Here is a 230686-nt window from a genome sequence, read left to right as displayed (position 1 = left end):
ATCAGGAACGAAGACATGACTCTGCCGACACCCGAACAATTCGCCGCCACTCAGAAAGCCAACCTCGAGGCATTTTTCGGCCTCACGAACACGGCCGTCGACGGCGCGATCAAACTCGCCGAACTGAATCTCCAGACCGCCCGCTCGTCCGTCGCCGAAGGCCAGGAGCACGCCCAGGCCGTGCTGTCGGCAAAAGATCCGCAAGTTGTCCTGGCACTGCAAGCCAGCTTCGCGCAGTCCGCTGCGGAAAAGGCCGTTGCGTATGGCCGCTCGATCTACGACGTCCTGTCGGCCGCTCAAGCCGAGTTCACGCTCGCCGCGCAAGCCCAATTCGAGCAACAGAAACACGCTGCGCAATCGTTCGTCGACAACGCTGTGAAGAACGCGCCGGCTGGCTCGGAAAGCGCTGTGGCCGCATTCAAGTCGGCATTCAACGCAGCCGGCTCGGCCTACGAAACGGTGAACAAGGCAGCAAAGCAAGCTGTCGAAATCGCCGAAAGCAACTTCCAGAACGCGGCGCACGCCGCTTCGAAGGCCGTGGCGCAAGCTTCGCGCGGCACGAAGTCTGCCTGATTCTCAGCGATTCTCAGTCTTACCGGGCATCGTCAAACGTGAGCCAGCTCCGCGCATGCGGAACTGGCTCGTGACGACCTGCCACTCCGGATCACGCCCTTGCGGCGTGCCACGCGCGTTAGCCATGGCCGCTAATTTCGCGCAGCCTCCCGTTTCGAACATCGTTGCTGACGCGCACGCATACGCGGGCATGCGTCCGCCATCGCGGCCCACGCCCGGTACGAGCTACATCGACTGATTCAGGCTATACGTTGACCCCGCCTGAAGGTGGCGGGAAAGGCGCTGTGCCCAGCGCCGCCAGAAACGGGAACTGTGCTTCAGGAACCGAACATACGGTTGACCGCGCTTTCGAGATGCACGCGCATCGCTCGCGACGCGCGTTCGGGATCGCGCGCGCGTACGGCTTCGAGCACTTCGAGGTGCTCTTGCTGGACGATGCGTTGCCGCTCGATCGACTTCACGAGCGACAGATTGCGCGAGAGGTTCATGCTGAACACCATCTGCTCCTGGATTGCCGAGAGCGCGGTGATAAAGAACTGATTCTTCGACGCGCGGGTCACCGCGAGGTGAAACGCGAAGTCGTCTTTCGAGCCGATCCCCGAGGTCTCGACGATCGTCTGAAGGTTGTCCCACTCGCGCTGAATGGCATCGACATCCGCGTCTTCCGCCTTTTGCGCTGCGAGCGCCGCCGCGCCCGACTCCACCACCACACGGTACTCATAGCAGCGACGGATGTCCGACAACGTCTCAAGCGGCGCGAAGCGGCGCACGTCCGGATCGGGGCGCCGCATCACTGTCGTGCCTGAGCCATGGCGCGTGGCGATGATGCCATCCGCACGCAATTGCGCGAGCGCTTCGCGCACGGTCGGACGCGAGGTCGAGAAGCGCTCCGCGAGCATGTGCTCGGTCGGCAGGCGTTCCCCTTCCTTGTATTCGCCTTCGATGATGCGATTCAGAATATCGCTGTAAATTCGCGCCGGCATGTTCGGCGCTTTTTGCTCAGCCATGGTGAGGCGTACGTTCCGAGTTGTCAGAATTATTCCCAATTGTAAGTCAAAGAGTGCACGCCGAGGCTCGTCAGGCGTCGACTTCCTTGTGTTGCCCCGCGTTTAACGGAACGCGCTCACGCTGATACGCAACGATGCGACTTCCGTCTCGCCAGGTTCGACCCAGCGCAGCCCGAGGCCGTTGTGGATCGCATCAGGCAAACCGAGCCACGGCTCGACGCAATAAAAATCCGACTGCGGCGTTTCGGTCCACGAGGTCACCGCGTACCACGGCACCGATCCCGGACGCCGCAAGTCGATCTCGATCGTGCGCTGCAAGGCCGGAATATCGATGCGCACCGGCGCGTCCGGTGCGCCGTCGAGGCAATGAAAGCGGTCGAGAATCTGCGGGTCGTCGAAGGTGTAGCGCGGCTGCCCTTCGATGGGTTCCGTGATCGTGCCGTCCGGACGCTGGTGACGGGTGACCGTGCGCGGCAACGTGAGCGTCGACTCGCTACGTTTCGCATGCGGTAACGCGAAATAGAAATGATGCCCCGCGTAGTACGGCAGGCGGGACGTGCCCGTGTTCGTGGTCGTCAGATCGACGTCGAGCGTACTCTCGTCCGCGAGCCGATAGGTGGCCTCGAACCGGAAGCCGAACGGAAAGCCGGCACGCGTCGCGTCGGTATCGGCGAGCGTCATGCGCACGGCGTCGCCTTGCGGCGAAACTTGCGCCGCGAACGGCAGATCGCGCGCGAAGCCGTGCATCGGCAGGGCGCGCACGACGCCCTCGGCGTCCTTCCACCAGCCGATCTCGCCATTCACGCGATGCCTCCCGAGGAACGGAAACAGCAGCGGATTGCCGCCGCGAATGCCGGCTGGCCGGCTCCAGTCGGCCACCTCAGGCCAGTGAATCAAAGACGACCCGTCGAGATGCCACGACAGCAGCCGTCCGCCCGCTTGTGGCGCAAACAGCAGGCGCGACGCGCCGCTGACAATTTCGATGACTTCCTGGTCCTGAAACTTCGGCATGGCTAATCGATGAAATAGAAAGATCAAAGCGTGCCATCGAACGCGGGCTCGGGCAATCCGCGCACGCCGGTTTCCAATACGAACACGAAACCGTCCTCTTTGCCCACTTGCGCAGGACAGATCGTCGTCACGAACAGCAAGTCGAGGCCGGGTCCGCCGAACGCGCACATCGACGGCTTCGAGACCGGCACCGCGACCTTGCGGTCGAGTTGGCCCTCGGGCGTAAAACGCAACAACAGGCCCGCATCGTTCGCGCATGTCCAGTAGCAGCCATCGGCGTCGACGGCTGCGCCATCGGGACGGCCTGCGTAATCGTGCAGGTCGGCGAATACGCGCCGGTTGGTCGGCACGCCGTCATCGGTATCGTAGTCGAAAGCCCAGATCACGCGGCACGAAGCATGCGAGTCCGAGAGATACATCGTGCGTCCGTCCGGCGACCAGGCCAGCCCGTTCTGCGTGCACAGCCCCTCCACCACCGGCGCGGACAACCCATCGTGCGCCGTATAGCGATAGAGCTTGCCCGCCGGATTCGGCGCACTCGCGTCCTGCACCATCGTGCCGGCCCAGAATCGGCCCTGGCGGTCGCAGCGGCCGTCGTTGAAACGCATGTTGGCGGCTTCGTGTGCAACGGCCGCGAGCGGGCGCACATCAATGGTGCCTTGCCTGACGAGCGCGTCGCCAGGCACCGGTTCGTGCAGCGTCACCGCGAACAGGCCGCTCTCCAGCGCGGCCAGCACCTTGCCGTTGCGCGCAAAGGTGAAGCAGCCGATACGCTCCGGCAAGCGCCACTCCGTGCGCCGCTGCGTCGCGAGTTCGTAGCGCACAAGCATCTGCGCGGGAATGTCTTCCCAGTAGAGCGCATTCTCCTCGACTCGCCAGACCGGGCACTCGCCCACCGAGGAGCGCCGCGCGTCACGCGTCTCCAGTTGCCGAACCGGCGTGTGTCCTGCTTCCATCGTCATCGTGTTGTTCCCGCTGCGTTCACGACTGCGTCTTGCGCCACTCGGCGAAGGCCGCGAGCGTCACCTCGTTTGGCGGATAGGTGCCCGGCAGCGGCGCCCCCGCCTCGATGCGCGAGGTGATGAAACGTTCGAGTTCTTCCTGCTCCCACGCAGCCTGAGCGACTTCTTCGGCCAGATGGCGCGGCACGACGACGACCCCGTCCGCGTCGCCGACCATGATGTCGCCCGGATAAACGGCAACGCCACCGCACGCGATCGGCACGTTCAGGTCGATGGTGTGGTGCTTCGTCAGGTTGAGCGGCGCCGATGCGCCCGCGCAGAAGATGGGCAGGCCGAGCGCGGCAATGGTCGCGCTGTCGCGCACCGGACCGTCCGAAACCATGCCCGCGACGCCGCGCACCTTCAGGCGCGTGGCGAGAATCGAGCCGACCGACGCCGCCGTGTGCTCACCCCGGCAATCCTGCACGAGCACGGCGCCGGGCGGCACGGTCTCGACGCCCTTGCGCTGCGGATGCTCGGGGTTCTGGAACGCGCTCAGTTGATCGAGATCCTCGCGCGCCGGAATGTTGCGCATCGTAAAGGCCGGGCCGACGAGGTTCGGTGTTCCTGGTGACGGCACGACGAGCGGTTTCACGCCTTGCAGAAAGACGTTGCGCAGACCGCGCTTGAACAACTGCGTGGTGAGTGTCGCATTGGAAACGTGGCGCAGTTGCTCGAGTGCAGTCTCGCTCACGGGGATGGCGGGTGAATTCATCGTGTGTCGTCCAGTGTCTTCAGGGGCGGCTCGTGCGGGCCACGACGTCCCTCAGGTGCGATGTGGTGTCCCAGCATTGTTGTAATACAACAATAGAATTGTCAACCTGTCCCCGGCCTTCGCCTGCCTTTACACCAATCTGCCTCACGTCCGGCGCGGCTTCCCGTTCCGCCCCTTGAACGCAGGCACCATTTGGCGGGGATGCGATAGCCCTGGTCCCGGCGCCACACCAGGGAAGATACCTACTCGAAGCAGATTTGCTTTACAACTTTATGGAAATAGAATCACGCCTTACCTGGCAGCACGCCAGTAGTCGGAGGCACGCAGTGCAACGCAGGACAATCAAGGGACTCCGGTGGTGGATCATCAGCCTCATCATGATCGGCACCATCTTCAACTACCTCGCGCGCAGTTCACTCTCGGTAGCGGCCCCTACGCTCATGCAGACGCTGCACATGAGCACCCAGCAGTACTCGTACATCGTCACGGCATTCCAGGCCTGTTACGCGCTCGCGCAGCCGGTCGCCGGTTTCGTGCTCGATTCAGTCGGCGTCAAGATCGGTTTCGCGATCTTCGCATTCGGCTGGGCCATCTCCAACATGCTGCACGGCCTCGCCACGAGCTGGCCGTCGCTCGCGTTCTTCCGCGGGTTGCTCGGTGCAAGCGAAGCCGCCATCTTCCCGGCGGGCATGAAATCGATCAGCCAGTGGTTCCCGGCGAAAGAACGTTCGGTCGCGACGGGCTGGCTCAATACCGGCACGTCGATCGGCGCGATGATCGCTCCACCGCTCGTCGTCTGGTGCATTCTGAAGTTCAACTGGCAGTTCGCGTTCGTGCTGACCGGTGGTGTGGCGCTGATCTGGGTCGGCCTGTGGCTCGTGTTTTTCCGTTCGCCCGCCGAGCATCCGCGGCTCTCGGTCGACGAAGCCGAGTATATCCGCGCGGGCCAGACTAGAGCCCAGCAGTCGTCTGCGGGCAAGCCATCGTGGAAGGAAGTGCTCAAGCAGCGCCGCTTCTGGGGCATCGGCATTCCGCGCATGCTTGCGGAGCCGGCGTGGCAGACATTCGGCGCATGGATTCCGCTCTACATGGTCACCGTGCGCCACATGGACCTGAAGGAGATCGCGCTGTTCGCGTGGATGCCGTTCCTCGCCGCGGACATCGGCTGCCTCGTCGGTGGCTATCTGGCCCCGCTCTTTATCCGCTGGTTCGGCTGCTCGCTCATCACGTCGCGCAAGCTCGTCATCACGACCGGCGCATGCCTGATGATCGGTCCGGCTTTGGTGGGTTTCGTCGCGAGCCCCTATGTCGCGATCGCGCTGTTCTGCGTCGGCACGTTCGCCCACCAGACCATCTCCGGCTCGCTTTTCACGCTGGCCTCGGACGTGTTCGGACAGCACGAGGTGGCCACCGCGACCGGCCTCTCGGGCATGTTCGGCTACCTCGGCGCGACGATCTTCTCGCTGATCGTCGGCGCAGTGGCTGGCACCATCGGCTATAGCCCGCTGTTCGTCTGCCTGATGCTGTTCGACGTGGTCGGCGCGATCGTCGCCTGGCGTCTCATCCGCGAAGAGGAGAAGACCGACAACGCCGAGATCGCCATCGAGAGCACGTTGAGCGTGCGGGCATGAATTTCGGCCGGCGCCCTTCGGGACGCCGGTCTTTGGCGTTTTTACGAAAGGAAACACCACAGTGAAGAAAGTCGCATTGTCCGGCGCAGCCGGCCAGCTAGGCACCGTGCTGCGCCAGGCGCTCCTCGAGCGCGGCGTGAATCTGCGCTCCGCGGCCGGCTCGAAGCCGCTCACGCCGATCGTCGAGGGCGAAGACGTCATGCACGGCGACCTGCGCCAGTCCGAGGTGGTCGATCGCCTGCTCGAAGGCGTCGATGTATTGATCCACATGGCCGGCACGAGCGTCGAGCGCCCGCTGCCCGAGATCATCGAGAACAACCTGCGCGGACTCGTCGAGGTCTATGAGGGCGCACGCCGCAACGGCGTGAAGCGCATCCTGTTCGCAAGCTCGAATCACGCGATCGGCATGTATCCGGTTGAAGACAAGCTGACGCTCGACTGCGCATTCCGCCCGGACGGCTTCTATGGCCTCAGCAAAGCGTGGGGCGAATCGCTCGCCCGGCTCTACTGGGACAAGCACGGAATCGAGACGGTGTGCGTGCGCATCGGGAGCTGCGTACAGCGACCGACTGAGTTCCGCCATCTGAGCACGTGGTTCGGCCATGAGGATCTGCTACATCTGGTCGACCGCGTCATCAACGTGCCGGAAATCGGTTTTGCGGTCGTGTGGGGCGTGTCGAACAACACGCGCGGCTACTGGGTTCAGACCGGTGCGAACGACGATGCCGAACGGCTCGGCTATCGGCCGCAGCAGAATGCCGAGGACTACGCCGACGAGATCCTCAAGCAGCAGAATCCGCTCGACGCCGTCGCGCAACGCTACCAGGGTGGCAGCTTTGCGAGCTTTGACTTCACGCCAGAAGAAGCGCGCGGCAAGCGCGGTGGGTGATAGCGGCCTGCGTGGCTCATGTTGAAAAACGCCCGCTAGTTCGCTATTTCGTGACGCCGGAAGTAGAACTGCGGCGCACGGTATTCGAGGACAGCGTACTGCCCGTTTTCGAAGCGCAACGGGAGCACGTCGTCCCGGATGAAGCGGGCGACATTGTTGAAGGCATATCTGAGTCCGGCTGCCCCGCTATTCCGGAGGGGCAGCCGTTTCCGTTACGCACTATCTGCACACCGGGTTGACTATCGGAAACCTGTGTCATTGTTGACTTCGCGTCCCTCTTTTCCCGTCCGCCCGGTGCGATCGAACCCTTGATCGCGACGCGACAAAGGGCGAAGACATAAAACAAGCTGTATATCGCCTAAACTACAGAACCACCTGACACGGCGATTTCGCCCGGCCACTGCGCCATGGCACACATCTTCTTCGCTGCATCGATTCAACGGCATGTCCCGACGCCCGAACGTGAGATCGACGCGCGCACGCTGGGCGAAGCGCTCGAGGCGGTCTTTGCCGGACAACCCCGGCTGCGCGGCTATATCCTCGACGATCAGGGTTCGCTGCGAAAGCATCTCGCCGTGTTTGTCGACGGACGGCCGGTACGCGATCGCCAGCGTCTATCCGACGTGCTCGGCGAGGAAACCCGCGTTTACGTCGTGCAGGCGTTGTCGGGCGGCTAATGGCGCCTCAGCCATTGTTGAGCCTTGCATCACAGCAGATGGGCGCGTTGCACTGAATCAGAGTCAGCGCTGAAGCACTAACTCGGTTCGACCGCCCTGCATGGGACACCGGAGACACTCGACATGACCGATCGATTGCTCGTCGCAACCCGAAAGGGATTATTCGAACTCCATGCCGACAATCAGGGCCGCTGGACGCTCGGTGAGCCGCAGTTCATCGGCGAGCCGGTGAGCATGGTGCTGGCCGATCCGCGCGACGGATCGCTGTACGCCGCGCTCAATCTCGGCCACTTCGGCGTGAAGCTGCATCGCCGGCGCGCGGGCATGGCGGACTGGGAAGAGTGTGCGGTCCCCGTCTATCCACCGCAGCCGCCCGAGGAAACTCGCGTGAGCGACGGGGCAAACGCCAGTGCGGACAATGCGGCCCCACCCCGCCCGCCAGTTCCGTGGACGCTTCAGCAGATCTGGTCACTCGAACCCGGTGGGCCGGATGAGCCCGGCGTCCTGTGGGCCGGCACGATTCCAGGCGGCCTCTTCCGTTCTGGCGACGGTGGCGACACCTGGGAACTCAACCGCGCCTTGTGGGATCGCCCGGAACGCCGCGAATGGGCCGGTGGGGGCTACGACGCGCCGGGCATCCATTCCGTATTGGTCGATCCACGCGACAGCCGCCATATCACGGTCGGCGTGTCATCCGGCGGCGTCTGGCAAACCCCCGACGGCGGCGCGACCTGGCGCCAGGGTTCCGAGGGGATGGAGGCCGACTACATGCCACCGGAGCGCCGCGGTGACCCCAACGTGCAGGACCCGCACCACGTCGTGCAATGCGCGGCCAACCCCGATGTGCTCTGGACTCAGCATCATTGCGGGATCTTCCGCTCGACGGACGGCGCGACGCACTGGCAGAGGATTCAGGCGCAGCCATCGAGCTTCGGCTTCGCGGTTGCCGTGCATCCGCGCGAGCCGGACACCGCGTGGTTCGTGCCCGCGGTAAAAGACCAGTACCGGGTCCCGGTGGATGGAAAGTTCGTCGTCACGCGCACGCGCGACGGTGGGCGCACGTTCGAGCGTTTCTCGAACGGATTGCCGGCAGCACCGGCGTATGACCTGGTGTACCGGCACGGACTCGATGTCGATGAGTCAGGCACGCGCCTCGCGATGGGATCGACGACTGGCGGGCTTTGGACATCCGCCGATGGCGGCGAAAGCTGGGATTTGATTTCGGCGCATTTGCCGCCGGTTTATTGCGTCCGGTTTGGCCGAGAGGCGCGGCCACCCTCACGGCGCCGCGCCCTCACCCTTAGAACACTGGATGGCCGCTGATCAGACTCGGCAACCAGGTCGAAAACGCCGGGAAATACGTGACGATATTGATCGCACTGAAGATCGCGAGGTAGTAAGGCCAGGCGATCTTGGTGGTCTCGCCGATCGATACATCACCGATCGCGCAGCCGATGAACTGCACTGAGCCAATTGGCGGGTGCACGAGTCCGAGCGAGCAGTTCAGCAGGATCATGATGCCGAATTGCACCGGGCCGACGTCATAGTGCATCGCGAGCGGCAGAAACAGCGGCGTCGTGATCAGGATGTGCGCGGCCATATCGACGAACGTGCCGAGAAAGACCTGGATGATGTTGATATACAGCAGCATCAGCCATGGCACCGTGGTCGCGTGCTCGAGAATGCCTTCGATGGCGTCGGGAATCGAGAGGTACGCCATCTGGAAGCGGAGCATGTTCGACACGCCGATCAGCAGCAGCACAACCCCCGTCGTCCGCGCGGCGCGCGACAGTGCCGTGAAGAGCTTTGCGCGCGTCATGCTGCGGTAGACAAACAAGGTCAGCACGAGCGAATAGCCCACGGCTATCGCGGCCGCCTCGGTCGCCGTCGCGATCCCCTTGGCCACGCAGCCGAGAATGATAAGGATGACGAACAGACCCGGCAACGCGCCGATGAAGGTTCGCCCGACCTCGGCCCAGCCCGGAAATTTCGTGAGCACGGTGGAGCCATCGGGGCGACGGGGGAAGCCAAAGCGCACGGCTTGCCAATAGGCGGTCAAGAGCACGAAGCCCATCACCCACAGCACCGGAATCAGGCCCGAGAACAGCAGATCGCCGATAGACACACCGCTCACCGAATTGCCGGCCACCATGCCGGTGATGCCCTGCGCGGCCAGCGCATAGATGATCATGTTGGTCGAGGTCGGCATCAGCGCGCCAGCCAGCGACGAGTGTGTCGTCACGTTGACCGCATACGCAGCGCTGTACCCCTCGCGCTTCATCAGCGGGATCACGACGCCGCCCATTGCCGAGGTGTCGGCCGTGGGCGACCCGGACACGCCGCCGAACATCGTGCAGGCCACCACGTTGGCCATGCCGAGACCGCCGCGGAAATGGCCGACCGTGGCCTGCGCAAATTTCAGAATTCGATCGGCGATGCCGCCGTGCAGCATCAGCTCGCCCGAGAGGATAAAAAACGGTACCGCGAGGAACGAGAACGCGTTGATGCCCGAGATCATCGACTGCATCGCGGTCGCGATCGGCAAGCCCTCGTGAAGATAGGTCAGCACGCACGCAAGCCCGAGGGCGAACGAAACGGGCACCCCGAGCACGAGAAGCACAATAAAACTAATGGAAAGGATGGCGAGTTCCATGATCGATCAGGTCCGCTTGCGTGCGAACATATTCAGCAGATGTTCGAGGGAAAAGAGCACGATGCACGCACTGGCGATCATCGGAATGTAGTAACGCGCGGCTTCCGGCACGCCGATGATCGGAATCGGATCGTCGCTGGTGGTGGATGCCATTTCATTGCAGCCCACGATCGCTGCGATGGCGAACGCAATAAGACAAAGGTGCTGGAACGCGACAGCCGCACGGCGACCTTTGGGCGGCAGCTTCGTAATCAGCGAATCGAGGCCGATATGGCCGCCGTCGCGCACCTTCAGTGCAGCGCCGAAGAACGCAATCGCGATCACGAGCAGCAACGCGATCGGCTCGACGAAGTCGGGCGCGTTGTCGAACACATAACGCATGACCACGCCGTACAGCACAAGCACGCAAAGCACGACGAGGCAGATTGCGGAGACAATCGTCAGTCCGCTGGCGACCCAGTCGTTCGGTCGTTTCATGAAACTCATCTGGACATCCTCATCCATCGCGAAGAGCCGGATTAGCCCGCCAGGTTCGCTGGCGTATCTCCGCGCGAAACACAACAAGCGGCAATAAACGCAACAAGCCGGAACGCCCGCCCGCACGGCTGCGGGAATGACGTTCCGGCGCGGCGTTCCCGCCCGTTCCTTTACTTGACCGCCTCGATCTCGTCGACGATCTTCTTCATCTGCGGCGTCGATTCGTACTTCGCCCAGACCGGCTGCATCGCCTTGACGAAGGCTGCACGGTCGATCTGCGCAGCCGGGATGTCGGTCGCACCACCCTTGACGACAGTCTTCATCGCGTCGCTTTCGTGCGCGGTCCAGAGTTTCACGTAGTACGGCACCGAATCGGCCGCCGCCTTCTTGATCGCAGCCTGCTCCTGCGGGCTCAGCGTGTCCCAGATCTTCTTCGAGAACACGAGCACTTCAGGCGTCATCGCGTGCTGCGTTTCCGAATACACCGGCGCGACTTCGTAGTGCTTGGTCTCTGCGTACGACGAGGCGTTGTTCTCCGCCGCATCGACGAGACCCGTCTTGAGGCCCGTGTAGACCTCGGCGAACGGCATCGGCGTCGGCGTGCCGCCCATCGCCTTGATTTCGTCGACCATCAGGTCGGACGGCTGCACGCGCACCTTGAGGCCCTTCATATCGGCCGGCGAGTGGATCGCCTTCTTCGCATAGATCGAACGCGAGCCGCTCTCGTAGAACGCCAGCGCGACCATGCCCTTCGCCGAGAACGCGTCGAGGATCTGCTGGCCAACGGGTCCGTACATGACCTTGCGGAAATGGTCGACGTCGCGGAACAGGAAGGGGAACGACGGAATCACCGATTCGGGCACGATTTCATTGAACAGGGAGCCGTTCGCCCAGACCATGTCCAGCGCGCCGACGCGCACCTGGCTGATCGTGTCGGCTTCCGAGCCGAGCGAGCTGTTGCCGAACACCTTGATCGAATCCTGGCCGCCCGTCGCCTTGCCGAGTTCGTCGCCCATCGCCTTGAGCGTCACAACCGTCGGGAACGTATCGGCGTGCACGTTCGCTGCGCGGAACATGCGCGCCTCGGCGCTACCCGCGCCAAGCGCAAGCGCCATGGCGGCGGCAATCATCGAAACGCGGCACAGCGGAAACTTTTTCATCGTCTCAATCTTCCTTGAAGTAGATCCATCATGTGCGGCCGGAACCACCCAATGGTGCTGGCACTTATCCCCGCCCGGCTGCGTCATTGTTGTATGACAACATCGGATTGTATAGACCTCGATGCCGGCTGGATTCTAGTGAATACCCTCATACCGACTCCACGCAGCCCGCTTTTTCCGATGCGAAAGGTCTATTCAAATGACATCTCGGACAAAAAAGTGCACTCAGCTGGGGCTCAACCCGCCTGATACGCGCCGTATTTGATTGACAACTTTTGCCAATTTGTCGCAGTGGCCCCGCTCCGGCAAGACCAAAGAAAAAAGCGGCGGCACCTTGCGATGCCACCGCAAAACTTTCCATGGAGACTTAGATCAGGTTATTAGAACTGGTGGTTGATACCAACCGTGAAGCCAACCTGGCTACGGCCGCCGCTCGAACCGACGGTCTGGTCGCCCAGGTTTGCCGTAGCATTGACCACCTTGCCGCTAGAGTTCAGCGTCTGGCCATTCGCGCGCTGGTAGCCTTCGAGCACATAGATACGGCTGCGCTTCGACAGGTTGTACAGCTGCGTCAGGTTGAACTGGTTGTAGCTCGCTGCCGAAGTGACACCGTTAGCCGTGGTAGCACGCGTGTAAGCGTAGCCTGCAGCCAGATCCCACACGGTGCTTGCGTGGTAGTGCAGCGCCAGGCCGGCCGTGTTGAAGATCGCCTTCGTTGCGAATGACGAGTTCACACCCGGAACATACTGGACGTTCGAGTACGCAGCCGACACGTCGAACTGGTTGAACGTATAGCCGCCCGTCACCGCGAAGCGGTTCTGTGCTGCCGCGGTCTGGTAGCCTGCGGTCAGGCTGTTGTTACCCTGCTCGCCCGTGCCCGAGTAAGCCGTCGAGTTCGGGCTCCATGCGCCGCCACCCACCGTCGCGTTGTTGAAACGCTCGTAGCCCACACCCAGGCCTGCGCCACCCATCTTGTACTGGGCTGCAACGCTCCACGACTGTCCCTGGCTGAAGCTGCCAGGCTGGCCGCCGAACGCGTACATGCCGGAAACCGTCAGGCCAGCGAAGACCGGCGACGTGTACGTCAGCGCGTTGTTCACGCGGTAGTCGGTATCGAGATTGTCGATATCGCCCGGGTGCGCGCCGAAGTAACCGGTGAGCCACGTGGTCGGGCTCCACGGCGACAGCAGCAGGTAGTACGGGGTGTACTGGCGGCCCGCCTGCAGCGTGCCGTAGTTCGCGTTGGTCAGGCCAACCCACGCGCCGCGATCGAACATCAGGCCCGTCTTGCCCGTAGCACCGTTGGCGCTGTTAAACCCATTTTCCAACTGGAAAATGGCAGCGGTACCGCCGCCGAGGTCCTCACGCCCCTTCAGGCCCCAGCGGTTGCCGCCCCAGACACCCTGACCCATGCCGACGAACGCGCCGCTACTCGTGACGCCGCCGCTCGTGGTCTTCACGTTATTCAGATATGCAACGCTCGTATCGATGATGCCGTACAGCGTCACGCTGCTCTGGGCTTGTGCGCCCATCGCGGCAAGACCGAGCGCCGTTGCAATGACTGTTTTTTTCATCTGTACTCCTACCTTTAGTCTTTGTGGTTATAAAACGCTTTGGTTACTGCTCTTTGAAAATCGCTGCTCTTCGCAGCATGAGGCGCGCCTCGCGCGCCTCATGTCCCGCTGCCGAACCGTTCTCCTTAGTGGATCTCGGGCTCGCCCCCTCCACCGCAACCGCCGCCGGCACCTTCACGCTGCAGGAAATCGAAATCGCAGCCCTTGTCCGCCTGCATGACGTGCATCTGGTGCATCGCGCCGTAGCCGCGCGTGAAGCGCGGGTCGGGTGCGACCCATGCGCCCTTGCGGCGTGCGAGTTCTTCGTCGGAGATCAGCACGTTCAGGCGGCGTTCGGGCACGTTCAGCTCGATCATGTCGCCGTCCTTCACGAGCGCAAGCGGCCCGCCGATGAACGACTCCGGCGCCACGTGCAGCACGCATGCCCCGTAGCTCGTGCCACTCATGCGCGCGTCCGAGATACGGAGCATGTCGCGCACACCCTTCTTCAGGATCTTCTGCGGGATCGGCAACTGGCCCCACTCGGGCATGCCCGGCGCGCCGATCGGGCCCGCGTGCTGCAGCACGATCACGCAGTTTTCATCGATGTCGAGATCCTCGCTGTCGATGCGCGCGGACATGTCGTTGTAGTCCTTGAACACGACGGCACGACCCGTATGCACGTGCAGATGCGGCTCGGCCGCACCCGGTTTGATCACCGCACCATCCGGCGCGAGATTGCCGCGCAGCACGGCGAGACCCGTGTCCGGCATCACCGGATTGCTACGGCGGCGGATCACTTCGTCGTTGTAGATCTGCGCCTCGGCGATGTTCTCGCCGAGCGTCTTGCCGTTCACCGTGCGCTGCGTCCCGTCGATCAGATCGCCCAGTTCCTTGAGCATCGCCATCAGACCGCCCGCGTAAAAGAAGTCCTCCATGAGGAACTTGCCGGTCGGACGGATGTTCGCGAGCACCGGCGTGCGGCGCGCGATGTCGTCGTAATCGCCGAGTGTCAGTTCGACACCGGCGCGGCGCGCGAGCGCGATCATGTGAACGATCGCGTTGGTCGAGCCTGAAAGCGCGAGGCAGGTCGTCACGGCGTTATCGACCGCCTTGCGCGTGATGATGTCCGAGGGCTTGAGGTCTTCCCACACCATATCGACGATGCGCATGCCCGTCTTCGCCGAATACTGCGCGTGGCGCGAATCGGGCGCGGGAATCGAGGCGAAGCCCGGCAGCGTGAAGCCGAGTGCTTCGGCCGCGCTCGTCATCGTCGACGCCGTGCCCATCGTCATGCAGTGGCCCGGCGAACGCGCGATGCCGCCTTCCACGCCCTTCCAGTCCTGCTCGGTGATCTTGCCCGCGCGCAGGTCGGCCCAGTACTTCCAGGTGTCGGAGCCCGAGCCGAGCGTCACGCCGTTCCAGTTGCCGTTGAGCATCGGACCGGCCGGCAGAAAGATCGCGGGCAGATCCACCGAGATCGCGCCCATCAGCAGCGCAGGCGTGGTCTTGTCGCAACCGCCCATCAGCACGACGCCGTCCGCCGGATACGAGCGCAGCGTCTCTTCGGTTTCCATCGCAAGGAAGTTGCGATAGAGCATCGTCGTGGGTTTCTGGAACGGCTCCGAGAGCGTCTGCACCGGCAACTCGACCGGGAAACCGCCCGCCTGCCAGATGCCGCGCTTAACCTCTTCCACACGCTGCTTGAAGTGCGTGTGGCACGGGTTGATCTCGCTCCACGTGTTGAGGATCGCGATGACCGGCTTGCCCGCATATTCCTCGCGGTCGTAGCCCATCTGCGCGGTGCGCGAGCGGTGGCCGAACGAACGCAGATCGTTCACGCCGTACCAGCGATGGCTGCGCAGTTCTTCAGGGGTCTTTCGCTTGTTGCTCATGATGCTTTGCTCCAGGTGTATCTCTTGAGTCTATTAGGGCTGCCGTCGCCGGTCAGCGCTGCTCCTTCACGCGCGACACAAGCTGTGTCGGGCTGACGAACTGCAGCGCCACCAGCACCCACGCGAGCGTGATTGCCATATAGATCATCGCCATGGCGTCGATCGATTGCGGCGCGCGCACGCCCGTCGAGAACACGGCGTAATACAGCGCTACGACGAGGGTCTGCGTGTCGGGTCCGGCGGTAAAGAAAGTGAGTTCGAACATGCCGATCGTGCGCACGAGCACGAGCAGCGCCGCCGAGAGCATGCCCGGCACGAGCAGCGGCAGCAGCACATAGCGGAAATAACGCAGCGTGTTCGCGCCGAAAATGCGCGCGGCGGATTCGAGATTCGGGTCGATCTGCTCGATGAACGGCGTCATCACGAGGATCACGAACGGCAGTGCAGGCACGAGGTTCGCGAGGATCACGCCAGGCAGCGTGCCCGCGAGGCCGACCCGGTACATGGCCGTCGCCATCGGGATGCCGTAGGTCACAGGCGGCACCATCAGCGGCAGCAGAAACACGAGCATCGCGATGCGCTTGCCGGGAAATTGCGCGCGCGCGAGCGCATAGGCGGCAGGCACGCCCAGCACAACCGCGAGCACCACGACGGCGCCCACCACCTCGAATGTCACCCACAGTACGCTCGAAAGCTGGAAATCGCGCCACGCCTGCGCGTACCAGTGCAGCGTGAAGCCCTGCGGTAGCGGGGTGCCGAACCAGCGCGTCGCAATGGAGTTCATGCCGACCGTCGCGATCAGCAACAGCACGTTCAAAAGGAAGAACACGACGCCAGCCCAAACGATGCATTTCCACAGCCGCTGGGGCAACCGGATGGACGCCCTCGACGGCGAAACCGTGGGACGTTCCGTATCCATCGACGCGCCGCCGTGCAGGCCCGCCGTATTGCGTTGAGGAGCGGACATCAGCCCTTCCCTCCGCTCACCGGTCCCGCGTAGAAACAGCGCTTCACGCCGAGCATCGCGGCCACGACCACCAGTTGCACGAAACCCATCACGATTGCGATGGTCGAGGCCAGCGAATAGTCGTAGCTCTCGAATGCGGCTTCGGACGCCGCGATCGAAATCACGCGCGTCGGTCCAGCGGGCGCGCCGAGCAGCACAGCGGACGGAAACACCGAATACGCCTGCACAAACGAAAGGCACGCTGCCATGGTGATGCCGGGTACGAGCAGTGGCAGATAGATCTGCCGGAACTGCTGCCACGGACCCGCGCCGAGCGTCGCGGCCGCGCGGGCGAGCGTCGGGTCGATGCCGGTAACGTACGAGAGCGTCAAAAGGAATGCGAACGGAAAGCCAGAGATGATCAGCGAGATCAGCACGCCCCAGTAGTTATGCGTGAGCCGCACTTCTTCCGTCGTGTACAGATGCAGCGCGTGCAGTGCCTGCGGGAACCAGCCGTTCGGGCCGAAATAGCTGAGCATGCCATCGGCGATCAGCACGGTGCCGAGCGTCACCGGAATCACGAGCAGCATCGTCACGAGCTTCTGGTACGGCGAATTGCGGCGCAGCGCAAAAGCCACCGGCAGCGAAAGCCCGACGTTGATGATCGTCGCGGGCACCGCCAGCTTCAATGTGACGAACACCGTGGGCCACATCGAGAGATCGGAGAAGAACTGCACATAGTTCGCGAGTACTCCACCGCCGTTCATCGGCCTGAACGAGAGCGCGAGGCCATACGCAAACGGATACAGAAACATCGCGATGATGAAACCGAGCGCGGGCGCAACGAGCCAGCCACGCGCGTCGCGCGGCTCTTTTCGCAGTAAGGACGCGAGCGTGCTCACGACGCGCGCTCCGCGTAGGCCAGCACGCGCGACGGCGCCACGCGCACGGTCGCGCGCTCGCCGGCAGCGAATTCGCCGGGCACTCGCACCCACAGCTTGCCAAACGGGGCATTGGCGAGCAGCAGCGAATCCCGGCCGCCGTACTCGACCAGTTCCACTTCGACGTCGAAGGCGTTCGGGTCACCAGGCGCCGCACGTTCGAAGTCCTCCGGACGCATCGCGACGGATACGTCCGTGCCGGTCGCGCGGTCCATCGCCACGCCGCTCAACGTGATGCCGCCAGCCGACAGCGCGAGGTGATTGCCGCGCTCGCCCGTAAGCGTGAACGGAAGCACGTTGCGATAGCCCATAAAACGCGCGACATGCAGATTCGCGGGGCGGCCGTAGATTTCCTTAGGTATCGCAACTTGCTGCACGACGCCCTCTCGCATCACGACGATGCGGTCCGCCATCGAAAGCGCTTCGTCCTGATCGTGCGTCACGTAAATCGTCGCGCGCTCGAGCTGCGTGTGAATACGGCGGATTTCGGCGCGCATTTCGATGCGCAGCTTCGTGTCGAGATTCGAGAGCGGCTCGTCCATGAGCACGAGCGGCGGCTCGATCACGATGGCACGCGCGATCGCCACGCGCTGCTGCTGCCCACCCGACAGCTGGCCGGGCAGCTTGCTTTCATGGCCGACGAGTTGCACCAGTTGCAGCGCCTCGCGCGCGCGGCGCTTCGCCTCGTCGCGCGGCACGCCGCGCATCTTGAGCCCGAAGCCCACGTTCTCCAGCACGCTCATATGCGGAAAGAGCGCGTAGTTCTGGAACACCATGCCAAAGCCGCGTTTTTCGGGCGGCAAGACGTCGATGCGCATATCGTCGAGCCAGATACTGCCGCTCGTGAGCGACAGCAGCCCGGCGATGCAGTTGAGTGCAGTCGACTTGCCGCAGCCCGACGGTCCGAGCAGCGCAATGAATTCGCCGCGGCGGATTTCGAGGTCGAGGCCGCGCAGCGCAGCAAGCTGCGCACCCTCGGTGCTGGTGAAGTTGCGGCACACCGAATCAAGACGCAGCCGATCGAAAGAAGGCTTCATGAGACGTTCCTGATCTGCGTTAGTGGACGGCGCGCCAGAGTGGCGTGCCGTCGTTCACACCGTCGCGCGTTACTGTGACTTGGTCGCCCCAACTTCGCGGTCCCATTTCTGGAAAGCGGCGACCATCGCCTGCGCGGAAAGCGGCACGACGTGCGGATAGGCCGCCAGCCACTTTGCGTACTCGGGACGGCCATACTTTGCGATCACGTCCTGGCTAGCCTGCGGCGCCATGGTCAACGTCACGCCCGCCACGGCCGGCCCCGGATAGAAGTAGCCGTCGTCGTAGGTCATGGCCTGTTGCTGCGGTTCGAGCATGAAGTTCATCAGCTTGAGCAGCACGGCGAGTTTCTCTTTGGAAACACCCTTCGGGACCACCATGAACTGGGCGTCGTTTACCCAGGTCATGTTGTCGAACGACTGCACCTTGAAGTCGGCGGGCACGATGCCGAGTGCACGTGGATTGATGTCCCAACCCGTCACAGTGACGGTCATGTCGCGCGAGCCTTCGCCGAGTTCCTTCATCACCGCCGAGGTGCCGCCCGGGTAGTAAGGCACGCACGCGTTCAGCTCCTTAAGGAATGCCCAGGTCTTGTCCCAGCCGTTGATCGGGTCTTGCGGATTCTTGTCGCCGAGCAGGTACGGCAATCCCATCAGGAACGTGCGACCCGGGCCCGAATTGGCGGGACGCGCATAGATCAGCTTGCCCGGATTCGCCTTGCACCACGAGAGCAGTTGCTCGGGCGTATGCGGCGGATTCGGTACCTTGGCCGGGTTGTATTCGACCAGCGGACCCGCCGGCATATAGGCCACTTCGAGTCCATAGCCTTGCGCCAGCTCCTGCATCTTGCGCGGACCCGGCGCGTAGTGATCGAGCACGCCCGGCAGCGCGGCAGAGTTGTCAGGCAGCAACTTGACCCACAGGTTCTGCTCGATGCCGGCCGAGAGCGCGTCGGTGCCGGTCAGCACGAGGTCGATGTCAGCACGGCCCGCGGCCTGCATCGCCTTGATCTTGCCAGGCAGCTGCGGTGCGGGCGCGTTGGTGTAGGTGATGTTGGAGACGAGGTTCGGGTACTTCGCCTTGAACGCCTCGAAGCCCTTCTGCGTCAGTTGCAGATTGCCCGCGACGTCCACGATATTCAGAGAAACCGGATCGGCATGCACCGCGCTCACGCCGAGCGTCGCAGCAGCCGCCACACACAGGGCCAGGAGTCTGGCCGGCAAGCGTCCTTTGAACATCGCATCTCCTCGCATCTGATCTGGTTATGGAACAGGTTCTTGTGACCCGCTGGCCGGTTTCCTGCTCACCCGCTTACCGTTCCCCGGCCGCAAAAGCAGGATGCCGAACCCCACGATAAGTTGTCAAGCAACATTGGGCGTTTGATGTGCGGCACGCAAGCGCTTCGGCGGCGGCTGGGCCGGCTGTTCACGCCCGCCGGCCCGGCCACACCCTGTGTTGTCTTATCAGTTGCGCACCAGCTCACCGTCGCGCAGACGCCACAGCGCGAGCGGATTGTCATCCTGCAGCGCGGGCGGCAGCAGGTCGGCCGGCAGATCCTGATAGCAGACCGGGCGCAGGAAGCGCTCGATCGCCATCGCACCCACCGAGGTCGTGCGCGCATCCGATGTCGCCGGAAACGGCCCGCCGTGGACCATCGCGTAAGACACCTCGACCCCCGTCGGAAAACCGTTCGCGAGAATGCGGCCCGCCTTGCGTTCCAGCACCGGCAGAAGGCGTCGCGCGAGCGCGTGATCACCGCTGTCGATCTGCAGCGTGGCCGTCAACTGGCCTTCCAGATGCTCGGCGACGCGCAGCAACTCCGCCTCGTCGCGGCATGCCACGACGATTGACGTCGGCCCGAAAATTTCATCGCCCAGCGTATGCTGCTCGATGAAGTCCACAGCCGCCGTCTTGAACAGCGCCGGCCGCGCTGCGCAGTGGGCCTCGGATTCAGCGCCCTGCGCCACGCGCTCGACACCGGCAAGCTGTGCACGCGCGCCAACAGCATCGCGATAGCTCGCGGCGATGCCCGCGGTCAGCATGGTCTGCGACGTCTTCTGTTCGAGTGCCGCTGCAGCAACGCTGACGAAGCGGTCCAGATCAGGGCCATCGAAGCCGAGCACGAGGCCCGGATTCGTGCAGAACTGGCCGACGCCCAGCGTCAGCGATTCGACGAAACCCTTCGCCAGCGCTTCGCCGCGCGCAGCCAGTGCCGCCGGCATCACGAACATCGGATTGACACTGCTCATCTCAGCATAGACGGGAATCGGCTCAGGGCGCTGCGCAGCGATGCGCGCGAGTGCGAGGCCGCCGCCGCGCGAGCCCGTGAAGCCCACCGCCTTGATCGCCGGATGCGCGACGAGCGCCTCGCCCACCGCATTGCCGCCACCGAACAGCAGCGAGAACACGCCTGCGGGCAAGCCGACGTCCGCGACGGCGCGCTGGATCGCGCGACCGACCAGCTCGGAGGTGCCCGGATGCGCCGGATGCGCCTTTACGACGACCGGGCAGCCTGCGGCGAGCGCCGAAGCCGTATCGCCGCCCGCGACCGAAAACGCCAGCGGGAAGTTGCTTGCGCCGAACACGGCCACGGGACCGAGGCCGATGCGTTGCGCACGCAGATCGGAGCGCGGCAGCGGCTTGCGCTCGGGCAGCGCCGAATCGAGCACGGCGCCGCACCAGCGGCCGTCGCGCACGAGCGACGCGAAGAGGCGCAACTGACCGACCGTGCGGCCGCGCTCACCTTCGAGACGCGCCTTCGCCAGAGCCGATTCCAGATGCGCGCGCTCGATCAGTTCATCGCCGATTTCGAGGATGCGCTCTGCGATCGCTTCGAGCAGACGCGCCCGCGTTTCGAGCGGCGCGGCGCGGAAGGGATCGAAAGCCTGCGCGGCGAGCGCACAGGCGCGCTCGACATCGGCGGGGCCACCGAGACCGAATGCCGGCTCGATTTCCTTGCCAAGCGCGGGTGCAAACGCGCGCATTTCGCCCTGTGTGCCGCGTACGGCGTCGGCGCCCAACAACATCGTTCCGGATATCTGCATGTTCGCTCCGTGATTACTTTTACGAGTCAGCGGCGCTTACGCGCGCGCCGTCTGCACGAGCGAGTTCTCGAACGCAAGCAGTGCCTTCGCGGCCTGTTCGACGGCCGGCATGTCGGCGTCGGGCGTGCCCGAGAGGAGCGGCAGAATCGGACCCATGTCGGCGATGCCGGACAGGGTCACTGCATCGTGCAGCACGCGGATCAGCGAAATGTTGTCGCGCAGCGTTTCGAGCGGCATGAACGCGTCGTAAAGGCGCTGCGCCTCTTCTGCGCGGCCAGCTTTGGCTGCGGAGAGAAGCGCCATCACCGCCTTCGCCGCGATGCAGCCCGAACCCGTCGTCCAGGCAGCGAGACCGAAATCGCGCACGTGGACGAGCGCCGGGCGCTCACCCATGCCCGAGACGACCTTCGACGCCGGCACGCTCTGAAGGAGGCGGCGCAGATAGGGGTCGTTCGCCGGGTCCTGGCGCACGATCGCGTACTTCACGGCGATGAGCGTGCCGCGATCGACGAGACGCGCGAGCGTATCGACGTCCACATATCCTTCGCTCTTGATATAGAGCGTGAGCGGAATGCCTGCGGTCTCGGAGATGCGCGTCAGACCGGCCTCCACACCTGCCGGCGTGGTGAAACCGCCGAGCGGCAGCACCATCGCGGTCTTGTATGACGTCTGCGCAAGAATGCGCGCCTGGTCCTGCATCTTGCCGAAGTCCGGCCCGATCGCGGGAATCACGCGGGTATCGGGACCCGCCAGGTCGGCGAGCATATCAAGCAACTCGCGGTATTCGCTGACGGCCACGTGGTAGAGGTTGGCATTGCCGCCATAGAGCAGCGTGCGGATGCCACCCGCTTCCATGTGACGGATCAGCCGGCGGTTTTCTTCGACGTCGAGAGAAAGATCGGAGCGGCGTGCCAGCGGCGGCACAGCCATCACCGTCGACGCAAATTCGCTGACGGCAATCGGGGACACGTTCATGAGGTCTCGTGCGGGAAAGAGGGTTGTCAATAAACCGCACAGTAGCATTCGCCCAGATTGTTGTCAAACAACTTTGGTATTTGTTATGGTTTGTCAGGTAAATGCCTGGCGGATGCCCGCCCGGCAGTCACGCGACGTGCGTGCGCACGCATTGCTCAGACAAATAAGTCGAATCAAGAAGGCGGAGGCCCGCCTCCTTCCAGTCGTGCCACTTTGGCTGCCTGTTGAGCAAAACGTGCTCGCCCACTAGCGCCGTTCAATCGGGATGACAAACTGCCCCGGCGAATCGACTGGTGCTGCACTATTTGAACGTGTCGGCGGCGGCCTTGCACACGGCGGCATCCTGATCCCCGGTGCCGCCGCTGCAACCGATCGCGCCAACGAGCTTCCCGCCTTGCACTAGCGGAAAGCCTCCCGGCGACGCCACCATATCCGGGCCGAACGTACCCACGTAGGTCTGTCCGCTCGCGAACTGATTGAAGAAGACCCGGGTTTCGCGACGGAACTGCGCCGACGTGCGCGCCTTCTTTTGCGATATCGCAATCGACGCAAGTTGCGCCCCGTCCATGCGCTCGAACGCAACGAGATCGCCATGCGTATCGACGACCGCGATGTTCATTTTCCAGTCGCGCTTCTTCGCCTCCGCTTCCGCAGCAGCGATCAGCTGTTTCGCTGCGTCGACGCCAATTGGCGTGCCGTAAGGGATATCGAAGGGCATCTTCTCGGGCGTGCCGCCCGCGGACGGCTGTGACGCAGGCGTCTGCGCTTCGGCGATCGTTGCCACGGTGATGCATGCTGCAAACGCTATCTGGACGATGTATCGCATTGCACTACCCTCCGATTCCTGGACGTGAAAAGTACGCTGAGACCATCTGACACTTTGAGGCCGTTGATCAACAACGTAGTGCTTCGAATGACGTCAGGCAAGAGAGATTTGGTGTCTAAAGACACATGCTTGAAGAAGCGCTCGCGTTAAAGCCGTCCGGCGCGGCAATGCGCATAGAAGGAATCGTCGCTTGCGCAACGAATGCCGCGGTGCCTGCAGTCGCCAATCCGGCGAGCAGTTGAAACGGCAGCGCCTTCCCCGACGTCTTCAGATGCCACTTGCGACGAGGTCAGCCGAGGGAAGAAAAACTCACGCGACAGATATCGCATCGCTTTGCAGTGGGTTGACTCAAAAACTACACGACAGAAAGAATCGTTATTTATTTGAAAGAAAAAGCACGCACGGAACGTTTGCGCCGAATTGCGACAAATACTCATGGCCGCTCTGATTGAATCCGATTACGCGATTGTGCAATGCCCGAATGCGCACCGTCGCCCGACCGGTACGTCACGCCGATACGCAAGCAATCAGTAACGTTTGGACACATATCGTTGCGCATTTGAAGGTCGCTGACGCACACAATACGATCATTGGAGAAACACAATGATCAAACTCTTCTGTGCAATGGCACTGGCCGCTGGCCTTGCGGGTTGCGTGATCGCGCCGCCGTACGCCTATGCACCTGCACCTGCGTATGGATATGCGCCGGGGTACTACTACGCTGCGCCGTCTGTCGCTGTCGGTGTCGGATTCGGTGGGTATGGCCACGGGTGGCACCATTAAACGCGCTTTGCCTTCCGCATTTTCCCTGTGGTTTTAAAAGGGTTTGCCGCTAACACGGCAACCCGCGGCGCGCCCTATCCGTTCTGATAGCTACACCCCGCTTTCGAAATGACTACAGTGGTACACATGCAGTGCACCGTATATAGCTGGGCCGGCGCCACGGGGGCACCTATGACACTCATCGATCAGGAAATAGCGCACATCGCACGCGTGATGATGCCGTCGATGCAGACAGCCAGTGGCATCCCGATCCTGCCCCCAGCCTACTGGCATAAGCGTCTTTTGAATCTGCTGGACCGCGCGTGTCTTTCGCGATCACAGTTCTACGCTGTCGACCGGTTAATGATCCAGATCGAATATGTCCTGGCCAGCGCGATAACGGCCAGGGTGTACACCGCTGCCTGAAACGTAGCGGCCTTTCCAGCGAAGGCCGTACGCGCGAAGTGTTTTCCTGCCATGTCACCCGAGCATGGATCGGCCCGCAACCTCGCGGGCCTTCTTTTTCGCCCACGTCTTGCCGCTCGTTCAGATCCAGATATCGTTGTCGGCAGTCCGCTCGTTGATCTCTTCTCCGGTATTGACGACACCGCGCGGTTCGATCAGCAGCAACCTCACTTCGCGCGCTGCGTAGGGTTTGTGCTCCACGCCCTTCGGCACAACCGCCATTTCTCCCGCACGCAGTTCGATCGAACCGTCACGAAAGTCGATGCGCAGTTCGCCTTGCAGCACGATGAAAGTCTCGTCCGTATCGGCGTGGCGATGCCAGACGAAGTCGCCCTCGAGCTTCACGACCTTGAACTGGTAGTCGTTCATCTCGGCGACCACACGCGGCTGCCAGTGCGCGTCAATGCGTGCAATCTTGTCCAGCAGGTTGATCGTCATGCGCTGCCCGCGCGACGCGGTCGCCTGCCCAGCTTTGTCGGTCATTTCCGGCTCCTTGTGGATCGATCGTTTGAGCCGAGACTACGCCTGCCGTAACACGCTGTCCTGAACGATCGTGCGCCGCCATCGAGCGCCGGCAAAACCGGTTCGGCGCTTCGCAATGAAAAGATCATTTAAGACCCTGCGACGGCCGATTTAACCGGCGCTATTGATCAACGCGCCTGGCGAGTGGTCCGCGCCGGTTGATCTGCGTTAACGCAGATCAACCGGCAACGCAGCGGCGGATTGTGCGCACCGCTGCGGCTTGCGCGTTTCGTCTCGCCGGGAATGCGTTCAAGAATTTCCCCGACATCGTCCTCGCGTAATAGCGTGTCGAACAGTTCGCAAAGATAGGGGACGCAACACCGCTGGGCATGTGAGCAAGAGACATTTGCTGGAAAACTGCTGGAATAGATCCTCAACGGGGGATGTATACGCACATGAAGCGAGCCAAAACAGCGAACCGTGCTCGCGTCGTCCGATCGGCCCGCCCTCTCAGGAGCTAACCATGCGTATCCGTAATGCAGTGTCCGCCGCCCACATCGCACTCGCCTCGGCAGGCTTCGCGTCTGCCGCGTCGGCGCAAGGTTTGTCCCGCGCCGAGGTGCGCCAGCAACTGGTCGTAGCCGAAGCCGATGCGTCGCGTCTCGTCGGCAACGCGTCCTGGCCCGACGTCAGCCGGACAAATCAACAGCAAATCGCGCAAGCAAAACCGGCGGACGGTTATGGCCCCGCCCTGGCAGCTTCAATCGCAGCGCGCAGCGACTTCGCCCAGACCGCCCGTCGCACGGCACAGGATAACTGAGCCGACCCCGTCAACCTCTGCACGATCCACCCCGGCAACTGAGTACAAACGATTTCGCTGTACCCGATGCCATCCATTATCTAAGGAGTCCATATCATGAACAAACTCGTTGCCTTCACGCTCGCACTTAGCACGATCGCCGCTCCCGCGCTGTCTTTCGCGCAATCAAACGCGGCACCCATCACCCGCGCCCAGGTGCGCGCCGAACTGATTCAACTCGAAGAGGCGGGCTACAACATCGCCGGCGGAGAAGACGCGAACTATCCAACCGACATTCAGGCGGCGGAAGCGAAGGTCGCTGCTCACACCGGCGCACAAGAGGCCGCCAGTGCGGTTGGCGGCGTCGCGCCGGGTAGTTCGTCGGAATCGGGCGCACCGATGCGCGGACCGCGCGTTACTGGGTCGCAGTGTGTCGGTCCGGAGAGCTTCTGCAACCTGTATTTCGGCAACTGAAGCAATGTCCGGCCTTGCGCCGGTATCAGGCCAGCCGATCGTTCAGGCACGCCGCCCCGCCTTTCGGGGCGGTCGTCCTGATCTCGGCGCACGGGACGAGCAACGCTACAGCTCCCCGGCTTGCCGGTTGTTCTTCCGCTACGCCTGCGCCCCAGAAATCGTAAAGACGGCCACCGCTTCGCGCAGGCCCGTCGCGCCGCCCGCCAGCGTTTGCGCCGCACCGGCCACTTGCTCCACCAGTGAGGCGTTCCGCTGCGTAGCCTTGTCCATCTCAGCGACGGCGCGATTGACCTGTTCGATATCGGTCTTCTGTGCGCCGGACGCAAGCGCGATCTTGTTCATGAAGCCATTCAATTCGTGTACCGATCGAACCAGCTCCTCTATCGTCCCGCCCGCGTCAGCGACAAACTTCGAGCCGGCTTCCACGTGACGCGCCGATTCGCCGATCAACGCCCTGACCTCTTTGGCCGCGTCCGCACTACGCTGGGCCAGCGTGCGCACTTCGCTCGCCACGACCGCGAAACCGCGCCCTTGCGCACCCGCACGCGCCGCTTCAACGGCCGCGTTGAGCGCCAGAATGTTGGTCTGGAACGCAATGCCCTCTATCACGCCGATGATGTCCGCCACGCGCGCCGAACTGCCCGCAATATCGGCCATCGTGGTCACGACGCGCCCGACGACCTGTCCGCCCTGTACTGCGGCCTGCGAAGCAGCATCGGCTATGACGTGGGCCTGCATGGCGTCGTCGGAATTCTGCGCGACCGTCGAAGTCAGTTCTGCCATGCTCGCGGCCGCCTGTTGAAGCGCCGCCGCTTGCTCCTCCGTGCGCTGGGAGAGATCGATGTTGCCGCCGGCGATCTCGCCCGCGCGCACCGCAATGGTTTCCGCCGATGCTTTAATCTGCGCGACGATCGACATCAGTTGCACACGCATCGATTCGAGCGAAGCCATCAGGCTGTGCCGGTCGCCCGCGCGTAACTTCGCCGACGCGGCGAGATTCCCGGCGGCGATTTCTCCCGCGAGGCGCTGTGCCTCGGCGGGATCCGCCCCAAGCTGCCGCAGAATGCTGCGCGTGATGAGGACCGCCGCCGCGATGCCGAGCAGCAACGCAGCCACCACCGCCACAACCGTGACGACGGCGAATCGCGACCACGTCGTCGCGGCGTCTTTCGCGGCCACTTGCGCACGGCCCTGTTCGAGCGTGAGCAACGCGTCGAGCGTCGCGAGCCACTCAACCTGCTTCGGGCGAACCTCGTTGATCAGCACCTTCAACGCCGCGTCCTGATCGTTTGCGAGCGCCCAGTTGATCGCCTCTTTCTCGACTAGCGGCAACGTCTCTGCCTCTTCTCGCTTGAGCGTCTCGAAGAGACGACGCTCTTCGTCGTTGGTCAGCGGCGAAGCGTCCAGCAGACGCCCCAACGCCTGATAGTTCTCCGCGTAGGCCGCTTCGAGCGCCTTGATGGCCGCCTGCTCGCCGGCCACGTCGCTCTCCTTCGTCATCACGGCCATATTGCGTATCGCAATGGCGATGCCACTGACCGCGCCGCGCAAGTTGGTCGCGCGGGTGATTTTCGCGTCGTGCACGAGCACGACTTCATCGAGCCGCCCACGCATGTTCGCCATGCCGGCCATGCCGGCGACGGAAAAGATAACGAGCAGCGCCAGCGCGATGCCAAAACCCAGTGCAAGCCGGGCGGTAACGGTGGTTTGAGCCATGTTGATATGGATAGCAGGAGCATCGAACCCGAGCGCGATGCTTCACGGCCTGTGACGGCCTGCGCGACTGGGTGAACGTGTGAATTACGCGGGAAACCCGGTGAGATTCAGTGCCCGTGACGAGTGCGGGCGTGGACGACTCTGCTCGTTGTCGTCGGTATAACGGAATGCCTGCTTATTACGCCGGTTCTCATCATTGCCCCCGAGTGTTCGAAGACGGCGCCTTTTCACGCGATGCCGCGCCGCCGCAATTATTGTTCTTCCGGGCCATCGTAGTGCAGACGCAGCAGTGAAAATAACTGTTTTTTTTATATTTTCAGGTTTATTAGCCAGAAAGGCTGTCTCGTGCTCCACTTCGACGCGGCCTTGCGCGCTAGAATCTGGCGAAAGCACTGCCTGCGAGGTTGTTTTCTTGACCGGGTTTCAACAGGGTTTCATTCTCACCCGCCATTGGCGCGACACGCCTACCCACACCGAAGTGGAATTCTGGCTGGCGACCGACGACGGGCCGCGCCAGGTCCGGTTGCGTCCGCAGGAATCGGTCTGTTTTATCGCGAGTGAACAAACGCCACGTGCGCAAGCGGTGTTAAACGCGGAGGCACGGGTAAAGTCGCGCGCGCTCGAATTGACCGATTTTCAGCGACGGCCGGTGCTCGGTGTCTACTGCACCCAGTATCGGCAATTGCTCGGGCTGGTGAAGCGTCTGCGCAAATCCGGCGTCGATGTCTACGAAGCAGACGTGTTCCCGCCCGATCGCTACATGATGGAGCGTTTCATCACGGCGCCGGTTTCGTTCAGAGGCGAACCCGATGAAACCGGTCTGCTACGCAATGGCGAAATGAAGCCCGACCGTGACTATCGTCCTTCGCTGCGACTCGTGTCCCTCGACATCGAAACGAGTGCGGGCGGCGAGTTGTATTCGATCGCGCTCGAAGGCTGTGGTGAGCGGCAGGTCTACATGCTCGGCCCCGCGAATGGCGACGGCCGGCAGATCGACTTTCAACTCGAATACTGTGCGAGTCGCGCCGGGATGCTCGAACGCCTGAACGAGTGGATGGCGCGCCACGATCCGGACGCCATCATAGGCTGGAACCTCGTTCAGTTCGATCTGCGCATTCTGCGCGCGCACGCGGAACAGCTCGGCGTGCCGCTGCGTCTTGGCCGTGGCGGCAGCGAACTCGAATGGCGCGAGCACGGCCAGACGCAAAACCACTTCTTCGCTTCGGTGCCGGGACGGCTCGTCATCGACGGCATTGAAGCACTGCGATCCGCGACATGGAGTTTTCCGTCGTTCAGCCTCGAATACGTCGCGCAGGCATTACTGGGCGAAGGCAAGGCGGTCGACAACCCCTATCAGCGCATGGACGAAATCCAGCGGCGCTTCGACGAGGACAAACCCGCCCTCGCCCGCTACAACCTCAAGGACTGTGAACTCGTTTCACGTATTTTCGAAAAGACCGAACTGCTGTCGTTCCTGCTGGAACGCGCCACGGTGACGGGCTTGCAGGCAGACCGTAGCGGCGGATCGGTCGCGGCGTTCACGCATCTCTATCTGCCGAGAATGCACCGCCTCGGATACGTCGCGCCCAATCTCGGCGATGTCGTCGGCCAGCCGAGCCCCGGCGGCTTCGTCATGGACTCGCGACCCGGCATCTATGATTCGGTGCTCGTGCTCGATTACAAGAGCCTGTACCCATCCATCATCCGCACATTCCTGATCGATCCGGTCGGTCTGATCGAAGGAATGCGCGCGCCCGGCGACGACCAGTCGGTACCCGGCTTCCTCGGCGCCCGGTTTTCCCGCACCGCGCATTGTCTGCCGGCGATCGTTCGTCAGGTCTGGGAGGAACGCGAGAGCGCGAAGCGCCACAACAACAAGCCACTATCCCAGGCGCTGAAGATCATCATGAATTCGTTCTACGGCGTGCTGGGCTCCACCGGCTGCCGGTTCTTCGACCCGCGGCTCGCGTCCTCGATCACGATGCGCGGCCACGAAATCATGCATCGGACACGCGAACTCATCGAGGCACAGGGTTACGACGTGATCTACGGCGATACGGATTCGACTTTCGTCTGGCTCAAGGGTCCGCACGCCGAAGACGATGCGATCGGCAAAGGTCGCGCGCTCGTCGAGCACATCAACGGCTGGTGGAAGCAACACCTGCAGAGCCGCTTCGGCCTCGACAGCGCGCTGGAATTGCAGTACGAAAGGCACTATCGACGTTTTCTCATGCCGACCGTACGCGGCATGGAAGAAGGCAGCAAAAAGCGCTACGCGGGCGTCAGTCTCGCGGCGGACGGACGCGACGAACTCGTCTTCAAGGGACTTGAAACGGTTCGCACCGACTGGACACCGCTTGCGCAGGTATTCCAGCGGGAACTGTACGGTCTCGTCTTCAACCGCCAGCCCTACGCCGACTACATTCGCGATTACGTGCAGCGCACGCTCGCGGGCGAACTGGATGACCAACTCGTCTATCGCAAGCGGCTGCGTCGTCCGCTCAGTGAATACCAGCGCAATGTCGGTCCCCATGTGCGCGCCGCGCGCCGTGCAGACGATTTCAATCGCGAAACGGGACGTCCGCTTCAGTACCAGAACGGCGGGTGGATCAGCTATGTCATGACGTCCGGCGGACCGGAACCGCTGGAAACGCTGCAGTCGCCGATCGACTACGGGTTCTATCTGAGCCGGCAACTGCAGCCCGTGGCGGACGCAATCCTTGCGTTCCTCAACGACGACTTCGAAACCGTGACTTCAGGTCAGGGAAGTCTGTTCCAGACCGGCCCGGCGCACACACCGGATTGAAAAAGGCCGATTGCGATACCAGCACGCAAGCGCCTCATTTTGCCTGTTCCGCGAACACACGCCGTAAAGCGCGGCGACGCTCATCGCCGTCGAAATCGCACTGCGTCCCTACACCTGCGCGTTGAGCAGGTCCTGCAAGGCACGCTTGAGCACGTTCAACTCGTCCGGCAACGGCGCACTCATGTCCCGCTTGATTTCGGCTTCCAGGCGGGCACAATCGGCCGCAAGCGACGCCTGCCCGAACACCGACAGTGCGCCGCGCATGGAGTGAATCTGTGCGAGTGTGCCCGCCACATCGCCCGCAGCCTGAGCCGCATCCATGGCCGACAGCGCATCCGATGTCGATTTCAGGAACACGTCCCACAGCGGCTTCGGTATGGCGCCGCCACGGAACGTCGCCTCATCCGCGCTGGTGAAGCTTGTCAGCTTGACACCCTTGGCCGCAGCGATCGACTCCATCACATCGTTGAGCTGCTGCAGCGAAACCGGCTTGGTCATCACCTGGTCCATGCCGGCGGCTTCGCAACGCTGGTGCTCCTCTTTCGTGGCATGCGCCGTGACAGCGATAATCCGCAAGGCCGGTTTTCGTTTGCGCACGGCCTCGGCCAACTGATAGCCGCTCATGCCGGGCATGTTCAGATCGGTGAGCAGAACGTCCCAGTCATCATCGTCGAGCAGTTCGAGCGCCTGGCGGCCGTTCGGTGCGGCCGAGACCTCGCAGCCGAGCGTCGTGAGTTGCTCGGTCAGCAGCATCCGGTTCGCCGCGTTGTCCTCGGCCACCAGCACCTTGAGACCACGCGTGAGCGCCGACGTGTACGTGCGAGGCAAGCCGCTCGCCGCTGCCAGCGACGTGGGCAAGGGTTCGCCCAGCAAGGTCGCGCGCATACTCGCCTCAAGCCCGGTCAAGCTCAGGCACGACACGCTCACGATCTTTCCCGTGCGAACGGCAACGGCCGGACCGTCCGGATAACCATCGACGACGTAGGGCGCGCTCTCGACGAGTCGATTTTCGTCGTCGGGCCGCCATTGCTCGCGCGTGCCCCAGATCACCAGCACGGCGGCGGATTCGAGGTCTGCCTCCGTGATGGCCGCCGGATGCCGGTACACGCTCACCTGCGCGCCCCACCGTTCGAGATGCCCAACGGCAAAATCGCACCACTCCAGCGCCGAACTCAGAAACAGTACGCGCGCCCCGTCGGTTATGCGAGCGTCGCTGCGCACCGGGATGCCATCGCCGAGCGGCAACTGCACCGTGAAGCGGCTGCCGACGTGGAGCGTGCTCGACACACCGATGCGCCCCTGCAAAGCGCGAACGATCCGCTGGCACAACGCGAGCCCAAGCCCCGTGCCGCCAAAGCGCCGGTTGATCGAGACATCGAGCTGCGAAAATGCCTTGAAAAGCTGATCCCGCTGCTGCGGCGAAATGCCGATGCCGGTATCGACGACCGCAAGAATGAGCCGATGGGTGTCGACTGTCGCCGGCTCAATGTTCGCGAACACAGTAACGGCGCCGTGCTCGGTGAATTTGATCGCATTGCTTAGCAGATTGTTGAGGACCTGCGCGACGCGCGTGGGGTCCCCGCGCATCATCTGCGTAGTGGCGACGTCGAGCCGCGCGTAGAGGCTGAGCCCCCGCGCGCTCGCGAGCGGCTCAAAGATTCCCAGCACACGCTCGATCACCTCGAGCACGTTGAACTCGATATGCTCGAGCACCATCTCTCCGGCCTCGATCTTCGAGTAGTCGAGAATGTCACTGACCACGGCGAGCAGACCGTCCGATGCGGTCCGAACCGTCGTGAGACGATCGCGCTGCACGGTCGTCAAGGGCGAGTTCGCGAGCAGTTCGAGGTTACCGAGGATCGCATTGAGCGGCGTGCGGATTTCGTGGCTCATGGCGGCAAGAAAAGCCGACTTGGCCTGATTTGCAGAGTCCGCTGCCACCATGGCCGCTTTGAGTTCGCGCTGCAGGCGCCGCGTCTGCGTTACGTCTATGAAGACCGCCACCAGCACGTCGATGCCGTTAAAACGCCCCTGCGAGGCACTGCACGCGAATTCGATCTCGCCGCCATCGCGCGTGGGAAAGATCAAGTCCTGACGCAGCACGCCGGCCGGCGCGCCTGCCGGATGATCGTGCTCGAACGTGTCGTAACTGCGCAATAATGCATCCGCGAGTGCCTTCGACTCCCCTACGACACGCGACCCCATTTCCTGTATGTACGGGCTGTTCAGCAGCCACTCACCGGTCTCACGCGATATCAGCGCAAGCCCGACGGGCACCGTATGAACCACTGTGCGACTCAGATGCTCGCTTTCGAATACGCGCGCGGCGTATTTGAGCAAGGGCGCGAAGATGCGGCTGCGAAACACCAGCAGCAGCGTCCACACGACAGCGAGCATCACCGCCGTCGCCGCCGCAGCCGTGCCGACCTGGGGCGCGATCGCAGCCACGATATCGCTCCACGAAAACGCGCTAATGAGCGTCCAGTCCGTACCGGGAATCGGCTCTTTCATCACGAAATAGCCGTTGCCATAGCTCACATCGCCGCTGAAAAACAACGGGCGCCGCACTTGCTGCCCAAAGGCCACTTGCGTGAGGCGACGATCGTCAGCGCCGATCCCTACGCTCGCGATGACACGCCCGTCGGCGCTGACGATCTGGTAGGTGTCGTTCCCGCGATCGGTCAGCAAGCGCAGAAAGGTCTGCGGATCGTATTCGATCACGATCGCCGCAAAAGGCTGGCCCTCGCTCACCGCCTCTGCTACGAGACGCAAGCGCTTCTGACCGGAAAGCGGATCAGTGAACGGCGGCAGCCAGTGCACCACGGGACGAAAGTCAGGCGGACGACGCTGCTCCTGCGGCGCCAGCTTCGCGAAGTCGATCTTCAGCGCCTCGATGATTTCGGTCACGCGAGGAGGTGCCTTCGATTTCATGATCGACGCCGGCATGATGATCAGTTCCTCGTCCGGGGTGTAGATGTAGCCGGCGAACTCCAGGTTGGTGGCGGACGTCGCCGACGCGTTACTCAACGCGAATTGACGCGCAAGCGAGAGATACTGCCGCACGAGAGACTCATTGGCGACGGCACGCTCTGACGCCGCGAAATACACCCCGCCCCCCAGACCCGGCCCTTCGATGAAGAGCTGGTTGCCGTTGCGCCGAAACGCGTCATAGACGGTGAGATCGGCTTTCGGCATCGTCGGCCAGTAAAGCTCAAAAAAGCTGACCGTGCGACGCAGTGACGTTTGGGCTGCGCGCACCACGGTCACGACCTGGCCGCGATCGTCCACGAGGTTCTGGCGTTGCTCCGCCGCAAACTGGCGCAACGCGTAGACGCATGTGACTGCAAACGTCAGGAACGCCACGAACGTGATCACGACGCCGCCGCCCAGCAGTAGCAAGTCCTGATAACGCCGCAGACGCCCCAATGGCGTGGACGGCATGCTCTTCTTCCCCATTTCCTCGTGGATCGACGGACGCGATTTTAAGCAGTTACGGGATAGTGAAGCTCATCAATCAGACGTGTCCTATACATTTTCATGATAATCAGGACATGTCCTAATCCACAACGGAATCCAGCCGCTTAAAGTCGCATGCGCATCACGACAGCACGGCGACTGATTGCTCCGGGGGACAGAGCAGACCAATAGCCATCGTGGTGTACTGTCGGCGTCGATTTCATGCCATCGACGTCCGGGCGCTTCAACATTCAGGGACGCTCGCAATCAAGCTGACCACAATACGCAGGTAGCCACGACACGCTGAAACGTCTAAGTGCCAGCCCGTCTGATCGACGTCGGCACGCACTGGACGCATGTTCTAGTCGCCATCCGCCACCGTCGCGCCACTCCGAAATCCAGAAACCGCGCGATTTATCAGGTAACAAGGAAATCAGCGAGGCCAGTTCGCCCATAGAATCGGCGCGAGTGGCGTCGCATCAAGATTCTGCGGCCAGGCGGCCGAGACACGTGAAGGCTGCGGCTCCTCGCACTCCATAACAGACTGTGCATCTTTCACTTAATAGAACGCGAAGATCAGACACCATCGCGCTTTCCGTTCCCATTCATGCCCGGGCACGGAAATTGTGAATATGTCTTGTAGAACGACAATTTTGATAGGTTAATTAACGTTAAATGCCCTTGCTTGTCGTGATTTCGATTGGGGCAAACGCTATACTTGTCTCAATATGATTATGCGGAATGCCCATAGAAGGACCTGCAATGCAAATCAACGTCGTACTTGCTGACGACCACCCCGCTCTCGTCGCTGGTGTGAAGTACGCGCTTGATTCCGTCAGCACGATCAAGGTTACCGGCACAGCGCAGAATTCAAGCGAAATCGTTTCGTTGCTCGAAACGGTTCCGTGCGATGTCCTCGTGACCGACTACGCCATGCCGAATGGCGCCTTTGGTGACGGCATCGGCCTGTTCTCCTATCTGCGCCGGCGATACCCCGATCTGAAAATCGTCGTATTCACGACCGTCGACAACCCGGCCATCGTGCGGGAAGTCGCGCGGCTCGGCGTGCATTCGTACATCAACAAGGCCGACAATCTCGACCGGCTGATCTCCGCGATTCACGCCGTGTATGCGCACGCGCTCTACTACCCGAATGAAGGCATGCGTCAGCACCAGCCGGCGAAGCCCTCGAGCGGCACCACGGGCGAACGCACAGAATTGTCGAAGCGCGAAGTCGAAGTGATCAGGCTGTATGTCTCGGGCATGTCGATCGGCGAAATTGCGAAGAAGCTCAATCGCAGCAAGCAGACCATCAGTTCCCAAAAGGTCACGGCCATGCGCAAGCTTGGCATCGTTCGCGATGCCGAACTGTTTCGTTATGCGTGGGAAACGGGACTCGGCGGAACGGGAAGCGCCCCGGCGTCGGATGAACACGCGACTGGCGACGTGAGCTGACCAATCCGCAACCGCCTGCGCTCATCAACACACGTGGTTATCACTTCATTGGCGATTGAATCGCCGGTTGTTTCCAACGCGCAGGACGCGTGTCCCGCGCGCCCGATTTCGGTCACGTGCCGTATTTCTACGTGCGAGTCTGCGGCGTCCGGGCGATCTTTATCAACCGTTCGCATGGCGAATTAACACGAGCTGCCTGAAGCAAGCGACATCTTCAAGCTCACGCGTCCAGCGATCGATGCACGAGGACGTGCGGCCCTCGCAGACGGAGACCCGGGCACGCTCCTTTTTCTTCCTACTGCATCGCCAGTTCCGCCTGCTCGACCCTCTCCTTTTCGTCGTATCCGCAAATCTGGGCGCGGCCGTTTTGTTTGGCACGATACATCCGCTGGTCGGCAATCTCGAGCAGTGACTTCCAGTCGCTGGCCTTGTCGACCGTTAGCTCGGCGACGCCAATGCTGGCCGTTACCGGAGTATTACGGGGCGTCACGCCAAAACCGGCTTTGAGCAGTCGCACCAGTGCGGCTTGCGCATGCATCACACTGGTGTCGGGCATGATCACAAGAAACTCCTCACCGCCCCAGCGCACCAGTACATCACTACGACGCAGGTGGCGGGAAACGATGCGGGCCATGTTGACGAGTACCGTGTCGCCCGCTTCGTGACCGTACTGATCGTTGATGCTCTTGAAATGGTCGAGATCGAGGAACGCAACGGCGAGCTTTGCGCCGCTGCGAGAGGCGATGCTGAACTGCAGCTCCAGCACTTCCTCGCCACCGCTGCGCGAAAAAACGCCCGTTAGTGCATCCCGGACTGCCTGCCGTACCAGCCCGATCATGAACCCCAACTGGCTCATACCTGCCAGAACCGACACACCGGAGATCAACACGAGCAACCAGAATTCGCCTGCCATCGATGGCCAGTCCATACCGGTCCAGCGAAACACCGCTGCGATAATCTGGGCAATCAGAATTGGTGCGGAAAAACACATGGTTTCGACCAGTGTGAGGGGGAAAATGGACAGCCCTGCCAGCAGAACAAAAGGCAGGAATGCATAACCGACACTGATCGCCGCTGACAATCCCGTGAGCCGGTAATGGCCGAGAAGCAGATAGGAGGCGACGAAAAAAATTGTTGGAATCGCAAATAACTGCGCCATCGCACGATAAGCGCCGAAAAGGTTCCCATCGTTCGGGCTATACAGCAACAAGCTCGCGAACGCCGCGCTGGCAACCAGTCGTATCAACGCCAGGTTGAACCAGAGATTGAAAGGAAAGACGATCAGATCGACGCCGCTCCACATTGCCGTGAGCACGGCAAACAGAAAAGCAAGCAAGCGAACGCGATTGACGATCGTGCTTGCCCGTCGCCGCGTCAGGAAACCCAGATGGCGATAAGGCGACACCAACCAGTTGTATTCGTTGTATTCCAGTTCACCCGGAATGAGGTCGGCCAGACGTACCATACGATTTTTCAAATGCTGTAGATGGCTATCGTTAAAGAGCTTGCGTTTCGGTGCGGACGTCCGATGCTGCAATCACGGCTTCGATTGCCCCAATCAAATGCGCCTCTCCCGCGCTGGAGCCGACGGCTGTCACATCCCACCGTAAGCTCTCGTCCCTGCACCGCGATTGACAATCCGTATTACACAGCTCCGAACATGATCGATTCGATCAACCGCCGCCGAGCCAGGCGATAGTCCGCACTGCATAGCCCATGCCGCACCGTAGCCGCGATAAAGTCTCTTTCCAGCGTCGAATCGGCAACATCGCTTGCCCGAACGGACTCCGTTTCAACAAAGAACGCCGTAAGCAAACAATCCTGGCAACTCGAATCCTGCGTGGCCGACGGCGCGCAGGCCGGAACTTGTGCATCGGCGGCAGTCTTGACGATGTCCGCCAGACAGTCAAAAGCAGGCTGGTCTTCGGAGATCAGATACAAGCGCTCCTCCTGGATCAACAGGCGGGCCAGTTTTGCCAAAGGACCATTCGCGTTCGGCGTGGCGCGCAAGCCCGGCTGGCGACCCATCCACGCAACGATCTGATGCGCCGGCATCGGGCGAGCGATCCCGTAACCTTGAGCGGCATCGGCGCCGAGAATCGCGATGGCTTCGAGCAATTCCGTGCCCTCGACCCCTTCGACGATCACTTTTTTATCGAGCGAATGACCCAGTCGAGTCAACTGATAGATAAAGCGCAATACATCGAGAGCATCGGGGCCTTGCAAACTCACGATACTCCGGTCGATCTTGATCCAGTCGAACGGCAACTCACGCAAGCGGTGCAAGCTGCTGTGCCCCGAACCTAGATCGTCTTCGGCCAGGTTGATTCCCAGTGCCTTGAATTTCGCCAATTCTTTTGATCCGTCCACGCCGGACAGAAGCGCATCCGTTTCCAGCATTTCCAGCGTCAACTTGCCTGGATCGCATCCGAATTGACTCATGGCCTGCTGCGTGGCTTCGAGATAGCGGATGTCGCTCAATGCACTGGGCGGCAGATTGACGGACACCCCGAGGTCGATTCCGCTGCGCAGCCAGAGCTGTCTGTGCGACAGTGCCTGCCCAAGCCCCCGCACATACAGTTCGAGAAAATCATCCGAGGAGAGTGCCGGAAAGAACTCGGCGGGCGACAAAAGCCGATCGCCGTCCTTCAGGCGGGCAAGTGCTTCGACTTTGGTGACCCGACCTGTTTTGAGGTCCAGCAGCGGCTGATAATGCATTTGCAGCGCGTCCGATCTGAGCAACGTCGTCCAGTTTTTCCGCATCGCAAATGGCACGGTCCGGCTTCGCCTTTCGAGATTTTCAAATCGCGCAACGGCGAACGCCAAAAGCGTCTGCAAAAGTTCGATAAACGCCCGCTGTTCATCGCCTGCATATCCGCCTGGAAGGGCACTGTACAAAATCAGAACGGCCATCGGCGGACAGCCCGGCTGACTCAGCGGAATCGCGACGACAGAGCGAAGACCTTCACTCAACGCGACGTCTTTCCAAAGCGCTCCTTGAGGGTCCGTCCGAAAATTGCGGAGGTGTTCCGGCCTCCCGCTACGCCAGGCCCGGCCAATCGAACCTTGACCGCGCGGACTGTCGTCCGTCGTCGTAATCTGCAGTTCTTCGGAACGCTCAAGATCGGCTAGAAATCTCGCGATGTTCTTCGAGGCAGCCTCGAACCGGAAGACGCCCCGACTGTCCGGCCGCCCCACCGCGCAGCCCGCCACTTCATCGTGCGTACTGAGAATCTCGACAACGTTATCGATCAGGTCGGTGTAGCTGTCTGTTTCCCACGCGAGTCTGGTGATGCGCACCAACACATCCTGTCGCGCGTTCTGCAGGCTTTGCGCGGCCTCTGCCTGCCAGGCCAGGTCGCGGGTGAGCCTTCGCGCGAGGACGCCCACTGCTTCCCCGTGCGCGGTCGCATCCACGTATCTGTGAATGGCCTCGAACAATAATTCGCGAATACGGATCAGGTCTTCCTGGTCTATCCCCATCACGGCGTGGACGCGTCCGGCCCGCAGCGCCATCGCCCGGTGGCCTGTTGCGCTCAGATCCGGTGCGGCAAGGGCGCTCAGATACTCGGTCTGTTGCGACTTGAGATGATCGAGTTCCGGCGTTGAGAGCGCATGCACAATGTGCTTCGATCCCGACAACCGGACCAGATGGTCGTAAAAGCTGTTCCCGATATCAGCAGCGTGATACCGCATTGCCTCGCTTAAAGAGGCGAGCGCCGCTGCCCACGTCGGACCGTAAAGCTGCGCCGCTTCATGCGGCGGGTCACCGCCGCGAACAGGAGCGAAAACGCGGTTTAGCATCGCCACGCTCCCTCCCGAATCAGGCCCATGGGTACGTTCGCGCGCGGGAAAAACCGCAATGCAAGACCCGTTCGGCCTCGATCGACGAAAGTGACAAATTTCTGGAATAGGTGCACGTTACCCGGAGCATCGAGATTACCGACGTTATCCCCATTCGTCGCCGGTTCTATCGATGGCATCGCCACCAGGAGCAACAAGAGCTTTTGCGCAGACGACAGCTTCATGGTTCTTTTAGTATTTGGATCGGAAACGCGGCGCACTTGAGTGAACGTCAAGTGCGGCCAAAATCTCGCGAACTCCAGCCTGAAACCGGCGAAGTGGCAGCACCATTTGACGTTTCAGCAACCTGAAATTCATGCTGCTGACATACGCATAAGATAACACCCGCCTTCCTACTTCCTTGAGCGGCAAATATTCCCTGCGACAATCCATCGCAATAATTCTCAGCTTATCGCATGCGCCCTCAGTTATTGCCATAAATCAATAAAATAGATCGGCAAACGATGTCATCCGGGAAATTTTGCTGATCGTGTCCCACCCTGGACGCTCAGGTTGCATGCTCACGCCGGCGCACGCTTGCGATGTTCGCTCAGACCTCTAGCGCGCCTCCGCTGCATCCGCCAGAACGTCTGTAGAGTCTGTCGAGTTCAACACGTCGGCATAGGTCTTCATGACGTCGCGCCAGCTAACGATTCCCACCGGCCTGAATTCACTGTCGACAATCGGAATACACGAGACCTTATGGTCGAGAAACAACTGGACTGCATCGGCGAGACCGGCTTCTGGATGTAGTGTTTTCGGAGCACGGCTCATGACCTGATGCACACGTTTGCTGAGCGTACTTTTATCCCGGTGTGTTTCCACCACGCTGTCGACGAACGGGCTCAACTCGCGCAACAGATCGCGATCGGACACAACGCCCTGCAACTCTCTGCCCTCTACGACGAGCAAGTGATGAAACCCGGTTTCATCGAAGATCTCCCTGACGGTTCCCAGCGTGTCATCGAAGCCTACCGTCACAATTCGCTTCGTCATGAGGTCTTCTACTTTCATCGCACTGCTCCTTCTTTGTCCGCGTCGTTATTGCAGGGCAGATCGTTCGGCGCGTCGCCACGCAGCGTCTGCCAGATGTTTCAGCAAAGGCTTTGCCCGCGTGCCCTGGCTCGACAATCAATCGGTGAATCGTTGTTCACGAGCGAGAGAACTAACGACGCGAGCGTGCCAGCGGCTACTGCCGTGTTTCCCGGACGCAGACTTCATTCATCAATGCGCCTATCGCGAACGAGCGTTTTAATTCCAGCCCCGTTTTATCTGTTCCGCCAGGACTTCCCGACATTTCTGCATGGTGTCCGAGACGCTATATCGGCCACATGCTGCATTTCTTAACCCGTCTGATTTTGTCTGACAAATGAATGTGATCCACGTCGATCAATCCCCGCGTCTGTGAGAGCGTTGCCCGATCGAGCTGCCGAGGTCGTACGCCGCACCGTCTCACATGGCTTTGGGTTTTCAAACGTTTGCCTATCGCCGCTATTGGCCCGAATTAACGGGGGACAGATGTATTTATGTTCTGGCGCGTGACTTTATATCGGCACGATGAACGCCGATCGGGCGGAAAGTCCACCCCGATGTTCGGAGCGTGTCTCACGCCGATTGCAGGCGAGTCAGTGACGCATCGAGCCAGTCAGGAAATCGAATGCGTTACTTTCGCCCCAGATGGTTTAGAGCGCGTGGACGCTCGGCAAGCGGGGTTCGTGATCCACCCGATACATTCCGATCCGCTATTTCTCACTATATATTTCGCATTACCAATCACTTAGAAAAATAGCGAGGCATCGTCATCGTGCATCGATAATTTCCATGGAGTCAACGCCGCGCTTCTCGCTAATGAACAGTGTCTTCGCATGAAGATCGACTCGCCCCGGATCGTTTTCTTGAACTGCAGTGCAGTGCTGGATTGTCCGAGAGAGATTGCCGGCTCCGCACGCTGCGATCGAAAACCGGAATAAACGAATCAGACGCGATCAGCAATATCCATCGGGAACGGAAACCGCGGCACCGCGCCTGAGCCGAAATATATGTCGGTTCGCGAAAATCTCGAGCTTGGCGGGTACCATCTTCCCGACAAGCTACGTGCGAAGCAGCTCTCGTGGTTGTTCGATCTTTTCCCCGTGCTCGACTCCCGCCAGGGCCAAACGGCGCGAACGCTGTCCGGCGGCGAACAACAGATGCTGGCGATCGCACGCGCGCTGATGACCCAGCCAAAGCTCCTGATTCTCGACGAGCCGACGCTCGGGCTCGCGCCCATCATCCTCGAACAATTGTCGAAAGCATTGGAGTCGCTGCAGAAGTCGACGTCAATTACCGTTCTGTTAGGCGAACATAACGTACGGTTCGCACTTCCCCACGCGGACCGTGTCTATGCGCTGGAGCATGCGCGCATTATCTGGGAAGGCAACGCGGCGCGCTTCGAAGCGGAAATGGGAAGGGGCTTTCTGGAGGCCATACCGCCGGACAACCCACACGCGACGGCATGCAGTAAAACAAGTACTGAAAGTCAGCAGTGACACGCAAGTTTTTAGCGCGTTCTCGACTGCGAGACAGCGTGCGTTCGCACCGAAGCTGCGTCTGCCTCGCCGTCTCTATTCCGATGCAGGAATGTGGGAAGTGAAGCTATTCGCCTTGCGCCGATGAGCCGTTGCGCTCACCGCATCTCCCGCGATCTGGCGACAACGCAATTACATCACGGGAGATCGCATCATCAGAAGGCGGGCCGCGCCAGACTCTGGCGCGTCCACCATCCGCTCGGTCTGAATCCGAACCTGAAAGCACAGGTGATCGGCAGACCTATTTCGCAGACGAACCAACCTGCTCCGGGGAGCCGACACCATCGGTCGAATACGGCACCACCGAATCACCTGACATGGACAACGCCGTATACGAAGTCTCGCCGCAGTGCCCCAGGGACTCGAACGATTTTCCGCCGTCGGTGCTGACAAGACGCGTCCCATTGAGTCCCACTGCAAAAATACGCGAACCGCTCGTCGAAATAGCGGTTATCGAATTCTGTGCAGGTGTGGAAGCCTTGCTCCAGGTCTCACCCCGGTCCGCGCTGACGTAGATGGAGCCGCGAAGCCCACCCACCACCACATTGCCGGCGGCATCGACACAACCAGCCCAGAAGGAGCCTTCATAACCCGTCGACAAATACGTCCACGTTTGCCCCCCATCCAGCGAACGCAACACGTAGCCGTGCTCCGCAGAAATGAACAACGCGCCCTTTCCATCCCCGAAAATATGGCTGAAATTCGGCGTCTTGACTTTCATCCCTTGCTGGACGGGAATCTTGACCGCTGCCCATGTCTTGCCGCCGTCATCGGTTTTCAGGAACAACGACCACAGTCCAACCGCAAAACCATGCTGGTCGTCCAGAAAGTACGTGGAATACAAGGGCTGGTCGACACTTGCATCACTGCGCTGTAACGACCACGTTTCTCCGTTATCGGCGCTATGAAGGACAACGCCCCATTGGCCCACCGCCCAACCCTGTTGACCGACAAACGTCACGGCGTTCAACTGAGCTTGTGTCGGCACGCTACGCGCCTGCCGGAAGCTGCGCCCGCCATCGTCCGATAGCAGGATCACACCATGCTCTCCCACGGCGACCAGACGCTTGCCAGTGTCCGCGGCGCCCAGAATTGCCTCCTGGCTTGCGTACGGCACCACGGCGGCGGGCGCGTGCAGCACTGCGATGTCATCGGCGGCATTCGCCCCGGCCGAATGCCCGGCAAGCATCGCGAGTGTGAGCATCCATGCGGACAACGCGGGACGCAGACGATTTGTTTGCTTGATACTTTTCATCGCGTCACCTCTCAATGAGTAAGAATTCCCGGCACCGAAACAGCTTTTCGCCTCGGGAAAATCCTTTCCAGCCAAACAGCGAGCGCGGGCAGCACAGTCATCGCCATCACCAGATTGACGCCGAACATGATGGCCAGCAGCTTGCCCATGTCCGCCTGGAATTTCAGCTCCGAGAACGACCACGTCGCCACGCCAACCGCCAGTGTGAGCGCGGTGAAGATCGTTGCGATCCCGACTTCGAGGATCGATTTCTCGAGCGACTTGACGATATTCAGGCCGTGACTCAGATGCAGCTGCAAGCGGTTGTAAATGTAGAAGGCGTAATCGACGCCGATCCCCACGGCCAGCACCATCACCGGCAATGTGGCAACCGTCAAGCCGATCTGCAATTCCTTCATGAACCAGTATCCAATGAGACTACCCGCAGACAACGGCAAGCAGCAAGCGACCACCGCGCGAAGATCTTGATACACGACGAGCACCAGGACAATGATCGCGGCATACACGTACAGCATCATCGGCAGTTCGCTGTGGGCCACTGCGTCGTTGACTGCAGCCTGGATGCCCGCGTTGCCTGCGCCGAGCAGCACTTTCGCGTCCGGACTCGGATGGGCGGCAGCATAGCCATTGATCGAGTCGATGACATGGTTGATCGTCGTCGCCTTGTGGTCGGTCAGATACAGATTGGCCGCCACCATGCTGCACGTCTTGTTCATGTAACCGCGGGATCGGCTGATCTCCTCCGACAAACTGGCGTAGTTCCCCTGGTCGGTCGGCACGACGGCCATCATCGGATTGCCTTCGTTGTAGCCCTGGTTATAAATCTTCAGCATGTCGGAATACGACTTCACCGACACGACGCCCGGCACATGACGCATCGCCGTCGAAAACTGGTCGACGTACAGGCCGACATTGACGTTGGAACAATCGGCGCCTTGCGCTTCGACGAACACGGTCAGCCAGTCCTGTCCGGTATCGTATGCACCGGCGATCGACGCTGCATCCAGGTTATAGAGCGCATTGACGCGCAACTCGGGGGCGCCAGGCTGCAGCGTGCCGATAACCCTGTCTCGTGCTTCCCATGCAGCCGTAGCGACCACGACGCCCGCCACCAGCAACACGACCGCGGCATTTCGAGGTTTTGCCAGTGAGGCGATCCAGCGCAACCACTGCCCGCGCTGTTCACCGCGTTGCATTGCGCGCTCGGCAAACTGCGAATCGAACTTCATCATCGATGCCGCGAGCGGCAGCATGACCAGATTCGTCACGATCTTGTAACCGACACCGATCGACGCGGTGATGGCCAGTTCCCGGACCATTTCGATCGGCACCAGCGCCAGCGTAATGAACGAAACGAAAGCCGTCACCAGCGCGAGGACGCCAGGAATCAACAGGCCCGTGAAGCTCGCACGTGCTGCCTCCGCGGTCGTTTTACCGTGCGCGATCTCTCGTACGATGTAATTGATCTGCTGGACACCGTGCGAGACACCGATCGCGAAGATAAGGAACGGAATCAGGACCGCAAGCGGATCGAGTCCATATCCGATCAAATGCAGCGTGCCGAATTGCCAGATCAGCGAGGTCAGCGAACACGCAATCGCCAGCACCGTCAGCCTGACCGAGCGGCAATACCAGTACACCGCCAGAGCCGTCAGCAATAGCGAAATCCCGCAGAACAGCAAGACGTTTTTGGCGCCGTGGGCAATGGCCCCGACCTCTTCCGCGAAACCGATGATTTCGATCTGGAAATCCTTGTCGGAGAACTGCTGGCGCAGCGTCTTCTCGATCAGATCGTGATAGGCCACGTAATCGATCCGCTTGCCTGCGGCGTCGAATTCGTGAACCTCCGCGGTGATCATTGCGCTCTTCTGGTCATTGCCGACCAGCGTCCCGATATAGCCGCCTTCGCGTGCCGCGTCGCGAATTCGCACAATGGCATCCGGCGTCAGGGTCTGCGGAATGACTGACTCTGGAATCACGGGATCAGCGCGGAAACCGCTTTCGGTAATCTCGTTGACGTAGGTGTTAGGTGTCCAGAGCGACTGAACTTCAAGCCGCGTGATATTCGGCAGGAACATGACCGCCTGGGTCACGGAATACAGGCGCGACAAACCTTCCTGCGTCCAGATCGTGCCATTTTTTGCACGAACGACAATACTGAGCCGGTTGGCTCCGATCACGTCGCCACGATATTTCTCGTAAGCCTTGACGTAGGGGTGATTTACCGGCAACTGCTTTTCGAATCCGGCTTCCATGCGAAGCTGCGATCCAAACCACGCCATCACCAGCGTAAATAGCGCGAGCAGGGCAAGAATCAACTTGCCCCGCCGAAAAACGATTGCCTCGAGATAGCGGATAACAGCAGTCAGCACGCCATCGACGGTCTTCGCAGTGGAATTCTTCGACATACCTTTTTCCCGGATTGGCCGGCCCCATCGGAGGGCCGGCCTCGAACGGATCTATCAGAGATTTTTGGTCAGGAATAAACCGACGTAATCCCGACCCAACAACGGTTGCTCAAGTACTCCGGGGCCCCAGAACTTCGCGTAGTTCACGCCAAACGACCAGTCCGCGGGATTCTGAGTGAACGTCACGCTGATATTGGCCGACTTCGCACCCTTCATGAACAGCGCCATTGCGTTCGGCGTATAGCCGGCCACTGACTGGAAGTAGTAAATTTGCGGCGTGACCTGCCAGCCCTTCATCAAGTTGCCGTCATAGGTCCAGCTGAAATCGACGTTGTAGCCCCATGAGAACGCCGTCCCCTTCCCGCCAGCCTGTCCGGTCGTGAAGCCGGATGCGCCTGGCGTATCGAAGCCCCAGCCCCAATAACCTGCAGCGACGGGAACGCCCTGATACGAGTTCTTCAGGCCCGGATAGTCGATGAACGCCGCTTCGGCCATCAGCGTCGCGGTACTGGCATTCCCAAGCATGCGCAGAAGCCAGCCATAATCGCTCGGCGTCATGCTCAGCAGCGCAGTCAGGTTCACCTGAACCTTCTGCTCGTCCACGTAGCACTGGCCGTTGGCGAGACAGCCAAGTCCGTTCACATTGTTCGAGCCCAATGTGTTCAGGCTGACGGCATCGCGCGGACGGTACGAAACTTCACCGCCGAGCGCCCAATCTCCGATCTGGAAATTGGTACTCGCACCGAACAGAACGCGATGCGGAAGATAGTGGTAGAAAGCGCCCGAAAACGTTGAGGGATCCGAGTAACCGATGACCGGCGCTTTATCCGTGTACTGCATCGCGTACAGCGCGAAATTAGCCTGGAGTTCTTCCGGCGAAAAGCGCAGCGCGAGGCCGCCCTGATTGACGGACCACGCCGGATAATTCGTCGATGCAGAGAACGCGCCATAGTGTTCCGCACCCGCGCCAATGGTGGCGGTCGACCAGTAGCTGCCGACGGGCGGGAAGTAGTCTCCGTTCCAACCGGCCTGGATATACGACTCGAGACTCACCCCGTGACCGAACGATACCGAGCCGTCGGCGATCGGCGCCGGCAACACCGCTTCCTTCAACTGCGTTCCCGGCACGGACAGCCGCATTACGTCGACCGAGTTCGTGGCATTGATACCACCGGGGAGAAAGAGGCTCTCACCCCAGTTGAGCACCTGGTTACCAATCTTGAAGCTGGCCGGCTGTCCCGCGATCGAAAACGAATGGCTCACCCACAAGTCAAGCAAGCGCGCCTTGAAGCTGAGCTGGCTTTCCGCACCCTGTGGGAACGACTGACCGATCCCGGCACCGCTAAACGTCCCCGACGGGTTAATCGCCGAGAAATCCTTAATATAGTTAACCCGGGTGAAAAATTGCCAGCTATTGGGAAACCGCAACGCGAGTTCGCTGGTGCCGTCGAGGTAAGTCGTGAACAGGCGGCCAGCCTTGGTATTCAGGTTACCTTGATCGTTAACCATTGAAAGCGCGTCGAGACAGCCGGGAACCGGACCTGATCCGAACGACGGCGCCGGGTTACCCGGGCCGCCGTTCGTACCGATGATCTCGCCGCACGACGGATTTTGCGTACGGATACCCGTTCCCAGCGTGAACGTATTGTTGAACGCGCCGTTGATGTTCCCGTCATCGAGGCTGAATGTGTATGCATTCGCCACCCCCGCATACCCGAGCGATGTCAAGCCGGCGACGAGAAGCGCCGACTTCTTTATTTTTGTCTTCATCTAGTCTCCTCGGCGCCCTGTCACTGCCCACTGATCGTGGAGAGGTTGTCCTGCGTATAGAAGGCATCCGTCGTTTTCGGGCTTCCCGGCTTGGTGATCCAGTGCATGTCCTTGCCCCCGCCAACCGGGTTCATATCGAACACGTAGCGCCCTTCGCTGACGTTGTATTGCGCGAAAGCCGTTGCGTCACACGTGCCGGTCTCATACACGGGAACCAGATAGGACTCGCGGTACTTGAACAGCTTGCCCTGTGCGTCGTAATCCTCGGCAGCAAGCAACGTCCAGCTGTCTTCGTCGACATAGAAAATGCGCTTGGGCGCGATATGCCGGAACCCGGACTTCAGCGTCGCTTCAACCACCCACACGCGGTGCATCTCGTAACGGCGGTAGTCAGGATTGACGTAGTGGTCTTCCGTGACCTTCTTCAGAGGCGTCTGGAAGTCATAAGCGCCGAACGAGTTGTACGGAATGTAAGCCTCGCGCTTTCCGACGATCTTCCAGTCGAAGCGATCGAGCGTGCCGTTGAACACCAACGGCTCGTCCATCGTGTACTGCCCTTCAAAGCCGATTTGCGGCGCATCGTAGGCGTACGAAGGCATCCGGCGCACACGACGTTGACCCGGGAAGTAGTAGTACGTTTCCGAACTGGGTTTGTCGAGGAAGTACTTGACGATCAGAGACTGCCCCTGAAGCGCGGCCGGAGCGGTATAGGCGAAGTACGTTGCGAACTCGATTGAAGGATAGTCCGTCGTCTTGTGCTCGCCCGCCACACCCCACGGGTAATACAGGGTCTGCGTCGACTCGGCGTTGATCCACTGGCCGCCACCCGGCGCCGGCGAAAGGACCGTATTGACATGGGGGAAGTCAACCGCAAGACCGCGGTACCGCAGTTTCGCGTTCCACATGACTTCTGCGCCGGTTTTCGGTTGCGGGAACGGAATACCCGGCGTGTAGGCCTGCTTCATGCCCCACCCATCGGCCTCGAGCGCGGCAAAGCCCTCGTTCGCCTTCGTGTTCTTTGCGACGAAGTCAGGTACGCCGCAATCACGATGAGTGGGATAGATTTCCATCTTGTAGCCGGGGATGGTCTTCAGCAGCGTCATCTCACCATCAGTCAGCGCATCTTTGTACTGGGCGGCATTCGATGCATCGATCGTCATGATCGATTTCTCGCCGTTGTACTTCCACGCCTCGGCCCGGCTCTGCCCGTATTTCCAGCCGCGATCGATACCGTCCGCGCCCGCCCAGGCGGGAACCTTGCCATCGGCGCTGGCCGTCGCATCCGCACCAAGCGGCGTCAGGTTGGCGGCATGCGCGCACGACATGGACAAGGCGACGCAAACGAGGCTCAACGCCTCGCAAATTTTCAGTTTCTTCAGATTGCCCATCATTAGATCTCCTGAATAGACATGTCTATACGAAACGACAGACACGATCTGGACGATTTCGGCAGAGGCCCGCCCCAGACGCCCTCGTCCGGGTAGACGAGGGCAAGGGTTAGCGGGTCAGTCAGCTTCCGTCACCGGCCATCGCGCATGCCGGCAAGGCCAATTAGGCGGTCAGCACCGTTACGACTTTTTCCTCGGTGTAGGCAAGCACGCCGGACAAGCCACACTCGCGGCCGAGGCCACTCGATTTCACGCCACCCCACGGAAGCCGCGGATCGATCGGCGCCCAGCAGTTCACACCAATCGCACCGGCACGCACTGCACGAGCCACGCGGTGGGCACGCGACACATCGCGCGTCCAGACGGTTCCTGCGAGGCCATAGTTCGTGTCATTCGCAAGCTCGATGGCCTGCTCTTCCGTGTCGAACGGAATCACGACACCGACCGGTCCGAAGATTTCGTTCTTCGCGACCGCATGGTCGTTGCGGCCCATGAACACCGTAGGCCGCACGAAGTAGCCATCACCCTTCACTTCGCCACCGGCAAGCATCTTTGCGCCTTCTTCGATGCCGAGCTGAATGAAATGCCGCACGCGCTCGTGCTGCGCCTTGTTCGCGACGGGCCCCATCGTTACGCCTTCCTTTCGGGGATCGCCGACCACGATCGAATTCGCGCGATCGGCCAGCTTTGCCGCGAAGGATTCCGCGATCGAGCGATGCACGAGAATTCGCGTTCCTGCCGCGCACACTTGCCCCTGATTGAAGAACAGGCCGAGCGTGCAGCCCTGCAGCGCAGCATCGAGATTGGCGTCGTCGAAAATGATCTGCGGGCTCTTGCCGCCGAGTTCGAGCGAAATGCGCTTGAAAAGCGGACCTGCGGTGGCCTGGATAATGCGACCAACCTCCGGGCTGCCGGTGAACGTGATCTTGTCGACGTCCGGGTGCTCGCACAACGGTTGGCCCGCTTCTTCGCCGTAGCCGCAGACGACATTGACGACGCCGTCCGGAATCCCTGCCTCCTTGCACAATGCCGCAAGGTGCAACGCGGACATCGGCGTTTCTTCGGATGGCTTAATAACAACCGTGCAGCCCGCCGCGAGCAGCGGACCAATCTTCCAGCACGTAATCATGAAAGGCGTATTCCACGGCACGATCGCCCCGACCACGCCGACCGGTTCACGCGTCGTGTAAGATAGCGTCGGCATGCCCATGTAGCCCGGCGTCGGGATGGTCCGACCCTCGATTTTGTCGGCCCAGCCGGCAGCCGTGCGCAGCGTGCCAATCGCATTCGGCAAGTCCAGAATCTGCGGCTCGATCGGCGGACGTCCGATGCAGGTGGCGTCCATATCCGCGATCAACGCGGCATCCCGTTCGACGAGATCAGCAAGACGGTGAATCAGTTGGCCACGAAGCGCCCCGTCGAGCTTGCTCCATTCGCCGCCATCCAGTTGTCGCTTTGCGGCAGCTACCGCGAGATCGATGTCTTCCTTCGTACTGCGTGCGCAGACAGCGAACGGTTGAGCGGTGACTGGACTCGTCAAATGCAACGTTTCGCCACGGACGGCGTCAGCCTCACGCCCATCGATGAAATTTCGCAGAACTTTCACTAGCACTCCGGTTTTCAGTTGCTCTTAAATAGGTTCAGAGCGTTGCCGCAATCGCGGGCACAACGCCCACAGCCCCTGTGACTACCCGCTTGCCGGATCAGGGCACTGAAATGCGTGCGCACTCGCCGCTTTCATATTCGTAATTAACGAAAAGCGAGTCGCACAATCGATCGACTGCGGCCGCTTCGTCGGAATGGAGAGTAGGTTTTGACGCCGAGAAGGAAAATCGCGTAGATACGCGATAGGGATTACCCTGAATAAATGGAGACGAGTAATTAAATCATCAGAAAAGTGAAATAAAACACATCAATCAGGGCTATCCCTATAGCGTATCTACGCGATTGGCGCGTGGCCGCCATCGACGCAAACTCGGTCCCGATGGGCCAATGAACCGTCTCTCAAGGCCCCGCCATTTCCATCTTCGAGACACTTCGCGACGCCTTATCTGGCGAATCGCGCAAGCTCGGACCGAGCGTAATAAGGAACAACCATGTCACGACGATTAATCTCAGGCGTTGCCGTGCTTGCCACTGTGCTGTTGTCAGCACAGGCGCCGGTCGCATGCGCAACCGAAAAAATCGAAACGATCACGGTCGATAAAGTGCCGGACTGGAATCCGAACTGGATTTACGGCATTGACGACAATTTCAACACGATGGCAGCCGGCACGGTCCAGGTGTACGACGGCCAGAGTCAACATTTCGTGGGCCAGCTCAATTCAGGATTTTCGCTGGACGGAATGGCGATCTCGCCCGATCACGACACGATCTACGTGCCGGGTATCTACTATTCGCGGCTGACGCGCGGTACGCGCACCGACGTGCTCGACATCTTCGACCGCAAGACGTTGACGCACCTGGGCGAAATCACCCTGCCGACCAAGCACGCGCAATCCATCCCGACCGCCCAGGACACGAGCATTAGCGACGATGGACGGTTCGTCTATGTGTCGAACGTCACGCCGGCAACGTCGATTTCGGTTGTGGATACAACGAAGCGCCAATTCGTCGGTGAAATCAACACCGCCGCCTGTCTGCAAGCCTACCCTTACGGCAAGCACGAATTCTTCTCGATGTGTCCGGACGGATCGATCCTCCAGCTCGCACTCGACGATAAGGGTGCGGAACGCTCACGGCAAAAAAGCGCCGCATTCTTCAACGTCGATGAAGATCCGGTGTTCGTCAACGGCCTGCGCAGCGGCAACAAGTACTTCTTCATCTCGTTCAACGGTGTGATCCACACGGTCGATCTTTCGCAAGGCAAGGCGGCGTTCCTGCCGACGTGGTCACTGCTCTCGCAAGAAGATGCGGCCGGCAACTGGCGCCCGGGTGGCTATCAGGTCGGTGCGCTCAACAACAAGACCGGCGAGTTGTTCGTCCTGATGCACCAGGGCGAAATGAAAATGCACAAGGAGCCGGGAACCCAGGTCTGGGTGTACGACGTCGCTTCGCATCGACTGTTGCGCAAGCTCGATCTGACTGCATCGCTCAAGGACGCCAGCCTTATGCCGTTCCTCGGCATACAGGTTTCCCAGAGCGCCGATCACCCGCTGTTGTTCGGCATCACTGCCGACTCGACGCTGGTGCAGATGGATGCCGCGACGGGCAAGATCGCCCATGTCGAAAAGCAGTTCGGCTCCAGCACGATGCAACTGATTAACCAATAAACCCGACAGCCATGTTTACTTCGGATCCTACGGCTCACGCCATCGCAGTCGGCGCGATGAGTATTTATTTTCTCGCCGCCGCGATCGCCAAGTTCTCGAACCAGGCTGCATTCGCCGACGCACTGCGCGGCTACAGCCTGCTTCCGGACTCGTTGATCGCACCCCTTTCGATACTCTTCCCCGCCGCGGAAGCGGGCGGCGCGCTGCTCGTGCTCTATGGCCCGACCTGCGCGCTCGGGGGCATCGTGCTAACGGCACTGGCACTGTGTTTTACGGCCGCCATCGCATTCAATCTGCTTCGGGGGAATACGTCGATCGACTGCGGTTGCTTCGGCCCATTCGCCGCCGTGCAGCCGGCCGACGCTCAACGCATCACGTGGTGGCATGCCGCCCGCGCGCTGGCCGTCGCCGCCATTGCTGCCGCAACCACGATGTCCGTTACCGTTCGCCACCTGACGTTGCTCGACGATTGCGTCGTGCTCTTCGGCATCGCCACACTCACTGTGATTTCGCTGACTGTCGACGCAGTGCTCGCGGTGCCCTACTCCTCTTCCCGCTAAGGTTTAATCATGCTTACCGCTCTCATTGTTTCGTCCGTTCTGCTCTGGATTGGCCTTCTTCTCGTCGCGCTGGTCGGGCTCGCCGTCATTCGCCAGGTTGGCGTGCTGCACGAACGCATTTCGCCGGTCGGCGCCCTGATGATCGATAAAGGACCCGCGGTGGGTACCGTCGGACCGTCGTTCGAAGTCCGCGATATCACGTCGAAGCCGGTCAAGATCGGCGGCGTCGAGGCCAATGGCAACGCGACGCTGGTGTTCTTCCTCTCGACCACCTGCCCGATCTGCAAGAAGCTGCTGCCGCTCCTCAACGATATCGTGCGTAAAGAGGGACCGCGACTCCGTCTGGTTCTTGTCAGCGATGGCGACCTTGGCGAGCATCAGGCTTTCTATGAAAAGCAGCGTCTTTCGGCCCATCCGTACGTGCTTTCCCAGGATATCGGCATGGCTTACCAGATCGGCAAACTCCCCTACGCCATCCTGTTCGATGCCCAAGGCGTTATCCGTGCCAAGGGCCTCGTCAATTCGCGCGAACAAGTCGAAAGCCTGTTCGTAGCCAATGAGCGTGGTGTCGGCTCGCTGCAAGAGTACCTGCGCGCGCAGGCCGATTGATCTCCCGGATTCGATCTATTCCCTTGGTGCTTCCCATGAGTATATTCAACCAGCTTTTCGAGCGCACCGCGCGAAACGTTGCAGTCTCCAGTTCACGCCGAAGCGCGTTGGCCCGTCTCGGCGGAATGGTCGTCGGCGGAGCGATGACATCGCTGCTTCCCGTAGACCGGACCGCGAACGCCCAAACGCCAGGCGGTGCCGCCGGCAGCGACCCCAAGAGCTGCGACTACTGGAAATACTGCGCCATCGACGGATTCCTGTGCGAGTGCTGCGGCGGATCGTCGAGCAGCTGCCCACCGGGCACCACCCCGTCGCCCATCACGTGGATCGGTACCTGCCGCAATCCGGCCGACAACACCGACTACATCATTTCGTATAACGACTGCTGCGGTAAAGGTTCTTGCGGGCGCTGCTTCTGCAATACCAACGAGAATGAAACGCCGCTGTACAAGCTCTCGCGTGACAACGACATCAACTGGTGCATGGGCACTGCCAATGTCAACTATCACTGCTCGGTCGCCGCAGTAATTGGAGTCAAGAAGTCATGAAAGTAATGCAACGCGCCCTGTGTGCAGCGGTCGTGATGTTCGCTGCCATCCAGAATGGAAACGCTGCAGCTGTGAACACCAGCGCTGGTAGCGCTGTGTTCGAATCGCAGTGCGTCGTGTGCCATCAGGCCGGCGCCACCGGCATGGAAGGTCTGGCTCCGCCGCTGACGAAAATGCCCGCAGTCTTCGCGTCGAGCGAAGCCGGACGCGCACACCTGCTTCACACGCTGCTAAACGGCATGGTCGGACCGATTACGGTGGATGGAGGAGATTTCAACTTCAAGATGCCGAGCTTTGCTGCGCTCTCCGATGCAGATATCGCCAACGTGGCCAACTATCTGATCTTCGGCGTCGACAAGGCTCCGGCATCGACCAAGCCCGTTACCGCAGACGCGGTCGCAAAGGCGCGTAAAGCTACGCTTACGCCTGATGACGTCTATGCCGAGCGCGCTCAGGTACACGGCGGAGGCGCACAAAAGTGACAATCCAGTCAGTCAAGCCGTCTACTGCCAGGGCTTCGGGATTTCGCGCAGCTAGCCGGGTGGGTGCCTGCGCCCTCTTCGCGTTTGCCGCGCTGATGTCCGGAGGATCTGCACGTGCCAGCGAACCGGCGAGCGCACGCGCAACGGATCTTCAACTGGGCAGGCAGAATTACGTGCTCGACTGCATGGGTTGTCACGACAGTGGCGGAGCCGGCGATATCGGCCGCATTCCGCCACTGAAAAACACCTCCGCGCGATTGCTGCTCGCGCCGAAAGGGCGCGAGTATATTGCGCGCGTTCCGGGTTCATCATCGGCGTCGCTCAGTGACGATGAACTGGCAGGCGTGCTGAATTACATCATGCTGGACCTCAACCGCAAAATTCTGCCGCCGACCTTCAAACCCTACACGGCGGAAGAAGTGGCACGATTGCGCGCTCCGGAGTTGGACAATCCGGGGAAAGTGAGAACAGAGTTGATCCGCTACCTGCGAGAACACAGCAAACCGAGCCCTACTGCGTATTACTAGCACGATCCGTCAATACGCACGCGCTGCTGAGGGCCGTGCGAAATGGCGCGGGCCTCAGTCCTGAGCGTCGAAAAGCTGACTACCCAGTTTTTGCAGTGCTGTAATCAGTTTTGGCGTCGAATTGACGGCGAGCTTTTCGCGCAGACCGCGCAACTGGTGATCAATGGTCGAAGGCGCGCGTCCAAGCCGGTTTGCTATTTCCTTGTAGCTGCACCCACTCAATACCAGTTGCGCAACGCGCTTCTCGGCAGATGTGAGGGCTACCGCCTGCGGCGCAGGCGTCGTGCTGGGAAGCTGGATCTCGCTGCCTTCGGTAATCGGACGCAGAATGGGATTCAGGATCTGGCCCACCACTGCTGCAAACGTTTCAACCGCAGTCGGCGACCATGCAGGCGCGCCCATACCACGGTCGAGACAAACCAGGCCGACGGAGCGTCCGACGGGTCGCAGGGCCATGGTCAGTTTGCGTTGCACCCCGGCATTCCCCAACTGGATACGCACCGGCGCGCTCACCCGCCAATCCGTTGCGACGTCATCGATCACGACGGGGATCCGCGACGCGATGCTCAATTCCAGCGTGGGATCGGAGAGATCGAAATTCGTCCCGATAACACTCGGCATCGAGGCAAACGCCGGCCGGATGCACTCTTTCATCGGTTGATAGCCGTGCGATCCGAAAGCGATCAACCCGGCGTCGGCACGATCCGCATTCAATCTATCGGTAAGCCACTCCAGAACGACCGTAAGTAACTCTGCGGGTTCGTCGAGGTAGAGCAGCAAATGGGCAGCCAGATCGCGCAAATCGGCCCGTACGAGCCCGCCCTGGCGCAGCAAGCTATCGCGGAGCGAGCGCTGCGCGCCGTCCAGGCCGCGCATGACAGCGGGTTCGGAAATGGCTTGTTCACCACCGCTCGCAACGGGAAGTTGATTGCTGGCCGACGCGAAGCGCGCGCCGATTTCCATCTGTTCGGGCGAACAAATTCCAGCTTTGCCGTTTTCAGTCGCCGACTGCAACGTTCCCATTCCTGCAACTCCTACGCTAAACGCCGAATATCGGCCCACGCAATCGCCGACATCAATGACCCTATGGCGCCAGACCCCCACACACCACCATCGAACGCATCGAGATACGGTATTCGTCGTTCGGGTTCTGCCGGATGTTGGGGATAGTTTGTGGCTTCCATTAAAGTCAGAGTCTCTTATGACTTGCCTGGGCGAATCGCCCGCCTGTCCGGCCATACGCTGCGAACAGACGCGCGTTGAGCGGTGCACGATGGCGGGCTGCCTTCATCCGGTTGCGGATCAAGGCGAAATGTTGACGTACCGGACCAGTACGCGGGACAAACAACCGTGTGCGCCGGGAATCGCGAAGGTCGCACACGCCTCGAAGGGAGTCCCCTTGGGGAATCAGCTGCTCGCGCCGACGCGTGGACTGGGAATTGTGTACGGCGCAACTATCCAGGCACGCTGGTACCGTGACAAATACGCGTTTCGCGGCGTCGGGGTGCAGGCACGCCCCCCCACTGCTGGCGCGCTTCGGCGCCGCTTTGCCCCGCCAGCGCATGGCGCCACTGATGATCGCTGCCGGAAAACGGAAACCGTAGCAACGCGACACACTGTCTTTCATACTGCAATTCCAACCCAAACTGCGCTCGACTTGATATTTCCTAATTTTTGCGTACTTTCGTCACGTTGTAATCCAGGTGTTTACGTCTATTCCCCTACGCAACGAAGGGGCTGTCCACAGACGAACACGGAATCTGCAATAGCGGAAACAAGATGAGTTCGCCGCCGGGGAACCCGGCGCCCCGTTACGGCCGGGGCGGCCCGCAACGGTGGGGGCGTCACGACGCAGTTCATGGTCTGCCGCAGGTGCCAGATCAGGCCGCCCGCCGGGCTAAAGACCAACCGGCGTCACGCTTCCTTCCAGATACAAACATCACCGCGCTCCAGACTCGGCCCGCCAATCACGAACACAGCATCTCGCGGCGCTGGCGCTTCCACAGCTTGCGCACCGAAATTGAACGCGAACGTGAGGCCACCGCGCTGGCGAATCCGCAGCCCATCAGCTAACAGTTGCGTTTCAAGGTCCGCATCGCGCGCCGCTGTTTGCAGCACCTTGCGATGAAGTTCATGCGACAGCCAGCCAGCGACGTAGCGCACGTTGCCGAGCGTCAGCACCGCAGGCCACGCATCGTCGAAGCGCGCAACGACGCGCGTCTCGCCGTTGGCCCGCACATGCTCGCGCCAGTGCAGCGCACTGCCCTGCACGCCCTCGATAATCAGCGCTGGTGCCAGCATCGGCCGCAACGTTTCGACTTCCAGCACCTGGATCGGCAGCACGCGCTGCAATGCGCCGGGCGGCAGATCCCCCGGTATCGCGAACGCGCCAGTCTTCGAGCCGCTGCGCGGTCCGAATACCCACTGCGCGTCGCTGCGCGCAATCTGCTTGACTAGCGCGTGATCGATCACGGCAAGGCTAGGCACGACCACCAGTCTGTACCCGGAAAAATCAGCGTGGCTCGACACGATATCGACGTCGAGGCCGATTTCTCGCAACGCCTCGTAGTAGTCGAACACGAGTGTCTGATAGTCGAAGCCCTTGCCGTGCCTCTGAATCTCGAACATCCACTGCGTCTCGTAGTCGAATACGAGTGCGGTCGCCGCGCCCGCGGGGGCGGCAAGCGTCGATAGCGCCACACTGCCTGCGATTTCGCGCGCCACCCGTTGCACCTCGACACCACCCGGCGACAGCTCGTTGTTCGGCAGATTCAGCCCGGAGTGCATCTGTTCCTGCGCATATGGGCACTGACGCCAGCGGAAATACGACACCAGTTCCGCGCCATGCGCGAACGCCTCGTACGCCCACAGCCGCACCATGCCGCTCGCGGGCACCGGGTTCCATGACGCCCAGTTAACCGGACCAGCCTGTTGCTCCATCACCCAGAACCGCCCGGCACCGATGCCGCGGTAACGGTCGTGATCGAAGGCGGACACATCGGGATGCCCGGTGCGCGCAAAGCGCGCCTTCTGTTCCTCCGGCAGCGCGATCGATTCGGTGCGAGCGATCGGATAGCTGTCCCATGCGGCGACGTCGATCGCACTGTCTGCGGCGAACCGATAATGATCGAACGTCGTGAAGAAACCCATGAAATTGTGCAGCAGGTCCGCGTTTGGTGCATGCACGCGAAGCACCTCGATCTGCTCGCGATGGAAACTCGTCACTTCGTCGGACACGAAGCGACGAAAGTCGAGCAGATGGATCGGATTCGCATCGGTGGGCGTCAGGTTGGGCAAGCCGATCGCGTCGAACGACGAATACTCCATGCTCCAGAACACGTTGCCCCATGCTTCGTTCAATGCATCGATGGTCTCGTAGTGACGCTGCAGCCACGCATGAAACCGTGCCACGGCCGCGTCGGAATAGCTCGGCACCGTATCGTGACAACCGAGTTCGTTATCGGTCTGCCACGCCACGATCGACGGATGCCGTCCGTAGCGCGCCGCCATCGCGGTCACGATACGCACGCATTCGCGCCGGTATATCTCACTCGATACGTCATAGTGACGGCGCGATCCAAAATTCCAGCGCACGCCGTCCGCGCGCACCGGCAGAACCTCCGGATACGCATCGATCAGCCACTTCGGTGGCGACGCGGTAGGCGTGCCGAGCACCAGTTTCAGGCCGGCATTTGCGAGCGTGTCGATCGCTTCGTCGAGCCATTCCCACACAAACTCGCCAGCGCGCGGCTCCAGACGGCTCCACGCGAATTCAGCGATCCGCACGTGGGTGATGCCAAGCTCGGCCATACGTCGCGCGTCGTCGGCCCACATCGCGCGCGGCCACTGTTCCGGGTAATAGCAGACACCTAGTTGCATGTGAACATCTCGTCGTGAATGGGCGGCGAACCCCGCGGGACAGGACCGCGGTTTATTCCTTGCTCGCGCCGAAAGTCAGCCCGGCGACGACATGCCTTTGCATCGCTAACAACATCAGCGCACAAGGCAATACGACCAGATTCCGTGCAGCCGTCCGTTGGCCCGTCGATGAAAAGACGCCCACCGTGACCGGTGCAGCGTCGTCACCCTGTGTGAGGTATAGAGCCCAGAAGTCCCGGTGAAAATCGAGTGCGGACGCCGGCCGTCGAAGCACGGCCGGCGCGGCGTGACTTATTTCTGATAGATGCGCTTGCGCGTCGCTTCGAGCTGGGCGAGCACGCTATCGAGTTGCGACGGATCGCTGTAGAACTGCTGCATGGCCTTCATGCCTTCGTCGGCCATTTCCTTCTGCATATCGCGATCGTAGAACTGCGCGATCCCGCCCTTCGTGTTCGCGAGCGTCTGGAAGCCGACTTTCGAAATCGCATCGTCAGGTTCGGCCGCCTGACTGTTCGACGGCAATTGTCCCCAGCCCTTTGCGAGTTCGGCGTTGATCTTCGGCTGCTCCATGAACGCAAGCAACTTGCGCGCGTCGGCCTTGTTCTTCGCCTTTGCCGGAATCAGCAGCACGTTGACGGGACCGTCCTCCGCCATCGGCACGTTCGGATCAATCACGGGGAAGCGGAAAAAGCCAATCTGATCCTTGATGGACGGCGGAAAGCTCGCCGAGAAAAACGTGCCCATCAGCATCATCGCGGCCTTGCCGTTGACGAGGAACGGCGCGACCGAGTCGACATCGTACGAAAGCGCGTTATCGATGTAGTCGTGGTTATCGATCAGCGTCTTCCAGGTCGTGTAAACCTTCTTCACGCGTGGATCCGTGTACGGAATTTCGCCGGCCATCAGCTTCTGATGAAACTCATTGCCGTTGAGTCGCAGATCGAGGTAGTCGAACCATGCGGCAAGCGTCCAGCTATCGCGCGCAGGCACCGCGATCGGCGCGACGCCGATCGCCTTCAGCTTCCGGTTGGCTTCGAGCAGTTCATCCCATGTTTTCGGTTCGCTCTTGATGCCCGCCTTCTCGAACAGATCCTTGCGATAGAAGAACCCGTACGCGTCATAGCCTAGCGGCGCCGCGTACTGTTTGCCCTTGTACGTCGACGCTTCCTTGACCGACGCGTACTGCTGCGACCAGCCGTTCTTCGCCCAGTCCTGACTCAGGTCTTCGAGCAGCCCGCGCTGCGCGTAATAGGCCATCCGTTCGCCATCGTGCCACGAGACGACATCGGGCGGTTCGGTCGCCAGCCAGCCGCCCATCTGCACCTTGTACGTTTCCTCGGTGACGTACGTGATCTTCATGTCGATGTCGGGATTGGCTTTCTTGAACTGGTCGAACGCATCCTGCCAGGTCGAGCGCTGATTGGCGCGCGCCGAAACAATGACGTTGAGCGTGGCCGCGTCGACCGAGGCACTGACGAGCGCGCCGGCTACCATTGCGGCAGCAATCGACACCCGTGCAAGACGGCGAAGGCGAAGAGCAATCATCGTATGTCTCCTTATCTACCTTGTTGACCGGCTACGCTGGGCCGGAAGTGTGACCCGCTCTGTGGCGGAGTTCTGCATGACGAACCATTGACCCGTCCTTGACGATCGATCAGGCGGCAATATGCGGAAACAGCGAGTCGCGCTGGAACACCCAGACAACGCTTCGCCCGACGGCGGGCACGTCGTTGACGAGACACCCGCCGTTATCCAACTCATATTGAGGGGGGCCTTCGAGACCGGCGATCATCCGCAGCAAGCTGGACTTGCCGCAACCCGACGGGACGGGAAACACGCAGACGGCGTGCCGGGCGATCGCCAGATTTACGCGCGGGAACACTGGCGAGTGGTCGCCATAAGCCTTGCGCACGTTGGTCAGACGAATCGTCGCCATGCTGTCTCCGCCTCGATTTAATCGCTTAAATTTCCGTCGAATATAAAAGCCTGCCTCTTGTGCCGGGCGCATTTAACCGCTTAAATTCGAATTCGACGGAAATAGACATGCTGCGTGTCTTTGCGACGTTTTTCGAAAAGCTAGCAACCTCGCGAGGCATCTGCAACATTTGAATCACATTCCCTAAATGTGGGATCGATCCGCAAATGGTCACGTTATCCGAAGTCGCGAAGCTGGCGCACGTTACCGCTGCCACCGTCTCGAACGTGCTGCGCAATCGCGAGAAAGTCCACCCCGATACGGCCGCACGCGTGTTGAAGGCCATCGACGAACTCGGCTACCGGCCAAACCTGAACGCACGCGCGCTTGCCGAGGGTCGTTCGTCAACGCTTGCCTTGATGTTATCGAACATCTCAAATCCGTTTTACCCGGAGTTTGTGCTGGCCGCCGAGCGCGCGGCACGTAAGAGCGGACACTTTCTGATGGTTTGCAATACTGACGATAATGCAGAAACCGGCCGCGCGTACCTGAACCAGATTGCCGGCACGCTCGCGGACGGCGTTCTCGTGATGAACACGGACATTGCGATCAGCGATCTATACGCATCGGCCATGCACAATGCGCCGATTCTGCTTGCGATGTGGGAGCACCCCGAGTCGCCGCCCACGCTACCGTGCATTGCGGTCGACTTCGCTCGCGCGGGTGCGTTGGCGGCCCACCATTTACTCGAGCTCGGCCATCGCGACGTTGGCCTGCTAATCGGCGACGGCTGCGGCGGTCTGCAAGACGCGCGCTCGAACGGATTTCGCGCCGCAATGCTCGCGGCCGGCATCGAGGCCGATCCGACCGCGGCGCTGCAGATTCGCGACTCGATCGACGCCGGCTACGCCGCCTGCATGCGACTGATGGCGAATCGTCCAGAGTTGAGCGCGATCTTCGCGACCAATGACCTTCTCGCGATCGGTGCGGTGCAGGCGCTAATCACACTCGGCCATGCGGTGCCGGATGACGTGTCGGTGATCGGCATCACCGATATTCAACTTGCGCACCAGGTGCATCCTGCACTGACGACGGTCGCGATCCAGACGGCTGCCGTCGCAGAGTTGTCGATCGAGAGATTGATTGGGTTGATTCAGACGCCGGAGCACGAACCGTCGATGGTGCTGGGTCCACTGCCCGAACTCGTGGTGCGCGCATCGACTGGACCGCGCCGGAAACGCTGACCTAATACGTGTACGGCGTCGACCGCGCTCGCGTTACGGTGATCGGCGATCACGATCAACCGGAATGGCTGATCGTGATCGCTCGGAAGTGAACTACGCGTCTGGCGTGATCGAACGGCAGTCCACCGGTGCAGCCATCAGAACATGTGCCGCATACCGAGGCCCACACCCACGGTCGAGCCGGAGGCTGCGAACAGCGCGTTGCTGACCGACAAGCCCGTGTCCATGGCGCCGCGGTTGTTGACGTAGCCGATCTGACCGTACAGCGTCGTACGCTTCGAGAGGTAGAACTGGGCCTCCGCGGACGTCAACAGGGAGTGGTTAGCGCTGTTGTTGCCGTCACGCGTGTAGTAGACGCCGGCACTCACGTTGAGATACGGTTTGATACGGTAGCTTGCACCGCCGGAATAAACACTGTTGCTAAACCCAGTATTGCGCTGGAAGACAAAATTGTTGAAGGGCGTACTGCCCGTCTTGTACAACGCATACGACGCGTAAATCGAAAGGTCGTTCGCGAAGCGATAGCTTGCACCGAGCGTGCGGCCGATGAATTCGATCGTGCTCGGTGTCGGTGTCGTCGCAGCGCTGCCCCCGTTATTGCCGTTGTAGAGTGCGCCGGTGAGCATGAAGCCGCCGAGGTGGTAGGTCAGGCTCACCGAATACTGACGCCCAGCCTGGAAGTTCCCCGCTGTGCCGCCTAACGCCATCATGGCGGACCCCTCGAGGCCCGCGATTTCCGGTGACGTGTAGCTAATCGCATTGCTGTTGAAAAGACCCGTCACCAAGACGTTATCGAGGTAGCCGATGAGAGCGCTGCCGAAATACGACATGCCGCGCGGATCGGTTTCATAGAGCGAGATGAAGAACGGCGAGAACTGCACGCCAGCCTTCACCTTACCGTATGGACTCTCTACGCCGATCCACGCCTGGCGGCCGAACAGGTTGCCGTTCGAGTTGGCGAGCCCGCCGTTCGCGACGCTGAAGCCGTTCTCAAGCTGGAAGACGGCTCGCATGCCACCACCGAGATCCTCAGCGCCGCGCATACCGAAGAGCGAATTCGTCGTACCGCTGTCGGTAAACGAGAACTGGTGGGCACCGGTGGGACTGGTAGGGGTGATCTGCGTGCGACTTGTGTACAGAAAACCTCCGTCGACGATGCCGTACAGCGTCACGCTACTCTGCGCCTGCACCGCACCCGCCGCGCCCAGCAGACCAGCGGCAACGAGTGTGGACGAAAGCAATCTCCCCGTTTGTTTCCTCTTCTTCATTTCGCTATCCTTATTTAGACTAGACCTGCTTACCAAACCCGATGTACCGGGTCAAATGATGATCCGAATCTCCTATTTGATGGTCGATCATGACGAGACGCTTTGCGTAGTGCGCAAGCGGCAACTCCCACGTCATTCCGATGCCGCCATGTAGCTGAATAGCCTCTTCAGCCACGCGCGTGCCGATCTGGCCGATCGAATATTTCGCGGCCGACAGACTTCGTTCACGCTCAACTCCCGGCGCATCCACCGCCGCAGCCGCGTTAATGGCGGCCGAACGCGCTTGCTCGATGTCCAGCAACAGATCGGCCATACGATGTTGCAGCGCCTGGAAGGTGCCGATCTTCACGCCGAACTGCTCGCGGGTACGCAGATACTCGAGTGTGTGTGCCTTGGCCACTTCCATGGCCCCGACTGCCTCCGATACCAGGGCCAGCAGACCATAGCCGATTGCATGTTCAAGCGTTTCGGCACCCTTGCCTTCGGCCCCGACCAGCGCATCCGCTCCCAGCGTGACCGTATCGAGGACGACTTCCGCCGCGCGCCCGCCATCGACTCGCTGATGCCCGCGCACGCTAACGCCCGGTGCGTCGCGAGGTACGAGGAACAGTGAAATTCCGTCGCGGTCATTGTCCGCGCCCGACGTGCGGGCCGACACGAGCAACAGATCTGCACCCTCGGCCTGTTGCACCAGGCCCTTGACGCCATCGATCTTCCAGCGGTCGCCGTGCCGTTGTGCCCGCGCTGTCACCCTCGTCGATTCGTAACGCGAGGCCGGTTCGTCGTGGGCCAGCGCCACCACCCGGGCACCCTCGATCAGTTGCGCAATCATTTCGCGCTGCTTATCGTTGCCCGACACGGCCAATGCTCGTCCCACCATCAGGGCATCGAGGAAAGGCTCGACGACCAGGCCGCGCCCAAGCGCCTCGAACACCACGGCGATATCGAAGCCCCGCCCGCCAAAGCCGCCTACCGTTTCATCGAAGAAGGCGCCCACGATGCCGAGCTCGCAGAAGCGCTGCCACATGTCGCGGCTGAATCCCTGATCGGAGTACGCGATCTGGTTGCGCGCCTCGATGCCATATTGTTCGGAAATAAAGCGGTCGAGCGAATCCGCGAGCATCCGGCGGTCTTCGGTATGCTGGAAATGCATCGTGCGAGTCCCTTAGAGTCCGAGAATCATCTTCGAGATGATGTTCTTCTGAATTTCATTGGAGCCACCGAAAATCGACAGCTTGCGAAGGTTGAAATACTGCGCGGCGGCACCCGCAGCTTCGTCGATACCCGCAGGCACGATGCCTCCCGGGGTCTGCACGGCTTCGTCAGCCTCCAGCTGTGCATACGGCCCCATGGCACGGCGCAATAACGATGAAAGTTCCTGACGTATTTCGGTACCGCGGATCTTCAGCATCGAGCTTTCCGCCCCTGGCACCCCTCCGCCCGCCACCGCTGCGATCACGCGCAGGTTGGTGGTCTTCATGTTCTCGAGATCGATCTCAACGCGCGCGAGGCGCGCGGCAAACAGTGGATCGTCGATGATGTCGCGGCCGTCGCTGCGGATCTTCTGCGCGATCGTCTTCAGCCGATGCAGTTCGGCCATCGAGAAACCCACGCCTGCAATGTTCGTACGCTCATAAGTCAGCAGATACTTGGCGTACGTCCAGCCCTTGTCTTCCTCGCCAACAAGGTTATCGGCCGGCACCCTCACGTCCGTGAAGAACACCTCGTTGACCTCATGCTCTCCATCGAGCGTGATGATCGGGCGCATCTCGACGCCGGGCGTGTTCAGGTCGATCAGCAGGAAGCTGATGCCGGACTGCTTGCTCACATCCTTCGATGTCCGCACCAGGCAGAAGATCATGTTGGCGTAGTGACCGTACGTGGTCCATGTTTTCTGGCCGTTGACGACGTAGTAATCCTTGCCGTCGATCGTGGTGCGCACCGCGGTGGTCCGCAGCGAGGCCAGATCGGAACCTGCGCCCGGTTCCGAATAACCCTGGCACCACCAGTCTTCGCCGCTCAGGATGCGCGGCAACCAGTACTGCCGCTGCGCCTCGCTGCCGTACTTGATCAGGACCGGACCCAGCATGTTGACGCCGAAAGGCACCACGCGCGGCGCACCCGCGATCGCGCATTCGTTTTCAAAGATGAACTTCTGGACCGGTGTCCAGCCGGGGCCGCCATATTCCTTCGGCCAATGGTTAGCCAGCCAACCCTTCTGGTTCAGCGTGTGGTGCCACTGCTCTATCTCGTCGCGCGTCAGACGTTTGCCAGCGCGCATGCGTGTGGCGATGTCCTCGGGCAGCGACGCCCGCAGGAAATCCAGTACCTCGGTGCGGAACGCTTCTTCTTCGGCTGTGAAATTCAGATCCATGTCTGCCTGGTTCCTCTCGTCGGAAGTGGCCGGTCCGGATTCATGTCGATAACGACAGCCGGACGGCTCCGGTTCAAACCTTCATGCCCGGCAAATTCAGCGAGGCTGTATTCCCGCCGTCGACGGGCAGCGCCTGCCCCGTCACGTAACTGGCTTCGTCGGAGGCCAGGAAGGCGATCACCGCCGCCACTTCCTCCGGCCGTCCAGCGCGCAGCAACTCACAGCGCGAGCCGAGCTTGCCCTCCTTGCCCAGTTCCCTGGCGCGCTCGAACACGCGTGCGGTCATGCCGGTCTCGATCAGCCCGGGACAGACCGCGTTGACGCGGACGCCCCACCGACCGAGATCGCAAGCGCTGGTCTGGGTAAGATTGATCACAGCGGCTTTCGATGCGCTGTATGCATTGCCGCCCGCGCCCGAGCGCACACCGGCCACCGAGGCCGTATTGACGATCGCACCGCGTTGGCGCTCGATCATGCCGCGCGATACGCGCTTCGTGAAATGCACGACGCCCATCAGGTTGACGGCCAGGATCTTCGACCAGAGCCCGATCTCGGTGTCGGCGATGATCGAATAGTCGCCGCCGGCAATGCCGGCGTTGTTGCACAGCACGTCGATTTTCTCGAAGCGGCGCTCGATCTCGTCGATGCATTCGACCACCTCGCCCTCATTCGCCACGTCGACGCCGCCATGCCAGACACGCGCCGGGTCCATGTCAGCCGTGATCGCGGCGAGCGCCTCCGCGTTGCGATCGATCAGTGCAACACAAGCGCCTTCGCCATACAGCCGCTGCGCGGTCGCACGGCCGATTCCGCTGGCCGCACCGGTCACGACGGCGACCTTGTCCCTGAAACGCATCGGTCTCCTCCTGTCGATCACACGAAGATTCAGTGCCCTGGACGGTCTGCTGCAATTCGGACTATCCCGAGCAAATCAAATTGAACAGGACTGCAAATAATTATTCAGACCAGTACCGGCGCGATACGAGTTCGGCGACGCACACCGGCTTCGCGGAGCGCTCACGCTCGACGGTGGCCTCGATGGTCACTTGCGCGCCGTTGTCGAGCGACGAATAAGAAAGCAGCTTGCAGTGGGCGCGCACTCGACTGCCGACCGGCACCGGCGCAGGGAAACGCACGCGATTGAGCCCGTAGTTCACGCCCATCACCGTGCCGTCGACACGAAATGCGCTGGCACATAGCGACGGCAGCAGGCTCAGCGTCAGAAATCCATGAGCAATGGTCGCGCCAAACGGGCCCTCGGCGGCCCGTACCGGATCGGTGTGTATCCACTGGAGATCGTCGGTGACCTCAGCGAAACGGTCGACGCGTGACTGATCGATCGTCATCCATTCACCGACGCCAATCGGCTGGCCGACATGGTCCGCCAGCTCGCGAAGATGTGCAAAAGCCCGCAATCGATGTCTCCTCCGACGATGTGCCGCAGCAAGCTCACATCGCCATCGTTCATTCTGTTTTACGGAATCGTTGCCTGCACAGTGGAATCTACAGGCCCAAAAATGAACCGTCAACGCCTGTTTCCATGACCACAAATAACCCGAATCAAATATTTTTTATGCGTGGATTCGCCATCTGGCGGCGGTTTATGGTGCATTGGATCGCTAAATCGGCCGTCTGGTAGTTTCCCTAACGTGACTGCATGATGGAATCTAATGCTAAATGGGCCCCGGACCGAACTACGTGTAACGCCCCAGAGGTATGCGACCAGCGAACGTCGCTTGCATACCTGATCCGCGGCGACGCTCACCAGCTTTTCGCGTACAGGAGATCAGTGTGGATCTGCTTTTGCAGCAACTGCTCAACGGCATGACCTTGGGGAGTATCTACAGCCTGGTTGCGCTCGGGCTCACGCTCGTCTACGGCATTCTCGCGATCCCCAACTTTGCGCACGGCGCGTTCTACATGGTCGGAGCCTTCGCGTCGTTCTATTTGACCACGCGGCTCGGTCTCGGCTACTGGTGGGCCATGCTGGTCGCGGCAGTCAGTGTTGCGGCGCTGGCGATGATTTCTGAACAGTTGGTGTTCCAACCCTTGCGCGGGGTCAACGAACTGTCGCCGATGATTGCCGCGATCGGTCTGATGCTGTTTCTCGAAGCCGGAGCGCAGGCGCTCTGGGGCGCCGACTTCCACCGCATCGACACGCCTTATCCAGGCGTAATCCAGCTGGCCGGCGTGATCGCACCGATCCAGCGGTTGCTGATCATTGCCGGCGCGTTCGGGCTGGTGGTCGCGCTCGAATTGTTCTTGCACCGCACCGTGATGGGCTCGACCATCCTCGCGGTAGCCCAGTGCCGCGATGGCGCGGCGCTGGTCGGCATCGATCCGAGGAAAGTCGGGATGGCAACCTTCGCGATCTCCGGCGCGCTCGCCGCAGTTGCCGCCGCGCTCTACGCGCCGATCAACCTGGTGTATCCGACCATGGGCGACGTCGTGATCCTGAAGGCGTTCGTGATCATTATTCTCGGCGGCATGGGCAGCGTACCCGGTGCGATCGTCGGCGGACTCATCATCGGCCTCGCAGAAAGCTTCGGCGCGTTCTATGTGTCGCCCGACTATCAGGATCTGATCGCCTTCGTGCTACTGGTCGTGATCCTGTCGTTGCGCCCGCAAGGTCTGTTTTCAAGGGAGATGCGCGCATCATGAGGATTCTGCGCAATCACGGGTGGCTGACGCTGCTCGCGCTCGGTATCGCGCTGCCGTTGGTGGTCCGCAACGACTATTCGCTGACCGTTATGGCCACCGCCTATATCTTCGCGCTAGCCACGGTCGGCTTGAACCTGCTGACCGGCTATACCGGCCAGTTCAATCTCGCGCATGCCGGGTTCCTTGCGGTCGGCGCCTATACCGTAGGTATCCTTACTGTCGATCATCAGGTTCCATTCTGGATCGCGTTCGTGGCGTCCGGCATCGTGACGACTGTGCTCGGCTTCTTCGTCGGGCTCGTCTCGCTGCGGCTCAAGGGCCACTATTTCTCAATCTTCACGCTGTGCGTCGGGTACATCATCTTCCTCGTGATCGAGAAGTGGGACGCCGTCACGCACGGCGTGGTCGGTGTCATCGGCATTCCGGCGCCACCACCGGTCGGTCCGGTCTCGTTCGAAAATCCCGTACCGCTCTACTATCTGACGCTCGCATTCCTCGCGGCCGGCATGTGGCTGATGCGCCGCATCGTCGATTCGCTGCTCGGCCGGACTTTCATCGCGATCCGCAATAGCGAAAATCTGGCCCAGTCGCTCGGCATCAACCTGATGCACAACAAGCTCATCGCGTTCCTGATTTCGACTTTCTATGCAGGACTGGCGGGCGGTTTGTACGCGGGCTTCGTGCGCTTCATCGGCCCCGACATCGCCGCCATCGATCACACGTTCGACATGACCATGTACATGGTCGTGGGCGGCATCGGCACGCTTGCCGGGCCGCTCATCGGCGCGCTCGCGCTGCCGTGGCTGACCCAGACGTTGCAGTTCCTGCAGGCCTACCGCTTCCTGGTATTCGGCCCGCTGCTGATCGTGCTGCTGATCTTCCTGCCGAACGGCATCGTTGGGCTCTACCGGACCATCACCCTGCGACGCGCGGCGCAACGCGCCTCGCAAAGCGCGCCGATTCCCCGCGCCGCCAGCGGAGACAGCCATGCTTGAAATCCAGAACCTGACGCGGCGTTTCGGCGGGCTGCTCGCGGTCAGTGACGTGACCACGCGCGTCGAACCCGGCTGCATCAACGCGATCATCGGCCCGAACGGCGCCGGCAAGACCACCTTTTTCAATCTGATCAGCGGCATGTACCGGCCGAGTTCGGGCGCGATCCTGCTGCACGGCGACGACGTGACCGGCTTGCGCGCGGACCAGATGGCGCAGCGCGGCGTGGCGCGCACGTTCCAGGCGACCGCACTATTCGACCAGGCAAGCGTGCTCGACAACCTGATCGTCGGCCACCGGCTGCGCACGCGTTCGGGCTTGATTGACGCGCTGCTGCGCACGCGGCGCTTTCATGCGGAAGAAAGCATGTGCCGCGACAAGGCGCGCGCCGCGCTCGATTTCGTCGGCCTCGGGCATCTCGAGGAGCGTCCGGCGGGTGATATCACGCAGGAGGAACGCAAGCGTGTCGCGATCGCACTCGCACTGGCGACCGGGCCTTCGCTGCTGCTGCTCGACGAACCGGCCGGCGGCATCAACGCGGAGGAAACCGACGGGCTCGCCGCACTGATCCGCAAGATCGCGAAGACCGGCATCACAGTCTGTCTGGTCGAGCACAAGATGAACATGATCATGAACCTCGCGGACAAGATCATGGTCCTCGATCACGGCGAGAAGATCGCTGAAGGCACGCCCGCGGAAATCCGTGCGAACCAGGCGGTAATCGACGCCTATCTCGGGAGCGAGCATGCTGACGTTCACTGATGTAAGCCTCGACTACGGAAGCTTCCGCGCGCTGCACGAGGTCAACCTGCAGATCAACGAAGGCGAACTGGTGGTGCTGCTCGGCGCGAATGGCGCGGGCAAGAGTTCGATCTTCAATGCCGCGAGTGCGCTGCGCCGCATCAGTGGCGGCCAGATCCGCCTCAAGGACACCGATCTTGCGCGCATGAAACCTGCCGACGTGGTGCGTGCGGGCGTGATTCAGTGTCCCGAAGGGCGCAAGCTTTTTCCGGGCATGTCGGTGCAGAAGAACCTGATGCTCGGCGCTTATCTGCATCGCGGCGACAAAGCGGGCAACCGCAGCCGCCTCGAACAGATTCTCGAACTGTTTCCGATGCTCACCGATCGCCTGAACGATCCGGCCGGCGCACTGTCGGGTGGACAGCAGCAGATGGTCGCGATCGGCCGTGCGCTGATGAGCCGCCCGCGCGTGCTGCTGCTCGACGAGCCGTCGCTCGGTCTTGCACCGTTGGTGGTCAAGCAGATGTTCGACGTGATCCAGCATATCAATCGCGCCGGCACAACCGTATTGCTCGCCGAGCAGAACGCGCACGCGGCACTGCAGATTTGCGATCGCGCGTACGTGGTCGAAGGCGGACGCGTGGTCCTCGAGGGCACCTACGAAAGTCTTTCCGGCAACGAGGCGATGCGTCGCGCGTATGTCGGTGGTTGATGGTTGAAGTACCCGCCCGGTGGCGCAGCGATAGGCGATGTCCGGGATTTCCGAAAAAAAACAAGCATGGAGATACGCATGACGATCAAAGCCTGGTCCCTTCCGCTAGTCGCGGCACTGTGTGCGGCCGGTCCGGTGGCCGCTCAGGAAGTAGTCAACATCGGTTACTCGGGCCCCTTGAGCGGCGGTGCCGCGAGCTACGGCAAGGACGTGCTGGACGGTATGCAGATGGCCGCGGCCGAGATCAACCAGACGGGTTTCGAGGTCGGCGGCAAGAAATACAAGCTCAATATCGTGGCGCTCGACGATAAGTACAACCCGAGCGAGACGGCCATCAACACGCGTCGTCTGGTGCAGGAATCGAACGCGCCGGTGGTGCTGGTGCCGCATTCAGGCGGCGTGTTCGCGGTGCAGACCATCAATCAACAGTTGAAGGTGCTGCTGCTCGCCTATTCGAGCACGCCGCAGATCAGCGCGCGCGGCAATCCGCTGACGATCCGCATCCCGCCGGAATTCACCTCGTATATGAATCCGTTCATCAAGTACGAGATGGCCAAGTACGGCAAGAACGTGGCAATCGCGAATACCGATACCGATTACGGCAAGGCCTGGACCGCGGCATTCACGCCGGCCTGGAACGCCGCGGGGGGCACGGTGGTGGCGGACAGCGCAATGTCGTACAACCGTGCCACCGACTTCTACAGCAGCGTAAGCCGCGTGATTGCGGCGAAGCCCGACGTGATGTTCGTCGGCGGCCCTTCGGAACCGACCGGCCTCGTCATCAAGCAGGCGCGCGAGCTCGGCTTCAAGGGGGGCTTCATTGTGATGGATCAGGCCAAGCTCGATGAAGTCGCGAAGACCGCGGGCGGCTATCCCCCGCTCAACGGCGCAATCGGCGTGATGCCGGTGAGCGAGGATCCGTCGCCGGAGTCGAAGGCCTGGGTCCAGCGTTTCCATGCGGCGTACGGCGACCGGGTGCCGACGCAGGAAAGCTCGCTGAACTACACGGCGGTCTACGCGACCGTCGCCGCGATGAAGCTGGCCGGCACCACCACCGACGCCGCCGCGATACGTGCCGTGTTCGACAAGGCGATCAAGTCGATGCCCGCGAACGGTAATCCGAACGGTATGGCCGGCGTGGACGCGCGCGGCGGATTCGTGACCGGACGCGCGCCGGTGGCGGTCGTCGATGGTGGCCAGATCCGGTCGGTGTCGTCGAACTGAGCGGAGTTTCGCCGGTTAGCGGTTTGATGTTCCCTGCGGGCGGCACGTCGATTCGGCTTCGATGGCGCCGCCCTCGCCCCGGCGATCGCGAAGCCGGGGGACACCGTTCAAGGTGAAACGTCAATGACTCGCGAGCTGAATCTCCTCGTCGAAGGCCTGCGATATACCGAGGCGCCACGCTGGCGCGATGGCGCGCTGTGGTTCTCCGATTTCTTTCTGCATCAGGTGCTGCGCGCCGATCTCAAAGGACATCTCGATGTAGTGGCAACGGTGCCTGCCAAGCCGAGCGGAATCGGCTGGCGGCCGGACGGCACGCTACTGCTGGTGTCCATGCATGACTGCCGGTTGCTCTCGTGCGTCGATGGCGAAACGGCGACTGTCGCCAATCTTTCGGCTTATGTGCCCGGTCCATGCAACGACATGCTTGTCGATTACGCAGGCCGCGCCTATATCGGCAATTTCGGCTTCGATCTGTACGGCCACGAGACGCCCCGCGCGACCGATCTGCTGTGCGTGATGCCCGATGGCCAGGTTCGCGTGGTCGCGAACGATCTGATGTTTCCGAACGGAATCGTGATGACGCGCGACCACCGGAGGCTGATCGTCGCAGAAACGTTCGCGCACCGGCTCAGCGTGTTTGATGTGGCGGAAGATGGATCACTGTCCGGTCATCGCGTCTTCGCGGAACTTGATGAGGCTTGCGGACCGGACGGGATCTGCATTGATGCAGAAGACGGCATCTGGATTGCAGACGCGCGCGGCAAGCGTGCATTGCGCGTGGTCGAAGGGCGTGGAGTTGTGGACGTGGTCAGCACCGGCGATGCCGGCTGCTTCGCCTGCGCGCTCGGGGGTGATGACGGCCGTACATTGTTCCTCTGCACTGCGCCCGGGTTTACCGAAGCTGAAGGCATGCGCGGTGAAGGCCGTATTCTCTATACGCGGGTTGAGGTGCCAGCGGCTGATTGTTGACAGGGATCGGAAGTCAAGCGTACGTCGTCGTGACACAGTCCAATCCCGGTCAGCTGTAGAAAGTTGGACTTGGTCGGACAGACGATGTCGGATCGTCTAGCTCAGTTCGGCCATTCAGAGACAGTCTGCCCCCTCCTCCTGAAATAATTCCTTGCAAATCTCACACGTCTCTTGTCGTCCGCGCTCGTCGTCCCCGCGTTAAAGGACGCAAGCGGCATGAAGCCGCCCTTACCCGGATAGGAGAGAAACATGAAGACCGTCTTTCGTATCGCCGCCGTCGCCGCCTTGGCCTTCTCGTTTGCTGGCGTGGCTTCCGCGGAAACGCACTGGGACGCCGCCCATCCGCGTCGCGCCGAAGTCAACCATCGTCTCGCCAATCAAAACCACCGCATTCACCAGCAGGTGCGCGAAGGTGACATGACGCACACTCAGGCGATGACGCTGCATCGGGACGATCACGAGGTCCGCCAGGAAGAGCGCCTGATGGCTAGCCAGAACGGCGGCCACATTACCAAGCAGGAACAGCACACGCTCAATCAGCAGGAAAACCAGGTCAGCAAGCAGATCGGGCAGTGAGCCAATCATCCAGCCGGGCGCGCCTGCGATAATCAATCTGTCAGCCGCAGTTTCGGCAGCTACGGGATATCGCTGAAGCGCCCACCAATCCGCCGCATCTACACATCGGAAGCCGGGATGTTGTGCCGGCAAAGTCCCGTCGATCCTGCGCATTGAGGTCCCGTTACGGCAAAGCGAAAATAGGTAGACGTGATGCATGGGTGAGGCGTTTTAAGCTAATGGGAACATTCCTTCCTTCGGAAACTTGAATTCCATGAAGATAAAAACACTTTCAATTCTCTTGTGTACCATTTTGGTTACTAACATCGCTCGTGCTGACGAACTTCATGATAAGGCGATGGCTGCAACTCACGATTTGCAGCGAGCCATTGATGAAATGCACGTCATCCAACAAGAACATGGTGGTGAGTTCGGCGGACACATGGCTCGCGCTGAACAGTTGGCGCGACAAGCAGAGCAGGAGCGCAAGGTTGCCTTGGAATACTATCGGGCTGGACATCCCGGCTGGCAGTAAGTTACTTAGGCTCGCCTCAGGAATGCGCCACAACTCGCGCTCGGTGGCGTGAGGCACGCTCGCTGCGCCTGGGCAATTCAGTAGCACAAGCGCGAGTTGAAAGCTTTGCCATGATGCTTCGTTATCGACCGGTCAACCATGGGGTCGACCGGTTGAATCCCCACTCAAGTGCGGCCGTTGCAGCGATCCACGTCTGAACGACGGCTCCGGGTCGACTACGGAAGTTCAGGGGCGAGTTGGGGAAATCGATCGACGTCCGACAACGATCTTTCGGATTCGGCCAGTTTCGGTCGCTCGACACCGTGGGCTGGATCGTTGACAATGCCACCGCGAACGACGTCGAGATTTGAAAAATGGACAAGAATCGAGAATTTTTGCTGCCGTTCGGAATCGAAATTACGATTGAGGACGGATGCACGAGTATCGAATCTCACTTGCCGGAAGTGCTTCCCGCCTTTCGCTTCCCTGTCGAAAACGGTCGCATTGTCGGAGTTATCGAAGGCGTTGAGCAATTGTTGCTTTCGCTCGCGCGTGTCGGTATCGATTTGTCTAATCCGCAGTTCGCAGAGGCGATCCGCGACTGCGTAGCAAACCTTCAATCTGGCTGATCAAGTAGCGTTTGTGACCTGACGGTTCCGGACGCTCCATTCTCGCCTTCGGCATGTCGCCCTGAGATTTCTCCGTGAGCGAATCGATCTTCCCCGTGATATTCGCCTTCGTCGCGATCATTTACTGGATCGCGGTGGCTACCATCATGGCGTTTTGGCCCGAACGCCTGTTAGCGTTTTACTGCAGATCACGCGTCTGGCGATGGCAGTACAGGTTCCTTTGGAACAAGTCTCCAGACGAAATCATGTCAGCGAAAATGGTTCGCCGTACCAGATTCCAAGGGTTGATCGGGTTGGCTTTTGTCGCCATCATACTTTTTGGCGCCCTGCTCAAGTCGCTGAGAACCGACACCCACTAGAACTTCGCTGTGAAACCACGCTTCGTCGGGTAAAGGACCGATTTCGGCGTAGCTGAATGTCTCGTCGGGATCGATTTCCGCCGGGCGTCACTAAAATGGCCGCTCACAAGCCAGTCTGACTGTGAGTACCAAGTCGCGCCTCGACTCACACATTTTTAACCCACCCCTCCCGCAACTCACGTTTCATCACCTTTCCGATCGCACTACGTGGCAACGCATCGACCACGACGAGCTCAGAAATCCGCTGAAGCTTCCCCAGCCGCTCATTGCCCCAAGCAAGCATTTCCGACTCCGCCCGCAAAGCCCCCGCCTTCAGCCTCACAAACGCCACCGGCGTCTCCCCCCAGCGCTCCGACGGCACACCGACCACCGCCGCCTCGGCCACATCCGGATGCTGCATCAGGACCTGCTCGATATCGCTCGGATAAATGTTGAAACCACCCGAGATGATCATGTCTTTCTTGCGGTCCATCAGCACGAGAAAACCGTCCTCATCGAAACGGCCGACATCGCCGGTACGAATAAAACGCTGCCCGTCCGGGCTGTACCACTCTGCTTCGGCGGTCTTGTCCGGTTGCCGGTAATAGCCGGTCATCATCGCCGGCGAGCGCCCCACCACCTCGCCGATCTCGCCCGACGCCACCTCCTTGCCATCCGGATCGATCAGGCGCATCTCGTGGCCCGGCATCGGCCGTCCGACCGTATGCAGTTTGTCCGGGAATTCGTCCGCGCACAGTTCGCACGACGCCCCCCCTTCGGTCATGCCGTAGTACTCGGTCAGCTTGCCCGGCCAGCGGCGCAACACCTCGGCCTTGAGGCCGGCAGCAAACGGCGCGCTAGTGCAGAACTTGCCGACAAAGCTCGACAGATCGTGGCGATCGAAATCGGGATGCGCGAGCAGGCGCTGATATTGCACCGGCACCAGCATGCTGTGAGTGGCGCGATACCGCTCTGCGAGTTCGAGGTAAGCCGCGGCGTCGAATTTCGGCATCAGCAGCACCGTCCCGCCGAGCGCCAGCGTCGGAAAAAAGCTGACCAGCGTGGTGTTCGAATAGAGCGGGGTCGAGATCAGCGTGACCGCCCCGGGACCGTAACCACGCTCGAGGCTGCGCCGCGTATAGGCAAAGCGCATCGCGTGCGACTGCACAATGCCCTTCGGCGCACCGGTCGTGCCGGACGAATAGATGATATTGAAGGCCCATTCGGGCCGGATTTCCACGCACTGCGCAACTGCGCCCGGCGGCGCGAGCCAGGTGTCGTAACCATCGGGCGTATCGAGCGCGATCATGCGGACTGGCGGGGGCGCCTTCGCGGCAGCCAGCAGCTCGCGCGCCTGTGCATCGACAAATGCGATACGCGCGCCGGAGTTATCGATCATGCCGGCCAACGCATCCGGCGACGATGACGGGGCCAACGGCGCCACCGCCACCCCTGCGCGCAACGCGCCGAGAAACACCGCCGCATAGTCGATCGAACCAGCCGCGCAGATCGCAATCACTTCCGTTGGCTCGACGCCATCGCGCTGTAACGCGGCGGCAACCCGCTCGACCAGCGCATCGAATCCGGCATACGTCACGGTCCGCCCTTCGCAGACCAGCGCCACCTGCGCGCCTCGCGCAGTAGCGTTCATACGAATCAGGTCGGGCAGACTGATAAACGATGCATCGGCTACGACTGAGAGCAAATCCACGAATCACTCCTCCGGATGCACGATCACCTTGCCCTTGATCTGCCGGTTTGCCATGCGCGCAATGGCATCGGTGGCTTGCAGCAGCGACACACACTCGGTGATGGCCGGCTTCACCTTGCCCGCTGCGAACCATTCGCCGAGCAAACGCATATTCTCCATGTGCTGCGCCGGATCGCGGCGCATCGCGTCGCCCCAGAACACGCCGAGGATGTCGCGCTCCTTCAGGAGCGCGAGATTCATCGCGATGCGCGGGATCTCGCCATTCGCGAAACCGACGATCAGGAAGCGTCCGCGCCAGGCCGTGGCGCGCAGCGCGGCTTCGGTATATTTGCCGCCGACCGGGTCATAGACCACGTCGGCGCCTCGGCCACCGGTCAGTTCGTCGACGCGGCGGCGCAAATCCTCGGTCGCGTAGTTAATGGTTTCATCGGCGCCCGCTTCCCTACATAGCGCGAGCTTGTCGTCGGTCGATGCGGCCGCAATCACGCGCGCGCCGAGCGCCTTGGCGATCTCGATTGCCGCCAGCCCGACACCGCCCGCAGCGCCGAGCACCAGCAGCGTCTCGCCGGCCTGCAGTTGCGCGCGCTGTTTGAGCGCGTGCAGCGAAGTGCCATAGGTCAGCACGAATGCGGCGCCCGCATCGAAATCCATGCCGGCCGGCAGCGCAGTCAGTCGCTCTGCATTGGCCAGACACTGCTGCGCAAAGGCGCCGAACCCGGTCGATGCAATCACCGCATCGCCGACCTTCCATCCCTGCACGCCCTCGCCCAGCGCATCGATCACGCCGGCCAGCTCCGCGCCCGGCGAGAACGGCAGTTCAGGCTTCATCTGATACAGACCCTGCACGATCAGCGCATCCGGAAAATTCAGCGAGGCGGATTTCACGCGTACACGCACCTGGCCCGCTGCGGGTTCGGGCGCGGGGACTTCATCGATTTTCAGCGTCTCGATCGGCCCGAACGCGGTGCATAGCAATGCCTTCATGCTTTGGTGTCTCCCGAGGCTGCATTTTTTGCGGCGTCCTGCTCCTGCAGCACGCGCCACATGATCTTGCCGGTGCCGGACTTGGGCAGTGCCGTCACGAACTCGATGAGACGCGGTGCCTTGTAGGCAGCCATGTTTTCGTGCGCCCAGGCCATGATGCTCTCGGCAGTGACGTCCGCCTGCTTCGGATCCAGCACCACGCAGGCCTTGACCGTCTCACCGCGATGCGCGTCGCGCGTGCCGATCACGCACACTTCCTGGATTGCCGGATGCCGGTACATCATGGCCTCGACCTCGGCCGGCCAGACCTTGTAACCGGACGCGTTGATCATGCGTTTGAGTCGGTCCGAGATAAAGAAATAGCCGTCCTCGTCCACGTGACCGAGATCGCCGGTGCGAAGGAACCGCTTGCCGTCGATTTCGACAAAGGCGGCGTGCGTCGCTTCCGGATTGCCCCAGTAGCCCTGCATGAGCTGAGGACCATGCATGATGATCTCGCCCGACTGCCCTTGCGGCACCGGTTCAAGCGTTTCCGGATCGACCACGCGCGCATCGACGCCGAATATCGGAATCCCCAGGCACTGCGGCTTGGGACGGTCGGGCGGGTTGATATGCGTGGCGGCAATGGTTTCCGACATGCCGTACCCCTCGACATACTCGATCCCGAGCTTGTCACGGAGTTTCTTGACGATCGCATCAGGCATCGCCGCGCCACCGCCGCGCATCCAGCGCAGGCTCGACAGATCGTAATCGTCGAGTTTCGGATTCGACAGGAAATCGACCACCATGGTCGAAATCGACTGCCACCCGCTCACGCGATAGTGCTCGATCGCACGCGCGGCTGCATCGCGATCCCACCGCGGCAGCACCACCACGGTGGCGGCGCTGTAGATCGCGCTGTTCATGCCGCCCTGCATGCCGGTCACGTGAAACAGCGGCAGCACCGACAGCGAAACCGACTCCGGCATGCCGCCAAACCAGTGAACACCGCCAATTGCCGTGCACATCACGCTGCGGTGCGTATGCATGCAGCCCTTGGTTTTGCCCGTCGTGCCGGAGGTGTACGGAATCACGCAGAGGTCGTCGGGCCCGGCCGTGAGTGGCCCGGGCACGAGTTGCGCATCGAGCACGTCGGCCCAGTGTTCGACACCGGGACCCTCGACCGAGCGCGGCGCACTCACGAAATCGGGCGGCGTAATGCTTGTCGGCTGCTTCGCGTAGTCGCTGTACGTGATCGCCACCAGATGTTTGAGCCGGTTGTCCGCCTCGCCGACCAGCGGCGCAATGCGCGGATACAGCTCTTGCGCAACGAACGCCGTGCGCGCGCCGCTGTCCTCGACATAATGCTGCAGTTCTTCGGTCATGTTCATCGGATTGACCGGTACGACCACCGCATTCGCTCGCAGGATGCCGTAGTACGCGATCATCCACTGCGGGCTGTTCTGCGCGTACAGCAGCACACGGTCGCCGGCCTTCACGCCGCAGCGCTGCTGCAGATAGCCGGCGATACGCTCCGCCTCGTCCCTGAACTGCGAGAACGTGACGGTCGTGTCGTAAAACAGAATGAACGGTTTGTTCGGATAGCGCGTGGCCGATACTTCCGCGTTATAGAACAGGTTCGTCTCCGGCAGCGTAATCTGCTCGGGTAGATTCGACGGCCAGAAAGGCGACTGAGTGACAGACATAGGTGGATTCCGTCCTTCGTCAAGCGTGAAAGGCTACAGGTAGGCGGCGAGTTCCATCTTTGCGATCGCGTTGCGGTGGACCTCGTCGGGACCGTCCGCAAGTCGCAAAGTGCGCGCATTGGCGTAGGCGTGCGCCAGACCGAAATCGTCGCTGACGCCAGCCCCGCCATGCACCTGGATCGCCCAGTCGATCACCTGGCACGCCATGGCCGGCGCCGCCACCTTGATCATGGCGATTTCCTTGCGCGCTTCCTTGTTGCCGAGCGTGTCCATTTTCCAGGCCGCGTGCAGCACGAGGAAACGCGCCTGGTCGATCATGATGCGGGCCTCGGCGATGCGCTCGCGCGTCACGCCCTGCTCGGAAAGCTTTCGGCCGAACGCCACACGCGACGAAGCGCGGAGGCACATCGCCTCGAGCGCGCGTTCTGCACGGCCGATCAGGCGCATGCAGTGGTGAATCCGGCCCGGCCCGAGGCGGCCCTGCGCGATCTCGAAGCCGCGTCCCTCGCCGAGCAGCGTATTGCTGACCGGCACGCGCACATTTTCGAACAGCACCTCGGCGTGGCCGTGCGGTGCATCGTCGTAGCCGAACACCGGCAGATGGCGTAGCACCGTGATTCCCGGGGTATCCAGCGGCACCAGGATCATCGACTGGCGGCGATGCGGATCGGTATGGTCGGGCGACGTTTTGCCCATGAAGATCAGGATCTTGCAACGCGGATCGTTGGCGCCCGAGGTCCACCATTTGCGTGCATTGATCACGTAATGGTCACCGTCGCGCTCGATACGGGCGGCAATATTCGTGGCATCCGACGACGCCACCGCGGGCTCCGTCATCGCGAAGCCTGAGCGGATCGAACCGTCGAGCAGCGGCAGCAGCCATTGCTTCTGCTGCGCCTCGCTGCCGTAGCGCACCAGCGTTTCCATATTGCCGGTGTCCGGCGCCGAACAGTTGAACGGCTCCGCGCCGATCATCGAGCGGCCCATGATCTCGCACAGCGGTGCGTATTCCAGATTGGTCAGCCCCGCGCCCAACTGCGATTCCGGCAGGAACAGGTTCCACAGGCCCGCGGCCTTCCCTTTCTGCTTGAGCGACTCCATCACGGGTGTCGGCTGCCAGGGATTGCCGGCCTTGCGTGCCGCGGCCATCTCGGCTTCGAACTGCGCTTCCGCCGGATACACATGCGCGTCCATGAATTCGATCAGGCGCTTCTGCAGATTCTTTACCTTGTCCGAGTGTTCGAAATTCATTGCTATTTTCCTTTGCTGTATGGGCCGGAGATAGCGATGCCGGTCCGTGGTTTTCGTGCGCGGCTCAGCGCGCCGCGTCGATTTGCTGTGCGAGTCCCCAAGCCTGCTCGGCCAGCGGCCGTGTGCGCTTCCCGACCTCGAGCGCCATGTCACTCGATGCATTCCCTTGCAGCGCGCGCGCGTACACGCCTTGCAGAATGCCGACCAGCCTGAACATGTTGAAGACCAGGTAGTACCACCAGTCCGTTTCTGAAACTGACTCGATCGACGGATACAACACGCGCTGCCGGTAACGTTCGAAATAAGCCAGTTCGTCAGGAATGCCAAGCGCCTCCAGATTCAGGCTCGCCATACCCCGCCCCTGATGCGTAGCGATGCGCCAGGCCATGCAGTGGTACGCGAAATCGGCTAACGGATGTCCAATTGTCGACAGTTCCCAGTCCAGCACCGCAAGAATCCGCGGCTCGGTCGGATGGAAAATCACGTTGTCGAGACGGTAGTCGCCGTGCACGATGCGGCTCTCGCCGTCGGCGGGGATGTGTTTCGGCAGCCATTCGATCAGGCAATCGGCAGCTTCGATCCGCTCGGTCTCCGCCGCGCGATACTGCCGGGTCCAGCGGTCGACCTGGCGTTCGATATAGTTGCCGTGCTTGCCGTAGTCGTCGAGACCGACCGCAGCCGGATCGACCGAATGCAGCGCCGCGATCACGCGGTTCATCTCGTCGTAGACCGCCCCGCGCTCGCGGTTCGCGAGCCCCGGCAGTCCGGCGTCCCAGAAGACCCTCCCTTCGACGTACTCCATGATGTAAAACGCCGTACCGACCACATCGGGGTCCTCGCACAGCGCATAGGTGCGCGCCACCGGCACGTCCGTCCCCGCCAGTGCACTGATCACGCGGTACTCGCGCTCGACCGCATGCGCCGAGGGCAGCAGCACGCCCGGCGGCTTGCGGCGCATCACGTAACGCTGTCCACCGGCTTCGAGCAGGAAGGTCGGATTCGACTGCCCGCCCTTGAACTGCTCGACATGTAGCTCGCCCGAAAAGCCGTCGACGTGAGCGCGCATGAAGTCGCGCATCCGCCCGACATCGAATGCATGAGCCTCGGCGACCGGCCGGGTGCCGCTGAAGCTGCTTTGCACGTCTTCGCTCATGTTGCCGACGCCCCGCCGTCGATGGCCAGATACTGGCCGGTCACGTGGCGCGATGCCTCGCTCGCGAAATACACCAGCGCGCCCTTCAGGTCCTCGTCGCCACCGAGCCGTTGCAGCGGCGTGCGCGAGATCACCTGTTCGCCGATCGAATCAAGCAGGCCCGCCGACATCTTCGACGGGAAGAAACCCGGGCAGATCGCGTTCACGTTGATGCCGTAATGGCCCCACTCGGTCGCCAGCGCGCGCGTGAAATTGATCATCGCAGCCTTCGAGGTGTTGTACGCAATCGTGTTCACGCCTCGCCCCATGCCCTTGAGGCCCGCGACCGAGGCGATATTGACGATCTTGCCCGTCCTGCGCGGGATCATGCTGCGTCGACCGATCTCGCGAGTCAGGAAGAACGGCGCGTTGATATTGAGGTTCATCACCTTGTTCCAGGCATCGTCTGGATACGACTCGGCGGGCGCGCCCCAGGTGGCGCCGGCATTGTTCACCAGGATGTCGATATGCCCGTGCGCGGCCAGGACTTCGTCGACGAGCGCCGGAATGCCGTCGAATTTCTGCAGATCGTTGACGACCGTGAGCGCTTCGATACCACGGCTTTTCAGATGCGCCCGGGCCTCTGCCAGCTCGTCCGCCTTGCGCGCCGAGAGTGCAACCTTGCAGCCCATCTCGCCGAGCGCCTCGGCCATCTGCAGCCCGAGACCGCGCGAGCCGCCCGTCACGAGCGCGACACGCCCGTCGAGTTGAAAAAGTTCCTTCACTGACATGGCATCCTCATTGAAATCAGCAGACTTCGAACAGGCCGGCGGCACCCTGACCGCCACCGATGCACATCGTGACCACCACGTACCTGACGCCGCGCCGCTTGCCCTCGATCAGCGCGTGGCCGACCAGACGCGAACCCGTCACCCCGTACGGGTGGCCGACTGCGATCGCCCCGCCGCTCACGTTCAGACAATCATCAGGAATCCCTAATTTATCGCGGCAGTACAGCACCTGCACCGCGAAGGCCTCGTTCAGTTCCCACAGGCCGATGTCGTTCATCTTTACACCGGTACGCTCAAGCAGGCGCGGGATCGCGTACACCGGGCCGATGCCCATTTCATCCGGCTCGCAGCCGGCGATCGCGAAGCCCCGGAAGATGCCGAGCGGCTGCAGCCCGCGCTGCTCGGCCAGCTTGCTGCTCATCACCACACAGGCCGAAGCGCCGTCCGAGAACTGACTCGCGTTACCCGCCGTGATCACACCGCCGGGCAGCGCCGAACGGATCTTCGACACGCCTTCGAGCGTAGTGTCGGCGCGGATGCCTTCGTCAGCCGAAATGGTCACTTCCCGGGTCGTGAGGCGACCGGTCGCCTTGTCGGCCACCGCCATGGTGGTCGTCATCGGCACGATCTCATCGTTGAACCTGCCGGCGGCTTGAGCGGCTGCGGCGCGCAGCTGGCTGCGCACACCGTATTCGTCCTGCGCTTCCTTTGCAATGTTGTAGCGCTTCGCCACCGTCTCGGCGGTCTGCAGCATGCTCCAGTACAACTCGGGCTTGTGCTCGACCAGCCATGGGTCGAGCCTCATATGTCGGTTCGTCTCGTTCTGCACGCACGAGATGCTCTCGACGCCACCCGCGACGATCGCAGGCGCGCCTTCGAGAATTACGCGTTGCGCCGCCATTGCGATGCTCTGCAGTCCAGAGGAACAAAAGCGGTTGACGGTTACGCCGCCGGTCGTGACAGGCAGGCCGGCACGCAGCGCAATGGCGCGCGCGATGTTACCTCCGGTGGTGCCTTCGCTGAGCGAGCCCCCCATGATCACGTCTTCGATCTCGGCCGGATCGAGGCCTGAGCGCGCCACCGCGTGCTGCACGGCATGCGCGCCGAGCGTCGCACCGTAGGTCATGTTGAACGCACCCTTCCAGCTTTTGGCGAGGCCCGTACGCGCGGTGGAAACAATGACTGCGTCAATCATGTCGATATCCCGTCAGTTGAAAGTGCGGCCTTCTTCGGCCAGCTTCACGAGCAGGGGTGCGGGTTGCCACCAGGCATCGGCGCCCGGCTCCGCGGCGAAGCGCTTGAGCGCGCGCACCACATTGGCGAGGCCAACGGTATCCGCGTACAGCATCGGACCGCCACGATGTCGCGGAAAGCCGTAGCCCGACAGGTACACCACATCGATATCGGAAGCCCGCGCGGCAATGCCGTCCTCGAGAATGCGCGCGCCTTCGTTGACCAGCGCGTACATGCACCGCTCGACGATCTCCTCGTCGCTGATCTTGCGCGGCGTGATGCCGGCATCCCGGCGGAACTGCTCGATGATGGTTTCGACCACCGGATCGGGAATCGCGTCGCGCTTGCCCGCTTCGTAGCGATACCAGCCCGCCCCCGTCTTCTGCCCGAAACGGCCCGCCTCGCAGATCGCATCGCCCGGCACGCGCGGCAGGGCACCCGCGTTCTCGGCCGCCCGGCGCTTGCGGCCGGCCCAACCGATATCGAGACCAGCCAGATCGCCGACGCGGAACGGCCCCATCGCCATCCCGAAACGCTGAAGCGCGCCGTCGATCTGCTGCGGCAGAGCACCCTGCATCAGCAGCAGGTTCGCGGCCGCGCCGTAGCGGGCCAGCATGCGGTTGCCGATAAAACCGTCGCAGACACCGGCCACCACTGCGGTCTTGCGGATCCTCCTCGCGAGACTCATGCAGGTCGCCAGCACGTCCGGTGCCGTCTGCTTCCCGCGCACGATCTCGAGCAGCTTCATGACGTTTGCGGGACTGAAGAAGTGCAGACCGATTACGTCTTTCGGCCGCTTCGTGAACGAGGCGATCTCGTTCAGGTCCAGCGCCGACGTGTTCGACGCGAGGATCGCGCCGGCCTTCGCGACTTCGTCGAGACGCTTGAACACATCGCGCTTGACATTGATTTCCTCGAACACCGCCTCGATCACCAGATCGACCTCCGCCAGCGCCGCGTAATCGAGCACCGGCGTGATTCGCGCGAGGCGCTCTTCGAGCTGCTCCTGGGTGAGCTTGCCCTTCTTCATCGTGGTCTCGTAGTTGCGACGGATTGTGGCGAGACCGCGATCGAGCGCCTCCTGACTGGTTTCGAGCAACACAACCGTGACGCCGGCATCAACAAAGGCCATCGTGATACCGCCGCCCATGGTGCCGGCGCCGACCACACCGACCGTGCCGATCTCGCGCAACGGCGTGTCGGCCGGTACGTCCGGCAATTTGGTGGCGGCCCGCTCGGCCGTAAAGATATGACGCAGCGCGCGCGATTCAGGCGACGCCAGGAGGCCCACGAACAGTTCCCGCTCGAGCCGCAGGCCTTCGTCGAACGGCTTGCCAACCGCGTTCGCGACCGCTTCCACACACTTGAGCGGCGCCGGAAAGGCCTTCGATACGGCCGCAACATTCACGCGCGCGAACTGCAGGAACGGTTCGGCGTGCGGGTCCTTGATCCTGATGTCGCGCGCCCGCGTGGCCGGACGCTTGTCGGCCATCACCTGCCGGGCAAACGCGACGGCCGTGTCCACCACATTCGACTCGACCAGTTCGTCCACCAGCGGCGTGCCGGCAAACTGTTTCGCTGGCACCCGCAGTCCCGACACGATCATGTTCAACGCAGTCTCGACGCCCACCAAACGCGGCAGACGCTGCGTGCCGCCGGCGCCCGGCAGCAGACCGAGCGTGACCTCCGGCAGACCGAGTTGAGCATCGCGCCGCGCCACGCGGAAATGACAGCCCAGTGCGAGTTCGAGGCCGCCGCCCAGGGCATGGCCCGCGATCGCTGCCACCACCGGCTTGGGCGACTCTTCGAGCGCGCGAATCACCGCAGGCAGATTCGGCGCGCTCGATGACTTCGGCGTGCCGAACTCACGGACATCCGCCCCAGCACTGAAATTCTGCTCGCCGCCTGTCAACACGATTGCTTCGATCTGCGGATCGTCGAGCGCGCGATCGAGTTGCGCGAGGATCGCGGTACGCAAGGCCAGCCCCAGTCCGTTGACCGGAGGATGGTTCATCGTGATTACAGCAATGGAACCGCGTTGTGCGTACTCGGCAGCGCTATTCATCGACATGGAAGCCCCTTCGGAAAAGTGAGCGATGTCGCAATGCGCAATCCCGATAAGCCCATCGGATGTTGCTGTGGGCCGTGAATTCTGCATTGCAGACACAACAACCGCATTGCAGGATGCTATCGCACGAAATCGGGCAGGCAAAGCGCGCTCAGGCTGGTGAAAACCCCTACAGGATGTCTAACGACGTGATTTGCAAAGGAAATCGCAGAAAAACCACCTCGCTGCGGATGTGCCTCCGATCAACGATTCTGCATTGCAGACTATCATTCCACAAAACAACCACCACGGATGACCGATATGCGCGACTCCACGATCGTTGACCGGCGTGATCTCGAATTCCAGCTCTTCGAGCTTTTCGACGCTGGATCGCTGACGCAGCGGCCCCGGTTCGCCGAGCACAGCCGTGAAACCTTCATGGCCGCGCTGGACGCCGCACAGGCGATCGCCGAGGAGAAGTTCGCGCCGCACAACCGGACCAGCGACGACCACGAGCCGCAATTCGACGGCCAGCGCGTCTCAATCATCCCGGCAGTTCGCGAAGCGCTGCAGGCGTACTGCACCGCGGGCATGCTGGCGGCTGGCAAAGACTACGAAGCTGGCGGCATGCAGTTGCCCGCACTCGTCGCGCATGCCGTCCAGTCGCTCTTCAAAAGCGCGAACATCGCCACCAGCTCCTATGTCGGTCTGACTATGGGCAACGCGAACGTGATCGAGCGCTTCGGCTCGCCCGCGCAAAAGCGCAAGTACCTGGAGGCACTGCTCACGGGACGCTTCTTCGGGACCATGGCGCTGACCGAACCGCAGGCCGGTTCGAGCCTCGCCGACCTGACCACGCGCGCCGTGCCGCGCCCGGACGGCACCTATGCGCTCACCGGCAACAAGATCTTCATTTCCGGGGGCGATCACGAACTGAGCGAGAACATCGTCCATCTGGTGCTCGCGCGCATTCCGGGCGGGCCGCCCGGTGTCAAAGGCATTTCGCTGTTCACGGTGCCGAAATATCACGTCAACGACGACGGCTCGCTGGGAGAACGCAACGACGTCGCGCTGGCTGGATTGATCCACAAGATGGGCTGGCGCGGCACGACGTCGACCATGCTGTCGTTCGGCGAGCGTGGCGAATGTATCGGCGAACTGGTGGGTGACCCGCACCACGGCCTCGCCTATATGTTCCAGATGATGAACGAGGCCCGTATCGGCGTCGGCATGGGCGCGGCGATGCTCGGCTATCGCGGCTATCTCGCCTCATTGCGCTACGCCCGCGAACGCGCCCAGGGCCGCCTGCCCGGTGAAAAGCGACCCGATGCCCCGCAGGTACCGCTGATCGAACACGCGGATATTCGCCGCATGCTGCTCGCGCAGAAGGCTTATGTCGAAGGCGGCTATGCGCTATGCCTGTATGCCGCGCGCCTCGTCGACGAACTGCACACCGCGGACTCGGACAACTCGCGCAACGAAGCCGGGCTGCTGCTCGATCTGCTGACTCCGGTCGTCAAATCGTGGCCGTCGCAGTGGTGCCTCGAAGCGAACAGCCTCGCGATCCAGATTCACGGTGGCTACGGCTTTACGCGCGAATATCCGGTCGAGCAGTTCTACCGCGACAACCGGCTCAACCTGATCCACGAAGGCACACATGGCATCCAGGGGCTCGACCTGCTCGGCCGCAAGGTGATGATGCACGACGGCGTCGCGCTCCAGCTGCTAACGCGCGAAATCGACGCGACCGTGACCGATGCCTGCCACGACGCGAACGTCAGCGCCGAAGCTGAGGCACTCGCTCACGCATGGCGCGAGATCGAAACCACGGTCGCGACGCTGCGCCCGGTGCTTGCCGGGCAGACCGCACGGGTGCTGTCACAGGCCAACGCTTTCCTCGAAGTGTTCGGGCATGCGACGGTTGCGTGGCTGTGGCTGCGCCAGGGGCTTGCCGCCTCGCGTGCACTCGCCAACCTGCCGAATGCCGGCGACGAAGCGTTCTATCGCGGCAAGCTGCACACCTGCCGCTGGTTCTTCCGACACGAACTGCCTCGCATGCAGACGCACCACAGCCTGCTGCGCCGCCTCGACGATACGACATTGACGATGGCGCCCGAGTGGTTCTGACGAGCACACGATGACAGCCGACACCCTCAGCATCCTGCCGGAAACGGACGACCCGACCGGCATGGCACCGGTTCCGCCCGGCTATACGAATCTCGAAAGCGGCGGCGCGTATTTCCGCGCGCTCGGACCGCTGTATCAGCGCCGGGCCGGAGACGGCAGCATCGTCATCGCGGTGCGCGTGAACGAGGATCACGCCAACGTGATCGGCGTGGCGCACGGCGGCATGCTGCTGACGTTCGCAGATAGCGCGATGGGTCTCAATGTGCATATATCGACCAGCGGCGAACGGATGAAACAGTCCGCCGTGACCACCACCCTGTCGAGCGAATTCCTGTCCGCCGCAAGAATGGGCGAGTGGCTTGAAGCGCACACGCGGATTCGGCGGCGCGGCAAGCGCATGATGTTCGTCGATTGCACGCTGAAGGTCGGCGAGCGCGAAGTGTTGCATGCGAGCGGCACGTTTTTACCGATCTGATTTCACGCCCAAGTGAAAAGGGCCGCACAAATGCGGCCCTTTAACGATTAGAGAAAGCGTCGGCGCTCAGCGGTCCTTCAAGGTGTCTTCAAGCTGCGCAATCACGCGCATCAACCTCGGCCTGACTTCCTCGAGCAAAAATTCCTTCGACAGGCTAAACGACGGGCCGCCAACGTTGATCGCCATCGCCGGCAAGCCGCCGCCGGGCTGGAACGCCCGGGCGATGCCGTTCACGTCGGCTTGCCAGTCGCCGAACGAGCAGGTGACGTTGAGCGTGCGATAGTCTTCGATACCGCGCTCGATACCGCGCTTGATCCCGGGCCACGCCACGTCATCGAGTTCGCGAATCTGCTCCATCACGTCCGTGCGTTCGCGCTCCGCGACCGCGGCGAGCCAGGCGCGACCGATGGCCGAGGTCGCGAGCGGAATTCTCGAACCGACGTCGAGCGTCAGCGCCAGCGCCGACGAACTGCGGCAACTCTCGATATAGAGCATGGACAGACGGTCGCGCACACCAAGCGACACCGTGCCATGCGAAAACTCGGCCAGCTCCTGCATCATCGGCCGGGCGATCTTGCGCACGTCGAGGCGCGCCAGCATCGAACTGCCGAGCGCGAGGCACGCGGTACCGAGGCGATAGCGCCCGCTGTCCTCGAGATGGATCAGATAGCCGAGTTTCGTCAGCGTCATCGTCAGGCGCGACACCGTCGAACGCGGCAGCTTGCAGCGATGCGCGATTTCCTGATTGGTAAGCGCTGTATCGCCGCCACGAAAACAGGCCAGCACCTCGAGCCCGCGCGCGAGCGCCGTCACGAAGTGACGGTCCTCCTTGTGCGCAGGACTGACGCTCTTTTTCTTCTCGGTATCTACCATAGATCGCAAAATAAAATGTCGCCCATATCAGGCGTATTACGTGTTCCAGCAGATCTTCAGCGCCCCCTCGGCAGGGCGACGAATGTCCAAAGTCCAGACCCGGATAGAAAGAGTATACCGAACCCCGATCATGCGAGCCGTATGCCAAAATTGTATTCTGCATTGCAGATGTCTTGTTGGCTTTTGTTCTGGATTTCAGGCTGAGGATTTGACGCCGAAATCCACGCGTACGAGTGCCAGATAGGCAGCTGCAATGGCTGCTTTTTGTTTCCGATCACTCCGGCGCACCATTTCGCGTGATCGAGGATGCAGGCACAGCGCCCCAAAGGCGACGCTACAATTGGCAGAGTAGTTGTCACGGCCGACGGATCGGGCGCTATTCGATCTGGACTGGGCGCGACACCGGTGCCCCACGACTTTGCCACGAAGAGTCGCGTGCCTGGCTGCCGTGCTCGCGGAGGGAATCAAAGCGGTGTAACACACCCCTATAACAAGTAACCCGGACCAACGATGAGCAAGAAAAACCTGATGCTGCATATGCTGCTGTTGCTGACGGCGCATCCTGCATTCTCGGCGGAGTGCGGCTCAATGGATTCCGCAAAGCTCGCGCGCATGAATCCGGCCGGGCTGACACGCTATTACGGTCAACTTGGAGAAATCAAGAACACGTGGCTGGTCAATTCGGGAATGAGCCAGCCAGATTGGTACGCGCAGGTTCAGAAATGTGACCGGGAGGCTGACAGGGTTCAGCAGGTCGCGATAAAGAAACACATGGATCTTTTCCAGCTTGAGACGTCCGGCAGGCATACCGGTCTTCTCGGCACGGATTCGGCTGCGGGTGCGCAGCAGCCCTGACACCATAGACAAACGCTGTAACCCGAATAATGAAGTCGTGTCGCAAACGACATCAATTGCTGAAGTCCACAGCATCGGGGGTGAGCAAAACTGACGATCGGCGGAAAGCAGCCGGAGTCGAACCGACCTGGGAACGGCTGACGTCCCCAACTGGATTTGAAGTCCAGCCGTACCACCGGATACGAATGCCTTCCTGCGTCAACGGTGTGCCGCTAAGCATAAAGTGCCCACCTGGACAGGTTATGCTTTATTTCACGATGGGACACATTATGCTTTATCGCAGAACGGTGGTAGTTTAAAACGCTTTGCTTCGAAAGCCCACGATAAAACGAAAGGCGTGTTGATCTGCAGGGAATCCTGACCCACCGGGGGTCAGGATTCCCTGCAGATCAACAATTGGAAAATATGAAGGACCGTTGAGGGTCGACTACGGAAGCTCGACACGGCACAGGTGTCAGCGTCCGCTTGACCGCTATCGGATTTCCGGCCTTGGCCAGGACTGGTCATTCACGCGTGCCGTTGCACGGGCACTCAAACGTCTGAAGTACATCCTGAAGCAGCCAGCCCGCTCGCTGCGACGAACGCATACCTGCAGTCGAATCGGCGCACCTCTGCAAGAGGCTGCCATCACCATATTGGACCTAAGTCCTATTGCGCAACGCGCGAGTCTGCCAAATATTGTTGGCACGACGATGAACCGGGAGCCCGGTCGGCCAGGCAGAGGTGGTGAATTCGACCGTAGCCATTGATGGAGGTAATGATGCGCAGACGTTCTGTTCTGAAGACAGGTGCCGCGACGCTAATGATCGTGGGACTGTCGCTGACCGGATTCCCAGCGACAATGACTGAGGCCGTTGCGGCGGAGTCCGACGCAGCGAAGCGTCACGAAATCGACGCAAAGGTCAACGCGACACTGTCGCGGCTGTTCGAGACAGTCAAAGGCTCAAAAGAACTTGTCGGCAAGGCGGATGGCGTACTTGTATTCCCAGCCGTTATCAAAGCTGGCTTCGTCGCCGGGGGAGAATACGGTCAAGGCGCTCTGCGGGTCGGCGGGAAAACGGTCGGCTACTACAGCACGGCGGCGGGCTCATTCGGCTTGCAGGCTGGTGCGCAATCCAAGGCCGTCATCTTTCTCTTCATGACCCACGATTCGCTTAACAGCTTCCGCAACTCGAAAGGATGGTCAGTCGGTGGCGAAGGATCGGTTGCTCTGGTGACGGTTGGAGCGAACGGCCAGATCGATACGACAACGGCTACCGCACCGGTTCAAGCCATTGTGATGACCAACGCCGGACTGATGGGTGATGTTTCGTTGTCTGGCACCAAGATTTCCCGACTGAAAATCTGAGGTTGCTCGCACTTGCGTAGTCGGCCAGTCCCCCGCCATCACGCCTGCAAGAGCCCGCCGACACACGAAGACCAGAAGCACGAACCCGATTGCCCGAGGGTGCCTCGATGAACCGCACCCGGACTCCGGTGCCAGTCATCTTCTGCGCCTGAGTATGCGGAGGATGTGCGGGAACGTCGTCAACCGTCGGCTTGCCCGGATATCAGGACCGCGCGGTGACACGCACTGAGCGTGGCGTGCAGGTCTCGACAACCGTGCTGTCGCTAGTGGAAAGCGCGACGATTCAGGGCGTTCCGCTTCTGGACCCGGTCCAGGTAGCAGCATCTGCAATGCATATTGGATTGAACCGCGATGAGCAGACGTTCCGCTCACTGGAGTTGTGTTTGGTCCTGCGTCGCTGTTGTGCTCTGGCAGGCGAATTCCCTGCACGCGCAAGAGCTGGAGCCGCGCACCTATTCCCCTTCACCCGTCGGCACGAACTTCGTCCTCGCGGGATACGCCCATGTGAGCGGTGATGTGCTCACCGACCCCTCCCTGCCGATAACCGGCGTCAGCACGCAACTCAACAACTTCGTGCTCGGCTACGTGCGCACGTTCGCATTGGCAAATCGAACGGCGTCGATCGGCATTGTCCAGCCCTTCGTGAGCGGCAATCTGAGCGGGCTCGTCATTGGTGCGCCGACCGCGGTCCACCGCGCCGGCATCGGCGACACGCAATTGCGCTTCGCACTGAACCTGTTTGGCAATCCCGCGCTTCAGCCAGAGGCATTTGCACGCGCAAAGCCTGCCACTTCGCTTGGTGCGAGCCTGACCGTGCAGGCTCCGACAGGTCAATATGTACCTTCGCACCTCGTGAACGTAGGCAACAATCGCTGGGCGTTCAAACCTGAGATCGGGTTATCGCAACCTTGGGGAGACTGGTTCTTTGAGGCTTCGGTCGGCGTCTGGCTCTTCACGAACAACACGGACTTCTTCAACGGTCAGATCAAGCGCCAGGCACCACTCACGGTCACGCAACTGCATAGTGGCTACAGTTTTCGGCCGGGGCTCTGGCTCGCCGTCGATCTCGGCTATGCCCTCGGAGGCGTCACCAGCGTCAATGACGCGTCGAACAGTCCCCGCCAGGCGAATGCACGCGGCGGCGTCACGCTAGCGGTCCCGCTCGGTCACGGCTGGTCTGCCAAGCTCGGTTATTCTCGCGGCTTCGTTACCCGCGCAGCGGGTGACTATCAGATCGTTTCGGTCGCGGTTCAGTATCGTTGGTTCGATCATTGAACGGCGCGCTTTCGAGCGGTCGTGGCCCCTTTCGTGGCTTATGTTTTATTTCGTCACGTTAGGATAATTATGCTTTATCGAGCTGTCAGCCTTGGTTGATAGGCCATGAAAAACGGACAGGTTATGCTTTGTTCAGCGGACAAGACATGCTTAACGGCACAGAGAACACGCCCGCGACAGCGGCGCAACGCTCATAGCACTTCGCTTAACCGGCTATCCGCACGAAGCAGGTGCTGGTCGCGCTGGAAGCGAGTAAATCCAACGCGATCGAAGAACTCCAGAATCTGGATCGCGCGTTTGCGTCCGAGTCCCGTCATGTCACGAAACGCAGCGGCGCCCACCGTGCCGTCGTGCGCCTGCGCAATCTGCGCGACAAGCCGTGCGAGTTCATATACCACCGCACGATCGTAGAACAGATCGCGTACAACCTGATACAACTCTCCGAGACGAGAAAGTTTGCGCAGCAACGCACGCACTTTCTCCTCGGGTTGCCGCGTCTCGCGTGCGAGGTCGCGCACCCATGGCGGATCGTAGCGTCCTTGCACGATCAACGGCCGCAACAACGCCGCCAGCGCTTCTTCATCGGCGTCGAGCCGCACAGCGTGCGACGGCAAATGCAACCACGGCCCACTACGCGCGATGCGCCCCTCCTGCACGAGCGAATCGACGACCGCGCGCCACACCGCGTCGCTCGCGAGGGGCGCTGCAATGCGACGCAAACGCGCCGCGTCCGGACCCTGCTCGTCGGGCATGCGTGCGTGAAATTCGGCCAGCGTTTCGGTCACGCGCGCCGCGATCTGTTCCCAGTGATGGCGCGCCATGACCACGCCATCGTCGGCGCGACCCTGCGACGCGATTTCGACAGCGTCGGTGGGCAGAGTGAGCTCATCCACAGCGTTGCCGGTCAGTTGCGTCAGCGCCGATCTGGCGATACCGCGCGGCGCCTGCGCGATCAGCGGCTCGATACGCCCTTCGTCGATCCATACGCGCAGCGCATCCAGCCACGCAAAGCGCTCCGCAGTTCGCCGATGCCGCGCGGGTGCGAACGGATCGAGTACGCGACCGCCGCCCACCGTGCGCGTCGCCTGTGCGTTGCGCACGATGAAGCGATCGCCCGGCAATGCGTGCATCGGCGTGTCGACTACGAGTTGCACGCGCGAACGTTCGCCCGGCGCGAGCGTCTCGCCTTCGAGCAGCACGACGTTTGCCACGCGATGCGTCGTGCCCAGGTGCACGTGCAGTGGCGACCAGTGACGCAGCGTGACGTTCGCATCGTCGAGCAGCATCAGTTCGACGTCGAGCCGCATCGAAGGCGCCGCGAGCCTCGCGTCGACGATCCAGTCGCCGCGCGCAATCTGGTCCTTGTCGACGCCGGCGAGATTCAACGCACACCGCTGCCCGGCACGACCAGAGTCTGCCGCACGATTCTGCGCGTGAATGCTACGCACGCGCACCGGCAAACCAGCTGGCGCGAGCAGCTGTGAATCTCCAGTCTGGACGCAGCCCGAGAACACCGTGCCAGTCACTACTGTGCCCTGCCCCGTCAACGTGAACACACGATCCACCGCAAGCCGGAACAGCCCGTCGTCGCGCCGTCCCTGCCACGCCATCGCACGCTCGCGCAAATACGCATCGAGTCTCGCAACGCCCGGATCACCGGGTTGCGTGGCGTTCGTCTCGAAGCACGGCATGTCCCCGAGCGACGTCGCCGCGAGCCACGCGCCGATCTCCGCTCGCACTTCAGCCAGTCGCGCCGCGTCCACGCGATCCGTTTTCGTCAATGCAACCGCGCCCGCGTTCACGCCCAGCAATCGCAGGATCGCGAGATGCTCACGCGTTTGCGGCATCACCCCATCGTCGGCGGCAATTACGAGCAGTGCGAAGTCGATGCCGCACGCACCCGCGGCCATCGTATGAACGAGCTTCTCGTGACCCGGCACATCAATGAAGCCGAGCACATCGCCATTCGAAAGCGGTGCGTAGGCATAGCCTAGTTCGATCGAGATGCCACGCGCCTTTTCTTCCTTGAGCCGGTCGGTATCGACTCCGGTCAACGCGCGAACCAGCGTGGTCTTGCCATGATCGATATGGCCCGCCGTACCGATGATCACAGGCGCAGCTCCGGGAGTTGCGCAATAAAGGCCGCTTCGTCCGTAGCCTCCACGCAGCGCAGATCGAGCCGCAATGCGTCGTCGGCAATGCGTCCGATCACGGGGCGCGGCAGCGCCCGCAATGCACGTTCGAGCTTCATCAGCGCGCGGCCGCTGCCGCCCTTGCCCGCGTGACGCACGACAAGCCCGTAGCTCGGCAACACATCCACGGGCAATGCGCCGCTGCCGATCTGACTGAACATCGGTTCGACGCCAACCGTATACGCCTCGCCCAGCGCGCGCTGCAGCACCGGCGACGCACGTGTCGCGGCCTCGTGCATCTGCGTGGCGGGACGTGCCAGGAGACGCAGCGTCGTGAGCCGTTCGCCCAGAAATTCCGGAGCCTGGTAGAGCTTCAGCACCGGCTCCAGCGCAGCGAGCGTGAGTTTGCCCACGCGCAGCGCGCGCTTGAGAGGATGCTTCTTGATCCTGGCGATCAATTCCTTGCGGCCCACGATCAACCCCGCCTGCGGCCCGCCGAGCAGTTTGTCGCCGCTGAAGGTCACGAGATCCGCACCGGCCTCGATGGTCGCGTGCACCGTGGGCTCGGCGGGTAGTCCCCATTGCGTGAGATCGGTCAGCGTACCGCTGCCAAGATCCACAGCGACCGGCAAGCCGTGTGTGCGAGCCAACGGCACAAGCTCAGCGAGTTCGACGCTCTTCGTAAAGCCGCTGATCGCATAGTTGCTGCAGTGGACCTTCATTAGCAGCGCCGTGCGCGCATTAATCGCCGATTCGTAGTCCTTCAGATGCGTCCGGTTGGTCGTACCCACTTCACGCAGCCTCGCGCCCGCGCGGGCCATGATGTCCGGAATACGAAACGCGCCGCCGATCTCGACCAGCTCGCCGCGCGATACGATCACTTCTTTGCGCGTGGCGAGTGCGGAGAGCGAGAGCAGCACGGCCGCTGCGTTGTTGTTCACGACCGTCGCGGCCTCTGCGCCGGTTAGCTCGCAGATCAGGCCGTCAATCAGATCGTCGCGATCGCCGCGCTTTCCCGTTGCGAGATCGAACTCCAGATTCACCGGTTGCGTAAGCGCCTGCACCACCGCCCGCACGGCTTCGTCGGGCAGTATCGCGCGGCCGAGGTTCGTATGGAGCACGGTTCCGGTCAGGTTGAACACAGGACGCAGGCGGCTTTGTGCTTGCGCGTCCAGAAGACGCGAGACGTCGTCGAGAACGCGCTCGGGCGCGAACTGCCCGGTGTCGTCCGCAGCAACGCTCAGCGTGCCCGCCTGCGTCCCCCGCCGCCAGCCGTCGAGCGTCGCGCGAATGGCCGCCAGCACCTGCGTACGTCCGAACAGCGCAATCAGCGGTTGCGCCGTCACAGAGGCAATCACACGCTCGACCGACGGCATCTTCGCGAGCAGCGCGTTCAATGCCGCCGAGTCCTGCTCTGCCTCATGTCCCACGGTATCGCTCATCGTGCGCTCGCTGACTTATTGATCGGCGGACACTTCCGGCCACAACAGCGGATTCGGGCTCGCGCGCTGGTAACCCGCATCGCTCATCAAAAGGTCGAGCGTGAGGCTCGCGAGATCGTCGGCGAGTGGTTCGAATTCGAAATCCTTCTCCTGATAGCCGATCTTGCGGTACGTGTGGCACTCGTCGCACGATTCGGCCTTCAGCGCAGCACTGCCGCCTTCGATGCCGTGATAGGCGATCCCTTTGGTCGAATCGCAGTTCGTGCATTTCACGCGCACCACGTGCGCCTCGGTGCCGCACAGGCTGCACTGCGTGTAGCGATAGCCCTGAAATGCGCCGCCGATGCGCACGATGCTCGCAACCGGCGGCACGCCGCACACCGGGCACACGCCGGGCGCGTCGACGTAGGGCACATCCGTTATGTCGAGCCGGCTCGCGAGATCGGTCCAGACCACCTGCAGCGCGGCCATGATGAACGGCGCAGTCGCGGGTGCGATTTCGGTGTAGCGCTGTGCGAGCAACGCATCGGCTTGCGTATCGAGTTCTGCATCGCTCATTGCGCGCACGGTATCGAGCACTTTGGCGAGCGCGGGTGTGATCGGACCTGCCGCTTCGACGCGGTCGATCAGCCGGCGCAGCACGTCGCGCCACTGTGGATCGCGCTCACTGGACAGGGCGGGCACGATCGGCATCGAATGGCGTTGCGCGTTCTCAATCGCGTCACGCGCCGGCATCTGCGCACTCAAGTGCTCCAGCGCATTGTGCTGTGCGTCGACGAGTGCTGCCATCAGCCGCACATATCCGCCAATCGGATTGTGGTCCGCTAACTTGCGCAGCCTTGCGGCGCGCTCGGCAAAATGCGTCGTGCGCTCAGGTAGACGGATACGCGGAATCGCCGAGGGATCGAGCGCCTGAATCTCACCGGGATCGAGAATGCGTTGCGTCACGACAGATAGTCTCCAGAACAAAAAAGCCGCCGCGCCCTGCGGGGCCGGCAGCTTGCTCGCATGCGCGGCCGCCCCGGGAGGAGGCGGCACGCGCCGTGCCTGTTACTTGATGCTCTCGCGGAACCAGCGCGGGTGATGCTTCCTCGCCCACCCCCACGTCACCGTGCCGCGCGTCATCGCGCCGAGCGAACCCTTCACCCAGAATCCCGCATACGCGTGGACGATGATGGCGATAATCAGAACAAACGCCACCAGCGCGTGCACAACCGAGGCGAGACGGATGACCTCGATCGGGAAATAGAACGAGAAGTAGCGCCGCCAGATCACAATGCCGCTCGCGAACAGCAACACGAGACAAACCACCAACGTGAAGAATATCAGCTTCTGGCCCGCATTGTAGCGGCCGGGCGCCGGCAGTTTTTCCTCGCGGTTGGCAAGCACGTCGCGGTACTGCTTGAGCCATTGGACGTCGGATGAGTCGAGGTAGTTGTGATGCCAGAAACGCATCACCAGAACCAGGAACGACGCGAACATCACGACGCCGACGAACGGATGCAGTATGCGGACCCACTGCCCCCCCCCCAATACGGCGGCGAGCCAGAACATCGCTGGATGGAACATCGAGAGACCGGATAGCGCGAGCAGCACGAACGCAATAGCAGTAATCCAGTGATTGGCGCGTTCGACTTCGGTGTAACGCACGATCAGGTTCGGTTCATCTTTCATCGTTGCGCTCCTCGGTTTCTCCCTTGATGCGACGCGCTTCCTCGCGTGCCGCCTCTTCGTCCTCGGCTGACACTTCGTTCGGGCCATTCGTGGCGTAGTGGAAGAAGCCCATCAGCGCCGCGAACGCAATGCCCGCGAGCGCAATCGGCTTGGCCACGCCCTTCCACAACTGCACGAACGGACTGATGCGCGGATTGTCCGGCAGACCGTGATAGAGCGACGGCCGATCGGCGTGATGCAGCACGTACATCACATGCGTGCCGCCCACGCCCGGCGGATCGTACAGGCCCGCGTTCTCGAAGCCGCGCTCCTTCAGGTCCACGATGCGCTCGGCGGCGTGCTGTTGCATGTCCTCCTTGGTGCCGAACACGATCGCACCGGTGGGACAGGTCTTCACGCACGCGGGCTCCTGACCCACTGCGACACGGTCCGAGCAGAGCGTGCACTTGTAGACGCGATGATCCTTTTTCGACAGCCGGGGAATGTTGAATGGGCAGCCGGTGATGCAATAGCCACAGCCGATGCAGTTTTCCTCATGGAAATCGACGATGCCGTTCGTGTACTGCACGATCGCGCCCGGCGACGGACACGCCTTGAGGCAACCCGGATCCGCGCAATGCATGCAGCCGTCCTTGCGGATCAGCCATTCGAGGTTGCCGTTCGGATTGTCGTACTCCGTGAAGCGCATCACGGTCCACGAATGCTCCGTGAGATCGTGCGGATTGTCGTAGACACCCGTGTTGACGCCGATCTCGTCGCGCAGGTCGTTCCACTCCATGCACGCCGTCTGGCAAGCCTTGCAACCGATGCACTTGGTGACGTCGATGAGTTTCGCCACCTGGTCCACGGCCGGCTCACGCACGCCGGGTGGCGGCGTCGTGGTCGCGGAAACGCGCAGGATGTCGAGTGATTGAAGTGCCATGGCTCGCTCCCTACGCCTTTTCCACTTTCACGAGGAACGCCTTGAACTCGGGCGTCTGCGAATTGCCATCGCCGACTGGCGGCGTCAGCGTATTCGTCAGATAGCCCGGTTTCGTGAGTCCCGTGAAGCCCCAATGCAACGGCACGCCGACCGTGTGCACTTTTTTGCCGTCGATCATGAGCGGTTTAATGCGCTTCGTCACGACGGCCACTGCGATCAGGTAGCCCCGATTGCTCGACACCTTCACGCGATCGCCGCGTGCCACGCCGATTTCCTGCGCCAGCTCCTCGCCGATTTCGACGAACTGCTGCGGCTGGATGATCGCGTTGAGGCGCGCGTGCTTGGTCCAGAAGTGGAAATGCTCGGTGAGCCGGTACGAGGTTCCGACGTGCGGGAACGACTGCGCCGTTCCGAACGTCTTGCGGTCGTTCGGGAACACGCGCGCGGCAGGATTGCTCGTGGCCTGCGAATTCTTCGGATGGAACGGGTTGTAGCCGAGCGGAGTCTCGAACGGCTCGTAATGCTCGGGGAACGGCCCTTCGTTCATGCCGTCGCGTGCGAAGAAACGCGCGACGCCTTCCGGATTCATGATGAACGGACCCATGCCGTGTTCGGGATCCTCATCCGCCTTGAAGTCGGGTATGTCCGCACCGGTCCAGGTCGCGCCATTCCAGCCAATCAGCTTGCGTGTGGGGTCGAACGGCTTGCCGGCCGGATCGCACGACGCGCGGTTATACAGCACGCGCCGGTTCGCCGGCCACGCCCACGCCCAGTTCAGCGTCTGGCCGATACCCGTGGGATCGGCATTGTCGCGCCGGCCCATCAGGTTGCCCGCCTGGGTCCACGCGCCGGCGAAAATCCAGCAGCCGCTCGACGTGGTCCCGTCGTCCTTCAGCTGTGCAAAGCCCGCGAGCTGTTCGCCCTTCTTCACGAGTACCTTGGTCGGGTCCTTCGGGTCGGCCTGGTCCGCGAGCGCGCGGCCGTTGTACTCCTTCGCGATTTCCTCGGGCGTCGGGCTCGACGGATTGGAGTACGGCCAGCTCAACTTGACGATCGGATCGGGATACTTGCCGCCGTCCTTCTGATACGCGGCGCGCATGCGCAGGAACAGACCCGACATGATCTCGAGATCGCTCCTCGCCTCGCCCGGCGGCTCGGCGCCCTTCCAGTGCCACTGCAGCACTCGGCTCGAACTGACGAGCGAGCCGTTTTCTTCCGCGAAACACGTGGTAGGCAAACGGAACACTTCGGTCTGGATCGACGCTGTATCGACATCGTTGAAGTCGCCGACCTTCTTCCAGAACTCGGACGTCTCCGTCGCGAGCGGGTCCATGATGACGAGCCACTTCAGCTTGCCGAGTGCTTCCACGGTCTTCGCCTTGCTCGGCGACGACGCCATTACGTTGAAGCCCTGGCAGATGTAGCCGTTTATCTTGCCCTGCTGCATAAGCTCGATGGTCTGGAGCAGGTCGTAGGGCTTGTCGAGCTTCGGCAGGTAGTCGTAACCCCAGTTGTTGTCCTTCGTCGCGTTATCGCCCCACCACGACTTCATGAAGCTGACGAAGAATGCACCGTAGTGCTGCCAGTAGCTCAACTGGTTCGCCCGCAGCGGCTGCGTCGCGCGCTTCTTGATGTAGCCGTCGTAGTCCTGCTCGGCTTCGGACGGCAGCGTCATGTAGCCCGGCAGCAGATTCGACATCAGCCCGAGATCGGTGAGCCCCTGGATATTGGAGTGGCCGCGCAGCGCATTCATGCCGCCACCGGCGATTCCGATGTTGCCGAGCAGCAATTGCACCATCGCGCCGCAGCGAATCATCTGCGAGCCGACCGAGTGATGCGTCCAGCCGAGCGCGTACATGATCGTGCCCGCGCGCCCTGGCACCGAGGTGCTGCCGAGCATTTCGCACACCTTCAGGAACTTGTCCTTCGGTGTGCCGCAAACCTTCTCCACCATTTCGGGCGTATAGCGCGAATAGTGCTGCTTGAGGAGGTTGTACACGCAGCGCGGATTCTGCAGCGTCTCGTCGGTCTTCACGAAACCGTCTTCGCCGATCTCGTAGTTCCACGACGACTTGTCCGGATACGAATTCTTCTGCGGATCGAAGCCGGAGAAAATGCCGTCGTTGAAGGCGAAATCGTCGCGTACGATGAACGTAAAGTCCGTGTAGTTCTTCACGTACTCGTGCTGGATCTTGTCGTTCGTGATCAGGTAATTGATCACGCCGCCAAGGAACGCAATGTCAGTGCCGCTGCGGATCGGCACGTAGAAGTCCGCCACCGATGCCGTGCGCGTGAAGCGCGGATCGACCACGATCAGCCGCGCCTTGCGGTGCGCTTTAGCCTCGGTGACCCACTTGAAACCGCACGGATGTGCCTCGGCCGCATTGCCGCCCATCACCAGAATCACGTCCGCGTTGCGAATATCGACCCAATGGTTCGTCATCGCACCACGGCCAAACGTCGGGGCAAGACCTGCCACCGTCGGGCCGTGTCAGACACGCGCCTGGTTGTCGAACGCGAGAAGGCCCATGCTGCGGGCCACTTTATGCGTGAGATACCCGACCTCGTTGCTGCCCGCCGAAGCGGCCAGCATGCCGGTGGTCAGCCAGCGGTTGACCGTCTTGCCGTCGTCGGTCTTCTCGACGAAGTTCGCGTCGCGGTCCTCCTTGAGCAGCTTCGCCACGCGGTCGAGCGCCTCGTCCCACGAAATGCGTTTCCACTCGTTCGACCCAGCCGCGCGATATTCGGGATACTTGAGACGGCTTTCGCTGTGGATGAAGTCGATCAGGCTCGCACCCTTCGGGCACAGCGTGCCGCGATTGACCGGGTGATCGGGATCGCCCTCGATGTGAAAGATGCTCGTGGTGACGTTTTTCGCGCCGTCACCGAGACCGTACATCAGGATGCCGCAACCGACCGAGCAATACGGACAGGTGTTGCGGGTTTCAGTGCTACGCGCCAGTTTGTATTGTCGGACTTCGGCGAGTGCGGTGTCGGGCGCGAAGCCCATCAACGCAAGACTGGAACCAGCCAGTGAGGTCGCCGTGACCTTGAGGAACTGACGCCGGGACATTTGCAGCATGATGTGTCCTCGGCTATTCGAGTTGTGGGTGAAAGAAGTATATGCGGATTTCGGCGCCGGATCACGGAACCTGACACCGGCACGCACCGCCGGTGCGGCCGGGAATTGCGCTTGCTATATTGAGATGAATTGAAGGGGGATGCTGCGCCGCAACCAGCCCGCGCCGCGCTACTCGATACGGCTGCGGATCGCCGTTAAGGCCGATCGCAGAACGGACATCATGGCTACTACGCTTTCACCTGAACGACTGCAATCCGCCGCGCGCAAGGAAGCATCCTGGGTCGTCGGCGCCTGCCGCCAGTTCTTCGTCGACCGTTGCCCCGAGATGGCCGCGAGCATTGCGTTCTACTCAGCGTTCTCGCTCGCACCCACGCTCGTGATGGTGATCGCCGTGGCGGGCTGGTTCTTTGGCGCCGATGCCGCGCGCGGTGAACTCTTCCACCAGGTGCACAAGGTACTCGGCGACGACGCCGCAGCGGCTATCACGACAATCCTGGCGAACGCCTATCGGGCAGGCAACGCGAGCGGCATCGCGACCATCATCTCGCTGTCGATTCTCGTGGTCGGGGCCTCAGCGACGTTCTCCTCGCTGCATTCCGCACTCAACGTCGTGTGGCCACCCGACGCAACGCGCACGTCGAGCGTCCTCTCGCTCATGCGGGCACGGCTGGTTTCGTTTTCGCTAGTGCTCGGCGTGGCGTTCCTGCTGATTGTCTCGCTCGTGCTCGATACCGCCGTCATGTTCGTCGGCCGATGGCTGTGGGGCAACTCGCCTTTTTTGATCATCGGAAACCTGTTTCAACTCGCCATCGGACTGATCGTGCTGACCATCGCGTTCGCCGCGCTACTGCATTTGCTCCCCGACGCCAAGGTGCACTGGCGACACGCCCTGGTAGGGGGAATCGTCGCGGCAGTGCTTTTTTCGACCGGCAAGAAACTCTTTGCGTTCTACCTCGCCCACGCGGGCATGGCGACGGCGTTCGGCGCTGCAGGCTCGCTCGCCGTGCTGCTGATGTGGCTGTACTTTTCGGCCGCCGTGCTGCTGCTCGGCGCGGAATTCGCGGCAGCCCGCGCTCGCCTGCACGACCCGCGCGGCGCCTGGGGCTTCCTCACGCAAACCCAGCCGGGCTGCCGCGCCAAGCTTGCGTCGGTACTGGCCGCGTCCACTATTGCACGACCGCCCGAGCGTCAGGCGGCCCCCGGCCCCGCCCCGTCCGTTCCGATCGGAAACACGGTGGCTGGCGCCAGCGAAGTGCCTATATATATGGCAAACGCATCGGGACAGATTGACGCACCGTCGGAAACGCCGCTGCAGGCCACGGCACCGGCCAGCGCAACAATGATCCAGTCGGCGCAGCGTGACGGCGCTGTGCCGTCAACCCGGCGCACGCCCGGAGAAAGGATGGAGGACGGCGCGACGTATGCCGCGGCGCTGACGCTGGTCCACGCCGGCCGCACGGTCGTTGCTGCCGACCGGTACATCAAGCGTCATCCATGGCGTTCAGTGCTGCTCGCGGCCGGGGCAGCGATTGCCATGACAACGGCTGCCGGGCGGCGCCGCGGCGAACCACACGGCAGCGAGCCGGCCGACGGACAGACCGACAGTCCGTCAGCCAGGTAGGAAGCAGGAAGCGATCAGACGTTGGTTTGTATCAGAAACAACAATAATGCGGCGTTAGCAAACCAATATTGCGAAATTTCGAATAATCCCTCAATTCCCCGTCACACAAGGGGTTACGGTCTTGTGTCAGGTTTTTGCGACAGTCTTTTATTTTCGTTTCGTAAGTCTGTAGGTGCTACGTTATTCTCCACCGCGCAACAACTAATTAAACATCTGCGTGGAGTAAACAGAATGAAACGAGTCGCACTCTCGACCCTCTCGCTGGCGATGCTGGCAGCCACCGGCGTGGCGCATGCACAAAGCAGCGTGACCCTCTACGGTTTGATCGACGAATCGGTCCAGTTCGTGAACAACGTGGCGACCAGCCCGGCTGGCACCAACCCGCCCACCGGCAACAAGAACCAGTTTGGCCTGGGCGGCAGCAACCTCCAGGGCAACCGCTGGGGCCTGAAGGGCACGGAAGACCTGGGTGGCGGCCTGAAGACTGTGTTCCAGTTGGAAAGCGGCTTTAGCCTCAACACCGGCAAGCAATCCGTGGCTGGCAAGCTGTTCAACCGTCAAGCGTATGTTGGCCTGAGCTCCGACCAGTACGGTGTGGTTACCCTCGGCCGCCAGTACGACACGACGACCGACCTCGTTCAGGGCCTGACCGGCGACGGCTACTTCGGCAGCCAGTTCGCGACCCCGGGTGACGTCGACAACAACGACAACAGCGCGCGCTTCAACAACGTCGTCAAGTACACCTCGCCGGTTCTGAACGGCTTCCAGTTCGCAGGCATGTACGCACTGGGCGGCGTCGCTGGCGCGACCGGCTCGGGCCAGACCTGGGGTGCAGCAGCTACGTACGGCATCGGTTCGTTCAACGTCGCCGCTGGCTACCTGATGCAGAGCAACGCTGCAACGACGGTGGCCCGCACGGGCTGGACGTCGACGACGTCGGACGGCGTGTTCAACGGCCAGGTCAACGTCAACGGCCACTACGACACGGCTCGCTCGGTCGGCATCGCCCAGATCGCTGCGCAGTACGTCGCAGGTCCGTTCACGATGTCCGCACGTTACAGCAACGCCCAATACAAGCCGGACGCACTCTCGGGCTTCACGTCGACCCAGCGCTACAACGTCGCCGGCGGCTATCTCGGCTACCAGCTGAACCCGGCAATCCTGCTTGGCCTCGGCTACACGTGGACGCACGGTTCGGGCGACTCGTCGAACACGTACAACCAGATCAACATCGGCGCAGACTACAGCGTCTCGAAGCGCACCGACTTCTACGCTGTCGCAACGTATCAGCACGCCAGCGGCCAGCAACCGGGCGCAGCGGCTGGCACGACGGCCGGCGCATCGGTCGGCTCGTACGGCATCGACTCGGCGTCGAACAACCAGACGCTGGTCAACGTCGGTATCCGCCACAAGTTCTAATAGAACGGCACAGCCGGGCTTCGGCCCGGTGCTGGAACCGGTCCCTGACCGGTTCCAGCTGTGTGAAAACGGCGTGGCCGCTAAAAACCACACGTTGTACCAGCCAGCCCTCGGCGCAAGCCAGGGCTGGTTTTTTTATGGCCGCGCCCATTCGCGCCGGCCCCGAGTGCTGGATCCGTGCGGCTCTGCCCGCGTAGACCGTCGATAAGACGCTAAAATCAGCGCAGGTGGCCCAGAACCGTCACAACGTGACGAACGAACGCATCGGCCACCATCGACTGCGACTGCTCCGCAAGACGCGCAACGTGAACCGTTTCCGGCAACACCGGCGAAAACCGTTTCACCACCACGCGCGCCGCCGCGCCTGCGGCACTCAACGGATCGACCAGCGCGATCCCCGCCCCCGCCTCCACGAGCGCCACAATCGACTGTGCAAGCGCCGCCTCGACGCCCATTTGCCGCGTCACGCCGCTGTCCGCAAAGATGCGGTCGATCTTCGTGCGTGGTTCACTCAACTTCAGAAAAGAGACGAACGCTTCGCCTGCACAATCGGCGGCGGTCACGATGCGCTTGCGCGCGAGCCTGTGTCCGCGCGGCACGATGCACCGCATCGGCCATTGTCCGAGCGCTTCCAGCCGCACCTGAGGATGCGCGATCAACGGCACGACGAAGCCAAGATCGCAGCGCTGCGCGCCGACGTGCTCGACGACAGCTGCCGGTTCGAGCGCGAGCAGTGACACATCGACGCCATCGTGCTCGCGGGCGAACAACGCGATCACCCTTGGCAGGAAGTCGGCGGCGAGATCGAACGTGCCAGCGATGCGCAACGCTCCGCGCCGCCGCTCGCGAATCTGCCCCGCCGCCTGCGCCACCCGTTCGAGTCCGATGAACGCGCGCTCGACTTCTTCGTTCAGCACGTGGGCCTCGGCGGTCGGAACGAGCCGGCCTTGCCGGCGCGCGAATAGCGCAAAACCGACGCTCGCTTCGAAGTCGGCCAGCAAACGGCTGACCGCCGGTTGCGAGACGCCCAGCGATTCGGCGGCCCGTGTCACGCTGCGCTGCTGCATCACGGCTCGAAAAGCTTCAACTTGACGAATGCGGAGATCGACGGTTGTCATAACATTTGAGAATGGATATTTTCGACGCGGTCAAGCCATTAGCAACTCACCGCGTATACATTCACAAATTATGCACAAATTCAGTATAAACATGCGGCACAACATCTCATAACATTTTCGTATGAGTTGATCGCCTCCGGCAGATCTCGCGCGTTCGTCCTTCCGTCCGGCACATCGCGAAACAAGCGCCCATGAAAAATCCCCGCGGGCATGACACCGGCGGGGATTTTCTGGGTACTTCAGGTGCACCGCAACCCGAAGGCCGCGGCGCCTGGCAATCAGGCAGCGGCTGCGTCCTTCAGCTTCTTCAGCGCACGAGCCTTGATACGCACCGATGCCGGCTTGGCCGGGAACCAGCGCTCTTCGCCCGTGAACGGATCCTTGCCGAAGCGCTTCTTCTTCGCCGGCACGGCCTGCACGACGATCTTCAGAAGACCGGACAGCGTGAATTCGCCAGCGCCCTTCTTGTGGACCGAACCGAGGATCGTGTCTTCCAGTGCGGCGAGGACGGCCTTGGCGGCCTTCGGCTCGACGCCTGCACGCTCAGCGACGTGAGCAGCCAGCGAGGCCTTCGTGAAGGTGTCCTTGATCGGCGACGGGGCGCCGGACGCCTTCACGGCGACCTTCTTAACTGCAGCCGTCTTGGCGGGCGCTTTCTTTGCGGCAACCTTCTTGGCCGGGGCAGCTGCCTTTTTGGCCACTTTCTTTGCGGAAGTCGGCATGTTTCTCCTACCAGTGTTGGTCAGTGAATCGACGAAGCACCGCGGAATGCATGTGCTTCAACGGCGGATTCTACAAGCGTGCAAGCGTTTTGCGTGACTCTTTTGCATCGCCAATGCAAATTTGTTGCGCGGCGCTGACTGCCGTACTCATTTTGACGCCTGTTTACAGGGGTAAACGTGCGCACGGCATACCCGGGTATCCCGCCTGGGAGACATCTTGCCGCCCGCACTCATCGCAAAAACTCCAACCGTATGGCGTTTTGCGCACGCTCGACGGTTAGCCCGACCGCATCAGCGACGCGAGCGACGCCATCGCGGCATCGATCTGTCCGACGTCGACACCGCCATAGCCGAACAGAAAACCCCGTTGCACAGGGGACTTCACATGAAACGGCGCCAGCGGGTGCAACCCGACCGACGCCGCACGCGCGGCCTCGACGAGTGCCGTTTCGTCGACGGTTGAGTCGAGCCGTGCCGCGAGGTGCAGGCCCGCCGTGTTCGGCATCACCGGTTCGAGCCACTGCGCAAGCGGACCGCCCAAGTGCGCCAGCAGCCTTTCGCGCCGCGCCGAATACGTCTGGTGCATTCGACGCAGGTGCCGCGCGAAATGGCCGTTGAGCATGAAGTTCGCGAGTGCAGTCTGCGTGAGCACACAGCCGTGCCAGTCGCCCACCTGACGCGCACGCACGAGCGGTACCGCGAGCATGGCGGGCGACACCAGGTAGCCCACGCGCAACTCCGGAAAGATCGTCTTCGAAAACGAGCCGACATAGGCGACGAGCCCCGCGTTGTCGAGGCTCTTGAGCGGCTCAAGCGAGCGGCCTTCGAAGCGATACTCGCAGTCGTAGTCGTCCTCGACGACGACCGCGCCGCGCGCCTGCGCCCATTCGAGCAGCGCAACGCGACGCGCGAGGCTCATCGGCATGCCGAGCGGAAACTGATGCGACGGCGTCACGTAGACGAGGCGCGCCGCATCCGGCAGCCTGGCAACAACGAGACCTTCGCCGTCCACCGGCACGGACACTACCTTCGCGCCACGCGCCTCGAACACGACGCGTGCCGGCGGATAGCCCGGATCCTCCACCGCAACCACGTCGCCGGGACGCAGCGTCACGCACGCAAGCAGGTCGAGTGCATGCTGCGCGCCCTGCGTGATGATCACGTCCTCCCAGTTGCACTGCACTGCGCGACTAAACGCCAGGTAGCGCGACACGGCGAGTCGAAGTTTCTCCTCGCCCGCTGGATCGCGGTACATGCCGAGGCCGCGCGCCTGAACGCGCAGGGCGTCGGTAATGCAGCGCCGCCAGACGTCGAAGGGAAAGCGCGACTTGTCGGTCACCCCGCCCGCAAAATCGCACGCAAGCCGCGCATCGGGACGCGGCATCGGCACAGCCTGCGCTTGCGCTTGCCACCACGGTTGCGCCTGTGCGGCACGCGACGCGTTCGCCACGCGAGCGCTTTCGGTCGCGGCGCGGATCTGCGCATTGGGGTGGCCGCGCTCACGCGCGGGCAGACGTTCGAGCGCTTCGGCGACAAACGTACCCGAGCCGCGCCGCGCGCAGAGATAGCCTTCCGCTAGCAGCCGTTCGAACACGTCGAGCGTCGTCTTGCGCGAAACGCCGAGCTGAAGCGCGAGATCGCGCGTGGACGGCAGCCGCGTACCACCCGCGAGCCGCCCGTCGACGATACCCGCGAGCAGTTGTTTGTAGATCTGGCCAGCCAGATCGCGACGGCCCGAGACCGTGATGTGGAGTTCCATGTAGGCGGTGACGAACAGGTCGATGCGGCTGTCGAAGTGGTCACCCGAAATATTGCCAGAATGGCTATATGAGCGCACCATCCGCAGGCCTAAAGTCACTCCCGTGGTCTTCCGATTAGCAGTTCAACCCGCTGTCTCCAACGAGGTGAATGGTCATGCAGGCACGTCTGGACTTCTATAAAGTCAGCCCCGAGGGCACGAAGGCAATGATTGCGCTCGAAGAGCGCGTGAGCAAAAGCTCGATCGAGAAACCGCTCGCGGAACTCGTGAGGCTGCGTGCCTCGCAGATCAACGGTTGCGCGTTCTGCGTCGACATGCACACCGCCGACGCGCGCAAGGGCGGCGAAACCGACCGGCGGCTCGCGACGCTATCGGTGTGGCGCGAAACGCCTTTCTTCACAGAACGCGAGCGCGCGGCCTTCGAATGGACCGAAGCGGTCACGCTCGTTTCGCAGACACACGTCCCCGACGAGGTCTGGGAGCGCGTGAAGCCCCACTTCACCGACCAGGAGATCGCCGATCTGACCATGCTCGTCATCGCGATCAACGGCTGGAACCGCATCGCTATTTCGTTCCGCAAAACGCCCGCGTAAACGCGTCGGTGCGTACCCGGACGCGTACCTGGACGATCAGGCGTCTCTACGTGCAGCACGTTGAGGCGCCTTTTTAAGCATCGTCTGAACGCGGCCGCGCGTGTCCGCCCGGTTCATCCTGAGTTCCCACTTTCACGCTGCATGCGCGAAGCGTTGCGTTGGCGCGCGCCGGCCACAGGGCGCTCACGCACAGCGTTGGTCGTGGCAGCTTTTACGCGTCTTTTGGCACAAGCGCGCCGGAGCGCGGCGATACAGTGGACATCGACGGGCAGCCGCAACCCGCTCTGCCTCCCCTTCCACAGGACTTCGCCATGGCGCTACAAATAGGCTTTCTCCTCTTTCCTCGCGTGCAGCAGCTCGACCTCGCGGGGCCCTACGACGTGCTTGCGTCGATGCCGGACACATCGGTCCGGCTCGTCTGGAAAACGCGCGATCCCGTCACGTCGACCACCGGCATGGTGCTCACGCCCGACACGACCTTCGATGACTGCCCTCAGCTCGACGTGCTCTGCATCCCCGGCGGCAGCGGCGTCGCTGACCTGCTCCTCGACGAAGCAACGCTCGCGTTCGTGCGCCGCCAGGCCAAACACGCCCGCTATGTCACATCGGTTTGCACGGGTGCGCTCGTGCTGGGCGCCGCGGGCCTTCTGCACGATCGACGCGCCACGACGCACTGGGCGTTCCATGAACTGCTCGCGCCGTTTGGTGCCGTCGCCGTGCGCGAGCGCGTCGTGCGCGACGGCAATCTGATGACGGGCGGCGGCATCACGGCGGGAATCGACTTCGCGCTGACGCTCGCGGCCGAACTGATCGGCGTCGAGGGGGCCGAGGCGCTCCAGCTGGAACTCGAATACGCGCCAGCGCCTCCGTTCGATGCGGGCAGCCCCGACACCGCGCCGCGCGCCGTGGTCGAGCAAGTGCGGCAGGCCAACGCGGCATCGCTCGCTGCGCGCCGGCGCATCGTCGAGGAAGCGGCTGCGAAACTGTGAGCGGCGTTTGCGCGAAAAACGAGCGGGCTATCCGGGCGGCCGATTGGCACACAGCCCGGAAACCGCGCGCGTTGGTATCGTTTTCATCGCTCGCGCGACGCCTGCACCCGTCATGCCGCTGCGCATCTCGCGACTCCACTCCACTCGGGCACTGAGCGAGCAATATAAAGACCACGACGGGCCGCTCGATAACTTCGTCCAACATCGAGCCGACTCTCGCTACATCCAGCGTCCGCGATCTCTCCATATCGCCCGCAAAGCCGACGGCCTGCGCTGCACGACGCCAACGCGCACGTGCCCGCCAACCACGCGTAAGACACACACCTGGCACGCGCCAGACACGAAGCTCTCATCGAGATCGAAAATCGTGTATTAACAAATCGACAGCACAGTACGCGACGCCAGCGGACACGACTGCGAACATCCGGCGTCCGGCCGGAAACGAGGCCGGCACGTATGCCGCTGCTCTTGCGGAGCGAAAATCTCGCGCCGCAATGGGCCGCTTCGCCTGATCCACGCAAGCGCCACGGATGCAATAGCCGCTTCGTTTGCGGGCCATGCGCCTGCGAGGCGTTGCGGGAAGGCCGTTGCCCTCGACACGGCGCACGGATAACCCGAGTAGTCCGTGCGCCGTGTTCATCATGGAGCCCATGTCATGAACGCATCGAAACCGGGCGCTGCCGCCACGTCCGAGCAGAAGAAAGGCATCCCTGTCGGGCTGATCGTCAGTGTCGTCGTGCTGGTCGTCGTTCTCTTCATGCCGCTGCCCGAGAGCCTGCCGCCAGCCGGTCACCGGATGCTCGCCATTCTCTCGTTCGCGGTCGTGATATGGCTCACGGAAGCCGTGTCGTACGAAGCGAGCGCCATCATGATCACCACGCTGATCGCGTTTCTTATCGGCACCGCGCCCACCGTCGACGATCCCTCCGTCCTCTACGGCACGTCGAAGGGCATCAACATGGCGCTGTCCGGATTCTCGAACTCGGCGCTCGCGCTCGTCACGGGTGCGCTGTTCATTTCGGTGGCGATGACCGTCACGGGGCTCGACAAACGTATCGCGCTCGTCACCCTCTCGCGGATCGGCACCACCACGCGGCGCATTCTGATCGGCTCTATCGCGGTGACCATCGTGCTCTCGCTCGTCGTGCCGAGCGCAACCGCACGCAGCGCGTGCGTCGTGCCGATCATGGCGGGCGTGATTGCCGCGTTCGGCGTGGACAAGCGCTCGAATATCGCGGCGGGGATCATGATCGTGGTCGCCAACGCGACGAGCATCTGGAACGTCGGGATCCAGACCGCCGCCGCACAGAATCTGCTCACGGTGGGTTTCATGGACAAGATGCTCGGCGCGCGCGTGACCTGGCTCGACTGGTTGATCGCCGGTGCGCCGTGGGCCATCATCATGTCGGCGATCCTGATCGTGGTGGTGCTGAAAATGCTGCCGCCCGAAGCCGATTCCATCGGCGGAGGCAAGGACGCCATCGAAAAATCTTTGCGCGATCTCGGCCCCATGACCGGCCCGCAAAAACGGCTGATGGCGGTGTCCATCGGACTGCTGTGCCTGTGGGCCACCGAAGGCAAGCTGCATCCGTTCGACACCACCTCGGTCACCTACATCGGCCTCGTGATATTGATGCTGCCTCGCATCGGCGTGATGGACTGGAAGACGCTGCAGAGCCGCATTCCCTGGGGCACGGTGATCGTGTTCGGGGTTGGCATCAGCCTCGGCACCGCGCTGCTCACAACGAAGGCAGGCCAGTGGCTCGGCGATATGGTCGCCTATCACACGGGCCTCGCCAGTGCCGGGCCGTTCATCGCCTTCGCCGTGCTCGGGGCCTTTCTGATCGTGATTCACCTTGGTTTCGCAAGCGCGACGGCGCTCGCCTCGGCTATGTTGCCGATCGTCATCTCCGTCCTGCAATCGATGTCGGGCGACTTCAACCGGCTCGGCGTGACCATGCTGCTCGCGTTCACGGTGAGCTTCGGTTTCATCCTGCCGATCAACGCGCCGCAAAACATGGTGTGCATGGCCACCGAAACGTTCACCCCGACGCAGTTCGCTCGTGTAGGCATCGTGCTGACGATCATCGGCTATATCCTGATGCTGGTGTTCGCCCTGACGTGGTGGCGCTGGCTCGGGTTGATCTGATTTCCCTGCGCCTTCCGCGCGAAGCGCAACCGGCAAGGAGCCGCTGATGGAAGTCGCAATCGATGAAGCGCGCCGCTTTACGATGGACGTGCTGACGAAGCTCTCGGTGCCCGCGGACATTGCCGCCGACGTGGCCGAACACCTGATCGAAGCCGATCGCGTAGGCTATGCGAGCCACGGTCTGTCGATCCTGCCGAACTACCGGCGCGGACTGGCCGGGGGTTTCGTCACGGCGGACGGCCGCCCCGAGCGCATCGTGGACCGCGGCGCGCTGATCGGCTACCACGGCCATAGCGGCTTCGGGCAGCACGTGGGCAAGGTGGTGATCGACGATGCCATCGCTCGCGTGCACGAGCACGGCCAGTGCATCGTCACGCTGCGCGACACCCACCACCTCGGACGCATGGGGCATTACGGCGAGCTCGTCGCACAGGCGGGTTATGTGCTGCTCGCGTTCACGAATGTCGTGAACCGGCCGCCGACCGTCGCGCCGTTTGGCGGGCGCGAGGCGCGCCTCACGACGAATCCGCTGTGCTTCGCGGGACCGCTGCCAGGCGGGCGGCCGCCATTCGTCGTGGACATCGCGACAAGTTCCATCGCCGTGAACAAGGCGCGCGTGCTTGCCGAAAACGGACGGCAGGCGCCACCCGGCTCGGTCATCGACGCAAACGGCAATCCGACCACCGATCCGGGCGTGCTCTTCGAGGATCCACCCGGCGCCCTGCTGCCGTTCGGCGCGCACAAGGGCTATGCGCTCGGGCTCGTCGCGGAACTGCTGGCCGGGGTGCTATCGGGCGGAGGCACGATTCACGCGGGCAATCCACGCAACAGCGTCGCGACCAACAATATGTTCGCGATCATGCTCGATCCGCAGGTCGATTTCAACCAGACGTGGCGCTCGCAGGAGGTGGAGACGTTCCTCGAGTATCTGCTGGCCTGTCCGCCGCAAAATCCCGCCGAACCTGTCCAGTACCCCGGCGAATACGAAGCGGCGAATCGCGCCCGCCACACGCTGACGATCGATCTGCCGGATTCGGTTGAGAAACGATTCGGCGATCTCGCCGCGGAACTGGGCGTTGCGACGATCAGGCCAATGAAGGCAGTTTGAGCGACCGGAAAGAGGGAGCGGGCCCGCCGGTCCTGCGCCGGTGATGCCAACCTCGGCGCGCACGGCCGCACGACGTGTGTCCCGTGCGAATTACACGCTCACTTAATAGCGACGCGAGTGCAGCGCAGCAGTGGCAAACACCCGTCCCGGAACGACTGGGCAACCCCTCAGGCACGACATTTGACGCACGCGTCACGCGCAGCGATCGGCACCGGCGAGACGCGTCGGCTACCGTCCCCGCTGGGGCAATTGCACGTGATGCACGCCACGTGCCAACGGCGTATGCTGGTGGCGACCACGACAACATTCCGCCCGGCTCGCGCCGCTCGACTGCGATGAAAGCCTCCGCACATGCCTCTGGTTCCCAGCCCGTGCCACGCGTGACTGTGGTCGTGCTGACGCGCAACCATGTCCGCCAGACCGTCGATACCGTGGCTCGCCTCGTCGCGCTGCCGGAGCATCCGAACGTGATCGTGGCCGACAACGGCTCCACCGATACCACCATCAGCCTGCTCGCCTCGCTGTTTCCGCAGGTGCGCATCGTGCAGGGGCTGCGCGATCTCGGCATGGCCGGCTTCAATCGTGCCGTCGCGCTCGCGCGCACCGAATACGTGGCGTGCTGCGACGACAGCACATGGTTCGCCGCGGGTGCACTCGCGCGGGCGGCCCAGTTGCTGGATGACAATCCGCAGGTCGCCGTGCTCAACGCACGCGTGGCAGACGATGCCGAACGCGAAATCCATCCTGCGTGCCTGATGTTGAGCGCGACATCCACATCACCTCGCGGCGACGGCCTGCCCGGCCCGGCGCTCGCGAACTTCATGGCGGGCGCATGCATCTTCCGCGCCGGCGTGTTCCGCGAACTCGGCGGCTACGAGGAGCGCCTCTCGCGCGGCGGCGCCGAAGAACTCGCGGCCCTCGACGTGCTCTCGGCGGGCCACGCCATCGTCTATTGCGAGGAGGCGCTCGCGCATCGCGAGCCGCTCTATCGCTGGTTCACGCGCGCGCAGCATTGCATGCTCGCGCGCAACTCGGCGTGGGTCGCGTGGATGCGTCTGCCGGTCCGCGACGCGCTCGCCGCAACCGGTCGCGCGCTCGCCGTCTTTGCGCGTCAACGCTCGCTCGGTCCCGCCGGTTTCGCGCTGCTACGCGGCGCATTCTGGACGCTGCGCCGTCGCCGCGTGGTGCCGCCACATGTCGTGGTGCTCACGCGCCAGGTGAAACGTGCCGAGCGCCAGGTGCGCGCAGGCATTCCCGCGATGGCTGAAAAGTACGATCGCTCGGGACAGAGCGCCTGGTAAGCAGGCCCGCGTGCGCGCAATGCGCCCCGCGCAATTCGCCCGCGCGGTTCGCCGATGTTTCGCGCAACATGACGCGACGACGAACACGAATAGCTGGAAAGGTCGGCGATGCGCTCCGCTGCCATGCCCGCCCACGAAGCGCGTAACCCGCACGCAGTGCAACTTGCCCGCGAACCGCGAGCCAACCAGGCAATTCACATCGGCGCAACAGGCACGAACTGCCGATAATCCACCTGCGAACCACGCACGACGATAGCGGTCGCCTCGGGCACCTCAGCCCAGACGTCGGCCAGATCGACGAGCGGCTCCGAGACGATCAGATAGGCATCCTCACCCGCCGCCGTGATGCGCGGATCGTCGGGATAGAGTTCGTGAAGGTGCCTGAACGACGTGCTGTGAAAGAGCGAGCGCGAATTACCTTCGCTGGAGTAGCGCACGGCCACCAGTTGCTCGCCATCGCTCGCGCACACAGTCATGTTGAGCGGATCGTCGATTCCGTACTTCTTCGCAGTCGCCTCGACGAAACCGGCCATGCGCTCGAGCGCAGGCACGGGTTCGTGTTCGAGCCCGAATGTCATCGCAAGATAGAACATCACTTCCGAATCGGTCGAACCTTCGAGCGCACTGAAGCGCCCCGGATCGATCGCGACGAGCAGATCGCGGCGCACGAGCGGGAAGTTCTGGATCAGCCCGTTGTGCACGAACAACCAGCGCCGATGGCGAAACGGATGGCAGTTGGTTTCCTGCACCGGCGTATGCGTCGCGCTGCGGATGTGCGCAATGAACATGGGCGCCATCACCGCGCGCGCGAGTTCGCGCAGGTTGCGGTCGTTCCACGCGGGCTGGGTGCTGCGATAGCGATACGGAATGTCATGCGGATGCTGGTACCAGCCGAGCCCGAAGCCGTCGCCATTGGTGGTCGTCACGCCGAGCTTCGAATGCAGACTCTGATCGATCAGCGAATGGCGCGAGCGGAACAGCACGGTTTCGAGGTGAATCGGATTGCCGGAATAGGCGAGCCAGCGGCACATGATGCACTCCTTCAAAGACACGCGCTCACGGTGCTGCGCGCAGTGCCGCAATCGGCGTGAGGAAGCCGGTCAAGCCGGTCAGAATGATCTGCACACCGATACACAGCAGCAGGAACGACGATACCCGCATGGCGACACGCGTGCCCTCCACGCCCAGATAGTTCGACAGGCGCGCTGCACGGCTGTAGACGTAGTAAATCACGAACATCACGAGCACCGAGATCACGACCGACGCAATACCCGACACCACCCAGTCGGAGAGTCTGTGCGTGCGGTTCGCGTTCAGCGCAATAGCCGTCGCGATCGAGCCGGGGCCGGTGGTGAGCGGCACCGTGAGCGGGAAAAAGGCCTTGCTGGTACCCGATTCCGCAACCGACTGTCTGACTTCGGGGTCGCGGGCCTCGCGCGGCGCGGCTTCAGGCGCGTTGAGCATTTGCCAGCCGGCCACGGCGACGGCGAGGCCCCCGCCGATACGCAGCGCCTCCATCGAAATGCCGAAAAAATGCAGGATCGGCGTACCGGCAAAGAACGCAACGAGCAGCACGAAGAATGCATTGATCGCGATGCGTCTCGCGAGTTGGCGACGCGCCTCGTCGGAGAGCGTCGGCGTGCGGTCGAGAAAGACGAACGCAACGCTGAACGGATTGATGATGCTGATCAGGCCGGTGAAACCGAACAGGATGTCTGAAATCAGGCTCTCGATCATGAAGTCGATCCGGTTGAGGCGGCAAAGGTGACCATGGGTGAGCTCCGGTGGCGTCCGCCGGGCTGCGTGAAGTGTAACTGCATTGGATGTCTGCGTACCGCGTCCGTGCATCCGATGCGATGCCAACCGTCTGTCGCGCCGATTCACTTGTTGCGTCGCATCAAGCTTTCAAAATTCCGTCAGCAATATTGGCCCCTTTACGGCGCGCATCGAGTCGGCATAGAGTGCAGCGATTGCGCCCGGTCGTACGTTCCCCTTTGATAAAAAAGGAGTCGTCCATGTCACTGAGGTTGCTCGCTGCCCTACCCTTCATCGGCATCCTGCTAGGCGTGCCGTTCGTCAACCGTGTCGAGCCGCTCGTGCTCGGCATGCCACTCGTGCTCGCGTGGATCGTCATGTGGGTCGTGCTGGCCGCCGTGATCATGGGCGTCATTTACCGGCTCGATCCCGTGAATCGTCCGCGTGAGACGGAGGTGCGATCATGAGCGCACTGATCCTGATCGCAGCGGTCACGCTCCTCGCCCTCGTTCTCGGCGTGCGGGCGCGAGGTGGGCACGACATGAACCTCGAGCAGTGGTCGGTCGGCGGACGCAGCTTCGGCACCGTGCTGGTGTTCCTGCTGATGGCCGGCGAAATCTACACGACGTTCACGTTCCTCGGCGGGAGCGGCTTCGCGTATGGCAAAGGCGCGCCCGTCTATTACATCCTCGCCTACGGCACGCTCGCCTACATCCTCTCGTACTGGATGCTGCCGCCCGTCTGGCGCTTCGCCAAGGCGCACCGGCTCGTCTCCCAGCCGCACTTCTTCGCGCGCAAGTACCAGAGCCCCGCGCTCGGCGTGCTGGTCGCCATCGTGGGCGTGACGGCGCTCGTGCCGTATCTCGTGCTCCAGTTGAAGGGCCTCGGCATCATCGTCTCGACCGCCTCGTATGGTGCGATTCCGTCTACGGTAGCCATCTGGATCGGTGCGATCGTTGTGACCGCATACGTGATCGTCTCGGGCGTGCGCGGTTGCGCCTGGAATTCGGTCGTCAAGGATCTGATGATTCTCGCGGTCGCGATCTTCCTCGGCATCTACTTGCCGATCCACCACTATGGCAGCCTCGGCGAGATGTTCCGCGCTATCGACGCCGCGAAGCCCGGCTTCCTCACGCTCCCCGCGAGAGGCCAGGGCGTGACGTGGTTCCAGTCGACCGTGCTGCTGACGGCGCTCGGCTTTTTCATGTGGCCGCATACGTTCGGCTCGGTCTTCACCGCGAAAGACGAACGCATCTTCCGCCGCAACGCGGCGATCCTGCCGCTATATCAGTTGATCCTGCTATTCGTGTTCTTCTGCGGTTTCGCCGCGGTGCTGAAAGTGCCGGGTCTCAAGGGCGGTGACATCGACCTTTCGCTTTTCCGTCTGGCGCTTCAGACCTTCGATCCGTGGTTCATCGGCGTAATCGGCGCGGCGGGCGTGCTCACCGCGCTCGTGCCAGGCTCCATGATTCTCACGACGGCATCGACGCTGCTCGCCAACGATGTCTATCGCGGCGCCCTGGCCAGAAACGCCGACGATGCCCGCGTCGCCCGGCTCGCGCGTATGTTCGTCCCGGTGGTCGCGCTGGTTGCGGTGGGCTTCACGCTCAATGGCGGCACAACCATCGTCGCGCTGCTGCTGATGGGCTACAACTTCGTGACGCAGCTATTTCCGGCGCTCGTGTGCAGTCTCTTTGCACACAATCGCGCCACGAAGCAAGGCGCGTTTTGCGGGATCGTGGCGGGTGTGGCGGTCGTCGTAGTGACGACGCTTCTGCATGTCAGCGTCGAGCAGCTCATTCCGTTCGCGCCCGATGCGGTCAAGGACATCAACATCGGTTTTCTCGCGCTCGGCATCAATGTCGTCGTGCTTGTGGCCGTGAGCGCGGTGACGCAGCCGCGCACGCGCGCGGATCACGAGCACGCAGGCGCGCACTGACAAGGCGACCGACACCGGGCGCGTCGTGCGTCCGGTGAAAGCGCCTGGCGCGTGTCGCGCGTATGTCATATCGGCGATGCTGGCCGGTGCGCTGCCCTGCCATGACTTCTGCGTGATGCAGCAACCTGAAGCACTGGTCAGCCATATAGAGCACCTGAAATACGCGGCGCCGCACAATCTCGTAACGGCATTCCACAACCTGACTTCTTGCTCGAACCTGTGGAGACCCGGCCGCGTACTGGCGATCGTGCGCGTACGCAGACCGCCAGGGGAGAAGCATCGCCCAACTAATTGAATTATTGTCGCCACATACCGTAAACGCAGTAGAGCCAGCATCTATCCGGAGCGCGCCGATGACGCCACCCGAAGAGTCTGCAACGCAAGCTGCCGCACTTTCACTTTCCCCTGATGCGCTGCCACTCGGCCAGCCGCTCGCATGGCCTGTCGTCGACCGCGACGGCAGGCTGCTGATGGAGCGCGGCTCGATCCTCGTGGGCGAGCCGGAGCGCCGGTTCCTGTTTGCGCATTTCCAGCCGCAGCGCGGCGATTTCGAAGGGCCCCTCGCGGCATCGGCAGACACCGACGACCCGGCCCCGGCCGCGCAGCCAGGCGCTCGCGACATGCATCTGGCGCTCGGCGCGCTGATGGGACTGCGCACCCAGATCGGCGGCAGCGGCGCGCCCGTGCAGCCATGCCGCCTCATTGGCATGGCCCCCAACGACATGCTGTTCGTCACGCCGCCTGTTGATGGCGGACGCAAAGCCACGCTGATACAGGGCGAAAACGTCGAGGTCATCGCCGTCGCGAGCCAGGCTGTTTTTCGTTTCGTGTCTTCCGTCGAGGCGATCTGCCAGTCGCCAGTCGAGTGTCTCGTGCTCTCGCAGCCCGCCGCGATCCGACGCCTACGCGAGCGCAAGTCGATCCGCGTGCGCGCACGCATCCCCGTGCGTTACCGACTCGCCGAAACGGGCGACGGCTACGATGGCATCGCGCTCGCACGGGGAATCAGCACATTCGGCCTCTCGATTTGCGCGCCATGGGCGCTCGGCAAGGTCGGCGAGCGGATCGCCATCGCGTTCGGATTGCGCTCTGGCGCACTCGACACGGCAATCGCCACGAGCGCGATCATTCGCAACGTGCAGCTCGAAGCCGGCGCCGATTCGCCAGCCACGCTGGGCCTGGAACTCGACCAGCTCGCGGCCGCCGAGCAGATGGCCATGAAGTCCTACGTCTTCGACCGCCAGGACGACGTGTTGTACTGGACGGACTCGGAGCGCTGACGCGAGGCGCCACGAGCAGCGCACCGGCTTCGACACCGCGCGCCATCCACGCCCCGCGCGAAGGTGCTGCGCGCCGCTCGACCGGCACGGGCCGACTGTGGCCGCTCACCTGGATGCACGTATACTGACGGTCGTTCCTACGCCGCTTTCGCCGACTCACTTTCCCATGGCCCAGCCCTTTGACGAAGCCGAACGCGCGGCGGTCTACCGCGCGATTTACGAACGACGCGACATGCGGCACTTCGTGCCCGGCCCCGTTGATCCGGCGACGCTGCAGCGCCTGCTGGACGCAGCGCACCATGCACCGAGCGTGGGCTTTATGCAGCCGTGGCGAATCGTCCGGATCACCGACGCGGCATTGCGCGAGCAACTTCACGCGGTGGTGGAGCGCGAGCGTCTTGCCACCGCCGATGCACTCGGCAAACGACACGACGAGTTCATGAAGCTCAAGGTGGAAGGCCTGCGCGAGTGCGGCGAAGTGCTCGTGGTCGCGTTGATGGATCACCGCGAGTCGCATATTTTCGGCCGGCGGACGTTGCCGGAGATGGATCTCGCGTCAGTCGCGTGCGCAATCCAGAACATGTGGCTCGCCTCGCGAGCCGAAGGGCTCGGCATGGGCTGGGTGTCGATCTTCGACGTCGACGATGTGCGTGCGCTGCTCGCCATGCCGGCGGGCGCAAAGCCCGTGGCCATTCTTTGCATCGGCCACGTCGAGGCGTTCTATCCGCGTCCGATGCTGGAAACGGAGCGCTGGGCCGAGCGCAAGGCGCTCGGCGATTGCATCTACGAAAACCGTTGGGGCGAGGCAGCGCCCACACCGGGTGAGTCTCCAACCGCCTGAGCGCCGAACAGGGTTGCCATCGTGATCGAAGCGACGCGATGGCACTCAAACACCGGCTTGCGTGACAGCAAGCGGCCTGGCCTCAGCAACTGACAGCTTATTGCGGCTGCGGGACTGGCTTCACCGATACGACTTCCGGCATCGCGCGCGCTGCAGCGTCGCCCGCCGCACCCGGCTCCCGCAACTGCACGCGCCATTGCGGCGCACCCGCATAGGGCAACCGCGCCAGCGCGCCCGCTACGAGATAAGGGAGCGCCTGCTCGGCGTCACCATTGCGATCGCGCTTCTCCACGCTGACGCGATAGGCCTCCGTACCCTGCGGCAGCGCGAAAAAGCGCAACGTCAGCGTATGCACGTAGGGGTGCCCAAACCACGGAAACAACGGCTGCCCGGCAGGCGCACAACCCTCCGCGCAATCGCCGGACGCGGCGACCGTCACCCCGGCGGGGCGCGTCGCCCACGCCACCGAAACGAGGTAACGCGCCGTGTCCGGTTTGCCCTCCACGAAGCCGCGCTTCGCGAGGCCGTCACGCAGCATCGATTCGGCGGGCGAGCTCGCACCCTTCTCCACCTGAACCGGCGATTGCGCGAAACGGTAGTTCACGGTGCCCTGCGCCGGCTCGGGCAGGTCACCGCGCGCGTTGACGTCGGCGGTCACGCCTGCACAACCGGCCAGCGCGCCAAGCATCAGAACAGCGCAGATCGTCAGCGGAAAATTCACGGAAAACTCCTTCGGGATTGTAGGCAACCACAGTCGGTTGCAGGCAAGCTCACACATTTTCACGCACGGTGACGGTAGCCGCGATACTGCCGCCGCGCAGGCGACGGGTACTAAACGGAAACCAGGAGGGCACCAAGCGGGAACTAAGCGGAAACTAAGCGGGCGCGTCGAGCGCGGGAAGCTCCATGGTCAAGGTGGTGCCAACACCGGGTTCGCTCTCGACGCTGACTTCGCCGCCATGACGCGTCACGACGGTTTTCACGAACGCCATGCCAAGCCCCGCGCCGCTGACCTCGGGCCGTTGCGCGGCATGGAATCGCCGGAACGGTGTGAAGAGATTCGCCTGGTCCTCGAGCGCAATGCCGTAGCCCTCGTCGCGAATCGAACAGATCACGCGCGGCGCTGCCAGCATCGCCTGGCGGACGGTACAGACAATTCGCGTATTGGGCGGGCTGTATTTGACCGCATTGTTCAGGACATTCACCAACGCACGGGTCATCAGCGAGCGATCGGCGTTGATCCAGCCCATCTCATCTCCTTCGAACTTCGTATCAATCCGGATTTGCTTTGCACTCGCCTGCGGCCACACCTCATCGCTCGCGTTGATCACGAGGTCGGCCAGACTCGTAGGCTCCAGGGCATACGCCTGCGACTCGGCACGCGCCAGCTGCACGAAATCGTCGGCCAGCGTGAGCGAGCGCCGGGCATAACGTTCGATGCGGTCCATCACGGCGCGCACCGGCCCGGCGTCAAGCGTGCCGCGCTCGCGCTCGGTCTCGACCAGCGCGACGATCGACGCCTGCGGCGAACGCATATCGTGCGAGAGAAGCCGCAGCGCGTCCTCGCGCTGCCGCTCTGCGTCATGCAACGCAGTGACGTCGACGAGACCCGCGATCCAGCCGACCGCCTGACCCTGCGCGTTCATACAACGCGCGTAGCGCAGCAGATAATCGCTGCCGTCGGGCGAGCGCACTTCAACGCCGCGCTCCATGAGTTCCGAAAATTCCTTGCGCGCCGGATCGAGCGGTAAAGGCCAGTGGGCGTGAGCGAAGGCCATCGTGTCGGAATTCGGATCGATCGGTTTGACGAACGAAAATCCACCGAACACCTCCGCGACGGTGCGCCCGTCCGCCGCGCCGACACCCATCCGGTTGAGCGACTCGCGCGCTGCATGGTTCGCGATCAGCACGACACCCCGCAGATCCGCGACGAGAATCGGCTCCGGCACCGCGTCGAGGCTGTCCCATACGAAGCGCCGCATGTCCTGCAGCCGCTGCGCGGCCGTCGCCATCAGTGCCATCTGCTGCGCGAGCGCGTCGCCCGCGTATTCCCGGCGAGGAGTCGGGACCTCGGGCAGCAGATAGGGTTCATCGGCCAACTGGTGCAACGACTTGCGAAAATGCGCCATCGTCATTTCCAGGCGCCGCCAGTTCCACATGGGATAGACCACCACCAGCGCCACCACGGCAGGCACGGGGCTCAGCCATACGCGTGCGCCGTAAAGCAGCGCCGCGCTCGCGGCAAGCGACGCAGCACCGAGCCCCACGGACAGCAGCAGCGCGCGCCACGGCGACAGCACGAGAAAGCCCGCCAGCATAAGCGCCAGCGGAACGAGCGACGCCAACACGATCCACGGCGTGGAGGCGGGCTTGATCGCGGTGCCGGTCAGCAGCGCATCCAGGACGTTCGCGTGAATGTAGACGCCCGGCAACGTGCCGAGCGTGCCCGAGAGCGGCGTCGCGAAACGATCGTAGAGACCCGACGCGGTGACGCCGACCAGCACCACACGACCGCGCAATACCTCGGACGGCACGCGGCCGTCGAGCACCTGCGCGAACGACACCTTGCGGTACGCGTGCTCATTTGCGCTGAACGGGATGAGAAAGCGCGCCTCGCCGTCCGGACCGCCCGCGCGGCTGAGATCCGCGCCATGCATGGTGTTCGGCACGCCGCCGGCGAGCTTGATCGTACCCGCGTAGACGGCGCGCCAGACGGTCACCATCAACTGCGGCCAGCGCTGATGCGCGTCGCCTTCGAACATCGCTACGCTGCGCACGATGCCATCGTTGTCGACTTCGAAATTGATGTGCCCGAGGCCCGCCGCCGCTTTCGCGAGCGGCGGGACGGGCAGATCGACCACACGCATGCCCGAATCGTCGGCGGAACTCAGCAGGATCGGCAGGTAGGTGGGCCGCTCGGCGATTGCGTGCGCAAACGCGTCATCGTCCGGCGACGGTTCGGTAAACAGGACGTCGTAGACGATCGCCGCCGCGCCCGCGCGCGCAAGTTGATCGGCGAGCCGCGCGTGGACGCTGCGCGGCCAGGGCCAGCGCCCGAGCGCCGCGACACTCGCGTTGTCGATTTCGACGATCACGATGTCCGGGGACACCGGATGCGGACGCTTCGTGAGAAAGAAATCGTAGACAAGATCGTCCGGACCCGCCGTCCAGTTCCAGACGATGCCAAGGAGCACGACAACGATACCGGTGAAGCCGACACCGGCCCATTCGTACAGGAACCGGCGCCCCACCGAGCGGCCAAGACGCAGACGCGGCCTGACGCTCATGGCCGGCTCCGTCACCGGTCTAGCCGGAACGACTCGACCGGACTGGCCTTCTGGAAGTAGCGGCCGTTTTCGAACTGCTCGGCGATCACCGTCCAGTAGTAGACGCCTTTCGGCAGATCGTTGATCACGATTTCGCCCGTCTTGATGTCGGTACGGTCGATGACCGGTGCGCGCAGGTCAGGCGTCGTCCCGAGCACGAAGCGAAACTGCGTACCCGACGCATCGCGATCGACGAACCAGCGGAAAGCATAGGCGCGTGAGTTGGCGACCCGGCCCGCCGACGTGCCAAGCGCGAGGCTGCGGCGCTCGAATGCGTAAACGTTCGGCATCCCCCGCAGACCGTTCGCATCGATCGAAGCAACGCGCGCGAAGTACGTGCCGTCGGGCAGCGGGCCTGCGTCGACGCGGGGCGAATCGGACCGCAAGTCGCGGATCATGTCGAGCAGACCCGCGTCGCGCCCGATCTGCACGCGGTAGCCGTGCGCGTCCTGCGCTGGCACGATGTCGAACACCACGCTGGGGTTGTCCTGAATCTTCGAGGGATTCACGAGGGACGGCGCATCGAGCAGTGCCACCGGGCTGCCGATTGCACCTCCGGCCCGGGTCAGGCTGCCGTGGCGCGCGGCGACGAGCTGGCTCGAGTCCGCGAGCGGGACGCCCGGCGCCGGCGCACCTTTGCCGGATGCGGCCGCATCGACGCCGACGGCCCCGTCCAGCACTTCCACGGCCGTCGAGCCGTTGCTGCCATCATAGTTCACGCGAAAGCGCGTGCCGCGCACACCGGCGACCACCGAGGGCGAACGGATCTGGAAGCGGTCATCTTTCTTAGTGGCGTGAGTGACTTCGCTATCGACTTCGCCGCGCTGCAGATCGACAACGCGATCGGTCGTGCCCGTGAGCGCCGTCTTGCGCAGCGTCCTGAGTTCGAGCGACGTGTTGGGCGGAATGACGAGATGGGAGCCGTCGGCAAACTCGAGCGTAGCGAAACCGTCCTTGCCAGTCCGCACCCGATCGCCCTCTGTGAGCGTCCCGCCAATGACGAGCGGCAACGCCGGCGTAGCGCGGTACGCGTGTTGTGCGGAGCCGCTAGTGGCAATCACTTTCGCAGTGAGGCTGTCACGGCGCAGCAGCGCGACCGGCACGCGCAACTCGATGCCCGGCTGCAGATGGCGCGGATCGCGCACGTTGTTCAGACGTGCGATCTGTGCCCAGTCGTCCGGATCGCGAAGATAACGCTGTGCAAAATCGTAGAGGGAATCACCGGCTCGCGTGACGTAAATAACCGTCTGCTGCGCGGTGCGCTGAGGCTTGATAGACGGCCGCGCCTCGACGCCCTGCGTCGCAAAGAGGGCTGCGCAGACCAGCGCGCCAACGATCCGCGGCGCCACCCGGGCGGACACACGCGCCACCCGCCCGTTCCCGGCGGGGTGCATCGAGCGGGCGGGGATCACTCGTCGTCCCCTTCGATACGTTCGAGACGATAGCCGTAGCCGTAGATCGGCGTCAGACGATAGCCGTTTTCGGGCCGCAAACCGAGCTTGGAGCGCAGCACCGAGACGTGCGTATCCATCGTGCGCGATGGAATGTCGTCCGACTGTTTCCAGATCACGTCGAGAATGTGTGCGCGCGAAAGCGGCCGGCTCAGATGCTGGAACAGCAGCAGAGCGAGATCGAACTCCTTCTGGGTGAGCGCGACCGGTTTGCCGCTCACTGACGCCTGGCGGGACTTCAGGTCGAATTCATATTCGCCGAAGACTTCTTTCACCGCAGGCGAATGAAGCTGATAGGCCCGGCGCAGCAGCGAGGTCACGCGTGCCAGCAGCACAAGCGGCGAAACCGGCTTGACCACGTAGTCGTCGGCGCCGCTGTTGAGCATCTGCGCGATATCGACCTCGCGGCTTCGGCTCGTCATGAAAAGCACCGGCAAGCCCGTCGAGAGGCTCTGGCGCACCCAGTGCAGAATCTCGTCGCCCGCCATATCGGGCACGTTCCAGTCCAGCACCAGCAGGTCGAACGTCTCCCGCCGCAACTGCCGCACGAGATCGCCGCCCTTCGCAAACGCGTGGCATGTGTGGCCAGCGGCCGTCAACGTTTGACAAACGAAGTCGGTTTGTGCCGGATCGTCATCCAGTACCGCAATTCTCATCATGCCCCGCATCTACATTTGCTTTCATTTTTTCGGGATGGGCTCGCACTCTGACCGCGTCGAATTCCGGAGCACGTTCGCGCCCCTCCCCACCATCACGTCCCGATGCATGCCGCTCCTGCCGCTGGGTATCGATCCCCCAATAGGCTCATGCGCGCTCGGAACGAGACTGTCGCTCCGTCTTAAAAATAATGGAAGGGCACCGCGACTGTCGTTGCCATGGAACAGGGTCTGGCCCATGGTAGACCAAAAAATCTTTGCCCGACTCTGGGTCGCCACGGACGTCACCGCGAAACGTCCCCTTCGCCTTCGATCAGAATCGCCAGCCTGCCTGGCGCTCGCTCTTGCGCCAACGCGAGCCCGTCACCGCACACGCGATGTGCGACGCCTTGCGACGAACGCATACGTGCTCCTGGGTGGCAAGTGCGCCAATCCTGTCGAATTGGCAGCAGCGTATAGACACCCGCGTCCGGGTAAATAAATCGCACTCCTGAATATATGACACCCGCGATGGCGGCTCATCGACGCTCGAAAGAGCGGCACCCCGGACAACGTAAAGGTGCCCAGCGTTGCTCAGTCAGCACGGGCGCCCGTCGCCGGGGCCCGCATATGAAGCAGATGAAGGAAGCTGCCGCGTCAGTACTGCTGGCGGTTGTCGTTGCGGCTGCTATTTCCCTCGCTTGGCGCGTGCCCACCCTGCGGCGCGCCTTGCGGGCGCGCAGCGGGTGCCGGCGCCGGTGCCGGGGCACGCTGACCGCCGGGCTGTCCGTACGCCCCGTGGCCATAAGCGCCCGCAGGCGGCTCAGAAGGACGGCCGCCATATTGCGGCGGCGGAGCGGCAGGCCGGGTCGCGGCCGGCGGTGGCGCAGGCTGGCGCGGAACGTTGGTCATGGGCGGCGGAGCGGACGGTCGCCCACCTTCACCTTGCGGCGCCGGCATACGCTGCGGCTCAGGACGCGGTCCACTGGTGGAAGGCGACGGACGATACCCCATTCCGGGCGGCGGCGCTCCATGTACTGGGGGCTGCCCGCCCCGCACCGGCGGCCGACCCGGCGGGCGCTCGCCAAAGTGCGGCGGCGGCACATGCGCCCAGCGATCGCGATCGCCATACCACGGACGGCCGCGATAGAAGCTGTCCCAGTACGCACCGAGCGCGAAGGTCACGATCGGAAACCCGATCGTTGCGCCATAGCCATAGACCGGCACATAGCTGCCCTGGTAGGGGTAAGCGAGGTAGTCGGCATAGACCCAGCCGCGCAGATCCGGCAGCGCGACGTCACACCACGAGTAGTCGCTCACGCAACCCATCACGGTGACGGGCACATTAGGCCCGAGTTGAGACACGACCGGATAGTCGCCGGACGGTCCGGAGAAGACATCGACGACCTCGGTCGTATAGGCCTGTTGCTGCGCAAACGCACTGGGCGCCGCCAGACCAAAACAGGCAGATGCCGCCGCGACGGCGAGCACCCGCGTGCGCATCGTTTTGCGCTTATACATTGTTTCCCCCTATACCACTTTCATATTTGCCGAAGCCGCACGTTTTGTGCCCGTATTATTCGTTTTCTTCGAAGTAATGGCCGAATTTGACCTGCTTGGTGCGGATATAGCGCTCGTTTTCCTCGCGCGTCGGAATGGCCAGTGCGACGCGTTCGTGCACGGGGATGCCATGCTTCGACAGCGTGTCGAACTTCTTCGGGTTGTTGCTCATGAGACGCACCGACGAGACGTTCAACAGACGCAGGATCGCAGCGGCCGAATCGTATTCGCGTGCGTCGTCGGGCAGGCCGAGGTCGAGATTGGCTTCGACGGTATCGCGCCCCTGCTCCTGCAGCGCGTACGCGCGGATCTTGTTCGACAGGCCGATACCGCGGCCCTCGTGGCCACGCAGGTATAACAGCACGCCGCGGCCCTCGGCCGCGATGTAGCGCAACGCGAGATCGAGCTGCTCGCCGCAATCGCAGCGATACGAGCCGAGCACGTCACCGGTCAGGCATTCGGAGTGGAGCCGCGTCAGCACGGGCTCGCCGCTCCCCACGTCGCCCATCACGAGCGCGAGATGCTCCGCACCGCCATCCTTCACGCGATAGACATAGGATGTGAACGTTCCATAGCGGGTCGGCAGCGAGGCGGTCGCGTCGAGTTCGACGCATTCATTGGCGTTATCGCCGTCCGCGCAGGACGACTGGTCAAGCGTAGGCATGTTCTGGTGCAAAGGCCTGTAAAAGCGGCGCACGGCCGTATTGAAGTTCGGACACGAAGTTTACCGCCATTTGGCCTCCCCCGCCGGGCAGGCGCAATGTGTCCCTCCGTGCAGACCCCGACGCCGCGATGCGGGCCGCCCACCTATACTGGAAGTGCTTTCCGATGGCATGCAGGGTGTTTTGCCCGGCGTGCTGCGCCACGCAATGACTGAAGGACTGAAGGACGAACCGGAGGGAGTCGCCCTATGACAAGCGTTGCACAGGTACTCAAATCGAAGCAGGCACAGGTGGTCTACACCATTGCCGCGTCCGATTCGGTCTATAACGCAATACGCCTGATGGCCGAAAAGCAGATCGGCGCGCTCGTGGTGACCGACGACAATGCGATCGTCGGCATCGTCACCGAGCGCGATTACGCGCGCAAGATCGTGCTGATGGACCGGTCGTCAAAAACGACCGCCGTGCGCGACATCATGAGTCCACACGTGCGCTTCGTGCAGCCCGACCAGACCACCTATGACTGCATGGCGCTAATGACCGAGCGCCGCATGCGGCACCTGCCCGTGCTGGACGACGGGAAGCTGATCGGGATGGTGTCGATCGGCGACCTCGTGAAAGACATCATCGCCGAGCAGCAATTCACGATCGAGCAACTCGAGCACTACATCACTGGCCGCCCCGTGGTTTGAACCCCGCGCCGCTGCGCAACAAAAAAAGCCCAATCCGGCAGGGTTGGGCGAAGCCGCCTTGCAGCGGCGGAGGTTCTGCGCGTGAAAATCGCGTGATGCGTCGCGTACTCGCGTGTCATCAATCAGAGCGGGCTTTGCGCCGCCCTGAATGTGTCGAATCAACCACCTTCGGGATAGGACCAGATGGAGCGGCTCGGCGTCGCCGGTTGGCCGGTCTGCACCTTGCCGGCCGGCACCGTGCCGTAGCCACTTGTGTCGGCGGCGGGCGTCGTCGTCTGCGCCATGCCTTGCTGCTGCGTCACGCGGGCTTCAGCGGCCTGGATGTCTTGCGGATAATTGGCCTCGTCCCCGCTAAACGGGTTGTAGCCGGCCTGTTCGAGCTGCTGCAGTTCGGCCTTCACTTCGGCACGGGTCTTGGGTGCGTTGGCGCCAGTGTCGGCCTGCGCGAATGCGAGAGCCGGAGCAGCCACCATCGCGGCCACGAGCGTGGCCTGAATCAGCTTGCGGGATTGCATGATCACTTACCTCCATCATTTCCTTAGCCGGGTCGCTGGCGATCCGCCGGACCTCTGCTAAAAGTCTAAGGAGATAAGTGACCAGGGCAAATACCTATTTGGCCAAAAGACACTTCCGCGTGGGACAACAATACGTCGTACGTTCCGGCGCTGTGCGTCTCACTGTGTATCGCCAGCATCTAGCCCACACCGGCAAGCAGTTTGCGTGGCCCGCTGACAAACCGGCTGCCCGCCTCGAAAAATCGCAACGGCCGCTCAATTTCGCGCGAAAGCCCGATGCGCGTGGTCACGCCGACCCGCCGCGCGGGTTCGTCGATACGCCCGATCCACAGGCCACGTCCAGTACACAGCTCGACACCATCGAAGGCCGCGCCGATGCCGAACGCGCGCGTAAGCCGCCCGGGCCCGCGCGCGAGGTCGCGCAGCGCCACGCCAGGACGGCGCGTCGCTATTTGCGCGAGACCTTCGAGCGGCTCCACCGCGCGAATCAGCACGCCAGCGCCGACGCCCGTGTCCTCGCTCGACATGTTCAGCATGTACGCGCTGCCGTAAGTGAGCCGAACGTAGGCATGGCCGCGTTCGAGAAATAGCGAGGCGTTCCACGTCCGCCGCCCGATGAACGCGTGACCCGTCGAATCGCCGACCGGATAGGCCTCCATTTCGACGATGCGCCCGCTGACGCGGCCATCCGCGAAATCGTGGACCAGATACTTGCCCACCATGAAGCGGGCGAGTTCGACGGTATCCACGGGCAGATCCGCGCGGCGCAGCGCAACGATCGGCAACGTGGACGGCTGTGTTAGTGCAGGTACGGAGCTGGACACAGACGCCCGCGCACGCCGTTCCCCCGGCGACAACACCCCGCGCCCCTCCGCCAAACCGGCCTTCTTCGCTGCATTCGCTGCCATCGTGCTAGTCCGGTCAACATGGTATCTGCGTCGGCCCGCGCGGTTTCGCAATGCGCAGGACACACGAACGCATCGCTCGACTGCCCGCACGCCCACCCCTCGAAAACCGGTCGAGTGTAGCGCCGCCCCCGAACGCGCGCAGGACGCCGTCCGGCCTGTCCCGCACAGCTCGCGACGGCGCGCAGCCATTGCGTTACCATCGTCCGCACAGCCCGATGTCCCCAGCGAAGGAGCCGCAAGATGAACGAACAACGCGCGATTCAGTTCCTCAACGATGTCCGCAAACCGCTCCTCACGGTGCACAAGGCAATCCTCGATCACGAGCGCGCCACCTACGAGCGCGAGTTCGGCCCGGTGACGCCCGCGGCATTCCTGCAGGTGTTGATCAACGGATCGGGCTTTCGCTGGATTGCACCGCTGTCGACCGTGATCACGAATATCGACGAATCGCTCGACGCGAAGGACTCAACGGGCGACGACCGCATCGCCGCCGCGCAAGCGGTTCGCGCACTGTTCTCGGGCGAGGAGTCGGTGGAGTTCTTCGAGCACTATCAGGCGCTGCTTCAGGCGAGTCCCCATGTGCTGCAGTTGCACGGACAGGTCGTGCAGTTGCTGCGCGGCGTTCAGAACGCCTGACACAACCGGTCCGCCCAGCCCCGTCACGCGGTCCGCTTGCGCCTCACCGGAACGGCAGGCGCCGCGGTGCCTGCCGCGGCCGCCGTGCCATTGACCTCCCGCGCGGCGGAGAGACGACGCCATAGCGTCGTCTTGCTGATGCCGAGCAACGCGCACACGCGATCGCGATCGCCACCACAGGCCTCCAGCGCCGCGCGGATCTCATCCGCTTCCACGCTCAAGCTGCGCTCGCGCAGCGTCAACGCCGCATCGCCTGCCGCGTGCGATTCGAAGACTTCCGGCGCTATCGCGCGCAGCACCTCGGGCGTCAGCGCGTCGTCTTCCGTGTCGGCCAGCTCGACCACGATCCGTTCCACCACATTCTGCAGTTCGCGCACGTTGCCCGGCCAGTCGTAGTGCGCGAGCAAGTCGCTCACGGGCGCGAGCACCTGCGCGGCCGCATCGCCCGTGCGCACGCGCAACGCCACGCGCGGCTCGCGGCGGGCGGATTGCAGCAGCAGTTCAGCCGCGAGCGGCACGACGTCGGCGCCGCGTTCGCGCAGCGGTGGAATCACAAGATTGAGGATATTCAGCCGGTAGTAAAGATCGGCACGGAACTCGCCGGTCTCCATTTGCCCGGCGAGCGAGCGGTGCGTGGCCGCGACCACGCGCACGTCGACGCGCGTCGGCTCCGTCGCGCCGAGACGCACCACTTCACGCTCCTGCAGCACGCGCAGCAAGCGGCTTTGCAGCGGCAGCGGCATCTCGCCGATCTCGTCGAGAAAGAGCGTGCCGCGATGCGCGGCCTCGATGAGCCCCACCTTGCCGCCGCGCCGCGCGCCCGTAAATGCGCCCTCCTCGTAGCCGAATAGTTCGCTTTCGAGCAGCGTCTCCGGAAACGCGCCGCAATTGATCGCGACGAACGGAAAATCGCGCCGTGCACTCTCGCGGTGGATGCCTTGCGCGACCATCTCCTTGCCGGTGCCGCTCTCGCCGCGAATCAGCACCGTAGCGTCCGACTTCGCATAGCGCTTGGCCAACTGCCGCACGCGGGCGATGCCCGACGTCGCGCCGCTCAGGTCGTCGATCGCGTAACGCGCCACGAACTGCGGCGAGCGCTGGCGCGTTCGCAATGTGCGGTCGAGCCGCTCGACGGCACGCGACTCCTGGAACGTCAGCACGGCGCCGGTCGTCACACCGTTGTCGACGAGCGGCCCGCGATGCACGACGTAGCTCACGCCACGCACGGTTTCGAGCGATTCGCCATCGGCTTCGGGCAACGTAAAGGCAATATCCGGCGCGAGTTCGGCGAGCGATTGTCCGGCCGCCGCCGCGGGATCGATGTCGAGCACAGCCGCGAGCCGCTGGTTGATCGCCTCGACGCGGCCCTGCGCGTCGAGCGCGACGACGCCGTCACGCAAATGCTGCAGCACGCTGTCGAGCCGCTGACGCCGCTGGGTCTCGCGCCACGTGGCCTGCACGACTTCGAGCGCATTGTCGAAGGCCGCGCGCACCGAAAGGCGTGAATAGACGAAGAAGGGCACGAGTCCGAGCCGCGCCGCGAGATCGTTCACGAGACCGGGTCCCACGACCGCCCCGACACCACGATCGCGCAGGTCAAGCACGCAGGCCTGGGCGTCTTCAACGGTGCGGTACGACGCGAACACGACATCGAGCCCGAACGCGCTCGCGAAGCGACGCGCTTCGACGGGTGTCTCGCCGTAGGTGACGAGCGCCACGAGATCGGCCTCCCGGCGCGCGCGGGCGAGTGCCTGCATCACGTCGAAGCCGGTCGGCTGCAGGAGCACGACAGGCACGTCGACGCGCGTCTTCAGATACGTACCGTTCGAGCCCGCCGCGACGACGACGTCGGGCCGCTGACCGGGCGCCGCGGCGGCAATCTCGGCGGCCGCTTCTTCGAAGCCGCGCGCGACGACGCGCACATCGGCGAGATCGTCGTATTCGCGGGCAATATCACGGAACAGGTCGCGCAGGCGACTGATGCCCATTGCCCAGACACGGGGTCGGAACTGGGACGGGGCCGGGAAGCGGTTCATGGCTGTCAGATGTGACCGTCAGATGCAGTGAAACGGGAGGTTCACATTATCCCTCGACGATTTCAGATTTGAAATCAACATTTCACCGCAGAAATACCACCGCCGGATACGTCGCGACAAATCCAGCGCAAAATCAACACGTTATCCGTGCCATTCCGCGCTGGCACGGTATCTGCAATACCGGAGCGCGATTTTCCCGGAGACGTACACATGACCAACAGAACCCCCGCCAGCGCCGGCGCGAAATTTCGTGCCGCAGTGGCCGCAGAACAACCGCTTCAGGTAGTCGGAGCGATCACCGCGTATGCCGCCAAGCTCGCACAAGCCACCGGCTTCAAGGCCCTCTACCTTTCGGGTGGCGGCGTGGCCGCCAACTCGCTCGGCGTGCCCGACCTCGGCATCAGCACGATGGACGATGTGCTCACCGACGCGCGCCGCATCACCGACGCCGTCGACATCCCGCTGATGGTCGACATCGACACCGGCTGGGGCGGCGCATTCAACATCGCGCGCACGATCAAGTCGTTCATCAAGGTAGGCGTCGCCGCCGTGCACCTCGAAGACCAGGTCGGCCAGAAACGCTGCGGCCATCGCCCGAACAAGGAAGTCGTCGCGATCGACGAAATGGTGGACCGCGTGAAAGCCGCCGTCGATGCACGCACCGATGACCAGTTCGTGATCATGGCACGCACGGACGCGGCCGCGGTGGAAGGCATCGATTCGGCCATCGAGCGCGCAGTGGCCTACGTCGAAGCGGGCGCGGACATGGTCTTCCCCGAGGCGATGAAGACCCTCGACGACTACCGCCGCTTCAAGGCCGCGGTGAAGGTGCCGATCCTCGCGAATCTGACCGAGTTCGGCTCGACCCCGCTTTACACCCTCGACGAGATGAAGAGCGCGAACGTGGATATCGTGCTCTATTGCTGCGGCGCGTATCGCGCGATGAACGCGGCGGCGCTGAACTTCTACGAAACAGTGCGCCGCGACGGCACGCAAAAGGCTGCCGTTTCGACGATGCAGTCGCGTGACGACCTCTACAAGTACCTCGGCTATCACGCCTACGAAGACAAGCTCGACGCGCTTTTTGCCGCGAAGAAATGAATCTGGCCCATTAAAGAGACACGAAGGAAGACACCATGAGCGAAGCAGACAAGAGCGTCCCCGCAGCGGGCGCTTTCAAGCCGAAGAAGTCGGTTGCCCTGTCGGGCGTGACGGCGGGCAACACGGCGCTGTGCACCGTCGGCCGCACCGGCAATGACCTGCACTACCGCGGCTACGACATTCTCGATCTCGCCACCGCGTGCGAATTCGAAGAAGTCGCGTACCTGCTCGTGCACGGCAAACTGCCGAACGCGGCTGAACTCGTCAGCTACAAGACGAAGCTCAAGGCACTGCGCGGCCTGCCCGCCAACGTGAAGGCAGCGCTCGAATGGGTGCCCGCCTCGGCGCATCCGATGGACGTGATGCGCACCGGCGTGTCGGTGCTCGGCACCGTGCTGCCGGAGAAGGACGACCACAACCTGCCGGGCGCACGCGATATCGCCGACCGCCTGATGGCGTCGCTCGGCTCGATGCTGCTGTACTGGTACCACTATTCGCACAACGGCAAGCGCATCGAAGTCGAAACCGACGACGATTCGATCGGCGGCCACTTCCTGCACCTGCTGCATGGCCGCGAGCCGTCGAAGTCGTGGGTCGACGCGATGCACGTCTCGTTGAACCTGTACGCCGAGCACGAGTTCAACGCCTCGACGTTCACGGGACGCGTGATCGCGGGCACGGGCTCGGATATCTATTCGGCGATCACCGGCGCGATCGGCGCGTTGCGCGGACCGAAGCACGGCGGCGCAAATGAAGTCGCGTTCGACATCCAGTCGCGCTACGGCAATCCGGACGAAGCGGAAGCCGATATCCGCCGCCGCGTGGAAGCGAAGGAAGTCGTGATCGGCTTTGGCCATCCGGTCTATACGATTTCGGATCCGCGCAACAAGGTCATCAAGGAAGTCGCGCGCAAGCTCTCGAAAGAGCAGTCGAACCTGAAGCTCTTCGACATCGCCGAGCGCCTCGAAACGATCATGTGGGACATCAAGAAGATGTTCCCGAACCTCGACTGGTTCAGCGCCGTTTCGTATCACATGATGGGCGTGCCCACCGCGATGTTCACGCCGCTCTTCGTGATCGCGCGCACGGCAGGCTGGAGCGCGCACATCATCGAGCAGCGCGTCGACAACAAGATCATCCGCCCGAGCGCCAATTACACCGGGCCGGACAATCTGAAGTTCGTGCCTATTGGCAAGCGCTAAGCGCTGATCCCCGCCGCTGGCCGGATGGCTCCGTTAGCCGTCCGGCCAGGTGGGAGCCGCAGGTAAAGCGGCGTAAAGTGGCGCCATCGCGTCCCCCGATCCACACTCCATTCGTCCCCAAGCCGTGAACTCCGCCTACCGCAAGTCCCTTCCGGGCACCCGGCTCGATTACTTCGACGCGCGCGAAGCCGTTGAGGCCATCCAGCCCGGCGCTTATGACACGTTGCCGTACACCTCGCGCGTGCTCGCCGAAAACCTCGTGCGCCGCTGCGACCCGGCTACCCTCACCGCCTCGCTCAAGCAACTGATCGAGCGCCGCCGCGACCTCGACTTTCCGTGGTTCCCCGCGCGCGTCGTGTGCCACGACATCCTCGGGCAAACCGCGCTCGTCGACCTCGCAGGCCTGCGCGACGCCATCGCCGATCAAGGTGGCGACCCGGCGAAAGTGAATCCGGTCGTGCCGGTGCAACTGATCGTCGATCACTCGCTCGCTGTGGAGTGCGGCGGCTTCGATCCCGACGCGTTCGCGAAAAACCGCGCGATCGAAGACCGTCGTAACGAAGACCGCTTCGACTTCATCAACTGGACGAAGAAGGCGTTCAAGAACGTCGACGTGATTCCGCCCGGCAACGGCATCATGCACCAGATCAATCTGGAGAAGATGTCGCCCGTGATCGGCGTCACCGATGGCGTCGCCTACCCCGACACCTGCGTCGGCACGGACAGCCACACGCCGCACGTCGACGCACTTGGCGTCATCGCCATCGGCGTGGGCGGTCTCGAAGCCGAGAACGTCATGCTCGGGCGCGCGTCGTGGATGCGGCTGCCCGATATCGTCGGCGTGGAGCTGACCGGCAAGCGTCAGCCGGGCATCACCGCCACCGACGTCGTGCTCGCGCTCACCGAATTCCTGCGCAAGGAAAAGGTCGTCGGCGCGTACCTGGAGTTTCGCGGCGAGGGCGCGGCGAGCCTCACGCTCGGCGACCGCGCAACGATTTCGAACATGGCGCCCGAATACGGCGCGACGGCGGCGATGTTCTTCATCGACGGCCAGACGCTCGACTATCTGCGCCTCACGGGCCGCGAGGAGCAACAGGTCCAGCTCGTCGAGACCTACGCGAAAGCCGCGGGCCTCTGGGCCGATACGCTGAAGCACGCGCAATACGAGCGCACGCTCACGTTCGACCTGTCGAGCGTCGTGCGCAACATGGCCGGTCCGTCGAATCCGCACAAGCGCTTGCCGACTTCCGCGCTCGCCGAGCGTGGCATCGCTGGCCAGTGGGAAGAAGTGCCGGGCCAGATGCCGGATGGCGCGGTCGTCATCGCCGCCATCACGAGCTGCACGAACACGAGCAATCCGCGCAACGTGATCGCAGCCGCCCTGCTCGCACGCAATGCGAACGCGCGCGGCCTCACGCGCAAGCCGTGGGTGAAGTCGTCGCTGGCTCCTGGATCGAAGGCTGTCGAACTTTACCTGGAAGAGGCAAAGCTGCTGCCGGATCTGGAGAAACTCGGCTTCGGCATCGTCGCGTTTGCCTGCACGACGTGTAACGGCATGTCTGGCGCGCTCGATCCGAAGATCCAGCAAGAGATCATCGACCGCGATCTGTACGCGACCGCCGTGCTCTCGGGCAACCGCAACTTCGACGGCCGCATTCACCCCTACGCGAAGCAGGCGTTCCTTGCGTCGCCGCCGCTCGTCGTGGCCTATGCGATTGCGGGCACGATCCGCTTCGACATCGAAAAGGATTCGCTCGGCACGGATCAGAACGGCAAGCCCGTCTACCTGAAGGACCTCTGGCCGACCGACGAGGAAATCGACGCGATCGTCGCGCAGAGCGTGAAGCCGGAACAGTTCCGCAAGGTCTACGAACCGATGTTCGCGGCCACCGCCTCGAACGGCGAGAGCACCGATCCGCTTTACGACTGGCGCGCACAGAGCACGTATATCCGCCGCCCGCCGTACTGGGAAGGCGCGCTCGCGGGCGAGCGCACGCTCAAGGGCCTGCGTCCGCTCGCCGTGCTCGGCGACAACATCACGACCGATCACCTCTCGCCGTCGAACGCGATCCTGCTTAACAGCGCGGCGGGCGAGTACCTCGCGAAGATGGGCTTGCCCGAAGAGGACTTCAACTCGTACGCGACGCACCGCGGCGACCACCTCACGGCGCAGCGCGCGACCTTCGCGAACCCGACGCTCATCAATGAGATGGCGGTCGTAGATGGCGCCGTGAAGAAGGGTTCGCTTGCGCGCATCGAGCCGGAAGGCAAGGTTACGCGCATGTGGGAAGCTATCGAAACCTACATGGACCGCAAGCAGCCGCTCATCATCATCGCGGGCGCGGATTACGGTCAGGGTTCGTCGCGCGACTGGGCGGCCAAGGGTGTGCGTCTTGCGGGCGTGGAAGTCATCGTCGCGGAAGGGTTCGAGCGCATTCACCGCACGAACCTCATCGGCATGGGCGTGCTGCCGCTGGAGTTCAAGCCGGGCACGAACCGCACGACGCTGGGCATCGACGGCACGGAAACCTTCGACGTAACCGGCGAGCGCACGCCGCGCGCCGACCTCACGCTCGTGATTCGCCGCAAGAACGGCGAACGCGTCGAAGTCCCCGTGACCTGCCGCCTCGACACGGCAGAAGAAGTCTCGATCTACGAAGCGGGCGGCGTGCTGCAACGCTTCGCTCAGGACTTCCTCGAATCGTCGAAGTCGGCCGCGTAAGCGCGCGCTGGCCCAAGACGGAAAGATCGGGCGGTACGGCGACGTACCGCCCCTCCTATTTCAGGACTCGACATGGCACACCAGCCCCAGATCAAAATCCCCGCCACCTACATGCGTGGCGGCACCAGCAAAGGCGTGTTCTTTCGTCTGCAAGACCTGCCCGCAGCGGCGCAGCAACCCGGCGTCGCGCGCGACAAGCTTCTCATGCGCGTGATCGGCAGCCCCGACCCCTACGGCAAGCAGATCGATGGCATGGGCGGCGCGACATCGAGCACGAGCAAGACGGTGATCGTCGCGAAAAGCAGCCGGCCCGATCACGACGTCGACTACCTGTTCGGCCAGGTCGCCATCGACCGCGCGTTCGTCGACTGGAGCGGCAACTGCGGCAATCTCTCGGCGGCAGTCGGTCCGTTTGCAATCAGCAACGGCCTGGTCGACCCGGGCCGCGTACCTGACAACGGCATCGCCGTGGTGCGCATCTGGCAGGCGAATATCGGCAAGACCATCATCGCGCATGTGCCCGTCACGAACGGCCAGGTGCAGGAAACGGGCGACTTCGAACTCGACGGTGTGACCTTCCCCGCCGCTGAAGTGCAGCTCGAATTCATGGACCCCGCGGCCGAAGAAGAAGGCGCGGGCGGCGCGATGTTCCCCACAGGGAATCTCGTCGACGACCTCGAAGTGCCGGGCGTTGGCACGCTCAAGGCGACGATGATCAACGCAGGCATCCCGACCATCTTCGTGAACGCCGAGGCAATCGGCTACACCGGCACCGAACTTCAGGAAGCGATCAACAGCGACGCCGCAGCGCTCAAGAAATTCGAGACGATCCGCGCCTACGGTGCGCTGCGCATGGGTCTCATCAAGCAACTCGACGAGATCGCCACGCGCCAGCACACGCCCAAAATCGCGTTCGTCGCGAAGTCGCAGGCCTACACGGCGTCGAGCGGCAAGCGCGTAGGCGTCGAGGACGCCGACCTGCTCGTGCGCGCAATGTCGATGGGCAAGCTGCACCACGCCATGATGGGCACGGCCGCCGTGGCGATCGGCACGGCAGCAGCGATTCCCGGCACGCTCGTCAATCTCGCTGCGGGTGGCGGCGAACGCAGTGCGGTACGTTTCGGCCATCCGTCGGGCACGCTGCGCGTGGGCGCCGAGGCGAGCGAGGAAGGCGGTGAATGGGTGGTCAAGAAGGCCATCATGAGCCGTAGCGCACGTGTGCTGATGGAAGGCTCGGTGCGCGTCCCTCAAGGGGACCTGCTCTAAGGCGTGCCGGTTGGCGCGTTCCGACGCGCCCCGGTCGCGAGACGAACGAACGCCGCCCCCGCGGGTTGTCGCGGGGGCGGCGTTTTCGCATTCAGGAGAGGTTTCGCGCGCCGGGACTCAAGCTCCGGCGCCCGACGATCAACTCTGCGGCGGCAGGTACGTCATCGGATTGACCGGCTTGCCGTCGCGGCGCACTTCGAACAGAACGGCAACGCGATTGTTATTCTCGCTGCCCATCTCCGCGATCTGCTGCCCCTGACGCACCGTGTCGCCGGTTTTGACGAGCAGGCGGCGGTTGTGCGAGTACGCCGTCAGAAAGTCCTTGTTGTGCTCGACGATGATGAGGCTGCCGTACTCGTTGAGACCCGTGCCGGCGTACATCACCTTGCCGTCGGCCGCGGCGCGCACGGGGTCTCCCGCCTTGCCCGCGATCTCAATGCCGCGCGTCGTACCAGCCTGGAACCCTTCGACGATCTGTCCCTGTGCGGGCCACACCAGCGCAACGCTGCGCGCATGACGGTTGACCTCGGCCGCCACTGCGCGGCTTTCGGCCGGACTCGTCGACGCACCGCCCGTGGACGCACCGGCCGCAGCCGTGGCCTGCACGGTAATGGTCTGCTTCGACACGATCTTCAGCGACTGCCCCGTACGCAGATGGCCCGACTTGATATGGTTCCAGGCCTGCAGGTCCTTCACGGAGCAGCCGTGACTCTTCGCGATCTTCGGTAATGAATCGCCGTGCCGCACGCGATAGAAGGTCGTCTTCATCACGACCTTCGTGGTCGGTCCAGACGCAGATGCGGATGCGTCCGCCTGAACCCCACCGGACGCCGCGTCAGCCGCTGGCCCCGAAGCCGGGTCGGCCGACGCAGTCGGGTCCGGCTGTGGCTGCGGCGGCTGTTGCTGCTGGTCGATATTGGCACAACCAGCCAGCAGGGCCGCGATTCCAATGCCGGCCCAGAAAGTCTTCAGACCGTTGGCACGCTGGCCGCTACGATCTTTGAACATGTTCGCCTCCTGCTGTAGAAGCGGCGGACGATGCGCGATGTGCGGGTAGTCGCGGTGCGGTGTGCTGCGTCTGGCGCGCTCCCGTCGTGACGTCGATCCGGCGTTCACCCCTGCCCGGCCCGCATCTATCTGCATCCAAATTGCCTTCTTTCTTCGAAAAGAAGGCCTCTTCCACCGCAAAGTCACCCGAATCGAACAAGCGACTGCAATCTCAAAATTGACTCGGCATTGTAAAGCAGATTTCACATTGCCCAGACAACCCAAAACACTCTGATACCTCTGATACAAACGCCACCAACCGCAATCTGCCGATCGTGACAGCACGCCGGAAAGATGCGGCGCGTACGCCCATTAAGTCCTTATCGGCACAAGCTCCGCGGAACTTGAATAGACATGCGCCGCGCTGAAAGCTTTTTGAGATCAATGTAGCATCGCCTTAACTCAGCCCAAGCGGTGAGTAGGTTCTCCGGAACCCTTTCTTCGCATTCCGGTCTTTCGTCTTCACTCGTTCGCTCCACGGCCAAACCAGCCACTCCATCGCGATCCCCGGCGCCTGACGGCCGCTGCCCATCGCAGATAGACACGGCCCGTTTGCCAGATCCATGTCACAGTCCTCCAGTCGTCTCGTAGAACTCGATTTTTTCCGCGGTCTCGTCCTGCTCGTCATCGTCGTCGATCACATCGGCGGCAGCATCCTCTCGCGGGTTACGCTCCACGCCTATGCACTCTGCGACGCAGCCGAAGTCTTCGTCTTTCTCGGCGGCTACGCGACAGCCACCGCCTGGGCCTCGCTCTGCGCGCGCAAAACCGAGGCCGTCGCGCGCCGGCGCTTCATTCGCCGCTCGTTCGAGATCTACCGCGCCTTCGTCGTCACCGCGGTGCTCATGCTGGTGGTTTCCGCGATCCTGCTCGCCTGCAACGTCGACGCCCCCAACCTCACCGTCGACGACCTCGACGATCTGACGCTCGCCCCCGCTGCCGCGTTGCGCGACATCGTGCTGCTGCGCCGTCAGCCGTATCTGGCCGGTGTGTTGCCGATGTACGCGTGGTTCGCGCTCGGCGCACCGCTGGCGCTGCCGCTCGCGCGCACGAAGCCCTGGCTGCTGCTCGCGGGGAGCCTGGCACTGTGGGCGCTCGCGCCGCTCGTGGCCCCGCATCTGCCGCACGTCGAAGACATGCAGTGGGACTTCAACCCGCTCGGCTGGCAGTTGCTGTTCGTGCTCGGCGTCATCGCGCGGACGCAACCGGTCTTTCAGCGCGTGAGCGCGCACCGGTTCGGCTGGATCGTGACGGTCGCCGCACTCGGCGTCGTCGCGGCGGCTGCGGTGTATCGGCTGCACCTGGGCAGCGACGGACTCGACGCCGAATTCAAGCGCAATCTCGCCTGGTTCCGCGTCCTGAACTTCCTCGGCGTCGCGTGGCTCACGGCGCATCTGATCCGCCACGGCTGGGCGAAGCGTCTCGCGCGGGCGCTGCCGTGGATCGGCCTCGTCGGCCGCAAGGGGCTGCTCTCGTTCGTGGCGGGCGCGGTGATCTCGCTCGTCGTCGACTCGATGCTCTACTGGTACACCGACGGCTATCTGAACGTGCCGCTCGGCCTCGCGGCAGATGCGGTCGCGCTCGGCAGTCTGCTGCTCGTCGCGCGCGCCTCCGACCCGCTCAGGCGCCTGCTGCCTGCAAAGGCCAAGGCCTGCGCGTAACGTTGCGCTGGCCCATCGCACCGTAGGGCTGCTAGCATAATGACCCCGCGCCCACGGCGCCTCACATGGTCTTGCTACCCCGCGATGCGCAGAGTCCTTCGAACAGTGCTGCTGGCTTTGTCGACACTCGGCGCCGCACTGTCCCTGCCCGCTCCGGCCAGCACGATCGCCACGCACACATTCCATTCGACGGCGCTTGGACGCGACTGGTCATACGTCGTCTATCTGCCGACCGGCTATTCCGCCAACGGCACGCGCTATCCCGTGCTCTATCTGCTGCACGGCAACAACGGCGACGCGATGGACTGGGTCACGCACGGCGACCTGCAGGCCACGACCGATGGGCTGATCGCACGCCACGAGATTGCGCCGGTCGTGATCGTGATGCCGCAGGGTGGCACGGACTGGTACGTCGATCGCAAGGAGAAAATGGAGACGGCGTTCGGCGCGGACCTGATACCGGAGATCGAGACACACTTCGCGGTGTCGAACGAACGCAGCGGACGCGCGATCGGCGGCGTATCGATGGGCGGCTTCGGCGCGCTGCGCTTCGCGCTCGAACATCCCGACGCGTTCTGCGGTGCACTCCTGCTCTCGCCTGCGATCTACTCGAACGAACCGCCGCCGGATTCCTCGGCGCGCCGCGTCGGCGTATTCGGCGAGCACCAGTTCGATTCGCGCGTCTGGCACGAACTCAACTACCCGGCGTTATGGGACCGCTACTTCGCGCAGGCCTCGCGCGTGCCGTTCTTCATCGCCTCGGGCAACGACGACCTCGCGATCGTGGCCGAGTCGTCGCTGCTCTACACGCGGCTGCGCGCGGCGGGCAATCCGGCGTCACTGCGCGTCATCGATGGCGGACACGTCTGGCCGGTCTGGCGCGAACTATTGCCCGCGGCACTCAAGTACGCGCTGGCGTGTGTGCGCTGAAGCGCGAAGCCGCGCGCCAGAAACCGCCCGTAGCGCCGTGGCACCTGCACCCTGCCGAGCGTGAGACAGCGCCTTCCCGCCCGGCTCTCAACTCACTGTGACCAGTTGGTCCAGAGCACCATGAGCACGGTCATCAGCGCGACGAGAACCAGCGCAGCAAACAACGTCGCCGAGGCGGCACGCTGGAATCTGTGTTCGTTTGCCGGGTTCGGAGCAGACGGGCGTTGAATCATGTAACCTCGCTGGAATTCGACGGACCGGCGCCCAGCCAGTTCGTACGCGATTGACGCAACTGTCTATCTGCCGGATTGGGTACGATCAGCGCGTCGCGCCGGACGCGTCCGGCGTTGCGGTCGGCGTCAGAAAGCCCACTTCCGACGGCCCGCCCGGGCCACCTGGACCGCGCCAGCATCCTCCTCCGGTTTGCGCGTTTCTCAATCCGTCCCCTCCGCCCCCGCCGCGCATTTCATGTCGCACCAGGGACAACACTGCGTTGCACAAACTCAGGATATTGACCCCAATTCCGCTCAAAGCCCCATTTCTTCGTTAATTGCAACGTGCCGCACCCGTATTGTTGCTAATTGCGGAATAGTGTTTCAACCGCGACATCATGGTGCATGTCGTCGCACAGGACTACAGTCCCGGCACCCCCCATCTACGGAGCCGAGAATGAAATCCAAAGCGTGCCTCGCGCTAGACGGTGCCAACGGTGAGCGCATCGAAGTGCTCGAACAGACCGACGGCGCGCTCGTGATCCGCTGGGTCGAACCGGGGCGCTGCCATTATGGCGAGCAACGCTGGCGCCGGCGTTCGGCGCACACGTCGGGGACATGCGCCGTGTCGCGCCGCAAAATCCGCCGTGGCGACGCCGTGTTCAAGCCGGCCGAACGTCCCGCCCCGCTCAACGCGTCCGTGATGATTGCCGCCGAGGTGTTCAGCGACCTCGCGGTCGAATAAACCGCTTCTGCCCGCCAATCCGCCGCAACGGCGCGCCGGCTCCGCCCAGACTTCATCGGTCTCCCGCGCGACCAGAACACGCGGTCCCGTCCTTACTGTGAACGGGGCGACGTCAGTCCGATGGGCCGGGCCGCGTGCTTCGGCGCGAATCTGGCGTCGGCGGCCTGCAGCGCGGCCACGCGCGCCAGCACATCGGCATCGAATGCCACAGCGCGCGGGCCCGACCGGTCTACGTGCAACAACAGTTGCTCGCTGGCAGACACCGGCTCGACACCCTCATCGGAATACATCTCCAGATACACGCGAACGCGCTTCGCGTCGTGCTCCAGCACGCGCACGTCGACGCGCACGCGCGCGCCCTCTTTGATCTCACGCAAATAGTTCAAATGCGCCTCGAGCGTGTACATCGACCGACCGCGCGCGTCACGCTGCGCTGTATCGAGTCCGATGGCGTCGAGCAACGCATCGGTCGCATAGCTGTAAATCAGCATGTAGAACGCGTCGCGCAGATGGCCGTTGTAATCCACCCATTCCGCACGCACGGTGTCCCGATACACCACCCGCGCCTCGTCACCCGCCCGCTCCCGCTCCGCCATCCTGCCTCCCCCGTTTCGCCTGCAGTGTAACGGTAGCGCAATGTCAATGCGGCTACTTACTGCCGTGCACGCAGCCCTCTGCTGCGGTAAGGTTTATCCCACACGCACGGCGTCCGGCACGGTCGGCCGCCGATGCCCGTCAACCGCCGCGCGGCGTTTGCGCCCGGCGCAACCCAGGGACCAGGCACATGGCCGAGAACGAGCCGCATCTCCCGCAGCGAGTCACCCCGCAGCAGTTTTCAATTGACGTGATGCTCGAGAAGTACGCCAAAGGCGACGAGCGTACCGTCGACGACATTTACCTTCGCGTCGCGCGCGGCGTCGCACTGGCCGAGCCGCCCGAGCGCCGCGCTGAAATCGAGGCGCGTTTCGCCGACAACCTTCGCCACGGCGCACTCGGCGCGGGGCGCATCATGAGCGCGGCGGGCACCGGTATCGCGGCGACGCTCATCAACTGCTTCGTGCAGCCCGTCGGCGACAGCATCCAGGGCACCGACACCGAAGGCCGCCCGGGCATCTACGTCGCGCTCCTGCAGGCCGCCGAAACGATGCGGCGCGGCGGCGGCGTGGGCTACAACTTCTCGGCGATCCGCCCGCGTGGCGCGCACGTCCACTCGACCGGATCGAGCGCCTCGGGGCCGTGCAGCTATATCGACGTGTTCGACGCCTCGTGCCGCACAGTCGAAAGCGCGGGCGCGCGGCGCGGCGCACAGATGGCCGTGCTCGACTGCGATCACCCCGATCTGCCCGAGTTCATCGAGGCCAAGCACTCGAAGGGGCGCTGGAACAACTTCAACGTGTCGGTGGCCGTGACCGACGCGTTCATGCGCGCCATCGAAAACGACGAAATGTGGCAGCTGGTGCATCGCGCCGAACCCTCACCCGCGCTGCGCGCCGCCGCCGACGTACGGCAGCGCGAAGACGGCCTGTGGATCTACGCGCAGAAGCGCGCACGGGATCTGTGGGACACGATCATGCGCTCGACCTACGACATCGCGGAGCCCGGCGTCGTGTTCATCTCGCGCATGAACGAGGACAACAATCTGCGCTCGCTGGAATCGATCCGCGCGACGAATCCGTGCGGCGAGCAGCCGTTGCCGGCGTATGGCTGCTGCAATCTCGGACCGCTCGATCTCACGCGCTTCGTCGTCGATCCGTTCGTCCAGCTAAAGGGTGGCACACCGTCATTCGATTGGGACGCGCTCGCGGAGCGCACGGCCACGCAGGTGCGCTTTCTCGACAACGTACTGGACGTCACGCTCTGGCCGCTCGATGAGCAGCGCGCCGAGGCCGCGGCGAAGCGGCGGATCGGCGTGGGCTTTACGGGGCTCGGCGATACGCTCGTCATGCTCGGCATCCGCTACAACTCCAAGGACGGTTGCGCGTTCGGAGCACGCGTGGGCCGCACGATGCGCGATGCGGCCTATCGCGCATCGGTCGAACTCGCGCGCGAGCGCGGCGCGTTTCCGCTGTTCGACTCCAGGACCTACCTTGAAGAAGGCACCTTCGCCTCGCGCCTGCCCGACGACATCAAGGAAGCCATCCGCACGCACGGCATCCGCAACAGCCACCTCCTGTCGATCGCGCCGACGGGCACCGTGAGCCTCGCCTTCGCCGACAACGTTTCGAACGGCATCGAGCCCGCGTTCTCGTGGACCTATCAACGCACGCGCCGCATGAACGATGGCACGAACGAGACGTTCACCGTCGAAGACCACGCGTGGCGCCTGTATCACACGCTCGGCGGCGACGTGAACGCGCTGCCGGGCTACTTCGTGAGCGCGCTGCAAATGAGCGCGCAGGAACACATCGCGATGATGGCGGCCGTGCAGCCGTTCGTCGACACGTCGATCTCGAAGACCGTCAACGTGCCCGCCGATTATCCATTCGAGGCGTTCGAAGGACTCTACCTCGACGCGTGGCGGCGCGGCCTGAAGGGACTCGCCACGTACCGGCCGAACGAGACGCTCGGCGCCGTACTGCAGACGCTGCCTGTCGCCGAGGACACGCTCGCCGAGCCGCTGCACGATCCGCTGCGCGTGGCGATCGATCACCGGCCCAAAGGCGAGTTGCCGGCCGTGATCGAAAAGATCGAGTACCTCACGCAGACCGGCAAGGTGTCGCTCTACGTAGCGGTATCGTTCCTCGAAGTGACGGGCCAGGTGGGCGGCGAATCGGTGACGATCGAGCGCCCCATCGAGTTCTTCATCCCGGTCGGCCAGCGCGACGAGTCGCAGCAGTGGATCACGGCGACCATGCGCTCGCTGTCGCTCGCCGCGCGCGGTGGCTTCGTCGCGCGCAACCTGCAGGATTTGCGCAAGGTGTCGTGGGATCGCGGCCAGGTGCGTTACGGCGAAACGCAGCGCCTCGACGGACAGCGCACGCCACTCTGGCACGACTCGGAGGTGGCGGCGATTGCCTACGCGATCCAGCAGATCCTGCATCGGCGTGGCTTTCTCGACGCTGAAGGGCGCCAGGTGCCAACGCGGCTGCTCGCGCAGCAGTACAACGAAGTGCGGCGAGCCAATCGCCCGGCGCAAGCGCAGGCGACCGCGCGCGACACGCTGGCGCGATCCGGGGAGCAGGTGCTGGACGGCGCCAACGCCCTCCCGTCCGACGCCACGTTCGGCGCGCCGCACGCGATGCTCGGGCGCAAGTGTGGATCGTGTGGCGCGAATGCTGTGATCCGCAAAGACGGCTGCGATTTCTGCACGGCGTGCGGCGAGATCGGGGCGTGCGGATAGGGGTGTTGCGGAGGGGTATGGCGGCGCGCTGCACGCGCGCCGCGCCATCTCGTCAGACCGGCGTAGCCCTCGCGGCCGCCACCATCAACCGGCGCACCGCCGAATGATAAGCGTCGCTGTTGCGCCCGTCGGTCAGCATGGCACGCAGTAATCCGCGGCGCAGGGCATCGCGCCCATCGCTCGCCGGCAGAATGCCGTCGAACCCGGCGAGCGTGCGGACAAACTCTTCGGACGCTGAATCAGGCGCCCGCCGCGCCATCGGCGTGCCGAGAAGCCGCTGCGTCACGCCAGGCACCCCCGAAATCAGTGCAACGCGCTCTTCCCATACCACGAAGCGCGCGAGACGCGCCAACAGGCTCTCGCCTTGTGGCGCACAGGAATTGTCCGGCCAGTTCGCCATCCACTCGCGCAGACGCACTGACTCCATCGGCTTCGCAATCACATAGCCCTGTGCGCCATCGACGCCGAGTATCGTCAGCGCGCACAGCACGTCGAGCGTATCGATGCCCTCCGCCAGCACCAGTTTGCCGAGCGCGTGCCCAAGGTGGGCGAGCTGATAGATGAAACGCAGCACGTCGAGCGCGCCGTCGCCGCTGATGCGCGCGATGTCGCGATCGATCTTGATCCAGTCGAACGGCAGTTCGCGCAACCGGGCGAGTCCGCTATGGCCCGAGCCCAGATCGTCCTGCGCGAGCAGTACGCCGAGCGTGCGAAAACGCGCGAGAATCGCGCGTCGTCCCTGGCTCAGCGACAACGCTTCGTTCTCCAGAACTTCCAGTGTCAGTTTCGCAGGCGGACACCCGTGTTCCGCGAGCGCGGAACACGTCGCTTCGAAGTAGCGGATATCGTTGAGCGCCGCAGGCGGCAGATTGACCGAAATTTCCAGATCGAGTCCGTCGGACAGCCAGCGCTTGCGGTCCGCGAGCGCTTCGTCCACGCCGCACGCGAACAACACGAGCAGATCATCCGAGGTGAGCGCAGAAAGGAATTCGTCCGGCCCGAGCACACGCTGGCCGTCGCGCAGCCTCGCGAGCGCTTCCACTTTGCCCACCTGCCACGTGTGCAGGTTCAGGAGCGGCTGATAGTGCATCTGCACCGCGCCCGCGCGCACGAGCGCGGCCCAGTGTTGCCGAACGCTGACCGGCACCGCCTGGCTCTTGCCGTCCAGGGTCTGGAGGCGCATCGCAGCGCACCCTAGCAGCGCCTGCAGCAGATCGATGAACGCCACCTGGTGCGGGCCGACGAAACCACCCGGGAACGCGCTGAAGATCACCAGAACCGCCATGGGCGGCTGGCCCGGCGCCGCGAGCGGGATCGCCACCGAAGAGCGCAATCCCTGCTGCTGCATGACGACGCGCCATCCCTCGACGTGCTGATCGGTCTGGTAGTTGACCACGCGCTCGGCGTTGCCGCTGCGCCACGCGCGCCCCACCGCGCCCTGCCCGACGGGAAGATCGGCGCGCACGCTGATCGGTACGCCCTGGGCGGTCAACACCTCGACCAGACCGGCGCCGGCCTTGCCGCCTTCTCCGGCCTCGTGGTGAAAGATGCCGTGTTCGTCGGGCCGCCCGATGACGCTGGCCGCGATCTCCGCGTGGCCCGAAAGCGCGCTGGTCAGTCCGTTGATGAAATTGGTGTAGCTGTCCGCTTCCCACACGAGGCGCGTGACTCGCAGCAAGACTTCCTGCTGCGAGTCCTGCAGGTCCTGATACGCCTTGAGCTGCCACGCGAGATCCGTCGTGAGGCGGTTCGTGTAGAGCGAGAGCGCGTCGCCGCTTACTTTTTTGCCGATCAGCTTGTGGAGCGCTTCCTGAAGAATGCCCCGGCTGCGCGCGAGCTCTTCCTTGTCGAGGCCGACGATTGCATGAATGCGGCCGATACGCTGCGCCATCTCGGCGTGGTCTTTCGTGGTCAGGCGGGGGTTGGCGAGCGAAAGCAGATTCTGGATCTGCTTTTCCTTCAGATGGGCGCGCTCGTCTGCCGACAGCATTTCGAGGATGCGCCGGGACTTTGGCAAACGCGACAGTTCCTCATAGAACCGGTTCACCACGAGGACCGCATTCTCGTGTAGCGCCGAGATCAATGTTTGCATTCGTCGAACCTGCTGAGCCCCGTCTGGCGGTGAGGCAGCGCGATCGCGTGCTGCGCGGAACGACTCCATACGACCAGTATGAAATGATAGGGCAGTGCAACCGTGCTCGCGCCATGTCCGCGCCGGCCTCACGATCAGTCGATGCCGCTCGTCGACCGGGGCCACGTCAGAGAGCCGGAGAAATGGAGCGGGATCAAGGATAGCCGGTGCGGCTCGATCGCATCACCATCCTTTCGCTCTACGAATGAGTGACGGCTTGCCGTACGCCCGTCAAACCGCCGTCGCATAGCGCTGAGCGGGCGGCACCGCGCGCAGCTCAGGAGGTTCAGTTTCGCCGCGCGCGCGCCGCTGCTCGTCGGTGGGGCTCAGGCCGAACAGGCGCTTGAATTCGCGGCTAAACTGCGACGCGCTCTCGTAACCCACCCGCCTCGCCGCCACGCTTACGTTGAACCCGTCGTGCACGATCAACAGTCGGGCGTGATGCAAGCGCGTAGTCTTGACGTACTGCATCGGCGACGTGGAGGTCACGGCCTTGAAGTGGGCGTGAAAGACCGCAAGGCTCATACCGGCCTCGCTCGCGAGCGTATCGACGTCGAGGTCGGCGCCATAGTCCGCGTGGATGCGGCACAGCGCCTTCGCGATGCGGCCGAAGTGATGCTGATGCGCGAGCGCCGCGCGCATCGCGTCGCCCTGCACGCCCGTCAGCACGCGATAGAGAATTTCGCGCACGATCGACGGGCCGAGAATGCGCGCATCGTAAGGCGTTGCGAGCGCTTCGAGCAGCCGCAGCACGGCGCCGGAAAGCGGCGCGTCCAGCGGCGTCGCGTAAATGCCGCGCGGCTCGGAAACGGTGTGGCCGCGCGACTCGTTCAGCGCCATCAACAGTTCCGCGACCATCGTGAGATCGACGCGAATCGAAACGCCGAGCAGCGGCTCCTCCGGGCTGGCCTCCGTTTCGCATTCGAGCGGCAGCGGCACCGAGAGGACGAGGTAGTGCTGCGCGTCGAAGACGTGCACTTCGTCACCGAGAAAACCGCGCTTGCGGCCCTGGCAAACGATGAAGATGCTCGGCTCGTACAGGACGGGTGTGCGCGGCCGCGCAACGCTCGCGCGCATAAGGGTCACGCAGTCGAGCGCGGAGGGATTGGCGCCGTCCTGGCATGTCAGTTGCATGAGCAGTTCGGCCATGCGGTGCTGGGTTTCGTTGCCGTTCACGCGAGGCTGGCTCGATTCGTCGCTGCCCGGTACGGCGGAACTGAAGACGTGTGGCATGTCGTGTTCGCCCCGTCTGGCAAGGCGATAGAGAGAAACAGGCTTGAAATCTAGCACCGATCGGCCGGGCGTGCTGACGGCCAGGAGAATCAGGCAAGTCTTCGATAGATTCAGGTATTCCCTGGGTCAGGCCGGGTCCTTAGGATGTGAACCTTGCCGCTATTCCAGGTTTCGCAGGTTTCGTCGGCACGCAACAGAACAGGAGAGGAGAGGAGTGACCATGTACCCCACTTACGGATATGCCGCCCGCGGCAAGGAAACACCGCTCGCACCGTTCGAATTCCATCGCCGTGACCTGCGCGAGAACGACGTGCGCATCGACGTGCAGTTCTGCGGCGTGTGCCATTCCGATCTGCACGCGGTGCGCGATGAATGGCACAACACGATCTACCCGGTCGTGCCGGGCCACGAGATCGTCGGCCGCGTGGCCGAAGTGGGTACGGGTGTCACGGACTTCAAGGTGGGGCAACTCGTCGGCGTGGGCTGTCTTGTTGACTCGTGCCGCACCTGCGCAAGCTGCGCCGAAGGGCTCGAACAGTATTGCGAAAACGGCTTCGTCCTCACCTATAACGGCAACGACCGCGTAAGCGGCGACATCACCTACGGCGGCTACTCGAACCAGGTCGTCGTCGATGAGGCCTTCGTACTGCGCGTGCCCGAGAATCTCGACCCCGCGGGCGCCGCACCGCTACTTTGCGCGGGCATCACCACTTACTCGCCGCTGCGCACGTGGGGCGCGGGGCCGGGCAAGAAGGTCGGCATCGTGGGACTCGGCGGCCTCGGTCACATGGGCGTCAAACTCGCGCACGCGATGGGCGCGCACGTCGTGCTGTTCACCACGTCGCCGTCGAAGATCGGCGATGGAAAACGTCTCGGCGCAGACGAAGTCGTGATTTCGAAAGATCCCGAGCAGATGAACGCTCACGCCAACAGCTTCGACCTGATCGTGAATACCGTGGCCGCGACGCACGACCTGAACCCGTTCCTCGGACTCCTGCGACGTGACGGGACGATGGTCCTCGTTGGCGCACCCGAACACGATCACCCGTCGCCGCAGGTGTTCAACCTGATCTTCAAGCGCCGGCGTCTCGCGGGCTCGCTGATCGGCGGCATTGCAGAAACGCAGGAGATGCTGGACTTCTGCGGGCAGCACGGCATCACATCCGATATCGAAATGATCAAGATGCAGGACATCAACACCGCCTACGAACGGATGCTCAAGAGCGATGTGAAGTACCGCTTCGTGATCGATATCGACACACTGCGCGAAGCCGCCCGTTAAGACACCGACGCGACCCGACCCACCGGGCCGTCGGTTCCCGACGGCCCACCCGCCTTCCGCACCGCGTCAGCGTCCGTCTCTGACCTGCCGTGCGCCCTTCTCCGCAGACGCCGACACCGCGATCCGCCTCGACGGTCTCGCGGCTCAACACTTTCTCGCAGCACTGCGGATCTCTCAAGTCAGCACCAGCGCACCACGATAGGAGCTTGCCCGTGATCGACCGTTTTCAGGCGATGCGCACGTTCATCCGCATCGTTGACACCAACAGTTTCACCAAAGCCGCTCAGTCACTCGACATGCCGCGCGCAAGCGCGACGACGATCCTGCAGAACCTCGAAGCACTGCTCGGTACGCAGTTACTCGTGCGCACCACGCGGCGTCTTTCGCTCACGTCCGAAGGCGCCGCCTACTACGAACGCTGCGCGCGAATCCTCGCCGACATCGACGATGCCGAGGCCAGCGTGCGGCAAACACCCGGCGGCGTAGCGGGCCGGCTGCGCGTGGAAATGCCGGGGCTGATCGCGAATGCAATCGTGCTGCCCGAACTCGACGACTTCCACGCTCGCTATCCGCAGATCGACCTCGTGATTGGCGTGAGCCTGCGCAACGTCGATCTCGTCGGGGAAGGCGTCGATTGCAGCATCCAGCTCGGCGAATTGCCCGACTCTGGGTTTGCCGCACGGCGGCTCGGCGTGCTCGAACACGTGACATGCGCGAGCCCGGCGTATCTGGAGCGCCACGGCGCACCGGCATCGTTCGACGAACTCGCGCGGCATCCCGCGGTGAATTTTCTTTCGCCGCTGTCGGGGCGTCCGCTCGAATTCGACTTCGAGGTGGACGGCAGCCCGACGAAGGTGAAGGTGGATGGCTTCGTCAACGTGTGCGACGAACTCGCCTATCTCACCTGTGGCCTGCAAGGACTCGGCCTGGTGCAGCCGCCTCTGCTTGCGGCGCAGCCGTATCTCGACAGTGGTGCGCTCATCGAAGTGCTGCCCCAGTGGAAGCCTCTCCCGACGCCGGTGTCGGTCGCCCTTGTGAAGACGCGCCAGGTGTCGCTGCGTGTACGCGTGTTCATCGACTGGCTCACAGAGCTGTTCGAAGGCGCCGGTACCGTGAATCGCGATCTGTCACGTGTCAGGCAATTGTTGGGCGGGCTGCAGCCAGCGTGAGGGCCCGGCCGCGCGAAAGCGCGCGCGGGGCCGAGACCGGCCAGCGCGCACGGGGCGGCGCTCCCGGCCAGATTCATCTGGCGTAGCGACATGACTGCGGCATCTGGTTTGTCAGAAAAAATAATATTGTTGAAATGTTTAGTCTCACCAAATAGAAAGCTATTCTCAGTTTGATGATCGTTACTATAAAAAACATTTAATTCCCTCCCGTCCCCCATCCCCGTAGAGTCACCAACCGCAACCTCAGTAACGGAAAGTAATGCAAAGGCTCATCTGCTTTCGGTTACCCCAACATCAACGTTGATTCGTTGTCCTGATAACAAAGAATTAGAGTTGGAGACAATATGAAATCTTCTCGCCTATTAATAGGTGAAGGCATCGTTTTGCTTGCGGGTTTATCAACGGGGGGCGGCGGGCTCGCGTATGCACAGGCTCTACCCGACTCGAACAAGGCGGAGATTCAGGAGCTTCGCCAGCAACTAGTCGCCTTGAGCAAACGGCTGGACGAACTGACCGCGAACCAGTCCCGATCAACGGCACAGGGCGCAGCGCAAATCCAGAAAACGTCCTCCATGCAGAGCGCGCAAGTGTCGCCCGCAACTGCCCAGCCCGTGACCGCTTACGCACAAGCGACCGTGGCAGCGCCGGGCACCGTCGCCGAGGAGGGTAGCTCCGACTGGGGCCACGACATGCCTCCGCGTGTCAAGCAGGTCCTCGCTGCGCTCGGCAACATGGAGTTCTACGGAAATCTCGACCTCTCCGTCGACTATGCGACCAAAGGCCTGCAAAGCTCATACGTGCGTCCCGACGGGACCCGCGTCTTCCCGCAAGGCAATATGGGCTGGATGCCTGACGTTTCGTCGAACCTGTCGTATATCGGCGTACGCGGAAAGCACGACTTCGGATCGCCCCAGTTCTCGTTCATCTACCAGCTGGAAACGCAGCTCGATGTCTCGGCGACCGCGGGCTCGGCCAACTCGAACTCCGCGCAGGATACGACCGTAAAGGGTGCGCTGACATCGAGAAACAGCTTTGTCGGATTCTCGTCGCCGACGTGGGGCGCGCTGAAAATCGGTAAGACCGACGCGCCCTACAAGAACTCGACGCAACGCATGAACCCGTTCTCCGGCATGCCCGGCGATTACGCGACCATCATGGGCAACACGGGGGGCGACAATCGCGTGGAATTCGGCACGCGACTCGATCATGCGATCTGGTATGAGTCTCCGAATTTCCACGGCTTTACGTTCAATGCGCTCGTTTCTCCCGGCCAGAATCGCGGATGGGATAACTCGACGCAGGCCATGGGCGAATCCGACTGTACCGGTGGCAACGTCCCTGGTAGCGGCGGCACCCCGGCTGCCTGTAACGACGGCAGCTACGGAACGGCATACAGCGCGAACATCGCGTACACACACGGCCCGCTCTACGTAACCGCTGCGTATGAATTGCACCGCGACGTCAACCGGACGAGCGACGTCATGAACACGCCAGCCGCAGCCGCTTCTGCGGACGGCACCGATCCTAACGACGTCGGTAACGAATGGGCGTTCAAGGTCGGCGCGCAATATACGTTTCCGACGGCCACCACGGTCAGCGGCATCTACGAATGGATGCGCCGCGAGATTCCTGCTTATCTGGAGGCGCAAAACGAGCGTAGCCGCAACGGATTCTGGCTGGCGATCACACAGGTGTTTTCGCCGAGGGATTCCGCGAGCTTCGGCTGGGCGCACGCAGGCAGCACGCCAGGCGACCCCGGCCAGCACAACACAGCGCCCGCAGATCCCAACGCGATCGGAATTGCCAATCCGCCTAATGCCGCCAACATGTTCACGTTCCTGTACCGGCACTCGTTCGACAAGTATCTGTCCGTCTACGCCAACTACGCGTTCGTGATCAACGAGGCCAATGCGCACTATGCGCTCGGCGCGGGCGGGCGAAGCGTGACTTACGATTGCCACGACGGCAGCTCTATCTCGCAGGGCGCGCCATTCTGCTTTGCCGGGGGGCATCCGATGGCCGTCTCCGTGGGTGTGAACTACAAGTTCTGACTTTCTATCGACGTTTAGCTCACAACACACCATGCAGCACGCGCCGGCCAACTGCCAGACTGAATCTCACCTGGCGGCGCCGGCGCCAACAATTCAATACCGGTCCTCACTTCCACGAGAGTCCCTGCGAGCGGTCGACCTGTAAGCCGCTTCGTCGCGAAGGCCGGTTTTCTGCAGTCCACTCCACAAATTCCCCCGGGCACACCGAACACGGCGATGCCGGTCCGCGCCCAATCGACGTGTTCATGTTCGTGCGGCTTGCTCAGGAAAGCGCCCCACGCGGGCACCACCGATCGTTCTCCACTCGCAGTGTATTTAACCGGCCGGTCATTCGTGCCCCGCTGGCTGTGTCCAGCACGCCGCGACAGCCGCCCTTCAATCAACCGCTTTCCGCCCCCAAAAATTGTCACAACATGGTTAATTGATGCGTTTAGAATACTGTGCGCATCGCGGACTCCCGGCTAATCACAAGCCCACACCCGCGCACCATAATCAGCCGGACACTGAGTTTTCGATCTCCCCCAAGGCATGTCGAACGTTGCACACCCAACCGACTCGACCACGGTCGCGGAGCGCGTGCGTGAGCTGATGAACCGTCACGGCATCGGCAAGCGCCAGCAAACCACCGAGCTTTGCCGGATCCTCGATCTGAGCTTCTCGCAAGGGCATCGCAAGCTGCGCGGCAACAGCCCGTGGACGCTCACCCAGATCAAGCGAGTGGCAGAGGCGTTCGGCGAGCCTGTCGGTCAGCTTTTCGCCGGGCAATTGCTCGATCCCGGCGTGCTCGGCGCCAGCGCGCAGGAAGCGCTGCTCTGCGTGAGCGTGGCCGAACTGCCCTGCACCGCGTGGATCGGTGCGCCGGCCGAAGCGGGTAGCCGGCCCGAATTCGTCGCGTATGAAAAACAGGGGCAGTGGCGCGTCGTGCGGCCCGACGGCTCGCTGTACCAGAACGCCCACGAAGTCCACAAGATCGAGATCTACCCGCGCCGTGCCGAGGCGGACAAGCCGGTGATCGCGGTCGTCGACGACGACCGCGCGTCCGCCGACAACCTGCGCGACTACCTCGAACACAGCGGCTACGCGGCCCAGGCACTCTACGGCCTTGCCGCCTTCGACGAGGCGCTGGAAAGCCAGGTGTTCGACGGCGTGGTGATCGACTGGCTCTTCGGTGGACAAACCGCTGCCGATTCGATCCGCCGCGTGCGCTCGTCTGAGAACCCCGATGCGCCGATCTTCGTGCTGACCGGCGAACTGCTGACCGGCAAGGCCAGTGAATCGGAGATCAGCCAGGTCGTCCGTCACTACGACGTCGCCTGCTATGAGAAACCCGCGCGCATGGCGATTCTCGTCGCCGATCTGTCGAAGCGGCTCAACCGCAGCTGACACAGCCTGGCGCGCCACCCATCCAGCCTCACGCACGACCTCGTAAGCCCCGATACGCCTGGCGCGCCTCAGTCGAGCGCGGCGCCCACAACGCGCGCTGCACGGCGGCGCGCAACACCTCGTAGTGAACCGGCTTTGTGAGGCACTCGAAGAAGGGACTGTCCTCGCCGCACGAAGTGAGTGCCGCGACGTCCGCACTCACGGCGATCACCGGCGGGCGCGGCCCCGCCGCGGCGCCCGCATTGAGCCCAGCGATAAACGCGTAACCATCGCGGCCCGGCATGTGCAGGTCGAGCAGCACCACATCGCACCGATGCGTGGCCACCAGCGCGAGCGCGCCATCAACATCGCCCGCCACGAGCGCCGCGTAGCCCATGTGCGCCACCATCTCGCCAAGCGAATCGCGCACGAGCGGATTGTCGTCCACGATGAGCACCCGGGGACGCTCGCCCGCGCCGCCCACCTGCTGCGCCGTGCCGCCTGCCTGCGGCGCGGCGACCGGCGCGACCGGCACGGTCACCGTGAACGTCGTGCCTTCGCCCACGCGGCTATCCGTCTCGATCGACCCGCCGAACAGATCGACGAGCCCGCGCACGATCGCGAGCCCCATCCCCGCGCCCTCGTAGCGGCGCGAGCGCGACGTGTCGAGTTGCGTGAACTCCTTGAAAATGAGCGGAATCTGCGATGGCGGCACGCCCGGCCCCGTGTCGCTGACGACGATTGAAAGCGATCGCGCCTCGAGCGCAAATTCGATGCTCACCTTGCCGCGCTCGGTGTAGCGAATCGCGTTCGTCACGAGATTGTTCGCGATCTGACGAATGCGATGCGGATCGGCCACGACCGGCTGCACGGCCCCGTGCCATGCATGTTCGAACACGAGACCACGCGCCATCGCGGCGCTTTCGTTTTCGTCGACGATCGACTGCAGCAGTTCGTGCGGATCGAACGGCTCCTCGCGAAGTTCGAGCTTGCCCGCGCCGAGCCGCGCGTAGTCGGTGAGGTCCTTCATCTGTGCTTCGAGCTGGCGCGCGGCCGTTTCGAGGCGCTGAATCACCTTGCGGTCCGCCTCGGAATGCGAGTTGAAGCCGAGCAGTTCGATCGACGAAACGATCGCGTGCAGCGGCGTGCGCAACTCGTGGCTGATCATGCCGAGGAACGCGTCCTTCGCCGAGCTGGCCTCGCGCGCGGCGCGGCTCGCCTGGTGCTCGGCTTCGAGCAGCGCCCGCTGCTGACTGATGAGGCGCGAGCGCCGGTAGCCGTTCATCACGAGCAGCACCGCCGCCGCCGCCGAGAGCACCAGCATCACGATCCCGGCAGCAAACAACTCACGGCGCTTCGCGATGAAGTCGCGACGGATGGCGTCGCGCTCGGTGACGTCGGCGAAACGCCGGTTCAACGCGAGATCGTTGATCTCGGACCAGTGATCGCGCAGCGACTCCTCCATCGGCGCCGCGCGCCACGGCTCGTCGGCGAGCGCCGGTATTTGCGACTCGAATTGCGAAACGGCGGCGTCGAGCGCCGCGAGATCGGCCTGCTGGCGCTCGGTGAGTCCGGGCAGCCCGCGCAGTTCGTGCGTGGAGCCCTTCACGATGTTGAGCTTCGACTGCAACAAGGCGTAGCGCAGCCGCACCCTTTCGACGTCACGGTCGATGCCGTCCGCGTACAGCGACAACTGGCTCTCGAAACGCGCGTAGGCGATCTGCAGTTGGGCAGCGTCCCAGTACAAGCCATCGTAACTGCCGCCGAGGCGCTGGACCACGCGCGGATCGAGCAAGTTCGCGTACAGCAGATAGCCGACCCCCGCCACCGGCGGCAGCAGCGCAATGAACCAGACCAGCACGAGCACGAACCGTCGCAGCGGACCACGCATCACCGGCCGCTCACCGCTTGATGGTCATCGACTTGATCTGCCACGCGAACTTTGCGTCGCCGGCAGCGCCGACCAGTTCCTGAGGATACTGGTCGCGCGGATAGATCAGGAACAACGGACCGTAGTTGCTCACCTTGAGGCGCTGGCCATTCATGGCGTAGGCGAGCACGACGCCGTAGCGCTCGGCGTCGGCGACCGGAACGTCGCAGACGTAGTCGTCGAGCGTGTGGATCTCGATCTCGTGCCCATACGCGCCCACGGCCTTGAGCACGTCGGAGAGCAGCGGACCCGTGAAGGTCGAGCGCGGGGTCCAGGCGGTGGAGGTGGAAATGGCGTGAACCGGCAGCTTCAGCAACTGCGCTTCGGTGAAGTGATAAGCCGTGTGCGCCGCGTTATTCGTGACGTGCACCTCGCCATCGATATCGAGCGAGAGCGGCGTGGCAGGCGCGGCATCGCCAGCGTGGACAGCGGTTGCGCTGGCTGCCACGGCCAGAGCGGCAGAAAAGCGCCGCCAGCCAGAAGGTTCCGACATCGCTTTTAGCCCCCTCGTGCGTGGATTCGTTGATTCGATTCGTTATAGTCGCGCGCGCCGTGGACCTCCCCGTCCGGCGCCAGCCCGCCCGGCGCGGCCAGCAGGCGCGCGCGAGCATAGGCATAATATCGTCAAACCTTGAACCGACAATAGCCATCTTCGTCGCGGGACACGTGCGACGAACCCTCCCTGCCCCGCTATTCCCGTTTCCGACCCGATGAACAAACCCGTCGTGCCGCTCACCTACGAACAACTCGATCAGTGGATCGAGTCGCTGCAGCCCGTGCTGGCTCGCGAGGAATTTGCCGCCGTTATCGGCGTCCTGCGGGGCGGCGCGCCGCTTGCCCTGATGGTGTCGCACGCGACTGGCGCTAGCGTCGCGTTCCTGCGCTACGAGCGTGCGACGCGCGCGGTCCGCTGGGACTCGACGCTTCCGATGCCCGAGCCCGGCTCGAAAGTGCTGCTGTGCGAGGACATCGCGGGCCGCGGAAACACGCTCGTCGACTGCATCGCATTCCTGCGCGAACACGGGCTGATCGTGCGCACGCTCACGGGCGCCTACGACGACCTCTCGCGCCTGCGCCCCGATTTTTCGATCGACGCGAGCGGCTATTTCACGCTGTTTCCGTGGGAGCGCCAGGCGTACACGGACCGCTATCGCGCGGACTGGGCCCGCGAAGGCACGCGCGACGGCGCACTGATGGCCGACGACCACGAATACGCGGTGTACGCGATCGACCTCGACGGCGTGCTGCTGCCCGACGTGCCGCTCGCGCGCTACGAGGAAGACCTCGATGCGGCACTCGCCGAACGCGACGCGCTGCTGCCGTTCGAGCGCATTCCCGGGGTGGACATGCAGCGCACGCGCGCGATCATCACGGGGCGGCCGGAGATGGACCGTGCGCGCACCGAGGCGTGGCTCGAACGCCACGGCTACGGCCATCTCGAACTCGTGATGCGCGCGGCCGACGAGCACGACGACACGCCCTCGGGCGCCGCCGCGCACAAGGCCGCGGCGGCGATTCGCTGCGGCGTGACGCATTTCATCGAAAGCGATCCGATGCAGGCGATCTTCATCGCCCAGCGCGCGCCGCTGTTGCGCGTGATCTGGTGGAACGCGCATACGCGCACCGGCACGCTGATCGGCGCTTCGGTCTGGAGCTAAGACCGCGACGCTCCCGTCCTCAGGCAGGAACCGGACCGAGCCCCAGCGCACGTGCCGCGCGCTGCGACGCCACCACAATCAGCTTCATCGTCGCGCGCGTCGCCCCGACGAAGAGCTTCCGCGCGGCGCGCTCGTCGAGCGTTTCGAAGTCCACTTCGGTCAGGATCACACAGGGCGCAGACTGCCCCTTGAAGCGATAAACCGAATCGAGCAGCACATCGCCATCGCGATACTGCGGGTTGCCGAACAGGTCGTATTGGCCCGTGAAACTGCGCAGGCGGTGCGGGCCGAGATGGTCGAGCGGCGTGAGCTGCGAATGCTCGCGTCCGCGAAACGACAGCACCACGATGTCCTGCTTGCGAAAACCCAGCGAGAGCGCCTGAGTGATCGCGCGCTTGGTGGCGGCCACGACGGGAAGCTCGCCGTCCGTCGCGCTCGCGGCTTCATCCCACGGCGCGAAGGCCACGCCTGAGCCGTCAAACGGACTGCCCGCCGCAAGCTGCGCGAGCGCGGGTGCGGCCGGGCCGGCAGCGTCGCGCAGGAAGTCGAGGATGTCGCGCGGACTGCGATAGTTCGTGCTCTCGCGCAGCACGGTCCAGCCCGGCAACGCAACCGGCTCGCGCAGATAGAGGTTCTGCAGCGGATCTTCGAGCCACCACCACGCCGCGCCTGGCCGCAGCAGCCGCTCCAGCGCGTCGACCCAAGCCTGCTGGAAATCCTGTCCTTCGTCGACGATCAAGACGTCGAAGCGCCAGCGTTCATCGATCGGCGTTTCGACGAAGCAGCGTTCCAGATCGTCGAACACGCTGGGGCCTTCGAAGTCGGGCACGCGGCCGCCGTCGCGCGCGATCGAGTCGCATAGCTGGTGATAGTTGGCGACGAGCGCACCGGACGGCGCGACCTTGGCGATGTGATCGGCGAGCGGCCGGTTGAAGCACACATAAAGCGTGCGTTCGCCGCGCGCGAGCGCATCCTTCATCACCTGCACCGCCAGTTGCGTCTTGCCCGAGCCCGCCGTCCCGATCACGCGCAGCCGGAACGGCGCGAATTCCAGCCGCCGCGCCCACGTCGCGAGTCCGCCCGCGAGCCGCGTAACAAGCGTCCCGGCGGCGCCGACTAGCGCACTCGCGTCGGGCGCGAGCGACAGTTCGTCGGAGAGGAAGTGGTGAATCCTGGCCGCGCTCGGCAGGCGCGGCTCGTCGGCCGGCAACGCATCGAGCACGATCGGCACAAGTTGCGCCTTGCGCGTCGCATCGACGATGCGCGCGGGGTTCACGCCCGCGATGGCCGGGTCGCGCACGACATGATCGGGGCAATAAAACAGTTCTTCGAGAAAGTAGGTGCCCGCGCCGAACGCGGCAGTAAAGCGGCGATGCAGGCCCTCGAGCGTGCGCGCGAGCGCCACGGCCACGTTGCGTTCGGTCTGCAGATGCGCCTTGACGAGACCGTCGCGCGTCTCGCGCAGGAAGCCGGTCTTCTGCTCGACGATCATCACCCGTCCCGCCGGACTCACGATCACGAAATCGACTTCGCCGAACACCGAAAAGCCTTCGGAGAGCCGCGTCCAGTGGACGCCGTGATAAACCGTGTAGCCGTCGGGCAGGCCGCGTTCGAGGAGCGCGAGCGTTTCGCGTTCGCGCGCGGCGGCGCCGGTGGCTTCGAGGTGCTGCCAGTCGTCGGGGACAATGCGGGCCATGGGCGGATCTCGTCGATTAGCGTTCCGGGGGGCAGCGGCTATTCTACGAGATGGAGGGTCCGGTAATAGTCGCGACGGATCGCGGATCGTGTCGCCCGACCGCCCTTTTTCACTTCAAGGAGAGTGCATCCGATGATCACGATCTGGGGACGCGCCAATTCGGTCAACGTCCAGAAAGTCATGTGGTGCTGCGACGAACTGGTGCTGCCGTTCGAGCGCGTCGACGCAGGCGGGCAATACGGCCGGCTCGACGAACCGTCCTTCCTCGCCATGAACCCCAACGGGAAGATACCGACGCTCGTCGACGGCACTTTCACGCTGTGGGAATCGAACGCCATCCTGCGTTACCTGGCGATGGAATACGGCCCGTCGAGCCTGCTCTACCCCATCGACCCCAAGGTGCGTGCGCTGATCGAACGCTGGCTCGACTGGACGCTCGGCACGCTCGCGCCCGCCGAGCGTCCAGTTTTCCACGCGCTCGTGCGCACCCCCGCCGATCAGCGTGACATGGCGAAGCTCGCCACCGACCTCGACACCCTCACCCCGTTGTGGAAGCGGCTCGACCGCCATCTGCAAGGCCGCTTCTTCCTCGAAAACGAGCGATTTTCGCTCGCCGACATCGTGATCGGCTCGCTGGCGAGGCGCTGGTTCGGCCTGCAAGGCATCGAGCGTCCGGCGCTGCCGAATCTGGAGCGCTGGTATCAGCGTCTCGCGGAACGCCCGGGCTTTCGCAAGTACATCGATCTGCCCCTCACCTGATCGATCTCCGGTAAAAAGGGGGCCGGGCGCGTCGCCGACGCGCCCCGTATAATCGCAGGATGAAGACAGCAAAACCGTCCCCGGAAACGGCGACCCCGCACGATCACCATCACGACGACGATCACGCGCATACCCACGCGAACGTGCAGGCCGTGTTGCGCACTTCGCCTGCTTCGCCCGCGTCGCTGGATGCCGCGCTCGAAATGGCGGAGGCCTATTGCCGCGAACGCGGCGAAAAGCTCACGCCGATCCGCCGCAAAGTGCTGGAATTGCTGCTCACGTCGGGACGGGCGACCAAGGCCTATTCGCTGCTCGACGAAATGCGCCAGATCCATCCCGGGTCGGCGCCCCCCACGGTCTATCGCGCGCTCGACTTTCTGCTGTCAGCCGGACTCATTCATCGCATCGAGTCGATCAACGCGTTTGCCGTCTGTCACGATCTCACGCAGTGCCAGCACGGCATTCTCGTCGTGTGCCAGCAATGCGGCAACGTCACCGAACTGCACGAGCCGAAGCTGCGTCAGGCGCTCGTCGCGCAGATCGAGGCGGCCGGTTACCGGCTTTCGGGCGACGGGATCGAACTCAAGGGGGTCTGTGCGCAATGCCAGGCCGCTCAGCCGTCACCGGCAGAAGCCGCCGCGCAGTCCTGACGCCCCGACCGCACGCGTTCGCGCGACGCGACGCGCCACGATTCCCTCACGCTGGTGCCTACGCGTGCCGCGCGTCGATCGCGCCGCTCAGCAGTGCCACGAGTTCGTCGGGCCGTGCGGGTTTCGTCATGAAGTAATGAAAACCTTCGCCGATGCTGCGCAGACGCCAGCTTTCGTCGGTGTGTCCGGTGAGTGCGACCGCGACGGCCGGCGAGTGATCGCTGCGGATTTCGTGGTCGCGCAGACGCTGGATCAAATAGAAGCCGTCCATCTCCGGCAGATCGAGATCGCAAACCACGGCATCGGGAAGTAATTCGAGCGCCGCTTCGACGCCGGTTTCGGCATCTCCCACTGCCACGACGCGCGCCCCCTCCGATTCGAGCAGCGAAGTGAGTGACGCCCGGCTTTGCGGGTCGTCTTCGACAAGGACGATCGTCGCCCGGTCGAGTTTGAGTACTGCGTTCATTGTGTTCGCTTGAAAGCTGTTCCGACTGTGTGGGTAGCCGCGCCGTGCGCTAACGCCGTCGCGGGCTGCCCTCCATGCGCAATATTAATGCCGCCGCTCGCGGGGCGCTGTGTCCCGCGCTGTGTCCCGTTACGAGACGCGCCGCGCACGATAATCCGGAGATAAGTCACGCGGATGAAACGCGTACTCGCCGCTTCGGATCGACGCGAATGCGTGCGGCAACCTTGTTCGCCCGCCAGTTTTCCTGCCTTTGCCAACGCTTCGAGTGCGCCGGCGGACGCACCAGTGCTTCGACGACCGGACACGGCCAGTCGTTCCCGAACCGCACGCCTGCAACACCGAAACACTACGCCTTCGCGTTCCATACCTGATGGATCGGCGCGCCGGGCGGAACTGCCGGGTCCGTCACCCAACGCAGCTCGCGCGTCGAGGGCGGGCCAAAGCGGGCCAAACGAGCAGACCAGGCTCCCGTCCCTGCAGATTCGCATTTGCATTGAATGTGCGGAAATACGGTGTCACATCCACGGACGAATCGTGGCTCATTTCCTCCGCTTGCGACGCGGATTGATCAGAGCAAATCCGCGCGACGTGCTGCGCACGCAATGTGCCAGCGATCGCGTTCGCGAGGCAACCAGGCGTTACACCGCTAGCGTGTTTTTGTAGAACCGTCCGTCCTTCATGACTATCCGCAGGTTTTTGTCGGGACTGGCGAGCAGGTCGAGATTGTCGAGCGGATTGCCATCGACGAGTAATAGATCCGCGTACGCATCCTCTTCCAGAACGCCCAGTTTGCCCGGATACGGATTGCGCTTGCCCGAGAGGGAAAGTAGCTGCCCGTTAATGGCGGTCGCCATTTTCAGCACCTCGCCCGACGAATACCAGCGGGCCATGTGGGTCAGCATGACGCCCTGACGTTGGGCCAGCGCCGGTGAAAAAATAAGGTCCGTCCCGAAGGCCGTTTTGACGCCGTGCTTGCGCGCGAGCTTGAACATAGTGTCCGTACCCGCAATGACTTCCCGGAATTTTTCGAGGCTTGTCCCCGTCAGCTCGCCTGCATCGTTTTCGTTGACGAATGGCTGGGTACTGAGCCACGTTCCGTTTTTCGCCAACAAGGCAGCGGTCTTGTCGTCCATCAGATGCCCATGTTCGACGCACTGGGCGCCGGCAGAAACGGAACGTTGAACCGCCTCCGGCGTGTACGCATGCACGAGGACGTAGCTGCCCCAATCCGACGCCGTCTCGACCGCGGCGCGCAATTGGGGCTCGGTGAAAGTCAGCATATCGAGCGGGCTGCGCGGCGTGGATACGCCCCCGCATCCAACCAGCTTGACCTGAGTGGCCCCTTGCAGGAACTGTTCGCGCACGCGAAGCCGGACTTCGTCTTCCGTATCGGCGATCGCAAAGCCGCCTTCCTTTTCGAGTCTGCTGAGCTGGCCGCCGGTTCGCGGAACGTCCGCGAGCGCGCGGAAATCGCCGTGCCCGCCAGTCGTGGTGATCATCGGACCGGATGGATAGATGCGTGGGCCGGAGATCATGCCGCCGTCGATCGCCTGCTGGAGAACGAACGCGGGCCCACCCACGTCGCGGATCGTCGTGAAGCCTCGCAGCAACGTTCGCTCGGCTTCGGCGCTCGCCGCAAGATAGACGAGGCCCATGTCCGCCTGGAGGACGGTCTGGACCGGAAGCGCCGCCAGCAGCGCATGCCAGTGCATGTCGATGAGGCCGGGCATGATGACTCGGCCGCCGCAGTCGATGGTGAGCGTTGCGTCGGTCGAAGCCGCGGGGCCGGTCCCGATGTGGCCGATCCGGTTTCCGTCGATGGACATGGACAGTCCATCGCGCAGCGTGGACGACTTGCCGTCGAAAAGCCTGAAGTTCGTGAACAGGACGGGACGTGCGGGCGCGCCAGGCGGACCGCCACTTTGAGCCTTGCTGAGACCCGGCAATATGAGGCTCAACATCGAAACTGCCATGCCGGTGACGAATCCGCGGCGAGACAGGTCGGCACTGATGCGTCGATTCGCGTACTGCGCCTGCGACTGGGCGCATAGGCACCATTGGGATGAACTGATCGCCGTGGTTCCGCCATATTTCCGCCAGGACATGACGCCCCCTTGAACATAGGCCACCCCGCCGATAGTCGGAGACCGAAAACGACGAGGCGTAACGAGCAACGAATCCGCAGAGAAGTATGCCGAAATCCGGATTCGGATGAGGCGACGGTGTAGAGGCCGGCATCGCTGGGTAGTCGAGCGCACGCATGCCTGGTTTGCGGGTTTCGGCAAACTGCGCATTCGCTTCGAGCGTCGTCTCGACATTCACGCGCGTTGCTTTTCCTGGCGGCTGCCGTTATCTGTGCGCGCCTGGTTGACGACTTGTGTTTGCGACCCCAGCAGGCTGTTGAAATACATCTTTCCGCCTTCGCGCAGCTTGTCGCAGAAGCGAACGAAAGCCTTACGCACCGGCTACTGCCCCCCTGCTCTTTCACCCCATACCTGTTGCGATGCGCGGTCAGTCATTCCTGAGTGGCTGTCAAGTTTGGGATGCTCAGGAAACCCCAGCGCTGGCGCGACAATGAACGAAGTTACGGCATCCACCACATGGGTCGCCTCCAGAATCTTTTGATGCCCGAGTCCATGAACCTGCATGAACCTTGCATCGGGCCACGCGTCCGCAATTTCCTTCCCGTAAGTGGGCGAAAGCGTCCGGTCGTCGTCGGAATGGATAATCAGGGCAGGCACATCGAGCGATTTCGCAGCCTCTGGCGCGTTAAGAGCGCCTACATCGGCACCCAGCGCGCGCAGTTCACCGATCATCTGCATTGCGCCGTGGCGCCCGAGTCCCGCGACCATTCCGAATTGCAGCGCTATGTCCAGATAGCGTGCCAGCGGACTGATTAACACGGCAGCCTTTGCAGAGCACCCGGTTTTCAGTACCTCCACGATCACCGGGCAGCCTGCCGAATGAGCAATGACGGCATGGATGGCGCCAACATGTTCCAGTACGTGGCGCACTGCATGAACGCATTCATTCAGTGATACGGTCGTGCCCTCGGACGCACCATGAGCTGGCAGGTCTATCGCCGCGACAGAGAGCCCTGCGTCGAGCAGCGGCGCAACGAAAGGTTGCATGTCCGCGGCTGTCCCTTGCCAGCCATGTACCATCAATACCACCGGCCCCGCGCCTGCACGCCATAGCACCAGTTTCTTGTCCAGGAACTCAAGATCGATTCTTTCTGCCTGGGGAAAGGGGGGGGCGTCGGATGTGCCTGCCTTGCGTCGCGGCTGCAGGAATAGTTTCGCGGCGTCGGCTGGGCGAATGAATCGCATGAGTGTGGTATCTCCTTATGGCGGGCTGTCGAGTTCCGGTCTCGTATCTGCGGGTTTGACGGACAGGCGTTATGGATAGTCGTGTTAGTGCTCAGACACCCTTCGGGCGTTTCAGGCTCTGATAACCGTTGCCTGCAAGGGCCCGGTCGCGCAATGTGTCGGTTTCGCTGGTGTAGGTCCCAAACAGACGATCGAGAAACACGAAGGAAAATCCGTAATTGACATTGAATCGTGCGTGGTGAAGGGCATGGACGCTCGGCGTGGCGAGGCCAAGCCTTTGCATCGTTCTTGAAATGAAAGGGAATTCAGTATTGCAGTGCCCTCCGATCACGATGACGTAGTAGTAAGCATAAAACGCTGCTATTCCTGACATGGTGATGTTCATGAACCACGACAGGGCTGCCATGAAGCATGTAGCAAGTGACAGCAAAACCACTTTTTCGGACATGGATGACGCAAAACCGCTATAGGGCGTGTTGACTACAGAGCGGTGATGTTCGCGGTGAATCGGCCTGAGCCACTTGAAGGAATGCATGGCCCAATGAACGCAGTAGAAATAAACTTCAACCCAGACAACAAATATCAGGAAAGTTATCAGCGTATCCGGCCACGTAAATACGGATGGCCGCAACAGTCCGGTATACAGAAATATATAAAGGACGATGGAATCCAGAAACACATGCCACGAATGGATGAATTCACGTCTACGTTGTCTTGCGGGAATCGGTACGTCGAAGATGCGCCCACTCCTGAAAATTCTGCTTTGCGCGACGTAATTCATTATTATCATTATCAATATCTGCCCTAGCAGGATCCAGCCTAGAGCGCCAAGCGCTTCCGCGCCGAATATTTTTGCCGGGAAGATTATTTCCCGCAAACTTTCGAGATAATTCATGGTATTAACCTCGTGGAACATGAACCGCGACAATCAATAAACAAGCGGAATCAATCGCCATGTGCGACGCTTATATTCCGTATAGAGATCGCCGAAGTGCTCTGACAGTACAGTCTCTTCGACCGCAATCCGCCTGCTGAATGCAAGGAAAACCGGAATGAACACTGCAACGAGACTGATCCAGTTGTTCAGTGCGACTCCGTAACCGAAGAACGAAAATAGCAGTCCGGTATAGGAGGGGTGACGCAGCACCCGGTATGGTCCTGATCTGATCAGTTCATGACCGTCGCGTAACGCCACGTTGTAGGTAAAAAACCGGCCTAGCATGATCATCGACCATATTCTCAGCGCCATTCCAGAAATAATGATCAACATTCCGAAATATCGCGTTTCTGGCATGCGCCAGATTGGAAATTCGGAAAACAACGCGACCGCGGTGGCGATCGTGGTTGCCGAAACCGTAGCGGCATAGATCACGGCGAGGGTCCGGCTATCCCGGTGACCACTTTCCCCTTTTCCTGCTCGCATCCTCCATGACAACACGAGTTCTGAGCCAATCCATACGACAAAGACGAAGACAAACGCGATGTTCATGAATCGTCATCCGGAGTTATTGCAGTTGGACCATGGCTGGTTGAGCCATCTGGCTACCAGGCTGCGCACGGGCGATCGGACCATTCGGCAGCAAACACACCTTGCCATGTCGCCCCGCTTCTTCAGCGCGACCGATAGCTTTTCCGATTTCGTCGAGCGAATACGTACCCGCGATTTCGGCGTGCAGAACTCCCTTGGACAACAGATCGACAGCATCGAGGATCAACGCGTCGGATTCGGCGCGGGACATGTACAGCATCTTCTGCGCCAGCCAGAATCCCTTGACGCTGATATTGTGAAAAATCGTCTGGTCACAACCGATGGATATAGGTTGACCTGACAGCATGCCGTAATTGATAACCGTACCCCCAGGTGCGAGAAGCCCGGCGAGACGCGAAACGCCCTCTCCGCCTACCGCATCGATCGCAAGCGGCATCGGCGCATGTCCGACGATTTCCAGAGCCGCCTGCATCATGTCTGCGCCGTCCTCGATCGCGGCGTCGCCGCCGGCCTCAAGCACCTCATCTATCGCGCTGGCGCGGCGCACAATGTTGAGCGTACGCACGCCGTAATGGCGTGCGACCTGCATGACGGCCCGCCCGACACCCGATAACGGCGCAGTCTGCACCAGCCAGTCGCCACGTTTGAGCGGAACCTGGCGTCGAACGAGTTCAAGTGCGGTGCAGGCGTTGACCTTGAGCGTTGCCAACTGAAATACATCGAGATCGGCTGGTACTTTTAACGCCAGCGTTGCTGGGATGCGCTGCCTCTGACACCAGTTGCCATTGGCTTTCACGATGACGCGGTCTCCCACTTCCAGACCGTTCACCTGTGCTCCGCGGGAAACAATGCGCCCGACGCCCTCCAGGCCGGCCGTGGCGGGCAGGCGTGGCAATTCACCGTATCGTCCCGATAGTCTGGAGAGATCGGCAGGTGAAATCGTGCTGACCTCGATATCGATCAACACCTCCCATGGTGATGGTTCGCCAGGGTCTGCAACGTCGCAACAGCGTGCAACCTGAGCTGGCACACCAAAACGGTCGATACGTATCTGCTTCATGGATTCTCCTTGCTGACCGGCACCAGAATGTCCAGGGGCGGTGCCAGTCGGGATGTCGCGGCAAGCGATGATTCGCAGCCCTCGCGGCAGGCAGCGGGCCAGAATCGCCTTGCTGCCTGTGTCTTTATGTTGCGAGCGCGGCGTGCTCGTGCGCGGCTTCACGCTGCAGAACAACCGGTTGCGAAACCACAGAGGCATCGCTGTTTCCAAGTCCCCAATTGTTCAGTGCCTCGTTCGTAATCATGCGGATCGTCATGCCGTCACCGATTTCGAGTACCGACACCATGATGTTCAGATCTTCACGCAGCAATAACTGGATCTCGGTGGCCATCAACGAATCAATGCCGAAATCCATGATCGGGCGGTCGATCGAAATGTGATCGGCGGGCATGTCCAGCAATCCGGCGACCAGTGCGCTCACGCGGCTGGCCAGTACGATCAGGCGCTTGCTGGCGGGCAACCCGGCCAGTTCGGCACGCAGCAGTTCGCCTGCAGAATCGTCCGATACAGCGTCCGACGCCACCAGCTCGGCAACGCGTGGAGACCTGGCCCCAAGGGTTTCGTAGCTGCCCCATTCCGACCACGTTGAAATCAGCGTGATGCCCAACTGCGTGACATCACGGGCCAATGCGCGTTCGAGCCAGTTCAGCGCGTCAGCCGACTGCATTCCGCGCAAACCGGTATAGCGCATGAACTGCGCGAGCTTGTCATCGAGCGTGACGACACCCACATCGGCAATCGCCCCCCAGTTGATACTTGTTGCTGGCAATCCCAGCGACCGCCGGTGCCATGCCAGTCCGTCCAGAAACCCGTTTGCACTGACATAGCTGCTCTGGCGGCTGCTGCCGATTTCGGCCGCGATCGACGAATAGAGCACGAAGTAATCAATGGGTAGTCCACGGGAGTACTCGTGCAGAAGACGCGCGCTTTCGGCCTTGCTACGCATGACCTCGGTCTGTTCTTGAACGTCTATATCGAAAATCGGGTTGTCAATGATGACCGCCGCCGAATGGAATATGCCTCGCAGCGGAAAGGCCGTATCGCGTAGCGTTGCGAACAGATCTCGCACCTCGCTTTCATCGGAAAGATCGCAGGTCACGCATGTGACCTCTGCCCCCCGCTGGCGCAATTCATCCACAAACGCCGTGCGTTCGGGCGTGCTGGCTCCAGTGCGACCCACCAGCACAAGATGACGCGCGCCGTGTTCGACCAGCCAGATGGCCGTTTTCTGGCCGAAGCCACCGAAACCACCGGTAACCAGGTAGGTCGCATCAGCTCTGAAACAGACTTCTTCATGGACCTGCACCGGAAGTGACGCGAGATCAGCGTCGAAATCGACGACCACTGCGTCTCCAGCGGCCGGCAATTCCAGTTTTTTGGTCACCAGTTCCGTGATTGACACTGGCCGGAGTGTGTCCGAGCCGCACGGCTGCTCGCCGATACGTGCGATCACGTTTTTCAGCGCGGTGATAAAGCGTCCGGCGCGCTGCGTCAATACCGACAGGTCCGCGCGCACAATTGCAGATGCCGCAGTCGGGACAACAAACGAATGAGGGGCTTCCGCCGTATCGATCAATACGCCACCGGTAGCAAGCGCGCGCCAGCCGAAGTGTTGTCCCCATTCCGCCATTGGTCCGGCGAATGCAGTAAACCCACGGCCGCCTGTGTATTCGTCGACCGCTCGCTCAATCCCGGCGAGCGTGGTGGCCCCCCTGAGCATCGGGGAAACGCACGCATGATCCTGGGTCGGCTGCGTGTCATGGCAGGCAAGCAGCACAGTGCCGATGCCGCGGCGGCGTAATGCAGCGTCAATCGCCAGCCCGAAGGCGTCAGCCTGTACCAGCACGCATGCATCGTGATCGAGATCGGCCTGCTCGACGAGACATTCCGCGGCCGCTTCCCTGACACCTCGGCACAGTAATGATTCGGACTGTGTATCATCGTCGATCGCAACCAGATGAAAGGCATTGCGTGGACCGCAGATATGGCTGGAAAAATCCGCAGGTGCCAGACCATAGACGCGCTGTCCAACGTGAAGATCGTCGACCTGAACACCTGTACGCGCGACAGTCGCGACGACTTCTACATAACCGCTTCCGGTAGCCTCCGTGTCGGATGTGCGCAGGACCTGATCCGTCAATACCATGCTCACGATCTTCAACTCTATGTCACCGTCATCCAGTGGAGCACGAGGAATCTCGATCAGGCTGACGCTGCCCGCCGCGTCGTCCTGGTCAGCGAGACGGCGCGCCTTTACCACGCGGTCTCGCAACGGCACGGACTTGACGAGCGGCTGCGTCAACCACGGCCTGGCGGTCAAGCGGCTGAACAGGCGGCGCCCACGACGGATCGCGACTTCATCCTCCGGTGCGTCGCATACCAGTTCAAGAACAGCTGATTCGATATCCTGATCGGTGGCATCGTCCGGAATGTCGACGGCGCTAAACTGCAGCCCGTCGATTTCGTTGAATGCAACCCTTGCGAAGCCGTTCAGCGCGGTCTGCGCAGGCTGCACCGGATTGTCGACGTCGCTGATGCGGAACGCACCGCGTGTCAGCACGTAAGCGCGCGGTCGTTGTTCGATTGGCAACGCTGCCAGACACTGCGTGACCATTAACATGAACTGCAGTGCCTGAATGCCGGCAGGATCCGTACCGGCAAGCCGTGCGGCCGCACCGTGAACGAACACCACGCCGTTCAACGGGCCGGCGGCCTCAAGCGCCGCCTTCACGTCGTCGGCGTTGGGCCGCACGGTCAAACACATCCCCTGCAGGTCGAGCGCCTCGCCTTTGCGCAGGTGCGTGCACACCGTGGCATGTTTGCGTATTCCGGTGGCGATCTGATCGGCCAGATTCGCGGCGTCACCCTGGCCGTCCTCGACGACCAGCCAGCCGCCAACGCGTGTCGCAGTCGTCAGGTATCCCGCTGGCGCCCATTCGTGGCGAACCATCTGCAGCTTGACCGGTTCGCCGAAGGAGTCGACGCTCTCCCGTTTTGCTGACATAGCGGTCAGGCACATGCCACGAATCACCATCAGCACGGCGCCGCTATCGTCGATCAGCGTCAGGTCGGCCTCGACTTGGCGCCCGGTGGCCCGTGTCTTGATTGCGTGACACCAGAATCGCGCCGGCAACGCGGGAACCAGCATGCGCAATTCTCGAAGACCGGTCGGCAGAAAGGTTCGATCAGTGCTTCCGAACATGCCGACCAGCGACTGAAAGCAGGCATCGAGTGCTGCGGGATAGGCTCGATACCCCTTTGAATACAGTTCAGGCAAACACTCGATCAGCGCGAGTACGCGCGTTTCGTCCCGGGAAATCTGCAGTGTGCGCACCAGCTGAAATTCTGGTCCGTATTGCAGCCCGATACCTGATAGCGCACGATAGAAGTCCTGCGGGTCCCGGTGAACACCCAGCGATGCTTTAAGCGCGCCCAGATCGATATCGCCCGCTTCGGCAACAGGCAAGGGGGCAATGTTGCCGTCCAGATGCAGGGTTCCCTGCCCGATCCTGCCGCTTTCGATGCTGCGAATCTCCGCATGTCCGCTCCGGTAGTCGTAGCTCGATACGTAGCTGGTTGCACGGTCGAGCGGGATCACCATCGGCGCGTGAATCGTGACGTCGCTGACGCGCCAGCCCGGTGCATCGGCATGGCGTAATCCAGCAATTTCGAGCAGCGTTTCCAGATAGCCGGCGGCGGGCATGACCGGGGTACCGGACACGACATGCTCTTTCAGCCAGGCAAGTGCTTCGTGTTCGACGTCGTTCACCCAGGTGTTGACAGCCGGATAGTTCTCGATACCAAGCATCGGCAGCGCGGTTGAATGTATACGCGTATGCGCGGACAGTTCGGTTTCGAGCCAGAAACGCTCACGCTGCCATGGATAGTTGGGCAATGCAGCAGGCGTACCCTGGCCATTCAGCGGCATCCAGTCGATGTCGCAACCGCCCGCGAATACATCGGCGACGGCACGATGGATCCGCGCGCATTCGTGCTCGTTGCGGCGCAGGGTTTCGACGGTATGGATTTCCTTCGCGCGGGCTTTCGCGCAGTCGCGCAATGCACTGGAAAGAACCGGATGCGGACCGATCTGGACGAAAGTGGCGAAGCCATCGTCCAGCAGCGCCTCGATAGCGCCCATGAAGTTAACCGGCTGGCGTACATTCTGCGGCCAGTAGTCCGCACCGAACGCCGACCCTTCGACACGGCGTCCTGTCACGGTCGAGTACAGCGGGATCTTCGGTTCGCGGGCGACGATCGCATCAAGCGACATTTCGAGCTCGTCGAGGATCGGCTCCATCAGGTAGCTGTGGTAAGGCACTTCTACCGTGAGGGTGCGATGGAAGATGTCATGCGTTGCAAGATTCGCGGCAAGTGCGTCAATAGCTGCGGTTTCACCCGACAGTGTGATCGTATTGGGACCGTTCACGGCTGCGATCTCGATGCGACCTGCGAAAGGCTCGATCCATGACGAGGCCGACTCCGGTTCAAGTCCGGCAGCCAGCATGCTGCCAGTGCCCGCCGTACGCGCTTGCAGCCGGCTTCGTTCGTAGATGACACGCAGCGCATCTTCGAGACTCAACGCACCGCTGATGCAAGCGGCTGCCACCTCTCCGACGCTATGTCCGACCACCGCGCCTGGCACCACGCCGGCCGCACGCAACACGGCAACGATCCCCAACTGGATAATCAGATTCGCACACTGTGCGTTAACCGTCTGCGTGATCTGTGAACTGGATTCGTCTTTCAGCATTTCCGCGACGATGGAAAATCCCGCGATCCGCTGGAAGATCGGGTCAGCCTCATCGACGGCCATGCGATAGGACGGCTCGTCGCGATACAGCTCTTGCCCCATCGCCCACCACTGCGGTCCCATGCCGGTGAAAACCCATACGGGCAACGTCTGTTCCTGCGAAACCTGATGGCCTGTGATTGTGCGGCTGGATTTCTCGCCGTGCGCGAGCGTTTTCAGTCCCTCGCGCAACTGGTCCGCGTCGTCGCCCAGCACGACTGCGCGATGACTGAGCGGCGCACGGTACAGCGCCGCCGAATGCAGAACATCCGTGAAATCGGCATCGGGTTGCGACATGCGATCCAGATAGCGTTGCGCGAGCGCCTGAAGTGCCGCGGAGCTACGCGTGGACAGCGGCAGATAGAGTGGAAAGCCGGCGGGACGTTTGCCGGCAGCCACGGCGGGAACCGTGGCGGTGCGAGCCTTGCCGGTTGCCGTGGCCGGTGGTGCCGAGCGCAGCACGACATGCGCATTGGTGCCGCCATAACCAAAGGAGTTGACGGCGACCATGAACGGCTCATCCACTTCGGCAAGCCGGATCGAACGGTCGGCAAGCCGTACGCCCAACTCCTCGAACGGGATGCCAGGGTGCGGTGTCTGCAGATTGCCAAGCGGAAACGCTTCGCGATGCTGAAGTGTCAGTATCGCCTTGATCACACTCGCGACACCTGCTCCCGCTTCCATATGTCCGACATTGCTTTTGATCGAACCGAGCACCACTCGCGCGTCATCGTGGCGGCCCGCACCGTAGACCGTTCCGATCGACGTCGCCTCGATCGGGTCTCCCACCGCGGTGCCGGTGCCGTGGCATTCGACATAGCGCACCTGCGCCGGATCGATGCGGAAGCGTTCGCATACGTCGCGAATCAGCCGGATCTGCGCATCGGCGCTCGGCATTGAGATACCGGGTGTGCGCCCATCGGAATTGACGCCCGCTCCTGCAACCGTCGCCAGAATCGTGTCGCCGTCGGCAAGAGCACGCTCCAGCGTCTTGAGCAGCACGATGCCACCGCCCTCTGCTCGACCGTAGCCGTCGCCCCGCTCGTCGAAGGACTTGCACTGCCCGTCGCGCGACAGAAATTGCCCCTTGCACATGCCAATCGCGTACTCTGGCCGGCTCATAACGCTCGCGCCTCCAACGACTGCCATATCACACACTCCGGCCCAGATATCGTGGCATGCGTAACTAAACGCAACCAGCGACGACGAGCAGGCGGTGTCCATCGACAGGCTTGGACCGCGCAAATCAAACATATGTGAGAGCCGGGCCGCCAGCATGGTCATCATCATCGCGGCCGCAGTGCTGGCATTGCTATACGCACGATTCGACTGCTGCATCAGCGTAAACATGTGATCGAGCATGAAGCCGCCGACATACACCCCCACGTTGCGTCCCGCGTGAGCAGGCAGCGACAGGTGTGCGTTTTCGAAGGCTTCCCAGATCAACTCCATCAAGAGGCGCTGTTGCGGATCGAGATTCTCGGCAACACGGGCGGGCAGATCAAAAAACTCCGCATCCATTGAGCGAATGTCCTGTTTCAGGAAATTGCCCTGATTGACATAGGCCTTTCCCTTGGCATTCTCATTCGTTGAGTAATAACGCGCTGCATCCCAGCGATCCGACGGTATCGGTCCCACGGTCAAAATGCGCTGGCGCAGCGCAGTCAGCAACAAATCGGGATTATCCAGGCCTCCCGGAAGTCGGCAAGCCATTCCTACTACCGCGATGTCATTCATAGAATTCCATATATTCAACACATCATCAGAAAATGATGAACTGAAAAATAGGAGCAGCCAAGAATCCAGATAAAACGCGATGAAAGTAAACTCAAATTTCAGAATAATCTTAGCTTTACTGTTTTTCACATCTCGTTGTAGTGCTCGTACGCGATGGTCAGATTGTGTGCAGCAGTGGCGGCGTCCGGCTTCAGCATGAAGGCGAAGTAATCGCACCTCATCGTTTTCACGAAGCGTTCACCCATTCCGTTACTTTGTGCGCCGAACGTGAAGTATCCGTTCGCCGACGGCGGTAGACGACCGCACGGCGCTGATGGCTCCGGCGGCAACGCTTGATCTGATCGTCGAGCCAGTACGTCACGATGAACAGCAAACCGGCTTTGCCGTGTCGCTCCGCTAGCGTCGACGGGTCCGCGACTATGAGCAACGCACCGGCTGTCCGACGCCACGATTCATATCGCGATGGGGAACCCGTTACTACGAAGAATCTCCTATCCGTGATCTTGCAGACGGGTTCCTGGCAGGCTGTTGAAATAGCTCCCCCGTAGTCATCCGGGCCGGAGCGGTAAATGTTGAAACGAGGGACCCGACAACATTGAGATCGAATCTATGCGCGGAGCGGACGGCTACACCGAGGCGATGTTCACAATGGCGAAGCGGGACGACTTCGTGCCTGCCAACCACCCGTTGCGTCCGATTCGTATCTGGCTGAACGACGCGCTCAAGCGCATGGAAGCGGTGTTCGCGCGCATGTACAAGAGTGACGCGAAGGGTGGCCGCGCGAGCATCGCCCCGCAGAAGCTGATTCGCGCATTGCTGTTGCAGGTACCGTATTCGATTCGAAGCGAACGCATGCTGACGTTGAAAATCTCCTGCGACATGCAGTTTCGCTAGTTTGTCGGCATGGCGATGGACGATGTGGTGCGAGACTCGCTGGGTAGTCGAGCGCACGCATGCCTGGTTTGCGGGTTTCGGCAAACTGCGCATTCGCTTCGAGCGTCGCCTCGACATTCACGCGCGTTGCGATCCGTGAGGCGAACGCATAAGCGACTCTAAAATGGGGTCTATCAACAACAGCGCAGCCCGTTGCAGGCCGCAGCGGCGTTTTCACACGTTACCGGACTAATCCTGCGCGCCCCCGGCATCACGAGCAGGACCGACGCCCTGCGTGATGAGCGCCACCGCATGCCGCGCGATCTCGCGTGCGCCCAGTTCGCGGCGCACCGGATCGTTTCGCCAGACGCGCGATGTCGCGAGCGGCAGCAGCGTAAGACCAAGCAGTGAATGGAACAGCAGTGTGGGCTCGAGCGCTGCGTTGAGCCGCCCTTCGCGCTGCCAGCGCGCAATCGCGGCGTGCGCCGTCACCTGATTCGACTGACCGTAACGCTCGTGCATGCGCTGACGAAGCAGACCGCCTTCGCTGATCACTTCGCGGACCCACAGCGGTGCGAACCACGGATACCGCTCGCCGACCTCGACGAACCGTTCCGTGAGCAAGGTGAGCGCGGCCACGGGATCGTCGGGATGGTCCTCGAAGATACCGCCCATCGCTGCGCGCACGGGCACGAAGCGCTCGTCGATCAACACGTCGATCAGTTGATCGCGCGTCTTGAAGTAGTAGTGCACCATCGCGGGCGTGACGCCCGCCTCGCGGGCAATCGCGGCGAGCGAGGTGTCGAGGATGCCCTGGCGAGCGAACAGCGCCAGCGCCGCTTCGATCAGACGCGTACGCTGCTCCGCACCACCCGCGCCGCCAGTCGGCCTGCCTGGGCGGCGCGCGGCGGGTGTTTCCGGCGCTTCGGGTGCTGCGCTCACGCAGCCGGCCGTATCGGAGTCGTTCATCCTGTAACTCGCTCGTAACACCGCGGCCTTTGACCGCATGGGGGAATTCGACTAATATTAACTTTTGCGTTAATTAATTTCAAGCCAAGCCGATGGTAGCCGCCCCGGAACGCCCCATGCCGCACCCAAAAGACGCCGCAACTGCTTCCGGCCATCCGCCGATCCGGCTTCTCTTTCCGGCGCTGCTGCTGGTAATGCTGCTCGCAGCGCTCGACCAGACCATCGTCTCGACTGCGCTGCCCACCATCGTCGGCGAACTGGGCGGGCTCGACCGGCTCTCTTGGGTCGTCACGTCCTATCTGCTCACTTCGACCATTGTCGTCCCGCTTTACGGGAAGTTCGGCGACCTGTTCGGCCGCAAGATCGTGCTGCAGACCGCGATCGTCATCTTCCTGGTCGGTTCGGCGCTGTGCGGCATCGCGCAGGACATGATGCAACTGATCGTGCTGCGCGCGGTACAGGGCATCGGCGGCGGCGGGCTCCTCGTCGTGACGATGGCCGCCATCGGCGATGTGATCCCGCCCGCGCAGCGCGGCAAGTACCAGGGCCTGTTCGGCGGCGTATTCGGCCTCGCCACGGTGGTCGGGCCGCTGCTCGGCGGCTTTCTCGTCGAGCATCTGACGTGGCGCTGGATTTTCTATATCAACCTGCCGCTCGGCGCCGTGGCGCTCGTGGTGATCGGCGCCGTGTTCCGGCCGCACACCGCACACGTCAAACACGTGATCGACTATGCGGGCGCAGCGTGGCTCGCCGCCGCCCTCACCTGCCTGATCCTCTTCACGAGCCAGGGCGGCACCATCCTGCCGTGGACCTCGCCGCAACTGTGGCTCACGCTCCTGCTCGGCTGCGTTTCCGTAGCAGGGTTCATTCACGAGGAAAAGCACGCCGTCGAGCCCATCATGCCGCTCGAACTGTTCCGCCATCGCACGTTCCTGCTATCGAGCCTGATCGGCTTCATTGTGGGCGTCTCGATGTTCGGTTCGATCACGTTCGTGCCGCTCTATCTCCAGGTCGTGAAGGGCTCGACGCCTTCGGTGGCCGGCATGCAGATGTCGCCGATGATGGGCGGACTGCTCGTGATGTCGATCGCCACCGGGCGCATCATCAGCAAGATCGGCAAGTACCGCGTGTTTCCGATCGTGGGGACTGCGCTCGTCGGCATCGCGATGGCGCTGCTCGCGCGGCTTTCGATCGATACGCCGGTCGAACGCATGTATGTCTATCTCACCCTGCTCGGCTGCGGGCTCGGCATGGTGATGCAGGTGTTGATCCTCGCCGTGCAGAATGCCGTCGAGTTCCGCCACATGGGTGTGGCCACGTCGGGGGCGACGCTGTTCCGCTCGATCGGTGGATCGATGGGCGTGGCCGCATTCGGCGCCGTGTTCTCGCACGGGCTTCAGTCGCGGCTCGACAAAGTGCTCGGGCCCGATGTCGAACTGCCGAAGCCGCTCACGCCCGAGGTGATCCGTCACTTACCGCCCGCCCTGCATGCGGACTATCTCAACGCCTTCGCGGGCGCGTTGCACACCGTCTATCTCCTGGCAGCGTGCGTCGTTGTGTTTGCTTTCGCATTCGCCTGGCTGCTCCAGGACATTCCGTTGCGCAAGAAGCACTGACGACAAGGGGCCTGCGCCTCGCCGTCAGGCCGGTTGTGCGCACCGCTCCATCGCGCGCTGAAGTGTTTCGTACACCTTAGGGCGATTGCACTGCGAGACATTGAAGCGCAGAAAATCGCCCGCGCTGTGCGAGACACTGAACACATTGCCCGGCGCGAACACCACGCCCTGCTTCAGCGCTTCACGCGCCACCTCGGCCGCATCGAGCCCATCAGGCAGGCGCGCCCACACGAACATGCCCGCCTGCGGCTGCGTCCATGGCGTGACACCCAGCGCACGCAGACGCCGCAGCGAATCGCCCATCGCGTCGGCGAGCCGCGTGCGCAGCGTGTCGAGATGGCGGCGCCAGGTGCCGTCCACGAGCAGCCGGTAGACGAGGTCGGAAGCCAGTTCTCCGTTGCCAAACGACACAGCGAGCTTCAGATCGACGAGCGCCTCGACCCAATCGGCGCGCGCGGCGATGAAGCCGCAGCGCGCCGCCGCCGTCATCGTCTTCGAAAAGCTGCCGATCGTCACGACGCGCGCGAGGCCGTCGAACGCGGCGAGACGCGGCGCGGGATCGGTCTCGAAGTCGGCGAAAATATCGTCTTCGACGATCAGCAGGTTGTGCTCTTCCGCAAGCTTGAGTAGCCGGTGCGCAACCGTGGGCGCAAGCGTCGCGCCGGTGGGATTGTGGATCGCCGAGTTGGTCACGTAGAGCCGTGGGCGATGCTCGATCAGCGCGTGCTCGAACGCGGCGAGATCGGGACCGGTGGGCGTGTAAGGCACACTCGCCACACGCACGCGGTGCGCGCGCAGGAGCGCCTGAAAGTTGAAGTAGCACGGGTCGTCGACGAGCACCGTGTCGCCCGGCTCCAGCAGGAAGCGGCACACGAGGTCGAGTGCCTGGGTGCCGCCGTCCGTCAGCAGGATCTGCGCGGGGGCGGCCTCGACGCCATGCTGTGCGAGTCGCCACGACAACTGCTGGCGCAACGCGGGCAGGCCGAGCGGCGATGCATAGTCCGTGAGCGGCGCGTTCGGATCACGGGCGATCGCGCGCAGCGCACGCCGCACGGCGTCCTGCGGCAGCCACGATGCCGGTAGCCAGCCGCAGCCGGGACGCAGCGCGCGCGTATCGGTTTCGAGCGACTGGCGCGTGAGCCACAGCGGATCGATCTCGCGGTCGATACGCGGCCCGAACGCGCCGAGCGCAAGCGGCGGCGCGTGGCACGCGACGTAGAATCCGGAGCCGCGTCGCGCGACCAGCGCCCCCTCCGCGACCAGCCGTTCGTACGCCTCGACCACCGTCGATTTCGACACACCCAGTTGCTCGCTCATAGCGCGAATGGACGGCACGCGCGCGCCTGCCGCAAGCGAGCGCGCGGCGATGCGCAAGCGCAGCGTTTCCATGACGTGTCCGACGCGCGTGGCCGCGCCAGTCGCAGTGTCTTCCATCTGTACTGCTCCGTGTCCAATACAGTTTGAACAAATTGTACTGATCTGTAGCTTACATCGGGTGCGAGCTTCGCGCATCATCGTCCGCAGGCTCCATCACTTCCGGACGATTGCACCGCCCCACTGGACCATGCGCAAACCTCTCAACTCCACGACCGACGGCTGGCTCTGCGGCCTCGCCGGCGTCCTGATCTTCAGCGGATCGCTGCCCGCCACGCGCGTCGCCGTGCTCGGCCTCGCGCCGCTCTTCGTCACCGGCGCCCGCGCCGCCATCGCGGGCGCGCTCGCCGCACTGCTGCTCGCCCTCTTTCGCGCCGCGCGGCCCGAGCGTGGCGAAATCGTGCCGCTCATCGTCGTAGCGCTCGGCGTGGTCGTGGGCTTCCCGCTGCTCACCGCGCTCGCGCTGCGCCACGTCAGCTCGGCGCACGCCATCGTCTTCATCGGATTGCTGCCGCTTGCCACCGCAATCTTCGGCGTACTGCGCGCCGGCGAACGCCCGCAGCCCGCGTTCTGGATCTTTTCGGCGCTCGGCAGCGCGGCCGTGGTCGCGTTCGCCGTGCGCCACGGCGTCGATGCTTCGCCGATCGGCGACGCGCTGATGCTCGGCGCGATCGTCGTCTGCGGGCTCGGCTATGCGGAAGGCGCACGGCTTTCGCGGCGACTCGGCGGCTGGCAGGTCATCTGCTGGGCGCTCGTGATCTCCTTGCCCGTCATGGTTCCGCTGGCGTGGTGGACGCAGCCCGCGGCCTTCGACACCGTAAGCGCCGCGGCGTGGTGGGGACTCGCCTACGTGTCGCTCTTCAGCATGCTCATCGGCTTCGTGTTCTGGTATCGCGGACTCGCACTCGGCGGCATCGCGGGCGTCGGGCAACTGCAGCTGCTTCAGCCGTTCTTCGGCTTCGTGCTCGCAGCGCTCGTGCTGCACGAAACCGTGCCGCCCGAGATGATCGGCGCGACCGCTGCCGTGATTGCCTGCGTAGCCGGTGCGCGCCGCTTCGGCCGTGCGTCGCCCGTGGCCGCCGTGGTACCGCGCGCCTGAGCCTTTGCCCGAGGCCGGGCGATATTTTTGGCGCGCTTTGAATCTGCCGTCGCGCAAGGCATAGTGGACGGCGCCGGTGTGACTCAGCGCGCCGGCGCCCCTGCCACTGGACTTTCGACGTCATGCCCCCCTCTACCGTCGACGAAACGCACCTGCGCGACGCCACGCCCGACGACTTCCCCGCGATCGCCGCCATCTACGCGCATCACGTGCTGCACGGATCGGCCTCGTTCGAGGAAACGCCGCCCGATCCCGACGAACTCCTGCGCCGCCACGCCACCGTGCGCGGCAATGGCCTGCCGTGGATCGTCGCGGAAGTTGAAGGCAAGGTGGCGGGCTACTGCTACGCCACGCCCTACCGGCCGCGTTCGGCGTACCGCTACACCATCGAAGATTCGATCTACGTCGATCAATCGTGCCGCGGGCGCGGCCTCGGCCGCATGCTGCTCAAGGCGCTGATCGAGCGTTGCGAAACCGGGCCATGGCGCCAGATGATCGCCGTGATCGCCGACCCGCGTGGCGGCTCGGTGGCCCTGCACGGGAGCCTCGGCTTCGAGATGGTCGGCACGCTGCACGCAGTCGGATTCAAGCACGGCCAATGGCGCGACACGACGCTCATGCAGCGCGCGCTGGGCGCGGGCGCCGCCACGTTGCCCGAAGTCTGAGCCACAAGCCGAGGTCCTGAGCCGCCGTTCGTGCCGCTGGCGCCGCTAGAATAGTCCGTTCGTCCCGTGCCGGCCGCACGCCGGCACGCTCCCGCCACCGTGCGCCCGCGAGCGAGCGCCGACGACAAGGACACGCCGATGGAATACCTCCTCAACCAAGTTCATCCGTCCAACTGGAGCTTCCTGTGGGACGCGCTCAGCGCCTTCGGGCTGCGCCTCGCTGCTGCGCTAGCGATCCTGTGGATCGGATGGTGGATCGCCCGCCGTATAGGCCGCTGGTTCTCCGGACAAACCGGCATCGACGCCACGCTGCGCCCGATCGCGCGGGACTCCGCCGCGTGGGGCGTGCGCATCGTCGCGTTGATCGGCGCGCTGTCGCAAATCGGCATCCAGACCGCGAGCATCGTCGCGGTGCTCGGCGCGGCCGGTCTCGCCATCGGCCTCGCGCTGCAGGGCACGCTGCAGAACATCGCGGCCGGGATCATGCTTTTGCTGCTACGGCCGTTCAAGGTCGGCGATTTTATCGACGGCGGCGGTGCGGGCGGCGGCAACGTCGCGGGGACAGTCGAGGAAATCAATCTCTTCACGACGCGCCTGACGAAACCCGACGGCATCTGCGAATACGTGCCAAACAGCGCGCTCTGGAGCAACTCGATCCGCAACTTCAGCCGCAACCGCACGCGCCGCCTCGACCTCGAAGTCGAGGTCTCGGTGCGCGACGATGTGAGCCGCGCGATCGACGCGCTGCGCGCGCTCGCCGACGCCGACCCGCGCGTGCTGCCCACGCCCGCGCCGCAGGTGATGGTGATGCGCTTCGACGACAGCACCGCCGTGCTCAACATACGCGTCTGGTCGAATACGGACGTGTTCTGGGACTTGCGCTGGGATCTGTCGCGCAAGGTGCGTCAGACGCTCAACGACGCGCAATGCTCGCTGCCGCTGCGCACGCGCGAGCTGCATATCGTGCAGGCGCAACAGACGCAATGAGGCGGCCTCCCTCACGCAGCGCAAGACGCGTCGCGCGGCGGGCTGACCGCTGCAGGCCGGGCTGCTAATATCGCGTCAGCCCGGCGCCTGCGCGCGCCGCCCTACGTCTCTACGTATTCGCATTCGCACCGAACCGGCAAGCCCTCGGCGATACCTTCGATGACCCCGATCCCCCTGCCGCACCAGCCGGACGCGACCCCACCCGCCGCACACGCGGCCCGAAAGCGATGAACACGCTCGTGAACCGCTTGCGCCGCTTCGCGGGGCACGCCGCGCCGCACGGCTATCTGGCGGTGCTGCTCGTGATCAACGGACTGATGCTACTGCGCCCGGTTGCCGAAAAGGCGCTGCTGCACACGCGCGGCGGCTGGTTCCATGACTGGATCACCCTCTTCGATGCGTTCGGCCTGCTCGCGCTGCCTCAGGCCGTGATCGCCATGGGCCTCACGATCATGGCGATCGGCGTCGCGCTGCGCGCACGCCTCGCGTGGGTCCTCTCGCTGATATTGCTAGCGGCCGCGGCTTTCATAAGCGTACGCGGCGACTATCGCAGCCTGCCGCTCCTTGCTTACACGGTGGCGCTGGCCGCCGCACTGCTCTACTACTGGCGTCAATTCGACCGCACGAGCCTCGCCGCCAGCACATTGTTCGCCATCCTGAGCATCGGCTCGCTGATGATCTATGCGGTGTTCGGTTCGCTCTACCTGGGCGAAGACTTTACGCCGCCGATCCGTAACATGACCACGGCGTTCTACTTCTCGATGGTGGCAATGTCCACGGTCGGATTCGGCGATATCACACCGCACTCGGACACCGCGCGGCTCTTCACGGTATCGGTAATCGTGTTCGGCATCACCATCTTCGCCACGTCGATCACCGCCGTGATCGGCCCCGTGATCGGAGGCAAGCTCAAGCACATCGTGAAGGGAGGGATTTCCAACGTGACCCGCAAGAACCACTACCTGATCGTCGGCACGACGCCGCTCGCGCATAACGTCTACGCGGGATTGAAAAAGCGCGGCTATGCGGTCACCGTGATCGTCTCGGCAAACACGACGCACACGTACCCCGAGAGCGCCGATCTCGTCGTCGGCGACGCCAGCGACACCGCCATCCTGCACAACGCAGGCGCGGAGGCCGCGCTCGCGGTGCTAGCGCTGCGCCTCGACGATGCCGAGAACGCCTTCGTGATCCTCGCGATCAAGGACCTGGCGCCGAAGGTGCGCACCGTGGCGCTCGTGAACGACAGCCGCAATCTGCAACGGCTGCGACTGCTGCAGCCGGACATGGTGTTCTCGCCGCAACTGCTCGCGGGCGAACTGCTCGCGCGCACGCTCAACAACGAGACCATCGACAACGACCTCATCGAGCATCTGCTGTTCGGCAAGAACGGCGCTCACGCAGCCGCGTCGACGCCGCCGAAGTCTTCCGCGTGAGGACCGTCCGCAGCGTCAGCGCTTGCGTGCGGGCGGCGGCAGGCGTCGAAAGAGCGTGGGATAGTCGATCACGAGGCCGTCCTCGTCGACGCGCAGGTCTGCTGTGAACTTGCGGAAGATCCCTTCGTAACGGTATTCGCGATCGGGTTCGATGCAGACGTAGGCCTGCTCGACGCGCACGGGCCGCAACTCGGGCGCGGCGATGTACACCACCTGGATCGGACGACGCTCGCCGCGTTTCAGACCGAGGCGGCGGATGGGCAGCGAGTTCGTGAACGGCGTGGCGGCGATGTCGATGTCGATGCAACCCTCAAGTGCGTCCAGCGTTCGCCCTTCACCGTCGCGCCAATGGCCCTTGCCGTCGCCGTGGATCGCGAGCGACGCGCCGCCCATCACGCGAAACGCCGCGTAAGTCGCGCGCCATTGTGCGTCGCAATGAACCGTGTAGCACAGGCCGTAAGCCTTGCCGTAACGCTGCCCGATCACCACGCTCTCCACGCGGATCGCGTCGCCGCTCGCATCGAACGCCAGATGCTCGATGCCCTCGCCTTCCTCGGATTCCCAACGCACGTGGCGCATCGTCTGTCTCCTCGTTGGCCGTGCCGCGTTTATCGTAGCTCACGACGCGCCGCGCGGCGCAGCAAGTGCCGTGCTTCCGCTACTGACTGTCGTGGCCCAACCCTGAGTGCCCGCGTCCACGCCCACTGAAAATGGGCGGCATGCTGCAGGTGCCGGCGCCGCTGGCGGACGCGGAGCGCACGACCGAACAACTGCGCGACATCGCAGAAATCTGAGGACCGGCACGCGCCGATCCAATTCCGGGGCAGCGCATTCTTATATAGGTAGCATTCCTTATATATTCAAATGGCATACGGGAGCCCGGTGCAATTCGCGCGCGGATGCAACTCACCCGTGACCGCCTTATCGGAATCCGCCGCCACGAGGGCGGATTGATTCCCCTGCGCCGCAGGGTGGCGTATTGCCACATAGTCCGCTTCGCGCCGCATCGAGCATTCCGCAATAAACTGATCGCTATCAATGCGTTATCGCAGACCTCCGCGACCAGAAGGTTGACTCGTGCGGCAACCTGGCACACGCCTGCGCACAACAAAACGCTTGCAGTTCACCTACCCTTACGCGTATCTGTAGTACGTTGCACTGCTCGCGCGTCCGACATCGGCTGCAGTGCAGGGTTTTCCCGGTAGCAAGCATCAGGCATGGACATGTACACGGCATTCCCGGACTTCACACAGCAAATCGACGCACAAACCCCTCCCATCCGCCCATAAGGAGGCAAGCCAGAATGGATGTGACCGTCATCTGGGCCGCGATCATCGCGCTCGGCGTGTTCACGTACGTCGTACTGGACGGCTTCCATCTGGGCATCGGCATCGTGTTTCCGTTCTTTCGCGACGAGCACGATCGCGATCGCATGACGAACACCGTCGCCCCGGTCTGGAACGGCAACAAGGCCTGGCTTGTGCCGGGCGGCGCGGCGCTCTTCGCCGTGTTGCCGGTCCTGTACTCGCCTCTTCTCTCTACGCTTTATCTGCCGCTCGCGTTCATGCTCGCGTGCCTGATTCTCCGCGGCGTTTCGATCAGGAACCGTGCGAAGGCCGATCGCACGAAGCCACTGTGGGACCGCGCGTTCACCGGCGGATCGGCGGGCGCCGCGTTCTTCCAGGGCATCGCGCTGGGCGCATTCGTGCAAGGTATTTCCGTCGATACCGGCACCCACGCCAGCATCGCCACGGGGTGGCTCACGCCATTCAACCTGTTCGCGGGGTTCGGGGTTGTCGCCACCTATGCGCTGCTCGGCAGTTGCTGGCTCTTCGCCAGAACCGACGCGAATCTGCAGCGCCGCCTGCACCGGCTCATCTGGCCACTCACGATGGTGCTGCTCGGCTTCGTCGTGCTCGTGAGCGTGTGGACACCGCTCGCGCACGCGTCGATTGCCACGCGCTGGTTCGATGCGCGGCTTTTCTTGCGGCTCACGCCGGTGCCGTTGCTCGTGCTCGTCTGCGGCTACTGGATGCACCGCGCTATACGCGCGCGCCATCGCAGCACACCGTTCTTCGCGGCGCTCGGTCTCGTGGCACTCGGCTATCTGGGGATACTCGTCAGCGTCTGGCCGTACGCGACCGCGCACAGCGTCACCCTCCGGCACACCGCCGTGCCGCACTCGAGTGAGATGTTCGCGCTGTCCGGTGCACTCGTCATGCTCCCCGTCGTGATGTCGTACACGACGTTGGGTTGCCGTGCCTTGCGCGGCAAGGTACGTCACGGCGGTACCGGCCGCTATCTATGACCGGCGTCTGGCCGGCGCGGCCTCGCTAGCCGCTCACGGTCCCGAGGCGCCTCACACTGTTTGCGCAGAAGTGAGCGCAAATGCCTGCGCGACCATCCCGCGCCCGCGCTAGACTGTCGACCATCCGCCACTCCCGCGACAACAACCATGCAACAGATGACCTTCGGCGAATGCGTGAAGCGCACATGGGCCAGCGCCCGCGAAGCCGCCACGCAGATGCCCCTCCTCATGCTCGGGGCCTTCCTGGTTTATACGGTGCTCGCTTGCGTGGCGTTCGCCGGACGTCCCATGCCCGGCGAGGGCGAAATGCCATCGGGCGGGCTTGTGTTCGCGGCCAACATCGCGTCGCTGCTCAATTCGATCGTCTATATCGGGTTCATCGTCAAGATCCACCGCTTCGTGCTGCTGCGCGAAGGCGCCGTGCCGCTGCTCCCGCTCGGCGGCAAACCGCTCGCACGCGTGTTCGGCGTGGGTCTACTCATTACGCTCGCGCTCGTCGTGAGCGCGCTTGTCCTCTATGCCGTGCTGCGGCCGCACTATGCCGGGGGTGTCGCGTTTATCGGAGTCGTCGTCGGTGCCGTCTGGATCTTCGTCGCGGTGCGGCTCAGCCTGCTCTTTCCCGCGATCTCCACCGGCAGCCGTATCGATCTGCGCGGCGCCTGGCACGACAGCAGCGGCCACTTCTGGACCCTCTTCGGCGTGCCGTTCGTCGCCGTACTGCCGCTCGTGGCATGCGCGATCGTCGCGCTGATTGTCCTCGGCGTGGCCGGTGTCACGCCCGCAGCCATCGCGTCGCCGTCATGGCTCCTGCTGCTTGCCGCCGGTCAGAGCGTAGGGAATATCGTATTCGCGCTCATCACGTCGGCGGCGCTCGCATTGCTCTACCGGCGCTACGCCAACCGGCTGCCCGCGCCGCCCGACGCTTGATGCGGCCAGCCGGAGGTTGCCGCGTTCCGAAACCGTAGCCTGGATCCGTTGCGCCGTCCTCGATACTTATACCGAAGCGGCGCGCTCGCCAGTAAGCCGATGCAATCCCCTCACTACGACGAGGGTTTGGGTCCGGATACGCGGCAGCGCAAGCGAACGCCTCGCACGAGGTTGCTGTACTACCAGATCCCCGGCACGAATCGATAGCGCACGCGCTGCAGATACTCGCGATAACCGGGCAATCCCTCGGCGAGCGTGCGCTCTTCCTTGACCGCGCGCCAGCCGATACCGGCCACCATCAACGGCACGCACGCGAGTCCCCACCACGAGCCAAGCATGAGCGGCGTGCCGGCCAGCAGCAGGATCGCGTAGGAATACATCGGGTGCCGGATGTGCGCGTACGGACCGGAGTCGCTGAGCGTGTGCCCGCGCTCGCGCTGGATTGCGACGACGGGCGACGCGTAGCGATTCGCCGCGAATACGCCACGTGTGAAATAGATGTCGAGAAACACGCCGATGGCGCCCAACACCCTGAGCCAGAGCGGCACGTGCGACCAGGAAAAGCGCACGGCGTCGAAGCCGATCAGGCACAGCCACGCGCACCAGCCGACCGTCACGACCATCATGAACACCCGGTCCCAACGGCTCTGGCCGCGCTGCGCGAATGGCGACATGCGCTCGGCGAGCAACCCCGGATCGACACGCTGGAGCCACACACCGATCCAGATACCGCACGCGGCCCATTCGAGCAGCCAGAGCCATGCCGCGAGCCACGCGAGCGTGCCCGCCGAGCCGAACAGCAACACGCCCATCCACGTGAACCAGGCGGCCGTCAGCCAGATCATGCGTCCGATCATCGTTTCCTCCCCGATGGTCCGTCGTGCCTGCAACGGCGCTCAGTAGCCCGCGCCACTTCCCGCCGTTCGCGCAAGGCGCGCGCCTGTGCCGAAACCCGGCGTGCCGACACAGTTGCCGCAGCGCAGCACGGAACGTCATAATCCGTGCGCACGAAGTGGCGACCGGGATCGCAACGGCCACTCGCATCAGCCCTGAACACCCGAACCCACGAAACCGGGACACGCACAGCAAGCACGAGCGTTCATCGTTCGATGATATTCGACTTCCGACGACCAGACGCATGCCCCGCTGTCCGACGTTCGAGGCCTGAGAACACGCACAGACAGGCTTCTGTCATTTTCTGGACGGCTCTCCGTATTATTTATACGAATCATTCTCATTTGCATTGCGCGACTCGTCACTGATGACTACAATGGCTTTCGTCCGCTCCCGCGTTCCCGCGGAGTGACTAGAGAATTCATATGCAGCGGTGCCTGCGTCGACGGCATCGACATAACCAATAAGGCTCTCGATGAAGTTCTCCTCTTCCGCTCGTCCCGCCGCATCGCACGGCCACGGGGTCCAGCGGCATCAGCCGGCGCTGCGCAGGCTCGCGTTGTCGGCGGCCTTCGCCACCCTCGCAAGTGGCGCCGCGCAGGCGCAATCCACGCCCGACGCCGCCCCCGAAGCCCCCGAAGCCGATCTGGCCATCAAGGCGCAGCCGTCCGGTTTCTGGACCGGCTTCTGGACCCGCGAGAACATGCTCGGCGACATGGGCGGCCTGCGCCCGTGGCTCGGCAAGTACGGCGTTTCGTTCCAGTTGACCGAGACCAGCGAATATCTCGCGAACGTGCGCGGCGGCCTGAATCGCGGCGGCACGTATGATGGCCTCACCACGGCGACCGTCCAGGTCGACACGAGCAAGGCGCTCGGCATTCCGGGCGGCCTCTTCAATATCAGCGCGCTGCAGATTCACGGCACCAACCTGAGCGAGCGGAACCTCGGCACGCTGAACACCGCGAGCGGTATCGAAGCGCCGGCCTCCACGCGCCTTTGGGAGATGTGGTACCAGCAATCCTTCCTCGACAACAAAGTCGACGTGAAGATCGGTCAGCAAAGTATCGACCAGGAATTCATCACGAGCCAGTATTCGGCGCTCTTCGTCAACACGATGTTCGGCTGGCCCGCGCTGCCCTCGTACGACATGCCGTCGGGCGGCCCGGCTTATCCGCTCGCGGGACTCGGCGTGCGCGTGCGCGGCAAGATCACGAACTCGCTCACCGGTCTCTTCGGTGTGTTCTCCGGCGATCCGCTCGGCAACGATCCGGATAACCTTAGTGGTACGAACTTCAATCTGCACAACGGCGCGCTGTTGATCGGCGAGTTGCAGTACGCGATCAACCAGCCCGCCGAAGGCGACCTCGTGCGCGCGTCGGGTCGCGGCCTACCGGGCACCTATAAGCTCGGCTTCTGGTACAACAGCAACTCGTTCGCCGACCAGCGCTTCGACAACACCGGCCTCTCGCTGGCCAATCCCGCAACGACCGGCATTCCGGCCCAGCACCGCGGCAACTACAGCATCTACGCAGTCGCCGACCAGACCGTGTGGCGGCCGAATCCCGACGAGCCGCGCAGCATCGGCGTGTTCGCGCGCGTGATGGGCGCGCCGGGCGACCGCAACCTGGTCGATTTCGCAGCGAACCTCGGCGTCGTGATGAAAGCGCCGTTCGCGGGCCGCGACGACGACAGCATCGGCCTCGCCGCCACCTATATCAAGGTCAGCAATTCGGTCAACGGCCTCGACCTCGACAACCGCTTTTTCCTGAATACCCCGTATGGCGTGCGCACGCAGGAAACGACGCTCGAGGCGACCTATCAGTATCAGGTCACCCCGTGGTGGCTGTTGCAGGCCGACGCGCAGTACACGTTCAACGCGGGCGCGGGCCGGAACCCGGTGAATCCGCAGGCACCGTTGCCCAATACGTTCGTGATCGGCATGCGCACCAACATCACGTTTTAAGCCTGCGCCGGGACAACCGATCGATACACATTCGATTTCCAACAACAGGTCTCGCGAGTCGTTGCTTGCTTGAACGCTACCCTCGCGAGGCACGGAGAGTCACAATGAAACACGCAACGCGAATGCTCCTGCTGCGAACGACTCACGCCGCCCGAGCGGCGCTCGCGCTCGCGGCTGCCGCCACGCTCAGCGCCGCGCCGCTCGCCGCGCACGCCGATCCGCAGGGCCTGCTCGAATCCATCCATCACCACAGCACGCTCATCAACACCGTCCCCGACAACGGCGACCAGAACCCCTATGCGATCGTCGTCGCGCCGGTCAGCGCCGGTACGGTGAAGCAAGGCGACGTGCTCGTCGACAACTTCAACAACGCTGCCAACCTGCAGGGCGCAGGCAGCACGATCGTCGACTATCACCCCGACACGAAGCAGATGTCGCTCTTCGCATCGATCCCGCGCGACCTCAAGGAATGCCCGGGCGGCGTCGGCCTTTCGACTGCGATGACCATGCTGAAGTCGGGCTGGGTGGTCGTCGGCAGCACACCGAGCAACGACGGCACGACGAACACCAAGGGCGCCGGTTGCCTGATCGTTCTCGACAGCAACGGCAAGATCGCGAAGGCGATCAGTACGCCGAATATCAATGATCCGTGGGGCAACATGGCCGTCGTCGACAACGGCGACCATGCCACGCTGTTCGTGAGCAACGCGGGCTTCGGCGTGGGCGCGGCAAGCGACGATCCGCCCGTCTTCAAGCAGGCCACGGTGCTGCGTCTGGACCTCGACATCCCGAGCGGCCAGGCGCCAGTCGTGAAGCGCGAAACGGTGGTGGCGAGCGGCTTTGGCGCGCAGGCCGACAAGGGCGTGTTCCTCGTCGGACCGACGGGCCTCGCGCTGTCCGCCGACAACAAACTGCTCTATGTCTCCGACGCGATCGGCAACCGCATCAACGTGATCGAAGATCCGCTCACGCGCGACACGAGCGCGGGCGTCGGCCGTCAGCTCACCGCGGACGGCCTGCTGCATCGTCCGCTCGCGATGATCGCGACGCCGCAGGGTCACCTGCTCGTCACGAACGCGCTCAACGGTCAGGTCGTCGAGATCGACCCGGTCGAGGCAAAGCAACTCTACGCACGCTGGATCGATACGGACAAAGCGCAGACGCCTCCGGGCAACGGCGACCTGTTCGGCATCGCCCTGACGCCTGCGGGCAATGGCTTCTACTACGTGGAAGACGACGTAAATACCCTTGTTCTGGCCCAGTGATCATGTCCTCCAACAACTTCAACGACACACCGGAACGCCCCGCGCGGCGGGGTTTTCTGAAGGCCGGCGGCGCGGCGGTTGCCGCTGGTGCCACACTCGGCGCGACGAACATCGCCCACGCGGCCGTGCACGCGAAGCAGGACGCAGCCATTGCCGATCCGATGCTCGCAGTCGAGCCGTTCTACGGCGAGCACCAGGGCGGCATCGTCACACCGCAGCAGGCCCACACCTATGTGGCCGCGTTCGACCTCACGACGACATCGCGCGACGACGTGATCAACCTGCTGCGCCAGTGGACCGACGCCGCCGCGCGTATGACGCAGGCGCAACCCGCAGCAAAGCTCGACGGCGTCGGCGACGATCACCCCGCGCCCGACTCCGGTGACGCGCTCGGCCTCGGAGCCGCCGGGCTTACGGTGACGTTCGGCTTCGGCCCCGGCCTCTTTACGTCCGAGGGCAAGGACCGCTACGGCCTCGCGCACAGGCGCCCCGCCGCGCTCGTCGATCTGCCGCGCTTCAACGGCGACCAGCTGCTCGCCGAAAAAACCGGCGGCGACCTGTACGTCCAGGCTTGCGCGAACGATGCACAAGTGGCCTTCCACGCGGTGCGCCAACTCGCACGCCAGGGCTACGGCATCTTGCACATGCGCTGGGGGCAGGCGGGCTTTCTCTCGGGCCCGCGCGCCCAGACGCCGCGCAACCTGATGGGCTTCAAGGACGGCACGAACAATCCACCGACTGCCGACCCGAAGCTGATGAACCAGTTCGTCTGGGCCACCGACGCCGACGCACCGTGGATGCAGGGCGGCACGTACACGGTGGTGCGCCGCATCCGTATCACGCTCGAGCACTGGGACCAGATGGAGCTCGGCTTTCAGGAGCAGGTGTTCGGCCGCCACAAGTACAGCGGCGCGCCGATCGGCAAGCAAAAGGAATTCGACGCGGTCGATCTGGACGCGCAGGACAAGGACGGAAATCCGCAGATTCCCGAGAACTCGCACGTGCGTCTGTCGAATCGCGCGTCGAACAATGGCGCGCAGATCCTGCGCCGCTCGTACTCGTACAACGACGGCACAGACTTTTACATCGAGCGCTGGCCGCCGTGGCGCCAGGAAACGGAATATGACGCGGGCCTCATCTTCGTCGCCCACCAGAGCGACCCGCGCACGGGCTTCATTCCCATCAACGAAAAGCTCGCGAAGTTCGACATGATGAACCAGTTCACGACCCACGTAGGCAGTGCGATTTTCGCGTGCCCGCCGGGCGCGAAGCCGGGTTCGTTCATTGGCGCGGAACTGTTCGCAGCCTGAATGCCCGAATAGCCGATGCTTTTCATCATCAACGGATAACGACACATCATGAAAATTTCGATCCCCGGCGCGCCACTGCGCGCTGCCGCCCTGAGCGTTGCGCTGACCGCTGTCGCTACGCTGCCGCTCGCGGCCCACGCTGCGTCGATCACGTTGTACAGCGCACAACACGAGCAGGTCGTGAACCAGCTTGCCAAGGACTTCGAACAACAGACCGGCATCGACGTGAAGATCCGCAGCGGTGAAGGTCCGGCACTCGCGGCCCAGCTCGTCGCCGAAGGCAACAAGACGCCCGCCGACGTCTACTTCACCGAAAATTCACCGGAGCTGATGCTGCTCGAAGAAAAGGGCCTGCTCGTGCCGGTCCAGAGCGCAACGCTTTCCGTCGTGCCCACGCGCTACAACTCGCCGACCGGCCAGTGGGTGGGCGTGACCGCACGCGAGAACGTGCTCGCCTACAACACGACGAAGGTGCAGCCGACGCAATTGCCGCAGTCGCTGTTCGATCTCGCGAAGCCGGAATGGAAGGGCAAGGTTGGCATCGCCCCTTCCGACGCCGACTTCCTGCCGCTCGTCGACGCGGTGATCGCCATGAAGGGCGAAGCCGCGACGCTTCAGTGGCTGAAGGGCCTCAAGACCAACGCGCAGATCTTCGACGACGAAGAAGGCGTCGTGGCCGCTGTGAATCGCGGCGCGGTCGCGACGGGCATCATCAACAACTACTACTGGGACCGCCTGCACGCCGAGATTGGCGACAGCAAGACGCGTAGCGCCGTGGCGCACTTCGCGGACGGCGATGTCGGCGCGCTGGTGAACGTCTCGGGCGCGGCGGCGATGAAGTCGGCGCACAACCCGGACGGCGCGCAGAAGTTTCTCGCGTATCTGGTAAGTGATCGAGCACAGAAGCTGATGGCACAAGACCACATCAGCTACGAGTATCCGCTGCGCCCGGGCATCGCTAGCGACCCGATCAACAAGCCGTTCGAACAGCTGAAGCCGCCGTCACTGACGATCCAGCAACTCGGCGACGACAGCCAGGCCGGCAAGCTACTACGCGAAGCCGGGCTTCTTTGATCGCAACCGTAAAAAGCCAGCCTGATCGTGAGTGAAGCCATCACCACGGCGCCAGCCATAGAGGAGCCGGGTCACCCCACAGCGCACGTCGCCGCACGTCGGCGAATCCCTTGTGCGCTGTTGGCGGCCGCGCTGCTCGGCCCGCTCCTCGTGCTGCTGCCGCTCGCGCTGACGTTCTCGCGTGCGTTTTCGTATGGATTCGCCGACGCCGCCGATCTGATCTTCAGGCCACTAGTCGGCGAACTGCTCGTGAACACGCTAACGATCACCGTCTGCGCGACGCTCGCGAGTGCCGTGCTTGGCACCGCTATCGCGTGGTTCGTCGAACGCACCGATGTGCCCGGCCGCCGCGCGTTTGCCCTGCTCGCCGCCGCGCCGCTTGCCATGCCCGCGTTCATCACGAGTTACGCGTGGGTGTCGCTGAGCCTCGATTTGCAGGATTTCTTCGGCGCGTTCATCGTCATCACGAGCGCCTATTTTCCGCTCGTCTATCTGCCGGTCGCCGCAGCGCTGCGCGGACTCGACCCCGCGCTCGAAGAAACCGCGCGCGCGCTCGGCTGCAATCGTTGGGCGACTTTCGTTCGCGTCGTGCTGCCGCAACTGCGGCCCGCGCTTTTCGGCTCGATGCTGCTCGTCGCGCTCGGCGTGCTCTCCGAGTTCGGCGCGTTCCAGATGCTGCGCTTTCGCACCTTCACGACCGAGATCTACGCCGAATACCGCACGAGCTTCGATGGCGGCGGCGCGTCACTGCTCGCGTGTGTGCTGATCGTGCTGTGCCTCGTCTGTCTCGCGTTCGAGTTTCGCGTGCGCGGACGTGCACGCTATGAACGCGTCGATCGCGGCACGCGGCGCGCGGCCGTGCGCCACGCGCTCGGCCGCTGGCGCTGGCCGGTCGCGGCGGGCTTTCTCGCGCTTAACGCCGCGACGCTCGGCGTGCCGCTCGCGATGATCGGCTACTGGCTCACACAGCCCGGCGCCGCTGCGATCACGCCCGCCGACGTCTCGCCCGAATTGCTCTTCTCGGCCACGTTCGCCTCGCTGCGCCTCGGCCTCATCGCCGCCGTCTCCACGACGCTGCTCGCACTACCACTCGCGTTCCTGCTCGCACGCTATCCGGGCCGTCTCGCGACGTTGCTCGAACGCACGGCGTTTGTTGCGCAAGGCGTGCCGGGACTCGTGATCGCGCTCGCGATCGTGTCGCTCGCAGTGCGCGCCCTCACGCCGCTCTATCAAAGCACGGCGCTTCTGATCGTGGCTTACGCGATCCTGTTCCTGCCGCTCGCGCTAGTGAGTGTGCGTGCGGCGCTATTGCAGGCGCAGCTTCGTCTCGAAGACACGGCGCGTTCGCTCGGCCTCGGCTGGTTCGAGACGATGCGGCGCGTCGTACTGCCGCTCGCGGGGCCGGGACTTGGCGCGGCGGCTTCGATGGTGTTCATCGCCGTCGTCACCGAACTCAACGCGACCCTGCTGCTCTCGCCCATCGGCACGCACACGCTCGCGACCCAGGTCTGGAGCGACACGTCGACGCTCGCGTTCGCGGCCGCCGCGCCCTATGCCGCGCTGCTCACGGCGCTATCGCTCGTCGCCTCTGGCCTCCTGTTCACGTTCGCGGGCAAATCGGCGCTGGCCGCGCACACGAGTACGAGTGCGCCGCCCGACGCCTCCTGATCGCCCAAACGGAATCGCCCTATGAGCACGCTTCGAATCTCCAGCCTGCAAAAATCGTTCGACGGCCACCCGGTGCTGCACGGCGTCGATCTTTCCGTGAAATCGGGCTCGCTCGTCGCGCTGCTCGGGCCTTCGGGCAGCGGCAAGACCACACTTCTGCGCGTGCTGTGCGGCTTCGAGCACGCCGACGCGGGCACCATCGAAATCGACGGCCGCCGCGTCGCAGACGCTGGTCTCCATCTTCCGGCCGAGCAGCGCCGCATCGGCTACGTGGCGCAGGAAGGCGCACTTTTTCCGCACCTCTCGGTCGCGGACAACATCGTGTTCGGCCTGCCGCGTGCGCAGCGTCGTGCGCGTCATCGTGTGGCGGAGCTGCTCGAACTCGTCGGACTTCCGGAGTCCTATGCAACCCGTGCGCCGCAGCACCTTTCCGGCGGCCAGCAACAACGCGTAGCGCTCGCGCGAGCGCTTGCGCCATCACCGGGCCTCGTTATGCTCGACGAACCGTTCTCGTCGCTCGATGCTGCATTGCGCGTCGAGACGCGTGAAGCCGTCGCGCGCGCGCTCGCCGCCGCCGGCGCGACCGCCGTGCTCGTCACGCACGACCAGGCCGAAGCGCTTTCGCTCGGTGACGAAGTCGCCGTGTTGTGGAGTGGCCGGCTCTTGCAGACCGCCGCCCCGCAGACGCTCTACCGGCGCCCCGCCACGCCGGAACTCGCGGCGTTCATCGGCGAATCGGTGCTGCTGCCGGGCCACATCGTCGATGGACGCGCGCAATGTGTGCTCGGCGCACTGCCCGTGGCGGCTGGTGCGAATCTTGTCGATAGCGTGGTCGACGTGATGCTGCGCCCCGAGCAAATCGAAGTCCTGCCGGAAACGGCGCAGCGCGAAGGCGCGCTCGACGCGCTCGTGCACGACATCACGTTCCAGGGGCAGGATGCCGCGCTCACGCTGCAGCTCGTCGAGTCGCAGACAACCGTGCGTGCGAGGGTGCCCGGCTATCGCACGCCGCGCCGCGGCGAACGCGTGCGGCTCGCGGTCGGCGGCGAAGTGAGCGTCTACCCGCGCTGACGCGGCACCGCGAGATCCTGCGCCATCTGCTGCGCGAGGTAATCGCAGATCGGCCGGTTGGACTTCACGCTGCGCGCGACGACGATGTCGAGCGGTTCGATCTTCGGCAGCCCTTGCGCCTCGCCGAGCACGACAAACCGTGGCGGCACGCTGCAACGCGTGAGCGCCACCACGGCGATGCCGGCCTCGACGGTCGCCATCAGACCCATCAGACTCGCACTGCTGTAGGCCGCGCGATAGCGGATGCGCGCCGCGTCGAGCGCGGCCACGGTATGAGCGCGCGCCACGCTGCCGTGCTCGTAGAGGCCGACGGGCAGAGGCGACAGCGTCGCCGTTGCCGGGTCGGTCGCGGAACCGACCCACACCATGTCCTCGCTGCGCACGAATTCGCCGCGCAGCTTGCGGTCGCGCGTGACGAGCGCGAGGTCGATCTTGTTGTCCGCCAGCATCGGCCCGAGCGCGACGCTCTGCGCACAGACGATCTCGATCTCGACATGCGGATAGAGCGTCGAAAAACGGCGCAAAACGGGCGACAGCAGCGCAGCCATGTAGTCGTCGGGCGCGCCGAGCGCAACGCGCCCCGTCACTTCCGGGCGCACCAGCGCCGACCACGCCTCCTCCTGCAGATCGAGCGCGCGCCGCGCGTATTCGAGCAGCGTATTGCCCGGCCGCGTAAGTGCCAGATTGCGCGTGTCACGCGTAAAAAGCGTCGTGCCGAGCATGAGTTCGAGCCGCTTGATCTGCATGCTCACCGCAGCCTGCGAGCGATGCACCGTGACCGCCGCCCGCGTGAAACTGCCCGCGTCGGCCACGGCGACGAAGCTGCGCAGCAGGTCCAGGTCGAATTCGGGGTTCATGCGCGGCTCCTGATTCATCAGCGGCGTTGATGGAATTCTTCAATTTAATTCGTTTGCCGACACCCCGCAACTGGCGAATACTGGCCCGGTTTTCACTCTCCCTTTGCGTCACCGATAACAGCCATGAAAGCCGACCACCACGCCAACCAGAAGCAGGGTGTCCTCATGCTCGCCAGCGGCGGGCTGCTGATGGGCACGATCGGCGTGTTCGTCGAAGAAGCGCGGCTCGGCGCGATGACGCTCGTGTTCTTCCGCTGCCTCTTCGGCATGCTCGCGCTCGCCGCGTACTGCCGGTACAAGGGATGGCTCTCGCCACGTCAATTCACGCGCCGCACGCTGGGGCTCGCGCTAGTGACGGGCGTGCTCATGGTCACGCAGTGGGTGGCTTTCTTCGACTCGATTCATCGCACGAGCATCGCCGTTGCGACGGTCGTGTTCCATGTGCAGCCGTTTTGGGTCGTGTTGATCGGCGCCGCACTTTTCAACGAGCGGTTAGGCGCGGACCGCCTCGGCTGGATCGGGATCGCATTCGTGGGGCTCGTGCTCGCTTCAGGCGTGCCGGCCGTTGGCAGTCTTCAAGGCCATCAGCGCTATCTGATCGGCATCGGCGAGGCACTGGGCGGATCGGTGCTCTACGCAAGCGTCACGCTGATCGCGAAACATCTCCGCGATCTTCGCCCGCATCTGCTCGCGCTCACGCAATGCGCGGTTGGCACGGTTTGCCTGCCGCTCATCGCGCCGTTCTTTGCGCCGCTCGAACTCACGCATATTTCGGCCGCGCAGTGGGGCTGGCTCATCGGCATGGGTGTCCTGCATACCGGCCTTTCGTACGTGCTGATTTACGGCGCCCTGCCGAAGCTCACAACGCCCGTGATCGCCGTGTTGTTGTTCGTCTATCCGCTCACGGCGATCGCCGTCGATGCGCTCGTCTACGGACGCGCGCTGAGCGTCGCCCAACTCGCGGGCATGGTGCTGATCGTGGTTGCGAGCCTCGGCGTTAATCTCGGCTGGCGCCTGTTTCCGCCGATGCTCGTGAAAACGCGGCGCGAGATGCCGCGCGCAGACGTTTAGCGTAGCTTATGTGGACGTCTCCCGCGCGTCAGATCCGCGTTCGATGAATCAGAGAGTTTTGATCGAAAGTCATTAACGAGGCGCGGACACAGATGGCCGCAGCGAGGAGGAGCAACGCAATATGAACCCCGACACCGCTTGAAGCGAAGGCAACATCCAGGCGCGGCTAGCGATGTAAGTATCCGGTACACCCTGCCCGCTTCGAGCGGGGTGTAGATTGTTGTCACGGATTAGATCTACATCCGGCTAGGGATGACTGCTTGTTGAAAAACGAGGGATTTATATCGTGACTATATACTTCTATACAACCGGCAATGACGGTCAGCAGCACGTCTTTGACAACAGGAACGATGCTGATGATTTCACGCGAAGCGAGTATAAAAAAATTCATCCTGACGCACCAGATGAAAGCCATATAGATAACTCCTGGGACGTAGCCAAGAGGGGCTTCACCGATACAGTGAAAAATCCGGTGGGACAGACGGTCTCCCAGATTGCCAAGTGGTCAGGAGCCGACCCGCAGACCCAAAAACAACTGTACGACGCAGGTGACAATCTTCTGGGTAAGGCAGCCAGAGCATTTGCAGCGCAGATCGGCGCTCCCAAGTACGTGCAGGACGAGTTTGAAAAAGCCGGCAGGTATGCGGAAAATGCTATCCCTGTCTGGGGACAGGCAAAGTACTATGGAAAAGTCATTGGGGATGCGGTGGAGGGAACGCCCCCGTCACCGGAGGACACCGCTAACCCGGTGCAGGATGCCCGATCGATTACTGGAACCGAATCACCGTCTGGTTCTTCAACGGGTAAAAAAACTGCACAGGACAACGCAACCCGCCAGAACGCGACGAAGCCTTCATTCAATCCTCCCCAGAGACTGGAAGACGGAAGGATCGGTTACCCGTTAAGTCCGACGCAGCCACCAAAGTTGCCTGCCTCGGACAAAAATCCGACGCAGTCCAGTGCCGACAACGCTACGCTCGAACATCCTGCCGAAACAAGCGACGCACGATCTTCAGGAAAGAGGCCGGCCGATGCTGGGCCAGATGAAGCGCCGTCAACAAAGCGGCCGGCTTCATCACCCGCTGAAGTAGAAAACAGCGCACACCCGCAGCGGCCAGCAGATTCAACTACCGATCAGCCTGTTACGTCAGGAACTAACCCGACAGACAAACAATGGCAGTGGGAGTGGGACAGCTCAAGCCCGCTTTCCCCAACGCAACTAGACCAACTAGGGCAGTGGGATAGTTCAGACCTGCTTTCTATACTGGATGGACTGGAAAAACCTGGCATCCCTGAAGGAACAGCAGTCAGCGCGGGCTCGCCACGCCAAGGCCCTTCAGGTGTCCCACAGAATAGTCCGGAATCGTATCCGGCCACTTATCTGGACCTCGATAGCGGCGCAGTCTACGTTACGAAGGGCGTCGGCCAGCAAGCAGGGCAAACTGGCGTCAATCCGTCCACCAGTTCCATAACGGCAGGCAAACCTTCCGACATCAAGCCTGATACGCACTCCGCGCCTGAACGCACCTCGCAAGCCGATAACCCTGAATCGAATCCCACGTGGACCGGTGGAGACGTCCGGGATCTGAAAATCGATGCCCGGCACGGTAACGCGGATTGCGGCCAGTTCGCGGCGGGAAACGCAACGGGCGGCTACCGGGTTGGGTCGCTCGACCCCGTCGGCACAAATCACCAGGTTCCCGATGTTCGGTCCCCGATGGGCTTTAATCCGGCCCATGGTTTTTCCGCGAATGACATGATCGCCGCTCCAGTTCCGATTATGGCCGAGGGCGTCGCATATGTGGACCTCAATACCGGCGCGTTCCACTACGGAAAACTCGTCGGCCAGTCGATCATGCAGACCGACGCTAACCAATACGGCAGGTATGGAGTAGGCGGCACACTTTCCCACTACAAGATGAATAACGGCAGGTTGGAGTTCATCGGACAGCGAGGCATCCAGCCGGTACGCCATTTATCTTCTATTAAAGATTTTGTCCAATACTGCCGGACTCACTATGACATGAGTAACGCATTGTTTTTTTTCTGCCGCTTCCATAAAGATGGCGCTTGAAATCCGGTTTTTTTCAAATGCTGCCCGGCCTGTCCCTGTGACAACGACAATTAGCCTGGCCGGTTTGACGACAGTTAGTTTGGCCTGTGGGGCGGTGGCAGTGGCGGCGTAGCCGCCGGAGACACCGCCCCACGACGGCGCCGCATGGAGGGAGTTTCAGGACTATGGCCTTCACGGCTCCACGTCCAGGTTGTGTTCGCCCCTCTTATCCCGGCAGTACCTCACCCTTCGTTTCCGGCGCGAACGGAATGATGAACAGCCCCACGACGAACGCGATTGCCGTCAGTGCGACCGGCACGCCCAGCGTGTGCATGTTCAGCACGGCAGCGCCGAGCACGAAGTTCACGCCCGCCCCGACGAAACGCCCAACTGACGTGCAGAACGCAAACGCCGTGGCGCGCACGCGCGTGGCGAATTGCTCGGGCAGCCAGAGACTGAAGAGCGCGAAATTCCCGCCGAAAAAGCCGAGCACGAAGAGCAGCGCCATGAACGGCACAAGCCCGTTTTCGAGGTAAAAGGCCCAGCCGAAGCTCGCAGCGATCGACACGGCCATGCCTGTGAAATAGATCGCAAGGGTCCACTTGCGGCCGATGCGTTCGGCCATCGGCGGCAACGCGAGGCAACCGAGAATCGTGCCGATGGACAGAAGGCCCGTCGCGATTGACGCCGTGCGCATCGCGTCGGCCTTGCTCGCACCGGCCTTCGTCGCGAGCTGAATGACAGCGGACGGCTCGTAGACGGCGCCTGCCCACAGACCGATGATCGCGATGGTCAGAAGCGCGCAGGCCACAAGCGTACGCTTGCGATACTCCGCGCTGAAGATCTCGCGCAGCGGACTGCCGCGATGCACATGGCTCGCCTCCGACTTCTGCCACTTGGCCGGTTCCTCGACGCGCGTGAGCACGAGAATGGCGACGACGACCGGAATCGCACCGGTCAGGAACATCGCGCGCCAGCCAAAGTGCACGCCGACCGTATAGTTCAGCGCTGCCGCAATGAAGAAGCCGGCGTAATAGCCGGTCTGCAGATAACCCGCACCCATCTTGCGCCGGTCCTCCGGCCACGACTCGGCGACATACGTGCCCGCCAGCGCCCACTCGCCGCCGATGCCCACACCCGCGAGAAAGCGATAGATGCCGAGCTCCCACACGCTGTGCGCGGTCGCAGCGAGACCTGTGAAGATCGCGAACATGAAGATCGTGCCGGCCAGCACGCGCGTGCGCCCGAAACGGTCGGCGAGCGGCCCCCAGATGAAAGACAGTCCCCACCCGACCAGGAACAGCGCAAAAAGAATCGAGCCCGCGAGCCCGATGTTGGAGGGCGTGGCCGCATAGCCCGAGCGCGGCAGCAACTCGGTCAGCGCGGGCGTGAGCACAAGTGCGTAAATGAAGGAGTCCATGCCATCGAGCGTCCAGCCTGCCCAGGCACCCCAGAAGCCCGCGATCTGCGAACGGTTAAGCGGCGTCTTGCCAGACGTTCGCCCCACTACCTCGGTTACTGAATTCATGTGGTCCTCTCTCTCCTTTGCGCAAGCCGTCTTGCATCAGGCGGCGGCGCAGGTTTATCTGCATTTCTATTTGTATGAAGAAATCCCTGTTCCCTGGTTTACGGCACCATCTCGTCCAGCTTGACGGCTTTCCGATTCGATTTTTTATATATAATATGTGATCTTATGAGCGACACAACGAATGGTTTTCCCCTGGACGGCGACGATGCGGCGCCCGGTCTGCCGGCCGTGGCAGCGCCGCGCACGAGCACGTCGCGCATGATCGCGGACGCCCTGCGCGACGCCATCGTGTCGGGTGCGCTCGCGCCCAACGCGCCGCTGCGCCAGGACGCCATCGCGCGACACTTTTCGGTCAGCGCGATTCCCGTGCGCGAAGCGCTGCGCCAGCTCGCGAGCGAAGGCTGGGCGAAGATCGAAGTGAACAAAGGCGCGAGCGTTGCGCCGCTTTCCGCGGACGAAGCGCGCGAGATCTACGAGATCCGCTCGGCGCTGGAGAGTCTCGCGCTCGGACTCGCGATTCCCAATCACACTGCGCAGTCGCTGCGCGAAGTGCGTGCGCTCGCCACGGCGGCAAAACGCGAGCGCGATCCATCGCTTTACGTGGCGCGCAACGAGGCCTTCCACATGGCGCTTTACGCGCCTTGCGGCCGCCCGCAACTGCTTGAGATGCTCGCGTCGCTGCACCGTCGCGGCGAGCGCTATCTACGTCTGAAATTCGACTTTCCCGAGTACAAGGGCGAGTCCGATGCCGAGCACGCCGAAATTCTCGCCGCTGTTAAGCGCGGTGACATCGCCGCCGCTCAGGCGCTCGCGGCCGCGCATCTGCTCGGCACGGGTGAATTGCTCTATCGTTTCCTCACCGAACGCGCCGCGGCCAAGACCGTTACAGAGAAGCCGCGCGCCAAGTCTTCCCGCTCACGGAGCTGAATCGCCGATGAAGCCTCTCGCCGTTACGACCGACCAACCCGAACTCGCACCGCGCTCGTGGACCACGCGCCGCGACGAGAAAACCCGCCGCCTCGCCGCCGTCGCCGGCTGGCTCGAAGATGGTGTGCTGCCCACTTCGCGCATGACCGAAGCGCTGGAACTACTGATCCGCCCGGGCGACCGCGTCGCGCTCGAAGGCGACAACCAGAAGCAGGCCGACTTCCTCTCGCGTTCGCTCGCCAAGGCGGACCCGGCGAAGCTCAACAACGTTCATCTGCTGATTTCAAGCATCAGCCGCCCCGAGCACCTGACGCTCTTCGAGCGCGGCATCGCGCACCGCGTCGATTTCGCGTTCGCCGGTACGCAAAGTCTGCGTGTCGCGCAACTGCTCGAAGACGGGCAACTCGAAATCGGTGCGATTCATACTTACGTCGAGCTTTACGCGCGCATGTTCGTCGACCTGATTCCGCAGGTCGCACTGCTCTGCGCCGAAAAAGCCGATCGCCACGGCAATCTCTACACGGGCCCGAACACCGAGGACACGCCGACCATTGCCGAAGCCGCCGCATTCAGCCAGGGGCTAGTCATCGTGCAGGTGAACGAGATCGTCGATGAACTGCCGCGCGTCGATATCCCCGGCTCGTGGGTCGACGTCGTCGTGCAAGCCGATCGCCCGTTCGCAGTAGAACCGCTCTTCACGCGCGACCCGCGCCACATCGGCGATCTGCAGGTGCTCACGGCGATGATGGTCATCAAGGGCATCTACGCGCCGTATGGCATCACGGCGCTCAATCACGGCATCGGTTTCGACACGGCCGCGATCGAATTGCTGCTGCCTACGTATGGCGAATCGCTCGGGCTCAAAGGCAAGATCTGCCGCAACTGGACGCTCAATCCGCACCCGACGCTGATTCCCGCCATCGAATCGGGCTGGGTGGAGAGCGTGCATTGCTTCGGCAGCGAGGTGGGCATGGAGGCGTACATCGCCGCGCGCCCCGACGTGTTTTTCACGGGCAGTGATGGCAGCCTGCGTTCGAACCGCGTGCTGTGCCAGCTTGCCGGGCAATACGCCGTGGATCTGTTCATCGGCTCGACGCTGCAGATCGACGCCGACGCCAATTCTTCTACCGTCACGCGCGGGCGGCTCGCGGGCTTCGGCGGCGCGCCCAACATGGGCCACGATCCGCGCGGCCGCCGTCACGCGAGCGAAGCGTGGCTCAAGCTGCTCAAGAACACCGGCCCCGTATCGCGCGGCCAAAAGCTCGTCGTCCAGCTTGCCGAGACGTGGAAAAAAGGCGGCGAGCCGACGTTCGTCGATGAGCTCGACGCCATCGCGGTCGGCGAGAAAAGCGGCATGCCGGTCGCGCCGGTGATGATCTATGGCGACGATGTGAGCCATGTCGTGACCGAGGAAGGCATCGCGCATCTGCATCGAGCAGAAGGTATCGACGAACGGCGCGCGGCACTCGCGGCGGTCGCGGGCGTGACACCGATCGGCCTGCGCGCGCAGGCGCAAAAGACCGAGGAATTGCGCCGCCGCGGCATCGTACAGTTCCCCGAGGATCTCGGCATCCGCCGCGGCGATGCGAAGCGCTCGCTGCTCGCGGCGCGCAGCATCGACGATCTCGTGACGTGGTCGGGCGGACTCTATACGCCGCCCGCGCGCTTTCGCAGTTGGTGAGCGCGATGCGTACGCTTGCGCTGGACACACACACCGAAGGTTCCGCCGTACCGTTTGCGCGCGATCCGCACGCGGGGTTCGTTTCGCTGGATGCCGCGTTCTGCGCTGACGCGGAACTCGCACGCTTCGCGCGCGATGCCCTGATCGACGAGGCACGCCTCACGCCGAAACCCGCGCTCGTCGACGCGCGCGGCAGCGGCGCGCATAGCGACCTCGATCTCGTGACGATGCTGCGTTCCGCGCACGCGCTCGAGCCGACGTTCCGCGCGCTCGCGCGCGCTTCGCTCGGCGCGGCGCCAGGCGTCGCGTTGCGCACCGATCTCGCGCGTATCGGCCGCGCAGGCGAAGTCGCGATGATGCGCGCGACGAACGGCAGCAATGCGCATCGCGGCGCGATCTGGATTGTCGGTTTGCTCGTGGCGGGAGCGGCGATCGTGCATACGCCATTCGCCGCCGATGGCAGTGCATACGCACACGCGGCACTCATCTGCGAAACGGGCGCACAGATCGCCCGTTTCGACGACCTGCTCGCACGCCCGTCCAACAGCAACGGCGAGCGCGTGCGGCTTCAGTACAACGTGGGCGGAGCGCGACGCGAAGCGCAAGACGGTTTCCCGCATGTGATGCGTGCGGGGCTGCCTGCACTTCATACCGCGCGCACGCAAGGCCACAGTGAGAGCACCGCTCGCGTGGAAGCCCTGCTCGCCATCATGGCATCGCTCGACGATACCTGCGTGCTGCATCGCGCCGGGCTCGCGGGCCGCGACGCGGCTCAGGCGGGCGCACAACGTGTGCGCGATGCTGGCGGCATCGCCACGCCAGCGGGCCGCGCGGCATTCGACGCACTCGAACACTCACTGCTCGCGCTCAACGCTTCGCCCGGCGGCGCAGCCGATCTGCTTGCCGCGACGCTATTCATCGACAGACTGGTTCAGCACCGCATCGGCGGTGTTGCATTGGAAGAGACATCATGGAACAACTGACATTCGACTATCCGGCGCAACGCGCCGTGACGACGCGTGCGCACGTGGGCGTCGTCGGCTCGGGAGATCTCGAAGTGCTGCTTCAGCCAGCGGACACCCTGCGCGCGCGCGTCGTCGTGCATACGAGCGTGGATGGCTACGGGCACATCTGGAAGAGCGTGCTGGACCGCTTCTTTACCCGCTACGACGGTGCCGCGGACATCGAAATCAACGACTTCGGCGCAACGCCGGGCGTCGTAGCGCTGCGGCTCGCGGAAGCGGTTGAAGCGGCGCAGGACGCGGCGCAAGGGGCACAGTCATGAACGGCTCGCCGCAAACCGCGACCCGCGCCCTGCTGCGCGAAAGCTATATCGAACTCACCGCGCGCGAGCGCGCCCGCGCCGTCCTCGACGCGGGCTCGTTCCGCGAGTTGCTCGGCCCGTTCGATCGCATCGAATCGCCGTGGCTGCCGCTGCAGGGCATCGTCTGCCAGGCCGACGACGGCGTCGTGATCGCCCGCGGCACCATCGACGGCGAGCCCGCCGTGGTCGCCGCCATCGAATCGGCGTTCCAGGGTGGCAGCATCGGCGAGGTGTCGGGCAGCAAGATCGCCGCGGCGCTCGAACTCGCGCTCGCCGACTGCGAGCGCGGCAAGATCGTGCGCCCCGTCGTGCTGTTCGAAACCGGCGGCGTGCGCCTGCAGGAAGCCAACCTCGGCCTCGCGGTGATCTCCGAGATCCAGGCCGCGATCGTCGCGCTGCGCCGGCACGTCCCCGTCGTCGGCGTGATCGCGGGCATGGTGGGGTGCTTCGGTGGCATGTCGCTTGCGGCGGGTCTATGCTCGTATCTCGTGATGACGAAGCAGGGACGACTCGGCATGAACGGCCCCGAGGTGATCGAGCAGGAAGCCGGCATCGAAGAACTCGATGCGAGCGACCGGCGCCATGTGTGGCAGTTGATCGGCGGTGAGCAGCGCGCTGAAACCGGTTTCGCTGATGCGCTCGTCGAAGACGCGGTGGACGATGTGCATCGAGCCGTGCGCGAAGCGTTCGCGTGCGGCGTACCTGAAGCCCACCGCACCGAGCAGGTCGAGGCCTGGCTTGCAAAGCTCGCGCAGATCGATCCTGCAACCGTCGCGCCCGAAGCAATGCGCGCCACGTTCGGCGCCACGCCCCTCACGTCCCGCGGAGAAACGGCATGAACGATACGACTCTGACCCGCGGCGCGCGCTGGCTGCACACCCTCGCAGGCGAGCGCGCTCACGAAGGAAACCGCGGCCCCGTGCACTACGCCGATGCGCCGCTCGGCGGCGAAACGGCGCGCTTCATCGCTGTCGTGCCGGACCACGAAAACCGTTTTGTGCGCGCGCGCGACAACGTCGTGGGCCTCGAACAGGGTTGGCGCCTTGCGCAGGCCGTGCGCTCGGCCATCGCCGAAGATGCGGCCGGTCAAACACGCCGGCCCATCGTCGCGATCGTCGACGTGAAGAGCCAGGCATACGGTTATCGCGAGGAAATGCTGGGTATCCACCTCGCCTGCGCCGCAGCCGTCGATGCGTATGCCAGCGCGCGGCTCGCGGGGCATCCCGTGATCGCGCTGATCGTTGGACCTGCGATGTCGGGTGCGTTTCTGGCGCACGGCTACCAGGCCAACCGCATCGTCGCGCTCGACGCCGAAGGCACGATGGTTCATGCGATGGGCAAGGAAGCTGCGGCGCGCGTCACGCGTCGCAGTGTGGAAAGCCTCGACGCGCTCGGTGAAAAGATCGTGCCGATGTCCTACACGATGGCGTCGTTCGGCAAGCTCGGCTTGCTCGACCAGTTGATCGAAGGCGTCGATGCGGATGCGCCGGACGCAGAGCAAGTCGCGCGCGTACGCCACGTACTTGCGCAAATGGTGCGCGAGGCACGCGCGGACAAGCGCGATCTCTCGCACCGTCTGCGAAACGACGCGGCAAAGCGCACGCGCGTGGCCTCGATCGAGGTCCGCCAGCGCCTTGCGCAGCAATGGGACGCTAACTGATGCGCGAGTGCGCCACACCGCCGTTCGCCGCCGACGCACCGCGCGTCGACGATGCACGCTGGCGCGCGCACGACCTGCTGCGCGTTACGCGACGGGCCCGGGCGGACAACGAGCCCGACTGGGTGCGCGAAGCGCTTGTGCGCGCGCCATGGGCCGTCGTGCGACGTGCCCAGGCGGCGGATGGATTCGTCGCCGTCGGCATACGCGGGGCGACGCGTGCGCAACGGTTCGGAACGTGGCTGCATCATCAGGATGTCGAAACAATCTGTTCACCCGAAGATCTGCTGAGCACCTCGCCTTCGGATGACCGTGCCGCATTGCCGGCGTTCGCTGCGCTCACGGTGCTGCGTGCGTCGCCGTCCGCACTCGACGAATACACCTGGGGCCCAACGGGCAGCGCGGGCTTCGAACTCGCGACCGGCGCACCGACGGTTTCTGCGTCGAGCGATCTCGATCTGCTGATCCGTATGCCCGAGCGCCCCGCTTCTGCTGCTATCGACGCGCTCGCGGATCTGCTCGCCCGTGCTGCCGAGCGTACTGGCACACGCGTCGACGTCCAAATCGAAACACCGGCGGGCGGCGTCGCATTCGTCGAACTTGCCGCGCGCAAACCGCTCGTACTTGCGCGAGCCAGTGACGGCCCGCGGCTAGTCGAAGACGCCTGGTGCACACCATGACACTCGCCTGCCTCTTTCCCGGCCAGGGCGCGCAAAGTCCCGGCTTTCTGCATCGACTGCCTTCGCATGAGGCGGTGCGCACGACGATCGAAGAAGCTTCGGCGACGCTCGACATCGACGTGCTCGCTCTCGACAGCGCGGACGCCTTGCGATCCACCGTGGCCGTCCAGCTCGGGCTGACAGTCGCCGGCGTCGCCGTTGTGCGCGCGCTCGCGCACGAAGGACTCGTGCCGCACTTCTGCGCCGGTTTGTCGGTGGGCGCCTATCCGGCTGCCGTTAGTTGCGGCGCAGTTGCGTTCGGCGACGCATTGCATATGGTGAAGAAGCGCGCCGAACTCATGGAGACCGCGTGCCCATCGGGGTACGGGCTGACCGCGGTCTCCGGACTCAGCGAGACACAGATCGAAACGCTCGTGGTCCAGCAGGTCAAGGAAGACGGATTGCGCGTGTACATCGGAAACGTCAACGCCCCGCGCCAGATCGTTGTCGCGGGGGCCGATGCCGCGCTCGATGCCTTCGCCGCCCGCGCGCTCGCGGCGGGCGCTCGCAAGGCGCAACGAATCGATATCGCCGTTCCTTCGCATTGCGAACTATTGGCTTCTGCTGCGGATCAGCTAGCGGCGTGGTCGAAGGACATCCCGTTTCACGCCCCGCACGGCGTCTATGTCGACAACCGGGGCGGCCGCCCGCTCCACAGCGGCGACGCGATCCGCGCCGACCTCGCCACCAACATGGGCCATACGGTGCGCTGGTTCGATGCACTCACGGTGATGATCGAATCGGGTGCGAACGTGCTCGTCGAGGCGCCGCCCTCGCAGGTCCTCACCGACATCACACGCGAGCAGTTTCCGGACGTCACCGCGCTGGCGGCTTCCACCTTGCCGTTCGAGCGATTGACGGCAATCGTGCATCGGCGCCTTAACGACGCCGCCTGAATCCACGCCGAGGATTGCGCATTTATGCGCATAAAGTTTTATATTTTTTCAAGCGCCGAAATGCGGACACACGGACCAACCGCGCCAACTCACGCCGTTCTCCACCGAACTGACGATAAATTGCTCACTTCGCCCGCAAATCAGGCATAACAACCCGGAACGTCAGATTGACCCTCTCCCCGCTCACGGCAGGTTCCTTCGGCACACGATGACGCCACTGCGTCTGCGTCTGACCGCGCATCACAAGCAGGCTACCGCTCGTAAGCCGGAACGAGCGCACGATGCCGGTCGCGTTGTGGCGTAAATCGAAACGCCGTGTCGCACCGAGACTCACCGATGCGATCACCGGCTCCGTCCCCAGTTCCGGTTCGTGGTCGGCGTGCCAGCCCATGCTGTCCGCCCCGGTCCGGTAGCGGTTCAGAAGCACGCTGTTAAAACGGACGCCGCAGACGGCGTCGACTGCGTCGCGCAATTCGGCCACCGCCGGTGTCCACGGCTGCGGAATATTTCGGATACCGGAATAAATGTAGACGGCATCCGGCTCGCCGAGCCACGCCGTGAGCCTCGGCTGGTCAACCCAGCCGCCGGGCGTGCGAATCCGTTCCTGCCGCCACTGCGTTTCGGCGACAATGCGCGCAAGCATGATCGTCGCCTGCTCAGGCGTGAGCCACGCGGGATGCCAGGCGACGTCGGGCTGTGGTGCGTCGTCGAAGAGATCGAACATCGGAAGTGCTGACTTGAGAGCAATTAAGGAAGTACGTGCAGTGTCGCACAGCAAACACCGCAAGCACGCCGGGCGCCCCGCCCCGGCACGCGAAAGCTGGAGGGCGGAAATGCGCCACGCTCAGCTCAAGAGCGCAATGTAGAACAGCACGGCACCGACCACACCGCCGACGAAGCAAAAGCCCTCGGGCGTAGCATCGCTGGTGCGGGAGCGCAGCCAGCCACCCACGAAACCGAACAACCCCGCAACGCCCAGCGTGACGAATACCATCACGACGTAGAACAGCGCACTTCGGCCAAGCTCGGAGATGTCGATGGTCTTCACGGCGAGATACAGCGCCAACGCCATCACCGACAACACGACCATCGGCAGCATGACATGGCTGCTCTCGTAACCGACATGACGACCGTGATGCCCCTGCTCAACAGGCTTCGTAATTTTCATGACCTGTCTCCCCCACAGCGCCCAACATTGCGCGGGTGTCGATTCGAGGATAGTCCATGGAAAGGGGGCGTTCAATGGACGTTTAATAGTCCGACTTACAGCCTGCAAACACGGTTCGCGAGATGCAGTTCCACTGCGTTTCCCAAGGCCACGCCGTCACGCTGATGCAGCGCCGCACGCACCGCTCCGCCGGCAAATTTTACGCGGTAGTGTGATACCAGGGCGCTGAGCGTCGGACCGTTAGTTGCAAATTTATCGACATAGAAGCGCGCCTCCCGCCAGCCGCCTGGCCGGCCCCGGCACGTGAGCGCGCTTGCCGGTAGAATGCTTCGCAGCCGGCGCTGCCCGGCATTTCGCACGCCGTCTTTCTCGCGCCTTTGCGTCCTTCGGCCCGCCATGCCACGACTCTCATTCTTCGTCCGCTTCATCACCATCGGCGTGCTGCTGCACGTCTATGTCGGCCTCCGTCTGATCCCCGATCTGCCCACGCCCGCGTCGGGCAAGTGGCTCGCGGCGCTGTGGCTCGTGCTGTCGTGCCTGCTGATCCCGCCGGGCATGCTCGCGCGAGCGATCAAGCACCCGCTCGGCGACCGCCTCGCCTGGGCCGGCATGCTCGCGATGGGCTTCTTTTCGTCCCTGCTCATGCTGACCATCGCGCGCGACATCGTGCTGGCCTCGCTGATGAGCGTCGACGCGCTCTGGCCGCACAGCGTGAATCTCGCGACCTGGCGAACGGGTAGCTCGGCAACAGTGATCGGCCTGGCGCTGCTGTCGAGCGCATTCGGGTTCTTCAACGCACGGCGGCGCGCACCGGTGCGTACCGTCGACGTGCCGATCCGCGGCCTGCCCGCTGCGCTCGACGGCTTCACGATCGTCCAGTTGAGCGATATCCATGTCGGCCCGACCATCAAGCACGATTACGTCGACGCCATCGTGCGCGCCGTGAACCAGCTCGACCCGGACATCGTTGCGATCACGGGCGACGTGGTGGACGGCAGCGTCGCACGGCTCGCGCACCACACGGCGCCGCTCGGCAAGCTGGCTGCGCGCCACGGTGTCTACGCGGTCACGGGCAACCACGAGTACTACTCCGGCGCCGATGCGTGGGTCGCCGAATTCCGCCGCATCGGCCTTACCGTGCTGATGAACCAGCACGTCGTGATCGAGCACGGCGGCGCGCGCCTCGTGCTGGCAGGCGTCACCGATTACACCGCGGGCCACTTCGATCCCGCGCAGCGCAGCGACCCGGCGGCGGCACTCGCGGGCGCGCCGGACGACATCGGCACACGCGTGCTGCTGGCCCACCAGCCGCGCTCGGCCCACGCAGCCGCCGATGCGGGCTTCACGCTGCAACTGTCCGGCCACACGCATGGCGGCCAGATCTTTCCGTGGAATTTCCTCGTGCGCCTGCAGCAGCCGTTCACGGCAGGGCTCGCGAAACTCGGCAGCCTGTGGGTCTACACGAGCCGCGGCACGGGATACTGGGGGCCGCCGAAGCGGCTCGGCGCGCCATCGGAGATTACGCGCGTGCGGCTCGTCGGCGGGAACTGAATAGCACAGGGATCGCAAACCGCGCCGTGTCTCCCACGCGCGCGTTTGCGCGACGGTCCGCGTGGATGAGCCGCTATCATGGGCGGCAACGTCACCCATTTGCCCCTTGCCCGGCCCGACAGGAATCCATCGCCCATGAACGGCAACAAGAGTCTCCACCAGGCGTCGTTCTATCTTCTGCTGCTCGCCGTTTCCATCGCGCTTTGCTTCGTCCTCGCGCCGTTCTTCAGCACCGTGCTGTGGGGCACCATACTCGCGCTGATCTTCCAGCCCGTGCAACGCTGGCTCGTCGCGCGGCTCGGCGGTCGCCGCAATCTCGCTGCCCTGCTCACCCTCACGATCTGCGTCGTGATCGTGATCCTGCCGCTCACATTCGTAGCAGGCACGCTGATCCGGGAGATTTCCCACGCGTATGCGCAGGTGAGGTCGGGCAGTCTCGACGTCGGTGCATTCTTCAGCCAGGCAGTCCGTGCTTTGCCGCAGTCGGTGCAGAATCTGCTCGAACGTTACGACCTGATGGACCTGCCCGGCCTGCAGCAGCGTCTCTCGGCCGGTGCCGCGCGAATCAGCCAGTTCGTCGCGACGAGCGCGCTGAGCGTCGGACAGATCACGTTGCAGGTCGTGGTGAGCTTCTTCGTGATGCTCTACATGTTCTTTTTTCTCGTTCGCGACGGACGCGAAATCTCACGGTCCGTGCGCGACGCCATTCCACTCGATGAACTGCACAAGCAGCATCTGATCCGCAAGTTCACCACGGTCATTCGCGCGACGGTGAAAGGCAACCTTGCGGTGGCGTTCGTGCAGGGCGCGCTCGGCGGCATCGCGCTGTGGGTAGTGGGTATTCAGGGCGCCGTGTTGTGGGGCTTCGTGATGATGCTGCTGTCGCTCTTGCCCGCCGTGGGCGCGTTCCTCGTGTGGGGGCCCATCGCCATCTACCTCTTGTCGACGGGCGCAATCGCAAGGGGGCTCGGCCTCGCGATCTTCGGCGTGCTCGTGATCGGCACCATCGACAACATCCTGCGCCCCGTGCTCGTGGGCAAGGACACGCGCCTGCCCGACTGGGTCGTGCTGATCTCGACGCTCGGCGGCATCTCGCTAATCGGCGTCAACGGCTTCGTGATCGGGCCGCTGGTCGCCGCTCTATTCATCAGTTGCTGGGATTTGCTGCGCCGCGACCTGCACGCACAGGAAGGCACCGACGTCGATAAAAATCCCGAGTGAGCCACACGCCCGCGTGCGTCACGGCGAGACGTGCAACGGCAGTCCCGCGCGCCCGCGGTGCTCCTTTTCCGACTCGAACGCCGCGGCTACCGGCGTGCCGTCGACGGCCACGGAGAAGCCAAACGTATTGACGCCGTTCGCGCTGCGCACGAACACCGTGCCGCCATGCATTTCAGCGACCGCTTTCACGATCGACAAACCGAGCCCGTGATTCTCGTGGCTGTTCGAACGTGCCTCCTGGATGCGGTAAAAGCGGTCGAAAATGTGCTCTCGCACGACCGGATCGAGCGGCTCACCCGGATTCGACACGGCGATTTCGACATGGCCGTCCTGCGGCGCGATGGTCGCCTGCAGCGTCATGCCAGGCGCCGAATGCTGAATGGCGTTGACGAAAAGATTGCTCACCGCGCGCCCGATCAGCGATGTGTTGACCCATGCACGCGCATCGCCTTGCACCTCGACGTGTAGTAGCGCTTCTTCGAGCGGCATTTCCAGGAATTCCAGCATGCGTTCCACTTCCGAACGCAGTGACACCTCGGCGAGATCCGTCGCGCGCTCTCCCCGATCGCTGCGCGAGAGGAACAGCATGTCGTTGACGATCACGCGCAATCGTTCGAACTCCTCCAGATTCGATTGAAGCGTCTGGCGAAGTTGCAGCACCGAGCGGTCTCGCGTGAGCGCAACCTGCGTCTGTCCGATCAGGATGCTGACCGGCGTGCGCAGTTCGTGGGCCACGTCGGCGTTGAACGATTCGAGGCGTCCGTACGACTTGTCGAGCCGCTCGAGCGCGCCGTTGAAGGAACTCGCCAGTTCGTGCAGTTCCTCGGGCAGTTCGTCCGTGCGCAGGCGCTGCCGCCGGTTCGACGGACTCACTTGCGCCGCCTCGCGCGAGAGCCGCGTGAGCGGCGCAAGGCCGAATCGGGTGACCACGCGGCTCAGGAGCGCGACCGCGATCGTGGACATCGCGATCAGCAATCCAAGCACGATGCCGAATCGCCTCAGCATCAGTTGCGTGCGCTCGCAGTCGCTCGCGACGACGAGCCTCACCTCGGGCCGGTCGCCGCTGGCGGGCACCATGAAGCTCGTCATGAGCACGTCGAAGTCGCTGCCGGGCGGCCGCACGCGCTGGTGATTCGCGCCCATGGTGTCGACCACCTCGCCGACGATCGGTGTGCCAAAGCGAAAACGTGGATCGGGTCCCTCGACGTAGTAATGCATGCGGCTGTCGGCGGGAGACAGGTCGCGCAGCTTCTCCTGCACGAACGCCCACTTTTTCACGTCGGGCGCGTGCGCCACGATCAGCGTCGCGATACGCGCGCGTGTATCGAGTGTCTCGCGCGCCTCGTTGAAAAGCTGATTCTTCATCAACAGGAACAGGCCCGTCCCCGTGAGCGTGAACACGACGAGCGACACCGCTGCGAACATCGCCGAAAGCCGCAGCGAAATCGAGCGTTTCATGATGCCTGGCCTCCGTCCTCGCGCACTTCGAGCACGTAGCCCATTCCGCGAATCGTGTGCAGCAGCTTCCCAGCGTGCGGGCCGTCGAGCTTCGCGCGCAAGCGCTTGATCGCAGTTTCGACGACGTTCGCGTTGCTCTCGAAGTTCACGTCCCAGACGAGTTCCGTAATGAGCGTCTTCGAGAGAATTTCGCCACGTCGCCGTGCCAGCACGGACAGCAACTGAAACTCCTTCGCCGTGAGATCGAGCCGCACGCCGTCGCGTGTCGCGCGTCGGCTGATGAGGTCCACCTGCAGATCGCCCACCGAAATCAACGTCGACTCCTGCGCACGCGCGCGGCGCGTTAGCGCGCGCAGCCGCTCGACGAGTTCGAGGAACGAGAATGGCTTCGTCAGATAGTCGTCGGCGCCGTCGCGCAGACCGTGCACGCGATCGTCGACACGATCGCGCGCAGTCAGCATGATGACCGGCGTGTCCTTCTTCGCACGCACCGCGCTGAGCACGCCGAACCCGTCGAGCTTCGGCAGCATCACATCGAGCACGATCACATCGAAGTCGTACTCCGTGGCCATCCACGCGCCTTCCTCACCGTCCAGCGCGACATCGACGATCCAGCCCTGCTCGCTCAACCCGCTGCGCAGGTAGTCCACGACCTTGCGCTCGTCTTCGATAACCAATACCTTCATGCCCATTCCTCCTCTTCGCGCGGCCGCTTGTGTCTGCTTGCGCATGCAGGTGTGCGTCACGCATTTGCCTCACGCAACGGCGATGGCCAGAACGCCCCGCGCGCTAGCGCGATTCGAGCGCCGCAGCCAGCGAGGCATCGCGCGTTGCGGTATCCGCTGTGTCGTTTGCGCCCGCCTTTACGTTCGCTGCGCTTACGTTCGAACTCCGAACCCCCGCCGCCAGCGCGCGCACGTCAACACTCCAGCCGCCGCCGAGCGCCTTCGCCAGAAAAACCACGATAGCCACCTGCTGACCATGAATCTGCACTTCCTGACGCTCGCTGGCAAGTAATTGCTGCTCGGCATTCAGCACGTCGATGAACGCGACGAGCCCGCCCTGGTAGCGTGCGTTCGCGAGTTCGAATGACTGGCGCGCGTCGTCCACGGCCGCCTGCCCATCGCCCGATGCGCGGTCCAGCACCGAGAGGCCCGTCACCGCATTCTGAACCTCCTGGAACGCGGTCAGCACGGTCTGCCGGTACGTGGCCTGTGCCGACTCGTAGCCAGCCTGTGCAAAATCGACGCCTGCTGCACGCTTGCCACCGTCGAACAGCACTTCTCCCGCTGTCGCGCCAAGCGACCACATGAGGCTCGGTACGCTGAACAGATTGGCGAAACGCGTCGATTCCCAACCGATACTGGGCGAAAGCGTGACATCCGGGAAGTACGCCGAGCGCGCCACGCCGATCTGCGCGTTGGCCGCTGCCATCGCGCGCTCGGCGGAGGCGACATCCGGCCGCCGCTGCAGCAGTTCGCTCGGCAGGCCCGCGGGCAGCGCCGGCACCGGCAGCGGCGTGACGATCGGCGCAATCGCGAACACGGGCGCGGCCTTGCCGATCAGCAGGGCGATGGCGTGCTCGTCCTGCTGACGCTGATTCTCCAGCAAGTGCACCTGGGTCTTCGTCGCCGAGAGTTGCGCCTTTTGCTGCAATACATTGAGCCCCGACACAGCGCCGAGATCGTGCTGCGCGTTCACGAAATCGAGCGCCTTCTGCTGCAATCCCACGGAGCGGTTCACCACGTCGATTTCGTCGTCGAGTTCGCGCAGCGCGAAATAATCGGTCGCGAGTTCGGCAGTGAGGACGAGGCGCGCGTTTGCGAGATCGTCGCCGGCCTGCTGCGTCGATGCCTGCGCCGATTCGACCATGCGCCGGATGCGCCCGAACAGATCCAGCTCGTAGCTGGCAGTGGGGCCGATTTTCAGATCGTTCTGCACCGTCGACATATTCGGTGTCGCGTAGCTCATTTGCGGACGGTTCGCCGAGACGCGCTCGCGTGCAGCGCTCGCATCGAGCGCGACTTGCGGCGCCTGTTGCGACGACACCGAAGCCAGCGTCGCGCGCGCCTGCGCGTAGTGCGCGGCGGCGATGCGAAGCGTCTGGTTTTCGGCTAGCGCCTGCTGTTCGAGGTCGTTCAGTTGCGCGTCGTCGAACGCCTTCCACCATTGCGGATCGAGCGGCGCGTGCGAGGGCTGTGCCGCTCGCCAGTACGCATCGGCTGGATCGACGCGCCACGCCGCCGGACTTTCCGTCTGCGGCGCACGGTAATCGGGGCCGACCGTGCAGGCCGTGAGACCGATCGCGGCGAGCGCTGCAAGGCTGCCGCGAACGGGTGCGCCGAGGTGCGCCTTCGCTTTGCACACCGCTTTCAAGTCGTGCTCCGCTTCGCTGCTGCGCCGGCGCTGCCTGGCGCGTTCGGACCCGGCGTAACCACGGTAACGCTGTCACCATCGGCGATCGAATCGCTCGGGTTCAGCACCACGCGATCCGCCGCGTCGAGTCCATGCCCGATCACAAGCGTCTGTCCAAGATCCTGCGCGATCTCGACGCGCTTGAGCTTCACTTTCCCGTTCGCCCCCACGACGGCGAGGTGCGGACCTTCCGCGCGGAAGAGCAACGTGTTGCCCGGCACGCTCAAGAGGCCCGTCGAATCGGTCTTGAGCGCCGCCTCGACGTATGCGCCCGGCAGGAGTTTGCCGTCAGGATTCGGCAGCGTGATTTCCACTTGCAGCGTGCGCGTCGCGACGTCGATTGCCTGCGACGTGCGCGTGACCGTGCCCGCGAACGTCACACCCGGCATCTCCTGCTGTGTGACGCTCACTTGCTGACCCACCGCGACCTGATGCGCGTAGGTCTGCGGCACGTCGACGTAAAGCCGCAACGGGTCCGACTGCGCAATGGCGAAGAGCGCGCGACCCGAACCGCCGTTGCCCGCGTTCACGAGGTCGCCGATATCGACGTTGCGCTGCGTGATGACGCCCGTGATAGGCGCGACGATACGCTGGAAGCCCTTCATTTCCGTTAGCCTGCGCACGTTGGCATCGGCGGCAGCCAGACTCGCGACGTCCTGGTTGTACGCGCCCTGGCGATCGTCGAGTTCCTGCTGCGAAACCGCATCGCGCTGCCGCAATTGCTGTGCGCGATCGAAGGACGTCCTGGCGAGCGCGAGCGTCGAAGCAGTCTGATCGCGCTGTGCCTGCGCCTGCGCGAGTTCCTGATCGATCTCGGGCGTATCGATCTGGGCGAGCAACTGACCCTGCTGCACGTGCGCGCCGATGTCGGCATACCAGTGCAGCACATAGCCGTTTGCGCGCGAAAAGATCGGCGCCTCGACAAAGCCACGCAAACTACCTGGCAGTACGATGCGTCCGTCCGACCCGGCGGCGACCGGTTGCACGACGCTGACGTATTGCGTTGCGTTGCGCTTCGTGACGTCGGCGAGATGATGCGCGTTCTGCAGATTCGAGACGATCGTGCGAGCCGCGCCCGCTGCGAGCAGCAACGCAACGGCGATCACCGCCAGCCGCGCGCGCTTGCCCGCCTGATGTCGACCGGGCAGATCCATGCCGTGCTGTCCACCGCCCACGGCGATGTCGAGGGATGAATGATGATGAGGTTCTTCCATGTCATCGACCAGAATAAACGTAACCGGATTGCGTAATGTCCCGCTTCAGTGGCGACCGCGGTTTGCCTCGCGTTCGCGCTTCGCGGCGGCGCGGCGCGCGAGGTGGCCGTGCACGGTCGCGAACATCAGCGGAACGAAAAGTAGAGTGGAAACCGTGGCAAACAGCAGGCCGCCGATCACTGCGCGACCCAGTGGCGCGTTTTGTTCGGCGCCCTCGCCCAGGCCGAGTGCCATCGGCACCATGCCGATCATCATGGCGAACGCGGTCATCAGCACGGGGCGGATCCGCGTCGCGCCGGCTTCGAGCGCCGCCGCGAGCGGGGACACGCCTGCGGCGAGGCGCTGCCGCGCGAACGCCACGACGAGAATACTGTTCGCCGTCGCGACGCCGACGGTCATGATCGCGCCGGTCAGCGCGGGCACGCTCAGATGTGTGCCGGTGATGAACAACATCCACGCGATGCCCGCGAGCGCCGCCGGCAGCGCGCTGATGATGATGAGCGGATCGGCCCACGACTGGAAATTCACGACGATCAGCAGATACACGAGCACGATGGCCATGGCGATGCCCACGCCGAGACCGATGTACGACGAGCGCATGGTGTCGATCTGTCCGCGCATCGTGATCGTCGTGCCGCGCGGCACGCTCGCCTGGGCGGACTTGATGAGACCGTCGATGCGCGAACCCACCGAGCCGAGGTCGCTGCCCTCCACGCTGACGAGCAGGTCGATCACGGGCCGGATGTTGTAGTGCGTGACGATCGCGGGCCCTACGTGCGGCTGCAACTGCACGAGGTTGCTGACGAGTTGCAGCGGCGCATTGGGCCGCGCCGAGACCGGTGTGCCCATCACCGCGTTCACGGAGGCTTCGCGATACTGCGGTGTCTGCACGGTGACCGGATACTCGACGCCGTTCTGCGGGCTCACCCAGAACGCGGGCGAAGTCTGCGAACTCCCGGACAGCGCGATCAGTACGTTCTGCGCGACGTTCTGCGGGCTCAGGCTCAACTGCTGCATGCGCGTGCGGTCCATCGCGAGCATCAGCGCCGGTTCGTCGTTGCGTTGCTGGATACGCGCGTCGACGGCGCCAGGCATCTGGCGCACCGCTTTGAGCAGATGGCCTGCAACCGCCATGTCCTGATCGAGATTCGCGCCGATCACTTGCACGTCAATCGCGGCGGGCTGCCCGAAGTTCAGGATCTGCGTGATGATGTCCGCAGGTTGAAAAAAGAACTCCACACCGGGGAAACGCTGTGGCAGCAGTTCACGCAGCTTGTCGATATAGATGCGTGACGGGTCGTGATCGGGCTTGAGCGCGATCTGGATTTCGCCGTCGAGCGTGCCGATCGTCCCTGCATTGCTGTACGAAAGGTTGATGCCGCTGTACGGCAAACCGAGGTTATCGACGATCGTTTCCAGCTGGTCCGGCGGCACGACCTCGCGTATTGTCCGTTCGACTTCATCCGCGAGACGCGCGGTTTCCTCGATGCGATAGCCGGTCGGCGCGCGCATATGCAGGCGAATGTTGCCCGCATCGACGGACGGGAAGAAGTCGCGGCCGAGGAAAAAGACCAGCACGAGCGATAGCAGACAGAACGCGAGAAATGCACTGCCGAACAGGCGCCGTCGCGCAAGCAACAAGCTCAGTAATGCAATGTAGTTCGCGCGCACGCGTTCGAACGCATGGTTAAAGCGCTCGTGAATACGAGCGAACGGCGAGCGTGCCGGGCCCGCGTGCGGGTGGCCGATATCCGGCCCGCCATGCGTGAACAGCAGCATGGCGAGCGTCGGCACGAGCGTACGCGAGAGGATGTACGACGCGATCATCGCGAACACCACCGCCTCGGCGAGCGGCACGAACAGGAAACGCGCGACGCCCGTGAGGAAGAACATCGGCACGAACACGATGCAAATGCAGATCGTCGAGACGAGCGCGGGCACGGCGATCTCGCCCGCCCCTTCGAGAATGCCGTCGTGCAGGTTCGCGCCCAGGTGAAGGTGACGCTCGATGTTCTCGATCGTCACGGTCGCATCGTCCACGAGAATGCCCACCGCGAGTGCGAGTCCGCCCAGCGTCATGATGTTGATCGTCTCGCCAAGCGCGTAGAGCGCCAGCAGCGACGCGAGAATCGACAACGGAATCGATACCGCGATGATGAGCGTGCTGCGCCAGTTGCCGAGGAAGAGCAGGATCATCGCGGCGGTGAGCGCGGCGGCGATCAGCGCCTCGCGCACCACGCCCTGCACGGCGGCCGCAACGAAGATCGACTGGTCGAAGAGCGGCTTGATGACGAGGTCGGCGGGCAACGTGTCGCGTACCTTTGGCAACAGCGCCTTCAGGTCGTTCACCACCTGCAGCGTGGAGGCGTCGCCGCTCTTGAGAATCGAGATCAGTACACCGCGCGTGCCGTCCTGGCGCACCACGTTGGTCTGTGGTGTGAAGCCGTCGCGCACGTGCGCGACGTCGCCGAGGTACGTGGTCGCCCCGTTGACCGTCTGCACCGGAATGCGGTTCAAGCCCGCGATCGTTTCCGGCGACGCGTTGGTATCCACGCGATATTCGGTCGGCCCCAGTTTTGCCGTGCCGGTCGGCAGGATCAGGTTCTGCGTGTTGACCGCGTTGACGATATCGCTGGGCGTGAGCCCCTTCGAGATGAGCGCGCGCGTGTCGATATCGACCGAAATCACGCGCGACTTGCCGCCGTACGGATACGGCACCTGTGCGCCCGGAATCGTGATGAGTTGCGGGCGCAGAAAATTCAGCGCGACGTCGCCCAGCGCCTGCTCGCTCATCATCCTGCTGGAGAGGCCGAGCTGGATCACCGGAATGCTGGACGCCGAGTAGCTGATGACGAGCGGCGGCGTAGCGCCCGGCGGCATCTGTCTGAGCTGCGCCTGCTCCGACGCGACCGTCTGCGCGATCGCGGTCTGCAGGCTCGCACCGGGCTGCAAAAAGAGCTTGATGACGGCGATGCCGGGCAGCGACTGCGACTCGATGTGCTCGATGTTACTGACCGTGGTGGTGAGGCCGCGCTCGTTGACCGACGTGATGCGGCCCGCGACATCCTTCGCGGAAAGCCCGGTATACGACCAGATGATGCTGATGACCGGGATGTTGATGTTCGGTAACACGTCTGTCGCCATCGACATCAGGGCGAACGGCGTGGCCAGCACGATCATGATGGCCATCACGATGAACGTGTACGGACGCTTCAGGGCGAGATTGACAATCCACATACGACTGCTTCAGACAGGCTTGAAAGACTTCCGGCGAAGGACACTGCCCCGGACGCATTTCCGGGGCGGTGCCGAATGATAGGCAACGGGGGTGGCGCTCTGGTGGCGCCAATATGGCGAAATTGTCAGGCTGGGGACGGACCCGCTAAACACGCGGACCAATCAGCGCCCGGACGCCGCAAACGGGCGCCGAAGAAAACAATCAACCGTCCTCGCGCGGCGCGTGGCAACTACGTCAACCGCCCGCCTCAGTTCACGAGCTGCAGCCGCTCCAGTTCGCGCGTGCCCCGTACGCGCAAGGGAGCGGCGAGGCGCCTGCGCGGTGCCTCGGCATCGCACGCGCTCAACGCGGCCTCTTGCTCGGCGAGTACGAGCGGGACCTTCTCGCGCAGGAAGTCGACGAAGGTGCGAATCTTCGCGTCCACATAACGGCGGGACGCATAGAGCGCATAGATGTTCAATTTCTGCAGACGATGAGTCGGCAAGACACGCACGAGCGAGCCGTCGGCAAGGCCGGGCAATGCCACCGGAACCGGCAGTGGCCCGATACCCATGCCTTCGCGAATCGCCAGTGCGAGCGCCTCGGGATTGTTGACCTGGAACGGTGTCACCGCGGTATGGCGGAACGTCTCGCCGTGCGGCCCTTCGGAGATCCAGTGACACGCCGGAAGACTCGCATCGGTGAGATGCAGGCAGGTGTGGCCATCGAGATCGTCGAACGAGTGCGGCACGCCACGCGTACGCAGGTAGTCCGGCGAGGCACACAGAATGGCGGCCGTGCTGCCAAGATGCTGGGAAATCAGCGCGGAATCGTCGAGTTCGGATGCCACGACCACCGCCACATCGAAGCCTTCCTCGATGATATCGGGCATCTCCTGCGCGATCGTCAGGTCGACCGACACTTCAGGCAAATGCTTCTGGTATCGCGCAATCAGCGGCATGACATAGTGCTGTCCGAAGCTCGTGCCGCCATAGACGCGCAGCTTGCCCACGGGATTCGCAAGCGCTGCCGCGGCTTGAGCCTCGGCCTGCTCGATGTCGGCGAGTATGCGTTTGCAGCTTTCCAGATAGCGCTCGCCAGCCTCCGTCAGCGACATGCGCCGCGTGGTGCGGTTCAGAAGCCGCGCACGCAGACGCGACTCCAGGTCTGTGACCGCGCGCGAGACCTGCGCAGTCGTCATGGTCTCGCTCGAGGCAGCACGCGTGAAACTGCCGGACTCCACCACTCTCACGAAGATCCGCATATTGCGCAGCGTATCCATCAATTGCTCCTTTCCTTTCAATCCGACTTGCTCAGCGACGCACGAACGCCTTTAGTGTGAGGGAAAACCCGTGGCCAAACGCTGACCTCCAAATGGCAGTGCCGACAGCTTGGTTAACCGGATCACGCCACATATCATTCCCGGCGGCCCCAGTGCAACGCTTTGCCATTGCCCGCGCGGCTGCAAAGCTGCTGCTTCCATGACAAGACAATGACTATCGAATTCACCCTGCGCCTGCTCGCGGCGTTCGCGTGCGGCGTCGCCATCGGTCTGGAACGCCAGATTCGCCAGCGCACGGCGGGCCTGCGCACGATCACGCTGGTGGCGAGCGGCGCTTGCCTGTTCGTGACGCTCGGCGTGTTGACGGGGAACGGCACATCCGGCATCACGCAGATCGCGGCCTATGTGGTTTCGGGGGTCGGCTTCCTTGGCGGCGGCGTGATCATGCGTGAGAAAGGGTCGATCCAGGGGATCAACACCGCGGCGACACTGTGGTGCGCGGCGGCAGTCGGGGTGCTATGCGGCGCGGGCCATTACGGCCCGGCGGTGGCAGGCACGGTCATCGTATTGGTCATCAATACCGTGCTACGCGAGGTGAGCCGCATGATCAACGCGACCCCCGTGTCGGCTGCCGATCTCGTGCGCCAGTACGTGCTCACAGTGGTCTGCCGCGAAGAGGACGAAATCCATATCCGTACCGTCCTCTCCAATTCACTGTACTCGACACCGCTCTCCTTCCAAAGCCTGACCAGCGAAGATTTGCCCGGCGACCCGCCACGGTTGCGCGTGACCGCGACTATGCGGCTGCATCCGAAATACCAGTCGAAGCTCGAACTGATGGCGAGCCGGCTCAGCATGGAAAAAGGCGTATCGAGCGTGAGCTGGACCGCCGCGGAAACCGAGGTCGCGCCGGAATGAAACGCCGAAGTGTTTTCTTACGTTCTGGCTTCCAGATTATTGCGTTTCATTGAACGATGCGCCGCTGAGTTTAATAAGTGTCAATTCTCGCCGCTTAACGTGGACGCTCCCCCGGCCTTGGTCTAAGCTGCACTCACCGTGGATCTTTCACGCCAACAAGAGGAGTGCTCAACCATGCAACACGGCCTTATCGCCTGGCTCATCATCGGTGCAATCGCGGGCTGGCTCGCCGGCGTGCTCGTCAAGGGCGGCGGCTTCGGATTGATCGTCGATATCATCGTAGGGATTGTCGGTGCATTCATCGGCGGATGGCTTGCGGGAGTCCTCGGAATCTCCGTTGGTGGCGGCTGGATCAGCTCGATCATTACGGCCATCATAGGGGCGGTGATTCTGCTCTTTATCATCCGGCTGTTCCGACGTGCATAGCTCTGGCACGCAGCAAGTGCGTGCCACAAAAGCAAAACGGGCGTGCCGTTACCGGCACGCCCGTTTTTTTCATTCGTCTACGTTGCGTATCTGAAACGTCAAGCGTTCGCTACGTTACCGACTGCGCCCTCGGGCAACATCGAGCCCGTCGCGTTGTAGCGCAGATGCATCGCGAACACGTTCGCAAGATCGTGCGGTGTCTGACCGCCGTGCTTGAGCGCGTCGCGATAGTAGTCGCGCAGAACGTCGCGATAGAGCGGATGCGTGCAGTGATCGATAATGAGCGTCGCGCGCTCGCGCGGTGCGAGACCGCGCAGGTCTGCGAGACCCTGCTCCGTCACGATCACGTCCACATCGTGCTCGTTGTGGTCGACGTGCGGCACCATCGGCACGATGCTCGAAATGCAACCATCCTTGGCAATGGCCTTCGTTGCGAAAATCGCGCACGAAGCATTGCGCGAGAAGTCACCCGAACCACCGATGCCGTTCATCATGTGCGTGCCACCCACGTGCGTCGAATTCACGTTGCCGTAGATGTCGCATTCGAGCGCGGTGTTCAGCGCGATCAGGCCGAGACGGCGAATCACTTCCGGATGATTGCTGACTTCCTGCGGACGCAGTACGAGCTTGTCGCGATAGCGGTCGAGTTCGGAGAGCACCTGCTCCTGACGCGTCGCGGAGAGCGTCATCGACGCGCCGGACGCGAACACCATCTTGCCCGCGTCGATGAGATCGAACGTGGAGTCCTGCAGCACTTCCGAGTACATCGTGAGCGCTTCGAACGGCGAATCCACAAATCCCGAGAGCACCGCGTTCGCGATCGTGCCGATGCCGGCCTGAAGCGGCGGCAGTTGCGCGTTCATGCGGCCATGCTTGACTTCGTGCTTGAGGAACTCGATGAGGTGTCCAGCGATGCGCGCCGTCTCTTCGTCGGCGGGCAGCACCGTCGACGGGCTGTCCGGCTGGTCGGTGATGACGATGGCTGCGATCTTTTCCGGCGGGATGTCGATCGTGAACGAACCGACGCGGTCCTCCGGACTCATGATCGGCAGCGGTTCGCGATGCGGACGACGGCCCGGAATCCAGATGTCGTGCAAACCTTCGAGCCCGAGAGGCTGCGCGAGGTTGATTTCGACGATCACCTTCTCCGCGAGGATCGCGAAGCTGGCCGAATTACCGACCGACGTGGTGGGCACGATGCCACCCGATTCCGTGATAGCGGCGGCCTCGATGATTGCGAGGTCCAGCTTGCCGAGCAGATTCGCGCGCAGCATTTCGACTGTTTCGGACAGGTGCTGGTCGACGAACATCACTTCGCCGCGATTGATGGCCTTGCGCAACGTGGTGTCGACCTGGAACGGCAGACGGCGCTCGAGCACGCCCGCTTCCGTGAGCAGACGATCCACATCATGACCGAGCGACGCGCCCGTCATCAACGTAATGCGCAGCGGCTCTTTTTCTTCTCGCGCCCGGCGTGCCAGTTCGATGGGCACAGCCTTCGTGTCGCCCGCGCGCGTAAAGCCGCTCGCGCCAACACGCATGCCATTGCGCACAAGCTGGGCCGCCTCTTTGGCCGTGGTGATCTTTCCGCGCAGTGCGGCACAACGAATACGATCTTCGTACATCCAAGTCTCCAGAAATGCCCGTCCGCCAATGCTATTTTTGGGATCTTGCTCAGGCGGCGGTCGTAGCGGTGCGCGACCGGGATATACGGCACGCGCCCTCATGTACAAACGCCGCGACGCCTTTTATGAAGATGTCGCGGCAAAAAGCCAGCCTGCGCGGTCACAATGTCGGCGCGCCGTCAAGTTCAGCTACCGAAGTAAGTGATGCAGAAACCTGCGGGGCCGACGCAATCATCTTTGCGCGCCGGCTTGGAGTTTTCGCCTTGGGAAGGTGTCGCCACAGCGTGCGAAGCTGCGGTTTGCGTCCCCTGCGGAGGAACGCTCGCTGCTGGAGCCTCGTTTTGCGCCTGGGCCGCAGCCGCCGCGAACAACGAACAAGCCAGAACAGCGATCTTCACGTACTTCATCCTTCTCTCCAGTACACGCGGGTGCTGCGCTGGTAGCAGCCCGAATATATGACCCCGCGTCAATTTGATTAACACGTCAGGTTGGAAGGGACCCTTCCAAAACCAGACACAATTAGGCGGAACTTTTGCCCAAACCATTCAAGCCGCCTTGCACAATTGCCCGTCGACACGCGGCCGACGCCGCGCTAGCGTACCGAGCGGTCCATCGCGATCAAGCAGCGCGCTCCTGATGAAATGGAGATAGCTCAGAAGCCTGTCCACGTTATGACGGCGATCACGTTCGTGGCGGACGACATCGTGCAACTCCTGGGCCACCCATGTCGCGGAACGCACCGATATCAATGCGCGATCAACCATCTGTACGTCGGGGTTCTCGAACAGCCCGGCGATATCGGCTTGCACGCGTGCAAAGGCTGGCTCCCAGCGCGCATCGAGTTCGGCCAGCCAGGTTGCCGTGTTTGCCTCCTGACGCAAATCAACCATCGCGTGCCCGACTTCGAGCGTGAGCAGCATCCAGCGCAGCGCCCGCCGATGCTCGTGCTGCCTGCCGTTCAACAGCAGGCGCAGCTGATGCATCAGGTCGTGTGTGCCCGACTGGAATCGCTGACCGAGCCCATGCAGTTCATCCCTGCACGCGATCACGACCTGGCCGCGCAGTTCGCCACACATGCGCTCGATCAACCATTTCGTGTGAGCAGGAAACAACACCGCGAACACGAGCGCTGCGAACAGCATCGTCGTGACGATCGCAATGCCGTTGTTGATCAGCAGATCGGGTGTGTAGGCGATCACGTTGTCGGGGCCCGCAAGCAGGCAGAAGAACACCGAGAAACCCACACCGTAGCCGGCGATGCGCGCCCGTGTGGCCAGAAAGGCACCGACCGCCAACACTGGCGCAAGCGCCGCGCAGAGCAGCGGAAAGCCGTCGACGTTCGGGTACACGTAGCAAATAAAGAGATAACCCACGATCGCAGCACAGATGGCGCCGACGGCCATCTGCACGGCGAGACGCGTCGCGTTCGATGCCGACGACGTGAGCGCACAGGTCAGCGCCGCAGCGATCATCGCCATGCCGCCGCTCGGCCAGTCGGTCTCGACCCAGAACCATCCGATCGCCGACATCACCACCGCGGTGCGCACGAACGTAAACACGACGACGTACCAGCTCGTGCGTGGCACGTAGTGCGTAGCGGGCGGCTCCGGCGTGAGCGCCGGGTGCATGACCGATGCGTAGGTGCGGCTGTAGCAGACGATCTCGGTCGTGAACCGGTACAAGAGTTCGGCCGAGGTATCGAAGTCCTGCAGCGCTTCGGGCAACGCCGCTTCGAGCGGGCGCCGTGCCTCGCGCACATCCCTCGGCAAGGTTCGCTGCCATGTCTCCAGTGCATCGGCCAGACGCAGCACCCAGGTACGATCGCTCTCGTTGCGACGCTGCCCCTGTGCGAGCAATGCCGCAAGTTCAGCGAACCGGGGTAATAGCGGCGCTATCGCGGCGGTATTGCGATGCACGCGCTTGAGTAACTGGCGCAGAGCATGCAAACGCGCACACGCGTCCATGAACTCGCTGTTCAGACGCGCAAGCAGCTGACTGCGCGAACGCATCGTCGGATCTTCGAAAAACGAGAACGCACGCGTCGCCTCGAAACCGACTACATCGTCGACGAGACCCGCAAAACGCCCTTCGAACGCACGGCGCTCCAACCCGCCCAACAGCACGCCGGAGGCAAACGCAGTAAAATTGACATACCGTGTGCGCAACGTTCGCTCGAGCAGCGCACCGGTCTGCTGGGGCACGATCACGGCGCTGACCATCCCCGAACAGAGAATGCCGACTGCCACTTCAGCCCCACGTCCGAGTGCCGCGAGAAAGAGCCCGTTGGGCTGCGTCACGAACGGAATGCCGATGAGTGCGGCGGTGTAGCCCGCGAGCACGAAAGCGTACCAGCGAAAATGTCGATTCCTCATGGCAGCCGCAGTACAGGCGGCCACCCATCCGGTCATGCCGAGAATGTAAAGTTCGGGCTGCTGGACAAATACGGCCCCGAGCACGACCGCCGCGATCATCCCGACGACCGTTCCGACGATCCGGTACACGCTCTTCGCGAACACCATGCCCGAAAGCGGCTGCATCAACACGAACACCGTGGTCATCGCAATACGCGGCTGCGGCAAGTCGAGTAGCATCGCAATGCCCATCGCGAGCAGGCCCGCCATGACTGTCTTCAGAAGATGCAGCCAGATCGCACCTTCCGCGGACGGCCAGTCGCGCAGTGCGCGCCTCGCAGCGCGCCAAAACACCTTCGCACTGCGAGGTGAATCGAACGCTCGATGAATCGCTTGGTGGCCACTCATGAAAGGTGCACTACGCTCGGGCTGTAATGAAGAATGCTGCTTGCGCAGACAGAGATTGATGCGCCGATTGTAGGAGCGTCATCCGGGTGAATTAATGGCATCGACCGGTAACGTGCCTTCCAGATCACTCAACAATGTCGAGGTTTGTGCGGCGGACAATATGGTTTCTGTGCCGAACAAGAAGGTTTGATGGATACGCTACAAAACATGCGGGTATTCGTCCGCGTCGTCGAAGCTGGCAGTTTCACCGCAGCAGCCCAGTCGCTTAATTCCACGACCGGCGCGATGTCACGCGCCGTGTCGGAACTGGAGGCGCATCTGCGCACGCGGCTGCTCAATCGTTCGACGCGCCGCCTCGCGCTGACGCCCGCTGGGGAACGGTATCTCGTACGCTGCACACAGATTCTTGCCGACGTCGACTGCGCCGAAGAAGAAGCGAGTTGTGCTCACGAACGGCCTGCTGGCGCGCTACGCATGCATAGCTTCGCCAGCATCGGGCAACAATACGTACTGCCGGCCATTTCACGCTATCGCGCGCTGCATTCCGAAGTAACAGTGGACCTGACCCTCTCGCAAAACATGCCTGACCTGTTCGAGGGCAGCAGCGACGTATCGGTTGTGACGGCTTCGTCACTACCGAATTCCGAACTGGTTTCACATCAGTTGGGGTCGACCTACAGCATCCTGTGCGCGTCACCGGATTATGTGCATATGCACGGCTCCCCACGCACGCCCGCAGACCTCGCGCACCATGACTGTCTGATACTGAAGACTCCGGCATCTCCGGCGCACGAATGGACGCTCGAAGGACCAGAAGGCAGTGTGGAGATGCACGTCGACGGGCCGGTGCAGGTGAACATTGCGGAATCGCTTGCGGTCGCAATTCGCGAAGGCATGGGGATCGGCGTCCTGCCGGTATACGCAGCGATCGAAGGGTTGCGCAACGGGACCCTCGTGCGCGTGCTGCCGCAGCACAAGTTGCACAAGACGAACGTGTACGCGCTCTATCCGTCACGCAAGTTCGTCGATGCCAAGACGAAGACGTGGGTGGAGTTTCTGCGTGCGCATCTCCCGGAGGTCATCGCTCGGGATATGGCGCTACTCGAAGAATTAACGCAGGAGCAGTTCGCCGGCTAAGCAAACGATTTGTCGGCGTCGGAAATCGCATCGACAGCGGCTGAGAGGGTGTCGCACTGATGCAGTGTGGGTAGTTTAGCGAATTAAAAAAGCCGTCCTTCGGGACGGTTTTTTTTGGTGGGATTCACGGCGCGACCTGCCGGGTCAGCGTCCCGGGCCTGGGCCGGGGTGTGTGCCCGCTACGGTCCTGCGCCCGGGCAAGCCGTTCCTGAAGCGTTTGAGCGCGCGTAAACGCCGAAACCCCGGCTCTCTTTCGGAGAGGCCGGGGTTTGGACTTGCAGCATAAGGAGCCTGACGATTACCTACTTTCACACGGGCAATCCGCACTATCATCGGCGTGGAGTTGTTTCACGGTCCTGT

General features: G+C 63.1%; 186 protein-coding genes, 1 tRNA gene and 5 pseudogenes. 92 read left to right on the top strand and 100 right to left on the bottom strand.

What is annotated here, in order from left to right:
• Positions 1–15: 15 nt before the first annotated feature.
• Complete coding sequence (gene phaP, locus D1Y85_RS03910) at positions 16–573, top strand: phasin family protein (protein WP_124149722.1); 558 nt, start codon at positions 16–18, stop codon at positions 571–573.
• Between the two features lie 317 nt (positions 574–890).
• Here the strand turns inward: phaP and D1Y85_RS03905 are convergent, their stop codons facing one another.
• From D1Y85_RS03905 to D1Y85_RS03890, 4 genes are all read right to left on the bottom strand, one after another.
• On the bottom strand, positions 891–1580 hold the full coding sequence (locus D1Y85_RS03905) for a FadR/GntR family transcriptional regulator (protein ID WP_124149721.1): 690 nt from the start codon (positions 1578–1580) through the stop codon (positions 891–893).
• Positions 1581–1682: 102 nt separating this feature from the next.
• Positions 1683–2591 carry an aldose epimerase family protein gene (locus D1Y85_RS03900; RefSeq protein WP_124149720.1) on the bottom strand — a complete coding sequence of 303 codons (909 nt, stop codon included), beginning with the start codon at positions 2589–2591 and terminating at the stop codon, positions 1683–1685.
• A 23-nt stretch (positions 2592–2614) separates the two neighbouring features.
• Positions 2615–3553 (bottom strand): SMP-30/gluconolactonase/LRE family protein, encoded by a 939-nt coding sequence (locus tag D1Y85_RS03895; protein WP_124149719.1) that lies wholly within the window; start codon positions 3551–3553, stop codon positions 2615–2617.
• A 19-nt stretch (positions 3554–3572) separates the two neighbouring features.
• Entirely contained in the window at positions 3573–4307 is a 735-nt protein-coding gene (locus D1Y85_RS03890) for a ribonuclease activity regulator RraA (protein ID WP_124149718.1), read from the bottom strand.
• 326 nt (positions 4308–4633) lie between these two features.
• Here D1Y85_RS03890 and D1Y85_RS03885 point away from each other — a divergent pair, with 326 nt between their 5' ends.
• The 4 genes from D1Y85_RS03885 to D1Y85_RS03870 all read left to right on the top strand — a co-directional run bounded on the left by D1Y85_RS03885 (position 4634) and on the right by D1Y85_RS03870 (position 8827).
• Positions 4634–5938, top strand: a complete 1305-nt coding sequence (locus tag D1Y85_RS03885; protein WP_425466875.1) for an MFS transporter — start codon at positions 4634–4636, stop codon at positions 5936–5938.
• Positions 5939–5999: 61 nt separating this feature from the next.
• A complete protein-coding gene (locus D1Y85_RS03880) occupies positions 6000–6827 on the top strand; it encodes an NAD-dependent epimerase/dehydratase family protein (protein ID WP_124149716.1) in 828 nt (275 codons plus the stop codon).
• Positions 6828–7234: 407 nt separating this feature from the next.
• Positions 7235–7504, top strand: coding sequence for a MoaD/ThiS family protein (locus D1Y85_RS03875; RefSeq protein ID WP_124149715.1), 270 nt, complete (start codon positions 7235–7237; stop codon positions 7502–7504).
• 123 nt (positions 7505–7627) lie between these two features.
• A complete protein-coding gene (locus D1Y85_RS03870) occupies positions 7628–8827 on the top strand; it encodes a WD40/YVTN/BNR-like repeat-containing protein (RefSeq protein ID WP_246024764.1) in 1200 nt (399 codons plus the stop codon).
• On the opposite strand, the gene D1Y85_RS03865 is transcribed toward D1Y85_RS03870, so the two are convergent.
• From D1Y85_RS03865 to D1Y85_RS03810, 12 genes are all read right to left on the bottom strand, one after another.
• Positions 8805–10157, bottom strand: a complete 1353-nt coding sequence (locus tag D1Y85_RS03865; RefSeq protein WP_124149714.1) for a TRAP transporter large permease — start codon at positions 10155–10157, stop codon at positions 8805–8807. The genes D1Y85_RS03870 and D1Y85_RS03865 overlap by 23 nt on opposite strands.
• 6 nt (positions 10158–10163) lie before the next feature.
• Positions 10164–10643, bottom strand: a complete 480-nt coding sequence (locus tag D1Y85_RS03860) for a TRAP transporter small permease (protein WP_124149713.1) — start codon at positions 10641–10643, stop codon at positions 10164–10166.
• A 161-nt stretch (positions 10644–10804) separates the two neighbouring features.
• Entirely contained in the window at positions 10805–11794 is a 990-nt protein-coding gene (locus D1Y85_RS03855) for a TRAP transporter substrate-binding protein (protein WP_124149712.1), read from the bottom strand.
• A gap of 380 nt (positions 11795–12174) precedes the next feature.
• Positions 12175–13368, bottom strand: coding sequence for a porin (locus tag D1Y85_RS03850; RefSeq protein ID WP_124149711.1), 1194 nt, complete (start codon positions 13366–13368; stop codon positions 12175–12177).
• A 125-nt stretch (positions 13369–13493) separates the two neighbouring features.
• Entirely contained in the window at positions 13494–15242 is a 1749-nt protein-coding gene (gene araD, locus D1Y85_RS03845) for an L-arabinonate dehydratase (RefSeq protein WP_124149710.1), read from the bottom strand.
• A gap of 52 nt (positions 15243–15294) precedes the next feature.
• Positions 15295–16161, bottom strand: a complete 867-nt coding sequence (locus D1Y85_RS03840) for an ABC transporter permease (protein ID WP_246024779.1) — start codon at positions 16159–16161, stop codon at positions 15295–15297.
• Positions 16162–16208: 47 nt separating this feature from the next.
• Entirely contained in the window at positions 16209–17090 is an 882-nt protein-coding gene (locus D1Y85_RS03835) for an ABC transporter permease (RefSeq protein WP_124149708.1), read from the bottom strand.
• Positions 17087–18166, bottom strand: coding sequence for an ABC transporter ATP-binding protein (locus D1Y85_RS03830; RefSeq protein ID WP_124149707.1), 1080 nt, complete (start codon positions 18164–18166; stop codon positions 17087–17089). Before D1Y85_RS03830 ends, D1Y85_RS03835 begins: the two co-directional genes overlap by 4 nt.
• A gap of 69 nt (positions 18167–18235) precedes the next feature.
• Positions 18236–19402 carry an extracellular solute-binding protein gene (locus D1Y85_RS03825; RefSeq protein WP_124149706.1) on the bottom strand — a complete coding sequence of 389 codons (1167 nt, stop codon included), beginning with the start codon at positions 19400–19402 and terminating at the stop codon, positions 18236–18238.
• A 225-nt stretch (positions 19403–19627) separates the two neighbouring features.
• Positions 19628–21208 (bottom strand): aldehyde dehydrogenase (NADP(+)), encoded by a 1581-nt coding sequence (locus D1Y85_RS03820; RefSeq protein ID WP_124149705.1) that lies wholly within the window; start codon positions 21206–21208, stop codon positions 19628–19630.
• Positions 21209–21244: 36 nt separating this feature from the next.
• On the bottom strand, positions 21245–22183 hold the full coding sequence (locus D1Y85_RS03815) for a dihydrodipicolinate synthase family protein (RefSeq protein WP_124149704.1): 939 nt from the start codon (positions 22181–22183) through the stop codon (positions 21245–21247).
• A gap of 301 nt (positions 22184–22484) precedes the next feature.
• Positions 22485–23009 carry a GlcG/HbpS family heme-binding protein gene (locus D1Y85_RS03810; protein ID WP_124149703.1) on the bottom strand — a complete coding sequence of 175 codons (525 nt, stop codon included), beginning with the start codon at positions 23007–23009 and terminating at the stop codon, positions 22485–22487.
• A 603-nt stretch (positions 23010–23612) separates the two neighbouring features.
• On the opposite strand from D1Y85_RS03810, the gene D1Y85_RS03805 reads away from it, so the two are divergent.
• Positions 23613–23792 (top strand): hypothetical protein, encoded by a 180-nt coding sequence (locus D1Y85_RS03805; protein ID WP_124149702.1) that lies wholly within the window; start codon positions 23613–23615, stop codon positions 23790–23792.
• Between the two features lie 171 nt (positions 23793–23963).
• Complete coding sequence (locus tag D1Y85_RS03800; protein ID WP_124149701.1) at positions 23964–24197, top strand: hypothetical protein; 234 nt, start codon at positions 23964–23966, stop codon at positions 24195–24197.
• A 120-nt stretch (positions 24198–24317) separates the two neighbouring features.
• Here the strand turns inward: D1Y85_RS03800 and D1Y85_RS03795 are convergent, their stop codons facing one another.
• A complete protein-coding gene (locus tag D1Y85_RS03795; RefSeq protein WP_124149700.1) occupies positions 24318–24719 on the bottom strand; it encodes a cupin domain-containing protein in 402 nt (133 codons plus the stop codon).
• 502 nt (positions 24720–25221) lie between these two features.
• Between D1Y85_RS03795 and D1Y85_RS03790 the strand changes: the two genes are divergently transcribed.
• Together D1Y85_RS03790 and D1Y85_RS03785 are read left to right on the top strand one after the other, a co-directional pair.
• Entirely contained in the window at positions 25222–25518 is a 297-nt protein-coding gene (locus D1Y85_RS03790) for a DUF4148 domain-containing protein (protein WP_124149699.1), read from the top strand.
• Between the two features lie 96 nt (positions 25519–25614).
• Complete coding sequence (locus D1Y85_RS03785) at positions 25615–25971, top strand: DUF4148 domain-containing protein (protein ID WP_124149698.1); 357 nt, start codon at positions 25615–25617, stop codon at positions 25969–25971.
• Positions 25972–26109: 138 nt separating this feature from the next.
• Here the strand turns inward: D1Y85_RS03785 and D1Y85_RS03780 are convergent, their stop codons facing one another.
• The gene (locus tag D1Y85_RS03780; RefSeq protein ID WP_124149697.1) at positions 26110–27687 is read right to left on the bottom strand and encodes a methyl-accepting chemotaxis protein; all 1578 of its coding nucleotides are present in this window, start codon (positions 27685–27687) and stop codon (positions 26110–26112) included.
• Between the two features lie 412 nt (positions 27688–28099).
• Between D1Y85_RS03780 and D1Y85_RS03775 the strand changes: the two genes are divergently transcribed.
• A complete protein-coding gene (locus D1Y85_RS03775; protein WP_124149696.1) occupies positions 28100–30493 on the top strand; it encodes a DNA polymerase II in 2394 nt (797 codons plus the stop codon).
• A 108-nt stretch (positions 30494–30601) separates the two neighbouring features.
• Here the strand turns inward: D1Y85_RS03775 and D1Y85_RS03770 are convergent, their stop codons facing one another.
• Positions 30602–33949 carry a hybrid sensor histidine kinase/response regulator gene (locus tag D1Y85_RS03770; RefSeq protein ID WP_124149695.1) on the bottom strand — a complete coding sequence of 1116 codons (3348 nt, stop codon included), beginning with the start codon at positions 33947–33949 and terminating at the stop codon, positions 30602–30604.
• Between the two features lie 762 nt (positions 33950–34711).
• On the opposite strand from D1Y85_RS03770, the gene D1Y85_RS03765 reads away from it, so the two are divergent.
• Positions 34712–35404, top strand: a complete 693-nt coding sequence (locus D1Y85_RS03765) for a response regulator (RefSeq protein ID WP_124149694.1) — start codon at positions 34712–34714, stop codon at positions 35402–35404.
• 295 nt (positions 35405–35699) lie between these two features.
• On the opposite strand, the gene D1Y85_RS03760 is transcribed toward D1Y85_RS03765, so the two are convergent.
• The 3 genes from D1Y85_RS03760 to D1Y85_RS03750 all read right to left on the bottom strand — a co-directional run bounded on the left by D1Y85_RS03760 (position 35700) and on the right by D1Y85_RS03750 (position 40261).
• Positions 35700–36869: a GGDEF domain-containing protein gene (locus D1Y85_RS03760; RefSeq protein ID WP_124149693.1), complete on the bottom strand. Its 1170-nt coding sequence runs from the start codon at positions 36867–36869 to the stop codon at positions 35700–35702.
• Between the two features lie 179 nt (positions 36870–37048).
• A complete protein-coding gene (locus tag D1Y85_RS03755) occupies positions 37049–39208 on the bottom strand; it encodes an EAL domain-containing protein (protein WP_124149865.1) in 2160 nt (719 codons plus the stop codon).
• Positions 39209–39805: 597 nt separating this feature from the next.
• Positions 39806–40261 (bottom strand): CBS domain-containing protein, encoded by a 456-nt coding sequence (locus tag D1Y85_RS03750; protein WP_124149692.1) that lies wholly within the window; start codon positions 40259–40261, stop codon positions 39806–39808.
• Positions 40262–41286: 1025 nt separating this feature from the next.
• On the opposite strand from D1Y85_RS03750, the pseudogene D1Y85_RS03745 reads away from it, so the two are divergent.
• Positions 41287–41775 (top strand): annotated as a pseudogene (locus D1Y85_RS03745) (ATP-binding cassette domain-containing protein); the annotation flags it as partial.
• Positions 41776–42055: 280 nt separating this feature from the next.
• Here the strand turns inward: D1Y85_RS03745 and D1Y85_RS03740 are convergent.
• The 5 genes from D1Y85_RS03740 to D1Y85_RS03720 all read right to left on the bottom strand — a co-directional run bounded on the left by D1Y85_RS03740 (position 42056) and on the right by D1Y85_RS03720 (position 50241).
• Complete coding sequence (locus tag D1Y85_RS03740; RefSeq protein ID WP_124149691.1) at positions 42056–43069, bottom strand: WD40/YVTN/BNR-like repeat-containing protein; 1014 nt, start codon at positions 43067–43069, stop codon at positions 42056–42058.
• Between the two features lie 11 nt (positions 43070–43080).
• Positions 43081–45477, bottom strand: a complete 2397-nt coding sequence (locus D1Y85_RS03735) for an efflux RND transporter permease subunit (protein WP_124149690.1) — start codon at positions 45475–45477, stop codon at positions 43081–43083.
• Between the two features lie 54 nt (positions 45478–45531).
• Entirely contained in the window at positions 45532–47247 is a 1716-nt protein-coding gene (locus D1Y85_RS03730; protein ID WP_124149689.1) for a DUF1302 domain-containing protein, read from the bottom strand.
• A 20-nt stretch (positions 47248–47267) separates the two neighbouring features.
• Complete coding sequence (locus D1Y85_RS03725; RefSeq protein WP_246024763.1) at positions 47268–48638, bottom strand: DUF1329 domain-containing protein; 1371 nt, start codon at positions 48636–48638, stop codon at positions 47268–47270.
• Between the two features lie 160 nt (positions 48639–48798).
• Positions 48799–50241, bottom strand: a complete 1443-nt coding sequence (locus D1Y85_RS03720; protein ID WP_342773443.1) for an aldehyde dehydrogenase family protein — start codon at positions 50239–50241, stop codon at positions 48799–48801.
• Between the two features lie 490 nt (positions 50242–50731).
• On the opposite strand from D1Y85_RS03720, the gene D1Y85_RS03715 reads away from it, so the two are divergent.
• Genes D1Y85_RS03715 through D1Y85_RS03690 form a run of 6 tightly spaced genes read left to right on the top strand, consistent with a single transcriptional unit; the run spans position 50732 to position 54633 of the window.
• Positions 50732–51907 (top strand): amine dehydrogenase large subunit, encoded by a 1176-nt coding sequence (locus D1Y85_RS03715; RefSeq protein WP_124149687.1) that lies wholly within the window; start codon positions 50732–50734, stop codon positions 51905–51907.
• 11 nt (positions 51908–51918) lie between these two features.
• Entirely contained in the window at positions 51919–52467 is a 549-nt protein-coding gene (locus D1Y85_RS03710; protein WP_124149686.1) for a MauE/DoxX family redox-associated membrane protein, read from the top strand.
• Positions 52468–52473: 6 nt separating this feature from the next.
• Positions 52474–53076: a methylamine dehydrogenase accessory protein MauD gene (gene mauD / locus D1Y85_RS03705; RefSeq protein ID WP_124149685.1), complete on the top strand. Its 603-nt coding sequence runs from the start codon at positions 52474–52476 to the stop codon at positions 53074–53076.
• Positions 53077–53111: 35 nt separating this feature from the next.
• On the top strand, positions 53112–53624 hold the full coding sequence (locus D1Y85_RS03700) for a methylamine dehydrogenase light chain (protein ID WP_124149863.1): 513 nt from the start codon (positions 53112–53114) through the stop codon (positions 53622–53624).
• Positions 53621–54106, top strand: a complete 486-nt coding sequence (locus D1Y85_RS03695; RefSeq protein ID WP_124149684.1) for a c-type cytochrome — start codon at positions 53621–53623, stop codon at positions 54104–54106. The genes D1Y85_RS03700 and D1Y85_RS03695 overlap by 4 nt, the downstream gene beginning before the upstream one ends.
• Complete coding sequence (locus D1Y85_RS03690) at positions 54103–54633, top strand: c-type cytochrome (protein ID WP_124149683.1); 531 nt, start codon at positions 54103–54105, stop codon at positions 54631–54633. The genes D1Y85_RS03695 and D1Y85_RS03690 overlap by 4 nt, the downstream gene beginning before the upstream one ends.
• A 54-nt stretch (positions 54634–54687) precedes the next feature.
• On the opposite strand, the gene D1Y85_RS03685 is transcribed toward D1Y85_RS03690, so the two are convergent.
• From D1Y85_RS03685 to D1Y85_RS03670, 5 genes and pseudogenes are all read right to left on the bottom strand, one after another.
• Entirely contained in the window at positions 54688–55656 is a 969-nt protein-coding gene (locus D1Y85_RS03685; protein WP_185218892.1) for a helix-turn-helix domain-containing protein, read from the bottom strand.
• Between the two features lie 891 nt (positions 55657–56547).
• The gene (locus tag D1Y85_RS03680) at positions 56548–58512 is read right to left on the bottom strand and encodes a beta-galactosidase (RefSeq protein ID WP_124149681.1); all 1965 of its coding nucleotides are present in this window, start codon (positions 58510–58512) and stop codon (positions 56548–56550) included.
• Between the two features lie 52 nt (positions 58513–58564).
• A pseudogene (locus D1Y85_RS27420) lies at positions 58565–58744 on the bottom strand (carbohydrate ABC transporter permease); the annotation flags it as partial.
• A gap of 59 nt (positions 58745–58803) precedes the next feature.
• A complete protein-coding gene (locus D1Y85_RS03675; RefSeq protein ID WP_124149680.1) occupies positions 58804–60057 on the bottom strand; it encodes an ABC transporter substrate-binding protein in 1254 nt (417 codons plus the stop codon).
• A gap of 109 nt (positions 60058–60166) precedes the next feature.
• Positions 60167–60448 carry an ATP-binding cassette domain-containing protein gene (locus D1Y85_RS03670; protein ID WP_124149679.1) on the bottom strand — a complete coding sequence of 94 codons (282 nt, stop codon included), beginning with the start codon at positions 60446–60448 and terminating at the stop codon, positions 60167–60169.
• Positions 60449–60654: 206 nt separating this feature from the next.
• On the opposite strand from D1Y85_RS03670, the gene D1Y85_RS03665 reads away from it, so the two are divergent.
• Positions 60655–61671 (top strand): LacI family DNA-binding transcriptional regulator, encoded by a 1017-nt coding sequence (locus D1Y85_RS03665; protein ID WP_124149678.1) that lies wholly within the window; start codon positions 60655–60657, stop codon positions 61669–61671.
• Positions 61672–61808: 137 nt separating this feature from the next.
• On the opposite strand, the gene D1Y85_RS03660 is transcribed toward D1Y85_RS03665, so the two are convergent.
• The 5 genes from D1Y85_RS03660 to D1Y85_RS03640 form a co-directional block, all read right to left on the bottom strand.
• Positions 61809–62939, bottom strand: a complete 1131-nt coding sequence (locus D1Y85_RS03660; RefSeq protein WP_124149677.1) for a porin — start codon at positions 62937–62939, stop codon at positions 61809–61811.
• A 19-nt stretch (positions 62940–62958) separates the two neighbouring features.
• The gene (locus tag D1Y85_RS03655) at positions 62959–64092 is read right to left on the bottom strand and encodes an acyl-CoA dehydrogenase family protein (protein WP_124149676.1); all 1134 of its coding nucleotides are present in this window, start codon (positions 64090–64092) and stop codon (positions 62959–62961) included.
• Between the two features lie 12 nt (positions 64093–64104).
• Positions 64105–65313 carry an acyl-CoA dehydrogenase family protein gene (locus D1Y85_RS03650; protein WP_124149675.1) on the bottom strand — a complete coding sequence of 403 codons (1209 nt, stop codon included), beginning with the start codon at positions 65311–65313 and terminating at the stop codon, positions 64105–64107.
• Positions 65314–65386: 73 nt separating this feature from the next.
• Entirely contained in the window at positions 65387–66169 is a 783-nt protein-coding gene (locus D1Y85_RS03645; protein WP_124149674.1) for an SDR family NAD(P)-dependent oxidoreductase, read from the bottom strand.
• A gap of 100 nt (positions 66170–66269) precedes the next feature.
• A complete protein-coding gene (locus D1Y85_RS03640; RefSeq protein WP_124149673.1) occupies positions 66270–66728 on the bottom strand; it encodes a MaoC family dehydratase in 459 nt (152 codons plus the stop codon).
• 376 nt (positions 66729–67104) lie between these two features.
• Here D1Y85_RS03640 and D1Y85_RS03635 point away from each other — a divergent pair, with 376 nt between their 5' ends.
• The 10 genes from D1Y85_RS03635 (at position 67105) to D1Y85_RS03590 (ending at position 74670) form a co-directional block, all read left to right on the top strand.
• A complete protein-coding gene (locus D1Y85_RS03635) occupies positions 67105–67974 on the top strand; it encodes a branched-chain amino acid ABC transporter permease (RefSeq protein ID WP_124149672.1) in 870 nt (289 codons plus the stop codon).
• Positions 67971–68969: a branched-chain amino acid ABC transporter permease gene (locus D1Y85_RS03630; RefSeq protein WP_124149671.1), complete on the top strand. Its 999-nt coding sequence runs from the start codon at positions 67971–67973 to the stop codon at positions 68967–68969. The genes D1Y85_RS03635 and D1Y85_RS03630 overlap by 4 nt, the downstream gene beginning before the upstream one ends.
• On the top strand, positions 68962–69729 hold the full coding sequence (locus D1Y85_RS03625; RefSeq protein WP_124149670.1) for an ABC transporter ATP-binding protein: 768 nt from the start codon (positions 68962–68964) through the stop codon (positions 69727–69729). The genes D1Y85_RS03630 and D1Y85_RS03625 overlap by 8 nt, the downstream gene beginning before the upstream one ends.
• Entirely contained in the window at positions 69713–70420 is a 708-nt protein-coding gene (locus D1Y85_RS03620; protein ID WP_124149669.1) for an ABC transporter ATP-binding protein, read from the top strand. Before D1Y85_RS03625 ends, D1Y85_RS03620 begins: the two co-directional genes overlap by 17 nt.
• Before the next feature lie 78 nt (positions 70421–70498).
• Complete coding sequence (locus D1Y85_RS03615) at positions 70499–71644, top strand: ABC transporter substrate-binding protein (RefSeq protein WP_246024761.1); 1146 nt, start codon at positions 70499–70501, stop codon at positions 71642–71644.
• A gap of 123 nt (positions 71645–71767) precedes the next feature.
• The gene (locus D1Y85_RS03610; protein WP_124149667.1) at positions 71768–72613 is read left to right on the top strand and encodes an SMP-30/gluconolactonase/LRE family protein; all 846 of its coding nucleotides are present in this window, start codon (positions 71768–71770) and stop codon (positions 72611–72613) included.
• Between the two features lie 249 nt (positions 72614–72862).
• Positions 72863–73189, top strand: a complete 327-nt coding sequence (locus D1Y85_RS03605; protein WP_124149666.1) for a hypothetical protein — start codon at positions 72863–72865, stop codon at positions 73187–73189.
• Positions 73190–73442: 253 nt separating this feature from the next.
• Positions 73443–73703, top strand: a complete 261-nt coding sequence (locus tag D1Y85_RS03600; RefSeq protein ID WP_124149665.1) for a hypothetical protein — start codon at positions 73443–73445, stop codon at positions 73701–73703.
• A 353-nt stretch (positions 73704–74056) separates the two neighbouring features.
• On the top strand, positions 74057–74311 hold the full coding sequence (locus D1Y85_RS03595) for a hypothetical protein (protein ID WP_124149664.1): 255 nt from the start codon (positions 74057–74059) through the stop codon (positions 74309–74311).
• 74 nt (positions 74312–74385) lie between these two features.
• On the top strand, positions 74386–74670 hold the full coding sequence (locus D1Y85_RS03590) for a hypothetical protein (protein WP_124149663.1): 285 nt from the start codon (positions 74386–74388) through the stop codon (positions 74668–74670).
• A 145-nt stretch (positions 74671–74815) separates the two neighbouring features.
• Here D1Y85_RS03590 and D1Y85_RS03585 read toward each other — a convergent pair whose 3' ends face one another.
• From D1Y85_RS03585 to D1Y85_RS03550, 8 genes are all read right to left on the bottom strand, one after another.
• A complete protein-coding gene (locus D1Y85_RS03585; RefSeq protein WP_124149862.1) occupies positions 74816–76300 on the bottom strand; it encodes a class I adenylate-forming enzyme family protein in 1485 nt (494 codons plus the stop codon).
• A gap of 63 nt (positions 76301–76363) precedes the next feature.
• On the bottom strand, positions 76364–77344 hold the full coding sequence (locus D1Y85_RS03580) for an NADPH:quinone oxidoreductase family protein (RefSeq protein WP_124149662.1): 981 nt from the start codon (positions 77342–77344) through the stop codon (positions 76364–76366).
• Positions 77341–79029 carry a long-chain fatty acid--CoA ligase gene (locus D1Y85_RS03575; RefSeq protein WP_124149661.1) on the bottom strand — a complete coding sequence of 563 codons (1689 nt, stop codon included), beginning with the start codon at positions 79027–79029 and terminating at the stop codon, positions 77341–77343. The genes D1Y85_RS03580 and D1Y85_RS03575 overlap by 4 nt, the downstream gene beginning before the upstream one ends.
• Positions 79030–79062: 33 nt before the next feature.
• Positions 79063–80280, bottom strand: a complete 1218-nt coding sequence (locus D1Y85_RS03570; protein ID WP_124149660.1) for an acyl-CoA dehydrogenase family protein — start codon at positions 80278–80280, stop codon at positions 79063–79065.
• Positions 80281–80344: 64 nt separating this feature from the next.
• Complete coding sequence (locus D1Y85_RS03565; protein WP_124149659.1) at positions 80345–81433, bottom strand: phosphotransferase; 1089 nt, start codon at positions 81431–81433, stop codon at positions 80345–80347.
• A complete protein-coding gene (locus D1Y85_RS03560; protein ID WP_124149658.1) occupies positions 81430–82203 on the bottom strand; it encodes an SDR family oxidoreductase in 774 nt (257 codons plus the stop codon). Before D1Y85_RS03560 ends, D1Y85_RS03565 begins: the two co-directional genes overlap by 4 nt.
• A gap of 16 nt (positions 82204–82219) precedes the next feature.
• Complete coding sequence (locus D1Y85_RS03555) at positions 82220–83398, bottom strand: acetyl-CoA C-acyltransferase (protein ID WP_124149657.1); 1179 nt, start codon at positions 83396–83398, stop codon at positions 82220–82222.
• A 12-nt stretch (positions 83399–83410) separates the two neighbouring features.
• On the bottom strand, positions 83411–85501 hold the full coding sequence (locus D1Y85_RS03550) for a 3-hydroxyacyl-CoA dehydrogenase NAD-binding domain-containing protein (RefSeq protein WP_124149861.1): 2091 nt from the start codon (positions 85499–85501) through the stop codon (positions 83411–83413).
• 303 nt (positions 85502–85804) lie between these two features.
• Between D1Y85_RS03550 and D1Y85_RS03545 the strand changes: the two genes are divergently transcribed.
• Both D1Y85_RS03545 and D1Y85_RS03540 read left to right on the top strand, forming a co-directional pair.
• Positions 85805–87610, top strand: a complete 1806-nt coding sequence (locus D1Y85_RS03545) for an acyl-CoA dehydrogenase (RefSeq protein WP_124149656.1) — start codon at positions 85805–85807, stop codon at positions 87608–87610.
• Between the two features lie 10 nt (positions 87611–87620).
• Positions 87621–88085, top strand: coding sequence for a PaaI family thioesterase (locus D1Y85_RS03540; protein WP_124149655.1), 465 nt, complete (start codon positions 87621–87623; stop codon positions 88083–88085).
• Between the two features lie 66 nt (positions 88086–88151).
• On the opposite strand, the gene D1Y85_RS03535 is transcribed toward D1Y85_RS03540, so the two are convergent.
• A complete protein-coding gene (locus tag D1Y85_RS03535) occupies positions 88152–88958 on the bottom strand; it encodes an IclR family transcriptional regulator (RefSeq protein ID WP_124149654.1) in 807 nt (268 codons plus the stop codon).
• Positions 88959–89468: 510 nt separating this feature from the next.
• Between D1Y85_RS03535 and D1Y85_RS26935 the strand changes: the two genes are divergently transcribed.
• Complete coding sequence (locus tag D1Y85_RS26935; protein ID WP_185218891.1) at positions 89469–89813, top strand: hypothetical protein; 345 nt, start codon at positions 89469–89471, stop codon at positions 89811–89813.
• Positions 89814–89914: 101 nt separating this feature from the next.
• On the opposite strand, the gene D1Y85_RS26930 is transcribed toward D1Y85_RS26935, so the two are convergent.
• Positions 89915–90007 (bottom strand) — tRNA-Sec (locus D1Y85_RS26930).
• 563 nt (positions 90008–90570) lie between these two features.
• Here D1Y85_RS26930 and D1Y85_RS03530 point away from each other — a divergent pair.
• Complete coding sequence (locus D1Y85_RS03530) at positions 90571–91161, top strand: BPSL1445 family SYLF domain-containing lipoprotein (protein ID WP_185218890.1); 591 nt, start codon at positions 90571–90573, stop codon at positions 91159–91161.
• Between the two features lie 351 nt (positions 91162–91512).
• The gene (locus tag D1Y85_RS03525) at positions 91513–92436 is read left to right on the top strand and encodes a transporter (RefSeq protein ID WP_246024759.1); all 924 of its coding nucleotides are present in this window, start codon (positions 91513–91515) and stop codon (positions 92434–92436) included.
• A 191-nt stretch (positions 92437–92627) separates the two neighbouring features.
• Here D1Y85_RS03525 and selB read toward each other — a convergent pair whose 3' ends face one another.
• The 6 genes from selB to fdnG all read right to left on the bottom strand — a co-directional run bounded on the left by selB (position 92628) and on the right by fdnG (position 101688).
• Complete coding sequence (selB, locus tag D1Y85_RS03520; protein WP_124149652.1) at positions 92628–94547, bottom strand: selenocysteine-specific translation elongation factor; 1920 nt, start codon at positions 94545–94547, stop codon at positions 92628–92630.
• Complete coding sequence (gene selA / locus D1Y85_RS03515; RefSeq protein WP_124149651.1) at positions 94544–96010, bottom strand: L-seryl-tRNA(Sec) selenium transferase; 1467 nt, start codon at positions 96008–96010, stop codon at positions 94544–94546. Before selA ends, selB begins: the two co-directional genes overlap by 4 nt.
• A gap of 15 nt (positions 96011–96025) precedes the next feature.
• Positions 96026–96958: a formate dehydrogenase accessory protein FdhE gene (fdhE, locus tag D1Y85_RS03510; RefSeq protein WP_124149650.1), complete on the bottom strand. Its 933-nt coding sequence runs from the start codon at positions 96956–96958 to the stop codon at positions 96026–96028.
• A 102-nt stretch (positions 96959–97060) separates the two neighbouring features.
• Positions 97061–97684, bottom strand: coding sequence for a formate dehydrogenase subunit gamma (locus D1Y85_RS03505; RefSeq protein ID WP_124149649.1), 624 nt, complete (start codon positions 97682–97684; stop codon positions 97061–97063).
• Positions 97674–98606, bottom strand: a complete 933-nt coding sequence (gene fdxH, locus D1Y85_RS03500; RefSeq protein ID WP_124149648.1) for a formate dehydrogenase subunit beta — start codon at positions 98604–98606, stop codon at positions 97674–97676. Before fdxH ends, D1Y85_RS03505 begins: the two co-directional genes overlap by 11 nt.
• Before the next feature lie 10 nt (positions 98607–98616).
• Entirely contained in the window at positions 98617–101688 is a 3072-nt protein-coding gene (fdnG, locus tag D1Y85_RS03495) for a formate dehydrogenase-N subunit alpha (RefSeq protein ID WP_148089143.1), read from the bottom strand.
• Positions 101689–101905: 217 nt separating this feature from the next.
• Between fdnG and D1Y85_RS03485 the strand changes: the two genes are divergently transcribed.
• Positions 101906–103309, top strand: a complete 1404-nt coding sequence (locus tag D1Y85_RS03485) for a YihY/virulence factor BrkB family protein (RefSeq protein ID WP_124149859.1) — start codon at positions 101906–101908, stop codon at positions 103307–103309.
• A 231-nt stretch (positions 103310–103540) separates the two neighbouring features.
• Positions 103541–104728, top strand: coding sequence for a porin (locus D1Y85_RS03480; RefSeq protein WP_124149645.1), 1188 nt, complete (start codon positions 103541–103543; stop codon positions 104726–104728).
• Positions 104729–104946: 218 nt separating this feature from the next.
• On the opposite strand, the gene D1Y85_RS03475 is transcribed toward D1Y85_RS03480, so the two are convergent.
• The 3 genes from D1Y85_RS03475 to pdxR form a co-directional block, all read right to left on the bottom strand.
• Positions 104947–105846: a LysR substrate-binding domain-containing protein gene (locus D1Y85_RS03475; RefSeq protein ID WP_124149644.1), complete on the bottom strand. Its 900-nt coding sequence runs from the start codon at positions 105844–105846 to the stop codon at positions 104947–104949.
• A 278-nt stretch (positions 105847–106124) separates the two neighbouring features.
• Positions 106125–106568, bottom strand: a complete 444-nt coding sequence (locus D1Y85_RS03470) for an HU family DNA-binding protein (RefSeq protein WP_124149643.1) — start codon at positions 106566–106568, stop codon at positions 106125–106127.
• A 277-nt stretch (positions 106569–106845) separates the two neighbouring features.
• Entirely contained in the window at positions 106846–108327 is a 1482-nt protein-coding gene (gene pdxR, locus D1Y85_RS03460; protein ID WP_124149858.1) for a MocR-like pyridoxine biosynthesis transcription factor PdxR, read from the bottom strand.
• Between the two features lie 155 nt (positions 108328–108482).
• Here pdxR and D1Y85_RS03455 point away from each other — a divergent pair, with 155 nt between their 5' ends.
• From D1Y85_RS03455 to D1Y85_RS03435, 5 genes are all read left to right on the top strand, one after another.
• Positions 108483–108920: a carboxymuconolactone decarboxylase family protein gene (locus D1Y85_RS03455; protein WP_124149642.1), complete on the top strand. Its 438-nt coding sequence runs from the start codon at positions 108483–108485 to the stop codon at positions 108918–108920.
• Positions 108921–109231: 311 nt separating this feature from the next.
• Complete coding sequence (locus tag D1Y85_RS03450; protein WP_124149641.1) at positions 109232–109909, top strand: DJ-1/PfpI family protein; 678 nt, start codon at positions 109232–109234, stop codon at positions 109907–109909.
• Between the two features lie 655 nt (positions 109910–110564).
• Entirely contained in the window at positions 110565–112058 is a 1494-nt protein-coding gene (locus tag D1Y85_RS03445; protein ID WP_124149640.1) for a DASS family sodium-coupled anion symporter, read from the top strand.
• A gap of 46 nt (positions 112059–112104) precedes the next feature.
• Positions 112105–113166, top strand: a complete 1062-nt coding sequence (locus tag D1Y85_RS03440) for an Ldh family oxidoreductase (RefSeq protein WP_124149639.1) — start codon at positions 112105–112107, stop codon at positions 113164–113166.
• Between the two features lie 371 nt (positions 113167–113537).
• The gene (locus D1Y85_RS03435) at positions 113538–114467 is read left to right on the top strand and encodes a glycosyltransferase family 2 protein (protein WP_246024758.1); all 930 of its coding nucleotides are present in this window, start codon (positions 113538–113540) and stop codon (positions 114465–114467) included.
• Positions 114468–114661: 194 nt separating this feature from the next.
• Here D1Y85_RS03435 and D1Y85_RS03430 read toward each other — a convergent pair whose 3' ends face one another.
• Both D1Y85_RS03430 and D1Y85_RS03425 read right to left on the bottom strand, forming a co-directional pair.
• The gene (locus D1Y85_RS03430; RefSeq protein WP_124149637.1) at positions 114662–115498 is read right to left on the bottom strand and encodes a class II glutamine amidotransferase; all 837 of its coding nucleotides are present in this window, start codon (positions 115496–115498) and stop codon (positions 114662–114664) included.
• 25 nt (positions 115499–115523) lie between these two features.
• Positions 115524–116204 (bottom strand): MarC family protein, encoded by a 681-nt coding sequence (locus D1Y85_RS03425; protein ID WP_124149636.1) that lies wholly within the window; start codon positions 116202–116204, stop codon positions 115524–115526.
• 278 nt (positions 116205–116482) lie between these two features.
• Here D1Y85_RS03425 and D1Y85_RS03420 point away from each other — a divergent pair, with 278 nt between their 5' ends.
• The 4 genes from D1Y85_RS03420 to bluB all read left to right on the top strand — a co-directional run bounded on the left by D1Y85_RS03420 (position 116483) and on the right by bluB (position 120282).
• Positions 116483–116689: a DUF3311 domain-containing protein gene (locus tag D1Y85_RS03420; RefSeq protein WP_124149635.1), complete on the top strand. Its 207-nt coding sequence runs from the start codon at positions 116483–116485 to the stop codon at positions 116687–116689.
• On the top strand, positions 116686–118161 hold the full coding sequence (locus D1Y85_RS03415) for a sodium:solute symporter family protein (protein WP_124149634.1): 1476 nt from the start codon (positions 116686–116688) through the stop codon (positions 118159–118161). The genes D1Y85_RS03420 and D1Y85_RS03415 overlap by 4 nt, the downstream gene beginning before the upstream one ends.
• Positions 118162–118514: 353 nt before the next feature.
• Entirely contained in the window at positions 118515–119441 is a 927-nt protein-coding gene (locus D1Y85_RS03410) for a flagellar brake protein (RefSeq protein ID WP_124149633.1), read from the top strand.
• Between the two features lie 166 nt (positions 119442–119607).
• Positions 119608–120282, top strand: coding sequence for a 5,6-dimethylbenzimidazole synthase (gene bluB / locus D1Y85_RS03405; protein ID WP_124149632.1), 675 nt, complete (start codon positions 119608–119610; stop codon positions 120280–120282).
• Positions 120283–120379: 97 nt separating this feature from the next.
• On the opposite strand, the gene D1Y85_RS03400 is transcribed toward bluB, so the two are convergent.
• From D1Y85_RS03400 to ribA, 6 genes are all read right to left on the bottom strand, one after another.
• Positions 120380–121003: a DUF4136 domain-containing protein gene (locus D1Y85_RS03400; RefSeq protein ID WP_185218889.1), complete on the bottom strand. Its 624-nt coding sequence runs from the start codon at positions 121001–121003 to the stop codon at positions 120380–120382.
• Positions 121004–121157: 154 nt separating this feature from the next.
• A complete protein-coding gene (locus tag D1Y85_RS03395; RefSeq protein ID WP_124149630.1) occupies positions 121158–123569 on the bottom strand; it encodes a CHASE2 domain-containing protein in 2412 nt (803 codons plus the stop codon).
• An 11-nt stretch (positions 123570–123580) separates the two neighbouring features.
• Complete coding sequence (locus D1Y85_RS03390; protein WP_124149857.1) at positions 123581–125002, bottom strand: FecR family protein; 1422 nt, start codon at positions 125000–125002, stop codon at positions 123581–123583.
• A 14-nt stretch (positions 125003–125016) separates the two neighbouring features.
• Complete coding sequence (locus D1Y85_RS03385) at positions 125017–125715, bottom strand: response regulator transcription factor (RefSeq protein ID WP_124149856.1); 699 nt, start codon at positions 125713–125715, stop codon at positions 125017–125019.
• Positions 125716–126351: 636 nt separating this feature from the next.
• Positions 126352–127215: an SH3 domain-containing protein gene (locus D1Y85_RS03380; protein ID WP_246024756.1), complete on the bottom strand. Its 864-nt coding sequence runs from the start codon at positions 127213–127215 to the stop codon at positions 126352–126354.
• Between the two features lie 55 nt (positions 127216–127270).
• Complete coding sequence (gene ribA, locus D1Y85_RS03375) at positions 127271–127918, bottom strand: GTP cyclohydrolase II (protein ID WP_124149629.1); 648 nt, start codon at positions 127916–127918, stop codon at positions 127271–127273.
• Positions 127919–128164: 246 nt separating this feature from the next.
• Here ribA and D1Y85_RS03370 point away from each other — a divergent pair, with 246 nt between their 5' ends.
• The gene (locus tag D1Y85_RS03370; RefSeq protein ID WP_124149628.1) at positions 128165–128608 is read left to right on the top strand and encodes a CBS domain-containing protein; all 444 of its coding nucleotides are present in this window, start codon (positions 128165–128167) and stop codon (positions 128606–128608) included.
• A 158-nt stretch (positions 128609–128766) separates the two neighbouring features.
• On the opposite strand, the gene D1Y85_RS03365 is transcribed toward D1Y85_RS03370, so the two are convergent.
• Together D1Y85_RS03365 and D1Y85_RS03360 are read right to left on the bottom strand one after the other, a co-directional pair.
• Positions 128767–129123: a DUF4148 domain-containing protein gene (locus D1Y85_RS03365; protein WP_124149627.1), complete on the bottom strand. Its 357-nt coding sequence runs from the start codon at positions 129121–129123 to the stop codon at positions 128767–128769.
• 179 nt (positions 129124–129302) lie between these two features.
• The gene (locus tag D1Y85_RS03360; RefSeq protein ID WP_124149626.1) at positions 129303–130031 is read right to left on the bottom strand and encodes a DNA-3-methyladenine glycosylase; all 729 of its coding nucleotides are present in this window, start codon (positions 130029–130031) and stop codon (positions 129303–129305) included.
• Positions 130032–130271: 240 nt separating this feature from the next.
• Here D1Y85_RS03360 and D1Y85_RS03355 point away from each other — a divergent pair, with 240 nt between their 5' ends.
• Entirely contained in the window at positions 130272–130667 is a 396-nt protein-coding gene (locus D1Y85_RS03355; protein WP_124149625.1) for a hypothetical protein, read from the top strand.
• A 23-nt stretch (positions 130668–130690) separates the two neighbouring features.
• Here the strand turns inward: D1Y85_RS03355 and prpR are convergent, their stop codons facing one another.
• Positions 130691–132703 carry a propionate catabolism operon regulatory protein PrpR gene (gene prpR / locus D1Y85_RS03350; RefSeq protein WP_124149624.1) on the bottom strand — a complete coding sequence of 671 codons (2013 nt, stop codon included), beginning with the start codon at positions 132701–132703 and terminating at the stop codon, positions 130691–130693.
• 210 nt (positions 132704–132913) lie between these two features.
• Between prpR and prpB the strand changes: the two genes are divergently transcribed.
• From prpB to prpF, 4 genes are all read left to right on the top strand, one after another.
• Positions 132914–133804 (top strand): methylisocitrate lyase, encoded by an 891-nt coding sequence (prpB, locus tag D1Y85_RS03345; RefSeq protein WP_124149623.1) that lies wholly within the window; start codon positions 132914–132916, stop codon positions 133802–133804.
• A 35-nt stretch (positions 133805–133839) separates the two neighbouring features.
• Positions 133840–135006 carry a bifunctional 2-methylcitrate synthase/citrate synthase gene (prpC, locus tag D1Y85_RS03340; RefSeq protein ID WP_124149622.1) on the top strand — a complete coding sequence of 389 codons (1167 nt, stop codon included), beginning with the start codon at positions 133840–133842 and terminating at the stop codon, positions 135004–135006.
• A gap of 124 nt (positions 135007–135130) precedes the next feature.
• Complete coding sequence (gene acnD, locus D1Y85_RS03335; protein WP_124149621.1) at positions 135131–137728, top strand: Fe/S-dependent 2-methylisocitrate dehydratase AcnD; 2598 nt, start codon at positions 135131–135133, stop codon at positions 137726–137728.
• Positions 137729–137800: 72 nt separating this feature from the next.
• Entirely contained in the window at positions 137801–138994 is a 1194-nt protein-coding gene (prpF, locus tag D1Y85_RS03330; protein WP_124149620.1) for a 2-methylaconitate cis-trans isomerase PrpF, read from the top strand.
• A 138-nt stretch (positions 138995–139132) separates the two neighbouring features.
• Here prpF and D1Y85_RS03325 read toward each other — a convergent pair whose 3' ends face one another.
• Positions 139133–140002 (bottom strand): peptidoglycan DD-metalloendopeptidase family protein, encoded by an 870-nt coding sequence (locus D1Y85_RS03325; protein WP_124149619.1) that lies wholly within the window; start codon positions 140000–140002, stop codon positions 139133–139135.
• Between the two features lie 602 nt (positions 140003–140604).
• Here D1Y85_RS03325 and D1Y85_RS03320 point away from each other — a divergent pair.
• The gene (locus D1Y85_RS03320) at positions 140605–141702 is read left to right on the top strand and encodes an OpgC domain-containing protein (protein WP_124149618.1); all 1098 of its coding nucleotides are present in this window, start codon (positions 140605–140607) and stop codon (positions 141700–141702) included.
• An 84-nt stretch (positions 141703–141786) separates the two neighbouring features.
• The gene (locus tag D1Y85_RS03315) at positions 141787–142632 is read left to right on the top strand and encodes an alpha/beta hydrolase (protein WP_124149617.1); all 846 of its coding nucleotides are present in this window, start codon (positions 141787–141789) and stop codon (positions 142630–142632) included.
• Between the two features lie 92 nt (positions 142633–142724).
• Here D1Y85_RS03315 and D1Y85_RS26925 read toward each other — a convergent pair whose 3' ends face one another.
• A complete protein-coding gene (locus tag D1Y85_RS26925; RefSeq protein ID WP_185218888.1) occupies positions 142725–142865 on the bottom strand; it encodes a hypothetical protein in 141 nt (46 codons plus the stop codon).
• A gap of 436 nt (positions 142866–143301) precedes the next feature.
• On the opposite strand from D1Y85_RS26925, the gene D1Y85_RS03310 reads away from it, so the two are divergent.
• Complete coding sequence (locus tag D1Y85_RS03310) at positions 143302–143589, top strand: DUF3331 domain-containing protein (RefSeq protein ID WP_124149616.1); 288 nt, start codon at positions 143302–143304, stop codon at positions 143587–143589.
• A gap of 92 nt (positions 143590–143681) precedes the next feature.
• On the opposite strand, the gene D1Y85_RS03305 is transcribed toward D1Y85_RS03310, so the two are convergent.
• On the bottom strand, positions 143682–144185 hold the full coding sequence (locus D1Y85_RS03305; protein WP_124149615.1) for a thioesterase family protein: 504 nt from the start codon (positions 144183–144185) through the stop codon (positions 143682–143684).
• A gap of 188 nt (positions 144186–144373) precedes the next feature.
• Here D1Y85_RS03305 and D1Y85_RS03300 point away from each other — a divergent pair, with 188 nt between their 5' ends.
• Positions 144374–146929: an adenosylcobalamin-dependent ribonucleoside-diphosphate reductase gene (locus D1Y85_RS03300; RefSeq protein ID WP_124149614.1), complete on the top strand. Its 2556-nt coding sequence runs from the start codon at positions 144374–144376 to the stop codon at positions 146927–146929.
• Positions 146930–146981: 52 nt separating this feature from the next.
• Here D1Y85_RS03300 and D1Y85_RS03295 read toward each other — a convergent pair whose 3' ends face one another.
• The gene (locus D1Y85_RS03295; protein ID WP_185218887.1) at positions 146982–149021 is read right to left on the bottom strand and encodes an EAL domain-containing protein; all 2040 of its coding nucleotides are present in this window, start codon (positions 149019–149021) and stop codon (positions 146982–146984) included.
• Between the two features lie 270 nt (positions 149022–149291).
• Positions 149292–150209 carry an AraC family transcriptional regulator gene (locus tag D1Y85_RS03290; protein WP_124149854.1) on the bottom strand — a complete coding sequence of 306 codons (918 nt, stop codon included), beginning with the start codon at positions 150207–150209 and terminating at the stop codon, positions 149292–149294.
• Between the two features lie 304 nt (positions 150210–150513).
• On the opposite strand from D1Y85_RS03290, the gene D1Y85_RS03285 reads away from it, so the two are divergent.
• The 4 genes from D1Y85_RS03285 (at position 150514) to D1Y85_RS03270 (ending at position 156178) form a co-directional block, all read left to right on the top strand.
• Positions 150514–151575, top strand: a complete 1062-nt coding sequence (locus D1Y85_RS03285) for an NAD(P)-dependent alcohol dehydrogenase (protein WP_124149612.1) — start codon at positions 150514–150516, stop codon at positions 151573–151575.
• 212 nt (positions 151576–151787) lie between these two features.
• The gene (locus D1Y85_RS03280) at positions 151788–152744 is read left to right on the top strand and encodes a LysR family transcriptional regulator (protein ID WP_124149611.1); all 957 of its coding nucleotides are present in this window, start codon (positions 151788–151790) and stop codon (positions 152742–152744) included.
• A gap of 344 nt (positions 152745–153088) precedes the next feature.
• Positions 153089–154795, top strand: a complete 1707-nt coding sequence (locus D1Y85_RS03275; protein WP_124149610.1) for a porin — start codon at positions 153089–153091, stop codon at positions 154793–154795.
• 528 nt (positions 154796–155323) lie between these two features.
• Entirely contained in the window at positions 155324–156178 is an 855-nt protein-coding gene (locus tag D1Y85_RS03270) for a helix-turn-helix domain-containing protein (RefSeq protein ID WP_124149609.1), read from the top strand.
• Positions 156179–156206: 28 nt separating this feature from the next.
• Here the strand turns inward: D1Y85_RS03270 and D1Y85_RS03265 are convergent, their stop codons facing one another.
• Complete coding sequence (locus D1Y85_RS03265; RefSeq protein WP_124149608.1) at positions 156207–158048, bottom strand: ATP-binding response regulator; 1842 nt, start codon at positions 158046–158048, stop codon at positions 156207–156209.
• Positions 158049–158058: 10 nt separating this feature from the next.
• The gene (locus D1Y85_RS03260; protein WP_124149607.1) at positions 158059–158580 is read right to left on the bottom strand and encodes a putative pterin-binding protein; all 522 of its coding nucleotides are present in this window, start codon (positions 158578–158580) and stop codon (positions 158059–158061) included.
• Between the two features lie 217 nt (positions 158581–158797).
• Between D1Y85_RS03260 and D1Y85_RS03255 the strand changes: the two genes are divergently transcribed.
• Entirely contained in the window at positions 158798–159745 is a 948-nt protein-coding gene (locus D1Y85_RS03255; protein ID WP_124149606.1) for a phosphoribosyltransferase, read from the top strand.
• Positions 159746–159764: 19 nt separating this feature from the next.
• Here the strand turns inward: D1Y85_RS03255 and D1Y85_RS03250 are convergent, their stop codons facing one another.
• Complete coding sequence (locus tag D1Y85_RS03250; RefSeq protein ID WP_124149605.1) at positions 159765–161441, bottom strand: ATP-binding domain-containing protein; 1677 nt, start codon at positions 161439–161441, stop codon at positions 159765–159767.
• A 132-nt stretch (positions 161442–161573) separates the two neighbouring features.
• On the opposite strand from D1Y85_RS03250, the gene D1Y85_RS03245 reads away from it, so the two are divergent.
• Positions 161574–162200 (top strand): glutathione S-transferase family protein, encoded by a 627-nt coding sequence (locus D1Y85_RS03245; protein ID WP_124149604.1) that lies wholly within the window; start codon positions 161574–161576, stop codon positions 162198–162200.
• A gap of 59 nt (positions 162201–162259) precedes the next feature.
• Positions 162260–162850, top strand: a complete 591-nt coding sequence (locus D1Y85_RS03240; RefSeq protein WP_124149603.1) for a Fur family transcriptional regulator — start codon at positions 162260–162262, stop codon at positions 162848–162850.
• Positions 162851–162908: 58 nt separating this feature from the next.
• Here the strand turns inward: D1Y85_RS03240 and D1Y85_RS03235 are convergent, their stop codons facing one another.
• A complete protein-coding gene (locus tag D1Y85_RS03235; protein WP_124149602.1) occupies positions 162909–163316 on the bottom strand; it encodes a response regulator in 408 nt (135 codons plus the stop codon).
• Between the two features lie 638 nt (positions 163317–163954).
• Positions 163955–165277: a metal-dependent hydrolase family protein gene (locus D1Y85_RS03230; RefSeq protein ID WP_124149853.1), complete on the bottom strand. Its 1323-nt coding sequence runs from the start codon at positions 165275–165277 to the stop codon at positions 163955–163957.
• A gap of 268 nt (positions 165278–165545) precedes the next feature.
• Between D1Y85_RS03230 and D1Y85_RS03225 the strand changes: the two are divergent.
• Positions 165546–165638, top strand: a pseudogene (locus D1Y85_RS03225) (IS5/IS1182 family transposase); the annotation flags it as partial.
• 143 nt (positions 165639–165781) lie between these two features.
• On the opposite strand, the gene D1Y85_RS03220 reads toward D1Y85_RS03225, so the two are convergent.
• The 6 genes and pseudogenes from D1Y85_RS03220 to D1Y85_RS03195 all read right to left on the bottom strand — a co-directional run.
• Complete coding sequence (locus D1Y85_RS03220; protein WP_124149601.1) at positions 165782–166645, bottom strand: alpha/beta hydrolase; 864 nt, start codon at positions 166643–166645, stop codon at positions 165782–165784.
• A 91-nt stretch (positions 166646–166736) separates the two neighbouring features.
• Entirely contained in the window at positions 166737–167540 is an 804-nt protein-coding gene (locus D1Y85_RS03215) for a sterol desaturase family protein (RefSeq protein ID WP_185218886.1), read from the bottom strand.
• 33 nt (positions 167541–167573) lie between these two features.
• The gene (locus D1Y85_RS03210; RefSeq protein ID WP_124149599.1) at positions 167574–168134 is read right to left on the bottom strand and encodes a methyltransferase family protein; all 561 of its coding nucleotides are present in this window, start codon (positions 168132–168134) and stop codon (positions 167574–167576) included.
• 16 nt (positions 168135–168150) lie between these two features.
• On the bottom strand, positions 168151–169194 hold the full coding sequence (locus D1Y85_RS03205; protein ID WP_185218885.1) for a zinc-dependent alcohol dehydrogenase family protein: 1044 nt from the start codon (positions 169192–169194) through the stop codon (positions 168151–168153).
• Between the two features lie 124 nt (positions 169195–169318).
• Positions 169319–175852 carry a type I polyketide synthase gene (locus tag D1Y85_RS03200; protein WP_124149597.1) on the bottom strand — a complete coding sequence of 2178 codons (6534 nt, stop codon included), beginning with the start codon at positions 175850–175852 and terminating at the stop codon, positions 169319–169321.
• Positions 175853–175854: 2 nt separating this feature from the next.
• Positions 175855–175980 (bottom strand): annotated as a pseudogene (locus D1Y85_RS03195) (IS3 family transposase); the annotation flags it as partial.
• Between the two features lie 352 nt (positions 175981–176332).
• Between D1Y85_RS03195 and D1Y85_RS03190 the strand changes: the two are divergent.
• Positions 176333–176614, top strand: a pseudogene (locus tag D1Y85_RS03190) (transposase); the annotation flags it as partial.
• A gap of 231 nt (positions 176615–176845) precedes the next feature.
• Here the strand turns inward: D1Y85_RS03190 and D1Y85_RS03185 are convergent.
• Entirely contained in the window at positions 176846–177565 is a 720-nt protein-coding gene (locus tag D1Y85_RS03185) for a TetR/AcrR family transcriptional regulator (RefSeq protein ID WP_246024755.1), read from the bottom strand.
• Positions 177566–177681: 116 nt separating this feature from the next.
• Between D1Y85_RS03185 and D1Y85_RS03180 the strand changes: the two genes are divergently transcribed.
• Positions 177682–179181 carry an MDR family MFS transporter gene (locus tag D1Y85_RS03180; RefSeq protein WP_246024754.1) on the top strand — a complete coding sequence of 500 codons (1500 nt, stop codon included), beginning with the start codon at positions 177682–177684 and terminating at the stop codon, positions 179179–179181.
• Positions 179182–179205: 24 nt separating this feature from the next.
• Here the strand turns inward: D1Y85_RS03180 and D1Y85_RS03175 are convergent, their stop codons facing one another.
• Positions 179206–180615 (bottom strand): aminotransferase-like domain-containing protein, encoded by a 1410-nt coding sequence (locus D1Y85_RS03175; protein WP_221410261.1) that lies wholly within the window; start codon positions 180613–180615, stop codon positions 179206–179208.
• Positions 180616–180745: 130 nt separating this feature from the next.
• On the opposite strand from D1Y85_RS03175, the gene D1Y85_RS03170 reads away from it, so the two are divergent.
• The 4 genes from D1Y85_RS03170 (at position 180746) to kch (ending at position 184742) form a co-directional block, all read left to right on the top strand.
• Positions 180746–181654, top strand: coding sequence for a DMT family transporter (locus tag D1Y85_RS03170; protein WP_124149594.1), 909 nt, complete (start codon positions 180746–180748; stop codon positions 181652–181654).
• A gap of 122 nt (positions 181655–181776) precedes the next feature.
• The gene (locus D1Y85_RS03165) at positions 181777–182319 is read left to right on the top strand and encodes a GNAT family N-acetyltransferase (RefSeq protein ID WP_124149593.1); all 543 of its coding nucleotides are present in this window, start codon (positions 181777–181779) and stop codon (positions 182317–182319) included.
• A gap of 138 nt (positions 182320–182457) precedes the next feature.
• Positions 182458–183306: a mechanosensitive ion channel family protein gene (locus D1Y85_RS03160; RefSeq protein WP_124149592.1), complete on the top strand. Its 849-nt coding sequence runs from the start codon at positions 182458–182460 to the stop codon at positions 183304–183306.
• A gap of 227 nt (positions 183307–183533) precedes the next feature.
• Positions 183534–184742 carry a voltage-gated potassium channel protein gene (gene kch / locus D1Y85_RS03155; protein WP_124149591.1) on the top strand — a complete coding sequence of 403 codons (1209 nt, stop codon included), beginning with the start codon at positions 183534–183536 and terminating at the stop codon, positions 184740–184742.
• A gap of 15 nt (positions 184743–184757) precedes the next feature.
• Here kch and D1Y85_RS03150 read toward each other — a convergent pair whose 3' ends face one another.
• The gene (locus D1Y85_RS03150) at positions 184758–185321 is read right to left on the bottom strand and encodes a putative glycolipid-binding domain-containing protein (RefSeq protein ID WP_124149590.1); all 564 of its coding nucleotides are present in this window, start codon (positions 185319–185321) and stop codon (positions 184758–184760) included.
• Between the two features lie 724 nt (positions 185322–186045).
• On the opposite strand from D1Y85_RS03150, the gene D1Y85_RS03145 reads away from it, so the two are divergent.
• The gene (locus tag D1Y85_RS03145) at positions 186046–187050 is read left to right on the top strand and encodes a cytochrome d ubiquinol oxidase subunit II (protein WP_124149589.1); all 1005 of its coding nucleotides are present in this window, start codon (positions 186046–186048) and stop codon (positions 187048–187050) included.
• Between the two features lie 147 nt (positions 187051–187197).
• Positions 187198–187977 carry a hypothetical protein gene (locus D1Y85_RS03140; protein ID WP_124149588.1) on the top strand — a complete coding sequence of 260 codons (780 nt, stop codon included), beginning with the start codon at positions 187198–187200 and terminating at the stop codon, positions 187975–187977.
• A gap of 179 nt (positions 187978–188156) precedes the next feature.
• Here D1Y85_RS03140 and D1Y85_RS03135 read toward each other — a convergent pair whose 3' ends face one another.
• Positions 188157–188834, bottom strand: coding sequence for a methyltransferase family protein (locus tag D1Y85_RS03135; protein ID WP_124149587.1), 678 nt, complete (start codon positions 188832–188834; stop codon positions 188157–188159).
• 512 nt (positions 188835–189346) lie between these two features.
• On the opposite strand from D1Y85_RS03135, the gene D1Y85_RS03130 reads away from it, so the two are divergent.
• The 6 genes from D1Y85_RS03130 to D1Y85_RS03105 all read left to right on the top strand — a co-directional run bounded on the left by D1Y85_RS03130 (position 189347) and on the right by D1Y85_RS03105 (position 197222).
• Entirely contained in the window at positions 189347–190834 is a 1488-nt protein-coding gene (locus D1Y85_RS03130; protein WP_124149586.1) for a carbohydrate porin, read from the top strand.
• Positions 190835–190938: 104 nt separating this feature from the next.
• On the top strand, positions 190939–192099 hold the full coding sequence (locus D1Y85_RS03125) for an NHL repeat-containing protein (RefSeq protein WP_246024753.1): 1161 nt from the start codon (positions 190939–190941) through the stop codon (positions 192097–192099).
• 2 nt (positions 192100–192101) lie between these two features.
• Complete coding sequence (gene efeB / locus D1Y85_RS03120; protein WP_124149585.1) at positions 192102–193409, top strand: iron uptake transporter deferrochelatase/peroxidase subunit; 1308 nt, start codon at positions 192102–192104, stop codon at positions 193407–193409.
• Between the two features lie 48 nt (positions 193410–193457).
• A complete protein-coding gene (locus tag D1Y85_RS03115; RefSeq protein WP_124149584.1) occupies positions 193458–194483 on the top strand; it encodes an iron ABC transporter substrate-binding protein in 1026 nt (341 codons plus the stop codon).
• A gap of 39 nt (positions 194484–194522) precedes the next feature.
• Positions 194523–196151 carry an ABC transporter permease gene (locus tag D1Y85_RS03110; RefSeq protein ID WP_124149850.1) on the top strand — a complete coding sequence of 543 codons (1629 nt, stop codon included), beginning with the start codon at positions 194523–194525 and terminating at the stop codon, positions 196149–196151.
• Between the two features lie 21 nt (positions 196152–196172).
• The gene (locus D1Y85_RS03105) at positions 196173–197222 is read left to right on the top strand and encodes an ABC transporter ATP-binding protein (protein ID WP_124149583.1); all 1050 of its coding nucleotides are present in this window, start codon (positions 196173–196175) and stop codon (positions 197220–197222) included.
• On the opposite strand, the gene D1Y85_RS03100 is transcribed toward D1Y85_RS03105, so the two are convergent.
• Positions 197210–198079: a LysR family transcriptional regulator gene (locus tag D1Y85_RS03100; RefSeq protein ID WP_124149582.1), complete on the bottom strand. Its 870-nt coding sequence runs from the start codon at positions 198077–198079 to the stop codon at positions 197210–197212. The two genes, D1Y85_RS03105 and D1Y85_RS03100, sit on opposite strands and share 13 nt — an antisense overlap.
• 123 nt (positions 198080–198202) lie before the next feature.
• Here D1Y85_RS03100 and D1Y85_RS03095 point away from each other — a divergent pair, with 123 nt between their 5' ends.
• Together D1Y85_RS03095 and D1Y85_RS03090 are read left to right on the top strand one after the other, a co-directional pair.
• Positions 198203–199150 (top strand): DMT family transporter, encoded by a 948-nt coding sequence (locus D1Y85_RS03095; RefSeq protein WP_124149581.1) that lies wholly within the window; start codon positions 198203–198205, stop codon positions 199148–199150.
• Between the two features lie 286 nt (positions 199151–199436).
• A complete protein-coding gene (locus D1Y85_RS03090; protein ID WP_124149580.1) occupies positions 199437–201224 on the top strand; it encodes a hypothetical protein in 1788 nt (595 codons plus the stop codon).
• Positions 201225–201429: 205 nt separating this feature from the next.
• On the opposite strand, the gene D1Y85_RS03085 is transcribed toward D1Y85_RS03090, so the two are convergent.
• Positions 201430–202731 (bottom strand): MFS transporter, encoded by a 1302-nt coding sequence (locus D1Y85_RS03085; protein ID WP_124149579.1) that lies wholly within the window; start codon positions 202729–202731, stop codon positions 201430–201432.
• Between the two features lie 165 nt (positions 202732–202896).
• Between D1Y85_RS03085 and D1Y85_RS03080 the strand changes: the two genes are divergently transcribed.
• The 8 genes from D1Y85_RS03080 to D1Y85_RS03045 are packed head-to-tail and all read left to right on the top strand — an operon-like array spanning position 202897 to position 209935.
• Positions 202897–203658, top strand: a complete 762-nt coding sequence (locus D1Y85_RS03080; protein ID WP_124149578.1) for a GntR family transcriptional regulator — start codon at positions 202897–202899, stop codon at positions 203656–203658.
• Between the two features lie 7 nt (positions 203659–203665).
• The gene (gene mdcA / locus D1Y85_RS03075; RefSeq protein ID WP_124149577.1) at positions 203666–205339 is read left to right on the top strand and encodes a malonate decarboxylase subunit alpha; all 1674 of its coding nucleotides are present in this window, start codon (positions 203666–203668) and stop codon (positions 205337–205339) included.
• A 5-nt stretch (positions 205340–205344) separates the two neighbouring features.
• The gene (locus D1Y85_RS03070; protein WP_124149576.1) at positions 205345–206322 is read left to right on the top strand and encodes a triphosphoribosyl-dephospho-CoA synthase; all 978 of its coding nucleotides are present in this window, start codon (positions 205345–205347) and stop codon (positions 206320–206322) included.
• A complete protein-coding gene (locus D1Y85_RS03065; RefSeq protein WP_124149575.1) occupies positions 206310–206624 on the top strand; it encodes a malonate decarboxylase subunit delta in 315 nt (104 codons plus the stop codon). Before D1Y85_RS03070 ends, D1Y85_RS03065 begins: the two co-directional genes overlap by 13 nt.
• Positions 206621–207502, top strand: coding sequence for a biotin-independent malonate decarboxylase subunit beta (locus D1Y85_RS03060; protein WP_124149574.1), 882 nt, complete (start codon positions 206621–206623; stop codon positions 207500–207502). Before D1Y85_RS03065 ends, D1Y85_RS03060 begins: the two co-directional genes overlap by 4 nt.
• Complete coding sequence (gene mdcE, locus D1Y85_RS03055; protein WP_124149573.1) at positions 207499–208323, top strand: biotin-independent malonate decarboxylase subunit gamma; 825 nt, start codon at positions 207499–207501, stop codon at positions 208321–208323. The genes D1Y85_RS03060 and mdcE overlap by 4 nt, the downstream gene beginning before the upstream one ends.
• On the top strand, positions 208323–209000 hold the full coding sequence (locus D1Y85_RS03050) for a malonate decarboxylase holo-ACP synthase (RefSeq protein WP_124149572.1): 678 nt from the start codon (positions 208323–208325) through the stop codon (positions 208998–209000). Before mdcE ends, D1Y85_RS03050 begins: the two co-directional genes overlap by 1 nt.
• Positions 208997–209935, top strand: coding sequence for a malonate decarboxylase subunit epsilon (locus D1Y85_RS03045; RefSeq protein WP_124149571.1), 939 nt, complete (start codon positions 208997–208999; stop codon positions 209933–209935). Before D1Y85_RS03050 ends, D1Y85_RS03045 begins: the two co-directional genes overlap by 4 nt.
• 124 nt (positions 209936–210059) lie before the next feature.
• Here D1Y85_RS03045 and D1Y85_RS03040 read toward each other — a convergent pair whose 3' ends face one another.
• Entirely contained in the window at positions 210060–210659 is a 600-nt protein-coding gene (locus D1Y85_RS03040; RefSeq protein ID WP_124149570.1) for an alpha-ketoglutarate-dependent dioxygenase AlkB family protein, read from the bottom strand.
• Between the two features lie 120 nt (positions 210660–210779).
• Entirely contained in the window at positions 210780–211103 is a 324-nt protein-coding gene (locus D1Y85_RS03035; protein WP_124149569.1) for a hypothetical protein, read from the bottom strand.
• 396 nt (positions 211104–211499) lie between these two features.
• On the opposite strand from D1Y85_RS03035, the gene D1Y85_RS03030 reads away from it, so the two are divergent.
• Positions 211500–212654 (top strand): metallophosphoesterase, encoded by a 1155-nt coding sequence (locus D1Y85_RS03030; RefSeq protein ID WP_124149568.1) that lies wholly within the window; start codon positions 211500–211502, stop codon positions 212652–212654.
• Positions 212655–212789: 135 nt separating this feature from the next.
• Positions 212790–213875 (top strand): AI-2E family transporter, encoded by a 1086-nt coding sequence (locus D1Y85_RS03025; RefSeq protein ID WP_124149567.1) that lies wholly within the window; start codon positions 212790–212792, stop codon positions 213873–213875.
• Positions 213876–213893: 18 nt separating this feature from the next.
• Here D1Y85_RS03025 and D1Y85_RS03020 read toward each other — a convergent pair whose 3' ends face one another.
• The 6 genes from D1Y85_RS03020 to D1Y85_RS02995 all read right to left on the bottom strand — a co-directional run bounded on the left by D1Y85_RS03020 (position 213894) and on the right by D1Y85_RS02995 (position 223461).
• Entirely contained in the window at positions 213894–215333 is a 1440-nt protein-coding gene (locus D1Y85_RS03020) for a heavy metal sensor histidine kinase (RefSeq protein WP_124149566.1), read from the bottom strand.
• Complete coding sequence (locus D1Y85_RS03015) at positions 215330–216019, bottom strand: heavy metal response regulator transcription factor (RefSeq protein ID WP_124149565.1); 690 nt, start codon at positions 216017–216019, stop codon at positions 215330–215332. The genes D1Y85_RS03020 and D1Y85_RS03015 overlap by 4 nt, the downstream gene beginning before the upstream one ends.
• A 103-nt stretch (positions 216020–216122) precedes the next feature.
• Positions 216123–217700, bottom strand: coding sequence for an efflux transporter outer membrane subunit (locus tag D1Y85_RS03010; protein ID WP_124149849.1), 1578 nt, complete (start codon positions 217698–217700; stop codon positions 216123–216125).
• 5 nt (positions 217701–217705) lie between these two features.
• The gene (locus D1Y85_RS03005) at positions 217706–218962 is read right to left on the bottom strand and encodes an efflux RND transporter periplasmic adaptor subunit (protein ID WP_124149564.1); all 1257 of its coding nucleotides are present in this window, start codon (positions 218960–218962) and stop codon (positions 217706–217708) included.
• Between the two features lie 45 nt (positions 218963–219007).
• Entirely contained in the window at positions 219008–222199 is a 3192-nt protein-coding gene (locus tag D1Y85_RS03000; RefSeq protein WP_124149563.1) for an efflux RND transporter permease subunit, read from the bottom strand.
• A 248-nt stretch (positions 222200–222447) separates the two neighbouring features.
• The gene (locus D1Y85_RS02995; RefSeq protein WP_124149562.1) at positions 222448–223461 is read right to left on the bottom strand and encodes a LysR family transcriptional regulator; all 1014 of its coding nucleotides are present in this window, start codon (positions 223459–223461) and stop codon (positions 222448–222450) included.
• A gap of 210 nt (positions 223462–223671) precedes the next feature.
• Between D1Y85_RS02995 and D1Y85_RS02990 the strand changes: the two genes are divergently transcribed.
• Positions 223672–224379: an MgtC/SapB family protein gene (locus D1Y85_RS02990; protein ID WP_124149848.1), complete on the top strand. Its 708-nt coding sequence runs from the start codon at positions 223672–223674 to the stop codon at positions 224377–224379.
• Positions 224380–224553: 174 nt separating this feature from the next.
• Positions 224554–224805, top strand: coding sequence for a GlsB/YeaQ/YmgE family stress response membrane protein (locus D1Y85_RS02985; RefSeq protein ID WP_124149561.1), 252 nt, complete (start codon positions 224554–224556; stop codon positions 224803–224805).
• A gap of 98 nt (positions 224806–224903) precedes the next feature.
• On the opposite strand, the gene scpC is transcribed toward D1Y85_RS02985, so the two are convergent.
• The 3 genes from scpC to D1Y85_RS02970 all read right to left on the bottom strand — a co-directional run bounded on the left by scpC (position 224904) and on the right by D1Y85_RS02970 (position 229189).
• Positions 224904–226430: a succinyl-CoA:acetate CoA-transferase ScpC gene (scpC, locus tag D1Y85_RS02980; RefSeq protein ID WP_124149560.1), complete on the bottom strand. Its 1527-nt coding sequence runs from the start codon at positions 226428–226430 to the stop codon at positions 224904–224906.
• A 185-nt stretch (positions 226431–226615) separates the two neighbouring features.
• On the bottom strand, positions 226616–226837 hold the full coding sequence (locus D1Y85_RS02975) for a hypothetical protein (RefSeq protein WP_124149559.1): 222 nt from the start codon (positions 226835–226837) through the stop codon (positions 226616–226618).
• A gap of 138 nt (positions 226838–226975) precedes the next feature.
• On the bottom strand, positions 226976–229189 hold the full coding sequence (locus tag D1Y85_RS02970; RefSeq protein ID WP_124149558.1) for an FUSC family protein: 2214 nt from the start codon (positions 229187–229189) through the stop codon (positions 226976–226978).
• Positions 229190–229378: 189 nt separating this feature from the next.
• Here D1Y85_RS02970 and D1Y85_RS02965 point away from each other — a divergent pair, with 189 nt between their 5' ends.
• The gene (locus D1Y85_RS02965; protein WP_124149557.1) at positions 229379–230326 is read left to right on the top strand and encodes a LysR family transcriptional regulator; all 948 of its coding nucleotides are present in this window, start codon (positions 229379–229381) and stop codon (positions 230324–230326) included.
• Positions 230327–230686: the final 360 nt, after the last annotated feature.

Origin of the sequence: Paraburkholderia dinghuensis (genome assembly GCF_003837865.1) — a bacterium.
GTDB classification, from domain to species: Bacteria; Pseudomonadota; Gammaproteobacteria; order Burkholderiales; family Burkholderiaceae; genus Paraburkholderia; species Paraburkholderia dinghuensis.
Note: the sequence above shows the minus strand (reverse complement) of the source record. Positions and strands in the feature narration are given on the sequence as shown.

Coding starts and splice junctions, on each gene's coding strand:
- D1Y85_RS03130 (WP_124149586.1), top strand. CDS start 189,347: ATGAAGTTCTCCTCTTCCGCTCGTCCCGCCGCATCGCACGGCCACGGG.
- D1Y85_RS03810 (WP_124149703.1), bottom strand. CDS start 23,009: ATGCGATACATCGTCCAGATAGCGTTTGCAGCATGCATCACCGTGGCA.
- D1Y85_RS03700 (WP_124149863.1), top strand. CDS start 53,112: ATGAGTATATTCAACCAGCTTTTCGAGCGCACCGCGCGAAACGTTGCA.
- D1Y85_RS03450 (WP_124149641.1), top strand. CDS start 109,232: ATGGCGCTACAAATAGGCTTTCTCCTCTTTCCTCGCGTGCAGCAGCTC.
- D1Y85_RS03760 (WP_124149693.1), bottom strand. CDS start 36,869: ATGGTACGTCTGGCCGACCTCATTCCGGGTGAACTGGAATACAACGAA.
- prpB (WP_124149623.1), top strand. CDS start 132,914: ATGACCAACAGAACCCCCGCCAGCGCCGGCGCGAAATTTCGTGCCGCA.
- D1Y85_RS03230 (WP_124149853.1), bottom strand. CDS start 165,277: ATGTTGAGCCTCATATTGCCGGGTCTCAGCAAGGCTCAAAGTGGCGGT.
- D1Y85_RS03410 (WP_124149633.1), top strand. CDS start 118,515: ATGACGCCACCCGAAGAGTCTGCAACGCAAGCTGCCGCACTTTCACTT.
- D1Y85_RS03895 (WP_124149719.1), bottom strand. CDS start 3,553: ATGACGATGGAAGCAGGACACACGCCGGTTCGGCAACTGGAGACGCGT.
- D1Y85_RS03310 (WP_124149616.1), top strand. CDS start 143,302: ATGAAATCCAAAGCGTGCCTCGCGCTAGACGGTGCCAACGGTGAGCGC.
- D1Y85_RS03275 (WP_124149610.1), top strand. CDS start 153,089: ATGAAATCTTCTCGCCTATTAATAGGTGAAGGCATCGTTTTGCTTGCG.
- D1Y85_RS03875 (WP_124149715.1), top strand. CDS start 7,235: ATGGCACACATCTTCTTCGCTGCATCGATTCAACGGCATGTCCCGACG.
- D1Y85_RS03585 (WP_124149862.1), bottom strand. CDS start 76,300: ATGAACGCTACTGCGCGAGGCGCGCAGGTGGCGCTGGTCTGCGAAGGG.
- araD (WP_124149710.1), bottom strand. CDS start 15,242: ATGAGCAACAAGCGAAAGACCCCTGAAGAACTGCGCAGCCATCGCTGG.
- D1Y85_RS03650 (WP_124149675.1), bottom strand. CDS start 65,313: ATGGATCTGAATTTCACAGCCGAAGAAGAAGCGTTCCGCACCGAGGTA.
- D1Y85_RS03385 (WP_124149856.1), bottom strand. CDS start 125,715: ATGAGAATTGCGGTACTGGATGACGATCCGGCACAAACCGACTTCGTT.
- D1Y85_RS03750 (WP_124149692.1), bottom strand. CDS start 40,261: ATGAAAGTAGAAGACCTCATGACGAAGCGAATTGTGACGGTAGGCTTC.
- D1Y85_RS03455 (WP_124149642.1), top strand. CDS start 108,483: ATGCAGGCACGTCTGGACTTCTATAAAGTCAGCCCCGAGGGCACGAAG.
- D1Y85_RS03430 (WP_124149637.1), bottom strand. CDS start 115,498: ATGTGCCGCTGGCTCGCCTATTCCGGCAATCCGATTCACCTCGAAACC.
- D1Y85_RS03570 (WP_124149660.1), bottom strand. CDS start 80,280: ATGAATTTCGAACACTCGGACAAGGTAAAGAATCTGCAGAAGCGCCTG.
- phaP (WP_124149722.1), top strand. CDS start 16: ATGACTCTGCCGACACCCGAACAATTCGCCGCCACTCAGAAAGCCAAC.
- pdxR (WP_124149858.1), bottom strand. CDS start 108,327: ATGGAACTCCACATCACGGTCTCGGGCCGTCGCGATCTGGCTGGCCAG.
- D1Y85_RS03445 (WP_124149640.1), top strand. CDS start 110,565: ATGAACGCATCGAAACCGGGCGCTGCCGCCACGTCCGAGCAGAAGAAA.
- D1Y85_RS03530 (WP_185218890.1), top strand. CDS start 90,571: ATGATGCGCAGACGTTCTGTTCTGAAGACAGGTGCCGCGACGCTAATG.
- selA (WP_124149651.1), bottom strand. CDS start 96,010: ATGAGCGATACCGTGGGACATGAGGCAGAGCAGGACTCGGCGGCATTG.
- D1Y85_RS03870 (WP_246024764.1), top strand. CDS start 7,628: ATGACCGATCGATTGCTCGTCGCAACCCGAAAGGGATTATTCGAACTC.
- D1Y85_RS03250 (WP_124149605.1), bottom strand. CDS start 161,441: ATGGCCCGCATTGTCCCCGACGACTGGCAGCACCTCGAAGCCACCGGC.
- D1Y85_RS03770 (WP_124149695.1), bottom strand. CDS start 33,949: ATGGGGAAGAAGAGCATGCCGTCCACGCCATTGGGGCGTCTGCGGCGT.
- D1Y85_RS03550 (WP_124149861.1), bottom strand. CDS start 85,501: ATGAATAGCGCTGCCGAGTACGCACAACGCGGTTCCATTGCTGTAATC.
- D1Y85_RS03395 (WP_124149630.1), bottom strand. CDS start 123,569: ATGAGCGTCAGGCCGCGTCTGCGTCTTGGCCGCTCGGTGGGGCGCCGG.
- D1Y85_RS03305 (WP_124149615.1), bottom strand. CDS start 144,185: ATGGCGGAGCGGGAGCGGGCGGGTGACGAGGCGCGGGTGGTGTATCGG.
- kch (WP_124149591.1), top strand. CDS start 183,534: ATGAACACGCTCGTGAACCGCTTGCGCCGCTTCGCGGGGCACGCCGCG.
- D1Y85_RS03140 (WP_124149588.1), top strand. CDS start 187,198: ATGCAACAGATGACCTTCGGCGAATGCGTGAAGCGCACATGGGCCAGC.
- D1Y85_RS03480 (WP_124149645.1), top strand. CDS start 103,541: ATGAAACGAGTCGCACTCTCGACCCTCTCGCTGGCGATGCTGGCAGCC.
- D1Y85_RS03235 (WP_124149602.1), bottom strand. CDS start 163,316: ATGAACGCAGTACTCAAACTCGACCGGGCGACGATCGTCCTTGTCGAA.
- D1Y85_RS03790 (WP_124149699.1), top strand. CDS start 25,222: ATGCGTATCCGTAATGCAGTGTCCGCCGCCCACATCGCACTCGCCTCG.
- D1Y85_RS02965 (WP_124149557.1), top strand. CDS start 229,379: ATGGATACGCTACAAAACATGCGGGTATTCGTCCGCGTCGTCGAAGCT.
- D1Y85_RS03710 (WP_124149686.1), top strand. CDS start 51,919: ATGTTTACTTCGGATCCTACGGCTCACGCCATCGCAGTCGGCGCGATG.
- D1Y85_RS03595 (WP_124149664.1), top strand. CDS start 74,057: ATGGACAAGAATCGAGAATTTTTGCTGCCGTTCGGAATCGAAATTACG.
- D1Y85_RS03370 (WP_124149628.1), top strand. CDS start 128,165: ATGACAAGCGTTGCACAGGTACTCAAATCGAAGCAGGCACAGGTGGTC.
- D1Y85_RS03545 (WP_124149656.1), top strand. CDS start 85,805: ATGCGCGACTCCACGATCGTTGACCGGCGTGATCTCGAATTCCAGCTC.
- D1Y85_RS03665 (WP_124149678.1), top strand. CDS start 60,655: ATGGTCACGTTATCCGAAGTCGCGAAGCTGGCGCACGTTACCGCTGCC.
- D1Y85_RS03715 (WP_124149687.1), top strand. CDS start 50,732: ATGTCACGACGATTAATCTCAGGCGTTGCCGTGCTTGCCACTGTGCTG.
- D1Y85_RS03815 (WP_124149704.1), bottom strand. CDS start 22,183: ATGAACGTGTCCCCGATTGCCGTCAGCGAATTTGCGTCGACGGTGATG.
- D1Y85_RS03245 (WP_124149604.1), top strand. CDS start 161,574: ATGATCACGATCTGGGGACGCGCCAATTCGGTCAACGTCCAGAAAGTC.
- D1Y85_RS03425 (WP_124149636.1), bottom strand. CDS start 116,204: ATGATCGAGAGCCTGATTTCAGACATCCTGTTCGGTTTCACCGGCCTG.
- D1Y85_RS03045 (WP_124149571.1), top strand. CDS start 208,997: ATGACACTCGCCTGCCTCTTTCCCGGCCAGGGCGCGCAAAGTCCCGGC.
- D1Y85_RS03145 (WP_124149589.1), top strand. CDS start 186,046: ATGGATGTGACCGTCATCTGGGCCGCGATCATCGCGCTCGGCGTGTTC.
- D1Y85_RS03645 (WP_124149674.1), bottom strand. CDS start 66,169: ATGCGTTTCAGGGACAAGGTCGCCGTCGTGACCGGTGCGGCCAGCGGA.
- D1Y85_RS03365 (WP_124149627.1), bottom strand. CDS start 129,123: ATGCAATCCCGCAAGCTGATTCAGGCCACGCTCGTGGCCGCGATGGTG.
- D1Y85_RS03175 (WP_221410261.1), bottom strand. CDS start 180,615: ATGGAAGACACTGCGACTGGCGCGGCCACGCGCGTCGGACACGTCATG.
- D1Y85_RS03000 (WP_124149563.1), bottom strand. CDS start 222,199: ATGTGGATTGTCAATCTCGCCCTGAAGCGTCCGTACACGTTCATCGTG.
- D1Y85_RS03600 (WP_124149665.1), top strand. CDS start 73,443: ATGAAGATAAAAACACTTTCAATTCTCTTGTGTACCATTTTGGTTACT.
- prpC (WP_124149622.1), top strand. CDS start 133,840: ATGAGCGAAGCAGACAAGAGCGTCCCCGCAGCGGGCGCTTTCAAGCCG.
- D1Y85_RS03865 (WP_124149714.1), bottom strand. CDS start 10,157: ATGGAACTCGCCATCCTTTCCATTAGTTTTATTGTGCTTCTCGTGCTC.
- D1Y85_RS03625 (WP_124149670.1), top strand. CDS start 68,962: ATGCTTGAAATCCAGAACCTGACGCGGCGTTTCGGCGGGCTGCTCGCG.
- D1Y85_RS03180 (WP_246024754.1), top strand. CDS start 177,682: ATGCCGCACCCAAAAGACGCCGCAACTGCTTCCGGCCATCCGCCGATC.
- D1Y85_RS03380 (WP_246024756.1), bottom strand. CDS start 127,215: ATGTATAAGCGCAAAACGATGCGCACGCGGGTGCTCGCCGTCGCGGCG.
- D1Y85_RS03150 (WP_124149590.1), bottom strand. CDS start 185,321: ATGCGCCACGTGCGTTGGGAATCCGAGGAAGGCGAGGGCATCGAGCAT.
- D1Y85_RS03260 (WP_124149607.1), bottom strand. CDS start 158,580: ATGTCGGAACCTTCTGGCTGGCGGCGCTTTTCTGCCGCTCTGGCCGTG.
- D1Y85_RS03040 (WP_124149570.1), bottom strand. CDS start 210,659: ATGTTCGATCTCTTCGACGACGCACCACAGCCCGACGTCGCCTGGCAT.
- D1Y85_RS03135 (WP_124149587.1), bottom strand. CDS start 188,834: ATGATCGGACGCATGATCTGGCTGACGGCCGCCTGGTTCACGTGGATG.
- D1Y85_RS03505 (WP_124149649.1), bottom strand. CDS start 97,684: ATGAAAGATGAACCGAACCTGATCGTGCGTTACACCGAAGTCGAACGC.
- D1Y85_RS03095 (WP_124149581.1), top strand. CDS start 198,203: ATGAAAGCCGACCACCACGCCAACCAGAAGCAGGGTGTCCTCATGCTC.
- D1Y85_RS02975 (WP_124149559.1), bottom strand. CDS start 226,837: ATGAAGTACGTGAAGATCGCTGTTCTGGCTTGTTCGTTGTTCGCGGCG.
- D1Y85_RS03100 (WP_124149582.1), bottom strand. CDS start 198,079: ATGAACCCCGAATTCGACCTGGACCTGCTGCGCAGCTTCGTCGCCGTG.
- D1Y85_RS03755 (WP_124149865.1), bottom strand. CDS start 39,208: ATGCTAAACCGCGTTTTCGCTCCTGTTCGCGGCGGTGACCCGCCGCAT.
- D1Y85_RS03740 (WP_124149691.1), bottom strand. CDS start 43,069: ATGAAAAGTATCAAGCAAACAAATCGTCTGCGTCCCGCGTTGTCCGCA.
- D1Y85_RS03610 (WP_124149667.1), top strand. CDS start 71,768: ATGACTCGCGAGCTGAATCTCCTCGTCGAAGGCCTGCGATATACCGAG.
- D1Y85_RS03575 (WP_124149661.1), bottom strand. CDS start 79,029: ATGTCTGTCACTCAGTCGCCTTTCTGGCCGTCGAATCTACCCGAGCAG.
- D1Y85_RS03270 (WP_124149609.1), top strand. CDS start 155,324: ATGTCGAACGTTGCACACCCAACCGACTCGACCACGGTCGCGGAGCGC.
- D1Y85_RS03210 (WP_124149599.1), bottom strand. CDS start 168,134: ATGAACATCGCGTTTGTCTTCGTCTTTGTCGTATGGATTGGCTCAGAA.
- D1Y85_RS03890 (WP_124149718.1), bottom strand. CDS start 4,307: ATGAATTCACCCGCCATCCCCGTGAGCGAGACTGCACTCGAGCAACTG.
- D1Y85_RS03125 (WP_246024753.1), top strand. CDS start 190,939: ATGAAACACGCAACGCGAATGCTCCTGCTGCGAACGACTCACGCCGCC.
- D1Y85_RS03030 (WP_124149568.1), top strand. CDS start 211,500: ATGCCACGACTCTCATTCTTCGTCCGCTTCATCACCATCGGCGTGCTG.
- D1Y85_RS03800 (WP_124149701.1), top strand. CDS start 23,964: ATGACACTCATCGATCAGGAAATAGCGCACATCGCACGCGTGATGATG.
- D1Y85_RS03840 (WP_246024779.1), bottom strand. CDS start 16,161: ATGGATACGGAACGTCCCACGGTTTCGCCGTCGAGGGCGTCCATCCGG.
- D1Y85_RS03630 (WP_124149671.1), top strand. CDS start 67,971: ATGAGGATTCTGCGCAATCACGGGTGGCTGACGCTGCTCGCGCTCGGT.
- D1Y85_RS03325 (WP_124149619.1), bottom strand. CDS start 140,002: ATGTTCAAAGATCGTAGCGGCCAGCGTGCCAACGGTCTGAAGACTTTC.
- D1Y85_RS03290 (WP_124149854.1), bottom strand. CDS start 150,209: ATGGCCGAACTGCTCATGCAACTGACATGCCAGGACGGCGCCAATCCC.
- D1Y85_RS03605 (WP_124149666.1), top strand. CDS start 72,863: ATGAAGACCGTCTTTCGTATCGCCGCCGTCGCCGCCTTGGCCTTCTCG.
- D1Y85_RS03035 (WP_124149569.1), bottom strand. CDS start 211,103: ATGAAAATTACGAAGCCTGTTGAGCAGGGGCATCACGGTCGTCATGTC.
- D1Y85_RS03695 (WP_124149684.1), top strand. CDS start 53,621: ATGAAAGTAATGCAACGCGCCCTGTGTGCAGCGGTCGTGATGTTCGCT.
- D1Y85_RS03725 (WP_246024763.1), bottom strand. CDS start 48,638: ATGATGGGCAATCTGAAGAAACTGAAAATTTGCGAGGCGTTGAGCCTC.
- ribA (WP_124149629.1), bottom strand. CDS start 127,918: ATGCCTACGCTTGACCAGTCGTCCTGCGCGGACGGCGATAACGCCAAT.
- D1Y85_RS03170 (WP_124149594.1), top strand. CDS start 180,746: ATGCGCAAACCTCTCAACTCCACGACCGACGGCTGGCTCTGCGGCCTC.
- D1Y85_RS03670 (WP_124149679.1), bottom strand. CDS start 60,448: ATGGCGACGATTCGTCTGACCAACGTGCGCAAGGCTTATGGCGACCAC.
- mdcA (WP_124149577.1), top strand. CDS start 203,666: ATGAAGCCTCTCGCCGTTACGACCGACCAACCCGAACTCGCACCGCGC.
- D1Y85_RS03805 (WP_124149702.1), top strand. CDS start 23,613: ATGATCAAACTCTTCTGTGCAATGGCACTGGCCGCTGGCCTTGCGGGT.
- D1Y85_RS03285 (WP_124149612.1), top strand. CDS start 150,514: ATGTACCCCACTTACGGATATGCCGCCCGCGGCAAGGAAACACCGCTC.
- D1Y85_RS03005 (WP_124149564.1), bottom strand. CDS start 218,962: ATGGAAGAACCTCATCATCATTCATCCCTCGACATCGCCGTGGGCGGT.
- D1Y85_RS03205 (WP_185218885.1), bottom strand. CDS start 169,194: ATGAAGCAGATACGTATCGACCGTTTTGGTGTGCCAGCTCAGGTTGCA.
- D1Y85_RS03525 (WP_246024759.1), top strand. CDS start 91,513: ATGAGCAGACGTTCCGCTCACTGGAGTTGTGTTTGGTCCTGCGTCGCT.
- D1Y85_RS03115 (WP_124149584.1), top strand. CDS start 193,458: ATGAAAATTTCGATCCCCGGCGCGCCACTGCGCGCTGCCGCCCTGAGC.
- D1Y85_RS03560 (WP_124149658.1), bottom strand. CDS start 82,203: ATGTCAGTGAAGGAACTTTTTCAACTCGACGGGCGTGTCGCGCTCGTG.
- D1Y85_RS02985 (WP_124149561.1), top strand. CDS start 224,554: ATGCAACACGGCCTTATCGCCTGGCTCATCATCGGTGCAATCGCGGGC.
- D1Y85_RS03020 (WP_124149566.1), bottom strand. CDS start 215,333: ATGAAACGCTCGATTTCGCTGCGGCTTTCGGCGATGTTCGCAGCGGTG.
- D1Y85_RS03555 (WP_124149657.1), bottom strand. CDS start 83,398: ATGATTGACGCAGTCATTGTTTCCACCGCGCGTACGGGCCTCGCCAAA.
- D1Y85_RS03015 (WP_124149565.1), bottom strand. CDS start 216,019: ATGAAGGTATTGGTTATCGAAGACGAGCGCAAGGTCGTGGACTACCTG.
- D1Y85_RS03300 (WP_124149614.1), top strand. CDS start 144,374: ATGGCCGAGAACGAGCCGCATCTCCCGCAGCGAGTCACCCCGCAGCAG.
- D1Y85_RS03795 (WP_124149700.1), bottom strand. CDS start 24,719: ATGACCGACAAAGCTGGGCAGGCGACCGCGTCGCGCGGGCAGCGCATG.
- D1Y85_RS03240 (WP_124149603.1), top strand. CDS start 162,260: ATGAAGACAGCAAAACCGTCCCCGGAAACGGCGACCCCGCACGATCAC.
- D1Y85_RS03255 (WP_124149606.1), top strand. CDS start 158,798: ATGAACAAACCCGTCGTGCCGCTCACCTACGAACAACTCGATCAGTGG.
- D1Y85_RS03860 (WP_124149713.1), bottom strand. CDS start 10,643: ATGAGTTTCATGAAACGACCGAACGACTGGGTCGCCAGCGGACTGACG.
- D1Y85_RS03215 (WP_185218886.1), bottom strand. CDS start 167,540: ATGAATTATCTCGAAAGTTTGCGGGAAATAATCTTCCCGGCAAAAATA.
- D1Y85_RS03390 (WP_124149857.1), bottom strand. CDS start 125,002: ATGCACCCCGCCGGGAACGGGCGGGTGGCGCGTGTGTCCGCCCGGGTG.
- efeB (WP_124149585.1), top strand. CDS start 192,102: ATGTCCTCCAACAACTTCAACGACACACCGGAACGCCCCGCGCGGCGG.
- D1Y85_RS03475 (WP_124149644.1), bottom strand. CDS start 105,846: ATGACAACCGTCGATCTCCGCATTCGTCAAGTTGAAGCTTTTCGAGCC.
- bluB (WP_124149632.1), top strand. CDS start 119,608: ATGGCCCAGCCCTTTGACGAAGCCGAACGCGCGGCGGTCTACCGCGCG.
- D1Y85_RS03165 (WP_124149593.1), top strand. CDS start 181,777: ATGCCCCCCTCTACCGTCGACGAAACGCACCTGCGCGACGCCACGCCC.
- D1Y85_RS03060 (WP_124149574.1), top strand. CDS start 206,621: ATGAACGGCTCGCCGCAAACCGCGACCCGCGCCCTGCTGCGCGAAAGC.
- prpR (WP_124149624.1), bottom strand. CDS start 132,703: ATGAACCGCTTCCCGGCCCCGTCCCAGTTCCGACCCCGTGTCTGGGCA.
- D1Y85_RS03830 (WP_124149707.1), bottom strand. CDS start 18,166: ATGAAGCCTTCTTTCGATCGGCTGCGTCTTGATTCGGTGTGCCGCAAC.
- D1Y85_RS02995 (WP_124149562.1), bottom strand. CDS start 223,461: ATGGATACGCTGCGCAATATGCGGATCTTCGTGAGAGTGGTGGAGTCC.
- D1Y85_RS03785 (WP_124149698.1), top strand. CDS start 25,615: ATGAACAAACTCGTTGCCTTCACGCTCGCACTTAGCACGATCGCCGCT.
- D1Y85_RS03080 (WP_124149578.1), top strand. CDS start 202,897: ATGAGCGACACAACGAATGGTTTTCCCCTGGACGGCGACGATGCGGCG.
- D1Y85_RS02970 (WP_124149558.1), bottom strand. CDS start 229,189: ATGAGTGGCCACCAAGCGATTCATCGAGCGTTCGATTCACCTCGCAGT.
- D1Y85_RS03660 (WP_124149677.1), bottom strand. CDS start 62,939: ATGAAGAAGAGGAAACAAACGGGGAGATTGCTTTCGTCCACACTCGTT.
- D1Y85_RS03735 (WP_124149690.1), bottom strand. CDS start 45,477: ATGTCGAAGAATTCCACTGCGAAGACCGTCGATGGCGTGCTGACTGCT.
- D1Y85_RS03470 (WP_124149643.1), bottom strand. CDS start 106,568: ATGCCGACTTCCGCAAAGAAAGTGGCCAAAAAGGCAGCTGCCCCGGCC.
- D1Y85_RS03220 (WP_124149601.1), bottom strand. CDS start 166,645: ATGCGATTCATTCGCCCAGCCGACGCCGCGAAACTATTCCTGCAGCCG.
- D1Y85_RS03825 (WP_124149706.1), bottom strand. CDS start 19,402: ATGTTCAAAGGACGCTTGCCGGCCAGACTCCTGGCCCTGTGTGTGGCG.
- D1Y85_RS26925 (WP_185218888.1), bottom strand. CDS start 142,865: ATGATTCAACGCCCGTCTGCTCCGAACCCGGCAAACGAACACAGATTC.
- D1Y85_RS03360 (WP_124149626.1), bottom strand. CDS start 130,031: ATGGCAGCGAATGCAGCGAAGAAGGCCGGTTTGGCGGAGGGGCGCGGG.
- D1Y85_RS02990 (WP_124149848.1), top strand. CDS start 223,672: ATGACTATCGAATTCACCCTGCGCCTGCTCGCGGCGTTCGCGTGCGGC.
- D1Y85_RS03265 (WP_124149608.1), bottom strand. CDS start 158,048: ATGCGTGGTCCGCTGCGACGGTTCGTGCTCGTGCTGGTCTGGTTCATT.
- D1Y85_RS03440 (WP_124149639.1), top strand. CDS start 112,105: ATGGAAGTCGCAATCGATGAAGCGCGCCGCTTTACGATGGACGTGCTG.
- D1Y85_RS03675 (WP_124149680.1), bottom strand. CDS start 60,057: ATGATTGCTCTTCGCCTTCGCCGTCTTGCACGGGTGTCGATTGCTGCC.
- D1Y85_RS03820 (WP_124149705.1), bottom strand. CDS start 21,208: ATGCAGATATCCGGAACGATGTTGTTGGGCGCCGACGCCGTACGCGGC.
- D1Y85_RS03535 (WP_124149654.1), bottom strand. CDS start 88,958: ATGGTAGATACCGAGAAGAAAAAGAGCGTCAGTCCTGCGCACAAGGAG.
- D1Y85_RS03050 (WP_124149572.1), top strand. CDS start 208,323: ATGCGCGAGTGCGCCACACCGCCGTTCGCCGCCGACGCACCGCGCGTC.
- D1Y85_RS26935 (WP_185218891.1), top strand. CDS start 89,469: ATGAGCAAGAAAAACCTGATGCTGCATATGCTGCTGTTGCTGACGGCG.
- D1Y85_RS03780 (WP_124149697.1), bottom strand. CDS start 27,687: ATGGCTCAAACCACCGTTACCGCCCGGCTTGCACTGGGTTTTGGCATC.
- D1Y85_RS03855 (WP_124149712.1), bottom strand. CDS start 11,794: ATGAAAAAGTTTCCGCTGTGCCGCGTTTCGATGATTGCCGCCGCCATG.
- D1Y85_RS03315 (WP_124149617.1), top strand. CDS start 141,787: ATGCGCAGAGTCCTTCGAACAGTGCTGCTGGCTTTGTCGACACTCGGC.
- D1Y85_RS03160 (WP_124149592.1), top strand. CDS start 182,458: ATGGAATACCTCCTCAACCAAGTTCATCCGTCCAACTGGAGCTTCCTG.
- D1Y85_RS03905 (WP_124149721.1), bottom strand. CDS start 1,580: ATGGCTGAGCAAAAAGCGCCGAACATGCCGGCGCGAATTTACAGCGAT.
- D1Y85_RS03070 (WP_124149576.1), top strand. CDS start 205,345: ATGCGTACGCTTGCGCTGGACACACACACCGAAGGTTCCGCCGTACCG.
- mdcE (WP_124149573.1), top strand. CDS start 207,499: ATGAACGATACGACTCTGACCCGCGGCGCGCGCTGGCTGCACACCCTC.
- D1Y85_RS03105 (WP_124149583.1), top strand. CDS start 196,173: ATGAGCACGCTTCGAATCTCCAGCCTGCAAAAATCGTTCGACGGCCAC.
- D1Y85_RS03655 (WP_124149676.1), bottom strand. CDS start 64,092: ATGCATTTCCAGCATACCGAAGACCGCCGGATGCTCGCGGATTCGCTC.
- D1Y85_RS03580 (WP_124149662.1), bottom strand. CDS start 77,344: ATGAAGGCATTGCTATGCACCGCGTTCGGGCCGATCGAGACGCTGAAA.
- D1Y85_RS03295 (WP_185218887.1), bottom strand. CDS start 149,021: ATGCAAACATTGATCTCGGCGCTACACGAGAATGCGGTCCTCGTGGTG.
- D1Y85_RS03850 (WP_124149711.1), bottom strand. CDS start 13,368: ATGAAAAAAACAGTCATTGCAACGGCGCTCGGTCTTGCCGCGATGGGC.
- D1Y85_RS03680 (WP_124149681.1), bottom strand. CDS start 58,512: ATGCAACTAGGTGTCTGCTATTACCCGGAACAGTGGCCGCGCGCGATG.
- D1Y85_RS03730 (WP_124149689.1), bottom strand. CDS start 47,247: ATGAAGACAAAAATAAAGAAGTCGGCGCTTCTCGTCGCCGGCTTGACA.
- D1Y85_RS03620 (WP_124149669.1), top strand. CDS start 69,713: ATGCTGACGTTCACTGATGTAAGCCTCGACTACGGAAGCTTCCGCGCG.
- D1Y85_RS03420 (WP_124149635.1), top strand. CDS start 116,483: ATGTCACTGAGGTTGCTCGCTGCCCTACCCTTCATCGGCATCCTGCTA.
- D1Y85_RS03765 (WP_124149694.1), top strand. CDS start 34,712: ATGCAAATCAACGTCGTACTTGCTGACGACCACCCCGCTCTCGTCGCT.
- D1Y85_RS03065 (WP_124149575.1), top strand. CDS start 206,310: ATGGAACAACTGACATTCGACTATCCGGCGCAACGCGCCGTGACGACG.
- scpC (WP_124149560.1), bottom strand. CDS start 226,430: ATGTACGAAGATCGTATTCGTTGTGCCGCACTGCGCGGAAAGATCACC.
- fdxH (WP_124149648.1), bottom strand. CDS start 98,606: ATGGCACTTCAATCACTCGACATCCTGCGCGTTTCCGCGACCACGACG.
- D1Y85_RS03540 (WP_124149655.1), top strand. CDS start 87,621: ATGACAGCCGACACCCTCAGCATCCTGCCGGAAACGGACGACCCGACC.
- prpF (WP_124149620.1), top strand. CDS start 137,801: ATGGCACACCAGCCCCAGATCAAAATCCCCGCCACCTACATGCGTGGC.
- D1Y85_RS03685 (WP_185218892.1), bottom strand. CDS start 55,656: ATGGGAACGTTGCAGTCGGCGACTGAAAACGGCAAAGCTGGAATTTGT.
- D1Y85_RS03085 (WP_124149579.1), bottom strand. CDS start 202,731: ATGAATTCAGTAACCGAGGTAGTGGGGCGAACGTCTGGCAAGACGCCG.
- D1Y85_RS03565 (WP_124149659.1), bottom strand. CDS start 81,433: ATGAGCGAAGACGTGCAAAGCAGCTTCAGCGGCACCCGGCCGGTCGCC.
- D1Y85_RS03900 (WP_124149720.1), bottom strand. CDS start 2,591: ATGCCGAAGTTTCAGGACCAGGAAGTCATCGAAATTGTCAGCGGCGCG.
- D1Y85_RS03185 (WP_246024755.1), bottom strand. CDS start 177,565: ATGAACGACTCCGATACGGCCGGCTGCGTGAGCGCAGCACCCGAAGCG.
- D1Y85_RS03415 (WP_124149634.1), top strand. CDS start 116,686: ATGAGCGCACTGATCCTGATCGCAGCGGTCACGCTCCTCGCCCTCGTT.
- D1Y85_RS03320 (WP_124149618.1), top strand. CDS start 140,605: ATGTCACAGTCCTCCAGTCGTCTCGTAGAACTCGATTTTTTCCGCGGT.
- D1Y85_RS03355 (WP_124149625.1), top strand. CDS start 130,272: ATGAACGAACAACGCGCGATTCAGTTCCTCAACGATGTCCGCAAACCG.
- D1Y85_RS03615 (WP_246024761.1), top strand. CDS start 70,499: ATGACGATCAAAGCCTGGTCCCTTCCGCTAGTCGCGGCACTGTGTGCG.
- D1Y85_RS03025 (WP_124149567.1), top strand. CDS start 212,790: ATGAACGGCAACAAGAGTCTCCACCAGGCGTCGTTCTATCTTCTGCTG.